The 230,686-nt window shown below is 63.2% G+C and carries 193 protein-coding genes and 4 tRNA genes (1 of these 197 running past the window's edge); 120 read left to right on the top strand and 77 right to left on the bottom strand.

What is annotated here, in order from left to right; all coding sequences use genetic code 11:
• Positions 1-117: 117 nt before the first annotated feature.
• Entirely contained in the window at positions 118-1,791 is a 1,674-nt protein-coding gene (locus tag D2V07_RS06060; RefSeq protein ID WP_119585727.1) for an amidohydrolase, read from the bottom strand.
• Positions 1,788-2,690 carry an NAD(P)-dependent oxidoreductase gene (locus D2V07_RS06055; protein WP_119585725.1) on the bottom strand — a complete coding sequence of 301 codons (903 nt, stop codon included), beginning with the start codon at positions 2,688-2,690 and terminating at the stop codon, positions 1,788-1,790. The genes D2V07_RS06060 and D2V07_RS06055 overlap by 4 nt, the downstream gene beginning before the upstream one ends.
• A 115-nt stretch (positions 2,691-2,805) precedes the next feature.
• Between D2V07_RS06055 and D2V07_RS06050 the strand changes: the two genes are divergently transcribed.
• The 4 genes from D2V07_RS06050 (at position 2,806) to D2V07_RS06035 (ending at position 11,477) form a co-directional block, all read left to right on the top strand.
• Positions 2,806-4,044: a threonine ammonia-lyase gene (locus D2V07_RS06050; RefSeq protein ID WP_119585723.1), complete on the top strand. Its 1,239-nt coding sequence runs from the start codon at positions 2,806-2,808 to the stop codon at positions 4,042-4,044.
• Between the two features lie 191 nt (positions 4,045-4,235).
• The gene (locus tag D2V07_RS06045) at positions 4,236-5,087 is read left to right on the top strand and encodes an arginyltransferase (RefSeq protein ID WP_119585721.1); all 852 of its coding nucleotides are present in this window, start codon (positions 4,236-4,238) and stop codon (positions 5,085-5,087) included.
• A gap of 10 nt (positions 5,088-5,097) precedes the next feature.
• Positions 5,098-7,254 (top strand): autotransporter assembly complex protein TamA, encoded by a 2,157-nt coding sequence (locus D2V07_RS06040; protein ID WP_233548265.1) that lies wholly within the window; start codon positions 5,098-5,100, stop codon positions 7,252-7,254.
• Positions 7,254-11,477, top strand: coding sequence for a translocation/assembly module TamB domain-containing protein (locus D2V07_RS06035; protein WP_119585719.1), 4,224 nt, complete (start codon positions 7,254-7,256; stop codon positions 11,475-11,477). Before D2V07_RS06040 ends, D2V07_RS06035 begins: the two co-directional genes overlap by 1 nt.
• Before the next feature lie 75 nt (positions 11,478-11,552).
• On the opposite strand, the gene D2V07_RS06030 is transcribed toward D2V07_RS06035, so the two are convergent.
• Genes D2V07_RS06030 through D2V07_RS06020 form a run of 3 tightly spaced genes read right to left on the bottom strand, consistent with a single transcriptional unit; the run spans position 11,553 to position 13,902 of the window.
• Positions 11,553-12,110 carry a fasciclin domain-containing protein gene (locus tag D2V07_RS06030; RefSeq protein ID WP_119585717.1) on the bottom strand — a complete coding sequence of 186 codons (558 nt, stop codon included), beginning with the start codon at positions 12,108-12,110 and terminating at the stop codon, positions 11,553-11,555.
• A gap of 14 nt (positions 12,111-12,124) precedes the next feature.
• The gene (locus tag D2V07_RS06025) at positions 12,125-13,237 is read right to left on the bottom strand and encodes a hypothetical protein (RefSeq protein ID WP_147366914.1); all 1,113 of its coding nucleotides are present in this window, start codon (positions 13,235-13,237) and stop codon (positions 12,125-12,127) included.
• A 59-nt stretch (positions 13,238-13,296) separates the two neighbouring features.
• Positions 13,297-13,902 carry a lysozyme gene (locus tag D2V07_RS06020; protein WP_119585713.1) on the bottom strand — a complete coding sequence of 202 codons (606 nt, stop codon included), beginning with the start codon at positions 13,900-13,902 and terminating at the stop codon, positions 13,297-13,299.
• Positions 13,903-14,044: 142 nt separating this feature from the next.
• Here D2V07_RS06020 and D2V07_RS06015 point away from each other — a divergent pair, with 142 nt between their 5' ends.
• Positions 14,045-14,254: a helix-turn-helix transcriptional regulator gene (locus tag D2V07_RS06015; RefSeq protein WP_119585712.1), complete on the top strand. Its 210-nt coding sequence runs from the start codon at positions 14,045-14,047 to the stop codon at positions 14,252-14,254.
• Positions 14,255-14,259: 5 nt separating this feature from the next.
• On the top strand, positions 14,260-14,907 hold the full coding sequence (locus D2V07_RS06010; protein WP_147366913.1) for a hypothetical protein: 648 nt from the start codon (positions 14,260-14,262) through the stop codon (positions 14,905-14,907).
• Between the two features lie 166 nt (positions 14,908-15,073).
• Here the strand turns inward: D2V07_RS06010 and glnA are convergent, their stop codons facing one another.
• From glnA to D2V07_RS05985, 5 genes are all read right to left on the bottom strand, one after another.
• A complete protein-coding gene (gene glnA / locus D2V07_RS06005) occupies positions 15,074-16,483 on the bottom strand; it encodes a type I glutamate--ammonia ligase (RefSeq protein ID WP_119585708.1) in 1,410 nt (469 codons plus the stop codon).
• 62 nt (positions 16,484-16,545) lie between these two features.
• Entirely contained in the window at positions 16,546-16,884 is a 339-nt protein-coding gene (locus D2V07_RS06000) for a P-II family nitrogen regulator (RefSeq protein WP_119585706.1), read from the bottom strand.
• 247 nt (positions 16,885-17,131) lie between these two features.
• The gene (gene argC / locus D2V07_RS05995; protein WP_119585704.1) at positions 17,132-18,067 is read right to left on the bottom strand and encodes an N-acetyl-gamma-glutamyl-phosphate reductase; all 936 of its coding nucleotides are present in this window, start codon (positions 18,065-18,067) and stop codon (positions 17,132-17,134) included.
• Between the two features lie 3 nt (positions 18,068-18,070).
• Positions 18,071-18,409 (bottom strand): SH3 domain-containing protein, encoded by a 339-nt coding sequence (locus tag D2V07_RS05990; RefSeq protein ID WP_119586117.1) that lies wholly within the window; start codon positions 18,407-18,409, stop codon positions 18,071-18,073.
• Between the two features lie 118 nt (positions 18,410-18,527).
• Positions 18,528-19,910, bottom strand: coding sequence for a leucyl aminopeptidase family protein (locus tag D2V07_RS05985; protein ID WP_119585702.1), 1,383 nt, complete (start codon positions 19,908-19,910; stop codon positions 18,528-18,530).
• Between the two features lie 57 nt (positions 19,911-19,967).
• On the opposite strand from D2V07_RS05985, the gene D2V07_RS05980 reads away from it, so the two are divergent.
• From D2V07_RS05980 to D2V07_RS05965, 4 genes are all read left to right on the top strand, one after another.
• Complete coding sequence (locus tag D2V07_RS05980; protein ID WP_158586776.1) at positions 19,968-20,786, top strand: DUF4163 domain-containing protein; 819 nt, start codon at positions 19,968-19,970, stop codon at positions 20,784-20,786.
• Between the two features lie 44 nt (positions 20,787-20,830).
• Positions 20,831-21,655, top strand: coding sequence for a type I methionyl aminopeptidase (gene map / locus D2V07_RS05975; protein WP_119586115.1), 825 nt, complete (start codon positions 20,831-20,833; stop codon positions 21,653-21,655).
• 65 nt (positions 21,656-21,720) lie between these two features.
• On the top strand, positions 21,721-22,071 hold the full coding sequence (locus D2V07_RS05970) for a c-type cytochrome (protein ID WP_119585699.1): 351 nt from the start codon (positions 21,721-21,723) through the stop codon (positions 22,069-22,071).
• A 63-nt stretch (positions 22,072-22,134) separates the two neighbouring features.
• On the top strand, positions 22,135-23,379 hold the full coding sequence (locus D2V07_RS05965; protein WP_119585697.1) for a cation:proton antiporter: 1,245 nt from the start codon (positions 22,135-22,137) through the stop codon (positions 23,377-23,379).
• On the opposite strand, the gene D2V07_RS05960 is transcribed toward D2V07_RS05965, so the two are convergent.
• Together D2V07_RS05960 and ccmA are read right to left on the bottom strand one after the other, a co-directional pair.
• Positions 23,376-24,038: a heme exporter protein CcmB gene (locus D2V07_RS05960; protein WP_119585695.1), complete on the bottom strand. Its 663-nt coding sequence runs from the start codon at positions 24,036-24,038 to the stop codon at positions 23,376-23,378. The two genes, D2V07_RS05965 and D2V07_RS05960, sit on opposite strands and share 4 nt — an antisense overlap.
• Positions 24,035-24,643 (bottom strand): heme ABC exporter ATP-binding protein CcmA, encoded by a 609-nt coding sequence (ccmA, locus tag D2V07_RS05955; RefSeq protein ID WP_119585693.1) that lies wholly within the window; start codon positions 24,641-24,643, stop codon positions 24,035-24,037. The genes D2V07_RS05960 and ccmA overlap by 4 nt, the downstream gene beginning before the upstream one ends.
• Positions 24,644-24,696: 53 nt before the next feature.
• Between ccmA and D2V07_RS05950 the strand changes: the two genes are divergently transcribed.
• Positions 24,697-24,984 (top strand): 4a-hydroxytetrahydrobiopterin dehydratase, encoded by a 288-nt coding sequence (locus D2V07_RS05950; protein WP_119585691.1) that lies wholly within the window; start codon positions 24,697-24,699, stop codon positions 24,982-24,984.
• Here D2V07_RS05950 and D2V07_RS05945 read toward each other — a convergent pair.
• From D2V07_RS05945 to D2V07_RS05930, 4 genes are all read right to left on the bottom strand, one after another.
• On the bottom strand, positions 24,981-25,811 hold the full coding sequence (locus tag D2V07_RS05945; RefSeq protein ID WP_119585689.1) for an SDR family oxidoreductase: 831 nt from the start codon (positions 25,809-25,811) through the stop codon (positions 24,981-24,983). The two genes, D2V07_RS05950 and D2V07_RS05945, sit on opposite strands and share 4 nt — an antisense overlap.
• 48 nt (positions 25,812-25,859) lie before the next feature.
• Positions 25,860-26,675, bottom strand: a complete 816-nt coding sequence (locus D2V07_RS05940; RefSeq protein WP_119585687.1) for an SDR family oxidoreductase — start codon at positions 26,673-26,675, stop codon at positions 25,860-25,862.
• Between the two features lie 69 nt (positions 26,676-26,744).
• A complete protein-coding gene (locus tag D2V07_RS05935) occupies positions 26,745-28,703 on the bottom strand; it encodes a S9 family peptidase (RefSeq protein ID WP_119585685.1) in 1,959 nt (652 codons plus the stop codon).
• 54 nt (positions 28,704-28,757) lie between these two features.
• Positions 28,758-29,375 (bottom strand): DNA-3-methyladenine glycosylase family protein, encoded by a 618-nt coding sequence (locus D2V07_RS05930; protein WP_119585683.1) that lies wholly within the window; start codon positions 29,373-29,375, stop codon positions 28,758-28,760.
• Positions 29,376-29,446: 71 nt separating this feature from the next.
• Between D2V07_RS05930 and D2V07_RS05925 the strand changes: the two genes are divergently transcribed.
• The 31 genes from D2V07_RS05925 (at position 29,447) to D2V07_RS05775 (ending at position 61,772) form a co-directional block, all read left to right on the top strand.
• Positions 29,447-29,764 carry a 2Fe-2S iron-sulfur cluster-binding protein gene (locus tag D2V07_RS05925; protein ID WP_119585681.1) on the top strand — a complete coding sequence of 106 codons (318 nt, stop codon included), beginning with the start codon at positions 29,447-29,449 and terminating at the stop codon, positions 29,762-29,764.
• A 63-nt stretch (positions 29,765-29,827) separates the two neighbouring features.
• Positions 29,828-30,850, top strand: coding sequence for a cysteine synthase A (locus D2V07_RS05920; protein ID WP_119585680.1), 1,023 nt, complete (start codon positions 29,828-29,830; stop codon positions 30,848-30,850).
• A gap of 11 nt (positions 30,851-30,861) precedes the next feature.
• A complete protein-coding gene (locus tag D2V07_RS05915) occupies positions 30,862-31,233 on the top strand; it encodes a hypothetical protein (RefSeq protein ID WP_119585678.1) in 372 nt (123 codons plus the stop codon).
• The gene (locus D2V07_RS05910; protein WP_119585676.1) at positions 31,217-32,062 is read left to right on the top strand and encodes a Gldg family protein; all 846 of its coding nucleotides are present in this window, start codon (positions 31,217-31,219) and stop codon (positions 32,060-32,062) included. The genes D2V07_RS05915 and D2V07_RS05910 overlap by 17 nt, the downstream gene beginning before the upstream one ends.
• Before the next feature lie 201 nt (positions 32,063-32,263).
• Positions 32,264-32,767, top strand: coding sequence for a division/cell wall cluster transcriptional repressor MraZ (locus tag D2V07_RS05905; RefSeq protein ID WP_119585674.1), 504 nt, complete (start codon positions 32,264-32,266; stop codon positions 32,765-32,767).
• Entirely contained in the window at positions 32,764-33,714 is a 951-nt protein-coding gene (gene rsmH, locus D2V07_RS05900; protein ID WP_119585672.1) for a 16S rRNA (cytosine(1402)-N(4))-methyltransferase RsmH, read from the top strand. Before D2V07_RS05905 ends, rsmH begins: the two co-directional genes overlap by 4 nt.
• Positions 33,711-34,256: a hypothetical protein gene (locus tag D2V07_RS05895; protein ID WP_119585670.1), complete on the top strand. Its 546-nt coding sequence runs from the start codon at positions 33,711-33,713 to the stop codon at positions 34,254-34,256. The genes rsmH and D2V07_RS05895 overlap by 4 nt, the downstream gene beginning before the upstream one ends.
• Positions 34,253-36,016, top strand: coding sequence for a peptidoglycan D,D-transpeptidase FtsI family protein (locus tag D2V07_RS05890; RefSeq protein ID WP_119585668.1), 1,764 nt, complete (start codon positions 34,253-34,255; stop codon positions 36,014-36,016). The genes D2V07_RS05895 and D2V07_RS05890 overlap by 4 nt, the downstream gene beginning before the upstream one ends.
• Complete coding sequence (locus D2V07_RS05885; protein WP_119585666.1) at positions 36,016-37,491, top strand: UDP-N-acetylmuramoyl-L-alanyl-D-glutamate--2,6-diaminopimelate ligase; 1,476 nt, start codon at positions 36,016-36,018, stop codon at positions 37,489-37,491. Before D2V07_RS05890 ends, D2V07_RS05885 begins: the two co-directional genes overlap by 1 nt.
• The gene (locus D2V07_RS05880) at positions 37,488-38,945 is read left to right on the top strand and encodes a UDP-N-acetylmuramoyl-tripeptide--D-alanyl-D-alanine ligase (protein WP_119586113.1); all 1,458 of its coding nucleotides are present in this window, start codon (positions 37,488-37,490) and stop codon (positions 38,943-38,945) included. Before D2V07_RS05885 ends, D2V07_RS05880 begins: the two co-directional genes overlap by 4 nt.
• 11 nt (positions 38,946-38,956) lie before the next feature.
• The gene (mraY, locus tag D2V07_RS05875; protein ID WP_119585664.1) at positions 38,957-40,030 is read left to right on the top strand and encodes a phospho-N-acetylmuramoyl-pentapeptide-transferase; all 1,074 of its coding nucleotides are present in this window, start codon (positions 38,957-38,959) and stop codon (positions 40,028-40,030) included.
• A complete protein-coding gene (murD, locus tag D2V07_RS05870) occupies positions 40,027-41,388 on the top strand; it encodes a UDP-N-acetylmuramoyl-L-alanine--D-glutamate ligase (protein ID WP_119585662.1) in 1,362 nt (453 codons plus the stop codon). The genes mraY and murD overlap by 4 nt, the downstream gene beginning before the upstream one ends.
• Complete coding sequence (locus D2V07_RS05865) at positions 41,385-42,611, top strand: FtsW/RodA/SpoVE family cell cycle protein (RefSeq protein ID WP_199698734.1); 1,227 nt, start codon at positions 41,385-41,387, stop codon at positions 42,609-42,611. The genes murD and D2V07_RS05865 overlap by 4 nt, the downstream gene beginning before the upstream one ends.
• Entirely contained in the window at positions 42,608-43,801 is a 1,194-nt protein-coding gene (gene murG / locus D2V07_RS05860) for an undecaprenyldiphospho-muramoylpentapeptide beta-N-acetylglucosaminyltransferase (RefSeq protein ID WP_119585660.1), read from the top strand. The genes D2V07_RS05865 and murG overlap by 4 nt, the downstream gene beginning before the upstream one ends.
• Complete coding sequence (gene murC, locus D2V07_RS05855; RefSeq protein ID WP_119585658.1) at positions 43,798-45,219, top strand: UDP-N-acetylmuramate--L-alanine ligase; 1,422 nt, start codon at positions 43,798-43,800, stop codon at positions 45,217-45,219. Before murG ends, murC begins: the two co-directional genes overlap by 4 nt.
• Positions 45,216-46,181 carry a UDP-N-acetylmuramate dehydrogenase gene (gene murB / locus D2V07_RS05850; protein WP_407641584.1) on the top strand — a complete coding sequence of 322 codons (966 nt, stop codon included), beginning with the start codon at positions 45,216-45,218 and terminating at the stop codon, positions 46,179-46,181. The genes murC and murB overlap by 4 nt, the downstream gene beginning before the upstream one ends.
• Positions 46,178-47,149 carry a D-alanine--D-alanine ligase gene (locus D2V07_RS05845; RefSeq protein WP_119585656.1) on the top strand — a complete coding sequence of 324 codons (972 nt, stop codon included), beginning with the start codon at positions 46,178-46,180 and terminating at the stop codon, positions 47,147-47,149. The genes murB and D2V07_RS05845 overlap by 4 nt, the downstream gene beginning before the upstream one ends.
• On the top strand, positions 47,136-48,062 hold the full coding sequence (locus tag D2V07_RS05840) for a cell division protein FtsQ/DivIB (RefSeq protein WP_119586109.1): 927 nt from the start codon (positions 47,136-47,138) through the stop codon (positions 48,060-48,062). Before D2V07_RS05845 ends, D2V07_RS05840 begins: the two co-directional genes overlap by 14 nt.
• Positions 48,062-49,357: a cell division protein FtsA gene (ftsA, locus tag D2V07_RS05835; RefSeq protein ID WP_119585654.1), complete on the top strand. Its 1,296-nt coding sequence runs from the start codon at positions 48,062-48,064 to the stop codon at positions 49,355-49,357. The genes D2V07_RS05840 and ftsA overlap by 1 nt, the downstream gene beginning before the upstream one ends.
• A gap of 107 nt (positions 49,358-49,464) precedes the next feature.
• Positions 49,465-51,111, top strand: a complete 1,647-nt coding sequence (gene ftsZ, locus D2V07_RS05830) for a cell division protein FtsZ (protein ID WP_119585652.1) — start codon at positions 49,465-49,467, stop codon at positions 51,109-51,111.
• A 79-nt stretch (positions 51,112-51,190) separates the two neighbouring features.
• Positions 51,191-52,846, top strand: coding sequence for a tetratricopeptide repeat protein (locus D2V07_RS05825; RefSeq protein WP_119585650.1), 1,656 nt, complete (start codon positions 51,191-51,193; stop codon positions 52,844-52,846).
• 158 nt (positions 52,847-53,004) lie between these two features.
• Positions 53,005-53,511 (top strand): type III secretion system chaperone family protein, encoded by a 507-nt coding sequence (locus D2V07_RS05820; protein WP_119585648.1) that lies wholly within the window; start codon positions 53,005-53,007, stop codon positions 53,509-53,511.
• 32 nt (positions 53,512-53,543) lie between these two features.
• On the top strand, positions 53,544-54,344 hold the full coding sequence (locus D2V07_RS05815) for a pyrroline-5-carboxylate reductase family protein (RefSeq protein ID WP_119585646.1): 801 nt from the start codon (positions 53,544-53,546) through the stop codon (positions 54,342-54,344).
• A gap of 130 nt (positions 54,345-54,474) precedes the next feature.
• The gene (locus tag D2V07_RS05810) at positions 54,475-55,254 is read left to right on the top strand and encodes a Bax inhibitor-1/YccA family protein (RefSeq protein ID WP_119585644.1); all 780 of its coding nucleotides are present in this window, start codon (positions 54,475-54,477) and stop codon (positions 55,252-55,254) included.
• 171 nt (positions 55,255-55,425) lie between these two features.
• Positions 55,426-56,349, top strand: a complete 924-nt coding sequence (locus tag D2V07_RS05805) for a hypothetical protein (RefSeq protein WP_147366912.1) — start codon at positions 55,426-55,428, stop codon at positions 56,347-56,349.
• A gap of 123 nt (positions 56,350-56,472) precedes the next feature.
• Positions 56,473-56,548, top strand: a tRNA-Ala gene (locus D2V07_RS05800).
• Positions 56,549-56,666: 118 nt separating this feature from the next.
• A complete protein-coding gene (obgE, locus tag D2V07_RS05795) occupies positions 56,667-57,731 on the top strand; it encodes a GTPase ObgE (RefSeq protein ID WP_119585640.1) in 1,065 nt (354 codons plus the stop codon).
• A 53-nt stretch (positions 57,732-57,784) separates the two neighbouring features.
• Complete coding sequence (proB, locus tag D2V07_RS05790; protein ID WP_119585638.1) at positions 57,785-58,918, top strand: glutamate 5-kinase; 1,134 nt, start codon at positions 57,785-57,787, stop codon at positions 58,916-58,918.
• Positions 58,915-59,823 (top strand): NAD-dependent epimerase/dehydratase family protein, encoded by a 909-nt coding sequence (locus D2V07_RS05785; RefSeq protein WP_119585636.1) that lies wholly within the window; start codon positions 58,915-58,917, stop codon positions 59,821-59,823. The genes proB and D2V07_RS05785 overlap by 4 nt, the downstream gene beginning before the upstream one ends.
• A 109-nt stretch (positions 59,824-59,932) precedes the next feature.
• Complete coding sequence (locus D2V07_RS05780) at positions 59,933-60,496, top strand: hypothetical protein (RefSeq protein ID WP_119586105.1); 564 nt, start codon at positions 59,933-59,935, stop codon at positions 60,494-60,496.
• 73 nt (positions 60,497-60,569) lie between these two features.
• The gene (locus D2V07_RS05775; RefSeq protein WP_119585634.1) at positions 60,570-61,772 is read left to right on the top strand and encodes a cupin domain-containing protein; all 1,203 of its coding nucleotides are present in this window, start codon (positions 60,570-60,572) and stop codon (positions 61,770-61,772) included.
• 7 nt (positions 61,773-61,779) lie between these two features.
• Here the strand turns inward: D2V07_RS05775 and D2V07_RS05770 are convergent, their stop codons facing one another.
• The 9 genes from D2V07_RS05770 to D2V07_RS05730 all read right to left on the bottom strand — a co-directional run bounded on the left by D2V07_RS05770 (position 61,780) and on the right by D2V07_RS05730 (position 69,899).
• Positions 61,780-62,577 (bottom strand): phosphoadenylyl-sulfate reductase, encoded by a 798-nt coding sequence (locus tag D2V07_RS05770; protein WP_119585632.1) that lies wholly within the window; start codon positions 62,575-62,577, stop codon positions 61,780-61,782.
• The gene (locus D2V07_RS05765; RefSeq protein ID WP_119585630.1) at positions 62,570-63,025 is read right to left on the bottom strand and encodes a DUF934 domain-containing protein; all 456 of its coding nucleotides are present in this window, start codon (positions 63,023-63,025) and stop codon (positions 62,570-62,572) included. Before D2V07_RS05765 ends, D2V07_RS05770 begins: the two co-directional genes overlap by 8 nt.
• The gene (locus D2V07_RS05760) at positions 63,018-64,652 is read right to left on the bottom strand and encodes a nitrite/sulfite reductase (RefSeq protein ID WP_119585628.1); all 1,635 of its coding nucleotides are present in this window, start codon (positions 64,650-64,652) and stop codon (positions 63,018-63,020) included. The genes D2V07_RS05765 and D2V07_RS05760 overlap by 8 nt, the downstream gene beginning before the upstream one ends.
• A 1-nt stretch (position 64,653) precedes the next feature.
• Entirely contained in the window at positions 64,654-64,950 is a 297-nt protein-coding gene (locus tag D2V07_RS05755) for a DUF2849 domain-containing protein (protein WP_119585626.1), read from the bottom strand.
• Entirely contained in the window at positions 64,947-65,702 is a 756-nt protein-coding gene (gene cobA, locus D2V07_RS05750) for a uroporphyrinogen-III C-methyltransferase (RefSeq protein ID WP_119585624.1), read from the bottom strand. The genes D2V07_RS05755 and cobA overlap by 4 nt, the downstream gene beginning before the upstream one ends.
• 69 nt (positions 65,703-65,771) lie before the next feature.
• Positions 65,772-66,524, bottom strand: coding sequence for a hypothetical protein (locus tag D2V07_RS05745; protein ID WP_119585622.1), 753 nt, complete (start codon positions 66,522-66,524; stop codon positions 65,772-65,774).
• 68 nt (positions 66,525-66,592) lie between these two features.
• On the bottom strand, positions 66,593-67,846 hold the full coding sequence (locus tag D2V07_RS05740; protein ID WP_233548264.1) for a mechanosensitive ion channel family protein: 1,254 nt from the start codon (positions 67,844-67,846) through the stop codon (positions 66,593-66,595).
• On the bottom strand, positions 67,843-69,060 hold the full coding sequence (gene metC, locus D2V07_RS05735; protein ID WP_119585620.1) for a cystathionine beta-lyase: 1,218 nt from the start codon (positions 69,058-69,060) through the stop codon (positions 67,843-67,845). The genes D2V07_RS05740 and metC overlap by 4 nt, the downstream gene beginning before the upstream one ends.
• A complete protein-coding gene (locus D2V07_RS05730; RefSeq protein WP_119585618.1) occupies positions 69,057-69,899 on the bottom strand; it encodes a sulfurtransferase in 843 nt (280 codons plus the stop codon). The genes metC and D2V07_RS05730 overlap by 4 nt, the downstream gene beginning before the upstream one ends.
• An 84-nt stretch (positions 69,900-69,983) precedes the next feature.
• Here D2V07_RS05730 and queF point away from each other — a divergent pair, with 84 nt between their 5' ends.
• Together queF and D2V07_RS05720 are read left to right on the top strand one after the other, a co-directional pair.
• Positions 69,984-70,451 (top strand): preQ(1) synthase, encoded by a 468-nt coding sequence (gene queF / locus D2V07_RS05725; RefSeq protein ID WP_119585616.1) that lies wholly within the window; start codon positions 69,984-69,986, stop codon positions 70,449-70,451.
• Between the two features lie 76 nt (positions 70,452-70,527).
• Positions 70,528-71,832, top strand: a complete 1,305-nt coding sequence (locus D2V07_RS05720) for a UDP-glucose dehydrogenase family protein (protein ID WP_119585614.1) — start codon at positions 70,528-70,530, stop codon at positions 71,830-71,832.
• Positions 71,833-71,898: 66 nt separating this feature from the next.
• Here the strand turns inward: D2V07_RS05720 and D2V07_RS05715 are convergent.
• A tRNA-Thr gene (locus tag D2V07_RS05715) sits at positions 71,899-71,974 on the bottom strand.
• 127 nt (positions 71,975-72,101) lie between these two features.
• On the opposite strand from D2V07_RS05715, the gene D2V07_RS05710 reads away from it, so the two are divergent.
• Positions 72,102-72,470 (top strand): TM2 domain-containing protein, encoded by a 369-nt coding sequence (locus D2V07_RS05710; RefSeq protein WP_119585612.1) that lies wholly within the window; start codon positions 72,102-72,104, stop codon positions 72,468-72,470.
• A 12-nt stretch (positions 72,471-72,482) separates the two neighbouring features.
• On the opposite strand, the gene D2V07_RS05705 is transcribed toward D2V07_RS05710, so the two are convergent.
• Both D2V07_RS05705 and D2V07_RS05700 read right to left on the bottom strand, forming a co-directional pair.
• A complete protein-coding gene (locus D2V07_RS05705) occupies positions 72,483-73,349 on the bottom strand; it encodes a DUF2267 domain-containing protein (protein WP_119585610.1) in 867 nt (288 codons plus the stop codon).
• Positions 73,346-74,659: a replication-associated recombination protein A gene (locus D2V07_RS05700; protein WP_119585608.1), complete on the bottom strand. Its 1,314-nt coding sequence runs from the start codon at positions 74,657-74,659 to the stop codon at positions 73,346-73,348. The genes D2V07_RS05705 and D2V07_RS05700 overlap by 4 nt, the downstream gene beginning before the upstream one ends.
• Before the next feature lie 122 nt (positions 74,660-74,781).
• Here D2V07_RS05700 and D2V07_RS05695 point away from each other — a divergent pair, with 122 nt between their 5' ends.
• Both D2V07_RS05695 and D2V07_RS05690 read left to right on the top strand, forming a co-directional pair.
• Positions 74,782-75,675, top strand: coding sequence for a PadR family transcriptional regulator (locus tag D2V07_RS05695; RefSeq protein ID WP_233548263.1), 894 nt, complete (start codon positions 74,782-74,784; stop codon positions 75,673-75,675).
• Between the two features lie 65 nt (positions 75,676-75,740).
• On the top strand, positions 75,741-76,178 hold the full coding sequence (locus tag D2V07_RS05690) for a hypothetical protein (RefSeq protein WP_119586100.1): 438 nt from the start codon (positions 75,741-75,743) through the stop codon (positions 76,176-76,178).
• Here D2V07_RS05690 and D2V07_RS05685 read toward each other — a convergent pair.
• On the bottom strand, positions 76,170-77,333 hold the full coding sequence (locus D2V07_RS05685; RefSeq protein WP_119585606.1) for a glycosyltransferase family 4 protein: 1,164 nt from the start codon (positions 77,331-77,333) through the stop codon (positions 76,170-76,172). The genes D2V07_RS05690 and D2V07_RS05685 overlap by 9 nt on opposite strands.
• A gap of 145 nt (positions 77,334-77,478) precedes the next feature.
• Here D2V07_RS05685 and D2V07_RS05680 point away from each other — a divergent pair, with 145 nt between their 5' ends.
• The 4 genes from D2V07_RS05680 (at position 77,479) to D2V07_RS05665 (ending at position 80,641) form a co-directional block, all read left to right on the top strand.
• Complete coding sequence (locus D2V07_RS05680) at positions 77,479-78,165, top strand: NUDIX hydrolase (protein ID WP_233548262.1); 687 nt, start codon at positions 77,479-77,481, stop codon at positions 78,163-78,165.
• Between the two features lie 12 nt (positions 78,166-78,177).
• Positions 78,178-79,170 carry an SPFH domain-containing protein gene (locus tag D2V07_RS05675; protein WP_119585602.1) on the top strand — a complete coding sequence of 331 codons (993 nt, stop codon included), beginning with the start codon at positions 78,178-78,180 and terminating at the stop codon, positions 79,168-79,170.
• Between the two features lie 4 nt (positions 79,171-79,174).
• A complete protein-coding gene (locus D2V07_RS05670; protein WP_119585600.1) occupies positions 79,175-80,068 on the top strand; it encodes a diacylglycerol kinase catalytic domain-containing protein in 894 nt (297 codons plus the stop codon).
• Positions 80,069-80,137: 69 nt separating this feature from the next.
• Entirely contained in the window at positions 80,138-80,641 is a 504-nt protein-coding gene (locus D2V07_RS05665; protein ID WP_147366911.1) for a hypothetical protein, read from the top strand.
• Positions 80,642-80,650: 9 nt separating this feature from the next.
• On the opposite strand, the gene typA is transcribed toward D2V07_RS05665, so the two are convergent.
• Complete coding sequence (gene typA, locus D2V07_RS05660; protein WP_119585596.1) at positions 80,651-82,492, bottom strand: translational GTPase TypA; 1,842 nt, start codon at positions 82,490-82,492, stop codon at positions 80,651-80,653.
• A 300-nt stretch (positions 82,493-82,792) separates the two neighbouring features.
• Between typA and D2V07_RS05655 the strand changes: the two genes are divergently transcribed.
• Both D2V07_RS05655 and D2V07_RS05650 read left to right on the top strand, forming a co-directional pair.
• Positions 82,793-85,546 carry a TonB-dependent receptor gene (locus tag D2V07_RS05655; RefSeq protein WP_119585595.1) on the top strand — a complete coding sequence of 918 codons (2,754 nt, stop codon included), beginning with the start codon at positions 82,793-82,795 and terminating at the stop codon, positions 85,544-85,546.
• A gap of 154 nt (positions 85,547-85,700) precedes the next feature.
• Positions 85,701-86,513: a glycerophosphoryl diester phosphodiesterase membrane domain-containing protein gene (locus tag D2V07_RS05650; RefSeq protein WP_158586775.1), complete on the top strand. Its 813-nt coding sequence runs from the start codon at positions 85,701-85,703 to the stop codon at positions 86,511-86,513.
• Between the two features lie 47 nt (positions 86,514-86,560).
• Here the strand turns inward: D2V07_RS05650 and D2V07_RS05645 are convergent, their stop codons facing one another.
• Together D2V07_RS05645 and D2V07_RS05640 are read right to left on the bottom strand one after the other, a co-directional pair.
• Complete coding sequence (locus tag D2V07_RS05645) at positions 86,561-89,068, bottom strand: ABC transporter permease (protein ID WP_119585591.1); 2,508 nt, start codon at positions 89,066-89,068, stop codon at positions 86,561-86,563.
• A gap of 5 nt (positions 89,069-89,073) precedes the next feature.
• Positions 89,074-89,787 carry an ABC transporter ATP-binding protein gene (locus tag D2V07_RS05640; RefSeq protein ID WP_119585589.1) on the bottom strand — a complete coding sequence of 238 codons (714 nt, stop codon included), beginning with the start codon at positions 89,785-89,787 and terminating at the stop codon, positions 89,074-89,076.
• A gap of 27 nt (positions 89,788-89,814) precedes the next feature.
• Between D2V07_RS05640 and D2V07_RS05635 the strand changes: the two genes are divergently transcribed.
• Positions 89,815-90,552 carry an arylesterase gene (locus D2V07_RS05635; RefSeq protein ID WP_119585587.1) on the top strand — a complete coding sequence of 246 codons (738 nt, stop codon included), beginning with the start codon at positions 89,815-89,817 and terminating at the stop codon, positions 90,550-90,552.
• On the opposite strand, the gene recF is transcribed toward D2V07_RS05635, so the two are convergent.
• Positions 90,549-91,634 (bottom strand): DNA replication/repair protein RecF, encoded by a 1,086-nt coding sequence (gene recF / locus D2V07_RS05630; RefSeq protein WP_119585585.1) that lies wholly within the window; start codon positions 91,632-91,634, stop codon positions 90,549-90,551. The two genes, D2V07_RS05635 and recF, sit on opposite strands and share 4 nt — an antisense overlap.
• A 224-nt stretch (positions 91,635-91,858) precedes the next feature.
• On the opposite strand from recF, the gene D2V07_RS18995 reads away from it, so the two are divergent.
• Genes D2V07_RS18995 through D2V07_RS05625 form a run of 3 tightly spaced genes read left to right on the top strand, consistent with a single transcriptional unit; the run spans position 91,859 to position 92,365 of the window.
• Positions 91,859-91,987: a hypothetical protein gene (locus D2V07_RS18995; protein ID WP_267899743.1), complete on the top strand. Its 129-nt coding sequence runs from the start codon at positions 91,859-91,861 to the stop codon at positions 91,985-91,987.
• A gap of 40 nt (positions 91,988-92,027) precedes the next feature.
• Positions 92,028-92,150 (top strand): hypothetical protein, encoded by a 123-nt coding sequence (locus tag D2V07_RS18990; RefSeq protein ID WP_267899742.1) that lies wholly within the window; start codon positions 92,028-92,030, stop codon positions 92,148-92,150.
• On the top strand, positions 92,147-92,365 hold the full coding sequence (locus D2V07_RS05625) for a PspC domain-containing protein (protein WP_119585583.1): 219 nt from the start codon (positions 92,147-92,149) through the stop codon (positions 92,363-92,365). The genes D2V07_RS18990 and D2V07_RS05625 overlap by 4 nt, the downstream gene beginning before the upstream one ends.
• A 22-nt stretch (positions 92,366-92,387) precedes the next feature.
• Here D2V07_RS05625 and D2V07_RS05620 read toward each other — a convergent pair whose 3' ends face one another.
• Positions 92,388-93,107 (bottom strand): queuosine precursor transporter, encoded by a 720-nt coding sequence (locus tag D2V07_RS05620; RefSeq protein WP_119585581.1) that lies wholly within the window; start codon positions 93,105-93,107, stop codon positions 92,388-92,390.
• Between the two features lie 58 nt (positions 93,108-93,165).
• Between D2V07_RS05620 and D2V07_RS05615 the strand changes: the two genes are divergently transcribed.
• Positions 93,166-93,242: transfer RNA gene (locus D2V07_RS05615), tRNA-Arg, on the top strand.
• 82 nt (positions 93,243-93,324) lie between these two features.
• Here D2V07_RS05615 and D2V07_RS05610 read toward each other — a convergent pair.
• The 12 genes from D2V07_RS05610 to leuC all read right to left on the bottom strand — a co-directional run bounded on the left by D2V07_RS05610 (position 93,325) and on the right by leuC (position 102,468).
• Positions 93,325-94,704: an NAD-dependent succinate-semialdehyde dehydrogenase gene (locus D2V07_RS05610; RefSeq protein ID WP_119585579.1), complete on the bottom strand. Its 1,380-nt coding sequence runs from the start codon at positions 94,702-94,704 to the stop codon at positions 93,325-93,327.
• Positions 94,705-94,830: 126 nt separating this feature from the next.
• Positions 94,831-95,910, bottom strand: coding sequence for a glycoside hydrolase family 43 protein (locus D2V07_RS05605; protein WP_407641583.1), 1,080 nt, complete (start codon positions 95,908-95,910; stop codon positions 94,831-94,833).
• 112 nt (positions 95,911-96,022) lie between these two features.
• Entirely contained in the window at positions 96,023-96,931 is a 909-nt protein-coding gene (locus D2V07_RS05600; RefSeq protein WP_119585575.1) for a phytanoyl-CoA dioxygenase family protein, read from the bottom strand.
• A 229-nt stretch (positions 96,932-97,160) separates the two neighbouring features.
• Positions 97,161-97,778 carry an SOS response-associated peptidase gene (locus tag D2V07_RS05595; RefSeq protein ID WP_119585573.1) on the bottom strand — a complete coding sequence of 206 codons (618 nt, stop codon included), beginning with the start codon at positions 97,776-97,778 and terminating at the stop codon, positions 97,161-97,163.
• Positions 97,779-97,785: 7 nt separating this feature from the next.
• Entirely contained in the window at positions 97,786-98,664 is an 879-nt protein-coding gene (locus D2V07_RS05590; RefSeq protein WP_119585571.1) for a hypothetical protein, read from the bottom strand.
• Positions 98,665-98,751: 87 nt separating this feature from the next.
• Entirely contained in the window at positions 98,752-99,084 is a 333-nt protein-coding gene (gene grxD / locus D2V07_RS05585; protein WP_407641587.1) for a Grx4 family monothiol glutaredoxin, read from the bottom strand.
• Between the two features lie 43 nt (positions 99,085-99,127).
• Entirely contained in the window at positions 99,128-99,361 is a 234-nt protein-coding gene (locus tag D2V07_RS05580; RefSeq protein WP_119585567.1) for a BolA/IbaG family iron-sulfur metabolism protein, read from the bottom strand.
• Positions 99,362-99,365: 4 nt separating this feature from the next.
• Positions 99,366-99,689, bottom strand: coding sequence for a DUF1476 domain-containing protein (locus D2V07_RS05575; RefSeq protein WP_119585565.1), 324 nt, complete (start codon positions 99,687-99,689; stop codon positions 99,366-99,368).
• Positions 99,690-99,741: 52 nt separating this feature from the next.
• Positions 99,742-100,347, bottom strand: coding sequence for a 3-isopropylmalate dehydratase small subunit (leuD, locus tag D2V07_RS05570; protein WP_119585563.1), 606 nt, complete (start codon positions 100,345-100,347; stop codon positions 99,742-99,744).
• A complete protein-coding gene (locus D2V07_RS05565) occupies positions 100,347-100,505 on the bottom strand; it encodes an isopropylmalate isomerase (protein ID WP_119585561.1) in 159 nt (52 codons plus the stop codon). The genes leuD and D2V07_RS05565 overlap by 1 nt, the downstream gene beginning before the upstream one ends.
• Positions 100,506-100,544: 39 nt before the next feature.
• A complete protein-coding gene (locus D2V07_RS05560; RefSeq protein WP_199698732.1) occupies positions 100,545-101,039 on the bottom strand; it encodes a DNA-deoxyinosine glycosylase in 495 nt (164 codons plus the stop codon).
• Positions 101,026-102,468 (bottom strand): 3-isopropylmalate dehydratase large subunit, encoded by a 1,443-nt coding sequence (leuC, locus tag D2V07_RS05555; RefSeq protein WP_119585559.1) that lies wholly within the window; start codon positions 102,466-102,468, stop codon positions 101,026-101,028. The genes D2V07_RS05560 and leuC overlap by 14 nt, the downstream gene beginning before the upstream one ends.
• Positions 102,469-102,567: 99 nt before the next feature.
• On the opposite strand from leuC, the gene D2V07_RS05550 reads away from it, so the two are divergent.
• From D2V07_RS05550 to D2V07_RS05540, 3 genes are all read left to right on the top strand, one after another.
• On the top strand, positions 102,568-102,972 hold the full coding sequence (locus D2V07_RS05550) for an acyl-CoA thioesterase (RefSeq protein WP_119585557.1): 405 nt from the start codon (positions 102,568-102,570) through the stop codon (positions 102,970-102,972).
• Between the two features lie 88 nt (positions 102,973-103,060).
• Positions 103,061-103,816 (top strand): fatty acid desaturase, encoded by a 756-nt coding sequence (locus D2V07_RS05545; protein WP_119585555.1) that lies wholly within the window; start codon positions 103,061-103,063, stop codon positions 103,814-103,816.
• Positions 103,817-103,820: 4 nt separating this feature from the next.
• Entirely contained in the window at positions 103,821-104,321 is a 501-nt protein-coding gene (locus D2V07_RS05540) for a sterol desaturase family protein (RefSeq protein WP_119585553.1), read from the top strand.
• A 6-nt stretch (positions 104,322-104,327) separates the two neighbouring features.
• On the opposite strand, the gene D2V07_RS05535 is transcribed toward D2V07_RS05540, so the two are convergent.
• The 13 genes from D2V07_RS05535 to D2V07_RS18535 all read right to left on the bottom strand — a co-directional run bounded on the left by D2V07_RS05535 (position 104,328) and on the right by D2V07_RS18535 (position 109,856).
• Positions 104,328-105,608 (bottom strand): DUF3422 family protein, encoded by a 1,281-nt coding sequence (locus D2V07_RS05535; RefSeq protein ID WP_119585551.1) that lies wholly within the window; start codon positions 105,606-105,608, stop codon positions 104,328-104,330.
• Positions 105,609-105,686: 78 nt separating this feature from the next.
• Positions 105,687-105,845: a YqaE/Pmp3 family membrane protein gene (locus D2V07_RS05530; RefSeq protein WP_119585549.1), complete on the bottom strand. Its 159-nt coding sequence runs from the start codon at positions 105,843-105,845 to the stop codon at positions 105,687-105,689.
• Positions 105,846-105,966: 121 nt separating this feature from the next.
• Complete coding sequence (locus D2V07_RS05525; protein WP_119586096.1) at positions 105,967-106,374, bottom strand: SufE family protein; 408 nt, start codon at positions 106,372-106,374, stop codon at positions 105,967-105,969.
• Between the two features lie 23 nt (positions 106,375-106,397).
• On the bottom strand, positions 106,398-106,637 hold the full coding sequence (locus D2V07_RS05520) for a hypothetical protein (protein WP_119585547.1): 240 nt from the start codon (positions 106,635-106,637) through the stop codon (positions 106,398-106,400).
• A 35-nt stretch (positions 106,638-106,672) separates the two neighbouring features.
• Positions 106,673-106,915 carry a hypothetical protein gene (locus D2V07_RS05515; RefSeq protein ID WP_119585545.1) on the bottom strand — a complete coding sequence of 81 codons (243 nt, stop codon included), beginning with the start codon at positions 106,913-106,915 and terminating at the stop codon, positions 106,673-106,675.
• Positions 106,912-107,211 carry a hypothetical protein gene (locus D2V07_RS05510; protein ID WP_119585543.1) on the bottom strand — a complete coding sequence of 100 codons (300 nt, stop codon included), beginning with the start codon at positions 107,209-107,211 and terminating at the stop codon, positions 106,912-106,914. Before D2V07_RS05510 ends, D2V07_RS05515 begins: the two co-directional genes overlap by 4 nt.
• Positions 107,211-107,522 (bottom strand): hypothetical protein, encoded by a 312-nt coding sequence (locus D2V07_RS05505; protein WP_119585541.1) that lies wholly within the window; start codon positions 107,520-107,522, stop codon positions 107,211-107,213. Before D2V07_RS05505 ends, D2V07_RS05510 begins: the two co-directional genes overlap by 1 nt.
• Positions 107,522-107,869 (bottom strand): hypothetical protein, encoded by a 348-nt coding sequence (locus D2V07_RS05500; protein ID WP_119585539.1) that lies wholly within the window; start codon positions 107,867-107,869, stop codon positions 107,522-107,524. The genes D2V07_RS05505 and D2V07_RS05500 overlap by 1 nt, the downstream gene beginning before the upstream one ends.
• Complete coding sequence (locus D2V07_RS05495; RefSeq protein WP_119585537.1) at positions 107,869-108,168, bottom strand: hypothetical protein; 300 nt, start codon at positions 108,166-108,168, stop codon at positions 107,869-107,871. The genes D2V07_RS05500 and D2V07_RS05495 overlap by 1 nt, the downstream gene beginning before the upstream one ends.
• A gap of 23 nt (positions 108,169-108,191) precedes the next feature.
• Positions 108,192-108,569: an envelope stress response membrane protein PspC gene (pspC, locus tag D2V07_RS05490; RefSeq protein WP_119585535.1), complete on the bottom strand. Its 378-nt coding sequence runs from the start codon at positions 108,567-108,569 to the stop codon at positions 108,192-108,194.
• The gene (gene pspB, locus D2V07_RS05485; protein ID WP_119586094.1) at positions 108,566-108,853 is read right to left on the bottom strand and encodes an envelope stress response membrane protein PspB; all 288 of its coding nucleotides are present in this window, start codon (positions 108,851-108,853) and stop codon (positions 108,566-108,568) included. The genes pspC and pspB overlap by 4 nt, the downstream gene beginning before the upstream one ends.
• Before the next feature lie 20 nt (positions 108,854-108,873).
• Complete coding sequence (pspA, locus tag D2V07_RS05480) at positions 108,874-109,707, bottom strand: phage shock protein PspA (RefSeq protein WP_407641582.1); 834 nt, start codon at positions 109,705-109,707, stop codon at positions 108,874-108,876.
• Positions 109,704-109,856: a hypothetical protein gene (locus D2V07_RS18535; RefSeq protein WP_158586774.1), complete on the bottom strand. Its 153-nt coding sequence runs from the start codon at positions 109,854-109,856 to the stop codon at positions 109,704-109,706. The genes pspA and D2V07_RS18535 overlap by 4 nt, the downstream gene beginning before the upstream one ends.
• A gap of 152 nt (positions 109,857-110,008) precedes the next feature.
• Here D2V07_RS18535 and pspF point away from each other — a divergent pair, with 152 nt between their 5' ends.
• From pspF to D2V07_RS05430, 10 genes are all read left to right on the top strand, one after another.
• Positions 110,009-111,040 carry a phage shock protein operon transcriptional activator gene (pspF, locus tag D2V07_RS05475; RefSeq protein ID WP_119585534.1) on the top strand — a complete coding sequence of 344 codons (1,032 nt, stop codon included), beginning with the start codon at positions 110,009-110,011 and terminating at the stop codon, positions 111,038-111,040.
• A gap of 157 nt (positions 111,041-111,197) precedes the next feature.
• Positions 111,198-111,611 (top strand): hypothetical protein, encoded by a 414-nt coding sequence (locus D2V07_RS05470; protein ID WP_147366910.1) that lies wholly within the window; start codon positions 111,198-111,200, stop codon positions 111,609-111,611.
• A gap of 172 nt (positions 111,612-111,783) precedes the next feature.
• Positions 111,784-112,344, top strand: a complete 561-nt coding sequence (rimP, locus tag D2V07_RS05465) for a ribosome maturation protein RimP (protein ID WP_119586090.1) — start codon at positions 111,784-111,786, stop codon at positions 112,342-112,344.
• A complete protein-coding gene (gene nusA / locus D2V07_RS05460; RefSeq protein ID WP_119585530.1) occupies positions 112,344-114,008 on the top strand; it encodes a transcription termination factor NusA in 1,665 nt (554 codons plus the stop codon). The genes rimP and nusA overlap by 1 nt, the downstream gene beginning before the upstream one ends.
• A 64-nt stretch (positions 114,009-114,072) precedes the next feature.
• Positions 114,073-114,678 (top strand): DUF448 domain-containing protein, encoded by a 606-nt coding sequence (locus tag D2V07_RS05455; RefSeq protein WP_407641581.1) that lies wholly within the window; start codon positions 114,073-114,075, stop codon positions 114,676-114,678.
• A gap of 75 nt (positions 114,679-114,753) precedes the next feature.
• Complete coding sequence (infB, locus tag D2V07_RS05450) at positions 114,754-117,321, top strand: translation initiation factor IF-2 (protein ID WP_119585526.1); 2,568 nt, start codon at positions 114,754-114,756, stop codon at positions 117,319-117,321.
• Between the two features lie 133 nt (positions 117,322-117,454).
• The gene (locus D2V07_RS05445; RefSeq protein ID WP_233548261.1) at positions 117,455-117,835 is read left to right on the top strand and encodes a PaaI family thioesterase; all 381 of its coding nucleotides are present in this window, start codon (positions 117,455-117,457) and stop codon (positions 117,833-117,835) included.
• Positions 117,835-118,368 (top strand): DUF1697 domain-containing protein, encoded by a 534-nt coding sequence (locus tag D2V07_RS05440; RefSeq protein ID WP_119585522.1) that lies wholly within the window; start codon positions 117,835-117,837, stop codon positions 118,366-118,368. Before D2V07_RS05445 ends, D2V07_RS05440 begins: the two co-directional genes overlap by 1 nt.
• Positions 118,368-118,763 (top strand): 30S ribosome-binding factor RbfA, encoded by a 396-nt coding sequence (gene rbfA / locus D2V07_RS05435; protein WP_119585520.1) that lies wholly within the window; start codon positions 118,368-118,370, stop codon positions 118,761-118,763. The genes D2V07_RS05440 and rbfA overlap by 1 nt, the downstream gene beginning before the upstream one ends.
• A 130-nt stretch (positions 118,764-118,893) precedes the next feature.
• Entirely contained in the window at positions 118,894-119,475 is a 582-nt protein-coding gene (locus D2V07_RS05430; protein WP_119586088.1) for a thymidine kinase, read from the top strand.
• A 4-nt stretch (positions 119,476-119,479) separates the two neighbouring features.
• On the opposite strand, the gene D2V07_RS05425 is transcribed toward D2V07_RS05430, so the two are convergent.
• Both D2V07_RS05425 and D2V07_RS05420 read right to left on the bottom strand, forming a co-directional pair.
• Complete coding sequence (locus tag D2V07_RS05425) at positions 119,480-119,971, bottom strand: flavodoxin family protein (protein ID WP_119585518.1); 492 nt, start codon at positions 119,969-119,971, stop codon at positions 119,480-119,482.
• Positions 119,968-121,653: an AbgT family transporter gene (locus D2V07_RS05420; RefSeq protein ID WP_233548260.1), complete on the bottom strand. Its 1,686-nt coding sequence runs from the start codon at positions 121,651-121,653 to the stop codon at positions 119,968-119,970. Before D2V07_RS05420 ends, D2V07_RS05425 begins: the two co-directional genes overlap by 4 nt.
• On the opposite strand from D2V07_RS05420, the gene D2V07_RS05415 reads away from it, so the two are divergent.
• The 6 genes from D2V07_RS05415 (at position 121,652) to D2V07_RS05390 (ending at position 127,470) form a co-directional block, all read left to right on the top strand.
• Entirely contained in the window at positions 121,652-122,338 is a 687-nt protein-coding gene (locus D2V07_RS05415) for a site-2 protease family protein (RefSeq protein ID WP_119585516.1), read from the top strand. The two genes, D2V07_RS05420 and D2V07_RS05415, sit on opposite strands and share 2 nt — an antisense overlap.
• Before the next feature lie 56 nt (positions 122,339-122,394).
• Positions 122,395-123,363 carry a tRNA pseudouridine(55) synthase TruB gene (truB, locus tag D2V07_RS05410; protein ID WP_119585514.1) on the top strand — a complete coding sequence of 323 codons (969 nt, stop codon included), beginning with the start codon at positions 122,395-122,397 and terminating at the stop codon, positions 123,361-123,363.
• 26 nt (positions 123,364-123,389) lie between these two features.
• On the top strand, positions 123,390-123,659 hold the full coding sequence (rpsO, locus tag D2V07_RS05405; RefSeq protein WP_119585512.1) for a 30S ribosomal protein S15: 270 nt from the start codon (positions 123,390-123,392) through the stop codon (positions 123,657-123,659).
• A 207-nt stretch (positions 123,660-123,866) separates the two neighbouring features.
• Positions 123,867-126,182 (top strand): polyribonucleotide nucleotidyltransferase, encoded by a 2,316-nt coding sequence (gene pnp, locus D2V07_RS05400; protein ID WP_119585510.1) that lies wholly within the window; start codon positions 123,867-123,869, stop codon positions 126,180-126,182.
• Between the two features lie 150 nt (positions 126,183-126,332).
• Positions 126,333-126,779 carry a GlcG/HbpS family heme-binding protein gene (locus tag D2V07_RS05395; RefSeq protein WP_158586773.1) on the top strand — a complete coding sequence of 149 codons (447 nt, stop codon included), beginning with the start codon at positions 126,333-126,335 and terminating at the stop codon, positions 126,777-126,779.
• 4 nt (positions 126,780-126,783) lie between these two features.
• On the top strand, positions 126,784-127,470 hold the full coding sequence (locus D2V07_RS05390) for a spermidine synthase (protein WP_119585506.1): 687 nt from the start codon (positions 126,784-126,786) through the stop codon (positions 127,468-127,470).
• A 19-nt stretch (positions 127,471-127,489) separates the two neighbouring features.
• Here D2V07_RS05390 and D2V07_RS05385 read toward each other — a convergent pair whose 3' ends face one another.
• Positions 127,490-128,008 (bottom strand): DUF1993 family protein, encoded by a 519-nt coding sequence (locus tag D2V07_RS05385; RefSeq protein ID WP_233548259.1) that lies wholly within the window; start codon positions 128,006-128,008, stop codon positions 127,490-127,492.
• 273 nt (positions 128,009-128,281) lie between these two features.
• Here D2V07_RS05385 and D2V07_RS05380 point away from each other — a divergent pair, with 273 nt between their 5' ends.
• A complete protein-coding gene (locus tag D2V07_RS05380) occupies positions 128,282-128,920 on the top strand; it encodes a class I SAM-dependent methyltransferase (RefSeq protein WP_407641580.1) in 639 nt (212 codons plus the stop codon).
• 91 nt (positions 128,921-129,011) lie between these two features.
• On the opposite strand, the gene D2V07_RS05375 is transcribed toward D2V07_RS05380, so the two are convergent.
• A complete protein-coding gene (locus D2V07_RS05375) occupies positions 129,012-129,698 on the bottom strand; it encodes a GcrA family cell cycle regulator (RefSeq protein WP_119585502.1) in 687 nt (228 codons plus the stop codon).
• An 87-nt stretch (positions 129,699-129,785) separates the two neighbouring features.
• Here D2V07_RS05375 and D2V07_RS05370 point away from each other — a divergent pair, with 87 nt between their 5' ends.
• The gene (locus D2V07_RS05370; protein WP_119585500.1) at positions 129,786-130,676 is read left to right on the top strand and encodes an ABC transporter permease; all 891 of its coding nucleotides are present in this window, start codon (positions 129,786-129,788) and stop codon (positions 130,674-130,676) included.
• Between the two features lie 4 nt (positions 130,677-130,680).
• Here the strand turns inward: D2V07_RS05370 and hspQ are convergent, their stop codons facing one another.
• Positions 130,681-131,061: a heat shock protein HspQ gene (gene hspQ / locus D2V07_RS05365; RefSeq protein ID WP_119585498.1), complete on the bottom strand. Its 381-nt coding sequence runs from the start codon at positions 131,059-131,061 to the stop codon at positions 130,681-130,683.
• A 162-nt stretch (positions 131,062-131,223) separates the two neighbouring features.
• Here hspQ and D2V07_RS05360 point away from each other — a divergent pair.
• A tRNA-Ser gene (locus D2V07_RS05360) sits at positions 131,224-131,313 on the top strand.
• 183 nt (positions 131,314-131,496) lie between these two features.
• Here D2V07_RS05360 and D2V07_RS05355 read toward each other — a convergent pair.
• Positions 131,497-132,432, bottom strand: a complete 936-nt coding sequence (locus D2V07_RS05355; RefSeq protein ID WP_325048999.1) for a helix-turn-helix domain-containing protein — start codon at positions 132,430-132,432, stop codon at positions 131,497-131,499.
• Between the two features lie 97 nt (positions 132,433-132,529).
• Here D2V07_RS05355 and pobA point away from each other — a divergent pair, with 97 nt between their 5' ends.
• From pobA to pcaDC, 7 genes are read left to right on the top strand one after another with little or no spacing between them, the layout of a single operon-like run.
• Positions 132,530-133,708 (top strand): 4-hydroxybenzoate 3-monooxygenase, encoded by a 1,179-nt coding sequence (pobA, locus tag D2V07_RS05350; RefSeq protein WP_119585496.1) that lies wholly within the window; start codon positions 132,530-132,532, stop codon positions 133,706-133,708.
• Positions 133,709-133,711: 3 nt separating this feature from the next.
• Positions 133,712-134,428: a CoA transferase subunit A gene (locus tag D2V07_RS05345; RefSeq protein WP_119585494.1), complete on the top strand. Its 717-nt coding sequence runs from the start codon at positions 133,712-133,714 to the stop codon at positions 134,426-134,428.
• The gene (locus tag D2V07_RS05340; protein ID WP_119585492.1) at positions 134,421-135,092 is read left to right on the top strand and encodes a 3-oxoacid CoA-transferase subunit B; all 672 of its coding nucleotides are present in this window, start codon (positions 134,421-134,423) and stop codon (positions 135,090-135,092) included. The genes D2V07_RS05345 and D2V07_RS05340 overlap by 8 nt, the downstream gene beginning before the upstream one ends.
• The gene (gene pcaH / locus D2V07_RS05335; RefSeq protein ID WP_119585490.1) at positions 135,089-135,802 is read left to right on the top strand and encodes a protocatechuate 3,4-dioxygenase subunit beta; all 714 of its coding nucleotides are present in this window, start codon (positions 135,089-135,091) and stop codon (positions 135,800-135,802) included. The genes D2V07_RS05340 and pcaH overlap by 4 nt, the downstream gene beginning before the upstream one ends.
• A complete protein-coding gene (pcaG, locus tag D2V07_RS05330) occupies positions 135,792-136,487 on the top strand; it encodes a protocatechuate 3,4-dioxygenase subunit alpha (RefSeq protein WP_233548258.1) in 696 nt (231 codons plus the stop codon). The genes pcaH and pcaG overlap by 11 nt, the downstream gene beginning before the upstream one ends.
• Positions 136,484-137,623 carry a lyase family protein gene (locus D2V07_RS05325; protein WP_119585488.1) on the top strand — a complete coding sequence of 380 codons (1,140 nt, stop codon included), beginning with the start codon at positions 136,484-136,486 and terminating at the stop codon, positions 137,621-137,623. Before pcaG ends, D2V07_RS05325 begins: the two co-directional genes overlap by 4 nt.
• A 3-nt stretch (positions 137,624-137,626) precedes the next feature.
• Positions 137,627-138,811, top strand: coding sequence for a bifunctional 3-oxoadipate enol-lactonase/4-carboxymuconolactone decarboxylase PcaDC (pcaDC, locus tag D2V07_RS05320; protein ID WP_119585486.1), 1,185 nt, complete (start codon positions 137,627-137,629; stop codon positions 138,809-138,811).
• A 34-nt stretch (positions 138,812-138,845) separates the two neighbouring features.
• On the opposite strand, the gene D2V07_RS05315 is transcribed toward pcaDC, so the two are convergent.
• On the bottom strand, positions 138,846-139,526 hold the full coding sequence (locus tag D2V07_RS05315) for a TetR/AcrR family transcriptional regulator (protein WP_119585484.1): 681 nt from the start codon (positions 139,524-139,526) through the stop codon (positions 138,846-138,848).
• 89 nt (positions 139,527-139,615) lie between these two features.
• Between D2V07_RS05315 and D2V07_RS05310 the strand changes: the two genes are divergently transcribed.
• From D2V07_RS05310 to D2V07_RS05280, 8 genes are all read left to right on the top strand, one after another.
• Entirely contained in the window at positions 139,616-140,716 is a 1,101-nt protein-coding gene (locus D2V07_RS05310; RefSeq protein ID WP_119585482.1) for an LLM class flavin-dependent oxidoreductase, read from the top strand.
• Positions 140,713-141,111 carry an NADPH-dependent FMN reductase gene (locus D2V07_RS05305; RefSeq protein ID WP_233548257.1) on the top strand — a complete coding sequence of 133 codons (399 nt, stop codon included), beginning with the start codon at positions 140,713-140,715 and terminating at the stop codon, positions 141,109-141,111. The genes D2V07_RS05310 and D2V07_RS05305 overlap by 4 nt, the downstream gene beginning before the upstream one ends.
• A gap of 14 nt (positions 141,112-141,125) precedes the next feature.
• On the top strand, positions 141,126-141,299 hold the full coding sequence (locus tag D2V07_RS18800; protein ID WP_233548256.1) for a hypothetical protein: 174 nt from the start codon (positions 141,126-141,128) through the stop codon (positions 141,297-141,299).
• Between the two features lie 79 nt (positions 141,300-141,378).
• Positions 141,379-143,700 carry a TonB-dependent receptor gene (locus D2V07_RS05300; protein ID WP_119585480.1) on the top strand — a complete coding sequence of 774 codons (2,322 nt, stop codon included), beginning with the start codon at positions 141,379-141,381 and terminating at the stop codon, positions 143,698-143,700.
• 104 nt (positions 143,701-143,804) lie between these two features.
• Positions 143,805-145,127: a sulfatase family protein gene (locus D2V07_RS05295; protein ID WP_119585478.1), complete on the top strand. Its 1,323-nt coding sequence runs from the start codon at positions 143,805-143,807 to the stop codon at positions 145,125-145,127.
• A gap of 2 nt (positions 145,128-145,129) precedes the next feature.
• Complete coding sequence (locus D2V07_RS05290) at positions 145,130-145,897, top strand: hydroxypyruvate isomerase family protein (protein WP_119585476.1); 768 nt, start codon at positions 145,130-145,132, stop codon at positions 145,895-145,897.
• Entirely contained in the window at positions 145,890-147,290 is a 1,401-nt protein-coding gene (locus D2V07_RS05285; protein ID WP_119585474.1) for an MFS transporter, read from the top strand. Before D2V07_RS05290 ends, D2V07_RS05285 begins: the two co-directional genes overlap by 8 nt.
• The gene (locus D2V07_RS05280; RefSeq protein WP_233548255.1) at positions 147,287-148,282 is read left to right on the top strand and encodes a ThuA domain-containing protein; all 996 of its coding nucleotides are present in this window, start codon (positions 147,287-147,289) and stop codon (positions 148,280-148,282) included. Before D2V07_RS05285 ends, D2V07_RS05280 begins: the two co-directional genes overlap by 4 nt.
• 61 nt (positions 148,283-148,343) lie before the next feature.
• On the opposite strand, the gene D2V07_RS05275 is transcribed toward D2V07_RS05280, so the two are convergent.
• Both D2V07_RS05275 and D2V07_RS05270 read right to left on the bottom strand, forming a co-directional pair.
• Positions 148,344-149,183, bottom strand: a complete 840-nt coding sequence (locus D2V07_RS05275) for a nuclear transport factor 2 family protein (protein ID WP_233548254.1) — start codon at positions 149,181-149,183, stop codon at positions 148,344-148,346.
• Between the two features lie 19 nt (positions 149,184-149,202).
• Positions 149,203-149,631, bottom strand: coding sequence for a DoxX family protein (locus D2V07_RS05270; protein ID WP_119585472.1), 429 nt, complete (start codon positions 149,629-149,631; stop codon positions 149,203-149,205).
• A 153-nt stretch (positions 149,632-149,784) separates the two neighbouring features.
• Between D2V07_RS05270 and D2V07_RS05265 the strand changes: the two genes are divergently transcribed.
• The 7 genes from D2V07_RS05265 to D2V07_RS05235 all read left to right on the top strand — a co-directional run bounded on the left by D2V07_RS05265 (position 149,785) and on the right by D2V07_RS05235 (position 158,186).
• Positions 149,785-150,801, top strand: coding sequence for a sugar phosphate isomerase/epimerase family protein (locus D2V07_RS05265; RefSeq protein WP_119585470.1), 1,017 nt, complete (start codon positions 149,785-149,787; stop codon positions 150,799-150,801).
• A gap of 14 nt (positions 150,802-150,815) precedes the next feature.
• Positions 150,816-151,208, top strand: a complete 393-nt coding sequence (locus D2V07_RS05260) for a C-glycoside deglycosidase beta subunit domain-containing protein (protein ID WP_119585468.1) — start codon at positions 150,816-150,818, stop codon at positions 151,206-151,208.
• A gap of 7 nt (positions 151,209-151,215) precedes the next feature.
• Positions 151,216-153,603, top strand: a complete 2,388-nt coding sequence (locus D2V07_RS05255) for a beta-glucosidase (protein ID WP_119585466.1) — start codon at positions 151,216-151,218, stop codon at positions 153,601-153,603.
• 85 nt (positions 153,604-153,688) lie between these two features.
• A complete protein-coding gene (locus D2V07_RS05250; RefSeq protein WP_119585464.1) occupies positions 153,689-154,807 on the top strand; it encodes a Gfo/Idh/MocA family protein in 1,119 nt (372 codons plus the stop codon).
• Positions 154,804-155,859, top strand: a complete 1,056-nt coding sequence (locus D2V07_RS05245) for a sugar phosphate isomerase/epimerase family protein (protein WP_119585462.1) — start codon at positions 154,804-154,806, stop codon at positions 155,857-155,859. The genes D2V07_RS05250 and D2V07_RS05245 overlap by 4 nt, the downstream gene beginning before the upstream one ends.
• Positions 155,852-156,493, top strand: a complete 642-nt coding sequence (locus D2V07_RS05240) for a gluconate 2-dehydrogenase subunit 3 family protein (protein ID WP_119585460.1) — start codon at positions 155,852-155,854, stop codon at positions 156,491-156,493. Before D2V07_RS05245 ends, D2V07_RS05240 begins: the two co-directional genes overlap by 8 nt.
• 1 nt (position 156,494) lies before the next feature.
• The gene (locus D2V07_RS05235; protein ID WP_407641579.1) at positions 156,495-158,186 is read left to right on the top strand and encodes a GMC oxidoreductase; all 1,692 of its coding nucleotides are present in this window, start codon (positions 156,495-156,497) and stop codon (positions 158,184-158,186) included.
• Between the two features lie 80 nt (positions 158,187-158,266).
• Here D2V07_RS05235 and D2V07_RS05230 read toward each other — a convergent pair whose 3' ends face one another.
• Entirely contained in the window at positions 158,267-159,523 is a 1,257-nt protein-coding gene (locus D2V07_RS05230; RefSeq protein WP_267899739.1) for an MFS transporter, read from the bottom strand.
• Positions 159,524-159,679: 156 nt separating this feature from the next.
• Here D2V07_RS05230 and D2V07_RS05225 point away from each other — a divergent pair, with 156 nt between their 5' ends.
• The 7 genes from D2V07_RS05225 to D2V07_RS05195 all read left to right on the top strand — a co-directional run bounded on the left by D2V07_RS05225 (position 159,680) and on the right by D2V07_RS05195 (position 166,363).
• Positions 159,680-161,140 carry an MFS transporter gene (locus D2V07_RS05225; protein ID WP_119585456.1) on the top strand — a complete coding sequence of 487 codons (1,461 nt, stop codon included), beginning with the start codon at positions 159,680-159,682 and terminating at the stop codon, positions 161,138-161,140.
• A 76-nt stretch (positions 161,141-161,216) separates the two neighbouring features.
• Positions 161,217-162,332, top strand: a complete 1,116-nt coding sequence (locus D2V07_RS05220; RefSeq protein ID WP_119586072.1) for an FAD-dependent oxidoreductase — start codon at positions 161,217-161,219, stop codon at positions 162,330-162,332.
• 10 nt (positions 162,333-162,342) lie between these two features.
• Positions 162,343-163,248, top strand: coding sequence for a VOC family protein (locus D2V07_RS05215; RefSeq protein ID WP_119585454.1), 906 nt, complete (start codon positions 162,343-162,345; stop codon positions 163,246-163,248).
• A gap of 3 nt (positions 163,249-163,251) precedes the next feature.
• On the top strand, positions 163,252-164,409 hold the full coding sequence (locus D2V07_RS05210; RefSeq protein WP_119585453.1) for an alpha/beta hydrolase family protein: 1,158 nt from the start codon (positions 163,252-163,254) through the stop codon (positions 164,407-164,409).
• Complete coding sequence (locus D2V07_RS05205; protein WP_119585451.1) at positions 164,406-164,729, top strand: DUF2218 domain-containing protein; 324 nt, start codon at positions 164,406-164,408, stop codon at positions 164,727-164,729. Before D2V07_RS05210 ends, D2V07_RS05205 begins: the two co-directional genes overlap by 4 nt.
• 108 nt (positions 164,730-164,837) lie before the next feature.
• Positions 164,838-165,407 carry a cupin domain-containing protein gene (locus D2V07_RS05200; protein WP_119585449.1) on the top strand — a complete coding sequence of 190 codons (570 nt, stop codon included), beginning with the start codon at positions 164,838-164,840 and terminating at the stop codon, positions 165,405-165,407.
• On the top strand, positions 165,404-166,363 hold the full coding sequence (locus D2V07_RS05195) for a fumarylacetoacetate hydrolase family protein (protein WP_119585447.1): 960 nt from the start codon (positions 165,404-165,406) through the stop codon (positions 166,361-166,363). The genes D2V07_RS05200 and D2V07_RS05195 overlap by 4 nt, the downstream gene beginning before the upstream one ends.
• 3 nt (positions 166,364-166,366) lie before the next feature.
• Here the strand turns inward: D2V07_RS05195 and D2V07_RS18370 are convergent, their stop codons facing one another.
• Both D2V07_RS18370 and D2V07_RS05190 read right to left on the bottom strand, forming a co-directional pair.
• On the bottom strand, positions 166,367-166,546 hold the full coding sequence (locus D2V07_RS18370; protein ID WP_147366909.1) for a hypothetical protein: 180 nt from the start codon (positions 166,544-166,546) through the stop codon (positions 166,367-166,369).
• A 19-nt stretch (positions 166,547-166,565) separates the two neighbouring features.
• Positions 166,566-167,747 carry an acetyl-CoA C-acyltransferase family protein gene (locus D2V07_RS05190; RefSeq protein WP_119585445.1) on the bottom strand — a complete coding sequence of 394 codons (1,182 nt, stop codon included), beginning with the start codon at positions 167,745-167,747 and terminating at the stop codon, positions 166,566-166,568.
• Between the two features lie 493 nt (positions 167,748-168,240).
• Between D2V07_RS05190 and D2V07_RS05180 the strand changes: the two genes are divergently transcribed.
• From D2V07_RS05180 to D2V07_RS05145, 8 genes are all read left to right on the top strand, one after another.
• Positions 168,241-169,188, top strand: a complete 948-nt coding sequence (locus D2V07_RS05180; RefSeq protein ID WP_119585441.1) for an efflux RND transporter periplasmic adaptor subunit — start codon at positions 168,241-168,243, stop codon at positions 169,186-169,188.
• Positions 169,189-169,205: 17 nt separating this feature from the next.
• The gene (locus tag D2V07_RS05175) at positions 169,206-170,690 is read left to right on the top strand and encodes a TolC family outer membrane protein (protein ID WP_119585439.1); all 1,485 of its coding nucleotides are present in this window, start codon (positions 169,206-169,208) and stop codon (positions 170,688-170,690) included.
• A 155-nt stretch (positions 170,691-170,845) separates the two neighbouring features.
• Entirely contained in the window at positions 170,846-171,388 is a 543-nt protein-coding gene (locus D2V07_RS05170; protein WP_158586771.1) for an ECF-type sigma factor, read from the top strand.
• Positions 171,385-173,784, top strand: coding sequence for a serine/threonine-protein kinase (locus D2V07_RS05165; protein ID WP_158586770.1), 2,400 nt, complete (start codon positions 171,385-171,387; stop codon positions 173,782-173,784). Before D2V07_RS05170 ends, D2V07_RS05165 begins: the two co-directional genes overlap by 4 nt.
• 189 nt (positions 173,785-173,973) lie before the next feature.
• On the top strand, positions 173,974-212,514 hold the full coding sequence (locus tag D2V07_RS05160; RefSeq protein WP_158586769.1) for an Ig-like domain-containing protein: 38,541 nt from the start codon (positions 173,974-173,976) through the stop codon (positions 212,512-212,514).
• A 72-nt stretch (positions 212,515-212,586) separates the two neighbouring features.
• Positions 212,587-214,461: an HlyD family efflux transporter periplasmic adaptor subunit gene (locus D2V07_RS05155; protein WP_119585431.1), complete on the top strand. Its 1,875-nt coding sequence runs from the start codon at positions 212,587-212,589 to the stop codon at positions 214,459-214,461.
• A gap of 7 nt (positions 214,462-214,468) precedes the next feature.
• Positions 214,469-216,622, top strand: coding sequence for a site-2 protease family protein (locus D2V07_RS05150; RefSeq protein ID WP_119585429.1), 2,154 nt, complete (start codon positions 214,469-214,471; stop codon positions 216,620-216,622).
• Positions 216,615-218,639: a preprotein translocase subunit SecA gene (locus D2V07_RS05145; protein ID WP_119585427.1), complete on the top strand. Its 2,025-nt coding sequence runs from the start codon at positions 216,615-216,617 to the stop codon at positions 218,637-218,639. The genes D2V07_RS05150 and D2V07_RS05145 overlap by 8 nt, the downstream gene beginning before the upstream one ends.
• Before the next feature lie 58 nt (positions 218,640-218,697).
• Here D2V07_RS05145 and D2V07_RS05140 read toward each other — a convergent pair whose 3' ends face one another.
• Positions 218,698-219,558, bottom strand: a complete 861-nt coding sequence (locus D2V07_RS05140) for a transglutaminase-like domain-containing protein (protein ID WP_119585425.1) — start codon at positions 219,556-219,558, stop codon at positions 218,698-218,700.
• A complete protein-coding gene (locus D2V07_RS05135; protein WP_119585424.1) occupies positions 219,552-220,469 on the bottom strand; it encodes a transglutaminase family protein in 918 nt (305 codons plus the stop codon). The genes D2V07_RS05140 and D2V07_RS05135 overlap by 7 nt, the downstream gene beginning before the upstream one ends.
• A 35-nt stretch (positions 220,470-220,504) precedes the next feature.
• Here D2V07_RS05135 and D2V07_RS05130 point away from each other — a divergent pair, with 35 nt between their 5' ends.
• Positions 220,505-221,269 (top strand): N-formylglutamate amidohydrolase, encoded by a 765-nt coding sequence (locus D2V07_RS05130; protein WP_119585422.1) that lies wholly within the window; start codon positions 220,505-220,507, stop codon positions 221,267-221,269.
• A gap of 32 nt (positions 221,270-221,301) precedes the next feature.
• On the opposite strand, the gene D2V07_RS05125 is transcribed toward D2V07_RS05130, so the two are convergent.
• Both D2V07_RS05125 and D2V07_RS05120 read right to left on the bottom strand, forming a co-directional pair.
• Positions 221,302-222,162 (bottom strand): alpha/beta fold hydrolase, encoded by an 861-nt coding sequence (locus tag D2V07_RS05125; protein WP_233548250.1) that lies wholly within the window; start codon positions 222,160-222,162, stop codon positions 221,302-221,304.
• Positions 222,163-222,185: 23 nt separating this feature from the next.
• Positions 222,186-223,427, bottom strand: a complete 1,242-nt coding sequence (locus D2V07_RS05120) for a serine hydrolase domain-containing protein (protein ID WP_119585420.1) — start codon at positions 223,425-223,427, stop codon at positions 222,186-222,188.
• A gap of 158 nt (positions 223,428-223,585) precedes the next feature.
• Between D2V07_RS05120 and D2V07_RS05115 the strand changes: the two genes are divergently transcribed.
• On the top strand, positions 223,586-225,169 hold the full coding sequence (locus tag D2V07_RS05115; protein WP_233548249.1) for a DUF5597 domain-containing protein: 1,584 nt from the start codon (positions 223,586-223,588) through the stop codon (positions 225,167-225,169).
• Entirely contained in the window at positions 225,166-228,042 is a 2,877-nt protein-coding gene (locus tag D2V07_RS05110) for a TIM-barrel domain-containing protein (protein ID WP_119585418.1), read from the top strand. The genes D2V07_RS05115 and D2V07_RS05110 overlap by 4 nt, the downstream gene beginning before the upstream one ends.
• A gap of 34 nt (positions 228,043-228,076) precedes the next feature.
• On the opposite strand, the gene D2V07_RS05105 is transcribed toward D2V07_RS05110, so the two are convergent.
• The gene (locus D2V07_RS05105; protein ID WP_119585417.1) at positions 228,077-230,275 is read right to left on the bottom strand and encodes a xanthine dehydrogenase family protein molybdopterin-binding subunit; all 2,199 of its coding nucleotides are present in this window, start codon (positions 230,273-230,275) and stop codon (positions 228,077-228,079) included.
• Positions 230,272-230,686, bottom strand: the 3' portion of a protein-coding gene (locus tag D2V07_RS05100; RefSeq protein ID WP_119585415.1) for an FAD binding domain-containing protein. The gene runs 566 nt beyond the window's last position; the window shows 415 of its 981 coding nt (coding positions 567-981); its start codon lies off the right edge, out of view; it ends in the stop codon at positions 230,272-230,274. Before D2V07_RS05100 ends, D2V07_RS05105 begins: the two co-directional genes overlap by 4 nt.

Here is a 230,686-nt window from a genome sequence, read left to right as displayed (position 1 = left end):
GTTCGGTACCTCAAAAATTCGAATCCGTGCGCCTTATTGCCCACATCGAACGTGAAATGCAAAGGCGATCAGCAAAAAATTGCCATTCTCCGCTGAAAGTGTTGCGCGTATATGACGCTAATCCAATGCGAAATCGTAAACGCGTTGGCCGGCAATCCACGTTTCCAGAACCCGGATATCGCGAATCTGCTGGGGGGAGGCCATCAGGGGATCCGCGCTCAGCATCACGAAATCGGCGCGCTCGCCTTCCGCTAGGCTGCCGAACCTTCCTTCAGCGAAGCCGGCATAGGCCGCGCCAGCCGTATAGGCCGCCAGCGCCTGTTCGCGGGTGATCGTCTCTTGCGGGCGCCATCCACCGGCGGGTTCGCCGTCCGCATTGGTGCGGCTGATGGCAACGGCAAGACCGGCCAGCGGGTCCACCGGTTCGACGGGCGCATCGGTGCCGAAGGCCAGCGTTCCTCCTGCCTCGAGGATGGATCGCCAGGCATAGGCGCCGCCCAGCCTGCCTGCGCCCAGCCGCGCTTCTGCCATGAACATGTCGCTGGTCTGGTGCACCGGCTGCATCGAGGCGATGATTCCGTGACGGCCAAAGCGCGGCAGGTCCGCCGGATCGACGATCTGCGCGTGTTCGATGCGCCAGCGGTGGTCGCCCGTGTAATCGCCTGACAGTTCCTCGATCGCCTGCAGCGCGTCGCGGTTGGCAGCATCGCCGATAGCGTGAACCGCGACCTGGAACCGGTCGAGCGCGGCACGGCTCATCAGGTTGCGCAGCTGCGTGCCCGAAAGCAGCGGCAGGCCGCGATTGCCGTGATCGTCTTCGTAGTCGGCGTTGAGCAGCGCGCCGCGCGAACCCAGCGCCCCGTCGAGATAGAGCTTCACGCCGTTGAGGCGCAGGCGATCCTCGTAGAGCCACTGCGTAGGGCCGGGTCCGCCGATCAGCAGCATGGAATCGACACTGTCGGCATAGGACATCACACGCACCTGCAACCGTCCGGCGTCACCGGCACGGCGGAAGGTCATCCAGTCCTCGACCGTGGTGCCCATGTCGGCCACGGCGGTGATCCCGTGGCGCAGCAGCAGCGACTGCGCATTGTGCAGCGCCAGGTCGCGATCTTCCGGCAGGGGCGGGGGGACGGCGTCGTTCACCAGCGGCATGGCCGCATCCACCAGCACGCCCGAAGGGGCGCGGCTTCCGGCGGCGCGTTCGATCCGGCCACCAGAGGGATCGGTTGTGGCGGCGGTCACGCCGCCCGCTTCGAGAGCCTTCGTATTCGCCCAGCCGGCGTGTCCGTCCACCCGTTCCAGCCACACGGGGCGGTCGGGCACGACCGCATCCAGCTCGGCGGCGGTGGGAAAGCGGCCAAGACCCCAGCGTTCCTGATTCCAGCCACGCCCGATGATCCATGGCCGGTCCGGGTAGGCGGCGGCATAGGCGGCAATGCGCGAGAGCGCCTCGTCCAGCGAGTTGGTCTGGGACAGGTCCAGCACCAGCGTGCCGAGCCCCAGGCCCATCAAGTGAAGATGCCCGTCCACGAAGCCGGGCACCACGACCCGTCCTTCGCCATCGACGCGGTATTCGATATCGCGCGTGGGGCGATCCCCGAAATCGAGCAGTTCGGAAATGCGGCCGTCCTCGTCCACGACCATGCCCGCGAAGCGATCTATCGAACCGTCGCGGTTGACCGAGATGCCTTCGATATTGTCGATGTGCGTATCGGCGAGGGCGGGGGTGGCCGCCAGCAGCGCGGCCACGATTGCGCTGCCGCGAAGAATTATCGGGCGAATGTTCATTCCGCCCCCTCCGGCAGGTGACGGATCAGGGCGCTGGTGTCCTGCCGCGCGCCGCCGTTCGCCTGCACCTGGGCATAGAACTGGTCGACCAGCGCGGTGACAGGCAGCGAGACGCCCACTTCCCTGCCCTGGGTCATGGCGATGGCCAGGTCCTTGCGCATCCAGTCGATTGCGAAACCGAAATCGAATTCGCCTTTGACCATGGTCGGCCAGCGGTTTTCCATCTGCCAGCTTTGCGCCGCGCCGCCGCTGATGGCTTCGAGGACCTTGTCGGTATCGACACCGCTCGCTTGGGCCAGCCGCACGCCTTCCGAAAGACCCGCCAGGACACCCGCGATGCAGACCTGGTTCACCGCCTTGCATGCCTGCCCCGCACCGGCATCGCCGACAAGGACGATGCGCGCTGAGTAGGCCTCCATTACCGGGGTCGCCGCCGCCATCGCCTCTTCGGATCCGCCGCACATGATCGCCAGCTTGCCGTTTTCCGCGCCCGCCTGTCCGCCCGATACCGGAGCATCCACACACAGGACGCCGTGGCTCGAAGCGGCTTCGGCTAGTTCGCGCGCCAGGGCGGGGGAAACGGTGGTGTGATCGACGAAGGTCGCGCCGCGTTTCATCGCCGCCAGAACGCCACCGTCCCCCAGCAACACCGCGCGCACGTCGTCATCGTTGCCGAGGCAGGCGAGAACCACGTCGCAGTCCGTCACGGCCTCCACCGGGGTTGCGGCGGTGGCGACATCCAGGTTTTCCTTGCGCATGCGTTCATGCCAGCGGGCGCTTTTCGCAGCGGTGCGGTTGTAAGCGATGACCTTGTGGCCGTCACGGGCGAGATGGCCTGCCATCGGCCCGCCCATTACGCCAAGGCCGAGGAAAGCGACTTTCAATTGGTTTGTGTTCATGGCGCGCAGCGATGCCCAATCTGGGCGCGGATAGCAATTGCCGGGGGCAATCTTTGTCAGCGAAAGGGCAACGCCCTATTTCCACGCGCGCGCCCTTGGGCTAGGCGCTCGTGCCATGACGGGAACAGACCAGAGCCTAGCCACCAGCCTGACGCTGGAAGATGTGCGTGCCGCTGCCGAGCGTATCAAGGGCGCCGTAGTGCGCACGCCGACCATGCATTCGCAGACCTTGTCGAAGATCATGGGCGCGGAAATCTGGCTGAAATTCGAGAACCACCAGTTCACCGCCGCCTACAAGGAACGCGGCGCGCTGAACGCGCTGCTGCTGCTGAGCGACGAACAGCGCCGCCGCGGTGTCATTGCCGCTTCGGCAGGCAACCATTCGCAGGGTCTTTCCTATCACGGTACGCGGCTGGACGTGCCCGTCACCATCGTGATGCCGCGCACCACGCCGACCGTGAAGATCATGCAGACCGAAAGCGTGGGCGGCAACGTGGTGCTGGAAGGCGAGACGTTCGACGATGCCTATGCTCATGCGCGCAAGCTGGAAAAGGAGATGGGCCTTACCTTCGTCCATCCGTTCGACGATCCGCACGTTGCCGCCGGGCAGGGCACCGTGGCGCTGGAAATGTTCGAGGATGCGCCGGACATCGAAACAATCGTCGTCCCCATCGGCGGCGGAGGCCTGATCAGCGGCATGGGCACCGTCGCCAAGGCGCAAGGCCGGCCGATCGAGGTGGTGGGTGCCGAAGCGCGGCTGTACCCCAGCAGCTATAACGCATGGGCTGGCACGGATCTTCCCTCGGGCGGGGATACGCTGGCAGAGGGCATCGCCGTGAAGGAGCCGGGCAAGTTCACCCAGAAGGTGATCCGCCAGGTGGTGGACGAAATCCTGCTGGTGGAGGAGCGCCACCTGGAAGAGGCGGTCTCGCTGCTGCTGCAGATCGAGAAAACCGTCGTGGAAGGTGCGGGATCTGCGGGTCTCGCCGCAGTGCTGGCCCACCGCGAACGGTTCGCGGACAAGAAGATCGGCCTGGTGCTGTGCGGGGGCAATATCGATACCCGCCTGCTGGCGAACGTGCTGCTGCGCGACCTCGCCCGCTCGGGCCGCCTGGCGCGCCTGCAGATCACCCTGCAGGATCGCCCCGGCGCCCTGTTCAGGGTGATGGGAGAATTCGAGCGTCACAACGTCAACATCCTGGAAATCTATCACCAGCGCATTTTCACCAATCTGCCCGCCAAGGGCCTGGTGACCGATATCGAGTGCGAGGCGCGCGACCGTGAGCAGCTGGACGCACTGGTCGCCGCGCTGACGGAAAAGGGTTATTCGGTCAGCCAGGTGGAACTGAACTAACGCGACAGGATGACCCGTTACGGGTCGTTAACCGCACGCACGACGCTATTTGTGGAAATTAATCCTACGAATGGCGATTTATATGGTTAACATGGTTCAATACGCGATTCCCGCCGGTCATAAGGTGGGGAAACCGCATGCGTCGAACCGCGTTCCATTCTGAACGCCAGCAAAGAGGATCGCCCAGCCAAGTGACGGCACCCGTACGCTTCCCCCGCTTTTTCGTGACCAGCCCTGCGCCGTGTCCGTACCTGCCGGGGCGGACGGAGCGTAAGGTCTTCACCGAGCTGAAAGGCCCGCATGCCGAGCAGCTCAACGATGCGCTGGGCCGCATCGGGTTCCGTCGCAGCCAGACCGTCGCCTATCGCCCGAGCTGCGAGGGCTGCAAGGCGTGTGTCTCGGTGCGCGTGGCGGCAACCGAGTTCAAGCCATCCAGCTCGCAGAAGCGGGCGATGAAGGCGAACGCCGATCTCGTCGTCACCGAATGCCGTCCCTGGGCGACCGAGGAGCAGTTCGCCCTGCTGCAACGCTATCTGGAACATCGTCATCCGGGCGGCGGAATGGCCGCCATGGACGAGGTGGACTATGCCGACATGGTCGAACACACCAGCGTGTCCAGCTTTGTCATTGAATACAGGGAACCTTCTGACGATGGCTCCGTTGGTCGGCTGGTCGCGGCTTGCCTGACAGACAGGCAGGCGGACGGGTTGTCGATGATCTACAGCTTCTACGACCCTGAACTGGAGCATCGTAGCGGGCTTGGGAACTACGTCATCCTCGAACACATCAAGCGGGCCTGTGAAACCGGCTTGCCCTTCGTCTACCTCGGCTACTGGGTCGAGGGGTCGGAGCGCATGCAGTACAAGGTCCGCTTCCGCCCGCTCGAGGCCCTTGGCCCCGACGGCTGGCGACGCATGTCCGAAAATGAACAGCGCCAGCTTATCGAAGGTGTTGCAAAGGGTTCTTGCGCGCGCGCTCCTGCGACCGATGGAGGGTCGAAGGACAACACGCCGGGCCTGCAGGAGGAATACAAGCTCACCTGAGCTTCTTGGCATGATTGCCCCCAATTCCAGAAAGACCGGCACCGCGATGGCTGCCGCACTGGCGCTGCTGGCCAGCCCGTTCGCGCAGCCCGCGGCTGCGCAGGAACGGCAGGACACGCCCAGCCTCGAGGACCTGATCCCCGATGCAGCGGTCGACAATCCCGAGGAATGGGCATCGCAAGGCGTCCCCGCTTCGGACGAGGCCGATGTCGATGCGCAGGTTCCGCTGGAAGCCGACGCGCCACTTGCCGAAATGCCGATGATCACGGTGCCCTGGCCCGAAGATATCGACCTTCCGCAGATCGCGCCGCTCGAACCGGCGGAGCAGGAGATCGAGTTCGTCCAGTTCGAGGATCAGATCCCGCGCACGGTTGCCGGCAGCGAGGAACGTCTGTCGGACGAGCTGGTGCTGGTCTTCCCCAACGATACCGCCCTGTTCCCGCAGCGCGACGAGTTCCTGGAGCGGTTCGAATCCCTTTCCACGGTCGAGGAATACGACGACGATGGCAATATCGCCCGCCTCGCCGTGCAGGCGCGCGAGGATGAGGCGCTGCTGGGCGAATTGCTGCGCGTCTACGGCTATTTTGATGCCCAGTTGCAGCGCTCGGTCGGCAATGTGCAGACAAGCGTCGAGGCGGACGTCGATCCGCCTGCCGTGCGCTTCGATATCATTCCCGGAAATCGCTATACAGTAGGGGCGATCGATCTCGGCAATCTGCGCGCGGCGGGCGACCAGTACGATGCCCTGCGCCGCGCATACGATATCCAGGTCGGCGATCCCATCTCGCTCGATACGATCGAGGCCGAGCAGTTCGACCTCGACCGGGCACTGGGCGAAAGCGGCTTCCCCTTCGCCACGATCGACGCGCCATCGTTGCTGGTGGACCATGACCGCGACGAGGGCGATATCAGCATGCCGGTGGAACCGGGCGGCCGCTATCGCCTTGGCGAAGTCATCAGTTCCGATCCCGATTTCCTTTCCAGCAGCCATCTCACCCAGATTGCCCGCTGGGACCAGGGCGACATCTATCGCCGAAGCGACGAGATGGATCTGCGCCGCGCCATGCTGGCGACCGGCCTTCTCGGCTCGGTCGAGCTGACGCCGGTCGTCGTGCAGGAACCGACCGCCACCGAACCGGGCGTGGTCGATATCCAGGCCGACATGACGCAGGCCCCGCTTCGCACGATTGCCGGCAGCATCGGCTTCGGTACGGAAGAAGGCATCCGGCTGGAAGGAAGCTGGGAACACCGCAACCTATTCCCGCCGGAAGGCATGCTGCGCGTGCGCGGCATCGCAGGTACGCAGGAACAGCTGGCGGGCGTCACTTTCCGCAAGAACAACTTCCGCGGGCGCGACCGCATCCTGACGGTGGACGCTTTCGCCTCCACCATCGACTACGACGCCTACGACGCACGCACCGCCTCGCTGATCGGCACTTACGAGCGTGTCAGCACCCTGCTGTTCCAGAAGGCTTTCAGCTGGTCCGTCGGTGTGGAACTGGTGGCTACGCAGGAAAGCGAGCGCGCTGCCGATGGCCGAGACCTGGCGCGAGAAACCTATTTCATCGCCGCGCTGCCGCTTTACGCCCAGCTCGACAATTCGGACGACCTGCTCGACCCGACCGAGGGCTGGCGCCTGTCGGGCCGCGTCTCGCCGGAAATTTCCGATAACGAAGGCGTGCAGAGCTTCTACGTCCGCAGCCAGGTCGATGCCTCCTACTACCAGAGCGTGGGAGAGAACACCGTGCTGGCGGGCCGCGTGCGGGTGGCCAGCATTCCCGGCGCGCCGCTGGCAGCCATCGCGCCATCGCGCAGGCTCTATGCCGGCGGCGGCGGATCGGTGCGCGGTTATGGCTATCGCCAGATCGGCCCGCTGAACAACACCGGCGATCCGCTGGGCGGTCGCAGCCTGGTGGAAGTCTCCGCCGAGGCGCGCATCGGCACCGGTTTCATGGATGGCGCGATCAGCGTCGTGCCGTTCATCGATGCCGGCTCGGTCGGGCTTGATCCGACGCCCGATTTCAACACCATCAAGTACGGCGCGGGCGTGGGTGTTCGCTACGATACCGGTTTCGGTCCGCTGCGCCTTGACGTGGCGTTCCCGCTCAACCCCGGTCCCAACGACAGCTGGATTGCCGTCTACGTCGCGCTGGGCCAGGCTTTCTGATGGCCGACGCGGATACCATGGACGACGCGCCGGAAGAGAACACCGAGGCGCACGCGAAAGGGCGCAAGCGCCGTATTCCGATCCGTATCCTGAAAGGGATCGGTTGGGTGCTTGCCGCGCTGCTGGGCCTTGTCCTGCTGGTCGTCGCATTCCTCCACACGCCGCCGGGCCGCCAGTTCATCGTCGACCAGATCAGCAAGGTGGCCCCTGCGTCGGGCCTTCGGGTCGAAGTGGGCGAGATCGACGGTTCGGTGCTGTGGAGCAGCACGTTCCACGATGTGAAGCTGTACGACGCGAACGACACGCTATTTTTGGAAGTGCCGACGATAGACCTCAACTGGCGCCCGCATCGCTGGTTCACCAGCGGGCTCGACGTGCGTCACCTGGTGCTGACCAACGGCACGCTCTATGCCGCGCCGGAACTCAATCCCGGCGATCCCGACGCGCCGATCCTTCCCGATTTCGATATCCGCGTTGATCGTTTCGTGATCGACAACTTGACCGTGGCCGAAGGGCTGCTGGGTGAGCAGCGCACCATCAACTTCGCCGCCGAGGCGGATATCCGCGATGGCCTGGTCTACCTCGATGCCGATGGCCATTTCGGCGGCGGGGACGAATTTGCCGCGCTGATCCACGCAGAACCCGATGGCGATCGCTTCGATCTTGCCCTCAACTGGCAGGCCCCCGAAGGCGGCTTCCTGGCGGCCATGGTGGGTGCGGAGGAAGACCTCGCCATCACGCTGGAAGGCGACGGTAGCTGGAACTCTTGGCAGGGCGACCTACTGGCGACCCAGGGTGGCCGCGAGCTGCTCGACTTCGACCTTTACAACGAAAGCGGCCAGTATCGCATCGTCGGCCAGGCGCAGCCAGGCGCCTACGTCGAAGGGTTGCCCGCACGCGCCCTGGGTGAAACGGTCTCGCTATCGGCAGCGGGAACGCTGGTGGATTCGGTCCTGGAAGGCAATTTCATGCTGCGCGCGCGCGGTGTGAATGCCGATGGCCAGGGCACGATCGACCTTGCCGATAACGCGTTTCGCGATTTCGACATCGCCGCGCAACTGCTCGACGCGACGCTGTTTTCTCCCGATGTCGCGCTGAACGGACTTGAACTGCAAGGCACGCTGAATGGCCCGTTCCGTGAACTGACCATGCCGCACACCCTGACGGTGGACGAGATCGATGCGAGCGGGATCGTCGTCTCCAACGTCGCCCAGCAGGGCACGCTCACCTTCGACGGTACACGGGTCACGGTGCCGGTGGATGCCGCCATCGGGCGTATCGTGAGCGGCAACGAACTGTTCGATCCGCGCCTCGTCAATGGCAGTCTCGATGGTACCATCGTCTATGCCGGGAACGAGATCCTGTCCGAAAACCTGGCGGTACAGTTCCGCGGCCTGCGCGCCCGGCTGGGCCTCAACAGCAATCTCGACACCGGGCTGACGCGGGTAAGCGGGCCGGTGAACATCGCCGACCTCGCTTTCGATGGCGTGGGCACGGTGGATGCCGCCGCGCAGATCCGCTTCCGTATCGGCGGAGACGCGCCGTGGATGCTGCGCGCGGAACTGCAGGGCCGCGTGGACCAGGTGACGAACGAGACGATCACCACGGTGGCCGGCGAGAACATCCGCTTCGACGGCGGCATCGCACTGGGCGGGGAAATGCCGCTGGCGTTCAATGCGCTCTCGATCAACGCGACCAAGCTGACGGCAACGCTCGACGGGCGCGTGGATGACGGCGGCACCAGTGTCGTGGGCAGCGGCAGGCATACCGAGTACGGTCCCTTTACTATCGAGGCGACGCTGGCCGATGACGGCCCCTACGTCGAACTGGTGCTGGCCGATCCTCTCCCCGCGGCGGGCCTTGCCGATGTGCGGGTGAGCATCTCGCCCTCCGGCGACGGATTTGCGATCGAGACGCAGGGCATGTCCACCCTGGGCGAATTCAGCGGCGAACTCGGTTTCATCACCCGCGAGGACGGCACTTCGGCGATCCGCATTGACCGGCTGGACGTGGCCGACACGCGCGTCAGCGGCACGCTTGACCTTGTCGATGGCGGCGTTGCGGGCACGCTCGACGTGGGTCGCGGCGGACTGGACGGGACGATCGACCTGGCCGTGCGCGACGGTGGGCAGGGCTTCGATATCGACCTGGTGGCAGACGGCGCGCGCTTTGGCGGGGCAACGCCGATCATGATCGCGAGCGGCACCGTGGATGCCAGCGGCTTGATCGCGGAAGGCAACACCACGATCACGGGCAATGCCAACCTTCAAGGCCTGTCTTACGGCAACCTGTTCATCGGCCGCCTTGCCGCCCAGGCAGAGATCGTGAATGGGAGCGGCACATTCGATGCAGCGCTCACGGGCTCTCGCGGCAGCCGCTTCGAATTGCTGGTGAACGGCCAGATCGCGCCGGAGCGGATCGCCGTGGCGGTGGATGGTTCATACGCCGGCCGCGACATTTCCATGCCGCGCCGTGCCGTGCTGCTGGCCCGCGACGATGGCGGCTGGGAACTCCAGCGCTCGCAACTGTCGTACGGCGATGGCTTCATCGTCGCGAGCGGCAGCTTCGGGGGCGAAGGCGCTCCAGAGGGCCGCATTGCGCTCAACGACATGCCGTTGAGCCTGGCTGGCGCACTCTCGGGCGATCTTGGTCTTGGCGGGGAAATCTCCGGCGTGATCGAAATGCGGGCGGGATCGAACGGCCTGCCGGTGGGCCAGGCGCGGCTGATGATCGACGATCTCACGCGGTCCAGCTCGCTGCTGACATCCGAACCGATGGACATCGCCCTGGTCGCCGAGCTTTCGGAAAACGACCTGGAAGCCCGCGCGGTGATGAACCACAACGGCTCCGCCGATGGCCGCCTGCAGGCGCGGATCGCCAACCTTTCGCAGAGCGGCGCCCTGATGGACCGGCTCTATAATGGCGACCTCAACGCCCAGTTCCGCTTCAACGGTTCGGCTGCCTCGCTCTGGCGTCTTGCTGCTATCGACCTGCTCGACGTGACGGGTGACATAGCGGTGGCCGCGAACGTGCGCGGCACGCTGGGCAATCCCCAGGTACGCGGATCGATGTCGGGCGATGCCCTGCGTATCCGCAGCGGCCTGACCGGCACCGATATCACCGGGGTTGAAGCACGCGGCACCTTCACCGGTTCGCGCCTCGCGATCACCCGTTTTGCGGGCACCGCGCCCAATGGCGGGCGTGTGTCGGGCAGCGGCTTTGTCGACCTGTCGGATATCTCCGCAGAGCGCGGTCCGCAGATCGATCTGCGCATCGCTGCGCGTAACGCCGAGATCCTCGACCTCGAGAACATGGGCGCGACCATCACCGGCCCGCTGCGGATTATCTCCAACGGGGTAGGCGGCACGATTGCCGGCCGCCTGGAAGCCACCAGCGCCCGCTGGTCGCTCGGCAGCTCGGAAGTGCTGGCGGAATTGCCGAATGTTCGCGTGACCGAGATAAATCGCCCCGCCGACCTCGCCCCTGCCGCCGCCGCGACGCAGCCGTGGCGCTTCCTGATCGACGTGCGCGCCCCCGGCGGAATCCGCGTCGACGGCATGGGTCTCGATAGCGAGTGGCGCACCGAGAACCTGCTGCTGCGCGGCACGACCGAAGATCCGCGTGTCGGTGGCTCTGTTTCCATCGTGCCGCGACAGGGTTTCTATTCCTTCGCCGGAACGCGCTTCGAAATCACCCGCGGCGAGATCGACTTCGATCAGGCCGTGCCGATCGATCCGCGCATCGACCTGACAGCTGCGACCGACGTCAACGGCATTTCCGTCGAAGTCGACGTGAGTGGCAATGCCAGCCAGCCGGAGATCACGTTCTCCTCCACCCCGGCACTGCCGGAAGAGGAGCTGCTGGCACGTCTGCTGTTTGGCGGGTCGATCACCGACCTTTCCGCCACCGATGCGCTGCAACTGGGCGCGGCTGTCGCCAGCCTGCGCGGCGGTGGAGGCACCGGCCCGATCAACCAGCTACGCGATGCCATCGGTCTAGATCGCCTGCGCATCATCGGCGCAGACCCCGCCCTGGATCGCGGCACGGCGGTGGCGCTGGGCAAGAACTTCGGTCGCCGCTTTTACGTGGAAATCATCACCGACGGGGCGGGCTACAACGCCACCGAACTGGAGTTCCGCGTTACCAGCTGGTTGAACCTGCTGGCCACCGTCAGCACCATCGGGCGGCATCAGGCGGCGGCGGAGTACCGGCGGGATTACTAGCAGGACCCGCGCATGACAAAAAGGGGCGGCCCATGCAGGCCGCCCCCTTTTACTTCTCGATGTTCCGGATCGGCGTCAGCCGGGCGCGTCGAGCGATTTCAGAACGCCATCGACCGGGAAGACAGAGCCATTTGCCCCGCTCATGCCGGCACCCGATACGCGTGCCCGGCTGCCATCGGAAGATGCGATGACGAGCGTATCGCCGTCCTCTGTAAAGGTCAGCGTGTTCGATCCCATGGTTTGCATTTCCACCGAACCGCCCGAGCTTTCCACCGCGCCGACTATGTCCGCGCGTGTCAGGAAACCCGGCACGATGTGCTCACGCAGGATTGCCACCCGGGCAGCCTGCGCCTCCTCGCCTTCCAGCGGGATGTCCTGCGCGGCGAAGGCTTCGTCAGTGGGGGCGAACACCGTGTAAGGGGCATTGCCGTCGAAAACGCTTTGCAAGCCCGTATCACCAAGGATTTCGGCTGTGGTCGAAAGGTCCGGGCTATCGTCGATCAGCGCGGCCAGCGTTTCACTTCCGATCTCGCCGCTCGCACTCGCATCATCGGCAGGTGCATCCCCGCCGCAGGCTGCCAGCGCCAAGAGGCTGCACGCCGCAAGGGCGGACAGGATGGTGTGTTTCTTCATGGTTCCCGTTCCTCTCAGATCAGCAGTTCGATGGCGGCCGCAACAAGTCGCGTTTCCGGATCGATCTCGTAAACGTAGCCATCGTTGTAACGGTACATGGCACCGGGCCGGTCGTAATACTGGTCACGGTAGCTGTAGGGCACGTTGTACACGTCATAACCGCGCGGCATCTGCTGGCCGACGGTGAAATCGCTGCCCGTGAGCAGCGCGGCAATGGATGTAATGGCGGAGGTTTGCGGATCCATCCGGTAGACCACATTATCGGCATAACGATAGCGATCCGGGCCGCTGAGACCGTAGTAGTCCTCGTAATAGCGGGGCACGCGGGAATAGCGGTAGTCGTCCGGCCAGATATTGCCGATGGACAAGGCTCCGCCCAGCAGCGGGATATATCCGGAGATACCACCCCCGCTGCCCAGCCTTAGCAGGTAGCCGTCGTCGTAGTAATAATCGCCGCGGCGGTCACCGAACAGTCCGCCAAGGCCCCACCAGTCGGGGGAATAGCGGCTGTAGCGATAGCGATCCTGTTGCCGCGCAAGGCCGGGCGGGCGGCAGCCGTTGTATTTCTTGGCAAGGCCAGGAGGGCAACCGTCGGCTACCTGCGTAGACACGCGGCGGAAGTCGCGGAAATCGCCGAAGTCGTAGTCCCGTCTGTCGTCGTAACGCACGCGTGTATCCACAGTGCCGCGATTGTTGCTGGCGTTGTTTGCGCGGTTGCCGTTGTTGCCATTGTTGCCGCGATTTCCGTTGCCATTGGCCACCGGCGGGCCACCCCGATTGTCGTTCCCGTTACCGCGAGCGACAGGAGGTCCGCCTCGATCGGCATTGCCGGCGTTACCGTTGCCGGCATTACCGTTGCCGTTGTTGCCGTTACCGCGCGCCTGGGGCTCAGAACCGCCACCGCGATTGCCGCGCGCTTCCATCTGCGCGTTGCCGCCGTTGCCACGATTGGCCCCGCGATTGCCGTTGCCGTTGCCATTTCCGGGGTTGGACGGGCCGGCCTGTTCGGGCGGTCCGCCCCGGTTTCCGTTTCCGTTTCCGTTACCATTCCCATTACCATTCCCCTGCGCCAGCGCGGGCGTGGCGGCAAGGGCTATGGCCGAGAGTGAAGCTATCCAAAGTTTCATCGCATATTCCTCTTCGACACGGGAAACGGCGAAGTTCGGCGGCTGGTTCCTCATTTTAGTTAACGCGTGCCGCGCCGGTACAACGCTTCTTCGGCGGCGCGGCGGCGGGCGAGGCCTTTCATCACGCGTCCCCCGGCGTAACGCCAGCGGGTAAATTCGCGCGCCGCGCCCTCGAAATCGCCTGCCTTGTGCTTGCGGGTGAGCGTGGCGGTGGCAATCGCACCGGTGTTGTAATGGAAGCTGACGAGGGCATCGAACTGCTGCCGGGTTACGGGCGCATCGCCCAGCGCGAGGGTGACTTCGCGGGCATAACAATCAAGATCCGCCTCCAGCCGCGCGTCGCAGGCGTCCTGCGTCCACACGGTGCCCGGGCCAATGCCGGGACCCGTCGCGCCCCAGCCGATGGTCCAGGGCGCACCACCGGTGCCGGGATCGGGATAGGCCTCCACCATTCCGTCGCGCCGCTTCCTGGCGCAGCCTTCAAAGCGCTTGATAAGGGCGATCCCGTCTGCGCCGATCGTCATGGGAGAGGGAGAACCTGGAACACCTGGAACACAGTCCTGGGGCAGGAAATCGGCGGCATCGTCGATGCGCGCTACCTCGCACTGGGTCAGCGGGCGATCAAGGATGCGGCGGATGGTGTCGAACAGCGGTTTGCGGGTCATGGTATTGATCTTTCCTGCAGTGAATCGGGCGGCGGCGCTAGGTCCGTTGCCGGACTGTAGGAAAGAGGGGGATGTAAAGAGCTCTTGACTGACAAGAGTTCTTTACAGTAAAGAGCTCTTTACAGGCAGTCAGGATGATTCGGTGAACAACCGCGTAAAGGAACACCGCGAAGGGCACGGCTGGAGCCAGGGCGAACTGGCCCGGCGGCTGGGCGTTTCGCGGCAGACCATCAACGCGGTCGAAACCGACAAGTACGATCCCAGCCTGCCGCTGGCATTGCGCATGGCGAAGCTTTTCGAAGTGGGCGTGCCTGATCTTTTTATCGACGACTGGACACCGGAGGCGGAGTAATGGACATGGCTATAAGCGACAAACCCAAGAGCAAGACCCGCAAGATGATCGTGTCGCTGTGCGTAGGCGGCGCGGCGGGCTTCCTTGCCGCGATGGGCTTCATGGAACTGGTGGAAAGCGGCACGCTGGGCGAGTTCACCGCCTCGCAGGAAATCGCCGGGCTGGTTGGCATAATCTACGTCCTCACCGCCTTTGCGGTGGGTGTGGGATTGGTAAACCCCTCGCTGGGCGCCCGTTTCCTGAACGTGGAGGATGCCGACGAACTGCGCGAGCAGCACCGTGCGCTGTCGTGGAGTGCGGGGGGTATGATTGCGCTGGGCCTTGCGCTGCTGCTGGCCGCAGTGGGTACTCCAGGTGGGCCGGTTTCCGCCGTGGTCGTACTGGTGGGCGTGATTGTCCTTGTGGGATTTGCCTGGTTCGCCGGATCGCGCCAGCGTCGCCATACGGACGAACTGATGAAAAGCGTTTCTGGCGAGGCCACGTCTGCGGCCTTTTACCTTGTCGTCCTGATCGGCGGCGGCTGGGCACTGCTGGCCCACGTCGACCGTGCGCCTGCGCCCGCTCCGCTGGACTGGCTGACGATGTTCGCCGGCTTCATGATGCTGTCGTGCTTCATCGTTGCGGGCAAGAGAGGGATGCTGAAGCAGCGGTAAGCCTTCTCTTACCCACACACAAAGAGGGCCGCCCGGTTTCCCGAGCGGCCCTTTTTTCGACAACTACTGATTCTCCGCTCCTTTTCGGTCGTTTGACGACCGCAAGCGCGAACGCGCGCCCGCAGCGAAGCGAGGAAGCGAGGGGCCGGACGGCCCCTCGCAATCATCAAGAAGAGTAATACATGTCGAATTCGACCGGGCTCGGCGTGGTTTCGAAGCGCAGCACGTCTTCCCACTTCAGATCCATATAGGCATCGATCTGGTCCTTGGTGAACACGTCGCCCTTCAGCAGGAACTCGTGATCGTCGCGGAGGGACAGCAGGGCTTCCCGCAAGCTGCCGCAGACGGTCGGCACGTCGGCGAGTTCGGCCGGCGGCAGATCGTAGAGGTTCTTGTCCATGGCTTCGCCCGGGTGGATCTTGTTCTCGATACCGTCGAGGCCAGCCATCATCAGCGCCGAGAAAGCGAGATAGGGGTTTGCCAGCGGATCGGGGAAGCGGAATTCCACACGCTTCGCCTTTTCGCCCGAGCCGTAAGGGATACGGCACGATGCGGAGCGGTTGCGTGCCGAGTAGGCCAGCAGCACGGGAGCCTCGAAGCCCGGAACCAGTCGCTTGTAGCTGTTGGTGGTCGGGTTGGTGAAGGCGTTCAGCGCCTTGGCGTGCTTGATGACACCGCCGATGTAGAACAGGCAGTTTTCCGAAAGACCGGCGTATTCGTTACCGGCGAAAGTCGGCTTGCCATCCTTCCAGATCGACATGTGGGTGTGCATGCCGCTACCGTTGTCATCCTTGATCGGCTTGGGCATGAAAGTTGCCGTCTTGCCGTAGGCGTGGGCCACCTGGTGCACCACGTACTTGTAGATCTGCACGCGGTCGGCGGTTTCCACCAGCGTGCCGAAGGTAATGCCAAGCTCGTGCTGGGCAGAAGCCACTTCGTGGTGATGCTTGTCCATAGGCAGGCCCATTTCCATCATCGTGGAAACCATTTCGGCACGGATATCCATGGCGGAATCGACCGGCGCGACGGGAAAGTAGCCACCCTTGGCGCGCGGGCGGTGGCCCATGTTGCCCATTTCCATTTCGACGCCCGAGTTGGTCGGCAGTTCGATATCGTCGATCTGGTAGCCGGAGCCGGCATAGCCGTCTTCGAAGCGCACATCGTCGAACATGAAGAACTCGGGTTCCGGACCGACGTAGATTGTGTCACCGATGCCGGTGCTCTTCAGGTAAGCTTCGGCGCGCTTGGCGGTGGAACGCGGGTCACGGCTGTAAAGCTCGCCGTTGCTCGGCTCCACGATGTCGCAGTTTATGACCATCATGGGCGTGGCGCTGAACGGATCGATATAGACCGAGTCCAGGTCCGGGCGCAGGATCATGTCGCTCTCGTTGATCGTCTTCCAGCCCTCGATAGAGGAGCCGTCGAACATCATGCCTTCTTCGAGCATGTCCTCATCAACGACGCTGGCGCACATCGAGAGGTGCTGCCACTTGCCCTTGGGATCGGTGAAACGGACATCGACCCACTCGATCTCCTCATCCTTGATCCGCTTGGTGATATCCTTAGCACTGGCCATGATAATCCTTCCTTGGAATTGAACGTAGTGTTGTTTGTTCTGACGGGGATCCGCCCGGCGCCTTACAGGGCGGCGTCGTCCTGTTCTCCGGTACGGATACGGATTGCCGTGCCGATATCGGAGACGAAAATCTTGCCGTCGCCGATGCGGCCGGTCTTGGCGGCGTTGGCGATGGCTTCGGTCACCTGCTCTGCCAGGGAATCCGGCACGATGATTTCAAGTTTCACCTTGGGCAGGAAATCGACCACGTATTCGGCACCGCGATAAAGCTCCGTATGGCCTTTCTGGCGACCGAAACCCTTGGCCTCGGTCACGGTGATACCCGACACACCCACTTCGTGCAGTGCGTCCTTCACCTCGTCCAGCTTGAAGGGTTTGATGATAGCTTCGATTTTCTTCACGTGGTTCCCTGTCTCTGCCCGGATCGATCCGGGGCTGTGTCACTTGAGCGAATCCCTTGCGAAACTGTTCAAGAATCATGCCAGACCCCGATGCCGAAGTGCTAGACAATCGCACGCCGGAGCGAAAGGGCGGATTCGCAACATTCAGGCGAAACGGACTGCAGGCGCGGTAATCAAATTGCGCAGATCCTGTGCGCGGAAATGACCTGTTTGCAGGCAGCGCTGCCTCAATTTTGGGCAGGCAGGTTCAAGCGTGAAGTCCGGCCAGCGGATCGCACCCCGCCATCAGGTTCAGCGATTGCACTGCAGCGCCGCTGGCACCCTTGCCAAGGTTATCGAGCACCGCGATCAGGCGGGCGGTGTGACCCTCCTTGTCGGAGAATACGTACAGGTCCAGCCTGTCGGAAGGTTCGGCGTTCTTGTAGAGCACCAATTCCGTCACCTCGCCATCGGGCTGGTGCACGCTGATGAGCGGGGCGTTCTCGTAATAGCGTGCCAGTTCCTCGCGCAGTTCCTTGGGCGGAGCGGCATTGCGCATCGCCTCGATCGCCAGGGGCACTTCCACCACCATGCCGCGAAAGCCGGGCACGACGGACGGGGCGAACACCGGCGCGTTCTTCAGACCCGCCTTGCTCTTCATTTCATCCAGATGCTTGTGATCCAGCGTCAGGCCGTAGGTGCGAAAGGCGATGTTGCTGCCTTCCCCCTCGAAATGCTGGATCAGGCCCTTGCCGCCGCCCGAATATCCGGACACGGCATTGACGCTGTAGGGCCAGTCGCGGGGCAGCAGCTTGGCGCGCACCAGGGGGGCGACCAGCGCCAGAAAGCCGGTGGGATAGCAGCCGGGATTGGCGACGCGGTCTGCCCCTGCCACGACATTGGCTCCCACCAGTTCGGGAAAGCCGTAGATCCAGCCCGGCGCCGTGCGGTGCGCGGTGGAGGCATCGATCACCCGCGTGCCGGAACCTTCCTCGATCATGGCCACCGCCGCCCGCGCGGCATCATCGGGCAGGCACAGGATAGCGAAATCCGCAAAGTTCAGCGCCGAGCGGCGACAGTCCTCGTCCTTCCGCTCCGCCTCGTTCAGGCGCACAATCTCGAATTCCTCACGGCCTTCCAGCCTGTCGGCGATCTCCAGGCCGGTCGTGCCCGCGGCGCCATCGATGAAAACGGTGTGTGCCATGCTTCAGCCTCCGGGAAACTCCAGCCGATCATGCCGGACAAAACCGACAGGTCCCTCCAGCGACAGGCAGCCCCAGGCCCACTCGCGCGACACGTCGAGCACTTCGAAGCTGTCGCCTTCGAGCAGCGTGCACAGTTCCTGCGACGTGTCGTCGGGATCGGCGTAGAGCGGAGCGCCACCGGGCAGCACGGCGCGCGGCTGCGGCACGGCATAATGGGGGACGAAGTGCTTGCCCGCCAGCCCGATGTGCGCCAGGTCGCCCCGCAGCGGAACCTGCCCCGGCTCGGGCCGCGCGATCGGTCCGGTCAGCGCAAACGGCCCCTGCGGCGCTGTTCCAGTCATGGTGTTGTCATCCTGGCTCAAGCGCCGCTCACCCACATTGTTATGACGGAAGGGAAAAACTGCCCCCGCTCAGACAGCCGCGCTTAGCCGCGCGGCACGCCTGCTGCAACCTTGTCGCCTAACCATATCGACCGCGCAGCGCATGGAAAGCGGCACGAAGGCCCAGCGCCGCGCCGCCTTTGGAACGACCCGGCTTGGCCGCGGGCCGCCAGGCGAAGGTATCGAAATGCGCCCAGTCGATGCCTTCTCCCACGAACTTGTCGAGGAACAGGCCTGCGACGCTGGCCCCGGCAAAGCCGTTGTTGTGGGTGTTGTTGGTATCGGCGATGTCGCTCTTCAGCCACTCGGCATAGGTTTCGGGCAGGGGCAGCCGCCACGGCTCGTCATCGTGGGCCGTGCCCGCGGCTATCAGCTGCTCCGCCGTCTGGTCGCGCCGGGCCATCAGCGCGGGCAGGTCCGGCCCCAGCGCCACGCGCGCAGCGCCCGTCAGCGTGGCGAAGTCGATGATGAGATCGGGCTCGCGCTCGCTGGCAAGGGTGAGGGCGTCGCCCAGGATAAGACGACCTTCTGCATCGGTATTGCCGATTTCCACCGTCAGCCCCTTACGGCTGGAAAGCACATCGCCGGGGCGGAAAGAATTGCCCGAGATGGCATTCTCTACTGCCGGCACGACGGTGTGCAGGCGCACTTTCAGCCCCATCTTCATGATGAGTTCGGACAGGGCAAGCGCATGGGCCGCGCCGCCCATGTCCTTCTTCATCAGCAGCATGCCGCTGGCACCCTTGATGTCGAGACCGCCCGAGTCGAAACACACGCCCTTGCCGACGATGGCGACCCTGGGGTGATCCTCGTTGCCCCATTCCAGCTCGATCAGGCGCGGGGCGTGCTTGCGCTCTGCCGCGCGGCCGACGGCGTGGACCATGGGGAAGCCGCTTTCCAGCGCATCCCCGCGCGTTACGGTGATCTTCGCGTCCTGATCCTTCGCGATCCGCTGCGCCTCCGCTTCCAGCGCGGCGGGGCCCATGTCCTCGGCAGGGGTGTTGACGAGATCGCGCACGAGGCTGGTCGCCTGCGCTTCTGCCGAGACCATGTCGATCTTCGCGACATCTTCTGTCAGCAGCACGCGCGGGCCCTCGGTATCCTTGTCGTCGAGGTAACGGGTAAAACGGTACTGCGCGGTCATCCAGCCGAACATGGCAGGGCCGGCCTTCACGTCGGCCAGGCGATAGGTGCCCTCGGGCAGTTTCTCAGCGAGTTTTGCCAGGCACCAGCTGGAAAGATCGTCGGGATCGGCCACCCCGCCGACGGCAAACCAGCCTTCGCCATCAGGCACGATTCCCACCTGGTAACCGCCGCCCGTGAACTTCTGCCCGGCCAGCGCAGCGCGCTGCGGGCCGCTCAAGTTCTTGGCAAAGCTTTCGAAGCTGTCCTTGTTGACAAGGTGGATCGCAATGGCGTCCTGCCCGCGATCCGGCTGGATCAGGTCTGTTGCAATAGTCATGGAATTCCGCTTGCCGTTTTCGTCGCCGTTTGGGAAGGCTTGGGATAAATGGTCTCTATGTTGATCCGACGATTCACCCTGCTTGCGGTTCCGGCCGCCCTTGTCGCGTGCACGCCCGCTGGCAAGGAAGCGGACCCGCAGCCCACCGCCACGCCGGAAACGCCGCAGCCCCCGGCAACGCCGGACAGCACGCCTGCCCCGCTGGGCGGCGCAAGGACGGTATCCGAGCGGACCGACACCTACCTGTTCGAATATTCCTATCCGCAGGCTGCCGGCGATACCGAAGGGCTGGCAGGCTGGCTCGATTCGCGGCTGGAGCAGGAGCGGCAGCGACTGGCCAGCCGCGCCGCGAGAGGGCGCGAGGAAGCGCGGGACAACGGTTTTCCGTTCAACACCTATTCCAGCGAAACCGCTTGGGAAGTGGTGGCCGACCTGCCCGGCTGGCTGAGCTTGTCTGCCGGCCAGTCCTTCTATTACGGCGGGGCGCATCCGAATTACGGTTTCGATACCATCGTATGGGACAAGGAGGCGGGCGAGACGATCGAGCCGATTGCCTTCTTCACCTCTCCCGCGGCGCTGGACGAGGTGCTCGGTCCCAGGCTGTGCGAGGCATTGAACGCCGAACGCGAAAAACGCCGCGGGCAGCCAGTGGAGGAAGGGTCCGACGACACCTTCGATGCTTGCGTCAAGCCCGACGAGGGCAATCTGCTGCTCGGTTCGTCGAACGGGCAAAGCTTCAACCGGATCGGTATCCAGATCGCGCCCTACCTTGCCGGGCCCTATGCCGAAGGAACCTACGAGTTCGATTTTCCCATGACGCCCGAACTCCTGGAAGTGGTGCGCGAGGAATATCGCGAGGCCTTCACCGCCCGTTGATTCGCGCCCTCGCATTTTGCGCCCGAAACGCCTAGATGGGGCGCATGACAGATTACCAGCACGTTTCAGGCGACACGACCATCTACCGCGACGGCACCATCAAGCTGCATGGGCCGGAAGGTTTCGAAGGAATGCGCAAGGCAGGCCGCCTTGCCGCCGAAATCCTCGACGAACTGACCACCCGCGTGGAGCCGGGGGTAACCACTGGCGAACTGGACAAGGTCGTTCGCGAAATGACGCTGGATGGCGGCGCGGTGCCTGCAACGCTGGGCTATCGCGGTTTCACCCATTCGTGCTGCACCTCCATCAACCACGTCGTGTGTCACGGCATTCCGGGCGACAAGCGCCTGAAAGACGGCGATATCGTCAATATCGATGTGACGCCGCTGCTGGATGGCTGGCACGGCGATACCAGCCGCATGTACTTCGTCGGTGAGCCTGCCATCAAGGCGAAGAAGCTGGTGGAAGTCACCTACGAATGCCTGATGATCGGCATTGCCGAGGTGCGCCCTGGTGCGCGACTGGGCGATATCGGCGCGGCGATCCAGGAACATGCCGAACGCCACCGCTACGGCGTGGTGCGCGAATTCTGCGGCCACGGGCTGGGCCGCCTGTTCCACGATGCGCCCGAAGTGGTGCACGCTGGCCGCCGGGGCACCGGGCCGGAACTGAAGGCCGGCATGTTCATGACCATCGAGCCGATGATCAACCTAGGCCGCGCGCACGTGAAGCTGCTCAATGACGGTTGGACGGCGGTGACCCGCGACAAGAGCCTGAGCGCGCAGTTCGAACATTCCATCGGCATTACCGAGGAAGGCTGCGAAATCTTCACCAAGTCGCCCAAGGGCCTGGACCAGCCTCCCTATTGATCCAGCGCAACGATCCGGTGGTCCTTTCTGCTACATTCGCTCGATAGTAGAGAGGACAAGGTCGTATGAATTCGTTGCTCGCACCAGCCGTTATGCTCACCGCACTGGCCGCGTGCCAGACCGTGGAGCCGCAGCCTGTCGCCATGGCAGACCCTGAAGACCACGCGCTGGCGCAGGCCGCGTGTGGCTCGTGCCATTCCGTTGAGCCATACGGCCTGTCACCCAATCCGCAGGCGCCCGAATGGCCAGCCATCGCCAATCGCCGAGGTGTGACGCGCGAAACGCTGACGATGTGGCTGGTCGATGCGCACAACTATCCCGGTGAGATGGATTTCTACCTCGAGGAGGATGAAGTGCAGCAGCTGGTGGACTACATGCTCACCCTGCGGCGTGAGGACTATCACCCACCTTACTAGGCCACATCGGCACAGGCCGCGGCGTCGAGCGTTCATGCCAGACGTAGCCGGAAACCTGCCCTGATGTTCGAATTCAATTCCTACCATATCCTCTTTGCAGCAGCGGGCGCGGCTATTATCGCCAGCTATTGGGTGCCGCGTTTCTTTTCCGGGCGGGAGCCCGCCGCCGCCCCCTTGCTGATCGCGCTGGGGCTGGTGGCCTTTTCGTGGGTGCCGGGAATGCCCGCAGCAGTCGATCCGCTGTCGAACCCGAAAATCTGGGAAGTCACCGCCGAACTCGCCGTGATCATTGGCCTGTTCGGTGTGGGATTGCGGATCGACACGCTGTTCGGTCATGGCCTGTGGAAGCCCACGCTGCGCTTGTTGCTGTTCGGTATGCCGGTAACGATCATTGCCCTGGCGCTGTTCGGCTGGCTGGCGGCGGGAATGACGCTGGCCGGCAGCCTGCTTCTGGGCGCGATCCTCTCTCCCACCGATCCGGTGCTGGCGGGTGACGTGCAGGTCGGGCCGCCGCTGGAGGGCGGCGAACATCCGGTGCGCTATGCGCTGACGACAGAGGCGGGCCTGAACGACGGACTTGCCTTTCCCTTCGTCCATCTCGGGATTGCCGTTGCCACGGCAGGCGCGGTCAGCGCGGGGCTGCTGGGCGAATGGCTGCTGCGCGATGTAGTCTGGCGTGTGGCCATGGGCGCTGCGGCAGGCGCTGCATCGGGCTGGCTGCTGGGCAAGATCATGTTCGACTGGCCGCGCTGCAATGCGCTTTCCAAGACGCAATCGGGCGTGATCGCCTTTGCCGGGGTCATCTTCGCCTACGGCATTACCGAACTGCTGGAAGGCTACGGCTTCATCGCCGCCTTCGTCGCCGGCCTGGCGCTGCGGCGCGAGGAATCGCAGGACCGGTTTCATGAGAAGCTGCACAGCTTCTCCGAAGCGCTGGAACATACGCTCACTGCCGTGCTGCTGGTGGCCCTGGGGGCGGCCATTCCCGGCCTGCTGCCCTATCTGGACTGGTCGCATGCCATAATCGGGCTGGCGCTGATCTTCCTTATCCGCCCGCTGGCGGGCTGGCTGTCGCTGGCCGGAGCAGGGCTGAACACGCGCGAGCGGGCGACCGTGTCGTTCTTTGGTATTCGCGGTATCGGCTCGATCTACTATCTCGCCTATGCCGGGGCTCATGTGGAACTGGTGGACGAGGGTGCGCTCTGGGCAACGGTGGCGTTCACTATCCTGGTATCAGCCACTGTTCACGGATTGAGCGCCGGGGTCGCGGTAAGCCGCGCCACCGGGGAAGAGGAAAAGCCTGCCTAGCCTTCGCGCGCGGCGCGGATTGCCGCTCCACCGGCAAACGGCGCCATGGCGACCAGCACCAGGCTGATCGCGGCAGTCAGCGCGATGCCGCCTTCACCCCCGTTCGATAGTGAACCTGCGCCGAAGATCAGCAGCGGCACCGCCAGCGGGATGACCAGCAAGCCGGAAAGCGCTGCCCCGCCGCTGCGCAGGCCCACCGTGACGGCGGCGATGATGATACCGATGGCAGCGAGGCCCGGCGTTCCGGCCAGCAGGCCAAGCTCCACCGTGCGCAGGGTCGCGCCGTCGATACCCAGCAGCGCGCTGGCGGGCAGGGCGGCCAGCATCAGGAACGGTCCGAAGCTGAGCCAGTGGGCGAGCAGACGCACGGCCACCACCACCTCTTCCGCAATGCCGCGCAGGGCCCACTGGTCGAAGAAGCCGTTTTCCAGGTCGGGGGCCAGCAGCCGGTCCAGCGGCAGAATCGCGGCGAGCAGCGCGGCCACCCAGATCACCCCGCCGCCGGTCGCGGCCAGCACGTTGGGGTTCGGCCCGACGGCGAACGGATAGAGCATGGCCACGGCCACGAAGAACAGCAGCGGCAGCAAGGTATTGCCCTTGCGCGCGCCGGGAAGGAATTGCGCCAGGTCGCGCAGCAGCAGGGTGCCGAACCCACTCATGCGTCGACACCCGGTGCATAATCCGGCAGGTGCAGGACAGCCATGCCCGCAACGGCAATCGGCTGGTGACTGGCGACCAGGGCAAGACCGCCGCTCGCGATGTGCTGCGCCACCAGCGCTTCCACCAATGCCACGGCGTCGCGGTCAAGACCGTTCAGAGGTTCGTCCAGCAGCCAGATGTCCGCGCCCTGGCCCAGCAGCCGGAACAGGGCGGCGCGCTTGCGCTGGCCGGTAGAAAGATAGCGAACCGGCACGTCCATCAGGTCGCGCAGGCCAAGCTGGCCCACGCGCTCTCCGGTCGCATCGTCGCGGTCCGGCCAGCGGTCTATGCGTCGCCAGAAGGCCAGCGCGCGGCCCAACGGCAGGTGTTCGTCCAGCGCCATGGTCTGATCCAGCAGGCCGATGGTGCCGCTACGCTCCACCTCGCCCGCATAGGGGCGCAGCAGGCGTGCCAGGATGCGGATCAGGCTGGACTTGCCTGTACCGTTCGATCCGGTCACATGCAGCGCCTGCCCGCCCGAAAGTTCCAGCGAAAGACCGCGAAAGAGCAGCCGTTCCCCCCGGCGGCAGGCAAGATCACGGGCAGCAAGGCGGGGCGCTTCCATTGTCTGGTGCGTTAGGGCAGGGACATATCAACACGCAAGCAAGGGAATGATCCATGGCTGTAGAGAAACTGGCGCGCAGCGACGCCGAAAGCGCCTTAAACGAGCTTGAGGGCTGGGAATTCGACCGCGATGGTGATGCCATGCGCAAGGTTTTCGAATTCTCCGATTTCAGCGAGGCATGGGGCTTCATGGCCCGCGTCGCCCTGATTGCGGAAAAGAGCGATCACCATCCCGAATGGTTCAACGTCTACAACAAGGTGGACATCACGCTGACCACGCACGACGCTGGCGGGCTTTCCAAGCGGGACGTGACAATGGCCAAGGCGATCGAGGCGCTCTAGTCCAGCGCCGCGCGCCCTTCGCTGCGTTCGTGCGCTTCGGCAAGGGTGCGTGCGCGGTCGCGCAGTTTGCCGGGGAACCACTTGGCCACCCGTGCCAGTTTGCGCGCGGTTTTGCCGACGAGGCGGTGGACCTTGTTGCCGTGCACGGCTTTCCAGGCTTCCTCGGCCACCACCTCGACTGGCGTGAATTCGAGCCCCGCCTTGACCACCGCATCGCGGATGGGCGTGTTGCGGCTGCGGTTCGGTGGTTGCTTCAGCAGGGGGGTGTCGATGAAGCTGGGCATCAGGGAGCGGACCTTGATCCCGGCAGGGGCCCATTCCGCATCCAGGCTCTCGGTCAAGCTCTTCACGCCCGCTTTCGTCGCGCCGTAGACGCTTTGGTTGGCCATGCCGTAGATTGCGGCAGCGCTGGCGGTGTTGAGCAGGCAGGCATCGGGCGCAGCGGCCTTGAGGTATTGGTACCCAGCCTTCGCGCCGTAGAAGACCGCCCGCAGGTTCACGTCCAGCAGCAGGTCCAGTTCCTCGTGCGAAACCTCACTCAGCGGACCGCCAGAAGGAAGCCCGGCGTTGTTGGCGATCACGTTGATGCCGCCGCCTGAATGCCTGGCGAAGTCCGACAGGGCCACGTCCCAACCAGCGCGATTGGTCACGTCGAAGGTGTAGGTGTAGCACTGCCCTTCGGGAAGGAGCGCCTTCGTTTCTTCAAGTCCCACCGTGTTGCGATCGGCAATGCCCACCAGCCAGCCCCTGGCCGCGAAATGCTGCGCGATGGCGCGGCCGATACCCGATCCGCCGCCGGTAATGAAAATGCTCTTCTGGCTGCTCATCCATCCTGTCCTTTTTTCGCGCCGCTTTTGGGCTGGGGGGCGTGCGCGTCAACCCATCGGCTTGAGGCCCCGCCGTGCCAGTTCATGCGAACGTGCGCGCACATAGCCCGGCATCCACCTGGCAGCGCGGGCGATGGTCCGTGCGGTCTTTCCGACCGGGTTGTGCAGTTTAGAACCTTTGACCGCGCGCCAGAAGGTCTCGGCGACGTCTTCCACCGGCGTGAACTCCAGCCCCGCATCGGCAACGCGGTCACGGATCGGGCGGTTGTCGCCTGCGTGGCTCGACTGGGCAAGCAAGGGCGTGTCGATGAAGCTGGGCATTACGTCGGTCACGCGGATGCCGTCTTTCGCCCACTCGATGTCCAGACTCTCGGTAATGCCCCGCACGCCGAACTTGCTGGCGCAATAGATCGTCATGCCCGCCTGTCCGTACAGCCCTGCCGCGCTGCAGGTGTTGACGAGGCACGACCCCGGACCTGCTTCCTTCAGGTAAGGATAGGCAGCACGGGCGCCGTAGATCACGCCGTTGAGATTGATCGCAAGGGTGCGATCGATTTCCTCGGTGGTAAGGTCGGCAAGATCTCCGCCCAGCGGCACGCCCGCGTTGTTGGCAAGCGCATCGATGCGGCCACCGCAGGCTGCGTGGAAGTCCTTCAGTGCGTTATCCCATTGCTCGGGCTCGCGCACGTCGAGCACATGTGCCGACCATGTCCCCTCGGGCAGCGATGCTCCCGTTTCGGCCATGCCTGTCTCGTTGATATCGCCAAGGCCGACGAACCATCCGCCGCGAGAGAAACGCTGCGCGATGGCGCGGCCGATGCCCGAACCACCGCCGGTGATGAAGATACTCCGGTAGTCTTCCATCTCGCGTCTCCGCCTTATCAAGGGCGAAGCGCTATCATTGCTGACAAGCGTGTCAACTACAGCCCGAACCTACAGGCCGACGTGCTCCCTGCCGTTGCGGATATCCGCGGTCGATGCGGCCAGCACCTCTCCCACGGGTTCGGCCCGGCCACCGATACACTCGGCCAGGAAGTTCTCCGCCACGGCGTTGAAGGCGATGTTGTTTTCCGGGCGGTGGAAGCCGTGGCCTTCGTCCGGGAACAGCACATAGGTGACGGGTACGCCGTCACGTTCCATGGCCTCGACGATCTGGTCGCTCTCGGCCTGTTTCACGCGCGGATCGTTCGCGCCCTGGCCGATCAGCAGCGGCTTGGTGATATCCTTCGCGCGGTACAGCGGGCTGATCGACCTGAGGAACTCCACCCCTTCCGGCGTGGTCGGATCGCCCATGCGCTCGTGGAACTGCTTCACCAGCGGCTCCCAGTAGGGCGGGATGGTTTCCAGCAGCGTTTCGAGGTTCGACGGACCGACGATATCGACACCGCAGGCAAACGTTTCCGGCGTAAAGGCGAGGCCGACCAGCGTGGCATATCCGCCGTAGGAGCCGCCCATGATGGCGACCTTGTCTTTCTCGGCAATGCCTTCCGACACGGCCCAGTCGACGGCATCGAGCAGGTCGTCGTGCATCTTGCCAGCCCACTGCTTGTCGCCGGCGCTGATGAAGCCCTTGCCGAACCCGGTGGAGCCTCGGAAGTTGACCGAAAGCACTGCGTAACCGCGATTGGCGAGCCACTGGTGCGTGCGGTTGTAGCCGAAGCCATCGCGCGCCCACGGGCCGCCATGCACCACCAGCACCATCGGCACGGGTGCATCGGGCACGCCGTCGCCATCCTCGTCACTTTGCGGGGGCAGGGTGAGATAGCTGGGCAGCACCAGTCCGTCGCGCGCCTTTATCTCGCGGGCATGCATCGGTTGGAGCGGAGCGCCCTCGAGCTCGGGATAGGTGGTGTAGAACTTCGTCAGCGTCATCGCGTCCCGGTCGAACAGGTAGCTGGCGATGGGGGCGGTGAGCGGGTCGTTCCACACCAGCCAGCGGCGGTCGTCGTCGGTGCGGGACTGGACGCCGAAATCGCCGCTCAGCTGCTCGCGCAGCCAGGCGAATGCCTTGCCGATATCGGGGTCGATCGCATGGTGTTCGGTGCGCAGGTACGTAGCGCTCCACGCCTGTACCACGCCGGTCTGCTTGTGCCGCATGGTGCTGCCGATGTCGGCCTTGTCATGCTCTGCAATCAGGGTGCGTTCGCCCGTATCGGTCTCCTCGGCATAAAGCGCGGCGGTGTCTCGTCCGCGGCTGTCGAGCCAGTAAAGCGTTTTGCCATCGGTGGTGTAGCCGGACATTCCGGTGGTGAGCGAGTCGTCAAGGCCGGTGGTTTCGCGCGGTTCGTCGGCCACCTTGCCAGCCACGATTTCGTGCATGTCGGTGCCGCCTGCCGCGTTCTGCCGTACGGCCCAACGCAGGGTCAGGCTGTCGTCCGCCTCGAACCCTGCCCATTCGTTGTTCTCGAACACCAGTTCAAGATCGCCGGTGTTGAGATCGAGCAGGTGGACATCGTGAAAGCGCGGGTCGCGATTGTTGAGGCCGACCAGGATCTTGTCCTTGATCGTGTCCGAACCGCCCAAGATCTGTATGCGGGTATCTTCGAACGGCGTCAGGCACTGCTCCTTCGCCTCGCCTTCCACCGGCACACTGTAGAGCAGGTAGTTCTCGTCACCTTCCTTGTCGCGCACGTAAAGCAGGCTGCCGCTGTCGGGCGCCCAGAAATACTGCGGGATCGGGCGGTCAGTCGCACTCGTCATGCGGCGGGGAGTATCGGGATCGTCGGCGGGAGCGAGAAAGACGTTCATCACGCCTTCCCATGGCGCCATCCAGCTGACCCACTTGCCATCCGGGCTGATTTTTCCCTGCGCACGGGTGGGATTGCCGAACAGGTGATCGCGCGGGATCAGCGGGGTGTCGGAAACGCGGGTGGCGGCGGTGCTGACGGTCATGGTGTCTCCCTTGGTGTGGCCTGGGAGGTAGGAACCGGCAGGCGTGTTGCCAAGCTAAAGCGCCGGATTGTCGTAACAGTGCCAGGTGAAGATCGCCGTCGCCCCGCGATGTGGCCGCCACGGTTCGGCCAGCGCGCGCGTGGCCTTTTCGTCGGGGCGTTCCTCCAGGCCCAGGATCTTGCCGATGCCCGCCATCACCGCGAGGTCCCCTGCCGGCCAGATGTCCTGGCGCCCCTCGGCAAACAGAAGGTAGATCTCGGCGGACCAGCGGCCGATGCCCTTGATCATGGTGAGTTCCGCAATCGCCTCTTCATCGTCGGCTGGCAGGTTTTCGAAATCGACCTCGCCCGCGCTAACAAGTTCGCAGAGGCTTCGGACATAGCCCTGCTTCTGCCGCGACAAGCCGCAGGCGCGCAGGGCGTCGAAATCGCGTTCGAGCAGGTCGGCGGGGGTGAAGTCCGCGCCCAGTTCGGCCTCCAGCTTGTTCCACATGCTCGATGCTGCGGCGACGGAGACCTGCTGGCCGACGATGGTGCGCAACATCGTCTTGTAACCGGTCCGGCGGATGCGCGGTTCGGGATAGCCTGCGATCTCCAGCGCGCGGGCGATCGCCGGTTCGCGGGCAGCAACGATATCGAGGCTGCGGTGTAATTGATCCGAGGTCAGGCCCATGTTCGTCCTTCTTGCCAAGTGCGGCCCGGTTGCCTAGCAGCCTGTCGCAAGGAAACACGAGGATTTTACGAATGCCCACGCTTATCGTCACCAACCGTTCCGGCGAAGAAACTGCTGTCGAAGTCGCATCCGGCCTGACCGTGATGGAAGCGATCCGCGACAACGGCTTCGACGAGTTGCTGGCGCTGTGTGGCGGCTGCTGTTCGTGCGCCACGTGCCATGTCCATGTCGATCCGGCCTTCAAGGACAAGCTGCCGGGCATGAGCGAGGACGAGGACGACCTGCTCGATTCCAGCGATCACCGCGACGACAACTCGCGCCTGTCGTGCCAGATTCCCTTCACCGACGCGCTGGACGGGCTGAAGGTTACCATCGCCGAAGAAGATTGAGTTGACGTCGGGCAAGGGCTTCTCGCGTTGCGCTAAGGGCAACTGCGTCCTAACTCCGTCGTCATGACGAACTTGCCTGTCCAAACGAAGACGCTCGACCTTATCGGCAACACGCCGCTTGTTCTGCTGGATGGCCCCAGCAAGGCAGCGGGTTGCGAAATCTGGGGCAAGTGCGAATTCGCCAATCCCGGCGCATCGGTGAAGGACCGCGCGGCGCTGTGGATCATCCGTGACGCGGAAAAGCGCGGCGAGCTGAAGCCCGGCGGCACCGTGGTGGAAGGTACCGCTGGCAACACCGGCATCGGTATCGCTCTGGTGGCCAATGCGCTTGGCTACAAGTCCGTGATCGTGATGCCGGACAACCAGTCCAAGGAAAAGATGGACACGTTGCGCGCGCTGGGGGCGCAGCTGGTCACCGTGCCACCCACCAAGTTCGCCGATCCCAACCACTTCGTCCACACCAGCCGCCGCATTGCCGAAGAGACCGAGAACGCGGTGTGGGCCAACCAGTTTGACAATGTCGCCAACCGCCGCGCCCATATCGAAGGGACCGCGCCCGAGATCTGGGAGCAACTGGAAGGCCGGGTGCACGGCTTTACCTGCGCCGTCGGTACCGGTGGCACGCTGGCGGGCGTGGGCTTGGGGCTGAAGGAGCGGGACGAAAACATCCGCATCGCCCTTACCGATCCGCACGGTGCAGCGCTGTACAACTATTATGAGAACGGCGAACTGCAGGCCGAGGGAAGCTCGGTGGCAGAGGGAATCGGGCAGGGCCGCATTACCGCCAATCTCGAAGGCGCGCCGGTGGATACGCAGTTCCGCATTTCCGACGCGGAAGGCCTCGAATGGGTCGCCCGCCTGCTGCGTGAGGAAGGTCTGTGCCTGGGTCTTTCCAGCGGCATCAACGTGGCCGGTGCGATCGCACTGGGCAGACAGTTGCTGGCAGATGGCGTGGAGAACCCGCGCGTGGCGACGATCCTGTGCGACACAGGCTTCCGCTACCTCTCCACTTTGTACAATGCCGAATGGCTGCGCGCCAAGGACCTGCCGGTTTTCGACTGGCTAGGTTCAGCTTCGGAGGGTTAGGGAAGGCTCGCATGGCAATCGATCCAAGAGAATTGCTGCGTCCGCGCAGCCCGGTCGATGAACCCGCGCCGCTGGCGGGCACGCGGGCCGAACGTGTCCAGCGCCTGCAGATCGGCCTGATCGGCATCGGCGCGATGGTGCTGCTGCTCGGCCTTGCCGACGTTGTCAGCGAGCGTGCTCAACAGACCCAGGCGGATGCCGTGCCCGAAGCTGCCCCTACCGTGGAGCCGAGCGAGACGACCGGACCGCGCGATCCGCTGGCAGATGCGGGCGTCGTGCCTGAACTTCCGGCCAGTCCCACGCCCACCGCTTCGTCCGGCGAAGCGCAACCGACCGGCGATGTGCCGCCACTGCCCGTCACCCAGAATGCTCCGCTGGAGTAGTCTCCTCACGGCCCTGGCGCTCGGTCTTGCTGCGGTGCCGTCGGTGCAGGCGCAGGAAGACGCGCCGCCACGGCTGGCGTTGATGGGCACCGTGCCGATCTATTGGGGCGAGGCCGCCGGCCTTGATGAAATGCTGGGCGGCGATGCCCCGTCGCACTGGGCGCGCGCTGTGCTGGAAGAACGCTTCGCCCTCGCGCCGCTCGATTACCTTTCGGACGATACGCTGGCACCATACCGGTACCTGCTGATGGCGCAGCCGCGCGGGCTTTCGGCAGAAGAGAACGTCGCGCTGGATCGCTGGGTGCAAGAAGGTGGCAGGCTGGTGCTGTTCGCAGACCCGATGATGACGGGCGAATCGCGTTTCCACCTGGGCGATCGGCGCCGACCGCAGGATGTGGCGCTGTTATCTCCCATCCTTGCCCACTGGGGCCTGGAAATGCATTTCGACACCGACCAGCCAGGCGGCCCGCAGGTGTCCGAACATCTTGGCGGCCCTATTCCCGTAAATCTGCGCGGCCATTTGAGCGAGGCGGGAGAGGCACGCTTTTGCACCATTCCCGGCGATGGCCTGCTCGCGGATTGCGCGATCGGACAGGGCCGGGCGCTGGTGATAGCCGATGCTGCCATTGTCGATATCGTCGGACCTCACGCGCATGCCGAAGATGCCCTGAGGCGGATTGCCGATCACGTTTTTGTGAAAATCGGGGATGACGCGGGAATTGACGCGCAGCAGGCCAGGGAGGTGCCCGAAAGTCCCGCAAATTGGCCAGAAATGGCGACTCCCGACAATCACGCTGACCATGCGAAGGGAGGGAATCCGGGGCAGTAGAAACAGGGAGTTAGAGCGTTCTCCCACAATTTCCCGCAATTTCCCCTTCCATCCCGCGCCCTAGCGCGTTATTCCCCGAATCCATCGGACACATAGCCCGTGCTGCATCCCCCTCGTGGGATGACCGGGTCGCGCTATCGCGCGGCCTGAGGCGGGGAAGAAGTGTCCGGTGCAGGGAATTCTTATTGAGGGACGGGCCAAGTGGCGCAGCGGCCGGCAGGATACAGGGGACAGGGCTTTTCGCTTCGCGGCGAAAAGGATCGTTTCGTGCTGCCTCCCTTGTTTCGCAAGGTTTTTGCCGAACTGGGCGATGAAGGCGTGCTGTGCGTCGCCAAGCATCACAAGTATCCCTGCCTGACCGCATTCGGCCCCAGCCGCACCGAGAATTTCGAGGATATCCTCGACAAGGAAGAGGAAAACGCGGTGCGCCGCGACCTCGATTTCGACCGCGACCTGCGCTCCACACAGATGTGGACCTTTACAGAGGTGCCTTTCGACAAGAGCGGCCGCTTCATCCTGCCGCCGCGCTTCTGCAAGGTCGGCGGGATCGGCGACAACATCTGTTTCCTGGGCGGTGGCCAGTTCCTGACGATGTGGGACCTCGACCGGCTGGGCGAGATGGGCGGCGGCTGGGAAGACCAGTACGAGCTGTGCCTTGCCGAGGCCGAGGATGCCCGCGCCAAGGCGGAGGGGCGCAGGAAATGACCGCGCCCGCTCCGCACGTCCCCGTCCTGCTGGACGAAGTGATCGAGGCTCTCGCCCCCAAGCCCGGCGATGTGATCATCGACGCGACATTCGGTGCCGGCGGCTATACCCGCGCGATCCTGCAGCGCGGGGCGACCGTGCACGCCTTCGACCGCGATCCCGACGCGATCGAGGCCGGCAGCAAGTGGGACGAAACCCGCGAGGATCCGCCCCGCCTGGTGCTGCACCAGCGCCGCTTTTCCGAGATGGTGGCAGCGATGGCCGAAGTCGGCATCGACCGTGTCGATGGCATCGCCATGGATATCGGCGTTTCCTCGATGCAGCTGGACCAGCCGGAGCGCGGTTTTGCCTTTTCCAGCAACGGCCCGCTGGACATGACCATGAGCCAGAGCCGCCCCAATGCCGCCGACTTTGTGAACGAGGCGGAGGAGGCGGACATTGCCGACGTGATCTACCGGTATGGCGAGGAGCGCCAGTCGCGTCGTGTTGCCCGTGCCATCGTCGCCGCGCGTCCGCTCGCCACTACCGGCGAACTCGCCGCTGTCGTGCGCAAGGCGCTGGGCCACCGTCCCGGCGACAAGAAGGATCCTGCCACCCGCACCTTCCAGGCCATCCGCATCCACGTGAACAGGGAACTGGACGAACTGGAACAGGGTCTTGCCGCAGCCGAACAACTGCTCGGCGAGGGCGGACGACTGGCCGTCGTCAGCTTCCATTCGCTGGAAGACCGGATGGTGAAGAAATTTCTGCGTGATGCCGCAAATGCGAACCCCCGCGGTTCACGCTACCTGCCCGAAGCGCAAGATCATACCCCCGCGCGCTTCGGGCATTTGTCCAAGGCGATCCGCCCTTCGCAGGCAGAGATCGACCGCAACCCCAGGGCGCGCTCGTCCACGCTGCGCGCCGCAATTCGTACCGAAGCACCTGCCCGAAAGGACGTCGCATGACTCCCCAACGCCGCATCCGCCGCATCGGCTGGCTCGCCGCGCTCGGCACCTGCATCGTGCTTTACGCGTTGCTGCACGTGAAGGTGAATGCCGTTCACGCCGAAGTGGTGCAGGCCGAACGCCAGATCGTTCGCCTTGAAAACCAGAACATGCTGCTGGAAACCGAATTCCTGACCCGGTCCAGCCAGGTCCAGCTGGCCGCCTGGAACCGGATCGATTTCGGTTTCGAGGCGCCGCGCGCGGAGCAGTTCATCGATGGCCCCATGCAGCTCGCCAGCTTCGGCAGCCCGCGCACCGCCGATGCCCCCGCACCGATCCGGCTTGCAGGCATGACCTCGGGCGAGGATATCGCGGAATTTCCCAAGCTGGTCTCGCCGCTGACCGGTAAGCCGGTGGACGAGCGCGTGCTGGCAGGCGACGAACCCTCCGGCGGACACCTGGCTGTGGCCATTGCCCCCGGCCCGCTGCGTGTGCCCATCGCCGGGGCGGCAGACGTCGCCCGGGGTGCCAGCTTCGCCATCGCGGGGAACGCCGCTCCGTGACCGCGTACGCAGCCCCGCACACGATCATTACTGGCCAGGCGGGGCGCGTCGATCATCGTCGCCGCGCCCTGCTGGTTGCGCGTTTGCGTCTGCTGCTGATCGCGCTGGCCTTCGTGCTCGTGGCGGCGGCTGCACTGGTGCGGATCACGTGGATCGGCACGGTAGAGCCTGGTCCCACGCAGCGTTCGATGGCCGATGCCCTGCTGCCCCCGCGTGGAGAGATCACGGACCGCAATGGCGTGCCGCTTGCCCGCGCATTTCCCGCCTATGCGCTGTGGTTCAACCCAGCCGCGATGAACGAAGGCGGCGATGGTGGTCCGCCGCTGGTGAAATCGCCCGAAGAAGTGGCCCGCGAACTCAAGGCCATCTTCCCGGATCTCGATCAGCACGAACTGACCCAGCAACTGCGTTCGGGCCGCGCCGGATACCTGCGCCGCCGCGTGCTGCCGGAAGATGCCAACCGCGTGATCGCCATTGGGGAGCTGGCGCTGGAATTGCCGCGAGAAACCGATCGCCACTATCCGCAAGGTTCGCTGGCCGCGCACGTGCTGGGCTATGTCGCGGCAGATGGTCATGGCCGCGTTGGCATGGAATCGGTGCTGGACGAGCAGCTGATGGACCCCGCACGCCGCGCGGAGCCGGTGGCTCTTTCCATCGATACCCGCGTGCAGGGCGCACTGGAAGACGAACTGCGCAGCGGCATGCTGGCGGTGGACGCCGTGGGCGCGGCAGGCATCGTGCTGGACGTTGACAGCGGCGAAGTGCTGGCGCTGGCCAGCCTGCCCGAATTCGATCCCAATGACGTTAAATCGTCAGATGTAAAGGTGACGCAGGAACAATACGACCGGGGCATAACTGCGCCCGCGTTCAACCGCGTGACCAACCAGGTCTACGAACTGGGCAGCACGTTCAAGCCGCTGACCGTGGCCGCCGCCATCGATAGTGGCTCCATCACCGATCTCTCGCGCCGTTACGGTGCGACCCCTTACCAGGTGCAGCGCCGGACCATCCGCGATTCGCACCCGCTCGGCGCGACGCTGAACACGCCCGAGATGCTGATCCACTCCTCCAACATCGTGACCGGCCATATCGTCGACGAGATGGGCGCGGCTACGCTGCGCAAGTACATGGTGGACCTCGGCATGAACGAGCGGCCCTATATCGAGCTGCCCGCCCGTGGTTTTCCGATCTGGCAATCGGGGGAGTGGGCGCCGATCCGCGGCATCACCGTGGGTTATGGCCACGGCATCGCGGTGACGCCGCTGCACCTCGCCTCTGCCTATGCAGCGATGGTGAACGGCGGCATCTGGCGCCCCGCCACGCTCCACCGCATTGCGCCAGGGCAGGCCCCGCGCGGGCGCCGCGTATTCAAGGCCAGCACCAGCGCGCGCATGAACCAGTTGCTGCGCATGATCGCAGTCTATGGCACGGGCCGGAACGCCAATGCGCCGGGTTTCCGCGTGGGCGGGAAGACCGGCAGCGCGGAAAAGCCGGGCGCGGGCGGCTATCGCACGACCTCGCTCGTTTCCACCTTTGCCGCAGCTTTCCCGATGGATAGCCCGCGTTATGTGGTCATCGTGATGCTGGACGAGCCGAAGGGCACTGTCGCCAGCTCCTACCAGCGCACGGCCGCCTGGAACGCTGCGCCCATCGTGGGCCGCCTCGTCCCGCGGATCGGCCCGCAACTGGGCGTACTGCCCGATGCCGACCGCGATATCGACCTGACCGACCTTCGCCCGCTTGTAGGGGACGTGGACTGATGCGCCTTTCCGAAATTGCCAGCCAGCTTGGCATCGATGCCGGAGGGGCAGGTGAAACCACTGTCACCGGCTTCGCCATAGACCATCGCAAGGTTGCGCCCGGCAATGTCTTCGGCGCGTTCCAGGGCTCTGCGGTGAACGGGGAGGATTACATTGTCGCCGCAATCGCCGGCGGTGCGGTCGCCGTGGTGGCCCGGCCCGAAGCGACAGTGGAGGGCGCGCTGCACCTGGCGGACGAAAATCCGCGCCGCGCCTTCGCCCGCGCCGCCGCGCTCTATTTCCGGCCAACGCCTTCCACCGTGGTCGCGGTAACCGGAACCAACGGCAAGACGTCCTGCGTGGAAATGACGCGCCAGATCTGGCGCATGTGCGGGGAGCGCGCCGCCAGTATCGGCACATTGGGCGTGACCACCCCAGACGAAAGCGTGTCGACAGGGCTGACCACACCCGACATCGTCACGTTTCTCTCCAACATGACCGGGCTTGCCCGCGAAGGCGTGACGCACGTGGCCTACGAGGCATCGAGCCACGGTCTTTCGCAATACCGCAACGAGGGGCTGCCGGTTCACGCCGGGGCGTTCACCAATCTCAGCCGCGATCACCTTGATTACCACAAGGACATGGAGGACTATTTCGCGGCCAAGATGCGCCTGTTTTCCGAAGTCGTCGATGACGGAGGTACGGCAGTCGTCTGGGCCGATGACGAATGGTCGCAGCGCGTTATCGACCTCGCGAAAGAGCGCGGCCTGCGTACCTTTACGGTTGGTGAAAAAGGTAAAGATATTAACCTAATCGCCCGCACGCCCAGCCCGCTGGGTCAGGAACTGAAATTCGTCCACGCCGGCCGTGCCCATGCCATCCGCCTGCCGCTGATCGGTGCCTACCAGGTCGCCAATGCGCTGGTTTCTGCCGGGCTGGTTCTCGCCACGGGAACCGCGCCGGCGCAGGTGTTCGACGCGGTCTCTCGCCTCCAGCCTGTTCGTGGCCGACTTGAGCGGGCAGTGATTTCTGCGCGCGGCGCGCCGGTTTATGTGGATTACGCCCACACGCCGGATGCCCTTGCCGCCGCGATTGCTGCATTGCGCCCACACGTGAACGGTCGCCTCATCACAGTGTTCGGCGCGGGCGGGGACCGCGACACCGGCAAGCGCGCGCCGATGGGTGAGGCCGCTGCGGCGGGCAGCGAGCTGGTGATCGTCACCGACGATAATCCGCGCGGCGAAGATGCCGCGAGCATCCGCGAACAGGTGATGCAGGGCGCAGGCAATGCAGCACGAAACATCGGCGGGCGGCGCGATGCCATCGCCGCTGCCATCGAAGAGGCCGGCAAGGACGATATCGTGCTGGTCGCGGGCAAGGGACACGAACAGGGACAGATCGTGGGATCGGGAGAAAACATGCGGGTATTGCCCTTCGACGACGTGACGGTCGCACGCGAGTGCGCGGCGCAGATGGCCAAGGGCAGCGCACGATGAGCGCCGCGCTCGCTCCGCTGCGATGGCCGCGTCCCCAGTCCGACACGGCGCGCCTTGCGCTGTGGACTTCTGCCGAGATCGCTGCCGCTACTGGCGGGACCGCTTATGGTGAATTTCAGGTTAGCGGCGTCGAGATGGACAGCCGCGACGTGCGCGGCGGAGACCTGTTCGTCGCGCTGAAGGGGGAGGCCATGGACGGCCATCGCTTCCTCGATGCAGCTTTCGCAAACGGCGCCGCAGCCGCGCTGGTCGACCGCGAAGTGGACTATCCGCACGTGCGCGTCGCAGACACGGGGAAGGCCCTGGAAGCCTTGGCCGGGGCTGCGCGTGACAGGGCCGCCGCAAAGATCGTCGGCGTTACCGGCTCTGTCGGCAAGACCGGCGTGAAGGAAGCGATCTTTACCGCGCTGGAACGCACCAGCCGCGGTGCTGCCCATCGCTCCGTGCGCAGCTACAACAACCACGTCGGCGTACCGCTCAGCCTGTCGCGCATGCCGCCGCGCACGCGTTATGGCGTGTTCGAGATGGGTATGAACCACGCAGGCGAGATTTCCGGACTGACCGCGCAGGTTCGCCCGCACGTGGCCGTCATCACCACGATCGCACCCGCACATATAGAGAACCTGGGTTCGATGGAGGGGATCGCCGCCGCCAAGTCGGAAATCTTCGAAGGGCTGCAAAAGGGCGGCACGGCGGTAATCCCCGCCGATGTCGAACAGTTCGAACAGCTTCGTGCCGCGGCAAAGGCCAAGGGCGTGAAGATCATCGCTTTCGGACGCAGCGCCCACGCCGACCTGCGCCTGCTCGATGCCGTTCCCGATGGTTCTGGCGGTTCGCTGGTCACGGCGGCGATGAACGACATGCGCCTGTGTTTCACCGTGGCGGAACCGGGCGAACACTGGATCGACAACGCGCTGTGCGTGATGGCAGCGGTGTACGCGGCAGGCGGAGACCTGGGCTCGGCTGGCCTTGCGCTGGCCGAGATGGGCGGCCTGAAAGGTCGCGGCGCAAGGGTGCGCGCAAAGGTTCCGGGCGGCCATGCCCTGCTGATCGACGAGAGCTACAACGCCAATCCCGCATCCATGCGCGCCACGCTGGCACAGCTTGGCCAGACACCCGCAACCCGCCGGGTGGTGGTGCTGGGGAGCATGAAAGAACTGGGTGATTTCGCACCTGCTTTCCACGCGCAACTGCTCGAACCTATCGTGGAAGCCGGTGTAGATCACGCGGTGCTGGTGGGGGACGAGATGCTGTCCCTCGCGCGGGAAATGGGGAAAGACGCTGCCAATACGCTTGGCAAGGGCGTAACCTTTGCCCATTGCGATAACGCGGGCGAGGCTATCGCTGCCTTGCAGGAATTCGGATTGGCTGGCGGGGACGCCGTGCTGGTGAAGGGCTCCAACTCGGTAGGGCTGGCCCGCGTCGTGGACCATTTCACAGCCAGGGAAGGCTGACGCGCGTACCCATGCTCTATTTTCTTGCAGAGATGCTGGACTTCGAGGGGATCTTCAACCTCGTCCGCTATCAGACCTTCCGGGCTGGCGCGGCCATGATGACGGCACTCTTTATCGGACTGCTTATCGGTCCGAAGTTCATCAACATGCTGCGCGTACGCCAGGGCAAGGGTCAGCCGATCCGCGCCGATGGGCCGGAATCGCACCAGAAGAAAGTCGGCACGCCCACAATGGGCGGGCTGATGATCCTTACTGCGCTGGCGATCTCGATGCTGCTGTGGATGGACCTTTCGAACCCGTTCCTGTGGGCCTGCCTGGCGGTAACGCTGGGTTTTGGTGCGATCGGCTTCCTCGATGATTACGACAAGGTGTCCAAGCGCAGTCACAAGGGCGTGCCCGGCAAGGTTCGCCTGCTGGCCGAATTCATCGTTGCAGGCATCGCCACTTGGATCATCGTGCAGGAAGTCGGTTCCACCGCGCTCTACCTGCCGTTCGTTTCCGATACCGGGCTCGAGCTTGGCTGGTTCTTCTACCCCTTCGCCGCCACGGTGATCGTGGGCGCGGGCAACGCGGTGAACCTGACGGACGGTCTGGATGGGCTTGCCACCATGCCGGTAGTGATCGCGGCAGGCGCTTTCGCGCTGATCTGTTATCTGGTGGGCCGCGCCGACTTCTCCGGCTATCTCGGCATCCCGCACGTGCTGTCCGCAGGCGAACTGGCGATCATGTGTACCGCCATCATGGGGGCGGGCCTGGCTTTCCTGTGGTACAATGCGCCGCCCGCCGCGGTGTTCATGGGCGATACCGGCTCGCTGGCCCTGGGCGGCGCGCTGGGCGCCATTGCCGTTGCCAGCCACCACGAGATCGTGCTCGCCATCATCGGCGGGCTGTTCGTGTTGGAAGCGGTGTCCGTGATCGTGCAGGTCTTCTGGTTCAAGCGCACCGGCCGGCGGGTATTCCGCATGGCTCCCATCCACCATCATTTCGAACAGCTCGGCTGGAGCGAGAGCAAGGTGGTGATCCGCTTCTGGATCATCGCTCTGGTGCTTGCCACCATCGGGCTCGCCACGTTGAAGCTCAGGTGATCACGGCCAAGGTCTTTTCCGGCAAGAGTTACTGCGTGCTCGGGCTCGCGAGGTCCGGGATGGCCACGGTCGAAACGCTGCTGGCCAGCGGAGCGCGCGTGACCGCCTGGGACCGGCGCGAGGAACCGCGCGAGGCGCTGGCCGGTCGCTGCGACATCGGCGATCCGCTCGAGATCGACCTCACGGGGTTCGACGGGATCGTGGTCTCGCCCGGTGTGCCGCTTAACACGCACCCGATTGCAGAGCGCGCACGCGCGGCGGGCGTGCCAATCATCGGCGACATCGAACTGTTCGCGCTCGCCCGGGCCGAACTTCCCGCCCACCGCGTGGTGGGAATAACCGGGACGAACGGCAAGTCGACCACCACCGCCCTTGTGCATCATCTGCTGCGAGAGGCTGACGTACCTGCCCTCCTGGGCGGCAATATCGGCCTGCCCGTGCTGGGTCGCGATCCTGTGGCAGAGGGCGGCGTCTACGTATTCGAGCTTTCGAGCTACCAGATCGACCTGACGCGCTCGCTGGCGTGCGAAGTGGCGGCGCTCATCAACATCACGCCCGATCATCTCGACCGGTATGATGACTTTGCCGCCTATGCCTTTGCCAAGGGGCGGCTGTTCACGATGCAGGGCGCGGGGCAATTCGCCGTGTTCGGATGCGCCGATGCGCCCACCAGCGCCATCCAGCAGGCCGAGGCTGCCCGCCGTCCCGATGGGCGTGCCATGTGCGTGGATGCCTGGGCGTGGGAGCCGTTTCAGAAAGACTGGCCCAGCCTGCAAGGTCCCCACAACCTCCAGAACGCCGCGATCGCCGCCGCCCTGACCCAGCAACTTGGTCTGTCGCGTGACCAGGTGCTGGCCGGCCTCGCCAGTTTTGCCGGATTGCCGCACCGGATGGAGCGCATGGGCAGTGCGGGCGGCGTGTTGTTCATCAACGATTCCAAGGCGACCAATCCCGCCTCCACCGCGCCAGCGCTGGCTGCCTATCCGCGCGAAGCCGGGCGGCCGCGCGTCCACTGGATCTGCGGCGGGCTGGCCAAGGAAGACAACCTCAACGACTGCGCACCGCATTTCGGCAATGTCGCCTGCGCCTATACGATCGGCGAGGCCGGCCCGATGTTTGCCGACCTGCTGGCGCCGCACATGCCGGTGGAGCGGTGCGAACTGCTGGCGGAGGCGGTGTCGCGCAGCATTGCCGCGGCGACGCAGGGCGACGTGATCCTGTTCAGCCCAGCCTGCGCCAGTTTCGACCAGTTCCGAGATTACGAAGCGCGCGGCGACAGTTTCCGCGAACTGGCTGCCAGTATCGGCTGCGATGCGACGCCCGTTGAATGCGGCTTCGATTCAAGGTCTGCGGCATGAGCGCGCAGCCCATCTATATTCCGCGCGGCGGCAACCGCAGCGAAAAGCTCAGCCCCCGCATGCCGAGGGACCGCAAGCGCGAATTGCGCATCTGGTGGCGCGAGATCGACCGCTGGCTGCTGGGCTTCGTGCTGCTGCTGATGGCCGTGGGCACGCTGGCCGTGGCGGCGGCATCGCCGGCCAGCGCGCATCGCCTGTCCACCGCCGAGGAAACCCTTCCCGATCTCTACTTCTTCTGGGCCCACGTGCGCTGGCAGATACTGGGGCTGATGGTGCTGGTAGGAACGTCGCTGGTGCCGCGCGAAATGCTGAGGCAGGGCACGATCCTGATGGCAGGGGCCATGCTGCTGCTGCTGTTCCTGGTGCCTTTCGTGGGGTACGAAGTGAACGGCGCAAAGCGCTGGATTCGCTTTGGTATCGGTGTGCAGCCCAGCGAGTTCCTGAAACCCGCCTTCGCCATCACCTTCGCCTGGATACTGTCTTGGCAGCTGCGCGATCCCAAGCTGCCCGTTATCGGCATATCGGGCGCGCTGGTCGGCCTGATAGTGGCGCTGCTGATGATGCAGCCGAACCTTGGCGCAGCCATCCTTTTTGCGGGCGCATGGCTGGTCATGGTCATGGTGGCGGGCCTGCCCCTGCAGCGTATCGGCATGCTGGCGGGCGGAGGCATTGCGTCCCTGCTGCTGGCCTATCTCACCTACGACAACGCCCGCAACCGCATCGATTCCTTCTTTGGCGGGCCCGCTGCCTACGACCACGTGGACCTTGCCAACCGCACGCTGACCGGTGGCGGATGGACCGGCAGCGGCTTCTGGCTGGGCGAGAACAAGATGCGCCTGCCCGAAGCGCACACCGACTATATCTTCTCCGTTATCGGAGAGGAGCTGGGCCTGATCGTGTGCGCCATCATCGTGGTCCTCTACCTCGCCATCATCCTGCGGGTGCTGATCCGGCTGGTGGACGAAGATCGGCTGTTCATCATCCTGGCTGCCAGCGGGCTGATCGCGCTCTTCGGCGGGCAGGCGTTCATCAATATTCTCGTCAACCTGCAGCTTTTCCCCAGCAAGGGCATGACCCTGCCCTTGGTGAGCTACGGCGGATCGTCGACAATAGCCCAGTGTTTCACGATTGGACTGCTGCTGGCGGTAACGCGGCGCAACCCGTTCCTGGTGCGGGAACCTTTCGACATGCGTGACGCATTGGAGAAGGAGGACGACAGATGACCAGCTCTTCGCGCCATTTCGTTCTGGCGGCAGGCGGCACCGGCGGCCACCTGACGCCTGCGTTCGCGCTTGCACATGAACTGGAGCGGCGCGGCCATCATGTTGCGCTGATCACGGACGAGCGCGGCAAGGCCATTCCCGGCAAGCCCGATTTCCTGACTGCGCACGTTCTGCCCGCTGGTCGTTTCGGCAAGAACCCGCTGCGCTGGCCCGCCGCGATCAAGGCGGTGATGGACGGCCGCGCCATGTCGCAGCGGCTATACGAAACGTTCCAGCCCACCGCGGTGGTGGGCTTTGGCGGTTACCCCGCGCTGCCGGCCTTGCTTGGCGCGCAGGGCGCCGACATTCCCACCGTGATCCACGAACAGAACGCCGTACTGGGCCGGGTCAACCGCCTGATGGCCGGGCGGGTGGATGCTATCGCGCTGGCCTATCCCGACGTGGATCGGCTGAAGCCGAAGTACGAGAAGAAGTCGCACCTCGTCGGCAATCCTGTGCGTCCCGCCGTGCTGGCCCTGCGTGACGAGGAGTTTCCCCCGTTCACCGAAGATGGCATTTTCCGCGTTCTGGTGACCGGCGGCAGTCAGGGCGCACGGGTGCTGTCCGAAGTGGTCCCCGATGGCCTGTCCATGCTGCCGCCTGCCCTGCGCAACCGCTTGCAGGTCACCCAGCAGTGCCGCCCCGAAGACCTCGACGCTGTCCGCGCGCGGTATGCGAAGCACGACATTCCGGCGGCCCTCGGCACCTATTTCGAGGACATGTCCGCGCGCCTTGCCGACGCGCATCTGTTCATCGGGCGCGCTGGTGCTTCCACGATTGCCGAGCTGACCGCGGTCGGTCGCCCGGCCATCCTGGTGCCGTTGCCTATCGCGACGGACGATCACCAGGCGGCAAACACCCGCGAGGTGGTGAAAGCGGGCGGCGCGCGGTCCATCCGCCAGGCGGGATTTACGGCCAAGGAACTGGCCAAGCAGATCAACGCCATGGCCCATCGTCCCGAAACGCTGGCGAACGCAGCGCACGCCGCGTGGAATTGCGGCAGGCCCGATGCCGCCAGCGATCTTGCCGACCTTGTAGAAAGCTTCGGCGGGGCAGACATGATGGACGTGATCCGCGTGGGCGAGAACAATGCGCGCGGCGCCTCGCAGGAAGCCGCCACCAACGGCGCCACGCGGGATAGCGCGCAATGAAAGGCGTCGGCACCGATATCGGCACGATCCACTTCGTCGGCATCGGCGGGATCGGCATGTCCGGCATCGCCGAGGTCATGGCGAACCTTGGCTACACCGTGCAGGGCTCCGACCTTGCCGAAAGCGCGCGGGTGAAGGCGCTGCGGGATGGCGGGATCGAGGTTTTTATCGGTCACGATGCGACCAACATCGGTGACGCTGCCGTGGTGGTTACGTCCACTGCGGTAAAGCGCACCAATCCCGAAGTCGCGGCCGCGCTGGAAAAACGCATTCCGGTGGTGCGCCGCGCCGAGATGCTGGCCGAACTGATGCGTCTGAAAAAGACCGTGGCGGTAGCGGGCACGCACGGCAAGACGACCACCACCAGCATGGTTGCAGCGCTGCTGGATGCAGGTGGTGTCGATCCCACCGTCATCAACGGCGGCATCATCGAAAGCTACGGTTCCAACGCGCGGCTGGGCGACAGCGAATGGATGGTGGTGGAGGCCGATGAGAGCGACGGCAGTTTTCTGCGCCTTGATGGCACCATCGCCGTAGTCACCAATATCGATCCTGAACACCTCGACCACTACGGCAGTTTCGATGCGGTGAAGGATGCCTTCGTCCAGTTCATCGAAAACGTGCCGTTCTACGGCGCGGCGGTGCTGTGCCTCGACCATGACGAGGTGCGCAACGTGATTGCCAAGGTGCGCGATCGGAGGGTTATAACCTACGGCTTTAGCCCGCACGCCGACGTGCGCGCAGAAAATGTCGAGCCGGTGGGCGGTTCCACGCGGTTCGATGCGGTGCAGACGGACCGCGATGGCAACGAAACGCGGATCGAGAGTATCGAACTGCCGATGCCGGGCCGTCACAACGTGCAGAACGCCTGCGCCGCGATTGCCGTGGCACTGGAAATGGGCTGCACGCCGGATGCCATCCGGGCAGGTTTCTCGCGCTTTGGCGGGGTTCGTCGGCGGTTCAGCCATGTCGGCACGATTAATCCCGATGTGCGGGTCATCGACGATTATGCCCACCATCCCGTTGAAATTCGCGCTGTCCTGTCCGCTGCGCGCGACGCGGCGAGTGGACGGGTGGTCGCCGTGGTGCAGCCGCACCGCTATACGCGCCTGCGTGACCTGCTGGAGGATTTCCAGGGCGCGTTCGGGGATGCAGACCTCGTCTACGCCGCCCCGGTCTATTCCGCCGGGGAAGATCCGATCGCCGGGGTGGACGAACACGCGCTGGTATCCGGGCTGAAGGCACGCGGCCATCGCCACGCGCAGGCCGTCGAAGGATACGACGAACTCGCGCGGCAGCTGGCGGGTGAGCTTCAGGCCGGCGACCTGCTGGTCTGCATGGGCGCGGGCGATATCACCAGGTGGGCGGCAGGGCTTGCCGACGATGTAAACCGAATTCGCGCCACGGAGGGCGCATGACGAACATGATGCAACCGGGCGAACAGATGCACAGCACGGAAGCGCCGGGTGCCGACGAGGCTCCCGGACCCGACGGCATCGTGCCCACCCGCGTGAAGGGCGACCTCAAACGCGACGCGCCGCTTGCCAAGCTGGTCTGGTTCAAGAGCGGCGGCACGGCGGACTGGCTGTTCGAGCCCGCCGACCTCGATGACCTCGTGAATTTCCTCGGCAAGCTGGAGCCACAGACGCCGGTGATGGCGCTGGGCCTGGGCTCCAACCTGATCATCCGCGATGGCGGGGTGCCGGGTGTGGTGGTGCGGCTGGGCAAGCCGTTTTCCAGCGTGGAGGTGAAGCGCGAGTGCGTGGTGGAATGTGGCGGCGGTGCGCCGGGCATCCTCGTCGCCTCCACCGCACGCGATGCTGGCATTGCGGGCCTTGAGTTCCTGCGCGGCATTCCCGGCACCGTGGGCGGCTTCGTGCGCATGAACGGCGGGGCCTACGGGCGCGAGGTGGCCGATATCCTGGTCGATTGCGACGTGGTGCTGCCGGGCGGCGATCTCGTCACCCTGCCGGTGCAGGATCTGGAATATTCCTACCGCCACTCGCGCCTGCCCGATGGCGCCATCGTGGTTGCCGCGCGGTTCAAGGGCGTACCGGGCGATCCGGAGGAAATCGGCGCGGAGATGGACCGCATCGCGGACGAGCGCGAGAACTCGCAGCCGCTGCGCACGAAGACCGGCGGCTCCACCTTCAAGAACCCCCAAGGTACCAGTGCCTGGAAACTGGTGGACGAGGCGGGCTGCCGAGGGCTGACCGTGGGCGGGGCTCAGGTCAGCGAGAAGCACACCAATTTCCTCATCAACACCGGTGAGGCCACCAGCGCCGATATCGAGGGGCTGGGCGAGGAGGTGCGCCGCCGCGTGGCCGAGAAGACCGGCGTGACGCTGGAATGGGAAATCAAGCGGGTGGGACGACCATGACCCTACCTGCCGATCTTCATGTGCTCGTCTTGATGGGCGGCTGGGCGAACGAGCGCGATGTGTCGCTGATGTCCGGCAAGGGCGTGGCCGATGCGCTGGAAGGCAGGGGTCACCGCGTCACCCGCCTCGACATGGGCCGCGATGTTGCCGTGAAAATTGCCGAAGCGACTCCGGACGTGGTTTTCAATGCGCTTCACGGTGCGCCCGGTGAAGACGGGACAGTACAGGGCATGCTCGACCTTATGGGCATTCCCTATACCCATGCAGGCCTCGCTACCTCCGTCATCGCAATCGACAAGGAACTGACCAAGCACGCGCTTGTGCCGCACGGCATTCCCATGCCCGGCGGGCGTGTTGTGCGTTCGGAGGAACTTTACGAGGGCGATCCCATCGCCCGGCCTTACGTGCTGAAGCCCGTCAACGAAGGCTCTTCCGTGGGCGTTGCCATCGTTACAGACGACAGCAACTGCGGCAATCCCATCAGCCGCGATGCGAAGGGGCCGTGGCAGGATTTCCGTTCTCTGCTGGCGGAACCGTTCATTCGTGGGCGCGAACTCACCACTGCCGTGATCGACACGCCCACCGGCACGCGGGCGCTCGGAGTGACCGAACTGATCGTCGCCAGCGGCTTCTACGATTACGAGAACAAGTACACCGAGGGCCGCACCGAACATATTTTTCCCGCGCAGTTGCCGCCGGAGATCGAGCGATTGTGCCTCGAATACGCCATGCAGGCCCATCGGCGTCTGGGATGCAGGGGTGTTTCCCGCTCGGATTTTCGCTGGGATGATGAACGCGGCGAGGACGGGCTCTTCCTGCTGGAGACCAACACCCAGCCGGGCATGACGCCGCTCAGCCTGGTGCCCGAGCAGGCGCGCTATTGCGGCATCGAATATCCCGAGCTGTGCGAGATGATCGTGGAGGATGCGCTGCGGCGCGCCGGAAGGCTGTCCGATGGCGCGGACTAATTCCCGCAACACCAGGGGCGTGCGCAGGCAGGCCCGCGCCCAGGGCACCAGCCGCAAGGTGAATTCCGCGCGGCGCAAGGGACAATCGATCCTCGGGCGCGTGCTGGGCATGCTGCCTTTCACCGAAGAACAGTTGCAAAAGGCCTTTACCGTTCTGATCCTGGGCGGTGCGCTGGTGGGCCTCGCATGGCTGGCGCAAATCTCCGGTGCGACGGCTCTGGCCTCCGACCGTTTCGCCCACGTCGCCAGCAATGCGGGTTACAAACTGCGCGCGGTTAACGTGCGCGGTACCGAGCGTATGAACGAGATGCTGGTGCACGAGCGTGCTTTCGGCCAGCGCGATCTCGCCATGACTCGTGTCGATACCGATGGCCTGCGCGCCGAACTGCTCGAACTGCCATGGGTTGAGGATGCCCGCGTCTCGCGCCAGTTGCCCGACATGCTTAAGGTCGACATCGTGGAGCGCCAGCCCCACGCAGTGCTGCGCCGCGCGGACCGGCTGATGCTGATCGACCCCACGGGCGTCGAACTGGAACCGATATCCCGCGCCGATGCGGCAGATTACATGCTGATCGAAGGTCCGGCCGCGCAGGGGCAGGTCGAAGCGCTGGAAGTGCTGCTGGATGCGGCCCCCGCGCTGAAGGAAAAGGTGAAGGGCGCCGAATGGGTCGGCAACCGGCGCTGGAACCTCACCTTCGAAACCGGCCAGCGCCTTGCCTTGCCGCAGGGGGAAGACCGCTCTGCGGCCGCGCTTATCAGCTTTGCCCAGGCCGACGGCGTCCATCGCCTGATCGGCGGGGAAGTTGCCAGTTTCGACATGCGCAACCCGCCGCGCATGTACATGCACGTGCCGGGTCGCTCGCAGCGTCAGGAATTGTCGATGCAGGCGAAGGCAGAAGAGGAAGAAACCTGATGTCGGCCAGTCAGAGAATTGCACGCGTTGTCGGCGCGGTAAATGTCGGCTCCTTCAGAATATCCGCGATGATCGCGGCGATCACCGAAGATGGCGACATGCAGGTGCTGGGCAGCGGCCACCGCGCCAGCCAGGGTATCAAGCGCGGTTATGTCGTGGACATGGCCGCCGCAACCTATGCCGTGCGTGACGCGCTGGAGCGGGCCGAGAAACTGGCCGGCACCAGCGTCGATTCCGTCTGGATCGGATGTTCGGGCGCGGGACTCGCCAGCGAAATTCGCCCGATCGAGATCGGCATCGGCGGCAGGCGCGTGGAGGAAGAGGATATCGAGGCGCTGCTGGTTTCCGCGCGAGAGGCGCTGGAACCCGATGGCCGCACGGTGCTTCACGCGCAGCCCGCGTGCTATTTCCTCGACGGAGCGCATGGTGTTTCAAATCCCAAAGGTCTCCATGCGGAGCGACTGGGCGTGGACGTTCACGTCATGCTGGCCGACGGCGCACCCGTGCGCAACGTGACCGAGGCGGTGCAGAATGCCCACCTCGACGTGGAGGGCGTGGTCGCATCGCCGCTGGCGACGGGCTATGCCTGCCTCACCGCGGAAGAGCGCGACCTTGGCGTGGCGATGGTGGAGCTCGGCGGCGAAGTCACCAATGTCTCTGTCTATGCGGGCGGCATGCTGGTGGGGCTGACCGCGATCCCGCGCGGCAGCGCCGACATCACCGATGCCATTGCCTCTGCCTTTTCCATCCGCCGCTTCCAGGCCGAACGCCTGAAATGTGTCAGTGGTTCGGCCATCGCCAGCCCGACCGACCACCGCGAGATGATTGCGGTCGCCACCCCTGCCGAAGACGGCGCACGGCCCGTGGCGCGCGGCGGTGACGCCAGCGGCCAAGTGTCGCGATCCGACCTGATCGGGGTCATCACCGGCGAACTCGACATGCTGATGAGCGATGTCGGGAAGGCGCTCGATTCGATGGGTTTCACCGGCAGTGCGCCCGGTTCCAGCGCACGCCAGGTCGTCATCACCGGGGGCGGCGCGGAGCTTTCGGGGTTGGCGGACTATGCCCAGGGCGTGCTGGGGGTGCCCGTCCGCATCGGCAAGCCGGTGGCGCTGAAGGGCCTTCCGGAGGCTCACAGCGCGCCCGGTTTCGCTACGCTGGCTGGGCTGGTACTCTATGCAGCCGAAGACCCCGTGGATATCCGCGCCATCGGTTCGCGGTTTACCACGAGCAGCAGCTACGGCCCGCTCAACACCCTGATGCGCGCCTGGAGCGCGATGCGGGAGTATTTCTGAACCGCTTGCAAACTGTGGATAGTGCTGGCGACAGCATCCTTTAGAATTAACCTTTATGGCAAGGATACGGATGGCAGAAATCCTAGGCCTGCCCAGGAGACGATAAGATGAGCATCAATATTGGCCCGCCTTCGGTTGACGAACTGCGTCCGCGGATCACGGTGATCGGCGTTGGCGGGGCAGGCGGCAACGCCATTGCCAACATGATCGACGCCGAGATCGAAGGCGTGGACTTCATTGTCTCGAACACCGATGCGCAGGCGCTTAACAGCTCCTCTGCCGAACACCGCATCCAGCTTGGCCCCGATATCACGCAGGGCCTCGGTGCCGGTTCGCGCCCCGAAGTGGGCCGCGCTGCGGCTGAGGAAACGGTGGAAGAGATCGAGCGCGCGTTGGAAGGCGTGAACATGGTCTTCATCGCGGCCGGTATGGGCGGCGGCACCGGAACGGGCGCTGCACCTGTCATCGCGCAGATCGCGCGCGACAAGGGCATCCTGACCGTGGGCGTGGTGACCAAGCCGTTCCTGTTCGAGGGCACGCGCCGCATGCGCGCTGCCGAAAGCGGGATCGAGGAACTGCAGAAGCACGTCGATACGCTGATCGTCATCCCGAACCAGAACCTGTTCCTGGTGGCCAAGGCGGAGACGACCTTCAAGGAAGCCTTCATGTTGGCGGACGAGGTCCTTCAGCAGGGCGTTCGCTCCATCACCGACCTGATGGTGATGCCGGGCCTCATCAACCTCGACTTCGCCGACGTTCGCTCCGTGATGGGCGAAATGGGCAAGGCCATGATGGGCACGGGTGAGGGTGAGGGCGAGAACCGCGCGCTGGAAGCCGCAGAGCACGCCATCGCCAACCCACTGCTCGACGGCGTGTCGATGCAGGGCGCCAAAGGCGTGATCATCTCGATCATCGGCGGCGAGGACATGAAGCTGCTGGAAGTGGACGAGGCCGCGAACCACATTCGCGAACTGGTCGATCCCGAAGCCAACATCATCTGGGGCTCGGCGTTCAATCCCGAACTCGATGGCAAGATCCGCGTCTCTGTCGTCGCCACGGGCATCGAACAGACCGGCGAAATGCCGCGCGACACGGGCCGTCCGCTGGACCTGTCCGCCGCACGCGGCCCCCGCAAGCCCGGTCTCGCTATCCCTGCCGAAAAGCCGGTCGAGGAAGCCCGCGACGACTTCTCCACCAGTGACGATGATGACGATACGCTCGACCTCGCCATGAGCGACGAGGCCGACGAAGATACCGGTGCTGGCGAAAGTTCCGTGAGTGCATCCTATGGTGAGCGTGACGACGGCGAAGACCGCCTGCCCACGCCTGCCGAGGACACCGGCTACGGTACCGCCGAGGAAGAAGGGTTCGGTGCCTCTGCCTCCGATGAAGGACAGGACGACGAGGACGATTACGCCTTCGACCTGACCGAAGAGGCTGACGAGGGTGACGATGCCGGGCAGGACGAATTGCTGCTCGACGCCAGCCGTCTGGCCGAGGCCGACGAACCCGTTGCTTCGCAGGGCGGAGGTCGTCGTGCGAGAATGCTGGGTGCCGCTGCGCAGTCCGATGGCGAGGAGGCCGACCGGGCGAAGCCGGCTCCCGCGCCGTCTGCGGGCGGCAGCACCTTGTTCGAACGCATGGCCAACCTTTCGCGCCAGGCACCCGAGTCCGACGAGGATGATGACGACGATGATAACGGTGGCGGCGCAATGCGCATTCCCCGCTTCCTCGGACGTCAGAACAACCAGTAAGCTTCGTCTCGCGAGGCGGGCACGAAATCGGTCGAACCGTTCTCGCACTGTTCAGCGAGGCCTGTATAATGGGCGGCCAATGATCCGCGTGACCTTACTATCGTCCGTCCTGCTGGCCGGCGGCGCCGTTGCCGCCGGCATCCTCGCGCCCGTAACCGGCGCGTCCGCTGATGCGCAGGAAGTGGTGCAAGCCCTTCCCGATCCCGCAGAGGAGGCGCTGAACGACGCTCTGCGCCGTCTTTCCCGCAATCCGGAGAGCGTGCCCGCGCTGGTGGCGGCAGGGCGTGCCTCGCTGGATCTCGACGATGTCAGCGCTGCTTTGGGTTTCTTCAATCGGGCCCAGGCCGTGGACCCGGAGGATGGCCGTGTTCTGGCAGGTCTGGGCATGGTGGCGGTGCGCCGCGGGGAAGCGGTGACCGCGCTGCAACTGTTCCGCAATGCAGAGGCAGCGGGAGAGCGCATGTCGCCCTACGCGGCGGAGCGCGGTCTGGCCTACGACCTGGTCGGTCGCAACGACAGGGCGCAGCGCGACTACCGGCTGGCTCTCTCGCAGGACGAAAGTCCCGAGGTTCTGCGCCGTCTGGCGCTTAGCTATGCCATCGCCGGGAATGCCGATGCGTCCGAGGCCACGCTGTTGCCGCTGCTGCAACGGCAGGACCGCGCAGCCTATCGCACGCGCGCGTTCGCGCTGGCGATCAGGGGGCGCGAGCAGGAAGCGATAGCGATTGCCGAAACGATGCTGCCGCCGCGCCTTTCGCAGCGGTTGGCGCCCTATTTCCGGTACATGCCGCAGCTCACCCGCGCCCAGCAGGCCGCAGCGGCCAACCTGGGCCGTTTTCCCGCCGCCAACGAGGTGGGGCAGGATCCGGTCGAGGTTGCTGCCTATGCGAGGTCGGGCGATGCGGCGGTCGCTCCGCAGCCCGCACGGCGCCGACGGTCCGGCGACCGGCTGGAGCCGCAGGGCGAGCCGCTCGGACCCGCACCGGCGCAGGACACTGCGACGACCGTCGGGCAGGCCGGGAGCGGGGCCGCGACCATGGCCGAAGCGCAGCCTGCTCCCGTCGCACAGCCAGCGCCGAGTCAGGATGTTGCCACGCCGACAGCCTCTGGCGAACTGCCCGCAATCGCGCCCGCCCGTGCTGAGCGCCAAGTCGCTGCTGCACCGCCGCAGGCCTCGCCCGAGGCGGCACCGGTGGTCGTTGCCTCCCTCGATACGCGGGCCCAGCCTGGCGAAGAGCCAGTGGCCCGGCCTTCGTTCTCGCTCGTGGGGAACCCTGCACCGGCGCAGCCGCAGGCAACGGCCCCCGCGACCGAACCCGCGCCTGCCGCACTTGACCTGGCGGAAGCCTTTGCCGATTTCACGCTGGAAGGGCGTCCGGTCCCCGCAATGGCGGGGGCGGTCGATATCACGACAATCGACCCGCCGCGTGAACGCCCGGCACCGGCAGAACCCGCACCTCCGGCGTATCCGGCGCGTCACTGGGTGCAGGTGGCCACCGGGCAGGATACCGCCGCCTTCCGTTTCGACTGGCGCCGGATCGTGCGCAATGCGGATGGACTGCTGGACGATGCCGACGCTTTCACCGCGCGCTGGGGGCAGACCAACCGCCTGCTGACGGGGCCGTTCGACAGCGCGCGCGCGGCGCAGGAATTTGTCAGCACACTGGCCGGTGCCGGTGTCGACAGCTTTCGTTTCAGCAGCGAGGAAGGCGAGCAAATCCAGTCACTTGAGTGATTTATCGCGGCAGTTTTGCCCAGGTTATCCCAAGCCTTGTTCACACCTTGCCAACAGGCGAAAAGGGTTTTGCCCGACGATTTGAAGCGCGATGATTGCACCGCCCATGGTTGCCGCTGCATTAAGTACCGCATGACGAACCGGCAGGCCCTATCGCAATGAGCACACCGCGCGAAATGATTGGCGAGAACGAAGATGCAGCACCCGTCGAAATGCTCGCCGCCCTGTTCGAAGCGCACGGCTGGACGACCGAACAGGTAAACGATGAGGAGGTTTCGGGCGAAGTGCCCGGCGCCTGGACGACTTACCAGGTCCGCGGAATCTGGCGGATCGAGGACAAGGTATTGCAGATTATCTGCCTGCCGGAGATCCGCGTATCGGAAGACAAGCGGGCCGCCGCTTACGAATTGCTGTCGCGCATCAACGAGCAGCTCTGGCTCGGCCATTTCGAGATGTGGTCGCAGGGCGGGGTGATCCTCTACCGCCACGGTTTGATGCTGGGCGACGATGGCATGTTGAGCCTGGACATGGCGCAGATGGCGGTGGAAACGGCGATTTCCGAATGCGACCGGTTCTATCCGGCATTCCAATTCGTGCTGTGGGGCGACAAGAGTCCGCGCGGCGCACTGGACGCTGCATTGGTAGATGCCGCCGGCGAAGCTTGATTTCGCGCCAGACCATGCCAAGTCATTGAGCCATGACATACGACTCGATACTGATGGTTGGCTGCGGCAACATGGCCGGGGCAATGCTCGAAGGATGGCTGAAGGGCGGAATTCCCGCAAAAACCTTCACCGTCATGGATCCCAAGCGCGAAAGCCTGCCGGGCGATATCCCGGTATTGCGCGAACTTCCGGAGGAGGGCAGCTTCGACGCTGTCCTGCTGGGTGTGAAGCCGCAAATGCTGGGCGATGTCGCGCCGCAACTGCAGAAGCTGACGGGATCGCACACGACGATCCTCTCGATCCTTGCAGGTGTGCAGCTCGATACCCTGGCGAAGAACTTTCCCGATGCAGGATCAGTGGTGCGGGTGATGCCCAACCTGGCGGTGTCGCTGGGCAAGGCTCCCGTCGCGCTTGCGGAAAAAGGACTGGATGAAAAGGGCCGCGATGGCCTGCACGCTTTCATGCAGCACCTGGGTACACCCAGCTGGGTGGGCGAGGACAAGTTCGATCTGGTCACCGCGCTGGCCGGCAGTGGTCCGGGTTTCGTCTATCGTTTCATCGATGCGCTGAAGGTTGCCGCCGTCCGGCTTGGTCTCGATGACAAGCAGGCGACCGAGCTGGCCATCGCCATGACCGAGGGTGCATCCGCTCTTGCGTCGCAATCGGAACACGATCCGGGCAAGCTGGCCGACATGGTGGCCAGCCCCGGGGGCGTGACGCGCAAGGGTCTGGACGTGCTGGACGAGGACCAGGCGATGATCCAGCTGATGACAAAATGCCTGCGCGCCGCGCGCGATCGCAGCGTGGAAATGTCTCGCGAAGCCAGGGATTGAGCCGATTGCATGGTTAATCGCCGGTAGGCGGATTGCCTTCCGGTTTTCCTTGAAAATCGCTCTCAATATGCCGATATTGCAGGTAATCCGGTCCGCCTTGTGAGACCGGGCCAAAGGAGTTTTGGAAGAAATGGCAAATTGGAACGACAACCGTACTAGCCGTCAGGGCTTCGGTGTGTCGCCGAGCCAGACGGGTGATGTCGCTGGCCGCACGACCTTCGACGCAGGCCTGCGCAAGCACATGCTCTCTATCTACAACTACATGGCGTCGGGCGTGCTGCTCACCGGCATCGTCGCGCTGCTTACCGCGCAGAGCGGCCTCGCCGTGCAATTCGCGCAGGGGCCGCTGATGTGGCTTGTCGCGCTTTCGCCGCTGGCGATCGTGTTCGCGATGAGCTTTGGCCGTGACAAGTTTTCCACCGGCACGCTGCAGGCCCTGTTCTGGGGCTTTGCCGTTCTGATGGGACTTTCGCTGTCCACGATCTTTTTGGTCTATACCGGCGCGTCGATCGCGATGACGTTCTTCGCCACCGCTGGCGCCTTCGCGGGCCTCAGCCTGTGGGGTTACACGACCGAGAAGGACATTTCCGGCTGGGGATCCTTCCTCATCATGGGTGTGATCGGCCTGATCGTCGCCTCGCTGCTGAACGCTTTCCTGATCGGTTCGCCCGGTCTGGAACTGGCAATCTCTGCCTTGGGCGTGCTGATCTTCGCTGGCCTCACCGCCTACGATACGCAGCGCCTGAAGCAGGAATATGTCGCGATCCAGCAGATCAAGATGACCAACCCCTCTGCCGCGGCGGCTTTTCCGCTGGGCAAGATGGTTATCATGGGTGCGCTGAGCCTCTATCTCGACTTCATCAACATGTTCCTCTTCCTGCTGCGCTTCATGGGCGCCGCGCGCGAATAGGACATCTGCGATACCGGCCTGTTTCGGCAGGCCGAATCCGAAATAAGGTGCCCGGAGTGCAATTGTGCACTCCGGGCATTTTCTTTATCCCCCGGCACCGCTAGACCATGGGCCAATCAAACATGCCGGCAGTGGAACAACTGTGGCACGAGAGGGATTTAGCCAACCGTAATGACAAAAACTCCCCTGACGATCCGCGCCATCGCGGCCGCTACCGGCGTCGCTCTTCTGGCCGCCTGTGCCACTCCCCCACCGCCTCCTCCGCCCCCGCCGCCACCGCCGCCCCCGGCACCTGTGGTAGAGGCGATACCCTATCGCCCGCTGCCGCCGCCGCAGGCATCGTACCAGATGGAACTTCCGCAAAAGGATGCGTTCGGCATTCGCCAGACGATCAACACCGCCCTGGAGCAGAACGAGGCAATCTGGCACTTCCGCTCCGGCTGGAACGTGGCAGCTCTCAACTGCATGCGTGACATTCACGCGCCGATCCTGGAAGCTTACGGCCAGATGCTGCAAGCAGAGGATTCCACGCTGGATACAGCCAATGCCGCGCTGGAAACCCGGTTCCAGCAGATGGCGCGAGACAACCTTTCGAACGAGGGTGAATCGACGGCGCGCAGCAATGTCCGCCGCGCCGCAATCAGGCTGCGGGAAACCCATTCCACCAGCATCTACAACTATTTCGCATCGCCCGCTGCGCGCTCGCAATTCTGCAGCGCTGCCCTGGCGGTTGCGAACGATTACCTTACCACCCCGCCGACCGATTTTGCTACCTTCGCAATCAGCGGGCTGCAGCGCTATGAAATGGCGTTCGAACGGTTCTACACGATCTACGAGGCATATCAGGCCGCGTCGACCGATTGGGACCAGCGTTACGGCGCGCGCTATGGTGCATCACAACCCGGCTGGGTCGCTCTGTACGGTACTCCCGCGCAGCAGCTGGCCGCCGGTGTGGCGGTGCAGGGCCAGTTGCCGGAAGACCCTGTGGCGGTTCCCGACAGCGAAACCGGGGCGCTGATCCCTGTCATCAATGTCGATGATACCTCGGCCAGCACGCCGGTCGTCCAGCCCATTCCGAACGACGCGGATCAATAGATGCAGATCAATAATCGAGGGGAGAGGGCGTAAATTCCCTCTTTCAAGGTGCGCCGCTAGTCGCTAGATGGCCATCCTTCCCGATCCGGGCCGCGCGCCCGGCCGGCGATGCGAAACTGGAACGGGGCCGTAGCTCAGTTGGGAGAGCGCGTCGTTCGCAATGACGAGGTCAGCGGTTCGATCCCGCTCGGCTCCACCAGTTCGCCCCTCCGGAACCGTCCGACAACCCGGCCCCTGCCATCAGCGAACAGCATGCGCGCGCATCGCGTGCCGTTAAGCGGGTGGTGAAAACCCGCAAAAGCGCATAAGGGCGCGCAATGCATTTTCTCGACCAGGCCAAGATCTATCTCAAATCCGGCGGGGGCGGCCCCGGCGCGGTCAGCTTCCGGCGCGAGAAATATATCGAGTACGGCGGGCCCGACGGCGGCAACGGCGGCAAGGGCGGCGACGTGGTGCTGGTGGCCGTGCCCGGTCTCAACACCCTTATCGACTTTCGCTACAACCAGCATTTCAAGGCCAAGCGCGGCGGGCACGGCATGGGCAAGGACCGCACCGGCGCGGGCGCTGACGACCTTATTATCGAAGTGCCCGTCGGCACACAGGTGCTGAGCGAGGACAAGGAAGAAGTGCTCGCCGACTTCACCGAGGAAGGCCAGCGTGTCATCCTGCTGGAAGGCGGCATGGGCGGACGCGGCAACGCCAGCTACAAGACCAGCACCAATCGCGCCCCGCGCCAGCACCAGCCCGGCATTGCAGGTCAGGAAATGTGGGTCTGGCTGCGGCTGAAACTGCTCGCCGATGTCGGCTTGGTCGGCCTGCCCAACGCCGGCAAGAGCACCTTCATCAACGCGGTTTCCAACGCCCGGGCCAAGGTGGGCGACTACGCCTTTACCACTCTGATTCCCAAGCTCGGCGTGGTGCGGCACAAGGGCCGCGAATTCGTGCTGGCGGATATTCCCGGCCTGATCGAGGGCGCGGCGGAAGGAGCCGGGATCGGAGACAGGTTCCTGGGCCATATCGAACGCTGCCGGGTGCTGATCCACCTGATCGACATCAGTCACGAGGATCCGGCAGAGGCCATGCAGATCGTGGAAAACGAACTGGAGGCCTATGGCGCGGGCCTAGAGGACAAGGCCCGGATCGTGGCGCTCAACAAGATCGACCTTGCCGACGCCGAACTGGCGAAGGGTTTTGCGGACGAACTGATCGCCGCCGGTGCGGACAAGGTTTTCCCCGTTTCGGGCGCGACGGGCGATGGCATCAACGAACTGCTGGATGCCGTTCTGGGCTATCTTCCGCAGCGCACCGCAACCGAGCAACCCGGTACCATGGCGTCCGAAGATGAGGACGAAGCGGGCGAGGAACCCTGGTCCCCGCTTTGACCAATCCCGATCCGGCCTAGAAAATCGGCGCGAAAGGCCCTATCTGGCCGCCCATGGCTATTGATATACTCGACGACTTTCGCAATCCCGAAAAATGCCGCCGGCTGGTCATCAAGATCGGCAGCGCCTTGCTGGTCGATGGTGCCGGGCAGGTGCGCGTCGAATGGCTGCGTACGGTCGTGAACGAAGTTTTCACCGCACTTGAACGCGGGCAGGAGGTCGTCGTGGTCAGTTCGGGCGCGATCGCCATCGGGGCCAAGCAGCTGGGTTTCACGCATGGCGGCAAGCGCACGCTGGCAGAGGCGCAGGCATCTGCATCGGTAGGCCAGATTTCACTCGCATCCACATGGTCCAGCCTGCTGACCGAACGCCGCCTGGTGGCCGCGCAGCTGCTGCTGACGCTGGACGATTTCGAACACCGTCGTCGCTATCTCAACATCTCCGCCACGCTGCGCCGGTTGCTTAAATCGGGCGTGGTTCCGGTGGTGAACGAGAACGACACGATCTCCACCGGCGAAATCCGTTTTGGCGATAACGATCGGCTGGCCGCACGCGTTGCGCAGGCATGCGATGCCGACGGGGTGATCCTGCTGACGGACGTGGACGGACTCTATGACCGCCATCCGGACGACCCGGAAGCGGAGCGGCTGGAAGAGGTTCGCGGTGTTACCGACGAAATTCACGCCATGGCCGACGGTGGTTCCGGCTCCGGCCTGGGTTCGGGCGGAATGACCGCAAAGCTGCTGGCCGCGGAAATCGCGGAACGCGCCGGGATTGCCCTTGCCATCATGAACGGACAGCACGAAATGCCTATTGGCCGCGCTCTGGCCGGGCAGGCAGGCACGCTGTTCCTTCCCAAGCGCGAGGATTCGGGTCGCAGGGCATGGATCGGCGGGCGGATGCGCTTTAACGGCGCCCTGACCGTGGACGATGGCTGCGTCGAGGCGCTGCAGAGCGGCAAGAGCGTTCTGGCCACCGGTATCCTGAAGGTGGAAGGCGAGTTCGAGCGCGGCGATATCCTGCCGGTTTACGACGAGAACCGCCGGATGATTGCCAAGGGTGTCGTGGAATACGACTGGTCCGACGTAGTGGCGATCAAGGGCCATTCCAGCGAGGAACACGAAGATATCCTTGGTCACACGCCGCGCTCGGCGGTGATCCACCGGGATCACCTCGTGCTGTTGTGACCATTGCCATCACCGGCGGCACCGGCTTTGTCGGTCGGGCCGTCCTTGACCAGGCAGCGACGCGGGGCCGCGCGGCCAGGGCGCTTGCCAGGCGGGAACAGGACGCGCGCGATGGTGTGTCCTGGATAAAGGGCGACCTTTCATCGCACGATGCGCTGGACCGGCTGATGCAAGGGGCCACGGCGGTTATCCATATCGCCGGCGTGGTGAATGCGCCGGATGCCGAGGGTTTCTTCGAAGGCAATGCGCAGGGTACCCGAAACGTCGTTGCCGCAGCGCAGCGGGGCGGTGTCAGGCGCTTCGTACACGTATCGTCGCTGGCGGCGCGCGAGCCCGATCTGTCGCTTTACGGCCAGTCGAAGAGGCAGGCCGAACATTTCTTGGAAGACAGCGATCTCGACTGGACCATCGTCCGACCCCCTGCTGTCTATGGCCCGCGCGACACCGAAATCTTCGAACTGTTCAAGGCTGCGCGGTGGGGTTTGCTCCCCATGCCGCCGGCTGGTCGCACGTCCATAATCCATGTGGACGACCTTGCACGCCTGCTGCTCGACCTGGTGGACAGCCCGGCGGACAGCCAGCCGCGCGTTCTGGAGCCGGATGACGGCAAGGACGGCGGCTGGAGCCACAAGCAGCTGGCGCACGCCATCGGGGCGGCCATGGGCAAGAGCGTATGGGCTCCGCATGTGCCGCGCGGCGTGCTGATGGGGGCTGCCAGGCTGGATCGCCTGCTTCGAGGCGACAGGGCCAAGCTGACGCTAGACCGTGCAAGCTACATGGCGCATCCCGACTGGACCAGCAGCCCGGACCGGGCCGTTCCCGCGCGGTTGTGGAGCCCGCAGATAGGTACGAAAGATGGGCTTGCCGAAACCGCCCGCTGGTATAAAGTCAACAACTGGTTGTGAATTAGTTCGTAAGCCTTCGTGAAGGGTTTGCGATTACTGCATCGTCTTGGGATTTGCAGGAACTATTGGTGGGATACTCCGCGAGAGCGCGAGTAAAGTGGGGGAAATCATGGCAAAAAGGGTCAAACCTGTATCGCGGCGTTCTTTTGTGGCGCTGGTGAGTGGCGGCGTTGCAGCCACGATGATCAGCTCGGCTGCCGCGGCGCAGCAGACGGGGCGGACGGATAGCGATCCCAGCGATGATGTGGGCTACGGCAGCACCGGTTATACCGACAGCGATCCCAACGACCGTGCCGGTCATGGTCGCACCGGCATGTCCGACAGCGATTCCGGCGCGAGTTCGGACCCGTCGGGGTACGGTCGCGGCGGTGGAAGCCGAAGCGGCGTGAGCGATTCCGATCCGAGCGATGCGATTGGCAACGGCCGTGGCAACGGCACCGGCATTACCGACAGTGACCCCAGCGATGGGGTGGGCAACGGGCGCGGTTCCAGCAATGGTATCTCCGATTCCGATAGTGGCTCCAATTCCGATGCAGCTGGGCGGGGACGCGGCAGCAGCACCGGTTACACCGACAGCGACCCCAGTGACGGGGTGGGCAATGGCCGTAGCGGCCTGACCGACGCCGATTCAGCCGACCGCGTCAACTACGGGCGCGGACGCGGTAGCGGCTAGTGCTGCGGCTCTTGCAGATTTCATGATTGCGCGGGGCCGGTAAGTCCGGCCCCTTTTGCTTTGGGCAGGACCTATGGAAAGCCGGAACAGCCAGACTTCATCGCACGGTGCGCTGGAGATGATGATCGCGCCGCTCACCCCGGAAGAGTTTTTTCGCGATCACTACGAGAAGGCCTATTTTCACAGCACCGCGATCAATCCAAACGTCGGCGACCTGCTCAGCATCGATCGCATCGACGAGATCATCGCCGACAGCGAATTGCCGGCCCGCTCCATCAGCATGGCCAAGTCCGGCAGGGGCATTCCGGCGGGCGAATACACCTTTGCCAACGGCGTAGTGGATCGCGGGGCGGTTCTCGACGGCTTTCGCGACGGTGCCACGATCATCCTGCCGCAGCTGCATTTCGCCGATGGCAAGCTGTACGAATTCTGCCTGTCGCTGCAACGCGCCTTCGGTGCCCGCACCCAGACCAACATCTACATGACGCCGCCGGGCGAGCATGGCTTTGGCGTCCACTACGACGATCACGATGTCTTCGTGTTGCAGGTGGCAGGCGCGAAGGACTGGGAAATCTACGGCGACCGCGAGACGCTGCCCTATCGCGGGGAAGGCTTTCGGAAGGATCGCGACGATCCGGGCGAACTGAAGGACAGCTTCGTGCTGGAAACCGGACAGTGCCTATATGTGCCACGCGGCACGGCACACCGCGCCCTGACCCACGGTGACGAACCGAGCCTGCACATCACGGTGGGGATCCTGGTGCAGACCTGGGCCGATTTCATGCTGGAAGCCGTTGCCGAGGCGAGCCTGCGCATTCCGGAAATGCGCCATTCGCTGCCACGCGATCTCTATTTCGAGGAAGGCGACCGGGCGGCGCACAAGGCTATGTTCGAACGCATGGCCCGCGCCATCGCCGACACGGCCAGCTTCGATGCGACACTTTCCGCGTTCTCCGGCAACTTCGTGCGTTCACAGGGCGGAAGGGTGCGCGGCGGCCTCAACGCGCTGTGCCGACCGATCGGCGATCACGACCGGTTCACTATTCGCCCGCATATCCTCTACTCGTTCGAGGATGCGGCGGACGATGGCGGGGAGGGCAGGCAGATCGTCCTGCCAGGTGCCAGCCTGCCTCTTTCGGAAGAACTCGCGCCTCAGTTGCAAGCCCATATCGAGGGCGGTTCGTTGAGCAAGGCGGATTTCACTGTGACGGATGCAGAGGAACTCGACGACGTGATCGGTTCGCTGATCGCCTACGGCCTGCTTGTGCGAGTGTGACAGCGGCTTACAGGAACGGCTCGTAACCGGGCGGAAGGTCGCCGCCTTCGCCCTTTGGCACCGTGGTGGAGTGAATGCCGCATTCGGTCTTGTCCCAGCCACGCCAGCGCCCGGCGCGAGAATCTTCTCCGGGGAGGACCGTGCTGGTGCAGGGGGAACAACCGACGGAGGGATAACCCATTGCCTCCATCGGGTGGCGCGGAAGATCGTGTTCCTCGAAATAGGCATCAAGATCTTCCTTCGTCCAGTCACCCAGCGGGTTCACCTTCATCCGGCCTTTCTCCACCTCGAAACGCGGCAGGTTCTGGCGGGTGTGGGACTGGAAGGCCTTGCGACCGGAAATCCAGCTGTCGAGACTGGCTTTTGCGCGGTTCATCGGCTCCACCTTGCGGATTTCGCAGCAGCCATCGGGATCGTACGACCAGCGCATTCCCGTTTCGTCTTTAGCCTTCAGAACATCGGGATCGGGCCGCACCACGCTTGTATTGGTGAAACCGAGCAGAGCGATCACCTGTTCGCGGTACTTCAGCGTCTCGTCGAACATCTTGAGTGTATCGACGAAGATGATCGGCACGTCCTTGTTGGCCCGCGCCACGAGATGCAGCAGCACCACAGCTTCGGTTCCGAAGCTGGAAACCACGCCCACGCGCCCAAGGCCGTCCTCGTGCAGCAGCGTGCGCAGCAGTTCGTCGGCCGCAACGCCTTCGAAGCGCGCGCTAAGGGCATCGGCGTCCGCCTGCGTGAAAGCAGGAGCGGTGTCGATCCGGTCAACATTCCTGTCTGTGCGGCGGGCAGCTTCAGCCATGGCGCAGGTTCCAGATCGGCACGGCATCGTCCGCAGCGGATTGATAAACATGGTCGAACCGCGTCAGCGCGGCTGCGGCATCGTCCGCGTCCAGCCACTGGTCCGGTGCGAAGGCATCGAAGCCGCAGCGACGCATGTAGCGCAGCTGGTCCACCAGCACGTCACCCACGGCGCGCAGTTCGCCGGTGTAGCCGTGCTCGCGCAGCAGGCGGGCGGCGGAATAGCCGCGACCGTCCGTGTGGCTGGGGAAGTTCACTTCCACCAGTCGCAGGCGGGACAGGTGCGGCAACAGGCCGCGCGCATCGTCACCCGGTTCTATGCGCACGGCTTCGGCGTCCGCCTGGTCGAGAAAGGAGTCGACGGTAACGGCGGCAAAGCCGGCCTGTTCGTCGTCACGGAAGCGCAGCTGCACGTCGTCGCGCCCGGTGCCCAGATCCACATCAGCCATAAAGCGCCTCCTTGAACGGTTCCATGCCGAGACGGCGATAGGTATCGAGGAAGCGTTCCCCGTCCTGCCGCTTCTCGAGGTAGAGATCGGCCACGGTTTCCACCGCGTCGACGATGCCGGCCTCGTTGAAGCCGGGGCCGGTGATCTTGGCGAGCGAAACGTCCTCCGCCTCGCTTCCGCCCAGCAGCAGCTGGTAGTTCTCGGTGCCCTTTTTATCAACGCCCAAGATGCCGATGTGGCCGGCGTGGTGGTGCCCGCAGGCGTTGATGCAGCCGGAAATCTTCAGCTTCAGTTCGCCCAGCAGTTCGCCCTTGCCGTTCTGCGCGAAGCGTTCGGAGATCTTCTGCGAGACGGGGATCGAGCGGGCATTGGCAAGGCTGCAATAGTCGAGGCCGGGGCAGGCGATGATGTCGCCCACCTGGTCCAGGTTTGCGGTGCCCAGGCCAGCTTCGTCCAGCTTCTGCCACAGCTCGTACAGACGGCCGATCTCGACATGCGGCAGAATGATGTTCTGTGCATGGGTGACGCGGCATTCGTCGAAGCTGTATTGTTTTGCCATTTCCGCCATCAGGTGCATCTGCTCTGCCGTGGCATCGCCGGGGATGCCACCGACAGGCTTCAGGCTGATTGCGGCGGAGACATAACCCGACGCCTTGTGCGGGGAGCAGTTGCGGTCGATCCACAGGGCGAAGTCAGGATCGGAACGGTCGGCCTTCTCGGCCAGGCCCTCGGCGAATTCGGGAGGCTGGAAGAAACCACAGATGCGCTCCAGTTCGGCGGCGGGCGGTTCCACGCCTTGTTCCAGCAGGTGCGCGAATTCTTCTTCGACCTGGCGCTTGTATTCCTCCGCACCCAGTTCGTGGACGAGGATCTTGATGCGCGCCTTGTACTTGTTGTCCCGCCTGCCATGGCGGTTGTAGACGCGCAGGCACGCCTCGGAATAGGTCACCATCTGGTCCAGCGGCACGAATTCGCGGATCAGCGGCGCGATCATCGGCGTACGGCCCATGCCCCCGCCCACGTAGAAGGCAGCGCCCAGCGCGCCTTCGTCGTTCTTCACGATGTTGATGCCGATATCGTGCAGGCGCATCGCCGCACGGTCCTTTTCCGACGCGATTACGCAGATCTTGAACTTGCGCGGCAGGGCGGCGAACTCGGGGTGGAAGCTGGACCACTGGCGAAGCAGCTCCGCATAAGGGCGCGGATCCACCACTTCGTCAGCCGCAGCGCCGGCGTACTGGTCCGACGAGATGTTGCGGATGCAGTTGCCGCTGGTCTGGATGGCATGCATTTCCACCTTGGCCAGATCGGCCAGGATATCTGCCGCATCTTCCAGCTTGATCCAGTTGTACTGGATGTTCTGGCGCGTGGTGAAGTGGCCGTAACCCCGATCGTACTTGTCCGCGATGTCGGCCAGCGCGTGCATCTGCATGGAATTGAGCGTGCCATAGGGCACGGCGACGCGCAGCATGTAGGCGTGCAATTGCAGGTAGAGGCCGTTCTGCAGGCGCAGCGGCTTGAACTGGTCCTCCGTCAGCTTGCCTTCGAGGCGACGCTTTGCCTGGTCGCGGAATTCCTCCACGCGGGCATCCACCATCGCCTGGTCGTATTTGTCGTACTGATACATTCTAGATCACCCAGTCCCAGCCCACGGTCTTGACTGCGGGAACAGCCAGATCGGGGCGAACGGTCGGGCCGAGTGCGCGCACACGGTCCTTGATATGCGCCGGGCGCGGACCGTCCTCGGTCTGCTCGGCGTCGATGGCGTAGGCGGCATTCACGCGGCGTGCGGCGCTTTCCACGGCGATGATGTTCTCGGCATCGTCGCCGGCATCTGCCGCGTCGGTGATGTGGATCGACCAGCCCTGGCCATCCCACCAGACGACAGCGCCGGTTTTCAGGTCATTTCCGGTAAGGATTTTCACAAGGCTGTTTCCTGCGCGAGTTGAACAAGCGCGCCATCCGCGCGCGCGGTTACGTGGCCGATCACGATCAGCGCCGGGCTCTGCACGTTCTCGCGTTCGACAAGATCGGGCAGGCCAGCCAGCGGGCCGCGCAGCACGCGCATGTCGTGCCGACAGGCCTTCTCGATCACGGCCAGCGGCATGTCCGGGGCGAGGCCGTCGGCCATCAGCTTTTCGGCAATCTGTGGGGCGGTTTTAACGCCCATGTAGATCACCAGCGTGCGTCCCTTGCCGGCAAGGCCGACCCAGTCCTGGTCCGAAAGGCCCTTGCACTGGCCAGCCACGAAGCTGACCACGCTGGCATCTTCGCGGTGGGTGAGGGCAATGCCGCTGGCCGCCGCCGCGCCGTTGGCGGCGCTTATTCCGGGCACGACTTCCACGCGCACGCCAGCCGCCTGTGCTGCTTCCATCTCCTCCCCGCCGCGGCCGAAGATGAACGGGTCGCCGCCCTTCAGCCGCACCACGTCGGCCCCGGCCAGCGCCTCGCGCACCAGTAGGGCGTTGATGTCCTCTTGCGGAAGCGTATGCCTGGATCGCTGCTTGGCGACGCAGACCAGCCGCGCATCGGGTCGCGCCATGGCAAGGATGGTGGGGTCAACCAGCCCATCGTGAACGATAAGCGATGCGGCCTCGATCAGCCGCGCCGCGCGCAGCGTGAGCAAGTCGGGATCGCCGGGGCCAGCGCCCACTAGGTAAATCGTGCCTGATTTCATGGGAGGCTAGATGCGCGCGAGACCACCGAACAGCCAGTGAGAAAGCTTTGGCCTGGCGTTAGGTCAGCTTTATCGCGGTCCTACCGTGTCCTGCATGACGGAGAACTGCATCATGTTCAGCACGGCGAGAACCGGCCAGAACCACACAATGTTGCGGGTGGCGAGGATGGCCGAAAGCAACCCCGCCACCAGCACCACGTGGGCTACCAGCAACCCGAGCCATCCCGCAGAGAAGCCGTCCTCGAACAGCGCGGGTAACTGCAGCAGCGCGATCGCCAGCCCTGGCAGCAGCAGCGCCGTGCGCTTCGACCAGCCTTCAGCCACCAGCGCCAGGAACGCGCCGACGAACAGGCATCTCAGCAGCGATCTTGCAGCGATGGAAATCGCCTCACCCGATAGCACCGTGCTGCCAAGCAGCGGCAGATCGTCCCACCTGCCGATGGAGGAATAGAAAGCGGTGAGGCCTAGAATAGCTATGCCGAGGCCTATCGCCAGCGAACGCGCGGTATTCTTCCGCGGAACCAGCACGAGGGCGGGTGTACGGCAATACAGCGCATAGGCGATCACCGGGGCGAAGATCACGATCTGGTTCAGCACGGCCACTGCCGCACTGTCTCCTGTCACCAGGAACCCGCGACCTGCCATGAACGAAAGCGTAGCCATGCCGGCCGTGGCGAGCGCGAACAGGCCCGCCGTTTTCCAGCGATGGTCGACGAAAGTGGGCGCGGTGGCCGGGATCAGCCGCGGGTACAGCAGTGCCGCCAGCCACGCCAGTACGGCGACTGCCCCGTAGGCAGTGATGATACCCAGATATAGCGTCATTACCCTTCGTTTCTGCGCGAGGGGTAACACGGTGTATTAGGGGATTGAAACAGCCTCGTCGGACTGAATCACTCTTTCGTGGAATTGTTTTCCAGCCGCTGGCCGATTGCTGCGACCAACTGGTTGAATTGCTCGTTTCCGCGCAAGTTAAGATCACGCTGGGGAAACGGGATCTCGACGTCGTTCTCACGGAACAGTTGCCAGACTCGCTGGTAAACGTCCGACCGGATGTTTGCGAGGCCGCCTTCGGGGTCGGTAATCCAGAAACGCACCTCGAAATCCACCGAGCTGTTGCCGAAGGCCATGATGTTCACTCGCGGCTTGGGCGTCTTGAGGATGCGGGGGGTCTCTTCCACCGCCTTGTACAAAAGCTCCGTCACCAGATCGAGATCGCTGTCGTAGGACACGCCGACTGCTGCCTTCACCCGCACCTCTCGCGAACTGTAGGACCAGTTCACCACCTGGTTGATCATCAGGTTCTCGTTCGGAATCAGGTATTCGGTCTGGTCCCGCGTAACCACGGAAATGGCGCGGATGCCGATCTTGCGGATCTGGCCGAAACCCTCGTTACCCGCAGCATCGGCCACGGAAATCACGTCGCCCGGCTTGATCGACTTGTCCATCAGCAGGATGATACCGGCAATCAGGTTACCGAAGGTCTTTTGCAGGCCGAAACCGATGGCAAGGCCGAATGCACCGGAAAATACCGCCAGTGCCGTAAGGTCGATGCCGAGCATGTCGATACCGATCAGGAAGGCCAGCGCCCACACGAGTATGGTCGAGATCTTCTCCGCCAGCAGGCGCTGGGAGCCATCGAGGCGGGTGATCCGGCGCAGGGAGAAGCGGATCAGCCGGGTCACCGCCCAGGCGAGAAGAATGACCAGCACGATCACCAGCATCGCCAGCAATGCATCGAGCATGGAGAAGCGGATCGAGCCGATCTGCACCGCCGCAGCATCCAGCCCGTCCAGAATGCCGCCGACCGTTTCGCTGCGCTCGCTCACCGCATCGCGTACCTCTTCGGTCGTGCGGATAGCGGTGGAAACATCCGGGGTGGCCTCCGGCGTGGGGACGACGTCGGGGATCGCCAGCAATGGCTCCGCGGTGTCCGGGTTGATCAGCGGCTCGCCCGTGGCAGGATCGAGGACCGGCACCGCCTCGCTGGGCGACGGTATCCCCATCAACGGTTCGCCGGTTTCGGGGTTGATCAGCGGTTCGCCGGTTTCCGCGTCGCGCAGTGGCACGGCCTGCGAGGTATCCGCCTGCTCGGAAGTATCCTGCGCTGCCGTGGCGGAATCCGGTAAAGTGGCTGTTCCGGTCATTTCGCTCCCATCGCGTCAAGCCCCTGGGCGAGATCGCCGATAAGGTCTTCTGCGTCTTCTAGACCGATGGACAGCCGCACGCCAAGCCCGCTGCCGGTATCAATTCCCGGCGGCCATGGGCGAAGGGTGTGAACGGGGGCGGGATCGAACGGGATGGCAAGACTTTCGAATCCGCCCCAGCTGAAGCCGATGCCGAACAGATCGAGCGCGTCGATCATGCGGGCGCGCGCGGCAGAGTCGAAGCCGTCGGCCAGCACGATGCTGAACAGACCGCACCCTCCCTTGAAATCCCGCCGCCACAGATCGTGACCGGGCGCGCCGGGCAGCATCGGGCACAGAACGGCGGATACTTCGGCACGCGTTTCGAGCCAGGTCGCCAGTTCCAGTGCGGTCTTCGTCGATCGTTCCAGCCGCACCTGCATTGAACGCAGGCCGCGCAGGGCAAGGGCAGCATCGTCGGGCGAAACGACCTGCCCCATGAATTGCGCCTGCCGCCTGATGCGATTGATAACGGGCTTTGCGGCACTGGCACTGCCCATCATCACGTCGGAATGGCCGCCCACGTGCTTGGTCAGGCTCATCACGGAAATGTCGCAGCCATGCTGCAGCGCCGCAAATCCCAACGCAGTTGCCCAGGTGTTGTCGATGATCGACAGGATACCGCGCTCTCTCGCAACGTCGCACAGCGCGGGAATATCGCACACTTCCATCGTCAGGCTGCCGGGGCTTTCCAGCATTACCGCCCTGGTTGTGTCGGTAATGGCGCTGGCAAGGCCGTCAGGTTCGAGCGGGTCGAACGGCTTTGCCGTAATCCCGAACTGCCGCAGCATGGACAGCGCGATGCTGCGCGTCGGTTCATAGGCGTTGTCGGTTACCAACAGTTCATCGCCGGGACGCAGCACCGCCATAAGGGTACACGCGATGGCCGCTACACCGCTGGGGAACAGTTCGGTGCCATCCGCGCCTGTTTCCAGCGCGGTCAGCGCATCGGCAAGTGCCCATTGCGTGGGGCCGCCGCGCCTGCCGTAGTAGAAATGCCCGTCCTCGTTGGGACGACCCGCGGCCAGATCCTCGCAATCCTCATAGAGATGGGTGCTCGCCCTCCATACCGGCGGGCTGACCACGCCGCCCTTGTTGCCGGGCACGCTCGTCCACGCCTTTTTCCGCCCTGCTTCCACCACCCGCGTGGCAGGTTTGTGCACCTTGTCGCTCATGCGGCTGGCCCCGTTTCCTTGGGTGTCGCGGGATCGGCGCCCCACTCGCTCCAGCTCCCGTCGTAAAGTGCGCCGTGATCATGGCCGATCAGATGGTGAGCGAACAGGACAACCGAGGCGGTGATCCCGCTGCCGCAGGACGCCGTTAGCGGCGCTGCCGGGTCGAGACCGGCATCGGTGAACGCCTTGGCCAGCCGGTCGGGTGGCAGGAATGTACCGTCCTGTGCCAGCAGGTCAGCGAAGAACAGATTACGCGCGCCGGGGATATGGCCGCCCGGCAGATCGTGGACGGTGTCGGCCGTCTCGCCCGTGAAGCGCCCGGCATCACGCGCGTCGACCACCTGTTCGGCGCGGGTCTGACAATTGGTGAGCATGTCTGCCTTCGTGCGAATGGAGCCCGCCGTGCCAGCGGACGAAAACTGGCTCCGCTCTACCGATGTGGGGCCGCTGTCGGTCGGCCTACCCTCCGCCAGCCATTTACCGAAACCGCCGTCGAGCACGGCTGCATCCACGCCATGAAGGCGCAGCACGAACCAGGCACGCGCGGCAGTGCGCATCGCGCTGTTGTCGTAGAGCACGATGCGGTCGGTTGGCCTTACGCCAAGCTCGCCCAGCCGGGCATCGAGCTGGAAGCGCGTAGGGCATGCGGAGGGTACTTCGCTATCGCTATCGATCAGCGTTTTCAGATCGAGGAAGCGCGCCCCGGGAATATGGGCCTCGGCAAATTCTGCCGCAGCATCGCGCCCCGCAGCAGGCAGGTGCAGCGACGCATCGAGCATCACCAGATCGCGGGCGCCCAGCCGATCTGCCAGCCAGTCTGTCGTCACAAGCGTATCCATGGGCAGGGGCGTAACCGCTGGCGGCAGCTTCGTAAATGCCGCAGGTGCTTGCACCGCGCGCAAAGCCGCGTAACAGGTGCGCGCATGAGTGATACAGACAAGCCAGTCTCTCCGCTGCACCTTGGCCAGACCAGTGCTCTCCCTGCCTCTCCGGAAGAGGCGGTCCTCGATTATGTCTCCAATCCGCGCGAGGGGGCGCTGTATCTGGTGCGTTTCGCCGCGCCGGAATTTACCAGCCTGTGCCCGGTGACGGGCCAGCCCGATTTTGCGCATCTCGTCATCGACTATGCGCCGGGCAAGACGATCGTCGAGAGCAAGAGCCTGAAGCTGTTCCTTGGCGCGTTCCGCAATCACGACGGCTTCCATGAGGATGTCACCGTCGGCATCGGCCAGCGCCTGTTTGCCGAGATGGAGCCGCAGTGGCTCCGTATCGGGGGGTACTGGTATCCGCGCGGCGGCATTCCCATCGACGTGTTCTGGCAAAGCGGCAAGCCGCCGGAGGGACTGTGGTTGCCAGAGCAGGGCGTCCCCTCCTATCGCGGTCGCGGTTGAGGACTATCGGCATTTTTTGCCGGGATGAAGGCATCCGGACCTGCAGGTCCGCCAAGAATTTGAAAGACGGTTTCCTATGCGTATCGTGATGATCGGCACTGGCTATGTTGGCCTGGTATCTGGCGCCTGTTTTGCAGACTTCGGTCACGAGGTCGTGTGCGTGGACAAGGACCAGTCGAAGATCGACGCGCTGCTGGCGGGCGAGATCCCCATTTTCGAGCCGGGTCTGGACGAGCTGGTGGCGCGCAACGTCGAGGCCGGGCGACTGGCCTTCACGCTGGACCTGGCCGAGGCGCTGCCGGGTACGGACGCGGTGTTCATCGCGGTGGGCACGCCCAGCCGCCGGGGCGATGGCCATGCGGACCTGTCGTACGTCTATGCCGCGGCAGAGGAGATGGCCCCGCTGCTGCCCAAAGGCGTGGTGGTGGTCGACAAGTCGACGGTGCCGGTGGGCACGGGCGACGAGGTGGAGCGGATCATCCGCGAGACCGCGCCTGACCTGCAGTTCTCGATTGCCAGCAATCCCGAGTTCCTGCGCGAGGGGGCGGCGATCGACGACTTCAAGCGGCCCGACCGGGTGGTGATCGGGGTGAACGACGAGCACGCGGAAAAGGTGCTGGCGGAGATCTACCGTCCGCTCACCCGCAACGAGAGCCCGCTGGTGGTGATGAGCAGGCGCGCTGCCGAACTCACCAAGTATGCCGGCAACGCCTTCCTTGCGACCAAGATCGGCTTCATCAACGAGATCGCCGACCTGTGCGAGAAGGTGGGCGCGGATGTCGCCGACGTGGCGAAGGGCATCGGTCTCGACAGCCGCATCGGCAACCGCTTCCTGATGCCGGGTCCGGGCTATGGCGGCAGCTGCTTTCCCAAGGATACGCTGGCACTGCTGAAGACCGGGCAGGACTACGAAAGCCCGCTGCGGATCGTGGAGAGCGTGGTGGCCAGCAACGACCAGCGCAAGCGCTCGATGGGGCGCAAGGTCATCCACGCGCTGGGCGGGGGCGACCAGCACGGCAAGACGGTGGCGGTGCTGGGCCTGACGTTCAAGGCCAACACCGACGACATGCGCGACAGCCCTGCGATCAGCGTCGTGCAGGCGCTGCAGGACGCAGGCATCAACGTGAAGGCCTACGATCCCGAGGGGATGGAGCAGGCGAGGAAGGTGATCGACAAGGTCACCTACTGCGATGGCCCCTACGAGGCCATGGACGGTGCCGATGCAGCGGTGATCGTGACCGAGTGGGACGCGTTCCGCGCGCTCGACCTCGAGCGGGTGAAAGGCCTCCTCAAGCAACCGGTGCTGGTGGACCTCAGGAACCTCTACACCCGCGAGGACGTCGAACGCCACGGGTTCGCATATACCGCCGTCGGGCGCTGAGGGCATGCAGCTTCGCCGTCCGTCGGGCGGGGATGAAGCGGCCAGCGTGCGATCGAGAGGGCCAGATGGTGCCGGTTAGAGGATTCGAACCCCTGGCCTGATGATTACAAATCAACTGCTCTACCAACTGAGCTAAACCGGCTCACCACGTGGGCGGTCGCCCCTTTGGTCCAAAGCGGTTCGGAAGGCAAGTGGGCGCGCGAAGGTGTCGTTTGAAACCGGAGAGCGATTGTGCTTCTATTGAGGCGGGACGCAAACTGGAGCAGCGAATGGATTCCCGTACGCAGCAGCAACTGATTTTCGAGGCGCATCGCAAGTCGACCGGCGCCAGCTACCTGCTGTGGTTCTGTCTCGGCTTTCTTGGCGCCCATCGTTTCTACCTGGGACGTACCGGCAGCGGCATCGCCCAATTGCTGATGTGCCTTTCGGTCGTGGGCATCATACCGCTGGCATTCTGGTGGCTGATCGATGCCTTCCAGATTCCGGGGATGGTGCGCGACGAGAACATGAAGACGATCCGCGAACTTGGCGGCTTTCGCGAACCGGAAAGCGAGGCGCGCCTTGCTGCACCAGCACCGCAGCCCTCCCGGTCGTTCGACCCCCGGGTCGAGGAAATTCGCGAGATGCGCCGCCGCTGATAGCGTTGCCTATCAGGGTACGCCGAAAGTCCAGCCCTCGGTTCTTGCGATCTCGCCCGTCATCGCTTCTGGCGACCACAGGGCCGGGTCATGCGCCACAGTGCGCAGCCACGCTGCAGTGACCAGCGCGTCGCTGCTATGATCATCGATCGGACCAGTGCCGCCGACAGGTTCGCTGCCGAGATTGCGCAGGGCCATGTTCAGTTCCTCGTAGCTGCGCATCTTGGCGCGCCCCGCGGTGCGACCGCCGGCAATGGCGGCCAGCGTCGTGTAGATTTCCACGATGACGGGGCCGGTGGCGGGAAGCGGGTCTATCGGCCAGACAGGTACCTCGCCCTGCAGGGCGTGAAGCATCCGCATTCCGGTAAGGCTCGACTTGCCGACCTGCGCCGCGCCCACGAGATTAAAGTTGGAATAGGGTTTGCAGCCCTGCTGCGCCTGCGCGATCTCAGTGACGCGAAAGCGCCCCCGGCCACCGCCGAAGAGGTCCCCCTCGCGCCCGCCGTGACGACGGAAGTGGCGGCTGATCCGGGGATGATCGACGAAGCTGGAGACGGAAAGGTGCTCGTCCTCGCCGCTTATCCGTTCGACCAGGTCCCAAAGCGAGCGGGCATCGGGCGGGCTCCCCTCCCAACCCGGAAAGAAGGCACCTTCGTCGACAAACGGCAGCGATATGCCCAGATCGAGGCCCACCAGCGTATCTTGCGGCAGGTCATCGCGCAGGACATGGAGAACCTCCTCGCGGCTCCAACCCTTCTCGCGCGTCACCAGCATCGGGGGACCGCCCGACGCATCCGCCACGGCCATGGCGATGGCCTTGTGCCGTGCGCCCACGGCCCCCGACCAATCGATAGCGACGAAATGCGTGAAGCGGCTCACCCCCGCTCGGTCCGCAGCTTGTTCCAGTAGTCGAGACGCTTGGCGATCTCGCGCTCGAAACCACGTTCGACCGGTTCGTAATAGGACTGCGGCTCCATTTCGGAGGGCCAGTAATTGTCGCCGGAGAAACCATCTTCGGCATTGTGATCGTAGGTGTAGCCCTTGCCGTAGCCGACATCCTTCATCAGCTTTGTCGGCGCGTTGACGATGTTCATGGGCGGCATCAGGCTGCCGGTTTCCTTCGCGCTTCTGAAGGCGGCTTTCTGGGCTTTGTAGACAGCGTTCGATTTGGGGGCGGCGGCGACGTACAGGCACGCCTGGACAAGGGCGAGCTCGCCTTCGGGGCTGCCCAGGAACTGGTAGGCGTCTTTCGCCGCCATGCACTGCGTCAAAGCCTGCGGATCGGCGAGGCCGATATCCTCCACCGCCATGCGGATCAGTCGCCGGGCCACGAACAGCGGTTCCTCGCCTGCCACCAGCATGCGCGCCATGTAATAGAGCGCGGCCTGCGGATCGGACCCGCGAACGGCCTTGTGAAGCGCGGAGATGAGGTTGTAGTGACCCTCACGGTCCTTGTCGTAAACGGCAACACGGCGTTGCAGGAACTGACCCAGCGCGGCGGGATCGAGCGGCGCGTCGATCTTCGCGGCGTAGAGCGTTTCGGCCTGGTTGAGCAGGAAGCGGCCATCGCCATCGGCTGATGCGACAAGCGCGTCCCTGGCCGCAGGCGTTACGGGCAGCGGACCTTCCAGCTCTTCGGCCCGGTCGAGCAGCTTGCCCAGAGCTTCGGCATCCAGCCGATGCAGGATCAGCACCTGTGCCCGGCTCAGCAGCGCGGCATTGAGTTCGAAGCTGGGGTTCTCCGTCGTCGCGCCTACCAGCGTCACCAGTCCGCGTTCCACGAATGGCAGGAAGCCATCCTGCTGCGCCCGGTTGAAGCGGTGGATCTCGTCCACGAACAGCAGCGTGCGCTGGCCGGCCTTCTGCGCCTGTTCGGCGGCGACAAAGGCCTTTTTAAGGTCCGCGACGCCGCTGAACACAGCGCTCACCGCCTCGTACCGCATCCCGACTTCCGCAGCGAGGAGGCGAGCAATGCTGGTCTTGCCCGTTCCGGGCGGACCCCACAGCACCATGCTGGAAAGGCGGCCCGCCGCCACCATGCGCCCGATCGCGCCATCGGCTCCGGTAAGGTGTTCCTGCCCAATGACCTCGGCAAGCGAGCGCGGTCGCAGGCGGTCTGCCAGCGGCGCGTCCTCTCGCACGGGTTCGGGCACGCTTTGCGGCGCTTCGTCGGCAAACAGGTCGGCCATCGGGCTTATGTAGCGGCTTGCCGCGCGGGATGTAGGGCGCGCGGAAGTTTTTTCTCAAGCCACCTTGTTACGATAGGTCTAAGATATATCTTAAAGACGTTGGGACTGACTGGAGATCGAACATGAGCAAGAGCAGCAGAAAACCGCCGCGTCCGCCGCGCCCGCCCCGCGCACCGAAGAAACCCGGCAAGCCGAGTTCGGCGCACCGCGACGAAGAAGTCGTGGAGCCCGAGGATATCGAGCCTGTCGATGACGAGGGCGAGGACTTTGATGTCGAAGTAGAGATCGAAATCGATAATGCTGACGATGAAGACTGGGAAGATGGCGGCCCGCGCCGCTACCGTCATCGTCATCGCCATCGTTACAACGCTGAAGACATGCTGGGGATGGCCGGAATTTTCGGCAAGGACGGGCCGTTTGGGCCCAGTGGTCCGTTCGGACCTGGCGGCATGTTCGGCAAGGATGGCATGTTCGGCCCTGGCGGTATGTTCGCGAAAAGTGGCAGGCCCGGGAAGCGATATGGCAACGGCGCTCGTAGCGACGAGGCCCCGCGCCGGCGTCGCCTGTTCGGGCCGGGCGAACTGCGCCTGGTACTGCTGGCCATGCTGGCAGAGGAGCCACGCCACGGCTACGAACTGATCAAGGCGCTGGAAGAAATGACCGCCGGTTCCTATTCGCCCAGTCCGGGTACGATCTATCCGACCCTGCAAATGCTGGCGGACGAGGGCGCGATTGCCGAGCAGGACAGCAAGGATGCCAAGAAACTGTTCCAGGCCACTGATTCCGGCCTTGCCGAACTGGAAGATCGCCGTGACGAGCTCGAGGAGCTTTGGAATCGCCTTGGTCGCAAGCGCGAAAAGGCACGGCCCAGCGGGTCGGCCGAACTGTTTCGCGCGATGGGCAATCTTGCCAACGTCATCAAGAACAAGGCTGCGGACGGCAAGCTGAAGGACCTCGACAAGCACCAGGTCGTCGATCTGATCGACGAACTGGCCCGCAAGATTGAACGGCTGTGATTGTTTAAGGTAATTCCCTGTTTCGGGTGGACATGCTAGCTTCGCCCGAAACAGGGGAGTTGACGATGGCAACCTTGAACCGCCCGGCGACGCCGTGGCACCTTTGGGTAATCGGTATCCTGGCGCTGCTGTGGAATGCCTTCGGCGCGTATGACTACCTCATGACGCAAACGCGGAACGAGGCCTACATGTCGGCCTTCACGCCGCAGCAACTAGAATACTTCTACAGCTTCCCCGTCTGGATGGAGGCGTTCTGGGCAATCGGTGTGTGGAGCGCGTTTCTTGGCGCGATACTGCTGGTCCTGCGCAGTCGCTTTGCAGGCTATGCCTTTGTCCTCGCTCTTGTCGGGTTGGCGGGTTCGTCCGCTTATCAGTTCACCAATCCCGCACCAGAAGGTGTGCTGGACGGCACTGGACTGATCCTGACCGTGGTAATCTGGGCAAGCCAGATCTTACTGGCCATCTACGCCTTCGCCATGGCGCGCCGCGGCGTACTACGCTGACTTGCCGCTTTTCTGCCGCGCCGCAATCAGGCGCAGGTAAGTGTCTGCCACCGCGCCGTTGATGGTGTCCCAGTCGTAGGCGTCGGCGCGCCTGGCGCCAGCCTCGCCATGGGCGCGGCGCAGGTCCGGGTTGGCCGCATAGGAAGCCAAGGCGTCGGCATAGGCATCAACATCACGCGGGGCGACGAGGTGGCCGGTCTCTCCCTCCACCACCAGGCTGGATGCGCCTGTTGCGTCGGCAGCCACCACCGGAACGCCGCAGGCCATGGCCTCCAGCGTTACGTTGCCAAACGTCTCTGTAACCGATGGGTTGAGCAGCACGTCCATGCTGGCGACCGCGCGGCCCAGGTTTTCGCCCTGCTGGAACCCGACGAACTTTGCTTCGGGCACCTTGCCTGCGAAGAATTCCTTCGCCGGGCCTTCGCCGATGACCAGAACCTGGTGCGGAACGCCGCGCTTCCGCAGTTCCACCATCGTCTCGGCGAAGATGTCGATACCCTTTTCCAGCACCAGCCGGCCGAGGAATCCGACGGTCATGTCATCGTCCGCAATGCCCTGCGCCCGGCGCCATTCTAGATCGCGGCGAGTAGGGGTGAAGATCGTGCGGTCGACCCCTCGCGACCACGTGCCGATGTCACGGTGCATGTTCTGTTCGCGCAGCTCCTCGATCATGCTGGCCGAGGGCGCCACGATCGCATCGCAGCGGTGGTAGAACCGCCGCAGAAGGGCGACAAATACGGGCTCGATGAAGCCGAAGCCGTAATAGCGCGGATAGGTCTCGAACCGGGTGTGCACGCTGGCAAGCACGGGAATGTCATGTGCCCGCGCCCATGTCAGCGCGCGGTGTCCGGCAACATCGGGGCTGGAAATGTGAACGATATGAGGGTCGAACTCCGCCAGGTTGGCCTTGATCTGGGCGTTCAGCCCGGTGGAGAACTGGTATTCTCCCCGTCCGGGAATCGGTACCGACGGCAGGCTTACCAGTTCGCCCGCGGGTTCGAAGGCGGGGGTATCGGTGGTCGGCGAATAGACGCGCACCTCGGCACCCTGCCGCAGCAGGTAATCGACGAGCCGGTTCAGAGCCTGGTTCGCGCCATCGCGGACGTAATTGTAGTTCCCGCTGAACAGCGCGACACGAAGATTACTCACATCCATCGGTCTCCCCCTAGGCGAGCCTTGCGCGCTTGGCGAGAGGGAAGGGACGGCTTCGCGTGTGCATTATGCAAGGAGCGGCGAGGGCGCTTCATATCGCAGTTGACTAATGATCAAAGCAGTAATAACTAGATTGAACATTAGTCAGATGAGTGATTCGATGACCGACGAACAATTCCTTTCCAGCTACGATCCCGCCGCCTTTCCGCGCGTCGCGATAACGGCGGATACAGTGCTTTTCAGCGTGGTCGACGGGAAGCTCGTCGCCGTGCTGCAACGCCGGGCGCAGGCACCCGCCAAAGGTAGCTGGGCACTGCCGGGCGGCTTCGTGCGTGAAGGGGAGGGGCTGGACGAGGCTGCCGCCCGCGTGCTGGCGACCAAGGCTCACATAGAACGGATCTGGCTGGAACAGCTCTACACCTTCGGCGCGCCCGACCGCGATCCGCGCATGCGCGTGGTGACCGTCGCCTATTTCGCGCTGCTGGCGGCAGAGGTGGTCCAGTCCGCAGTGGACGCGCACGACGATCTGATGCTGGTCGACGTGGCCCGGCTGCCCGATCTCGCCTTCGACCACGCCGAAATTCTTGCCGCCGCTGTCGAGCGGCTGCGCGGGAAGATCGACTATGTCCCGCTCGCCTTCGCGCTGCTGCCCGAAATGTTCACCTTGCGCGAATTGCAGCAGGTTCACGAGGCGATCCTCGACACGCAATTCGCCAAACCCGCCTTTCGCCGCCGGATGATCGACCAGGGTTGGATCGAACCGACAGGAGAATACGAGACCGCCACCCCCTATCGCCCGGCGGAACTGTACCGCCGCAGAACCGACAACGCCTGAAGGAGACCGATCATGGCAAATATCACTGTTTACGGCCCGCTCGCCATGCTGCGCGCAGACCCCAGCCAGCACGTGCTGCGCTATGCCAATGGCCGCCTGAAGGCGAGCGGGCGGGGCCTCGTGTTCTGGTTCGCCCCGGCCACGGCCAGCCTCGCAGAGGTGCCACTGGACGACCGCGAGATGACGTTCTTCGCCAAGGGGCGCAGCGCCGACTTTCAGGATGTCAGCGTGCAGGGCATGATCGGCTGGCACGTCGCCGCGCCGGAACTGGCGGCCGAGCGGATCGACTTCAGTATCGATCCGCGTAACGGACGGTGGAACGCGCGCCCTGTCGAAAGCATCGAGACGCGCATCAGCGGCATCGTTGCGCAGGCCGCACTGGAATATCTGGCGAAGGCGCCGGTTCAGGCCTTGCTGGATGCCGGGGTCGATCCCTTGCGCCATGCCATCGGTGTGGCGCTGGCCGATAATCCGGGCCTGTTGCAGATCGGGGTAGAGGTCGTCAGCGTACGTCTGGCGAACCTTGCGCCAACTAGCGAACTGGAACGGGCGCTGCAGACGCCCACGTTCGAAGCGTTGCAGCAGAAGGCGGACGAGGCGACCTTTGCCCGCCGCGCGCTGGCGGTCGAGAAGGAGCGCGCCATTGCCGAGAACGAGCTGGCCACCAAGGTCGAGCTTGCGCGGCGGCAGAAGCTGCTGACCGCGGAAGAAGCGGAGAACGCCCGCGACGAAGCGCGCGGTGCCGCCGAAGCCCTGTTGATCGAGGCCGAAGCCGACGCAGCGCGCATTCGCGCGGTGGAAGAGGCCAGGGCAGCGGCAGAGCAGGCACACATGGCCGTCTATCGCGACCTTCCCCCGCAGGTCCTGCTGGGCCTTGCCGCGCGGGAGTTTGCCGCCAAGGTGGATCGTATCGAACACCTGAACGTGACGCCGGACATGCTCGCCCAGCTGGTGCGCGAATTCGGCGCTGCCCGGGCGCCCGCTGCTCCGGCGATCGAGGGCTAGGGCGATGGCGACGCTGCCCCCGCGCGCGGTCTTCGTGACCAGGCAGTCCGAATACGACTGGCTGATTGCACGGCACGCCACGCGCGGGCAGGCGCGGTTCTTTCTGGAACAGCGCGGCCAGTCGCTGGCGGAGGTCGAAGCCCGGCACGCGGCGCAGGAACGCGCCGTACACGCCGCCCATGCTGCCTTGCCGGACGAATGGCGTCATGCAGACATCCGCCGCGAAGACCTCGACCGGTTCCTGTTCACCCCCGAAGACGTGGTGGTGGCCCTGGGGCAAGACGGCCTAGTGCCCAATGTCGCCAAGTACCTGTCCGGGCAGAAGGTGATCGGGATCAATCCGGATCCCGCCCGCTACGACGGCGTGCTGGCGCGCTTCGCGGTGGAGAACCTTGCAGACCTGCTGGTGCGGGCCTGGCACGACGATGCCGAGGTGGAAGCGCGGACGATGGCCGAAGGGCGGCTCGATTCAGGGGAGCGCTTGCTGGCCCTGAACGAACTGTTCGTCGGTCACCGCAGTCACCAGTCGGCCCGCTACCTTATCGAGGATGGGGGGAAGGGCGAGGAACAGAGCAGCAGCGGACTGATCGTTGCAACCGGGACCGGCGCAACCGGATGGGCGCGTTCCATCATGCTGGCGACGGGAGTGGACCTGCCGCTCGCTCCGACACGAACCGCCTTGGGATGGTTCGTGCGAGAACCCTTTCCCAGCGTCGCCACGGGCACGACCATGCGGGCCGGATTGCTGGAAAGCGGCAGGCTCGCGCTCACCAGTCGCATGAACGATGGTGGCGTGGTTTTCGCTGACGGCATGGAAGCGGATTTCCTCCACTTCGGCTGGGGCCGCAAGCTGGACATCGGCGTGGCGTCCGAAAGGCTGAACCTGGTGGTCGGGTGATCCGTAACACACGCCTTGTCCCCCGTGTCACTGAAGGAACCGGCGGCGGGGCTACCCATTATCGGTAGCATGATGAAGTGGCCCCCAAGTCTCACCGTGCTGACACTGTTACTGGGTGCCTGCTCGCAGTCGTCCGAACCATCTGAAGATGCCGCGCAGCCCGCGCCCGAGGCGACCCCGGTGGCTGAGGAGCCATCCCCGAAACCGGAACGCACCATTGATCCCGACGTAGAGGCCGCCGGATCGCAGGATGAAGCGCGCGCCGATGCGGGCGGTATGCAGGATACGATTCCCGAGCGGTTCCACGGCCTTTGGGCCGAAAGCGATGCCGACTGCGAAATCCGCGGCCACCAGCGATACGAGATTGGAGCACGCGAAGTGGGCTTTTTCGAAAGCACCGGCATCGTGCAGAACGTGCGGGCGGATGGCGACTACGCCGCTGCCACGCTGAGCGAGCAGTATGGCGACGCGCCGCCAGCCGAATATGTGTTCTACATGGCGCTGGAAAGCGCGGACGTCATGCGTATCCGGTACGATGACGATCCGCGCTTCCGTATCTACCGCTGCCCGTAGGCGCGCCGGTCAGGAATCCTGCGACGACCGCTTGGCGCGCTTACGCTCGTGCGGGTCCAGGTGGACCTTGCGCAGGCGAATGCTCTCAGGGGTAACTTCCACGATCTCGTCGTCGCCGATGTAGGCAATCGCCTGTTCCAGCGTCATCTTGCGCGGCGGGGTCAGGCGGATGCCTTCGTCCTTGCCGCTGGCGCGGAAGTTGGTGAGCTGCTTGCTCTTGAGCGGGTTCACCTCGAGATCTTCGGGCTTGGCATTCTCGCCGATGATCATGCCCTGGTACAGCTTCTCACCCGGGCCGACGAACAGTACGCCGCGTTCCTCGATGGTGTTGAGCGCGTAGGCCATGGCCTCGCCCTGTTCCATCGAAATCAGCACGCCGTTCTGGCGCCCGGAAATCTTGCCCTTGTGCGGGCCATAGCTGTCGAACAGGCGGTTCATGATCCCCGTGCCGCGCGTGTCGGACAGAAATTCGCCGTGATAGCCGATCAGGCCGCGCGACGGGGCGAGGAAGATCAGGCGGGTCTTGCCGACGCCGCTGGGGCGCATCTCGGTCATCTCGGCCTTGCGCTGCGCCATCTTCTCGACGACCGTGCCGGAGAATTCGTCATCCACGTCGACCACCACGGTTTCGTAAGGTTCCAGCTTCTGGCCGTTCTCCTCGCGGTACAGCACGCGCGGGCGGCTGATGGAAAGCTCGAAGCCCTCGCGGCGCATGGTTTCGATCAGCACGCCAAGCTGCAATTCGCCGCGACCGGCGACTTCGAAGGCGTCCTTGCCGCTGCTTTCGGTCACGCGGATGGCGACGTTGCCTTCGGCCTCGCGCTCCAGCCGCTCGCGGATCACGCGGCTCTGCACCTTGCTTCCCTCGCGGCCCGCATAGGGGCTGTCGTTGACGGCAAAGGTCATGGAGAGGGTGGGCGGATCGATCGGCGAGGCGTGGATCGGCGTGGTGACGTGCGGGGCGGCCAGCGTGTTGGACACGGTGGCATCGGTGAGGCCCGCGACGGCGACGATATCGCCAGCCTTGGCGTGGAGAACCGGCTCGCGATCCAGCCCGTTGTAGGCAAAGACCTTGGTGGCGCGGCCCACTTCCACGACCTTGCCGTTAACGTCCAGCGCGCGGATCGGCATGCCGGTTTCCAGACGACCGCTCTCGATACGGCCCGTCAGAATACGGCCGAGGAAGGCGTCGCGATCCAGCAGCGTTGCCAGCATGGCGAAATCGCCATCGGGATCGAGATCCGGGGCGGGCACGTGGCTGACGATCAGGTTGAACAGCGGCAGCAGGTCGCCCTCGCGCGCTTCGGGATCCTCGCTGGCGTAGCCGGAGCGGCCCGAGGCGTAGAGCACGGGGAAATCGAGCTGTTCGTCGTTCGCTTCCAGGTTCACGAACAGGTCGAAAACCTCGTCCAGCACTTCGCTGGCCCGGGCATCGCTGCGGTCGATCTTGTTGACGACCACGATGGGCTTCAGGCCCAAGCCCAGCGCCTTGCCGGTGACGAACTTGGTCTGCGGCATCGGCCCTTCGGCGGCGTCAACCAGCAGGATGACACCGTCGACCATGGACAGGATGCGTTCCACCTCGGCGCCGAAGTCGGCGTGACCTGGGGTGTCGACGATGTTGATGCGATAGGAATGCTGGCCGCCCTCGGGCTTCCATTCCACGCTGGTGGGCTTGGCGAGAATCGTGATCCCGCGCTCCTGCTCCAGTTCGTTGGAATCCATGGCGCGTTCCTCGACGCGCTGATTCTCGCGGAAGGTGCCGGATTGGCGGAAAAGCTGGTCGACAAGCGTGGTCTTGCCATGGTCGACGTGGGCGATGATCGCCACGTTGCGAAGGGGGGCGGACATGATCTGTGGTTTCCTGGGCTACGGCGGGCGCACAATGCTGCACCTGCGAATTGGCGCGCCGATAGCCTATGCAGCCTCTCGCCGCAAGCCGCTGTGGGGTGGATCGGTTAACGTATACGTCAGACCCCTCCATGTTGCGCGAATGTAACACAGGCCGTTTCTTCCGTAACCGCCCTGTTAACTGTCGATTGTGCGAACCTTTTCACGGCTCTATCCATGGGCAGACCAATAGAGGTCGCTTGAGGCGCGCTTATTGTCAGGAAGGCAGAGCGCGCTTTCGAGGGAGAGATGGAGAATTCAATGACCAGCAAGACCGCCGGCGTGGCCGGCTTTTCGCGCAAGTGCCTGTGTGGCGCTGCCGCCATCGCCCTGCTTTCGCCAGTCGCCGCCTTGGCGCAGGACGAAGCCGAAGCCGGGCAGGATATCTATCCCGAAGAAGGCGGCGAGGAGAGCAACCAGGGTAACAGCATCATCGTTACCGCATCCAAGCGCGAACAGACGCTGCAGGAAGTTCCGGTCGCTGTATCCGTGACCAGTGGCGAGACGCTTGAGCGCGACCAGATCCGTGACATCCGCGATCTTCAGACCGTTGTCCCCTCGCTGACCGTCGGCCAGCGCCAGTCTTCCGCCAACACCGGCTTCTTCATTCGCGGCTTCGGCAACGGGGCCAACAACGCCGGTATCGAGCCCTCGGTTGGCGTTTTCATCGATGGCGTCTATCGCAGCCGTACCGCCTCCTCCATTTCCGACCTTCCCAACGTGCAGCGCGTCGAAGTGCTGCGCGGTCCGCAGTCGACCCTGTTCGGCAAGAACGCGTCCGCCGGCGTGATCTCGGTATCCACCGAAGCGCCGCAGTTCGACCTCGGCGGCTCGGCAGAGCTGACCTACGGCAACTACGACGCGGTGGTTGCTCGCGGCTACGTGACCGGTCCGATCACCGATGTCGTCGCCGTCAGCGTGGGCGCGGGCCTGAACAAGCGCGACGGCTTCTTCGATGACCTGGGCACCGGCAACGATGCCAACAACCGCGACCGCTGGTATGGCCGGGCGCAGGTGCTGGTCGACAACGGCGTGGATTTCAGCATCCGCCTGATTGCCGACATCGACAAGATTGACGAAGTCTGCTGCGGCGTCGTGAACGTGCAGAACGGCCCGGCCACTGCCGCCGTGCTTGGCGTAGGCGGCATGGTAACGGATCCCAGCGATCCTTTCGCCGACGTGATCTACAGCAACTTCGATTCCACCAACGACATCGAGAACCGCGGCGTTTCCGCGCAGATCGATTACGAGTTCGGTGATTTCACCTTCACTTCGATCACCGCCAGCCGCACGACCGAGGCCGTGACTTTCCAGGATTCGGACTTCACCAGCGCCGACCTGATCTATCCCAACTCGCAGGATTTGGAGATCGACACCTTCACGCAGGAATTCCGCATCTCGGGCTCCATCGGTGACCGTGTCGACCTGCTGCTGGGCGTCTTCTACATCAACGAGGATGTCGAACAGGCGAACCAGCTGCTGTACGGTGCGGACTTCCGCAACTACGCCAACCTGCTGGTGACGAACCTTTCGGGCGGCGCCTTCGCGCTATTCCCGACCCCCATCGCACCCGGCGCCACCCCGCTGGAGCAGGTTTTCAGCCAGTCCTTCGGCACCAACTACGTAGGCACCTTCTTCAACGAAGGGCAGGGCTTCACCGAGGCTTACACGCTGGATTCTGAAGCCTATTCCTTCTTCGGCCAGGTCGATTTCGAACTGTTCGACGGCCTGGTGCTGACGCTGGGCGGCAACTACACCGACGACAGCAAGACCTTCACGCAGGACGCGGTTTCGACCGACGTGTTCTCGGCCATCAATTTCGATGCGCCGCAGCTCGCACCGTTCCGCGGACAGGTGCTGACCCAGGGTGCCGTGGCTGCAACCGTGGGTGCGCAGCTGGGCCTTGGCCGTTCCGCCACCGCAGCCGAGGTGCAGGCCTTCGCCACCGGCACCAGCCCGGCTGGCGCTGCCGGTGCTGCCGCATTCCCGACCATTCTGGCCGGTGCGCAGCAGTTTGCCGCAGCCAACGTCAACAACCCGCTGGCGAACCCGCTCAATCCGCTGCGCGCGCTGCAGTTCCTGCCGCCGTTCCTCGGCGTTCCCAACGCCGTGGAAGATGGCAGGATCAACGATGATAACTTCAGCTATTCGGCACGCCTCGCCTATGACGTGACGCCGGATGTGAACATCTACGCCAGCTATGCGACCGGCTTCAAGGCGAGCTCGGTGAACCTGTCGCGCGATGCCCGTCCCTCGATCGCGGATCGCCAGGCGATCCTCGCTGCCGGGCTGGGCCTGCCCAACCTGACATTCGGTTCGCGCTTTGCCGGTCCGGAAAAGTCGAAGGTGATGGAAGTCGGCGTGAAGGCCAACTTCGACAGCTTCTCGGCCAACCTGACCGTGTTTGACCAGGAGATCGAGGGTTTCCAGTCCAACATCTTCACAGGGTCGGGCTTCGTGCTGGCCAACGCAGGTAGCCAGTCGACCTGGGGCGTGGAGTTCGAAAGCACGTTCTTCCCCACGCCGGACCTGACGCTGAACGCCGCCGTCACCTACCTCGACCCGACGTTCGACAGCTTCCTGCAGTCGGCCCAGGGCGATATTTCGGGCACCCGTCCTTCGGGCATCCCGGAATGGACGGTGATCGTAGGCGCTCAGTACGAAGCCGATGTGGGCGGCGGCCTGCTGATCCCGCGCGTGAACTACTTCTGGTCCTCCGAAACGCAGCTGGTCGAAGGCCTGCCCGCGTTCGCAGTGCGCGGTCCGGATGGTACCATCACCGACGGCCAACCTGCTATCGACGCCGGCCTGCCGTTCACCTCGCAGGTAGACAACCTGACCGCGTCGCTCACCTACGAGTGCGACTGTGGCCTGTCGCTATCCGTCTGGGGTCGCAACCTCACCGACGACCGCAACCTGGGTACGGTGTTCGATACCCCGGCCCAGCCGCGCAGCGTATCGGGCTACCCGAACGATCCGCGCACCTACGGTGTTACCGGTCGTTTCCGCTTCTAAAACAGCGGCTTAAATGAAATGCGGAAAGGGGGCCCTGGTGGCCCCCTTTTTGTTGCGCGCATCCGGTTTTCGTGGTCGAACGGTTGCGCATGGCAACGACAGGGGAATCGCAGTGTCGCTCAGCATCAGTGGGATAATATCGCAGACTTTCAGCATGACCATGCAGCGGATCGGATCGCTGCTGGGGGTGTGGGCGGTCTATTTCGGACTACAGCTTCTTCTGGTGTTCCTGATGTTCGGCGTCATGGGCGGCACTTTCATGATGGCGGCCGGCATGGAAAGCCCGCTGGCTATGGGTGCCGGCGCCATCCTGACGATGATCCTGGTCTATGTCGCCTACCTGCTCCTCTACATGGCGCAGACGGCCTCGCTGGTTCACAACGCATCGCCCGTGCACGATCCATCACTGGGCGATTCGATCACGGCAGGTTTCCGGGCCATGCCGACCCTGCTCGGCCTCGCGCTGCTTCTGTTCGTCGCCTACATTGTCGCGCTTTTCGCCATCGGCATTGTCGGGGCAATCTTCTCGCTGGCAGGCGATGCCGGATCGGTCCTGTTCCTGATCGCCGTGTTCCTGGGGATGATATACATTTCCTGCCGTCTTGCGCTGATGTTGCCCGTCATCGCAGTTGACGGTGTCGGCAACCCAATTACCGCCATCAAGCGCAGCTGGAGCCTCACCAGTGGCCACGTGGGCAAGATATTTGTCGTTATCCTGCTGTTCGCTGTCATCGTGACGCTGGCTTTCCTCGCGCTGTTCGCCTTGATGGGGGGCAGCATGATGGGCCTGGCAGGCAGCGCAGCCGGTATGGATGCGGCAGGTGCCAGCATTGGCGCAGCAATGATCGTGTTCTTCATCGGCTTTTTGCTGCTGATGATCCTGATGGCGCTCGTGTCTGCAGCCTTCATGGCCGTGCTGCATTCATCCCTGGTTGGGCCGGAAGCGGTGGCGGAAACCTTCGCCTGAAGGCTCCGCCAGCGCGGGCGCGTTCCGGGCACAAAAGGCTCGCGCCCTTACAGAGAGCGTAGCGTCTGCGCCGGGCGGGCGCGCAGCAGCGGCAGCGATGCCCCCAGGGCGAATGCCAGCACCAGCACCAGTCCGCCGCCAAGCACGGTTAGGATTTCGGTCCAGTCGGGCAGCCAGTCGAATTCGAACATCTGCACGATAACCAGCCATGCAACGCCGGTGCCCAGGGCCAGCGCAACACCCGCCAGCACTGCGGCCAGCAGCCCGAACTCGGCAAATTGCAGGGCCAGCAGCTGGCCCCTGCTGGCACCCAGCACGCGCAGGATGACCGTGTCGTAGATGCGCGCTGCGCGGGCAGCCGCGATCGCACCCAGCAGTACGGCGATGCCCGCCAGCACCGCGACAGAGGCAGCAGCGAGGATTGCCAAACTCACCTGGTCGAGGATCGTGCGCGCTTCGGTCAGCAGCGGGCCGACTTCGATTACGCTGGACGATGGGAAGGCTCGCACCAGTTCGCGCAGCAGGCCGCTCGCCTCGGTCCCTTCGGGCAGTTCTATCGTGGCGGCGAGGTTATGCGGCGCTGCCTCGAAAGTGTTAGCGGAGAACACCCAGACATTGTTGAAGCCAAGGCTTTCCCAGTCGATCCGTCGGGTGTTGGCAATGCGGGCAGTGAATTGCACGCCCAGCACGTTGACCGTAATCAGATCGCCGATCGCGATACCGGCCGCCGTCGCCAGTTCCTCGTCCACCGAAACCAGCGGTTCGCCGGAATAACCCTCGTCCCACCACTCGCCAACGGTGAGTACGTTGCCCTCCGGAATCGTGTCGGAGTAGGTGAGGCCACGCTCTCCGCGCAGGCCCCAGGTTCCCTCGCGCTCCTCCATGTCGGCGACGCGGGTCATGTCCCCTTGCGGACCGAAGGCGATGATTGAACCGCGCAGCGTGGGTACGGTGTTCACGGTGGCTGCGGGCGCAATGTCTGTAACGATAGTGCGGAACTGCTCCACGCCGTCGCGTGGCACGTCGAGCACGAAATAGTCGGGCGCACGTTCGGGGACAGAGCGCTGGATGTTGCCGTCGAGGCTGCTTTGCACACCCGCCAGCAGCACGAAGGCGGAAAGTCCGAAGCCCAGCGCCGTGACCAGCGAACCCGTTGCCGCGCCGGGGCGGTAAAGATTGGCGATGGCAGCGCGAACGATCGGATTGGAAGGACGCGGCAGGCGAGCCGCCGCCTTGCGGATGGCGAAGCCAAGCAGCGCCAGGAAGCCCAGGATCGCGGCGGCCCCGGCCAGGAAGAGGGCGGAAAGCTCGGGATTGGTCGATCCGATCACCGCCAGCGCCACGATACCGGCAATGCCGATGGCAACGGGCACTGCGGCCGCGCGCCATTGCTGCGTCAGCGGCGATACGCGTGCGCGCATCAGCGCCATGGCGGGAAAATCGCGGGCGCGTATCAGCGGGGGCGCGGCGAAGACGAGAGCAACCAGCAGGCCGAAGGCGGCGGCGCGCAGCAGCGCCAGCGGGTCGAACACGAAAGCGGTGGTTACCGGCAGCAGCGAACCCAGTGCATTGGCCAACAGCGGTGTTACCAGCACGCCCGCCACCAACCCGGCTACAGCACCGACAAGTGCCGCGATGCCGATTTCCAACGCGTAGATGCGTGCGATGTCCCGCGATGTCGCGCCCAGGATCTTGAGAGTGGCAATCGAATTGCGCCGCGCCTCCAGATAGGAATTCACTCCGCCGCCAATGCCGATCCCGGCGATCACCAGCGCGGCAAGGCCGACCAGTGTCAGGAATTCGCCCATGCGGCTGACGAAGCGATCCGCACCGGGGGAAGCGCGGTTGCGGGTGCGAAAGTCAAACGGGCTGTCGGGAAAGGCCTCCTGCATCGCCTCCGTCACTTCGTCCGGATCGCGCTCTCCATCGAAAGCCACGCGGGTCTTGGTCTGGAACATCGAGCCCGGCGCGACGAGGCCGGCAGCTTCGGGGAGCGCCAGCGGTACGATGACGGTCTGGCCCAGCGCGAACCCTTCGGACAGGCGGTCGGGCTCTTCCGCGATGATCCCTGCAACAACCACCTGCTGCGTACCTAGAGTGATGGTGTCGCCCGCCGCTACGTTTAGCCGTTCCGCCGCTCCTGGGGCGAGGTAGGCTTGCCCGGCCACCGGCGCACTGGCGCTGGTGCCGTCTGTCAGCAACAGGTCGCCGTACATCGGATAGTTCGGCGCGACCGCCTTCAGTTCAACCGGCACGGCGGCATCGAGCGTGGTGGCCATGGCCTGCAGGCGGTATCCGGGGGAGACTTTGCCCAGTCCTTCGAGGTAGGCCAGTTCCTCCGCGCTGGGCATCCGCTGCCACAGTTCCACTTCCATGTCGCCGCCCAGGATCGCCTGCCCCTGGCTGTCGAGTTCGCCCTGTATAGCGGATGTGAGGCTGCCGATGGCCGCGAGCGCGCCAACGCCCAGGAACAGGCACACGAGCAGCAGCCGCAGGCCGCGAAAGCCGCTGGCGAGGTCGCGCCGGGCGATGGTCCAGGCGGTGCGCCAGCCCATGCCGGTCACGCCGCCCCGGAAACCTTGGCAGTGTCGGAAGCGATCTTGCCGTCGGCCAGCGTCACCACCCGGTCGCACATTTCGGCCAGGTGGCGGTCGTGCGTGATGATTACCAGCGTGGCACCGGTCTCCTCTCGCCGTTTGAACAGCACGTCTACCACGCTGTCCCCCGTGGTCGCATCGAGGTTACCGGTCGGTTCGTCGGCGAAGATCAGCGGCGGGCGCGGCGCGATGGCGCGGGCGATGGCGACGCGCTGCTGTTCGCCGCCGGAAAGCTGGGCCGGGTAATGGGTGAGGCGGTGGCCGAGGCCAACCGATTCCAGTTCCTGCGCTGCCCGGTCCCACGCGGTTTCGTCGCCGGCCAGTTCCATCGGCACGGCCACGTTCTCTATCGCCGTCATTGTAGGCAGCAGGTGGAAGGCCTGCAGCACGATGCCGATGCGGCCCCGGCGGGCGAGGGCGAGGGCGTCCTCGTCAAGCGCGGTGAAATCTTCGCCTGCTACCAGCAACGAACCGGAGGAGGCCTGCTCCAACCCGGAAAGCACCGCCATCAGCGAGCTTTTGCCACTGCCCGATGGGCCGAGCAGAGCGAGTGTTTCGCCTGCCGCGACCTGCAGGTCGATGCCGCGCAGGATCTCTACCGCCGCCTCGCCCTCACCAAGGGTGAGACGCAGGTCTGTGGCGGCGATGACGGGTTTCGCAGTGTCAGGACTTGTCACGGGGCGGCGATGGCATAGCTATGGGGCATGAGCAAGCGAGTCCTAAGTCGGTGGTATAGGCCCATCGGCGCTTCGTCGATCCTGGTCCCTCTCGCGCTGGCGCTGGCCGCCTGCGGCGCAGAAGCGCCGGTTGCAGAAACCGAGACTGCCGCTGCGACCGAGGCCGAACTGGAAGCGCCGCTGCCCGTGATGGGGCCGGAACGGGTGATTCTGGGTTTCGGGAACAGCCTGATGGCAGGCTACAACGTAGAGGAAGCGCAGGGCTATCCAGAGGTGCTGGAACGCGCGTTGCGAGGGCGCGGCATCAACGCCAGCGTGATCGACGCGGGCGTGTCGGGCGATACGACGGCCGCGGGTCGCCAGCGCATCGCCTTCGTGCTCGACAACGCGCAGGCCGATATCGATCTCGCTATCATCGAACTGGGCGGGAACGACCTGTTGCGCGGCATCTCTCCCGACCAGACCCGCCAGAACCTGGCCGCCATCATCGAGGAAGTGCAGTCGCGCGATATCCCCGTCCTGCTGATGGGCATGCGTGCGCCGCCAAACCTGGGCGCGGACTACGTCGGCCAGTTCGACAGCATGTATCCGGCCCTGGCGGAGCAATATGGCACCGCACTGGTGCCTTTCTTCATGGAGCCGGTGTTTGACGATCCCGACCTGATGCAGGCCGACCGCATCCATCCCACGGCCGAGGGTATCGAGGACATGGTTGCCGCCACGCTGGACACGGTGGCGGAAGCCCTGCCCGACGAAAAGAGCTAGACCCGTTCGGCCCTGCCAGAGGTCACTCTCCAGACGGCGGCTTCGTCCAGTATCCCTTCGAACGGCGCGCGCTCGGTGCCTGTAAGCCAAACCTGCGTGCCGCTGGCGCGCAGCCGGTCGAACAGGGCATCGCGGCGTACGGGATCGAGGTGGGCGGCCACTTCGTCCAGCAGCAGCACACCGGGGCGCCCGCGTGCGGCGAGTTCGGCGTGGGCAAGGGTGATCGCCACCAGCATCGCCTTCTGCTCCCCGGTCGAACATTCGGCGGCTGCCATCATCTTGCCTGCCATCGTGACGCCCAGCTCGTCGCGGTGAGGGCCAGAAAGCGTGCGCTGCGCCGCCCGATCGCGGGCGCGGGTATCGCCCCAGTGACCGGCCAGACCTTCACGGGTCAGTTCCCCGCCGGCTTCGTAAGTCAGCAGGGGTCGCGCGAAGGGTGCCTCGGGTAATTCGGCCAATCGGGCGGTAAGCGCGCCGACAAGGCGGGCACGGCCCTGTGCGAGACCCGCGCCGACTTCCGCCATCTGCGCTTCGATCGAATCCATCCACGCCGGATCCGGCTCACGTTCGTCCGACAGCAGCCGATTGCGTTCCCGCAGCGCAGCCTCATAGCGGCTGGCGTAGCGCGCATGCGCGGGCTCAAGAGCGACGGCCAGACGATCCATGTAGCGGCGACGCGCACCGGCACTTTCGGCGAAAAGGCGATCCATGGCCGGTGTCAGCCAGCCCATGGCCAGCCACTCGCCCAGGCTGATCGCGGTCGCCTCCGCTCCATTGACCTGCACGATGCGCCTGCCGGGCCGATCAGCGGCCATGCCCGTGCCAAGCTTCACCGGTTCCCCGCCGTCGCCCGTATTGAGCGAGACGCTAGCAGCAAAGCCGCCCGGGCCGTCCTGCGCGGCCATGTCCGCCAGGGATGCCCTGCGCATGCCGCGACCGGGTGCGAAAAGGGAGAGGGCTTCGAGAATGTTGGTCTTGCCCGCGCCGTTTTCACCCACGAGCAGGTTAAGCTGGCGGGCGTCATCCAACTGGGTTCCGGCGTGATTGCGGAAGGTGGAAAGGGTGATGCGATCAAGCGCCATGGTTGCGGCTGCACCAGTATTCCAGCGGGCCCGCTCACGCCACAGGAATTACGGGCGCTGAAAGTTGGTAAAAATTCCCAACATATAGGTTTGCGCGGTGCCGAACCTTTCTACAGGCTGAACAAAAATGGCAGAATTCTGCGGTTTTTCAAAACTGGCACGCCCTCTGCAATGTTAGGGACATGGGACGAAACAGTTCTGATCTAACACAAGAGGGAAACAAAATGACTTTCACGAATGACTTCACCGCCCGCATTTCCGCCGCTCTCGCTGCCGTTGTCGTGACCACGACGATCCTCGTCAGCAGCTTCTCGACCCAGCAGGCCAGCATCATCGGCAGCCTTCTCGCCTGAAGCATCGGCACCACAACCAACCCATCGAAAGGAGAATGACATGACCAACGAATTCCATACCAAGCTGATGGCCGGCCTTGCCGCCGTGGCCGTTACGTTCACCCTGCTGGTGAGCAGCTTTGCCAATCCGAATGCGACCAGCGTCGTGGGTCTGCTGGCATGAGCAAGTACGACCCCAACAACGCAGTACGCCCGACCTCCACGAAAAGCTTCCAGCTCGACCGTGCAGACGGCAAGATCGCCGGGGTTTGCGGGGGGATAGCAAAGTATTTCGGGATCAACCCGCTGATCGTTCGGCTGGTGTTCCTGGTGGGTGCCGTGGCCGGGTTCGGCAGCTTCATCCTAATCTATCTCGCGATCTGGCTGCTGGCGAACTGACGCCGGCGGCCATTTCGCCATGTTATCCTTCGCGCGTCTCGCGTGCGGCGAAGGGAGAGAAATCGGTGTCGGTATCGAAGATCTCGACGCCCTCGCGCTTCTTCAGGAAGGCGACCACGCGATAGGTGACCGGCGTCAGCACGGCTTCCCAGCCGACCTTGAGCGCCCAGTTCGTCACCATCACAAGTACCACGTCCGATGTTTCCCAAACGCCGAGAAAGGCGATGGGATAGAACAGCAGGCTATCGACGCCTTGGCCCACCACGGTGGAGCCGATGGTGCGGGTCCACAGCTTCTCGCCTTTCGTCCAGACCTTCATTTTGGCCATGACATAGGAATTGACGAACTCGCCTGCCCAGAAAGCGGTGATCGATGCGAGCACGATGCGCGGAACCTGGCCGAACACCTGCTCGTAGGCGGCCTGGCCGGTCCAGCTTGCGGATGGGGGCAGGGCGACCACCACAAAGCTCATCACCGCCATGAAGACGAGCGCGGCAAAGCCCGCCCAGATCACACGCCGTGCCCGGGCATAGCCATAGACTTCGGTCAGCACATCGCCGATCACGTAGGAGAGCGGGAAGAACAGGATCCCTGCGCCAAATGTAAAGCCCGCGACGGTGGAAAGCTTTGCTGCTCCGATAACGTTGGAAAGTACCAGCACCACCACGAAGGCGGCCATGACGAGATCGAAATAGCGAAAACGCGCATGTTCGGGCGGGGCTGCGGGGGCGGGTTTGGCCATGCCTGCGTTGCTAGCGCCCTTTGCGCCGTGCGCAAATATGGTTAGAGGGCCATGCGACGCGCCCATAGCTCAGCTGGATAGAGCACGGGACTTCTAATCCTGAGGCCGCAGGTTCGACTCCTGCTGGGCGCGCCAACGAAAAAGGGGAGCGACTCCGCAAGAGTCGCTCCCCTTTTCATTGGCTCGGTGAAGGTCGAGCGGTTCGTCCCGGCTTGGGTCAGGCGCTTCCGACGAAGATGCTCTTCGCGTTGGTGAACTCGCGCATGCCCAGTCCGCCGTGCTCGCGCCCGTAGCCGGAGTTCTTCACTCCGCCGAACGGCATCGAGGGATCGGCCACGCCGTAGACATTGATGAACACCATGCCGGTATCGAAATGCTTGGACGCGAGCTCGATGGCGCGGTCTTCGTCCTTCGACAGGATACCGCCGCCAAGACCATAGCGGCTGTCATTGGCCAGGCGCATCGCGTCATCGTCGTCCTTCGCCTTGATAACGGAGGCGACAGGGCCGAAAATCTCATCGTCGTAAGCGGGCTGCCCGGGCTTCACGTCGGTCAGCACGGTCGCGGGATAGAACGCGCCGGGACCGTCCGGGATCTTGCCGCCGCAGGCGATCTTGGCGCCATTGGCGACGCTCTTTTCCACTTGCTCATGCACGTCGTCTCGCAGGTCGGTACGCGACATGGGCCCCATATCGGTATCGGCGGCGGTTGGATCGCCGGTCTTCACCGCTTCGAAGCGAGCGACGAACTTCTCGAGGAATTCGTCGTAGACCTTCTCGGTCACGATGAAGCGCTTGCCGTTGATGCAGGTCTGGCCGTTATTGTACAGCCGCGCCTGGGCGCAAACCTTCGCGGCCAGGTCCAGGTCGGCGTCTTCCAGAACCATGTAAGCGTCGTTGGAGCCAAGCTCGAGCACGGTGGGCTTGAGTACCTTGCCTGCAGCTTCGGCGATGTGCCGGCCCGCATCGTCCGAGCCGGTCAACGTGACGCCGCGCACCTTGTCGTGCTTGATGATTTCATCCGAAGTGTCGTGGCCGATGACGAGCACGGTAAACAGGTTTTCGGGCAGGCCGCCTTGGCGGAAGATCTTCTCGATCATCAGGCCGCTGCCGGTGCAGTTGGACGCGTGCTTCAGCAGTACGCCGTTGCCCGCCATCAGGTTGGCGATGGCATAGCGGATCACCTGGTAGGCGGGGAAGTTCCACGGCTGGATACCGTAGATGACGCCGATAGGCTCATAGGTCACGATACCGCGGCCGGCATTGGAAGGATCGCGCGGTTCGGGCGCAAGTTCGGCGGGACCGCAGCCTGCGGTGTAATCGCAGATGGCAGCGCACAGCTCCACTTCATCACGGCTGTCCTTGATCAGCTTGCCGACCTCCTCGGTCATCAGCTGGGCAAGCTCTTCCTTGTTGTCGCGCAGGGCATTGCCAAGACCCTTGATGGTCTCGGCGCGGTCTTCACGCGACACAAGCTTCCACTTGGAGAAGGCTTCGTGGCAGGCATCCACCTTCTTTTTCGCATCCTCCTGCGAAAGCTCTTCGTATGTTTCGATATCGGCGCCAGTGGCGGGATTGACAGTCGTGATCGTGCCCATGAATGCGGTTTCCTTGAAAGTGTGCTTTGCAAGAAAGACGCATGAGCATGCGCAAGGGTCCGACCGGCGCGACGGGAGAGGCCGCGTCTGCGGTGAGCGGACCTTTGCGGCCTGTTTGCGGTGCGATCAATCTCCGGGTGTCGGATCGATCGGCACGATGGTGCCATCGTCGCGGAACGTCAGCGGCGTCATTTTCACATTGCGGAGATGGGTCAGGCCCGAGCGTTGGGTGTCGTGGTAGAACAGCCACCAGTTGCCATCGATTTCGGTAATCGAGTGGTGTGTCGTCCACCCTTCCACCGGCTCGAGGATGCGACCGCGATAGGTGAACGGACCGTAGGGTGAACTTCCCGTGGCGTAGACCAGATAGTGCGTGTCCCCGGTGGAATAGGTGAAGTAGTAGGTGTCGCCGCGCCGGAATACCCACGCGCCTTCGAAGAAGCGGCGATCCAGATCGTCGGCGGTGATGGGTTCGCCGCTTTCATCAAGGATTTCGATGGGACGCGGGGTCTCCGCGAATTGCAGCATTGTGTCGTCCATTCGGGCGACGACCGGCGCAATGGCGGGCTGCCCCGCCGGGGTGGGATCGGTGTCGGAGCCAGCAGGGTCGTATCTGCCGTCCTGCCAGCGCTGCAATTGCCCGCCCCAGATGCCGCCGATGTACATGTAATGCTCGCCATCTTTATCGGCGAGGATGCCCGGATCAATGGAATAGCTGCCCGCGATCGGCGCGGCCTGCGGTGTGAACGGACCGGTAGGGGACGGAGATGTTGCCGCGCCAATGCGAAACACGCCGTCAGCATCCTTGGCGGGGAAATAGAGGTAGTAGGTGCCGTTCTTGTAGGCGGCATCGGGTGCCCACATCTGCTGCGTGGCCCAAGGCACGTCAGCCACATCCAGCGCGACCGGATGCACCGTCACCGCACCGCCTGGCCGATCCATCGACAGAACGCGATAGTCGCGCATGTCGAATGCCTCTGCCGTGCCTATCAGTTCTTCTGCGACGGGGACATCGTGGCTGGCGTAGATGTAGATCCGCCCATCGTCCCAGACGCGCGCGGAGGGATCGGCGGTATAGATTTCGTCCGTCAATGGCTGCGCGATGTAGCGTGGATCGCCCATCGGGGCGGTCATTTCGGTCTGGGCGACACAGGCGGCCAGTAATGGTGCAGAGGCGATCAGGGGCACTGCGAGGGCAAGCTTCACGGCATTTCTCTCCCGGTAAATTGGTAGCGCTACCATGACACATATTCGCGCCAGTTCAAGGCCGGGTTGGACAGAAGAGGCGCCGTGGCAGGGAAGCCGGCACGCCGCAGGATCAACTCCGCCCGAAGCGCCCCAGGAAGCGCGAAGCCGTCCGCCGGGCGCGGTGCCAGGCGAGATGGCGCAGGCCGATGCGTTCCTGTCCGTAGGTGCCGACGCGCCGCTTGCCCGTGCGAATGTCGATTGGCTGGCGAAACATCGAATAGCCGGACAGGGCATCGCCGCCCATCGGCGTAAGCCAAGCGCAGCCGTCGAAATAGTAATGCGTAACTTGTGAGTGGCGGGTACGGGCGGCATCGTTCACCGGCGCGCCGCCATGGAGGAGATTGGCGGCCCAGATCAGCGCCTGGCCCTTTTTCAGATGTCCGAATTGCGGCTGGAAGCGCTGCTGCTCAACCAGCGCCTCGATCGCCGGTTCGTAAACCTCGTGGTAGAAACCATAGGTTCCACGTCCGCCCTTGCGCGCATCACGTGAACCCAGCTCGCCCAGTTCCAGATGGGGCAGGCGATGCGAGCCGGGATAATATTGCAGCGGACCGTTGTCGGCATCCACATCTTCCAGCGCCACCCACACCCCGGCCATGAACCCGCGCGGCAGGGAATCGAAATGCAGTGTGTCACTGTGTGTGCGCTGGCGGGAGCCTTCGTTGAAATTCAGCGTCTGGAATGGGAAAGCGGGCCGTCCGTAAAGCATCTCCAGCAAGCGCAGGAATTTGCCATGCGTGGCAATGGTGCGCACGGCAGCGCACTCTTGCCAGGCGTCCTGCACGCGGTGCCGCCCGTCGTGGAGGCCATCCAGTTCTTCGATCACCTGCGCTGCCAGTCCGTCCATATCGGGCAGGTCGCTGTCGATCACCACGTAGCCGTCACGGGCGAACAGCCTCAACAGTTCGAGATCGTCTTCATCGAGGTCTGCCGCAATCCGCTCGAAATTCGGGCTGAGATAAAGTGGAACTGGCTGCATCGTGCTTCCCGCTGAATGTCGGAGAATTTTACATGCAGGGCAGGCGTAAAGATTTTGTGAACCATCGACTCCCGCAGGAAACCTCGCAACGCGAAAACTGGCACGCGGTGTGCAATGTTATAGGCGTAACCAATGGTTCTTCGAACGAGGCGGGGCCGATCAAATGGTCCCCAACCAAGTCTCCCGGCTCCGCCTCCCCGAAGACCTCCTCCAAAAAAATCGTCGAGGTCTAGCGCCGTCCCGCCCAAGGCTCCTGGGTACGCGTTACCAGCATGTGCGCGTCGTAAGGGCGGCAAAGCTGGAAGGCGTCCTGTGGCGTTCCGTCCAGCCAGGTGGACCAGGCTTCGCTTGGCAGGATAACCGGCATCCGGTCATGCACGCCGCGCACGTGTTCGTTCGTCTCGGTCATCACCATCGTATAGGCCCGGCCAAATTCCGCGCTGTCGCGCCAGAACCCGGCTAGCGCCATCAATGGTGCGTCGGGGAGGGAGAACCACGTACGGGTCTTGCCGCCCGGCAAACCTTCGGCCTCGGCAAAGTCGGAGACGGGGATGAGACAGCGGCGATTTTCGAAGCTCGCTCGCCAGAACGGGCTTTTCAGCTTGTCCCTACGCGCGTTGTTCACCGGTTTGGGTTTTAGCGGCTGACCCTTCACGCCCTTCCGAGCGAGCGGGAAGCCCCAGGTCATCTGCGCCAGTCGCCCCTCGGCGAGGACCATCGAGGGATAGCCGGGGTACACCAATTCCGGTGCATTGCCGCCCGGTGATACCGCCATGTCCTGCGCTATCGCATCGAAAAAGTGCGCGACCTCGTCCTGGGATCTGGACATGCGATAGAGGTTGCACATCCGCGGTTTAGTACCCTGCCTCGGCAGCGGGGACGGGCGCGGCGATCGCGCCGCCTGCCATCGGCCAGATGATGTCGCCAGTCACCACACCCATGCTCATGGGTAGGTTTGCGGAGATGAAGGCATGGATCACGCTTGGCGCGATATGGTCTTCGTACTGCGTGACATAGACGCTCATCGCCAGTTCGGGATTGTCCTCCTGCCACTCGATAACCTCGCAGGTGTCGGTCACAACTTCGGGATCGCCGACCTGCCCGAACTCATCGAAATTGACGCGGTAGTGCTTGCCCAAGGGTATCGAACCTTCGGCCAGCGGTCCGTTCAGCACATAGGTTTCGATTTCGCCCCTCTCGTTGGGCGGCAGGACTAGCGGGATATAGCTCACCGAATGGGTGGAGCCTTCGGCAGCGGGCTCACCGTCGAGGCAATAGCCGACGCCCGGTGCGGCAATCACGGCGCGCGGAGCGACATACTTTGCGCGCGCCATCTGCAACGCCGTGCCGGTAAGTGCCGGTTCGGATCCGGCCTCGTGCAGAGTTTCGCTCCGAATGTTCCCCTGCGCGATCTCATACTCCGCCAGGGCGACCAGCGGGGCCTGCGTGCCTTCACCACGAGCGGCAACGAGCACGACATTCCACACATCAGACGCTTCCCCGGGGAACGCAACAGCGCCGCGATAGCCATCGCCGAACGCCGCACCGGTCATGCCGAGATACTGCTGCTGCGCGACTGCACTGGCTTGCTGGATGGCGACCATCTGCCGGGCGGTTGCCTCGGCAGCGCGGGCTTCAGCCGAACGTTCGGCCATGTCATCCGGCACGCCGTCTTGCGCCATCGCCGGAACAGCAAGGGTAAGGGCGGCGGAAAGGAACAGGGTACGGATCATGAAGCCTCCAGGCGAATCGAATTGCCGGAGCCTAAACGTTCGCACCTGAATGGAATTGAAGCCCGCCCAAAAGGGCTTCCGTTGATTTCAGGAAGCCTTCGCAACCTTCTTTTCGTCCAGCAACTGCTGCAGCTCGCCAGCCTCGAACATTTCCATCATGATGTCGCTGCCGCCCACGAATTCGCCCTTCACGTAAAGTTGCGGGATCGTGGGCCACTCGGAATAAGCCTTGATGCCCTGGCGGATTTCCATGTCCTGCAGCACGTCGACGCTGTCGAAGGCGACACCGCAATGATCGAGAATCGAAACCGCGCGGTTGGAAAAGCCGCACTGCGGAAACAGCGGCGTGCCCTTCATGAAGAGCACGACGTCGGCATCACCGACAATCTTGGAAATGCGTTCGTTGGTATTGGCGTTCATATCGCTCATCTGACCCACCGGATAATTTGGAAACTGATAGCAGTCAGTTGGGAACGCTGGTGTGCAGTTGCAAGGCGTGAAGCTCTCCGCCCATGCGGCCGCCCAGCGCGGCAAACACCATCTTGTGCTGCTGCACGCGGTTCTTGCCTGCAAATTCGGCAGAAGATACGCGCGCCAGCCAATGGTCGTGATCGTCCGCCAGCGCCTCTATTTCCACCGTGGCATCGGGAATGGCGGCTTTGATAAGCGCTTCGATCTGGGCTGCGGGCATGGGCATCAGATCAGGACTCGCTCATGAACTGGCGGCGGGCCTCGATAGCCATTTCCGCCAGCTTGGCACGCACCTGCGCCTCGTCGACGTCGCACCCTGCCTGGGTAAGGTCGCCCAGTACCTTGCGGATCACGTCCTCGTCGCCAGCTTCCTCGAAATCGGCCTGCACGACAGCCTTCTTGTAGGCATCGGTTTCCTCAGGCGTCAGTTCCATGAGGCCAGCGGCCCATTCGCCTACCAGCCGGTTACGGCGCGCAGCGACCTTGAAAGCGGTCTCTTCATCCATCGCGTACTTGGCTTCTTCAGCGCGCTCGCGGTCATTGAAATTGGTCATGGGGAATCGGTCCTTGTGAAGAATTCGTGTGACGAGATAGCCCGCCGGACGATCAGGCCGCAACTCCCGTTCCGCGAGCCAGCCAGGGCCTGCCTGCAGCAAGTCGTTCTTCGTAACGGGAAATAGCCTCGTCGCGCTCCAGCGTCAGGCCCACTTCGTCGAGACCTTCGAGCAGATAGTGCTTGCGGAACGGATCGATCTCGAAGGTAAAGCGATCCTGGAACGGCGTGGTCACGCTCTGGCTTTCAAGGTCGATGAAGATCGGATCGGTTTTTGCGACCTCCAGCAGGCGTTGCACCTGTTCCGGTGGCAGGACGACGGTGAGGATGCCGTTCTTGAAGGCGTTGCCCGCGAAGATGTCCGAAAAGCTGGGCGCGATCACGGCGCGGATGCCCAGGTCGAGCATGGCCCACGCGGCATGTTCGCGGCTGGACCCGCAGCCGAAATTGTCACCCGCCACAAGGATCGGAGCCCCGGCGAATTCCTCGCTATCGAAAACGTTGTCGGGATCTTTCGCCCGCACGGTTTCGAAAGCGCCCTGGCCCAGTCCCTCGCGGCTCACCGTTTTCAGCCAGCGCGCAGGGATGATTACGTCGGTATCCACGTTCTTGCGCCCGAACGGAATGGCGCGGCCTTCGATATGCGAGACCTTTTCCATCAGTCGGTTTCCGGCTTCTCGCCACTCGGGATGGGGCCGGGCTGCGTCGGCTCGTTCTGTTTCTTGCGGCGGTTCACGTAGAGCAATGCGGCGGCTACGGCGGCAGAGCCGATGGCACCGGCGGCGATTGCGGCTGTCTTTGGAATTTTATCAGTCATGGTATTTCCAATGCTCCCGGGGCGTGAGGGTTGCAATATTCAGCGCAAGAATTCGCGCAATTTGGTCCAGTGTCGGGTTTTCTCCTCGAAAGTCATCGCCGCGTGCGCGGGGCTGGAGGAGGGCAGAGATACAAGTCTTAAAGCGCTCTGCGCCAGTTGCGGGCGAGCAGCTTTTTCCGAGGTCTTGCCGTTGAAAGCCACGGCCCTGAGTTCAGGGAGCGTGGCGACGAGCGATGTAAGGTCAGCGGTTTCTATCTCGCGCATGTCGGCATCGAGGCTGCCTCTGCGTTCGGCGGATTGCACCGAGTCCCACAGGCCGACCTTGTGTCGCGACAGCGCCTCCAGCCGCGCAGGATAGTCCAGCGCCACCAGATCACTTCCAATCACCTGTTCCATCAGCTTCCAGAATGCGTTTCGCGGGTGGGCATAGTATTGCGCTGCGGCCAATGATTTCTCGCCCGGCAGGCTGCCCAGGATGAGCAGACGCGTATCGGGGCGGACCACCGGAGCGAAGGATTGTTTACGCAGGCTCACGCATCAGTTCGCGCACATCGGTAAGGTGGCCTGTCACGGCAGCAGCGGCGGCCATGGCGGGCGAGACGAGGTGCGTGCGCGCGCCCGGCCCCTGCCGACCCACGAAGTTGCGGTTGCTGGTAGAGGCGCTGCGTTCCCCGGCAGGCACCTTGTCCGGATTCATCCCGAGGCAGGCCGAGCAGCCCGGCTCCCGCCATTCGAGGCCCGCGTCGGTGAAGACCTTGTCCAGCCCCTCTGCCTCTGCCTGCAACTTCACCAGGCCCGAGCCTGGCACGACAATGCCCCACTTGATGTTCGCGTGCTTGCGACGACCGCGCAAAACCTCGGCGGCGGCGCGCAGGTCTTCGATGCGGCTGTTGGTGCAACTGCCTATGAAGATGTTCTGCACGGCGATATCCTGCATCCGGGTGCCGGGCGTGAGGCCCATGTAATCGAGGCTGGCGCGGGCAGCTTCCTGCTTGGAAGGGTCGGTGAAACCGGCGGGATCGGGAACGGTGCCGCCGATGGCGACCACATCCTCTGGGCTCGTACCCCACGTCACCGAGGGTTCCACTTCGCGCGCATCGATCGTCACGGATTTGTCGAACACGGCATCGGGGTCGGAATACAGCGTTTTCCAGTAGGCGACAGCATCGTCCCACTCGTCCGCCGTGGGCGCGAAGGTGCGGCCCTTAATGTAGGCGAAAGTGGTTTCGTCGGGCGCGATCAGGCCGCCGCGTGCACCGCCCTCTATGCTCATGTTGCACACAGTCAGTCGGCTTTCGATGCTCATCTGTTCGAACACCTTGCCGCGGTATTCGATCACGTGGCCGGTGCCGCCAGCGGTGCCGATCACGCCGATGATGTGCATAATCAGATCCTTCGCCGTGACGCCGGGCGCCAGATCGCCCTCCACGCGCACTTCCATCGTTTTCGATGGGCGCAGCAGTAGTGTCTGCGTGGCGAGCACATGCTCCACCTCGCTGGTACCGATGCCGAAGGCCCATGCACCAAGACCACCGTGGCAAGCGGTGTGGCTGTCGCCGCAGACGATGGTGGTGCCCGGTAGGGAGAAGCCCTGTTCCGGTCCGACAACGTGAACGATGCCCTGCTGCCTGGCCGTGGCATCGAAATAGCGAATGCCGAAATCGTGAGTGTTGCGCTCAAGTGCGGCAAGCTGCGCGCGGCTTTCCTCGTCGGCAATCGGCATGCGGTTGCCCTGCGCATCGGTTCGCGCCGTGGTGGGCAGGTTATGGTCGGGAACGGCCAGGGTTAGTTCCGGGTGGCGCACCTTACGGGCATTGATCCGCAGCGCTTCGAACGCCTGGGGGCTGGTGACTTCGTGGACGAGGTGACGGTCGATGAAGATCAGGCAGGTGCCATCATCGCGCCGCTCCACCACATGGGCATCGAAAATCTTTTCGTACAGGGTGCGTGGCTTGCTGGACATGGGTCGCCAGATAGCGCGGGGAAGACTTTCCGCCAAGAATAACGAGAAAAGGCTTTTTCGTGTCTTGGAAAGTTAACGTTGCAGGCCTAACTTACATTCATGTCAATCAAGCCCTTCGCGATTCCGATCAAGATTCTGCCCGATGATATTGATTTCATGGGGCACGTGAACAATTCGCGTTATCTGAACTGGGTGCAGGACGTGGTCCTGCAGCATTGGCAGAAGCTTGCCCCGGCAGAAGAAGTGGCGAGCAAGGCCTGGGTCGCCCTGAAGCACGAGATCACCTATCGTCGGCCCGCCTTCCTGCATGATGACGTGATCGCCGAAACGGTGCTGGAAAAGATCAAGGGCGCACGCAGCTTCTACAACACGGTGATTCGCCGCGGCGAGGATGTGCTGGCAGAGGTGCAGTCCATGTGGTGCTGCATCGACAGCGAAACCCATCGGCCCGCGCGCATCAATCAGGACGTGGCGGAACGCTATTTCGGCCTGCCGCGAGAGTAACTGTCGCGAGCAATTCGTTGCGGCCCCTGAGACAGGGACCATTTGCCGCGTTTGCCTGCAAGGCATACTGCTCTAAGGCCTTGGTGTAATGGTTCAATCCGCCCACGCCATTCCCCGCAGCGCGCAATCCCTCGTCGGCCTCGGCCTGGCGATCGCGATAGTGGGCGGCTGGCTGGGATTGCACTTTTACGCGATCTTCGTTTTCGAACTCAGCTGGAGCACTCTGCCGGCAGCGCTTGCCATTGCGGTGGTTCAGTGCTGGCTCTCGGTGGGTGTCTTCATCATCAGCCACGATGCCATGCATGGGTCGCTGGCTCCCGGTTTCCCGCGCCTGAATTCCGCAATTGGGGGCGGACTGCTGTTTCTTTATGCAGGGTTTGGCTGGCGCAAGATGCGCGACGCGCATTTCGATCATCATCGCCATGCCGGGGGGGAGGGCGATCCCGACTTCGACACCGTCAATCCCAGCAACTTCTGGCGCTGGTACGGCACATTCCTGCGCCGCTATTTCGGCTGGCAGTCAGTGCTTTACGTCAGCACCATCGTGACGACCTATTGGCTGTTTGTGGGCGTGCCCATGACCCAGATCGTGCTGGTGTTCGGCCTGCCTGCCATCGCATCGAGCATGCAGCTGTTCTATTTCGGCACCTATCGGCCGCATCGCCACGCGCACGACACCTTCAATGACAGGCACAATGCCCGCTCGGACGATTTCTCACCCCTTGTCAGCCTCGCAACGTGTTTCCATTTCGGCTATCATCACGAACACCACAGGTTTCCGCAGACCCCGTGGTGGGCACTCCCGCGCTGCCGGCGCGGCCTTGCTGAGTCGATACGGAGCTGAAGAGATGAGCGTAGCCGAAATAGTCCTCACCGTTGTCGGTGCGGTCGCCTTCATGGAAGGGTTCGCCTGGTGGGCGCACCGGTACGTGATGCACGGCTGGGGCTGGGGCTGGCACCGCGATCATCACGAACCGCACGACAACATGCTGGAGAAAAACGATCTGTTCGCAGTGGTTTTCGGCAGCATCGTAATCGTGATGTTCATCGTCGGCTATTTCGTGTCCGATTTCCTCTGGTGGTTCGCCCTCGGGATTACCGTGTACGGCCTAATCTACACGCTGATTCACGATGGCCTTGTTCACCAGCGCTATTTCAAATGGGTACCCAAGCGCGGCTATGCCAAGCGGCTGGTGCAGGCCCACAAGTTGCACCATGCCACCATCGGCAAGGAGGGCGGGGTAAGCTTCGGCTTTCTCTTCGCGCGCGATCCCGCCGCGCTGAAGGCCGACCTGAGGCGTCAGCGCGAAGCGGGTATCGCCGTGGTGCGCGACAGCGCCAAAGCCTGAAATCGACTAGGGCAGCCGCCGGTCGGGGCCCTGCAACAGGCGCTTTTTCAAGAGACGTGTCGCCAGCCACACCACTAACACTACGGGCAGGGTGATGACGGCCAGTGCGACCTCGGCATCGAGGCCGGGCCATCTGTGGCCCGCCCCTTTCAGGACATAACCGACCAGCCCGATCAGGTAATAGCTGAGCGCGACGACCGACAGGCCTTCCACCAGTTGTTGCAGTCGCAGTTGCATGCGGGTGCTGCGATCCATCGATCGCAGCAGTTCCGCATTCTGGTTCTCGATCCGCGTGCTGATGCGCGCGCGCAGGAGGCTGGCGGCTCGCTCTGCCCGTGCAGACAGCCCGAGCTGCCGGTCCTTCACCGCGGCGCATGTGCGGATCGCGGGCAGGAACCGGCGCTGGGTGAAATCCACCAGTGAGGCATAACCGTCTATCGGTGTCACGCGCAGTTGCTCCAGCCGCTCGTTCACCAGCTGGGCATAGGCCGCGGTAGCGCTGAGGCGGTAGTCGATTGCATTGGCGATGGCATTGAGTTCAGCGCTGTAAGTGGAAAGCTGTTCCAGCAGGATATCGTCCTTTGCCTCGTCACCCGCAATGCGCGCTGCCACTTCGGCAAGCCTTACTCCCACGGCATCGAGTTTAGGCCAGGCCTTTTGCGCGGTCGGCAGGCCTAGCAATGCACGGTTGCGATAATTGTCCAGGTCCTGAAGCCGCTGGACCAGCCTGCTGAAGTCGCGCAGGTCCGTGCCGTTGGCAGCCACCACCAGCTTGCCAAACCCGTCGTCCTTCAAGCGGAAATCGCCCCACATGCGCGGTGCGCCGCCAAAATTGCAGGAGATCAGTTCGGAGCGAAGGAAGTCCATGTGCGGCAGCAATCGCTCGGCCGCAGCATCATCGGCAACAACGCGAATCTGGATTGCGCGCATTATCTTGCCGGGAAGCCCCCGAGCCCATTCGATGGCCTCGTGCACCCGGTCGGGGAGGGTGGCCGACGCCAGCTCTTCCTCGGAAACATCGTCGATGAAAAGTGAAAGACTGGTGCCTTCGCTATGGCGCTCCCACGAGAACTCTACGCCATCGGCCAGGAAACCCGACAGATGCGGCGCATTTGTATGTCTCGCCTCAGGATCGCGAAATCCATCGAGATAGGCAGCTTCGTCTTCGCGTTCTTCCGGCGCGACGATGAGCACCCACTGGACGATGAAACAGGGCACCGACAGCACCGGCCAGCGGCGCAGGTGCATTTCGGACACCACCTGTTTTCGCAATTCGTGATCGCGCATGCCGGCCCCCCGGGTTCACCAAGGAGGAGCATGGCCTACACCTTGGTAGAGCGCAATCGCTTTGCGCGAGACGAACCCTTAGCGAGCGTAGTTCACGTACAGACCGTGAATCAGGCCGGGGATGAAGCCAAGCAGGGTCAGCACGAGATTAAGCAGGGCGGTTCCGCCCAGTCCGTGCTTTGCCGCCACACCTACCGGCGGCAGAACAATGGTAGCGATAAGAATAAGAATAGCCATTTGGGGTCTCCTGAAAGTTACCCCCTCCGTTTGCCTTTTCAACGGGTCGAATGCAGGCGCGTTCCAAGAAACCGGAGCTGTCCGGCTGTTGCGCGCGTCAACTTCCGATGAAGCGCGCGCGTTACCCTTCCGAGATGCGCGCCGCGTGTTCCTGTACCAGCGCGATCATGTTGGGCACGCCCTGGGTGCGATTGGATGAAAGCTGGTTTTTCAGATCGAAGGGGGCGAGCGCCTCTGCGACATCCATGCCGGCCACCTCGGTCGCAGGCTTGTCCTGCACAGCGGCGATCACCAGCGCGACGATGCCCTTGGTAATGGCGGCGTTGCTGTCGGCGACGAAATGCAGTTTGTCGGAATTTCCGGTTGGATAGACCCAGACCTGCGCCGAACATCCGCGAACAAGCGTGGCGTCTGTCTTCAGGGCAGCGGGCATCTCGTCCAGTTCGCGGCCCAGCTCGATCAGCAGGCGATAACGTTCGTCGCCTTCGAGAAATTCGTATTCTTCCTGGATGTCTTCAAGTGTGCGCATGTCTGCCATCTAGTGGCTGCGCGTCACAGGTCCACCCCGTTCGCGATGGCTTCAAGCTTGCGGATGCGTTCCTTGAGGTCAGCAATCTCGATCCGTGCCATGCCTTCACGCGATCCACCTTCCATTTCCGCTGGCATGCGGTTCATTTCCAGCTCGCGGTTCTTGAGGGCGAGCCAGCCCTGCCAACCCAGCAGGGCGGAAGCGGTCAGCATGGCCAGCGCAAGCAGGCTGCTGGCGGCGATCAACAGGTCGATTTGCGTCATTTGGTCCTCCCTGCGGGCGTTTTGAGCGGCGACGATCACTCGTCGCGCAGTTTCTCTATTTCTTCGGCGGTGCGGCGGGCCGGATCGGTGGCGATGCGTTCAAGCACCTTCACGCGCTCGCGCAGTGCCTCCACCTCGTATTCCAGTTCCCGTTCGCGGGCGCTGGTATCCTGCGCTTCCGGAAGGGTGCCGCGTCCCTCGATACTGCTGCGATTGCGGAAGATCCCGGCAACCGCGGTAATCAGGACGATAAGGACAATGGCACTCCAGAAGCTCACGATATTCTCTCCTCCCGCGCCGAGCGGTCGGCGCGCAATTCTTCGATCTGGCGCGACAGGTCTGCGCCGGGGTCGGTAACGATGCGTTCCAGGACCCGCATCCGGTCTTCCATGTCGTCGGACAATTGGCGGCCGTTCATGGCCTGCTGGGCCTTCGCCTCCTCGATCCGGGCCTTGATCTCCAGCTTGCGTTCCTCGTGCTCGTTCACCCGCTTGTTGACGATGTAGGCAAACGGCAGGATCACCAGCAGCAGGCTGAGGATGAAGCCGAAGATAAGAATAAGGTCACCGTCCATCAGTTCGCATCCTTCCTGGTGCTGCGCAGGCTCTCGATCTCGTGCGTCAACTGGTAGCCGCTATCGGTCACGATGCGCTCCACATTGGCGAGGCGATCCTTGAGCGAACCGAGTTCCGCCTGCAGCGCGGCATTTTCCTGGCTCAGAAGCTTGACGCGTTCCACCGCCTGGTCATTCTTGGGATAGACGGCCTTGCCCCAGCTGTTTTCCAGCGGATAGCCATGCTTCATGCGCATCCAGGTGTTTACGATCCAGCCTGCTGTCATAATGGCGACACCGGCGATCACGGTGGTTTCGGTGATCAGTTCCATCAGGCCTTTTCCTTCTGCTCGAAATTGAGGGGCATGCCGTTGTCACGGGTGGAGCGGGCGGGCTTGTCGCGCAGCGCCTCGATCTCCTCGGCCACGGTGTAGCCCTTGTCGGTGACGATGCGTTCGAGCACGATCATGCGGTCTTCCATGCGCTCCATCACGTCACGCAGCTGCTGGTTCTGCTCGCGCAGTTGCTTCGCTTCGCTGGTATCGGATCGCTCGACCGTGCCGCCGTACTCGTCCTCCAGCGGATAGCCGTGCTTGGCGCGGATCCAGTTATTAATGACCCAGCCAAAATTACACGCAATGACGATGCCTACGATGAAAAAGGCGGTCTCCATGTTCATCAGGCCTTCTCCCTTTTCGAGATTTCAAGCGGGATACCATTGCCTTCATCGACCGAGCGCTGGTCGCGCAAAGCCTCTATTTGAGTGGCAATGTCGTAGCCCCTGTCAGTGACGATGCGTTCCAGCACTTTCACCCGATCTTCCAACTGCTGCACCTTGCTGGCGTATTGCGCGGCTTTTTCGCTCGTTTGTTCAGCCGTCGCCGCCAGTCGCTTTTCCTCAAGCTTGCTTCGCGACTGTATCCATACGATCCCGAGGACCATGAGGAACGGTGCGAGGGGCACGAGAATCCATTCCATTTTCAGTTCCTTTTGCGAATATCTCAGCGCAGTCGTTCGATTTCCTGTGACAGGCGCGGGTTGGCGGAGACGTAGTAGGTCTCAACGTCGGCCAGGCGGCGGTCGATGTCCTTCATGCGGGCGCGGATTTCGCGTGCCGTGCGTTTCGGGCTCTGCCGTACGCGCTGCCAGTACTGCGTCTCATCGGGCGCGGTGTAGAGGTGCGCGGGCTTCTTGCTCAGCAGCAGGCCGGCGATGAAGTACATCGGGATGGTCAGGCCGCTGACAGCGAAGGTCAGGAAGACGGCGGCTAGTCGGACCCAGATGGCCTGGATGCCGGTGTAGTCGGCAATCCCTGCGCAGACACCCATGACCTTGCCATTCACCTTGTCGCGATAGAGCGTTGTGCGGGGGCTGTTCATGCGTGGTCTCCCTTCTTCTCTGCGAGCAGTTCCTCCAGCTCGCGCAGCGGTACGTTGTCGATAGCCTTATCATGGCGGATGCGCGCCGGTTCGAAGTCCGGGTTGTCGGACGCGACAAGGCGTTCGACCGTGTCCATCCGTTCATCCAGGCGCTTTGCCAGCTGGTAGAGTTCCTCCAGCAGCGATTCGTCGTCGGTGGTGATGGTGGCTGCGGTCTTCCACTTGGTCACGTAGTGCAAGATCACCCACGGCAACCCGATGAAGATCATTGCCACCACGATCATTGCGAAAAAATCATCCACGGTTATTCCCCTTCATCTTTCTGAGCGCTGCTGCCTTTCCCAAGCGCGCGCTTCATTTCCTCCAGTTCGTCGTCGACCTTGTCACCGCCTTCCAGGGCAGCGAATTCGTCGGCGAGCGACATCTTGTCCTGCGCAATGTTCAGCGCATCGGCGCGGCCCTCTGCGTAGTCGACGCGGCGTTCCAGCTGGTCGAAACGGGCATGCGCCTCGTCCACCCGGTCGCTGGTCATCAGACTGCGCAGCTTCACGCGGTTCTCCGCGCTTTCCAGGCGGGCCGAAATCTGGCTCTGGCGGCTGCGGGCTTCGCGCAGGCGGTTCTGCAGCTTGGCAATGTCCTGCTCGTAGGCGCGCAGCGCGTCGTCCAGCACGGCAATTTCCTGCTTCAGCTGGTCGCAGGTGTCGCCGGCCTTGCGCTTTTCCACCAGGGCAGCCCGGGCCAGGTCCTCGCGATCCTTGGAAAGCGCCAGCTGTGCCTTGTCGGCCCAGTCGGCCTGCAACCGCTCCAGCTTCACGGTGTGGCGGTGCATTTCCTTCTGGTCGGCAATCGTGCGCGCCGCACTGGCGCGGACTTCCACCAGCGTTTCCTCCATTTCGAGGATGATCATGCGGATCATCTTCGCCGGATCGTCGGCCTGGTCGAGAAGCTCGTTGAAATTGGCGGCGATGATGTCACGAGTGCGCGAGAAAATACCCATCAAGGGTCCTCCGATGTTAAGCGAGTTGGCGGTTGGCGTGGGGCTTGTGCGAATCCGCTCTATCTCCTGATCGAGACGAGAGCCAATCCGCGCGGTCCCGCGTACCAGCGGCGCCAGGGGGTTGCGATTGTTGTCGGTCACGCCAGCTCTACCGTCGGCAGACCGACGATCATGGCCTGGCTTTCAGCCATTGGCTGGATTCCGGCAAAGACCGTGAAGGCGATCATCGCAGCAACACTCACGAGGGCCGCCTGGCCCAGTTGGCTGCTGAAAAAGCGGCGATCGAACATTGGTATTTCCTCCTAAACCCTTTCTACCCGATGAATTGCAACGGGCGTGCCAAATTGTGGGAATGGCGGAAATCTGCGCTTTTGCACAAGGTCGAGGACTTGCGCGTTGGTTTATGTTGCCAAGTGTTGGGAATTTGCACTATGTCTTGGCAATGGAGCGCGATAACCAATTCATTGGCCAGTCCGGCGCCTTTCTCGACGCGGTGGAGCGAGCAAGCCGCGCGGCGCCGATGGCGCGTCCCGTACTGGTAATCGGCGAACGCGGCACCGGCAAGGAACTGATTGCCGAACGCCTCCACCGCCTGTCGGACCGGTGGGAAGAGCCGCTGGTCACGATGAACTGCGCGGCGCTTCCTGAGACCCTTATCGAAGCCGAACTCTTCGGCCACGAGCAGGGTGCCTTCACCGGCGCTACCAGAGCGCGCGAGGGGAGGTTCGAGGAAGCCGACGGAGGCACGTTGTTTCTCGACGAACTGGGCACATTGTCGATGGGCGCGCAGGAACGGCTGCTGCGCGCTGTCGAATACGGCGAGGTGACCCGCATCGGTGCCAGCCGCCCCACGCGGGTGGACGTGCGTATCGTGGCGGCTACCAACGATGACTTGCCCCGCCGGGCGGACGAGGGCTCTTTCCGCGCCGATCTGCTCGACCGCCTGAGTTTCGAAGTCATCACGCTGCCGCCGCTGCGCGTGCGTGAGGGGGACATTCCGGTGCTGGCCGACTATTTCGGCAGGCGCATGGCCGCCGAACTGGGGTGGGAGGAATGGCCAGGCTTCGCCGATCACATTGCCGCGGCAATGGAAGAGCATCCCTGGCCAGGCAACGTGCGCGAACTGCGCAACGTGGTGGAACGCGCCATTTACCGCTGGGACAACTGGGACCATCCTATTGGCGAAGTCGTATTCGATCCGTTCGACTCTCCGTGGAAGCCGCTGCCGGTGTCGGGCTCTCATTCGGCCAAGAGTAATAGCGAGGCCTCCGACCGCGCGCCGCAGCAATCCGCCCCGCGATACGACAAGATCGATGACCTGCGCGCTGCAGTGGATGCGCACGAGCGAGCTATTGTGGAGCACGCCCTGGGTGCAAACCGCTGGAACCAGCGCCAGACTGCGAAGGCGCTGGGACTGACATACGACCAGCTTCGCCACTGCACCAAGAAGCACGACCTGATCCAGTCCTCCTGAACCGAAGATCACCTCCGCGCGGCGCTTGCTGACATGATGTTAAGCAGGACTTAGGAACTGTAGCCTAAGGAAAACCACGGAAAGGCGCGATCCTGGCTTTTGCTGCGAGTGCCGAATGCCGGGTCATGCCGACGAACACCGAGCCGAAACGGATCAGATGCCCAAGACTGCCATTTCCATGCCCGATACTCCCGCAAGATCCAGCGTCCGGCGGCCCTTCGCGCGCCAGAGCCGGCGAGCAATCGGCTTCAGCGCGGCGGCGTTCTTCGCATCTGTCGCGGTGGTGGGTGGCTGGGGGATTTCCGGCCTCGAAACCGTGGAAGACGAGTCGGCTCCCACGGCGCAGGTCATTTTCGCAGGCGGCGCTCCGCAGCGGCAGGCAACCGATGATGCAACCGCAAACCAGGAACTGCTCGCCGAAGACGATTACGTGATCGGCGAATATGGCGATCCTGCGAGCGAGCTTTACGCCGACGATGACGACGGCGGCTGGGGAGACAACGCGCTGGAAAAGGCGAAGGGAATCTTCGCATCGTCAGACAGTGGTGGCCGGGGGCGGCGCCGCGACTGATCCACATTGCGGCATTTCTTTTGCCGCAGATTGCTTTGATGTTGCCTTCTGGCGCTGGTGCGCCTACATAGCCGCAATCCCGACATGGTCGTGACTTTGTAGGGCTGGCGCCGAAAGGGGCCGGCGAGAAACTGCTTTGTCCGCGATGTCTGGCTGACTGATGGAGAACCGCTTGGCCGATATTGCGCGCCTTACCGAAGTGATCGAACCCGAAGCCAAGGCGCTTGGTTTCGAACTCGTGCGCGTGAAAATGACGGGCTCCGGCGAGGAACGCGCCTTGCAGATCATGGCCGAAGACCCCGCCACCGGCCAGTTGCTGGTGGAACAGTGCATGCAGCTTTCGCGCCGCGTCTCCGACCGGATTGACGCGATCGAGGAAGCTGGCGAGGAACTGGTGCGCGGCGCCTACAACCTGGAAGTCAGCAGTCCCGGCATCGACCGCCCACTTACCCGCCCCAAGGATTATGCGGAATGGGCAGGGCACGAAGCGAAGATCGCCCTGTCGGAAAAGGTCGACGGGCATCGCAATCTTACCGGCGAACTTGTCGGCATCGAGGGCGATCTCGTGACGATTGCGGATAAGAAGGCCGGGCGCATTGCCGTGCCGATGGATAAAATACATGCAGCCCAGCTGGTCTTCACCGACAAGCTGATGGCAGCAACCCAGCCGCTCGACATGAGCGGTGTCGAAGATATCGAAGAACTCGAACAGGAAGAAGAGGCTCAAGACTGATGGCTAGCCCAATGTCTGCCAACAAGGCTGAACTGCTTGCGATCGCCAACGCCGTCGCGTCGGAAAAGATGATCGACAAGAGCATCGTTATCGAAGCTCTCGAAGAAGCGATTCAGAAAGCCGCGCGTGCGCGTTTCGGCCAGGAAAACGACATCCGCGCCCGGCTCGACCCGCAGACCGGCGACCTGCGCCTGTGGCGCGTGGTCGAGGTGGTCGAGGAAGTCGAAGACTACTTCAAGCAGGTAGATGTCGAGCAGGCCCAGAAGCTGGAGCCGGGTTCCGCCGTGGGCGATTTCATCGTCGATCCGCTGCCTGCCATGGACGACCTGGGTCGCATCGACGCGCAGAGTGCCAAGCAGGTGATCTTCCAGAAGGTCCGCGATGCCGAGCGTGAGCGTCAGTACGAGGAATTCAAGGACCGCGCCGGCGAAGTCATCACTGGCGTCATCAAGTCGGTCGAGTTCGGCCACGTGATCGTCAACCTCGGCCGTGCCGAAGGCGTGATCCGCCGCGACCAGCAGATCCCCCGCGAAGCCGCCCGTGTGGGCGAGCGCGTGCGCGCGCTGATCAGCAAGGTGGAGCGCAATAATCGCGGCCCGCAGATTTTCCTCAGCCGCGCCAACCCCGATTTCATGCGCAAGCTGTTCGCGCAGGAAGTGCCGGAAATCTATGACGGCATCATCGAGATCAAGGCCGCTGCCCGCGATCCGGGCAGCCGCGCGAAGATCGGCGTGATCAGCCACGATTCCAGCATCGATCCTGTCGGCGCCTGCGTCGGCATGAAGGGTAGCCGCGTGCAGGCCGTGGTGCAGGAACTGCAGGGCGAGAAGATCGACATCATTCCCTGGAGCGAGGACACCGCAACGTTCGTGGTGAACGCCCTTCAGCCCGCCACCGTTTCGCGCGTGGTGCTGGACGAAGACGAGAGCCGCATCGAGGTTGTCGTGCCTGACGACCAGCTTTCGCTCGCCATCGGTCGCCGCGGCCAGAACGTGCGTCTTGCCAGCCAGCTGACCGACAGCCAGATCGACATCATGACAGAGGAAGAAGCCTCGGAAAAGCGCAGCAAGGAATTTTCCGCGCGCTCCAAGATGTTCGAGGAAGAACTGGACGTCGACGAAACCCTTTCGCAGCTCCTCGTGGCCGAAGGCTTCGCGGAGCTGGAAGAAGTTGCCTACGTGCAGCTTGAAGAGCTCGCCACCATCGAAGGTTTCGACGAGGAACTAGCCGAGGAACTCCAGAGCCGAGCCCAGGAAGCGCTCGAGCGCCAGGAAGCCGCGCATCGCGAGACGCGCCGCGAACTCGGCGTGGAAGACGACCTTGCCGAACTGCCGCACCTCACCGAAGAAATGCTGGTGGTGCTGGGCAAGGCCGGGATCAAGGATCTCGACGATCTTGCCGATCTCGCCACCGACGAGCTGATTGCCAAGAAGCGCGAAGCCCCGCGTCGCCGCAACAACGATGCCGGCCCGCCGGTGCGTCGTCCGCAGCGTGAGCAGGACAAGGGCGGTGTGCTGGGTGCTTTCGGGCTGAGCGAAGAGCAGGGCAATGAGATCATCATGGCCGCCCGCGCCCACTGGTTCGAGGACGAGGAAGAGGCCGCTCCGGCAGCCGAAACCGCGCCCCAAGCAGAGGAGGCCGCCGATGCGGAATCCTCGCAATGACCCATTAGGTTCGCCTAAAACCGAAGCCCACGCCTCGCCTGAGAAGGGGAGCGAGCGTCGCTGCGTGCTGACGGGACAGACCTCGCCGCGCGACGTTCTCGTGCGCCTGGCTGTGTCTCCTGACGGTGACGTGCTGCCCGATGCCTTGGCAAAGGCGCCAGGGCGCGGGGCGTGGATCGGCGTATCGAAGGCCGAACTTGCCGATGCGATGGCAAGCGGCAGACTGAAGGGCGCCTTGTCGCGGGCCTTCAAGACCGGCGACCTGAACGTGCCCGACGATCTGCCTGCGCGCGTGGAAATCGCACTGAAGAAGGCCGCGCTGGAAAGACTGGGTCTCGAAATGCGCAGCGGACGCCTTATCTTGGGGTCCGACCGCATCGCGAACGAGGCGCGGATGGGGGCGGTGGCCGCCCTTTATCATGCGGCGGACGCGAAAGAGGACGGGTGCCGCAAGCTGGATCAGGCGTGGCGCGTCGGCCTCGATGAGGAAGGGTCCGGGAAGACAGGCGAGCGCCTGCCACTGGACCGCGAGGCCCTGTCTGTGGCATTGGGCCGCGACAATGTCGTCCACCTGGCGCTTGCCGATACCAGATCGGCGCAGCGGTTCGCCATTCCGCTGGGGCGCCTGCAGACCTTTCTGGGGGCCGCCGGGGCGGTGGCCGAAACGTAACCTCGCCGGGTGGCGGACCAAGCTTCCCGGATCGGGAAGCGTGACTGTTTGATTTTGAAGGACTGATACGAGCACATGAGCGAAGAGAACGAAACCCCGAAACGCACCCGCAAGCCGCTTGGACTGAAGCGGGCGGTGGATGCCGGGGAAGTCAAGCAGACCTTCAGCCACGGCCGCACCAACAAGGTGGCGGTCGAGGTGAAGCGTCGCCGCAAGCTCGTGAAGCCGGGTGAGGAACCCGCGCCGATGCCTGCCCCCGCGCCCGAACCGGCCCCCGCTCCTGCCCCCGAGGCAAAGCAGCCCGAGCCGAAGAAGCCTGCGCCCAAGAAGCCGGCCGCCAGCGACGAGACGCCGCAGGAACGCGTCGCTCGCATGCAGCGCGAGGCCGAGGAAGAGCGGCTGAAGATGGCCGAGGAAGCGCGCAAGCGCGAGCAGGAAGAAGCAAAGCAGGCCGCCGAGGAAGAGAAGAAGCGCGCCGAGGAAAAGAAGAAGGCCGAAGCAGAAGCCGCCAAGCAGAGCGAGGCTGACGAAGAAGCTGCCGCCAAGGCAGAGGCCGAGGCACCCGAGGCCGAGGCTCCCGCAGCGACGCCGGAAGCTGATACCCAGGACGAAGCTGTCAAGCAGCCTGCCGCGCGCAAGTTCACGCCTGTGGCACGTCCCGAGCCCAAGCGGCCGGAAAAGAAGAAGGAAGACAAGAAGGCCGCGCGTCCGGAACGTGGCGGAGGCAGCGGTGGCGGTGCCAGCGGTGCGGACAAGCGCCGTTCCGGCAAGCTGACCGTTAACAAGGCGCTGAACGAGGACGAGGGCCGCCGCGCCCGCAGCCTCGCCGCGCTGAAGCGTGCGCGAGAGAAGGAACGCCGCGCCCAGGGCGGTGGCTCCAGCCAGCCGCGTGAAAAGCAGGTGCGCGATGTGATCGTGCCGGAAGCCATCACGGTTGGCGAACTGGCCAAGCGCATGGGCGAGAAGGGTGCCGACCTCGTGAAGGAACTCTTCAACCTCGACATGATGGTGACGGTCAATCAGACCATTGACCAGGATACGGCAGAGTTGCTGGTCGAGCAGTTCGGCCACAACATCCAGAAGGTTTCCGAAAGTGACGTCGACATTTCCGCAGAGGAAGATGTCGATCCCGAAGAAACCCTGCAGCCGCGTCCGCCTGTTGTGGCCGTCATGGGTCACGTTGATCACGGCAAGACCAGCCTGCTGGACGCGCTGCGCAAGACGAATGTCACCCGCGGCGAAGCTGGCGGCATCACGCAGCACATCGGTGCGTATCAGGTCACCACGAAGGACAAGTCGAAGATCACCTTCCTCGACACGCCGGGCCACGCCGCTTTCAGCGAAATGCGCGCGCGCGGTGCGAATGTCACGGATATCGTGGTGCTGGTGGTGGCTGCCGACGACGGCATCATGCCGCAGACGATCGAGGCCATCAATCACGCCAAGGCGGCAGATGTGCCGATTATCGTGGCAATCAACAAGATCGACAAGCCTGAGGCCAATCCGCAGAACATCCGCAACCGTCTGCTCGAGCACGAGGTTATCGTGGAAGAGATGAGCGGCGACGTGCAGGACGTGGAAGTGTCGGCCAAGGAAGGCACGGGCCTCGAGGACCTGATCGAGAAGATCAACCTTCAGGCTGAACTGATGGAACTGAAGGCCCGTCCGGACCGCGATGCCGAGGCTACCGTAGTGGAAGCACAACTCGACAAGGGCCGCGGCCCTGTCGCCACAGTGCTGATCAACCGCGGCACGCTGAAGCGCGGCGATACCTTCGTGGTCGGCACACAGAGCGGCAAGGTCCGTGCACTGATCAACGACCAGGGTAAGCAGGTGAAGGAAGCAGGGCCATCGGTTCCGGTCGAAGTGCTGGGCCTGTCGGGCGTTCCCTCTGCTGGTGACATGCTGACCGTTGTCGAAAACGAACAGCGCGCCCGCGAAGTCGCCCAGTACCGCCAGGAAAAGGCAACCGAGAAGCGCACGGCTCTCGCGCCCACCAGCTTCGATACCATGTTCAACAAGTCGAACGTGACCGAATGGCCGGTGGTGGTGAAGGCCGACGTACAGGGTTCGGTCGAGGCGATCACCTCGGCGCTGCACAACCTCTCGAACGACGACATCAAGGTGCGCGTTCTGCATGCAGGTGTGGGTGCCATCACCGAAACCGACGTGCAGCTTGCTGCCGGTTCGAAGGCACCGATCATCGGTTTCAACGTGCGTCCCAATGCCAAGGCGCGCGAACTGGTGAAGCGCGACGGGGTGCGCATGATGTATCACGACGTGATCTATCACCTGACCGACGAGATCACCGGCGAACTGCTGGGTGTACTCGGCCCGCTCAAGGTGGAAAACGTGGTTGGCCGTGCCGAAGTCAAGCAGGTGTTCCCTGCCGGCAAGCGCGACAAGGCCGCCGGTCTGCTGGTGGAAGAGGGTGTCATCCGCAAGGGTCTGCACGCTCGCCTCACCCGCGAAGACGTCATTGTCTCGGCAACGGTCATTCAGTCGCTGCGGCGCTTCAAGGACGACGTGGACGAAGTCCGCGCTGGCCTCGAATGCGGTGTCGTTCTGGAAGACACCAACGACATCAAGCCGGGAGACCAGCTGGAAGTCTACGAAGTCACCGAGCAAGAGCGCACGCTCTGACAGCTGTCGGTCCCCGGCGAATGCCGGGGGCCGCGCTGTTGCCTGAACGGGATTTCGGACTTTGCTGGAAACACGGGAAGTGACCGCGATGAATAATTTGCCAACCGAACCGCACTGGCCATCCGCGCGCACAATGGGCGCCCGGTTCGTGGGTTACGACGCCGAAACGCACACCGCCGAAATGGCGTTCGACCTGCCGGAAAGCTTCGCCAACATGCGCGGCACGGTGCAGGGCGGGTTGCTGGCAGGGCCATTGGACGAGGCGATGGGAGCAGCCGTGTTCCTGTCGAGCGGCGGTAAATTGCAGCTCTCGCTCGACATCAACCTTTCGCTGCTGCGCCCTGTTCCGCTGGGACGGGTGACGGTAAACGCACGGGCCGTGAAGCCCGGTCGCCGTGTAACCTTCGTGGAAGGTGAATTGTACGATGCCGCCGGCAAACTTTGTGCTCGCGCCACGGCAACGACCATGACTACCGAATGGCCCGAAACCGCGAAGGGCGAGGGCGACGGCTGATGCCACGGCGCGTGGCGCTTCTCGGCTCGATCAATGTCGGCGGCAACCGGGTGAAAATGGCAGACCTGCGCAGCGCATTTGAGAGGGCTGGCTTTACCGATGTCCGCACTATCACAGCCAGCGGGAATGTTCTTTTCGATCACGATGGCTCCTCCGACGCCGGGGCGCGGATCGAAACATTGCTGACTAACGATTTCGGGATCGAAAGCTTCGCTGTTGTCCGCACCTACGAGGAGCTGGCGAGGGCGCTCGATGAAAATCCCTTTGCCGGTAGCGGAGAGGACAAGCTGGTCCACACGATATTCCTGGAAAGCCAGCCCACCACCGATGCATTTGCGCAGTTGGAGGTCGATCACGCGGGCCGTGGCATGGAGAGGCTTGCGCCGGGCACCAAGGCGCTCCACATCGATTACGTCGATGGCGCGGGCAATTCGAAGCTGACCAAGCCTTTTATCGAGCGCCGCCTCGGCTGCCGGGGCACCGCGCGCAATGTAACTTCGATCCGCCGGATCATGGAGACGATGGAACAGTAATGGCTCGCCATTCCAAACCCGAAGACCAATCCGTTCGCCTGCTCAAAGTGGGCGAGCGCGTGCGGCATATCCTTTCCGAATTGCTGGCCCGCGGCGAAGCGCACGACGACGTACTGCGTGCCCATCACATCTCGGTGACGGAAGTGCGCATGTCGCCCGACCTGCGCAACGCCAAGGTCTACGTGAAGCCGTTGTTGGGAGAAGATGAGGACGTGGTGGTGAAGGCCTTGCGTACGAACACGGCCTTTTTCCAGCGCGAAGTGGCCCAGCGCCTTGGCCTGAAATTCGCCCCCAAGCTGCAATTCCGCGCCGACGAAAGCTTCGACGAAGCGAGCCGGATCGAAGCCCTGCTGGACGATCCGAAGGTGCGCCGCGACCTGGGCGACGAGGACTAGGTTCCCCCAGTTTCCGTCTGCCCTGAGCTTGTCGAAGGGCTGTCTTTTCTTTCATATCCGGCGCCCAGGGTGAAAAGCAGTGCTCCGGCTGGCTCAGGACGAGCGGGTCGTGGGACAGGCGCGAGGAACCATGGCCAAGCTCTATTTCTACTACGCCAGCATGAATGCGGGCAAATCGACCACGCTGCTGCAGGCGGATTTCAACTATCGTGAGCGCGGCATGGCAACGATGCTGTGGACCGCCGCGATCGACAATCGGGCCGACAGCGCGATTGCCAGTCGCATTGGTCTTGCCGCCGATGCGCGCCGCTTCACGCCGGGCACGGACCTGTGGCGCGAAGTGACCGCACAGCACCGCGAAAGTCCGGTCGCCTGCGTGCTGGTGGACGAGGCCCAGTTCCTGACTGCCGTGCAGGTGTGGCAGTGCGCGCGGCTGGCTGACGAGGCGAACATCCCGGTCCTTTGCTACGGCCTGCGCACCGACTTTCGCGGCGACCTGTTCCCCGGTTCGGCCGTGCTTCTGGGTATCGCGGATTCGCTGGAGGAGCTGAAAGCGGTCTGCCATTGCGGCCGCAAGGCCACGATGAACGTGCGCGTGTCGGATACCGGAGAGGCGGTGGGCGAGGGCGCGCAGACCGAGATCGGCGGTAACGAGCGCTACACCGCGCTGTGCCGGCGGCATTTTGCCGAAGCGCTGGAGATGTATCGCTAGCGGGTCAAAACACGCCCATTTCGAGACCCGCAGCCAGCGTCGCGCCCAGTTCCCGGGCCTGTCCAAGATATTCCTCGCCGATTTCCTTGTCAGCGAGGATCTCCTCTTTCGTTTGCGCGCCGACGTTGACGATGGGCGTGTCCGCGATCCTCTTTAGCCGCCAGCCCTGGCAGATGCGCTCCAGTTGCTTCTTGGCGTTCTCCCCATCGGAGCCTGCGCAGATAATCGCGGCGTAGGGGCGGCCTTCGACCTTGCCGAGCACTTCGTAATAGGTGCGATCGAAAAAGGCTTTCATCACGCCTGCAATCGCAGCCAGGTTCTCCGGGCAGGCGAACAGGTATCCGTCCGCGCTCAGCAGATCGTCAGCATCCGCATCGTCCGCCGCAAGGAAGCGCACGTCCACATCGCCCGCGTCCTGCGCAGCATCGCGCGCGGCCTCCGCCAGCTGGCGGCTGCCGCCCGTACGCGAGTACCAGATGATCGCCAGCGTCGTCATTCGCCTGCTGTAGCAGCGGCAGGCACGTCGATGAACACCTGTGCGCCCGGTCCCAGCGGCAGGTCGAAAATGACCCAACCTGCCGTCAGCAGCATTCCGGTTGCGAGGATTCCGGCGGCGTAGGGCACCATGGCTGCGGTCAGGCTGCCGAGGCCAAAGGTCTTGCTCCAGCGCTGGCAGAACACCAGCACCAGCGGGAAATAGGGCATCAGCGGGGTAATGATGTTGGTGGCGCTGTCACCCACGCGGTAGGCCGCCGTGGTCATTTCCGGCGAAAGGCCAAGCAGCATCAGCATCGGCACCATCACCGGCCCAAGCACGGCCCACTTGGCACTGGCAGAGCCGATCAGCAGGTTCAGCGCCGCGCCGAAGGTCAGTACGCCCAGCAGCATGGCCCAGCTTGGCAGACCGCTGGCGCGCAGGGCATCGGCGCCGTCGACGGCCAGCACCAGGCCCATGTTGCTCCACGCGAACATCGCCACGAAGTGCGCGGCGGCAAAGGCGAGGACCATGTAATAGCCCATGTCCTTCATCGCGCCCGCCATCATTTCGACAAGGTCGGACTGGCTCGTGATGGTGCCTGCCGTGCGGCCATAGGCCCAGCCAGGCAGCAGGAAGACTAGCAGGAAGAACGGCAACAGGCTGCGGTAGAACGGCGTCAGGCGACCTTCGGGCGGAGCATCGGGGTCGATCAGCGGAGCATTCGGCATGAGGACGAGCACGGCCCACAGCGCCACCAGTGCCAGTACGACCAGTCCGGCATTTCGCAGGCCCTTGCGCTGTTCCGGCGTGGTCTGGGTGGTTTCTCCGTCGCCAGCAGCCGCTGTCCCGTCGATGGCATAACCCGACAGGCGCGGTTCGATCATTCGGTCGGTCACGTACCAGATGACCGGCAAGTAGAGGACTGTCATGGCAGCGATGAAGTACCAGTTGCCCGCGATGTTCGCGGTCCAGCCGGTGAAGACGGTGTTCACGCTGGCCTCCGTAATGCCCAGCAGCAGCGCATCGAGCTGGCCCGGCAGCAGGTTGGCCGAGAAACCGCCGGATACGGCAGCGAAGCTGGCAGCAATGCCCACCAGAGGGTGACGCCCGGCGGCGTGGTATATGATCCCTGCCAGCGGGATCATCACGACGAAGGCGGCGTCGGCGGCATGGTTGCCCATCATGGAAACCAGCGCCACGGCGGGAGTAAGCCAGAAGGTGGAGACTTTCGCCATGCTGGCGCGCATGGCGGTGGCGAACAGGCCGGACCGTTCGGCCACGCCCGCGCCCAGCATTACGGTGAGGACGTAGCCCAACGGCGGGAAGTGGGTGAACGTCTCCGGCATCTGGGTGAGCAGGCGACGCAGGTTCTGCGCCGACAGCAGGCTTTCCACCGCGATGATGCGGTAGGTTCCGGTTTCCGGGTCGATCTCGACCGGGTGCGGAGCGGACCATCCCGCCCATGCGGCCACGACGGAGATCGCCACCAGCGCAAGGATGAACCAGGCGAACAGGAACACCGGGTCGGGAAGGCGATTGCCCGTTCTCTCGACCCAGCCGAGAAAACCTGTCTGTGCCGGTGGTACCGCTGTTTCCGCCATCGAAGTCCCCCAGGTGAGCGCGGCCAGACTGTCATGCAGCGAATACGCGGTCCAGTCCTCTTTAACGGCCTTGAGCCTCTCCCCATCTATGGCGAGCATGACCGAAACCCTGATCCTTGCCGCAATCCTGATCCCGTGCCTGGTGATCGCCATCGTGTTTCACGAGGTGGCGCACGGATGGACTGCGCTGATGCTGGGCGATCCAACGGCAAAGGAGCAGCGGCGCCTTTCGCTGAACCCGATCCGCCATGTCGATCCGGTCGGCACCCTGCTGGTGCCGGGCGGCCTCGCGCTGGCGGGCCTGCCGGTGTTCGGCTGGGCCAAGCCCGTACCTGTCATCAAGCAGCGGCTCAACAATCCGCGGTTCGGCATGATGGCCGTGGCCGCAGCCGGTCCGGGTACCAATTTCGTGCTGGCACTGGTGGGCGCGGTCCTGCTGGGCCTTGCCGTCAGCGCTGACGCGGCGCCTGCCAATGGCGACTATGGCCTGTGGGCCACCGCGCTTGTCTATTTCATATCCATCAACTTGTTCCTGGCGCTGTTCAACCTGCTGCCGATCCCGCCGTTCGACGGTTCGCACATCGTCGAGGGCTTGCTGCCGCCATCCGCCGCGCGCATCTATGACAAGCTGCGGCCATTCGGCATGATCCTGCTGTTCGCGCTGTTGCTGGTGGTGCCTTACGTGTTTCCGCAGGCGAATATCATCGAGAGGTTCGTGGTGCCGCCGGTGCAATGGGCGATGGGCTATTATTTCGCCGTCGCAGACTGGATCGCGGCGCTGTAGCCACCGCTGGCCGTGCCGCGCTGGACGGGGGCAGGGCGCAGGGCTAGGGCCGCTTCATGACGAATGGCTGGATCATCCTCGATAAGCCGCGCGGGCTCGGCTCCACACAGGCCGTAGGCGCGGTTAAGCGCAACCTGCGCGAGGCGGGCTTCGGCAAGGTGAAGGTCGGCCACGGCGGGACTCTCGATCCGGAGGCGGAGGGAGTGCTTCCCATCGCGCTGGGCGAAGCGACCAAGCTTTCGGGCCGGATGCTGGATAGCGACAAGACCTACGAATTCACCATCCAGTTCGGCGAGGAGACCGACACTCTGGATGCGGAGGGTGAGGTGATCGACCGCACCGACCGGCGCCCACCGCGCGCGGCCATCGCCGCCATCTGCGAGCATTTCACCGGCGAGATCGATCAGGTGCCGCCCAAGTATTCCGCACTCAAGGTGGACGGCAAGCGCGCCTATGACCTTGCTCGCAAGGGCGAGGATGTGGAACTGGAGACGCGGCGGGTAACGATCCATTCGCTGGAAGTGCTGGGCGGCGGCACGCCAGACGACCGTGTGGGGTCTGCTTTTGCAACGACACTTGGCCGCCCCGATCCCTACGATCCGCAAGCGCCCCTGGAACTGGCAGAGACTGCCACTTTGGCTGCTACTGTCAGCAAGGGCACGTATATCCGCAGTCTTGCACGGGATATCGCCCACGCCCTTGGCACGCTGGGCCACGTTACCTATCTACGTCGTACCAAGGCCGGCCCTTTCAGCGAGGATCAGGCGATTTCGCTGGACAAGCTGAACGAAATCGGTAAGGGCGCGCCACTTCAAGACCACCTCCTGCCACTGGAGGCGGGGCTGGACGGTATCCCGGCCCTCGCTCTCGATCCGGATAGTGCGCAGGCGGCCCGACAAGGCCGGGTCGTATCCGGATTGCCCCAACCCGATGGGCTCTACTTTGCCAAGCTGGAGGATACTCCGGTGGCTCTGGTGGAACTCGAAGGGGGCGCGATGAAGGTCGTGCGGGGTTTCAACGTTTAAGGATACTGCGAAAGGTTACAAAACGCATGACGATTACCGCAGAACGCAAACAGGAAGTTATCGAAGAGAACGCCCAGAACAAGGGCGACACCGGCTCTCCGGAAGTACAGGTAGCCATCCTGACCGAGCGTATCCGCAACCTGACCGAGCACTTCAAGGATCACCACAAGGACAACCATTCCCGTCGTGGCCTGCTGAAGATGGTCAACAAGCGTCGCAGCCTCCTGGCCTATCTCAAGAAGATCGACCTCGATCGCTACAACGCGCTGATCCAGAAGCTGGGTCTCCGCAAGTAAGAGTTTCCCGGAGGGGCGGCCTGCAAAAGCCGCCCCTTCGTCTATCTGCCAACCGTCACATTCGGCTGGCATGTTGAAAGGGCATCCTTCGCAATTCGGTGAAGGGGCCATGAGGCCAAGAGAGGCCTCGCACCGGACCGGGCCGGATCACCCGGAACAAGTAGGCCCCGCGATGCAATGTGGCACGCGGGTTCAGAAGGAAAATCAATGTTCGACACGAAAACTGTATCGCTGGAGTGGGGCGGAAAGACCCTCACTCTGGAAACCGGTCGTATTGCCCGTCAGGCCGACGGCGCCGTGCTGGCCACCTATGGCGAAACCGTGGTGCTTTGCGCCGTGACCGCCGCCAAGAGCGTGAAGGAAGGGCAGGACTTCTTCCCCCTTACCGTTCACTATCAGGAAAAATTCTCCGCCGCGGGCCGTATCCCCGGTGGCTTCTTCAAGCGCGAAGGCCGCGCCACGGAGAAGGAAACGCTGACCTCCCGTCTGATCGACCGGCCCTGCCGCCCGCTCTTCCCGGAAGGTTTCTACAACGAGATCAACGTGATCTGCCAGGTCCTGTCGTATGATGGCGAGACCGAACCCGATATCGTCGCGATGATCGCCGCCTCTGCCGCGCTGACCATTTCCGGCGTGCCCTTCATGGGCCCGATCGGTGCCGCGCGTGTCGGCTTCCGCAATGGCGAATACGAACTGAACCCCTCGCTGCAGACTGCGCTCGATGACGAAGGTCGCCTCGACCTGGTCGTCGCCGCCACGCAGGACGCGGTGATGATGGTGGAATCCGAAGCCAAGGAACTGACCGAGGAAGAAATGCTCGGCGCCGTCATGTTCGCGCACGAGGAAAGCCGCAAGGTCATCGGCGCGATCATCGACCTGGCTGAGAAGGCCGCCAAGGATCCGTGGGAACTGCAGCCGGTGGAAGACAAGTCCGCCACGCTGGAAGAGCTGCGCGGCATCATCGGTGCCGACCTCGAAGCTGCCTACAAGATCACCGACAAGTCCGCCCGTCAGGACGCCGTGAATGCCGCCCGTGCGAAGGCGCGCGAGCATTACGAAGGCCTGGATCACGACGATCCGTCCGAATACCTGGGCAAGCTGAAGCTAGTGAAGAAGCTGGAAAGCGATATCGTGCGCGGCTCCATCCTGAAGGATGGCACTCGCATCGATGGCCGCAAGGTGGACGAAGTTCGCCCGATCGAAGCCATCGTGGGCCTGCTGCCCCGTACGCACGGCTCCGCGCTGTTCACCCGCGGTGAAACGCAGGCGATCTGCACCACCACGCTGGGCACCAAGGATGCAGAGCAGATGATCGACGGGCTCGAAGGTCTGTCGTACAATCACTTCATGCTGCACTACAACTTCCCGCCCTACTCGGTCGGCGAAGTGGGTCGCTTCGGCTTCACCAGCCGCCGCGAGACGGGCCACGGCAAGCTGGCCTGGCGTGCGCTGCACCCGGTTCTGCCGAAGCATGAGGATTTCCCCTACACAATCCGCATCCTGTCCGACATTACCGAGTCCAACGGCTCGTCCTCGATGGCGACCGTCTGCGGTGGCTGCCTGTCGATGATGGACGCCGGTGTTCCGATCGAACGCCCGGTTTCCGGCATCGCCATGGGCCTGATCCTGGAAGGCGACAACTTCGCCGTCCTGTCCGACATTCTGGGTGACGAAGATCACCTTGGTGACATGGACTTCAAGGTTGCCGGTTCGGAGAAGGGCATCACTTCGCTCCAGATGGATATCAAGGTTGCCGGCATCACGCAGGAAATCATGACCAAGGCGCTCGAGCAGGCCAAGGCCGGCCGTGCGCACATTCTGGGCAAGATGACCGAAGCGCTTTCGGGCGCCCGTGGTGAGGTTTCCAAGCACGCACCGCGTATCGAGACCATGCAGATCGACAAGTCGAAGATCCGTGACGTTATCGGCACGGGCGGCAAGGTTATCCGCGAGATCGTGGCCGAAACCGGTGCCAAGGTCGATATCGACGACGAAGGCGTGATCAAGATCTCGTCCTCCAATGCTGACGAGATCGCCGCTGCACGCAAGTGGATCGAAGGCATCACCGAGGAAGCCGAAGTGGGCAAGATCTACGAAGGCAAGGTGGTCAACATCGTGGACTTCGGTGCTTTCGTGAACTTCATGGGCGGCAAGGACGGTCTCGTCCACGTGTCCGAAATGAAGAACGAGCGTGTCGAGAAGCCGACGGACGTCGTGTCCGAAGGGCAGGAAGTGAAGGTCAAGGTTCTCGAAATCGACAACCGCGGCAAGGTTCGCCTGTCGATGCGCGTCGTCGACCAGGAAACCGGTGAAGAGCTGGAAGACACCCGCCCGCCGCGCGAACCGCGCGGTGACAAGCCCCGTGGCGATCGTGGCGGCGACCGTCGCGGCCCGCGCGGTGGTGGTCGTGACGGCGGTGGCCGTGGCGGTCGCGGCGGTGACCGTGGTGGCCGCGGCAAGGGCAGCGACAATGATGGCGGGGGCGATCCCGACCACATGCCTGCTTTTCTGAAGGACGACTAAGTCCTGCCAGGCTTCTGAAAAACGAGAAGGGCCGCGATGTTCGCGGCCCTTTTCTTTTGCTTGCCACCAGTTTTGTGCGGCAACATGGTAAAGCCATGTGGGATGGCCGCAGGGGAAGAAAAGACAATGCACTTGAAATCAGCATCAGCGATGAGCCTTTTGATGGCGGCCCTTGCCATGTCGCCTGCCTCGGCGCAGTCGCAACGCGCGGTGCTCGATTACGAGACGGCAGCAATCATTCGCGACACCTGCCTGAACTGGGCGAACGAGCGCGATCTGGACGTCTCCATCGCTGTGTTCAACGATGCAGGCGTATTGGTTACTTCCGCGCACATGGACGGGACGGCCACGGCCATTGCCGAGGTTGCACAGTGGAAAGGGCGTTCCGCTGCGACCTATCGCGTTCCGAGCGCGGTAACGGCGAACTGGGGCGGTCCCGGGCCGGGCATGGCGAACTGGGGCGGCGGGGTACCTTTCACGACCGCCGATGGTATGCCGCTAGGAGCGATCGGTGTTTCCGGGGCCGAAACGGAAGATGATATCGCCTGCGGACTGGCGGGTATCGCCGCCGCCGGCCTGGTCTCGAGGGAGAACTAGGCCCGTGCTACCCCGTAATGAACTGGCCACCGCGCAAATTCCCGGCGGAGACATGCTGACCCTGATCAGCCATGGCCGTGATTTCATCATCATGCTGGGCCGCGACGAGCTGATGGGCACGCGCATGCAGTTCAGCGAGGAACAGCTTGCCCGCCTTACGCTGGAGCGGCTCGACAAACCCGCGCCGCGCGTACTGATCGGCGGCTACGGCATGGGCTTCACTTATCGCGCCGCGCTGACAGCCCTGCCGGACGGCGGCGGCGAGGTCGTGGTGGCCGAAGTGGTCGAGGATATCCTGGACTGGGCAAAAGGGCCGCTGGCCGAACTGACCGGCGACAGCCTGGATGATCCGCGAGGGGAAGTCGTGATCGCCGATGTGGCGGCCCTGGTGGACGATGCCGTTGATGGCACCACGGCCCCCTACGATGCGATCCTGTTGGACGTGGACAACGGCCCCGACGGCATCGTGCGTGAGGGCAACGAACGGCTCTACACCCGCACCGGCATCGCCCGGTTGCGCGACGCGCTGACCGTGGGCGGGCTTCTGGCGGTATGGTCCGCCGCGCCCGATCACAAGTTCACCCGTCGCCTGATGGATTCGGGAATGGATGTGGATGTGCAGACCGTCCGCGCGCGTCCCAACAACAAGGGCCCGCACCACACCATCTGGTTCGCACGCCGGGTGCGCTAATGCTATTGGCGATGCGGCGCTATTCGACCGCCGCGCGAACCTGGCCGAGGTAGTCCACCTTGCCGATGTCCAGGCCCAGTTGCCGCAGGATGGCGTAGGCCGTGGTGGCGTGGAAGAAGAAGTTCGGCTGTGAAAAGCTGAGCAGGAACTGCTCTGCGGTGAAGGGGATGTCGACGCCGCGCGCCTTCATCACGAAACGCACGGGCTGGCCGACGAAGCTTTCGAGTTCTCCGATGGAAAGCGCCCGCAACTTGTTTTCCGCCGCGCCCAGGTTCAGCCGCATCTGCTCCAGCTCGGTGGTGGGTTCGCTCGTGTCGGGGGTCATTTCGCCCTTGCGCACCGCCTCTATCGCGCCGAGCGAGTGACCGATCATCCAGTTCACCTGGCGCGGGAACGGCGCCATGCCTTCGCGCAGGCACGCGCTGGCGATGGTTTCTTCGGAAATGTCGCTGTCCTTCGCCTTCACGATCAACCCCTGTACGGCGCCAAGCATCTGGATCATGGTCGGTACGGTGGCATCGTAAAGCGATATCGGCATGTCATTCCCCTGCGACAGCGCCTGGATGGCGTGTCGTCCACCGTCCTTGCTGCCATCACGGCGCGGACTGCGCAAGCGCCCCACCGTAAGCCCTGGCCGCATTGACCAGAAGCTGTGCCCCATTCCGGAACCGCGACAGCTCCTCAAGTGTAGGAAAAACTGTGCCAGTTTTCGCGCGGGCTGGTCGTTTCACTTGGTTTTATCGCCCATGCTTGGCATGGGGATGCGCGCAAGCATCTAACCATGGGCTGAAAACGAAAGGGCGCGAGCCACGTGAATGGAAATGAGCAGGCAATATCGACCGGCAGCGCAAGGCGAGGGCCGATCAGCCGCTTCCTGAGCCCCTTCGCGGTTTTCTTTCGCGGTTTCCTGGAGCATCCGGGCATGGTCGGTTCGATCATCCCGTCATCGCGCGTCACGATAGACGCCATGCTTGACCGGGTGGACTGGAAGAACTGCAAGCTGTTCGTGGAGTACGGCCCGGGCGTGGGTACGTTCTGTCCCCACATCCTCGACCGACTGCCGCCAGGCGGACAGCTGCTGGTGATCGACACCAACCCGCGCTTCATCGAATACCTGCGTGAGACGATAGACGACAACCGCTTCCACGCGGTGCTCGGTTCGGCGTCGGACGTGGAGAAATACGTTTCGCAGCTGGGCCATGACAATGCCGACTACGTGCTGTCCGGCCTGCCGTTCTCGTCCCTGCCGGAAGATGTCGCGACGTCTATCGTGGAAGCCACCCAGCGCGTGATCCGACCCGGCGGCGCATTCCTCACTTACCAGTTCCGCCCTACGGCGAAGGAGCTGACCGAGGAACACTTCGACCGCGTGGATACAGGCTACGTCTGGCGCAACGTGCCCCCATGCCTGCTGGTATGGGGCTGGAAGACTGGCGAGGCAGCGGAGTAGGTCTGCCGAATACGCCGCGCCGAGGCATCAAAAGAAAGACCCGCCATCCGGTCTGGACAGCGGGCCTTCCCTAAAAACCGGGTAAGTACCTTTAGCGAACGCGAGGTCCGCCGAATGGCAGCGGGGGCGGGGGACGGCGCGCGCCCCGGGGCAGCTGTGCTTGGTAGGCCCGGCCGCAGTGTTCCACACAATAGGGGAACCCCGGGTTCACCTTTACGCCGCAGAAGTGGAAGTCCGGCTCGCCCGGATGGCCCATCGGCCAGCGGCAAACCCGGTCGTTCAGATCGAGCAGGCTGGTCTTGTCGGAGATGGAGGGATCGGGCTTTGCCGGCACCAGTCGGCGCGGCGGAGCGGGGGGAATGGGGGGCTGCTGGTCACCCGGACCCTGCCGCAGGAAGCCGCCAGGACCGTAGGAAACGATCTTGGGCAGATTCTCGCGCTTGTCCGGCATGGGCTGGCTGGCATTGGCGGCGGATGCCGATGCCTCAGGCTGCGGCTCTTCTGCCTTCGGTGCTTCAGGCTCTTTCATCTTCTTGGGGGCCGGAGCCTTGGGCTTTGGTTTTGGCACGGCGGGCTTCGCCGCGGCCTCCTTTTTGGCGGCGGCCTTCTTGTCGTTCGCCTTCACCGGGCTGGGACGCGCCTTCAGACCGAGGCGGTGCGCCTTGCCGATCACCGCGTTACGGGACACGCCGCCCAGTTCGGTGGCGATCTCGCTTGCGGTAGCGCCGCCCTCCCACATCTTGGTGAGGGTGGCGATGCGTTCTTCGGTCCAACTCATGAGTAAATCGTATTCCGTTCGTCATGGCCCCGGTTGGGGCGACTTGTTTTCTTGCCAGCCCGGCCCTCGGGAGATAGTCGCGCTCCCATGGCCGATCAAGCACCCGCTACAGACTCCGCAGAGGGCGAATTCATAGCCACCGGCAGCAATGCCGGTCGCAAGTTCCCGCCAAAGGGAGAGCCGCAGATCACCGGGATCAACCGGATCGGGCTGTGGAGCCTCTATATTAAGGAATGTCGCAGGTTTCTCAAGGTGCAGACGCAGACTGTGTGGGCACCGGCTGTCACCACGCTGCTGTTCCTGGTGATCTTTACCGTCGCGCTGGGGCGGGGCGGGCGCGAGATCATGGGCGTGAACTTCGGCACCTTCGTGGCGCCGGGCCTGATCATGATGGGCATGATGCAGAACGCCTTTGCCAATTCCAGCTTCAGCCTGCTGTCGGGCAAGTTGCAGGGGACCATCATCGACCTGCTGATGCCCCCGCTGTCGGAGGCCGAACTGATGATCGGCATCGTGATGGCAGCAATTACGCGCGCGGTGCTGGTGGGCGGCGCGGTGGGGCTGGCCATGGTGCTGTATCCCGATGTGAACATGCACGTGGCGCATTCCTGGGCGGTTGTATGGTTCGGCCTGATGGGCGCTACGATGCTCTCGATCTTCGGCCTGCTGGCCAGCATCTGGGCGGAAAAGTTCGATCACAACGCTGCGATCACCAACTTCATCGTCGCGCCGCTCAGCCTGCTGTCGGGCACGTTCTACGTGATCTCCAACCTTTCGCCGTTCTTCCAGGCCGTCAGCAAGGCAAACCCATTCTTCTACATGATTTCGGGCTTCCGCTACGGCTTCCTGGGTCAGAGCGACATCGGCAACGACAATGCGCACGTGGTGGGCGCCGCGATCGGCGTCGGGGTGCTCAACCTGGTGCTGGGCTTCATCACCTACCGCGTGTTGAAAAGCGGCTGGAAGATAAAATCCTGACTGCCTAGTGCGTCAGGCTGCGGCGCAGGCGATAGCGCCCGGCGCTGAACTGTTCGAACAGCTGGTCCACCTGCGGGTGGTCGATCGGTTCGCCGTCGGTATCGGCCAGCAGGTTCTGCTGGCTGACGTAGGCGACGTAGGAGCTCTCTTCGTTCTCCGCCAGAAGGTGATAGAACGGCTGGTCCCGATCGGGCCGCTGCCCCTCGGGAATCTGCTCGTACCACTCTTCGGAGTTGGCATAGACCGGATCGATATCGAATATGACACCGCGAAAATCGAAATTGCGGTGTTTCACGATGTCGCCGATGGCAAAGCGCGCGCGCGAGCGGCGCGGCGCGTCGATGCGACGACCCGCCTGTGAAGAATAGAATACCGAGCGTTCCATGCGGCGAATATATGCCTGAACTACCGGCGAACAAGCATGCGGAGCACCTCGTCCCCCGTTTTTGCGAGAATTCGCGCGGAAGGGACTTGGCAAGACACCGTCTCTCCGCTAACCGGCGCCCTTCCCAATCGACTGCGGGTTTATCATAGACACCTGTCTAGCGGAGAGGTGCCGGAGTGGTCGAACGGGGCAGTCTCGAAAACTGTTGAGCCCTTACGGGTTCCGAGGGTTCGAATCCCTCCCTCTCCGCCACTCACATCCGAAAATCGCAGCTTTTCAGATGTCTCCACATTTTAGGGGTTTCATCGGCTTCGCTAACGCCAGAGACAAAATGCCATAGAATAACAGTGCCGTCACCCTATCCTGGTTCCAGAAAGGCCATGTATTCCGATCATGGGATAGTGCCGTCGGGAGTCCGGGAGCACACTGAGGACATCATGCATGACGCCTACTTTGGCGGAACCCGGACGGCGCGCACCCCTCCTGACGTGAAAAGAAACGCGAGAAATACGCCGGATCGGTGAAGCCGAGAGAATAGGCGATCTCTGCAATGGACATGTGAGAGTAGAGAAGCAGACGCTTGGCTTCCAGAAGGGCTCGATCATCGAGAATCTGGCTCGGTGACCGACCGGCGATCTTCTGACACGCGCTCCGCAGCACGCTCTGGCTGGTGGCGAGCGCGGTGGCATGAACGGTAATCGGTTCCCGCTTCCGAAAGCGGTCTTCAACCCGCCCCCGGTAACGCGCAACGAGGGCAGCTGAAGGGGATGCGGCGATACCGACGTGCTTGCCGCGGTCGGCTTCCGCCAATCTCGCGCAGAGAATGGCAAATCGCAGGACACTCGCCTCGACCGCGGCGCGATGTCCCGTCGCGGACCAACCCAGTTCCTTAATTAGATCAGTCGCCCAGCTTGCCGCTTCGCGATGCGCCGGGGCATCGAGCGCAAGAAGGTGACTCTGGCCAAAAAGCAGTGCCAGGTCCGCATGGTCCCGGACGAGATGTTCGTAGAAGGCGACCGAAACTGTCAGCACCCAACCGGCGGAATCCTCGCTCCAGTCGAACCCGTGCACCGCTGTCGCCGGTATCGTAATGAGGGCAGGTGCGGGAACGTGGTTATGAACGCCTTCGATTACGACATCACCCCCTCCGCTCTGCAGCAGGAAGATCTGGTGCAGATCGGTATGTGAATGCGGGCGAATTGTCCATTCGCTAGGCCGCGACCTATCATCCAGTCGTTCGAGGTGGACGAAGGTTTGGTCCACCGCGCGCGGCGGCTCTCCGTACAGATAGAAGTAGGGTACTGCGGAACCAGGCATGAACTTGCGATAGGCGATTGCGACGAATTGTCCAAGAATTGTCGCGAAGTGCACATGGCACTCATGCATTCTACGAGGCATTTGCAGGAAAGCTTGTCACGAGCGGCCTGTGTCCAAAGAGGCATGGTCAGGAAGAGGTTTAATGTCTGCAATGCGCACTCAGGTTGCGATCATCGGCGCTGGCCCGGCAGGGATGTTCCTGGCCCATCTGCTGGCACGCGATGGTATCGACGCCATAGTTCTGGAACGCCACGACCGGGAGTATGTCGAGGGCAGGGTGAGGGCCGGCGTGCTTGAACAGGTCACGGTGGACTTGCTGCATGGGCTAGGCCTCGCGGACCGGCTCGATGAACAAGGGCTTGTCCATGGCGGCACCAACTTGAGCCTGGATGGCGAATTGTTCCATATCGACATGGAAGGGCTTACGGACGGCAGGACTGTGACGGTGTATGGCCAGCAGGAGGTCATGCACGATCTGTTCGAGGCGGCGGACGAGCGCGGTGTGCGGATCGTCTGGAACGCCCGGGAAGTGACTATCGAGGGGGCGGACGGGACGGCCCCGACGGTGAGATGGCGGGAGCAGACAGGCGACCAGTACGAGGTGCGGTGCGATTTCGTCGTCGGTTGTGACGGTCAGCACGGCGTCAGCCGCAAATCCATTCCTGCTTCTGTGCAGCGCGAATTCGAACGAATTTATCCGTTCGGCTGGCTCGGAATCCTTGCCGAGGTACCGCCGGTGGAAGACGAACTGATCTATGCCAATCACGAACGCGGCTTCGCTCTCGCTTCCATGCGCTCGCCGACGCGCAGCAGGTATTACATTCAGTGCGATATCGATGAGAAGCTGGAGGACTGGAGCGACGAGCGTTTCTGGGACGAACTTTGCCTTCGGCTCGGTCCCGAAGTCGGCGCGCGAGTGGTACGCGGTCCGAGCTTCGAAAAATCCATTGCACCCTTGCGGTCCTTCGTCGCCGAGCCGATGCGGTGGAACCGGCTATTCCTCGCCGGTGATGCTGCACACATCGTGCCGCCGACAGGCGCGAAGGGGATGAACCTGGCGGTAAGTGACGTGGCGATCCTCGCCGAAGCATTCGTTGAACATTACACCGAGAATTCTGATGCCGGGATCGACAACTACTCGTCACGCGCGCTCGCCCGTGTCTGGAAGGCTGTGCGCTTTTCCTGGTGGTTCACTTCGATCACGCACAGGTACCCGGATATGGACGGGTTCGACAGGCGCATGCAGATGGCGGAACTGGAATACATTCGCGGGTCCTTGCCAGCGCAGAGAACGCTGGCTGAAAACTATGTCGGCCTGCCGCTGGAGTAGGATATGGCGAACAAGATTTACCAAAACCCGCAAGGCGCGCTCGAAGGCCTGCTACGTGATGGCATGACGATCATGTCCGGCGGGTTCGGCCTCTCCGGCAACCCTGAAAGCCTGATCCCCGTTATCCGGCAATCGGGGGTGAAAAACCTGACCGTGATTTCAAACAATGCGGGTGCCGACGGCTTCGGTCTGTGGATGCTGCTGGAAACACGGCAGGTGGCCAGGATGATTTCCAGCTACGTGGGCGAAAACAAGCTGTTCGAGCAGCAATACCTGTCGGGCCAACTGGAACTCGAACTCAATCCGCAAGGAACGCTGGCGGAGCGCATCCGTGCTGGCGGAGCGGGCATTCCTGCCTTCTACACCAAGACAGGTTACGGCACCGTCGTCGCTGAAGGAAAACCCGTCGAGGAATTCGACGGGGAGATGTATATTCGCGAGACCTGGCTGCGATCGGACCTGTCGATCGTCAAGGCATGGCGCGCCGATCCTTCAGGCAATCTGATGTTCCGCCGTACCGCGCGCAATTTCAATCCTGAGATGGCGATGGCAGGCCGTGTCACGGTGGCCGAGGTCGAGGAGATCGTGCCAGCGGGCACGTTCGACCCGGATTGCGTCCACCTTCCTGGCATCTATGTCGATCGCCTGGTGCAGTCGACGATCAATGAAAAGCGGATCGAAAAGCTGACGACCCGTCCGCGGGAGGACAATAATGGTTGATGTTGGGAAGGGGTGGACCCGCGACCAGATGGCGGCCCGCGCTGCGCAGGAACTGGGCGACGGTTTCTATGTCAATCTCGGGATCGGTATTCCGACGCTGGTAGCGAATCATATTCCGCGCGGCGTCGACGTTACCCTGCAATCCGAAAACGGAATGCTTGGCATGGGGCCGTTCCCCTTCGAAGGCGAAGCAGATCCCGATCTTATCAACGCGGGGAAACAGACCATCACCGCGCTCCCGACGTCCAGTTTCTTCTCCTCTGCGGAAAGTTTCGCGATGATCCGCGGCGGGCATATCGACTTGACCGTCCTCGGCGCGATGGAGGTCTCGGTTGCGGGCGATATCGCCAACTGGACCATTCCCGGCAAGATGGTGAAAGGGATGGGCGGTGCCATGGACCTTGTCGCGGGCGTCAAGCGTGTCGTCGTCGTGATGGACCATCTCAGCAAGCTAGGAGCGCCCAAGCTGCTGGAGGAATGCAGCCTACCGTTGACAGGGAAGGGGTGCGTGGACCTGATAGTGACCGACATGGCGGTTATTGCATGCGACAAGCCGGGGTTCCGGCTGGTCGAACTTGCGCCTGGCGTTTCCGTCGAGGAAGTTCTTGCGAACACTGCGGCTCCGCTGACTGTGCCGCCAGGCAATGGGAGTACGGCCCCATGACCGGCACCCTCCGATACCGCCGCCCGGACGTATCCTCACCACCAGACCGGTTCCCCGATTACCGGTCGACCGAATTGCGCGCACCGCAACAGCCGCGCATTGTAATTCCGCAAACGCCGACCGAGACGACCGGCCCGGTGGACTGCTGGGATCGGTTGATGGGGCATGCCTTTCACGACATGACCGCGCAGCATGCGGGTGAGCCTATAGGCCAGCGTATCCATGTGTCGGGCCGCGTGCTGGATGAGGACCGGCGTCCGGTCGCGAACACGGTGATGGAAATTTGGCAGGCCAATTCGGCAGGTCGGTACATCCATTCCAAGGATGGCTGGAACGCCCCGCTCGATCCTAATTTCGCTGGTGCTGGCCGCGTAGTCACAGATGCCGAGGGACGGTATCGGTTCACCACGATCAAGCCGGGCGCCTATCCGTGGGGCAACCACAAGAACGCTTGGCGGCCCGCCCACATCCACCTCTCCCTGCTCGGGCCGGCATTTGCAACGCGTCTGGTCACGCAGATGTATTTCCCTGACGACCCGCTGATTGAGATCGACCCGATCGCGAATGCCGTCCCGATGCCATACCGGCAGCGCATGGTCAGTCGTTTCGATCTGGACACGACCGAAGCGGGTTTTGCGCTGGGCTACCTGTTCGATGTGGTATTGAAAGGGCGCGATCAGACACCGTTCGAGGACGATCATGATGAATGAAAGTATTGTTCCGCTCGAAAAGAGGGTGCCCGCGCCGCGTCAGGACAATCAGGACCAAACCCTTTTCGGCCAGACTCCTTCTCAAACGGTCGGCCCGTTTTTTCATTACGGCCTGCCTTGGAAAGGCGGCGCTGACCTCGTCGGTAATTCCGACTTAGGCGCGCGGCCCGAACTTTTTCCTGCCGAGCACTATGTTCTGGGCCGAGGCGCCGTCCGGACCAATCCCGAAGGCGAAAGGATAGAAATCATCGGCATCGTGCGGGATGCTGCGGGCGAGCCCGTGCCCGATGCCATGGTGGAAATCTGGCAAGCCGATGCGCGAGGTCGCTATCCGGACAAGGACGACCGTCTGGCAGGAAATGAGTTCTGCGGATTTGGCAGATCAGCAACGTCGGATGAAGGCGAGTTCCGTTTTTTGACTATCAAGCCCGGGCGGGTCCCAGGACCCCGAGGGACATTCCAGGCGCCGCATATAGCGATGTCCGTCTTTGCCAGAGGCGTGCTCGCCAGGTTGGCAACGCGGTTATATTTCGAAGGCAGCGACGGCCTTGCCGACGATCCTGTTCTTGCTTGCGTACCTGCCGAGCGCAGGGAAACGCTTGTCGCGACGCCGGTCGATACTGGCAAATGGCGCTTCGATATCAATCTGGGCGGTTCCGGCGAGACCGCGTTTTTTGCCCTGTGACGGACCTGCTACGCCAACGCCCGCAAGCCACACAGGCCATGCTGGACAACTGGTCCGATCATAGCCTCATCAGCCATGCCCTGCGTTTCGAAAGCGCCTTGGCGCAGGCGCAGGCGGCCGAAAGCATTATCGACCAATCCGCTGCGAACGCAATTGCAGCGGCGTGCGACACCTTGCAACCCGATCCTGCCGGGCTGGCTGAACAGGCGGCACTTGCCGGAACGCTCGCCATCCCCCTTGTAGAAATGCTGCGCGACAAGGTTCCGACCGCACATCGGCCGCTGGTTCATCGAGGGGCGACAAGCCAGGATGTAGTCGACACGGCGACGATGATACAAGTGCATCGCGGAACCGCCTTGCTGAATACCGATGCGGACCGAGTGCTTCGGGCGTTAGCTGTTCTTGCGCGTCAGTACGCGGCGACACCTGCGATGGGGCGGACACTCCTGCAGGATGCTATCCCCATCTCGCTTGGTTTGCGGATCGCACAATGGCACGCGGGAATAGCAGGGGCTTGGGCCGATTTCGCGCGGTATTCTGAAAAGTACGCCGTGCTTCAGTTCGGCGGTGCGGCGGGAACGCGTGTCGGACAAGAAGGGAAAGGCTCGGCCGTCGCTGCGCGCATAGCCGAAATGCTGGGGCTTCCGGATTCCGCGCCATGGCACGCCCGGCGCTGCGGACCAGCTGCGATTGGCTCCTCTCTTGCCATCCTGGTGGGGACGGTGGGCAAGATGGCACGCGACATTTCCCTGCTTTCCCAAAATGGGATCGGCGAGATGTGCGAGCCGGCAATCGAGGGGCGTGGCGGCTCATCTGCCATGCCGCACAAGCGCAATCCAACCGGCAGCCAAGTCGCGCTTTCGGCGGCCCTGCGCGTTCCGGGATTGGCGGCAACACTGATATCCGGCCAGCCTGCCGAACAGGAACGGAGCATCGGCGGATGGCAGGCCGACGGTCCCGTTCTTGCCGAGCTGTTCTTGCTTGCGAGCGGAGCGCTGTCAGCCATCGCCGACGTCGCGGAAGGCCTTCAGGTTGACCTCGATTCAGTCTCGAATGCCCTGCCGGATGGTGACGCCGACTTGGGAGAAAGCGCCGATCTCATCGAAACCCTGCTCGGCACGATAGAGGATCGCTGACCCATGCCTTTCGCATCGAATGACGGTGTGCGCATCTACTGGAAGCTGCTCGGTACCGATGACAAGCCACCACTCGTCCTGCTCAATTCGATCGGCACGGACATGTCCGTCTGGGATGACTGCATAGACTATCTCCTGCCGACATTCCGGATCTTGCGGCTGGACATGCGCGGTCACGGGGCATCAGATGTTCCGTCAGGCGATTACAGCTTGCAGGACATGGCGCTCGACGTGCTTGCCGCAATGGACGGCGCGGGCATCGCCTCGGCTTCCATTGCAGGACTTTCCCTGGGCGGCATGGTGGCAATGCAGATCGCGCTCGACGCACCGGGCCGTGTCGAAGCGCTGTCGCTTGTCTGTACCTCTGCGACGATGGATCCTGCTAACTGGCAAGCACGGATCGATGCGGTGCGGAGGGGCGGGATGACAAGCATCGCCGATATGGCGATGGAGCGCTTCCTTTCTTCTCGGTTTGCGGCGCGTAGCGAAGAGGCAGTAGCGAGCCTTCGCCGTGGCCTGTTGTCGACAAGGGCTGAGGGTTACGCAGGCGCTGCGGCGGCAATTCGTGATATGGAGCTGGAACACAGGCTCGGCAAGATTTCCTGCCGGACGCTGGTCGTGACCGGCGCGGACGACATCTCGACGCCCCGAATGCAGCATGGGCAGGTTCTGGCGAAAGGGATCCCAGAGGCTGAAGAGGCGGTTCTTGGCTGCGGTCATCTCGCCCCGGTGGAAGCTCCTGCGGCGCTGGGAGCGGCGCTTGTCCACTTCTTCGTGTCGGATGGCGCCCTACAAGAGGCTACCGATAGCATCTATCACGCGGGTCTAATCAATCGCCGCCGCGTGCTGGGTGACGAATGGGTCGACGCAAGCTTAACAAGGGCGACGCCTTTCAACGCCGAATTCCAGGCGATGATCACCCGTATCGCCTGGCACGAAATCTGGGGGCGTCCGGGTCTGGATGATCGGACCAGGCGGCTGCTGGTGATCGCGATCACCGCCAGTCTGTCACGCTGGGAGGAATTCGCTCTCCATGTCCGCGCTGGATTGGAAAGGGACGGGTTCACCCGCGATGAGTTGAAGGAAGTGCTGATGCAGACCGCCATCTACGCCGGCGTCCCCGCAGCCAATACCGGATTTGCCGAAGCGATGAAGATCATGAACGAGATCGACGAGATATCGCGCTAGGCGATGTTCCTACCTACCATCTGCGGCGCGCGTATCAATCGCTGTACGTGAGGTAGGCATAGGCCATTTCGGCCAACTGCGGCCGGAGCCTTTTCCACATCTGCGGGTCTTCTGCTTCCGGTGAGGCACCGAGGCCTAGCTGGCGTGCGACCGAGGCGAAGATCATGTGAAGCGTGGCCTCCACCTTTTCTCGCGGGTTATCGGCACGAATTTCTTTTTCGTATGACATGATGACGTTTGCCGTCTCGGAGAACGCCTTGTGCGCTGCCTCCTTTCCACAGGGGGAGACCAGCGGATCGATTGCGGCGCGCTGCATGATCGCCCGCAGCATCAGGGCGTGCTCGCTCATGAAGGTGGTGTAGCCCTCGATATAATTCGTCAGGAATTCCTTCAGGCTTCCGCTTTTCTCAGCGACCGAGACAACCATTGCAGCCTCTTTCTCCACGACGGACATGAGCTCCTGCCCGATGACCGCGTAGAGCAGCCGGTCCTTGCTTTCGAACCTAAGATATATCGACCCGATCGACACGTTTCCGCGCGTGCTCACGTCCTGCAGAGTGAAGTCCTCGCTCCCGCGCTCCAGCATCAGTTCGCGCGTCGCCTCCAGCATTCGTTCGAAAGAGGCGAGGGAGCGCCCCTGCCGCGGCTTTCGACTGACCGCCTCATCCGAGAGCTTTTCAATTGTTGAGAGCGGAGCGCTTGTCTGGGTTGACATGGAGCCGGTAAGGATGAAAAGAATAAGAACGTCAATTCTAATTTAAAAGAGGCCGGACATTCTGATTCGGCGAAGGGAAGGGGTTACGGATGCGGTTTTCTGTGTTTTTGAACGCGCGGGCGATGCGGCCGGAGGACGATCGCAAGCTGATCAAGGATCTTGAAAAGCACGCAAAGAAAGCGCGCGATTGCGGCTTCGAAGCAATTTTCATGCCCGACCATCACTTCAACGGCTATATGCCGATCGCTAGCGACAGTTTTATCTTTGCGGCCTACCTCGCGGCGCAGATGCCCGAAATGCACTTCGGGTTCTCGGTCGTTTCCGTGCCGCTCCACCACCCGGTTCGCTTTGTCGAGCGCATCAACATCCTCGATCAGCTGACGGACGGCAAAGTACTGGTTGGAGTGGGAAGCGGCACCACGCCGGAAGAGATGATCGGCTTCGGCGTCAATTACGACGAGGCAAAAAGCGTTTCCAACGAAAACCTCGATCTTGCCGAGAAACTCTGGGCCAAGACGATGGACGATCCCGCGATCGAGATCGACAACGGGCCGCACAAGGGTCGTGTGCTGCAGCGCATCGCGCCGGTAGCCTACTCCAAGGGTCATGCGCCCTTGATGCCGGTCGCCATGAAGGAAAGCAGCACCCGCCGCGCGGGCGAGAATGGTTGGCCAGCCTTTATCCCGGCATTCACTCCTCCCAAGATCGGTGGGACCGAACCATTCAAGCATGTCGAGAAATATTTCACCGCATATCACGACGTGCTGACATCGTCGGGCCACGATCAGGCAACCATTGATCGCGCGCTATCCTGGACGACCCACACCTACCAGTGCGTCCACGTTGCCGAGACGGACGACCAGGCGCGTGAAGAACTCGAGGTAATCCTGCGTGCGTACCAGGACGCGATCGAACGCGAGGCGGAATTTAATGCGCGTGCCGAAAGCGATGACGCCAACAAGAAGACGGACCGCACGCCGAATGCGCTGTCCGAAGACTGGATCGGCACTTGGTGTCTTTACGGTTCGCCGGAAACCGTGGTCGAACATCTGAAGCCCTACAAGGAGCTTGGCATCGGCAATATCCTGTGCGGCACGCTCACGGGTCCGTTGACGGAAGAGAAACTGCGCCTGGGCAACCAGACGCTGGATCTCATTGCAAGGCGTGTCATGCCGGAACTCGAGTCGTGAGCCGGCAGCCGCGTATCGTGGGCATCGGGGGAACGCAAAGACCTGGTTCCTCTACCGAACTGCTGGTCAAGTCTGTCCTCGATATTTGCGCATCACACGGTGCCCATGTCGAGCTGTTTGGGGGCGAGCAGTTGTGCGCTCTGCCGCATTACGACCCATACTCGCGCAATCGGACGGAAGAGGAATCTGCTTTCATCGAAGCGGTTCGCCAGGCCGACGGGATCGTGATTGCTTCGCCCAGTTATCACGGGGGCATCTCGGGTCTGATCAAGAACGCCATCGATCTGCTGGAAGAACTTCGTGAAGACGAACGGCCCTATTTCGATGGGCGTCCGGTCGGTCTTCTGGTTTCGGCGGCAGGCTGGCAGGCTGGCAGGCTGGCGGTGTCACGCTAGCGGCGCTGCGCGGTGTGATCCATGCCATGCGGGGGTGGCCCACGCCGATGGGGATCGCGATCAACTCCGTCGAGCAGAAGCCCTTTGCCGCCAATGGCTCGCTTCAGGACGACCACATCGCCGGACAGCTGGATGCCATGGCGCGTCAGCTCGCAATTGGTTGTGTCGGCCTGAGCAGCAGGCATTGACAAACGAACTAGATTATAACTAGAACACCAATTCTATTTAGCTCACCGGTTACAGCCGGGGGTTTCAGGGAGAGCAAAGATGAAAACACATATCCGCAAGTCTGTCCTTCTCGTCGGTTGCGCCGGCGTGGCGATTTCCTTCCCCGTGCATGCGCAGACCGCCGGCCCTCAGACGGAAGCCGATGTCGGCCCTTCGAATGTGATCATCGTGACGGCACAGAACCGTTCCGAAGACGTGCAGGACGTTCCGATCGCAATGGATGTGGTCGGTAATGAAGCCATCGAGGATGCCGGCATCACCGACTTCCAGGATCTGACGCGCGTTGCGCCGGTGCTGAACATCACGCAGGATTCCAACTATACCCGCGTCGCTGTTCGCGGTGTCGGTACGAATTCCAACGATGAAGGGCAGGACCAGTCCATCGCCGTCAACATCGATGGCGAATACATCAACCGACCCAATGTCTTGAACCTGGCCCTGTTCGACATCGACCGGATCGAAGTGCTGCGCGGTCCGCAGGGAACTCTGTACGGTCGCAACGCAACCGGCGGTGCGATCAACTTCATCACGCGCAAGGCCGGTACGGAGTTCGGCGCGGACATCAACGCGACTTACGGCAATTTCGACCATCGCAAACTTGAAGCGGGCGTCGACATTCCTTTCGGTGAAGTCGGCGGGTTGCGACTGGCGGGCCTTTACAACAAACGCGACGGCTATTTCTATCACCCCAATCGTGTCGCCGCCAATAGCGACGTCGTGCGCAGCGGTACCGCCGACAACCTTGGTGTGCGGGCGACGCTCTCCCTTTTGCCAACCGACCGACTGTCCGTGGATCTTTCGGGTGAATACGTTCGCAACGAGAACATCGTCAGCGCATTTGCTGCTTACAGCTTTAATGCCGCGGGCCGGGGCCCAGGGCCCGACTGTACCGAGAACGGGTTTGTCGATGCGGCCCCGCTCATTCCTGGCGGGCAATGCATCCCGGTCAACAGCAACGCGCTGGATCAGATTGAGGACCGCTCTTCTTATGACGGGCCCGTGCCGCAGATATCGCTCAACCCGAACAAGCAGGACAGTTATGCGGTTCGCGGGAAGATCGAATACGATCTTGGCGGTGCCACGCTGACGTATCTTGGCGGCTATCGTCATACGGATCAGGACACCGATCTGGCCCTGCCGAACTACACCTTCTACGAATTCGGCAATACCGTCGATACCCAGAGCCACGAGCTGCGCATCGGTGGCGAAGCCGGGGCCATCACCTACCAGGGCGGCGTGTTCTTCTACGAAGAAAAGCTGGATAACCTGCGTGGCCTTTACAGCCCGTTCATTGGTCCCAATGGTAGCTTCATCAACACCTTCTCCCGCGATACGGAATCGCGCAGCTACGCGGGGTTCGGCCAGGTCGAGTTCGCGCTGAACGAGCAGCTGACTCTTGTCGGCGGCTTGCGCTACACTATCGACCGGCGCGAGGGCGTATTCGGAAACTACGGCTTCCGCTTCAACGCGGGGCCCGTCGCGCCCACGGCGCCCCCTGCTTCGGTACTTAATCTCGAGCAGGACAACGAACAGCTGACCTGGCTCGCCGGTATCAACTACTCGCCGAACGTCGATACACTGATTTATGGCAAGGTCTCGACCGGCTACAAGTCCGGCGGCTTCGACAGCGTCGGACCGTACGATCCGGAAACCAACACGGCTTTCGAGGCTGGAGCGAAACTGAGCTTCGGATCGAGCGGCCAGCACATTTTCAACGTTGCCGGGTTCTATTACGACTACAAGGACCTGCAGACGGCCGTTCTTCTCAATCCTGCAATCGGGCAGCAGATCTTCAACGCCGGTGCGGCCACGATCTGGGGCATCGAAGCCGAAACTGCGCTCGAGGTTGGCGCGAACGGCAGGTTCACCGCTTCGATCAACTATCTCGATGCCGAATACGACGAGTTGCTGGCGTCCTATGCGATCTTCGACACCGTAAATACGGACAACAACGGCCTTGCCGATCTCGATCCGGGCCCGGGAATCGTTCAACCCGATCTGAGCGGGAACACGCTGCCGCAGTCGCCGAAGTGGACTATCACTGCAGGTTACGATCACGTCTTCGAAATCGGCAGTACGGGTATGATCACTGCCAGCGTGTACACCAAGTTCAAGAGTTCGTACTTCCTCGACATCTTCAATTATGCGTCGAGCGAGCAGGAGTCCTTCACCCAAACGGACCTCAGCCTGAAGTACGAGCCGATGGGTGGCAACTGGAGCATTCAGGCCTTCGTCCGAAACCTGGAGGACGAGCAACCGCTCGCTTACGCCGGGTTCGTTTCCGCCGGTCCGGACGACACCTACAACTTCACGTTCGCGCCTCCACGCACCTATGGTGTTCGCGTCGGTTTTGAATTCTAACGGTTAGGGCTGCCCGCTCCTCCCGGCGGGCGGCCCCTTTACTTGTGAAGATCAACAGGCGAAATGTTCTGGCGGGTGGCACCGCTTCCCTTTTACCGTTCCCCGTGGCTGCAACAGAGGGCGCGCTCTCGGCTTCAAGGCCGAATATCGTCTTCATCCTGGCCGACGACCTTGGCTATGCCGATCTCTCGTGCTTTGGTCGCCGTGACTACGTGACCCCGCATTGCGATGCCTTGGCAGCATCGGGCGCGCGGTTCACTCATTCCTACTCGAACTCGCCGGTGTGTTCGGCAACGCGGCTTGCTCTTATGACAGCGCGCTACCAGTACCGGCTCGATGCCGGTCTGGAAGAGCCTATTGGACCGCGTCATACTGGCTTGGACCCCGCCGAGCCGACTTTTCCGCGGGTTCTGCGAGAGGTTGGCTATCGCACCGCGCTGATCGGAAAGTGGCATCTGGGCAATCTGCCCGATTTCGGCCCGCTCAAGAGCGGATACGATTACTTCTGGGGCTATCGTGGCGGTGGTATCGACTATCTCGTGCACGAGGATGCGCGCGGCGACGGTCTGTGGGAGAACGGGCACGAGATCGAGCGGGACGGTTATCTCACCGGCCTGCTGGGCCAGCGCGCCGTCGAATTCGTGGAAACGCAGGACGGCATCGACAGGCCCTTCTTCCTGAGCCTGCATTTCTCCGCGCCGCACTGGCCATGGGAAACTCCGCGCGACGGAGCGGAGGCGCGGCGTTTGACCACGGATCCGACTTACCGGAAGCTCGCGCATTTCGACGGTGGAAGCATGGCGACCTATACCGAGATGGTCTGCCGGATGGACGAACAGGTGGGAGCGGTGGTCGCCGCCGTGGAGGCGCTGCCAAGGCACCGGGATACCATCATCGTCTTTTCGAGCGACAATGGTGGTGAGCGGTTCTCCGACGTGTGGCCATTCACGGGGCGCAAGACCGAACTGCTGGAAGGCGGCATCCGCGTGCCGACGGTTATCCGCTGGCCGGAAGTCTTCGATGATGGAAGGGTGGTCGAAACACCCCACATGACGATGGATCTCGCTACGACGCTGATGAACGCGGGAGGGGCGCAGTTACCGTTTAGCCGCCCGCCCGACGGTCGCGATATTCGCAGCGGCGATCTGGACGAACGGCCGATGTTCTGGCGGTACAACCACCTCGACCAGAAGGCTGTGCGAATGGGGCGTCACAAATATCTCTCCATCGCTGGAAACGAGTTCCTTTTCGACGTCGTGGCCGACCCGATGGAGCGCGCGAACCTGAAGCAGCGCGAGCCTGCGCGCTTTGCCGATCTGCGTGACCGCTGGCAGCGGTGGAACGCAGGTATGCTTCCCTATCGCGACGACACCTTCACACACGGATTTCGCGGCGACGAGCTTGCCGACCACTTTGGAGTAGATTGATAATGTCCAACCTGTCCGCCTGCATCGAATGGCAATTCACGGAAGCCGGACAAGGTCTGCCCGAACGCATCCGAGCGGCCAGGGATGCAGGGTTCGAACACGTCGAGTTCCACCTCTGGCGCGACAAGGACATGGCTGGCGTCGCGCGCGCGCTGGACGAAACCGGCATTTCCCTGACCGGCTTCTGCGTCGATCCCCGCAGGTCGATAGTCGATCCTGCCGAGCATGAAGAGATGCTGCAAGCCGTGAGTGATACGCTGGCCGAGGCGAGCAAGGTTGGCTCCCCGCCGCTTATCGTCGCATCGGGTTTCCGCGTCGATGGAATGTCGGAGGAGGAGCATTTCGCCAATGCCGTCTCCGTACTCAAACGTGCTGCCAAGCTGGCAGAGGGAGCGGGTGTCACTCTCGTGCTCGAGCCGCTGAACACCGAATTGTTCTCGACCATGTACCTCGTCAATACTCCGCTGGCGCTGGACATTATCGAGGCGGTGGGCAGCCCGAACCTCAGGCTCCTCTACGATGTTCATCACAGTGCCGTGATGAAGGAAAATCTGAAGGAAGTGCTGGCCGGACGGACACATCTCGTGGCCCACGTCCAGGTTGCGGGCACGCCGGGCAGGAACGAGCCGGGTACCGGAGAACTCGACTGGAAGCAGATCATGGCCGACCTTGATGAGCTGGGCTATCGCGGTCCGATCGGGCTCGAATACATGCCGACCATGCCGATGGAACAGTCGCTCGCCGCCACGCGGGAGGCCATGTATGGCTGAGGCGGCGAGCCAGGGGCGCAAGCTGACCTTCCTCGAACGCTTCAGCTACGGCGGGGGCGATCTTGGCTACAGCCTGGCATACAACATGGCAGGCGCTTTCCTGCTCTTCTACTACACCGATGTCGTGCGCCTTCCTGCAGAGGCCGTGGGTACGATTTTTCTCGTTGCCCGCCTGCTGGATGCGGTAATTGATCCGCTGTTCGGGATTGCGGTCGACAAGACACGTACGAGGTGGGGGCGCACGCGTCCGTATTTCCTGTTCACCGCAGTTCCCTACGCGCTGGTTTTTATTGCGGTCTTTCACGTGCCGGACATGGCGCAGGGGTGGCAGCTGGCCTACGCTTTCGTCACCTTCAAGCTGCTCGGCATTCTCTTGAGCGCAGGGTCGATCCCATACACCGCCCTGATGCCAATGATGACACTCGACACCCAAGAGCGACTGAAACTGGGGGGTGCACGATCCGTCGGCACATCGATATCAGTGATCCTGGGCACGGCTGCGACCATGCCGCTCGTCGCTGTCTTCGGTGGCGATGACCTGCAGGCCGGCTTCACATGGACGACGCTGGTTTTTGCGGCGATTTCACTTGTCGCCCTGATCCTGCTTTTCCGCAATTGTCGCGAGAGGTTTGAAGACAAGGCAGTCGCTTCCGATTTCAAGGCGTTCCCGGCGATCATGCAAATGGTGCGCAACCGGGCCTGGCTGGTCTGCTTTTCATTCTGCCTGCTCTACTTCATTCGCTTCGGGGTAATGCTGGGCCTGACGATCTTCTTCGCCAAGGATGTCATCGGCAAGCCCTGGCTGATCCCTGTCATGCTTCCCATGGTATCGGGAGGACTGCTTATCGCCGCTTTCATCGCACCGCCGATCCTTGCGCGGACGGGGATCAGGGCTGGGTGCGTTGCTGCCATCGCAGTCTCGCTCGTCCTGTTCGCCTTCATGGCGCTAATCGATAGCGCTGCGGACTGGCAGTTGGCTGGAATAGGCGTTCCCCCGCTGCTGTTTCCATACTTCCTGTTCTCGATCACTACGTCGATCACGATCACCGCAATCTTCACGATGGCTGCGGAATCGGTCGATTACCACCAGTCCAAGCACGGCGTTCGGTACGAGGGGTTGCTGTCGTCCGGCATCAGCGTTTCGACCAAGGTGGGCATGGCCGTGGGCAGCGCCCTTGCTGCATATGTTCTCGCATTCGCGGCATACGATCCTGCGAGCGTAACCGATGCGGCCCGCGGCGATATTCGGCTTGCTTACTACGCCGTCCCCAGTGTCATGCTGATCCTGCAGGCCGTGGCAGTCCTTTTCTGGCCGATGGGTGGCAGCAAAGACATCACTACAGGAGAGGGCAGAACGGACTGGTCCGATCCAGCTGAGGGAGAAACCGCATGAGATTTATGGCCTCGACGATCCTTGCATCCATGACGCTGTCCTTGACCGTCGCCGCGCAGGAAGTTCCGGTGGCTGACATACCGACCACGGTGGACTCCCAGCCCTATGCGCCGCCCGAAACGGTGCAGCGGGTGGTCACGCCGGTCGTGCCGCAGGAAGACTTGATCGACGTATTGATCATATCCGGCGAGAACACTTACGAGCATGACTGGACCGGCGTGAACAATCGCCTGCGCACGCACCTGAAGGACACGGGCCGGTTCGATGTGCGGGTCGTGGAAGATTTCGAGTTCGGCACGCTGGAGATGCTTCGGAAGTACGACGTCGTATTCCTGAACTACGCCAGTAGGTGGAACTACGGTGATGAGGAGCAGACGCTCTGGTCGCCCGAAACCTTTCAGGCACTTTACGACTACGTCGACCAGGGCGGTGGCCTGGTAGCCTTTCACTCCAGCTTCACCTGGGGGTTCGACATTCCGGAGTATCAGCGACTGCTGGGCGCTACCATGGTGCCGGGCGAAAGCCGCCGTTCTCCGCCCGACGGGTTCCGGGTGCGCATGACCGATGCCGATCATCCGATCACGCGCGGCCTGCGGCGCTACGTCTGGTCTTTCATGGAGGATATGTACACCAACATGGAGTTCGCGCCGGATGCGGATGTCACCGTACTGGCGACGGGTTTTGACGATTCCGCCAATTACACGCCTGAAATGGCTGGGCCGAAATACGACTTCGAAGCCTATTCCGCAGACAACGTGGCGCGGATGGAAGGCATGGATGCCGCGAACCCTCTGGTGTGGGTGCAGGATTATGGTGAAGGCCGCGTGTTCTCGATCACGCTTGGCCACGGACCGGACACTCTGATGTTCGACGGCGTCAGGACCCTGATTGTTCGCGGAACCGAATGGGCTGCCACCGGCGAGGTCACCATCCCGCCTTACGACAAGGCTGCGGCCTACGATATTCCGGAGGAGTACCGGACCGAAGACTGACAGTCCCTCCCTTGGAAGGGGGCGTCTCGCGACGCCCCCTTCTTTTTTGGGCGGGTTTCGTTCAGTAAGAGAACGTCTCCGAAAACGTGTAGTAGGGCTCGGGTATCCGGGCCTCGAGATGCTGTGCCGTGTCAGTGCGGTAGGAGTTGTTAAGCACGGTGGCCGGTTCATCGGTTTCCGGCATGAAAACCGGCGCGCCATCGTCACCGACATACATCAAGTCGAAATTGAAACTATCGTCCTGCGCAGCCGCAGCAAACGGTATCCAGCCCATCGAATAGGGCGCGCGTGCCGTTTCAAAGCAGTGAAAGTGCCAGATCTTCCACTCGCCGTCCTGCTTGATGAAATCGATGCCGTACTTGAGGTAGACGTTGTGCATCCACACCTTCTTGCCGTCCACCTCGACATTGGGTTCGAACATCCAGTCGGGCATGTTGGCGGCGTGTTCCGGCGCGGTCAGACCGCTTTCCAGGCCGTTCACAATCCACAGGCCCTTCGCGGTCTGCCCGTCCCCGGCAACCTCGATGACGGGCGTAGTGACATAGTGGAACAGCAGTTTGCCAATGGGTGACGGCCGACCGCGATGGTACTCCATGATCTTGTCGTATTGAGTGTATTTGCCGAGGTTGGAATACTGGGCGCTCATACCCGGCGTGCCCTCGGCGGCCCACAGGGGGATGATCTGTTCGTCCTCGAACGCGTTGTGCAGGTACATGTAGCGCGAGAAGAGGTTCTCGACCGCCTGCCGGTCTCGCGCGGCCTGGGACTGGGCCTGAAGCTGCGCGACTTGCTGCGCCAGTTGCGATACGCGGTCCTCTTCCTGTGCATTCGCCGGCACGGCCATAGCCAAGGCAGCCATCAGGCCAACTGCAGGACCGATACCGAATTTCCAATTCCTCATAACAAAACCTCCTCATTCTTCAGGCGTATTGTTCGACGCTGCGCGCCAGGCGGGCGAACAGCAGGACCATGACCACGCAGAGTGTGATCACGACGGCGCTTTGCGGAAGCGTGTGCCACTCCGCGAAAATGATGTGGACGATGGCGGCTGCGACGTGGTTCAGTGTGATCCAGATTGCGGCGAACATTCCGAACCGCGCCAGCTTGGGAATGATGAGGCCGGCGAACAGCACTGCGGCCGCGAATAGTTCCAGCCATCCGATCGTGCGACCCAGCCAGACGGGCAGATGGATTGTCCATGCCGAATGCCGGGCCAGTATATCCAATGGCGCGAACGCCTTGTTCCACCCTACGAAAAGCGAGAACCCGCCGATACAAACCACGAGCAGGGCAAGTGCTACGAAGGACGCAATTGGCTTCAAGTTCAGTCCGGTCTGTCGCTGTCGCATGTCGTGTCTCTCCCCGGCTGCCGGGCACAAGCAGGCTTGACCCACAGCGTTTTATATATAGAATTATGGTTCTAATTAGATCGAAGAGCGATGCAAGCCGCGTTGTCTCTTTTTGCAATAATGAGCCGGCGAATTGGCAGCCGAGCCCGGAGGATGACCATGGCGATCAAGCGGGGCGTGAGCCTCTATTCCTATCAGAACGAAACTTTTCAGGGCAAAATGGACCTAGAGGATTGCATTCGGACTTCAGCCGAACTCGGCGCGAACGGCATCGAGATCATCGGCGAGCAGACCTTCTGGGGCTGGCCCGAAGTGGGTGTCGAGGACGAGGCGATCGAGAACTGGCACTCGCTGATCCAGAAGTATGATTGCACACCGGTCAGCCACGACTTCATGCTCGATTACAAGCGGTACAAGGGCCGCATGATGCCGCATGACGAGCAGGTCGCCAGCGTGAAGCGCGATATCGATTTCGGCGCCCGCCTGGGAATGAAATTCATCCGCGCGCTCGTTTCGATCGACCCGCAGGTGCTGGTCGATGCGGCGCCTTACGCAGAGGAAAAGGACATCAAGATCCTTGTGGAGGTGCACGCCCCGCTGCATTTCGACCACCCATGGATCGTCCGCCATGCGGAAGCTTACGAGAAGTCCGGCTCCGATGCGCTCGGCTTCCTTCCCGACATGGGGATGTTCCTCCACGCCTTCCCGCCCGTGTGGAAGGAGAAGTTCCTCCGCATGGGCGTGCGTCAGGACATCGCTGATTACATCGAGAAAGCGTACGAAGACCGGGTTCTTTCGGAGTACGTCATCCTCAATGTGCGCGAGATGGGGGGGGAAGGTCCGGCCATCGGCATGGCCGAAACCATGCGCCACAACGCCGCTTTCGAGCCGAAGCGCATGCTCGACTACATGCCGCGCATCCACAACATTCATGGCAAGTTCTACCAGATGAACGAAGATTATGTGGAGCCATCCATCCCCTACGATGAGATCGTGAGTGTTCTGAAACAGGGCGGCTATGACGGCTACATCTGCTCCGAATACGAAGGCAACCGCTGGGTCGAGGATGCGATGGAGCCCGACAGTGTCGAGCAGGTTCGCCGCCAGCAGGTAATGCTCGCCCGTCTTCTGGGCGAAACCGAAACCCCTGCTCTCAAGACCGCAGCCTGAAAGGATACTCGACCATGATGGACAACAAGATGATCGTCGAGGGAAGCCTCGAGAATTACGAAGACGGCTGTGCGGTGAAGGGCGTGAAGTTCCTTGGCAGACTGCCTTATTATCGCGGCCTCGGCCTCTCGATGGTTGAGGATATCCAGGTCGCCATCGACGGGCAGCAGGTCCCTCGCGAGGATGTGCGTTTCCAGGTGCGCGGTAAAACCTATACTCTCGACGAGATGGAAACCGTGTACGACGACCGGTGGAATTTCGGAGAGAAGGCAACAATCATCGCGCTGAAAGACGGCGGTTTCGGCGAAGGCACGCACACGGTGGAATTCGGCGTGCGCATGCGCGTATCGTATCTGCCGTTCGTGCCGACTACGAAGGACACCAAAGAGCTGGCGCTGGCAGCCTGATATTTCGATGGACAAATTGAAGAACGAAGACGCCGCCGCGCTCACCGCGGGCGCGGCGATGTGGTCGAGCGTTGCCGTACCTTACGCTGGAATCCCGTCGTTCACCATGAGCGACGGGCCGATGGGTATCGCCAGCGGCAAGGTCGACGAACGCGACATCGCCCGGCTCAGCCCCTGCGCAACCGCGCTGGGGGCGAGCTGGGATTGCGACCTCGTTCGGCGCATCGGTGCACTGGTCGGCCAGGAAGCCGTCGAGCGTAATGTGGATGCCGTGCTCGCGCCCAACATCAATCTCGCGCGCAGTCCGCTGGCAGGGCGGGCGTTCGAATATTTCTCCGAAGACCCGGTCCTGGTGGGCGTTCTTGGCGCGTGCTGGATCAAGGGCCTGCAATCGACCGGTACGGCTTCCGTCGCCAAGCATCTGGTCTGCAACGACAGTGAGACCGATCGCGACAGCGTGGACGTGCAGGTCGACGAGCGGACCTTGCGCGAAATCTATCTTCTGCCTTTCGAATTCGCCGCCGATGCCGGCTGCGCGGGTATGCTGGCGGCCTACAACCGGGTAAACGGCGATTACTGCGCAGAGCAGCATCACGTGCTGACAGAGGTGGTGAAGGGCGATTGGGACTATCGCGGCGCTATCATGTCGGACTGGTTCGGCACCCATTCCACCGCGCCGACCCTGAACGCCGGGCTCGATCTGGAAATGCCTGGCCCATTCAGGTTCCTTGGCCCCAAGGCAGCCGAAGCCGTTGCGGCAGGCGAGGTTCTGCAGGCGCGCGTCGACGATGCCGCAAGGCGGGTGGCGGGGCTGGCCAAGCGCGCAACCGGCGCAAAAACTTCTTTCTATGACGATGCAGCAGCTCGTGAACTGCTCGTCGAGGCAGCAGCTGCGGGCTTCGTCCTTCTGAAAAATGACGGCGGGATCCTCCCTCTCGATCCGTCCACGGTCCAATCGGTCGCAATCATCGGTCCAAACGCTGCGGCGCCGTGTTTTCAGGGTGGCACCTTCGCCAAGATTTCCGTTCGCCCGGATTTGCCAACACCCGAAGAAACAGTCCGCGCGCGTTACGGTGAGCACTGCGAAGTCCTTTTCGCACCCGGCGTGGACCCAGCGCCGCGTCTCCCGTTCATGACGGTTGAGCCCGCGCGCGACATAGGCGATGGCGCAAGTGCCGGGATGACGCTCGAATATTTCGCCTCGGACGACTTTTCGGGCGAGCCCATGACGCGCGAGACGCGCGATACCAATTCGCTCGTCTGGTTTACCGGGATGCACGACCAGGCGGACTTCGCTACCGGCGGCTCGATCCGTGCAACCGGCATCTATCGCGCGCAGAAGGATGGCGAGCACAGTTTCCATCTGGGCGCGACAGGCAAGGCGCGGATGCTGGTCGATGGCAAGGAGGTTGTCGCTACGACAGCGATACCGGCCGGCGATACGATGGGCGTGCTGAAATCCGGCGACAGCGAGTTTGCCCCGCTGGTCCTGTCACACGGCCAGCAGGTCGAAGTGGTTGTCGAATTTCCCTTCGAGGCTGCGCGCGTGCACGGGCTATGGTACGGCATCCGCGAGCCGGGCAGCGCAAGCGAATTGCTGCGCGCCGCCGAAGACGTCGCCGCAAAAGCCGATGCCGTGTTCCTCTTCGTCGGCGAAACCTCGGACAGTTCCGTGGAAAGCAAGGACCGGCCCGATACGCAGATCGCCGCAGAGCAGGCGACTCTGATCGACCGGGTGTGCGCCGCCAATGCCCGAACGGTGGTGATTGCCAATATCGGTCACGCCTACGATGCATCCTGGGAAGACCGGGCCGCGGCGCACATCGCCGCATGGTATCCCGGCGAAGGGTTCGCCAATGCGATTGCCGCGGTGCTTGCTGGAGACAGGGAGCCCGGCGGACGAATGCCGGTTTCCATCGCGCAAAGCGAGGCGGACTATCCGGCTTTTGCCTTGAAACCGGGGGCTGAAGGAAAGCTCGCTTACTCCGAAGGTATACAGGTTGGTTACCGCGGAATCCTGGCAGCGGGCAAATCGGCGCGACATACGCTCGGCGCAGGAGCGGGTTACACCAGCTTTTCCTGGGACGATGCTCGGGCCGAGAACGATGGCGTATCGGTTCGCATCGAGAACACAGGGACGCGGACAGGCAGTGAGATCGTACAGGTCTACCGCGACGGTCAGGAAACCGCGCTGCTGGGCTTTGCGAAGGTCACGCTGGCGACTGGCGCAGCGGAACGCGTAACCGTTCGATTGCCTGCGCGCCGCTTCGCCTGCTGGAGCAAGGCTGGATGGCAGCTTCCAACGGGCCACTGCAAGGTGCGAGTTGCCCGAACTGCCGAAGACGCCGGGCTGGCAGTACAGGTCGATCCGCAAGCATTACCCGATGGTCTCTAGGCCTGGGGTGTCTTGCCAAGTCCCTGAGCGCGTATTAGAACGATAATTATAAAATAAGTGGAGAGAAATTTTGGTACGCCTTCGCATGGGCATGATTGGCGGTGGCCCCGGCGCATTCATAGGCCCGATCCATCGCATCGCAGCAGAACTCGATCGCGAGATTGAGCTGGTAGCCGGTGTATTCTCTTCCGATTCCGGGCGTAGCCGACAGGCCGCAGTGGATTACGCGATCGATCCGGAACGCGGTTATCCCGATTTGGCGACCATGTTTTCAGCCGAGCGTCAGCGCGACGACGGTATGGATTTCGTCTGCGTTGTAACTCCCAACCACAATCACCTGCCGTCGGTTCGCGCAGCTCTCGAAGCGGGGTATCCGGTAATCAGCGACAAGCCGATGACGGCTACGCTGGCAGAGGCCAAGGAGCTTGCCGCGACAGTGGGACAAGCTGGCCGGCCCTATGCCCTCACATTCACCTACACCGGCTATCCCCTCGTGCGCGAAATGCGGGAGCGGATTGCGGCGGGCGCGTTGGGCGGTCTTCGCAAGGTCGTGGTGGAATACCCGCAAGGTTGGCTGGCGGGAGAGGCCGAGGGCAAGCAGGCGGAATGGCGCGTCGATCCCGCTCGGGCGGGAGCCGGGGGCTGCATTGGCGATATCGGCGTCCATGCATTCAATCTGGCCGAATTCGTTACCGGGCAGCGTGTTTCGCAGGTTTTTCCGGATCTTGCCGCGGTCGTTCCGGGCCGAAAGCTGGACGACGATTGCACGGTGCTTTTGCGGTTCGAGAACGGGATGCGCGGTGTTCTGCTGGCAAGCCAGATCGAAGTTGGCGAACTCAACGGTTTGCGGATCCGCGTCTATGGCGAGAGCGGCGGGATGGTCTGGCACCAGGAAACGCCGAACACGGTAACCTGGCACAAGATCGACGGGAAGACCGAGCTTCTGCGCGCAGGCGATTCATCGCTGGGGCCGGCAGCAACATCCGTCACCCGGACACCGGGCGGACATCCGGAAGGCTATCTCGAAGCGTTCGCCAACCTCTATCGCGACTTTGCCGCCCTTTTGCGCGGGCAGGATGCGCCGATGCTTCCGGGACTGGATGAGGGTATGCGCTCCATGCTTTTCATCGACACCAGCGTCAGCGCGAATGCAGAACAGGCCGGATGGACGCAGTTGCCCCGCCAAGAAAGGATTTCCGCATGAGAACCCTAAAGGGACCGGCTATTTTTCTCGCCCAGTTTGCCGGGGACAAGGCACCGTTCAATTCGCTGGATGCGATTTGCGAATGGGTGTCCGGCCTTGGTTACAAGGGCATCCAGATACCCAGCTGGGACGCGCGTCTCTTCGACTTGGAAAAGGCCGCGGAAAGCCAGGATTACTGCGACGAGGTGAAGGGCGTCGTCGAAAGCCATGGCTTGTCGATTACCGAACTGTCGACCCATTTGCAGGGGCAGCTGGTGGCCGTCCATCCCGCGTACGATGCCGCCTTCGACGGCTTCGCGGCGCAGCACGTCCGCGGTAATCCGCAGGCGCGGCAGGAGTGGGCCGTGGCGCAGGTGAGACACGCCGCCACCGCTAGCCGCAGGCTTGGTCTTGATCGGCACGCAACTTTCTCAGGGGCACTGGCATGGCCGTACGTCTATCCGTGGCCGCAGCGACCCGCCGGATTGATCGAGGACGCTTTCGAGGAACTGGCGGGGCGATGGAAGCCGATCCTCGATCACTTCGACGAATGCGGCGTCGATGCGGCGTACGAAATTCATCCGGGCGAGGACCTTCACGACGGGGTGACATTCGAGATGTTCCTCGAACGGGTCGGAAACCACCCCCGCGCGAACATACTCTACGATCCTAGCCATTTCGTGTTGCAGCAGCTCGACTACCTCGACTTTATCGACATCTACCACGAGCGAATTCGCTGCTTCCACGTAAAGGATGCGGAGTTCAATCCCACGGGCCGACAGGGCGTTTACGGTGGATATCAGAGTTGGGTGGACCGTGCCGGACGTTTCCGTTCACTCGGCGACGGGCAGGTCGATTTCGGAGGCATCTTTTCCAAGATGGCCGCCAATGAATTCGACGGCTGGGCCGTGCTGGAATGGGAATGCGCGCTTAAGCACCCCGAGCAGGGCGCCGCGGAAGGCGCGCCTTTCATCCGAGACCATATCATTCGTGTGACCGAGCACGCGTTCGACGATTTCGCCGCGGGCGGTGCGGACCGCGAACTTAACAAGCGGATCATGGGAATTGCCTGAAACCCCTGAACAGTCCACCGGCTGGCAACGCCGCGATTTCCTGGCGGGGGCAGCCCTGTTCGCGCTGGCTGTGGGAATCCCTGTGGCAGGTGTCACACTGTCCGACCTGGACGAGCGCGATGCGCCCACGGAACGCCAGCGCCTGATGATGAGACTGGTCAGTCAGGCCGTTCTGCCTGCTACCGACACGCCGGGTGCCGGCGACGTGGGCGTGGGGGATTTCGTTATCGTGGCACTCGCTCACGGTCTCGAGGGCACGCGGGAGCCGGTTGGCTCTGCCGAGATGCCTTGGACCTTTCCGGAATATCAACGACCCGACGGCAGCCTGCGCTACGTCAACTGGCTCGAAGCGACACTCGATCGTAGTGCTAACGGCGATTTTATCCGGCAGGATACTGACGCACGCACGAGAACCCTCGCCAAGCTCGATAGCGAGGCTTTCGCCGAGGGCGGCGACGCCCACCCGTGGCGCAAGCTGAAGGCATTGATCCTCACCGGTTATTACACCTCGCGCGTAGGCGGTTCGGAAGAACTGAGGTTCGAACTTGTCCCCGGCCGCTACGATCCGGTCGTCCCGCTGGAGCCCGGCAGCCGGGCATGGTCCAGTGACTGGACCGGGGTGGAGTTTGGCTGACATGGCAGCAGATATGCAATTCGACGCCATCGTCGTGGGCTCCGGCATTTCCGGCGGCTGGGCCGCAAAGGAACTGACCGAGGCAGGGCTGAAGGTTCTCATGCTGGAAAGGGGCCGCGATATCCCGCACCAGACGGGATACGAGACCGAAATGAAAAAGCCGTGGGACATGCCCTTCCGCGGGGTGGGCAATGCGGAGCTGTATGAGCGCGAGTATCCGGTCCAGATGCTCAACCGGCATTTCACGGAATATACCCAGGGCCATTTCGTCAACGATGCCGAAAACCCCTACGCCACAAAGGCGGGCACGGATTTCAACTGGTTCCGCAGTTACAACCTGGGCGGGCGTTCGCTGACCTGGGGCCGGCAGAGCTATCGCTGGTCGGATTACGATTTCGAAGCGAACAAGCGCGACGGGCATGGCACGGACTGGCCGATCCGCTACGAGGACATCGCCCCTTGGTATGACAAGGTGGAGGATTTCATCGGTGTTGCCGGGGCGGCGGAAGGGCTGGACCAGTTGCCGGACGGCCAGTTCCTGCCCGCATGGCCGTTGAACGCGGTCGAGCAGGCGACGCGCGAGCGCATTCTTGGCAACTGGCCCGAGCGGGTTCTTACCGTTGGCCGGACCGCGAACTTGACGCAGCCGCACAGAGGGCGGGGCCAGTGCCAGGCGCGTTCGATCTGCGCGAGGGGCTGCTCCTACGGTGCCTATTTCTCAACGCAATCGAGCACGCTTCCCGCAGCCGAAGCGACCGGCAATCTCACCCTGATTACCGATGCAGTGGTCGAAAAGGTCGATTACGACGCGGCTACGGGCCGCGTGACAGGTGTCCGCTGGATCGACCGTAAGAACGGAACACGCGCACAGGCGACCGCCCGGCTGATTTTCCTGAACGCCGGCAGCTTCAATTCCGTACACCTGATGCTCAACTCCGCCACCGAAGCCATGCCTAACGGCCTGGCGAATACCAGCGGGGTGCTGGGCACACACATCATGGACCATCCATCCACCCTCTCGGCTATCGCGCTGATGCCCGGCTTCGAGGACGTGACGTCCTACGGCAACCGACCGACCGGTGTGGTAATTGCACGCTATCGCAACATGGACGAGATGGACGGGGTAGGCCACACGCGCGGATACTCCTATCAGGGCGGCGCACTGCAATCGGGCTGGACGCGCGGCAAGCGAGAAGCTGGCGTTGGCACAGATTACAAGGCGTCGCTACAGCCGCCGGGTCCGTGGCGGGTCGTGCTGGTTGCCTTTGCCGACTGCGTGCCTCGTGCGCGCAACCGCTTGACGCTGGACCGGGCGCAATCCGATCCGCTGGGCATCCCGCAATTGAACATCGACTTCGCTTTCGGCAAGGAGGAGCACGCGGCGCTGGCGCAGGCCAAGGCCGATGCCGCCGAAATGCTCACCCATGCAGGGGGCAGGGTCATCATGGGCTTCGACAGGCCCGGACCGGGTGGCAGCGCCATTCACGAAATGGGCGGCGCGCGCATGGGCTGGGATCCGGCGACCAGTGTGCTCAACCGCTGGAGCCAGGCGCACGACATCCCCAACCTGTTCGTCACCGATGGCGCGCAGATGAGCTCTTCTGCCTGCCAGAACCCCTCGCTTACTTACATGGCGCTGACCGCACGTGCGGCGGACCGGGCGGTAGACTTGCTTCGTTCGGGCGCAATCTGACATCTGCCGCCAATGAAAAAATAAGGGCGCCGGGTTCTACCCAGGCGCCCTTCTTTATGCGTTTTCCATGGGGGCGAAGCCTAGGGCACCTGGCCTTTTTCCGCCACGGCTTCCACTAGATGCTCCTCCGAAGTCTCGCGCTTCCGGCCGAGCGCCAGGAAGAACACCACTGCACCGGCCAGCCCGATCAGGCCCATCGCCAGGAAAGCGGCCTGCATCGAGCCGAGCTGCCCTCGCAGCGCACTGACGACAAGCGGTGAAGAGAACTGACCGAAGAAGAAGGTAGCTGTCCACACGCCCATACCGCGACCGCGATGGGCGAAGGGCAGGCGGCTCTGAGCCCAGGCAATCAGCGTCGGAATTGCCATGCCAGCCCCAGTTTGCTGCAGCGCCATCCCGGCGATCATGCCCTGCCAGTTCGTGGTGAGACCCATCACCGCCAGTCCAGCGCCCAGCAGAGAAAGGAAGGTGGCGACCTGAACGCGGAAGCTGCATCCTTTCCGCCCCAGCAGCCAGAACAGGCCTGCGCCCGCCAGAATGAAGAGGCTGGGGAGGGCGGTGATCTGACCGATGCTTTCCGGATCGTCGATGCCAAGTTCCTCCCACACGACGGAGCCGTTGACGATGAAGACATAGTAGATCGCGGAACTGAAAAGGGTTAGCACCGCGATACTGATGACGGTTTGCCACGGGAAGGCCGAAGCATCGGCGTCTTCGTCCATACCCAGATTGCGCCGCACGGTTGCATCGCTCTCGGGCTCGTACATGTAGCGCCACATCGCGATCGCGATAGGGATGGCCAGCAGGTAGAGGAGAAAGATGCCGTTCCAGCGCCAGGCAGTCAGCGTGCCTGCGAAGAATATCATGATGGATGATAGGGCCGGACCGACCATTCCCTGCAGGGTCAGCCAGCGGCGCCGGCCTTCCTCTGCCCAGTAGTCGGCAATCAGGGTGTTTACCGTCGTCAGGATTGCTGCCTCACTGAAGCCGAGCATCAGGCGAGAGGCATAGATCCAGTCCAGGTCTTCCAAGAAAAACGGAATGACCCCGATGATGCCATAGGAGAAAGTCGATATCAGCAGCAGCTTGCGACGTCCGAACTTGTCGACCAGCAAGCCCATGAACAGAGCAGTCACCGCGATAGCCAGCCCCGGGGCCGTTACCATCGACGGAACTTTCGTCGCGGCGGAAGGATCGGTCGGCGCGAAGTGACCGATCATTGCACCCACCGCCGGGAACATCGAGACGATAGCCAGGATCGGGAGGAAGCCTGCCAGAATGACTGTTATTCCCTGGGGGATCCCGGGTTGGCGGCCTTGTGCATTGCTCGAAACCAAATGTTCTCTCCCTAAACCTGTCGGCTCATCGAACGGCCCTGACTTTCGCGGGTCCGCGATGATGGAGATTGACGCTTAGCACTTTCGGCTCATAATAGAAGCATCATTTTAATTTTTGCTGGTAAGGTCGTTAAAGGTCCTCCGGCGGAGGGGCATATGTCGAAAATCGAGGTTGGCAGTGCGCGCCGCGCAGTCGCGGACGATATGTCCGAACGCCGCAAGACGACGGCATTCCTGACTGTGCTGACCGCCTTGGTTCTGGAGGTCGCCGATTCGACAATCGTCAATACCGCGCTTCCCGCTATCAGGGACGGGCTGCTTGCGTCTCCTGCGGCCATGCAATGGATCGTCGCGGGTTATCTGCTGTCGCTTGGATCGCTTCTCCTGCTGGGAGGAAGGCTAGGCGATGCGTTCGGTCATTCGCGGGTATTCCTCGTCGGCACCGCGGGATTTGTGGCTGCTTCGGTGTTCTGCGGTCTGGCACAATCCCCCGGTCAGCTTGTCGCCGCGCGTATGGTGCAGGGCGCCGCCGGCGCGGTGATGGCGCCGCAGACCATGGCCATCGTCCAGATCCTCTACACCCCGCTGGAGCGGGTCACGAAGCTCGCCTATTTCGGCGTGATCGTGGGCCTTGCCGCGATCATGGGACCGATCATCGGCGGTATCCTGATTGAGTGGGACCTTTTCGGCCTTGGTTGGCGGCTTGTCTTCTTGGTCAACCTTCCGATCGGCCTATGCGCTATCCTTGTTGGTTGGTTCGTTCTTCCACAGCGGGAGCCCGGTGCCGATTTGCGCATCGATCCGGCAGGCGCGCTGATTTTCGCAGCCGGTTTCGGAGGGCTGCTTTTTGCGCTGATTACCGGCGCTGAAACTTCGTGGTCCGCCGGGTTGATCCTCCTGCTGGCCCTTTCGATCACTGTCGTCGTTTTCGGCTGGTTTCGGGCAGGTGCTCGTCGGTCCGAGGGAAGGCCAGCTATTATCGAACCTGCGTTGTTCGGCATCGGCACCTTTCGCTGGGGCGTGCTGTCGGCCTTCTGTTTTTCCAGCGCGTCCATAGGCTTCCTGCTGATACTTTCGGTATCCTTGCAGCAGGGTCTTGGCCTGTCTCCATTGGAAACTGCGCTGGTGCACATACCGTTCAGCGGGGGGGTGATGCTGGGTATCGGGCTGCTGGTGCCCAAATTGCTCCCCCGCATCGGGAAGGCGCTGCCGCTTGCTGGCGGAGCAGCGATGATTGCCGGAACCTTCCTGGCGACAAGAGCGATCATGGATGGCAATGGCGGCGGCTTGATACTGCTCTCCTGCCTTGCCCTGGCAGGGGTTGGCATGGGCGCAATGTCCGGACCGTTGGGGCCTATCGTGGTGGCGGAGGTCGACCGCGTAAACGCCGGCACGGCAAGCGCCACCTTGCGCACGGCGCAGCAAATCGGCGGAGCCCTCGGCATTGCCATTATCGGAGCGGTCTATTTTTCGGCCCCAGGCGAGGAAGCAGTGGCCAGGCTTGCGGGACTCGGACCGGCGGGTTTCGCGATCGCTGCCGCGCTGGCCCTGGCCTTGCTGAGCGTTACGCGCCTGCCCTCGGATCTCTTTGGCCAGAATCGCAATTCCGGGCGTTGACCGGGCGGGCAGGATAAATTAGAAGATAAATTCTAATAATAGCATGGGGCACATGGATGCTTCATCCGAGAGGTCATTGGAACAACTTGAAACCCTTGTAATCGGCGGCGGCATCGGCGGACTTTCCGCTGCCATAGCGCTATGCCGCGCTGGTCACCGGGTCACGATCGTGGAACGCGATCCTGACTGGTCGGTCTACGGTGTCGGCATCATACAGCAAGCCAATGTCATCCGCGCGATGGACCAGTTGGGCGTCCTCGATTCCTTCCTCGATGCGGCCAGTGGCTTTGATGCGGTGGAGATTTTCCTGCCAGACGGAACGAAGGCCGCACGGGTTCCAACGCCTCGGCTGGTCGAAGGAAAGCCGGCCAATGTGGGCATCGGGCGACCGCAGTTGCAGAAGGTTCTTGCGGATCATGCAATCGGGCGCGGCGCGCAGGTCCGTCTGGGCCTGACGGTCCAGAAACTGGTCGACGACGGTGCGGGCGTGGATGCTGTTTTGTCCGATGGCGATACGGGGCGCTTCGATCTCGTCATCGGCGCCGATGGCATCTATTCGCAAACGCGCACGATGCTGTTTCCCGAGGTCGCCAGTCCGCAGCCGACTGGCCAGGCGGTATGGCGCTACAACCTGCCGCGCCCTTCCGGTCTCGACGCGCTGCAGGTGTACAACGGGCCCGTCGGGGTCGGCTTGGTGCCGATGAGTGCTGAGCAAATGTATATCTTCGTAACCACGCCTGCAGCGCCCGATGCACACGAGGCGCGAGCGGGGATTGCAGGCCGGATGCGCGGCAGGCTGAACAATGCCGCCCCCCAGCTTCGCGAACTTGCGAATGGAATTATCGATGATGACGCGGTGGTCTATCGACCGCTGGAGGTCATGCTGGTCGACGGCGACTGGCACAAGGGCCGGGTGGTTCTGTTGGGCGACGCCGTACACGCAACAACGCCGCACTTGGGCCAGGGGGCCGGCATGGCGATTGAGGACAGTTTGGTGCTGGCAGAGGAACTGAGCCGGCATGGTGACATCGAGAGCGCCCTGCGCGCGTGGCATGCCCGCCGTTTTGCGCGCTGCAAGTACATCGTCGAGAGCAGTCTTGCCATCTGTCGCGGGCAGATTGGCGAAGGGCCTGCGATCGACAATCAACAAGCGACGGCAGAGATGTTCGCCGTTGTTTCACAGCCAATTTGAAGGAGTTGAGATGGAACCGAGAGTCACGGAAATCCGCTTTGTCGGTTACGGTACGAGCGACTTCGAAGCGGAGCGCACTTTCTACGCCGACGATTGGGGCCTGGTGGAGGTCGGGGCGACTGACGATACCGTCTGGTTCAAGACGCACGGCCATGACGAGCATCACGTGGTGCGCCTGCACAAGCGCGACAGCAATTGCGTGGAAGTGATCGCCCTCGCCGCCGATAGCCGCGAGGACGTGGATGCATTACAGAAAAAGGTCGCCGAGGCGGGATGCAAGATTATCCATGAGGCACGTGACCTCGATGCGCCGGGCGGTGGTTACGGCTTCCGCTTCTTTTCTCCCGATGGGTTGCCGTTCGAAATTAGCGCCAACGTCGAAAGGCTCGACAAGCGGGCGATGGAACGCTGGGAGGGTATGCCCGTGAAGATCAGCCACATCGTTCTGCATTCGCCCGATCACCACGCGATGGTGAAATTCTTCACGGACGTGCTGGGCTTCCGCGTCAGCGACTGGCTGGGCGATTTCATGTGCTTCCTGCGCTGCAACAGCGCGCATCACCGCCTGGCGCTGCTGCCGGGCCCGCCGTGCCTGAACCACGTCGCCTACGACATGTTGAGTGTGGATGACATGATGCGCGGGGCCAGCCGCCTAAAGAAGCGCGGCACCGACATCCGCTGGGGGCCCGGGCGCCACACGGCGGGCAACAACACCTTCAGCTATTTCACCACGCCCGGTGGTTTCGCGGTCGAATACACCTCCGAACTTGAAGAGGTGGATTTCGACAGCCACGAGGACAAGGTTCACGAACCGGGTCCGCAGACCATGGATCAGTGGGGCACTGGCGTAGGCGGGCCGAACACGATGCCCAAGCCCGAGCCCGACCCCTGCCTGTTCACACCGGCGGAGGTTTGATCCTTGGCGCTGTATTCCCCTTTTCCGAATTACATCTGGAACCTGTCGGTAGCGATCGCGATGGAAAGCGGCGGGCAGATCGGCGAGATTGTCGATATGTGCCAGCCGATACTGAAGGCGGCAGACGAGGGTGCCGATGCCGGCACGCCCGCGTTCATGCGCGAATGGGCGAAAATGGGCGAAAAGCTCCTCGATTTGGCAGCTGAGGACGAGAGAAAAGGCCGGACCTTCTCAGCCTCCAACAAGCTGGAACGCGCATCGCTGTACCTGTTCACTGCCGAGCGTATGCAGGGGCACGGACACCCGGGCAGGCAAGAGACCTATGCCAAGGCGCGCGAAGCCTTCGACCGTTCGACGAAGCTTGGCCACATCAACCGCGAGCGTGTGGAGATCCCGCTCGCCAGCGGTACCATGCCCGCGCTGTGGACGAGGGCACCGGGCGATGGCCCCAGGCCCGCGGTGGTGTTCTGCAACGGACTCGATAGCTGCAAGGAACTGCTCTACTGGACGCGGCTTCCGGAGGAACTGGCCCGTCGCGGCATATCCACCCTGTGCGTCGACCAGCCGGGGTCGGGAGAGGCGCTGCGTTTGCAAGCCCTTCCCGTGGATCCGCATAGCGAAAGCTGGGCATCGAAAGGCGTCGACTGGCTGGAAGAACGGACAGATGTCGATCCCGAACGCATCGGCATGACCGGTATTTCACTGGGCGGGCACTTCGCCCCGCGCGCCGTCGCCTATGAACCCCGCTTCGCCAGCGGCGCAGTGTGGGGGGCGAACCACAACTGGCGCGAAGTGCAGGACAAGCGCATGCAGCGCGAGGGCGAGAATCCCGTGCCGCATTATTGGGCGCACGTACACTGGGCCTTTGGCGCGGACGGGCAGGACGATTTCCTGGAAAAGTCGTCCGGCATGAATCTCAACGGTCACATGGACCGGATCAAGGTCCCGTTTCTCGTCACCCATGGCGCGAACGACCGTCAGATCAGCCCGTCCTATGCAGACGATCTTTACGAGCAGCTCGTCAATTCTCCACGCCGGGAAAAAGTCATCTTCACTTCCCGCGAGGGCGGGGTGGAGCACGTGGGGGCCGACAATATGGCATACGGACGAGACCTACTTTCCGACTGGTTCGCGGAAACACTGGGTGGGAGCACGGCATGAGTTCTGTTGCCGAAGCAAGGGTGGCGACGACCAAGGCTGCCAAGTATGCCGCCCAACTGGGCAAACACTGGACGCATAACCTCGATGTGCAAGAGGATGGCGAGGCGCGCCTTGTTACGTTCCCCCATGATGCGCGCGGTGCGAACTGGAAAGGCGATGCTCTCGTTACGCTGGACCCACAGGGCGAAGAACTGCTGATCCGCATAGAAGCCAGCGAAGATGGCCAGCGAGATGGCCTGAAGGATGCCCTTGAGCGCCATATCGACCGCTTTGCCTTCCGCGAGGTGCCGTTATCTTACAACTGGCGGGATGTCGCATGAGAGCGATTCATAGGAAGCCGGGTGCGGCCAATGTCGTCGATTTCAACTATCAGTAAAAGGGGGACCAGGCGCAAACGCGACTGATCGACCGGGATATGGATAAAACAAATGGCAAATAAACCAGTAAGGCGGGTGGTGACGGGCCACGACGCTAGCGGTCAGGCGATTATCCAGGAGGATGGTGCTGTTCCGCGTGTTCAACAAGTTGGCGGCGCCATCGGGCCGATGTTCCACGAGGTCTGGAACACGCGCGCCACGCCCGCTCCCATCGACGCTGCCAGCGGCGAACCAGAGGAAGAGGGCATCGTCCTCGCCCCGCCAGAGAATGGAACGCGCATCCGTGTCCTCGACATCCCGCCCGAAGGCGAAGGCATTCGCAACATGACGCCGGACGAAGCTGCGGCGCATTTCGCGGAGATCGGTGCCGGTCACGCGTCGAACGCGGCAAAGACCGGGGCCAGGCACGCATTGATGCACCGGACCGAAACCATCGATTACGGCATCGTGCTCGAAGGCGAACTGGTCTTGATCATGGACGAAGGGGAGACGACCGTGCGTGCCGGTGACATCATCGTCCAGCGCGGCACCAACCACGGCTGGGCCAATCGCAGCGACAAGAACTGCCGCATCTGCTTCGTCCTTATCGACGGTGAATTTGCGGAAGGCCTGGGCACTTGAGGCTGGCGACACTGGACAACGGCACGCCCGACGGGGCCCTGGCGGTGGTTTCAGGTGATGGAGAGCGCGTGCTGGAAATCGGCGCGCCCGCTCCCACCCTGATCGCTCTGATGGAGGACTGGGACGGGGGGCTGGCTGCGGTTCAATCAGCCCTTGTGCGGCTGGAAGCGGGGGAGGGCGCGGCACCAGACAAGTTCTGCGCGCCCATGCCGCGCAGCTGGCAATGGCTTGATGGATCAGCTTTCGATACGCACGGAAAGCTCATGCAGATCGCTTTCGGCCTCGATCCAATCGAGACCGATCGGCCCCTGATGTACCAGGGAATGTCAGACAGGTTTTACGGCCCTACCGACGACATTTCGTTCATCTCGGAAGAAGATGGTATCGACTTCGAAGGTGAGTTCGGCGTTATCGTGGATGCCGTGCCGATGGGGACTAGCGCCACGGACGCGCTCAGGCACATTCGTCTGATCGTGCAAATCAACGATTGGTCTTTGCGCGCAATCGCGCCCATCGAAATGAAAACAGGCTTCGGGTGGGTTCAGGCCAAACCTGCGTGCTCAGCAGCGCCGTTCGCCGTGACGCCTGACGAACTTGGAGAGGATTGGCGCGACGGACGTGTCTGTCTCGACTTGAATATCAGATGGAATGGAGAGCAATTCGGCAAGGCAAACGGGCGCGAAATGGCTTTCGGTTTCCACGAACTTGTCGCGCACGCGGCTCGAACCAGAGATCTTGTAGCGGGCACCATAATCGGGTCGGGAACGGTGTCCAATGCGGCCTACGCAGAGGTAGGTTCGAGCTGTATCTCGGAACGTCGGGCAATCGAGATGATCGAGCGTGAAAACGCGAGCACCATGTTTATGAGTTTTGGCGATGAAATCGAGATGCGAGCGCTTAGTGCAACTCGAGACGAGCCGTTCGGAAGGATCAGACAAAGGGTCGTGGCGCGGTAGGTTTTAGCCGGTAAGTGCATGTATTATTTGCCTAAGTGTTTTTCCGTCCGCGAGACTCGCGCAGTTCAGATAAAGAGGCCGACCAAGACCGAGAATACTTCCTTGGACATCGCGCAGACGTCCGTTTTGATTGCTCCACGCCGGCCCGCGCTTCTGCGGCAGTGGATCGAAGATGGCGGTCATGCCCGAAGCTGCCGTCGCCCTAAGCGCAGTTCTCGATCACCATGGCAATGCCTTGTCCGCCGCCGATACACATGGTGATCAGGGCGAAGCGGCCGTCAATTCGATCGAGTTCGTACATGGCCTTGATTGTCAGGATCGCACCCGTTGCACCGATGGGGTGCCCCAGCGATATGCCCGATCCGTTGGGATTGGTTTTCGCTGGATCGAAGCCAAGCTGGCTGGCCACACCGCAGGCCTGCGCGGCGAAGGCTTCGTTGCTTTCTATCACATCGATCTGATCCAGCGTCAGGCCGGCCCTTTGCAGCGCGACAGGGACGGCCTTCACCGGTCCCAGGCCCATCATGCCCGGTTCAACACCCGCATGGCCCCAGCCCAGTATCTTGGCCATCGGTTGCAGGCCGGCGGCTTGCACGACATCGCCGCTTGCCAATACGACCGCCCCGGCACCATCGTTGATGCCGCTGGCGTTGCCCGCGGTGACGGTTCCATCTTTCTTGAACACGGGCCGCAGGCTGGCCATCCCCTCTATCGAAGCATCGGCGCGAACATGCTCGTCGGTATCGAACACGCTCGTGCCCTTGCGGGACTTGATCTCGACCCCGACGATCTGATCCTTGAAATAGCCCTTGGCGATAGCGTTGGCGGCACGTTTGTGGCTCTCCACCGCCAGGTCATCCTGCTGCTCGCGCGTGATCGAGAGTTGCTGGGCAACATTCTCTGCGGTCACGCCCATGTGAATGTTCTCGAACGGATCGTGCAAAGCGCCCAGCATGGCGTCGGCCAGTTCGATACTTCCCATCTTGGTGCCGAAGCGCGCGGCGCCGGTCATGTGCGGGGCGTTCGACATGCTTTCCGCACCCGCGCCGATAGCATAGTCGCACTCGCCCAGTCGCATCGCCTGCGCAACCGAGACGATGGCCTGCAAGCCGGAGCCGCAAAGGCGGTTTACATTCATCGCGGCGGATTCGATCGGGATCCCGGCGTTCACCGAGGCAACCCGGCTGACATAGGCGTCGGAGGGCTGGGTGGGGATTACCGTGCCGACCGCCACTTGCTGGACCTGTGCGGCGTCGATACCGGCCCGGGCAATCGCTTCGCGCATGACCATTGCAGCAGTCTCTGCCGGACGAAACTTCGCAAGTGCACCGCCAAACGAACCAATCGCCGTCCGGGCACCGGAAAGAATATAGACATCCTGCATTTCACATGTCCTTTTCGCAAATTGTCGCGGTTATTTGGCGTTTGGCCTATACCGTTTGATCGTGGACATCCAGTGGCGCGGCGACTGATCGCATGGCCGCTTTCAGACCTTCGGCTTCGGGGGTGATCTGACCCGCGAAGCAGGCGATTGTTGCCAGCCTGTTTGCGCTGCCCGGTTTCGCCTGAAGTACGTTCCATCCGTTCGAAGCCCACGAGGCGGCGCGGCGGTTCATCATTGCGGCCGGCGGGATAGATCTGTGCGACCGCCACGCCATCCCGCTCTCCCGTGTTCAAGACGAAGAACTCTCGTCGTGTCTGTCGTACAAATCGGCAGTGCCGCCTCGTCCGGGCATGGGCCTGCGATAAAGTTGATCCGCTTTCCCCTCACGTCTCGCCAAAGTTCATGATCGCCCTTCGATGTGCCCGGACTGTTCCGGCCATAACCAGCGGGGCTTGGATCCGGGGGATTGGCGGTGGAGAAACGGACGAGGAATTTGGCACTCGGTGGCGGGGCGCTGGCACTGGTTGCAATTGTCGGCGTGTCGATTGGTGGAAACGGGTCCCCCGATGACGCAAGAGCCAGCGAGACGGGCGACAGCATCCTCGCCGATGCGACGACGATCGATGCTTCCCTGGCCAACAGCGGTCCGTCCGATATCGCACCGCCCGGTCTCGACGCCGCTCGGCCCACCGACTGTCTGATCGAGCCAAGTCAGGTCGTGCGTGTAAACAGCGGCGTGGAGGGCGTAATTCAGTCGATCTTCGTCGAGCGCGGCGATGTCGTGGGGCGGGGGCAGGTGATCGCGCAACTGCGGGCCGATGTGGACCGTGCAGGCTCGGCCGCTGCACAGGCGCGGGCGAGCAATGTTCACGGCGTTCGCGCCGCCGCAAGCCGGGCTGCCTACCTCGATTCAGTGCGGCGCCGGAGTGAGGAAATCAGCGAATATCTTGCTGCCGATGCCGTCGAAGAGGCGCGCGCCAATGCGCAGGCAGCCGCCGAGGAACGGCAAGCCGCTGCCGAAGACCAGCGTGTGGCCCGGCTGGAATATGTGCAGACACAGCGCATCCTGGCGGAGAAAACGGTGCGCAGCCCGATAGCGGGGATAGTGACCGAGAGGGCGATGTCCCCCGGCGAATATCGCGGACCGGATGCCTCGCACATCGTCACGGTCGCCCAGGTCGATCCGCTGAATGTGGAGGTGTTCGCGCCGATTGCTCAACTAGGCGGTTTCGCCGTGGGCGACGAGGTGACGGTCTATCCTGAAGACCCTGTGGGCGGCGAATACATTGCCCGCGTATCGGTCATCGACAGGGTCTACGACGCTGCCAGCGGCACCTTCGGCATGCGGCTGGAACTGGCCAATCCCGGTTACGCGCTACCTGCAGGTTTGCGCTGCACGATCAACTTCGATGAACCCGCCACAAAGCGCCCGCGCCAATAACGTCAGGAAGGCTTGCCATGAACCGCTCGATTGCTCTTCTTTCATGCTGCGCAGGGGCGCTCGCCCTGCCATCGCCAGCCTGGGCACAGTCATTGCAGGACGCCCTGGCCTCTGCCTACGAAAACAACCCGACATTGACAGCCCAGCGTGCAAACGTGCGCGTTGCCGACGAGGGAGTGCCGATCGCCCGTTCCGCAGGTCTGCCGCAGATCGAAGGAAGTGTGACTTACCGCGAGAACGTGTTGCAGGGCGAACCTTCGCCCAGTGGCTTTTTCTCGGACCCCGACCGCCAGTTGACCGCGCAGCTTTCGGCCGAAGTGCCCATCATCACCTTTGGCGCTGTCCGGAACAGCGTGCGGGCGGCGGAATCGCGGGTTGTCTCCAGCCGCTATGGTCTGCGCAGCACGGAGAGCGAGCTGTTCACCGCAGTGGTAGGCGCGTACATGGATGTGCTGCGTGACGAGGCCGTGGTGCAGCTGAACGAGCGCAATCTCTCGGTCATGGAATTCACCCTGTCTGAAACGCAGCAGCGCCGCAGCGCCGGTAACAGGGGCCCGACCGATGTCGCCCAGGCAGAAGCCCGTGTGGCTCTGGCAGAGGCGCAGGTGGCGAACGCGCGCTCCCAGCTGATCGCTTCGCGTGAAGCATTCACCCGCCTTGTGGGCATGCCGCCCGGCGATCTGATGGCGCCTCCGCCGCTGCCGTCGCTGCCGCAAGGCCCCGAGGCGGCGGTGGCCATGGCGTTCGAGAACAATCCGGAATTGCTGGCAGCGAAAACCGAACTGGAGGCCGCGCGCTTCGACGTGGATGCCGCCATCGGGCAGGGGCGACCCAGCTTCAGCGGCATCGGCGGGATAAACCAGTACGACTACCTCGGCTCGCTTCGGACCAACACCGGTCCGCGCAATGGCGATCAGGGAACCACCGCTTTCGTAGGCGTGCGTCTTGACGTTCCGATTTTCCAGGGTGGTCGTATCTCGGCCTCGATCCGGCAGGCGCAGGCGCGCCAGGCGGTCGCGGCAGAGCAGGTCGTGGAAGCAGAGCGCATGCTGGTTGCCGATGCGCGTTCGGCCTATGCCATTTGGCGCTTTGCCAATGTCGTCACGGCAGCGGCCGAGCGCGGGGTGGAGGCAAACGGACGCGTTCTGGAAGGCTTGCGGGCAGAGACACGCGCAGGCTTCAGGCCGCTGCTCGACCGGCTCAATGCCGAGCAGGAACTGCTGAACGCCGAAGTCACGCTGGTCACGGCGCGGCGAGATGCCTACGTCGCCGGCTTCGCCCTGCTTGCCGCAATGGGACATGCCGAAGCGCGCGACCTCGATTTCGATGCCGGTGTCCTTTACGATCCGGCCATCAGTTACGAGCAGAGCCGGGACCGGGTGTTCCAGTTCAGCTATGATTTCGAGGCGGAGCCGCTGGGCACCAGCACTTTTGACACCCCACCGCAGGATGCGAGCGTGGAGCCGCTGGAAGAGTTGCCCGTTCCTGCCGCTTCGAATTGAACGACGCGGTTCAACTCAAATTGTGTGCGAACAGGCGCGAAACCATGACCGCTATGTTTCAAAACGGGAATCCCGAATACTTCTCCTTCACCAAACAAGCATTTACAACTCCCCCGCTGTTCGGGCACATTGTCTTCGCAACACGGGGGCAATTCGTGGATTACGCAAAGATCGCGTCAGCCTGGCAGGATGGCGACCGGGAAGCTGGCGATGCACTTTTCAACGCCATAGGTGGTGAGCTGCGGGCCATTGCTGCCAGCCGCTTGCGGCAGGAGCGGCACTGTTCGCTCTCGACGGGTGACCTGGTGAACGAGGCGATCATCAAGTTGTTTCGCCTGAACATCATGGAATTTCAGGGGCGTGCCCACATCCTCGCCCTGGCTTCGCGTCTGATGCGGCAAATCCTCATCGACGAGGCACGCAAGCGTGGCCGTGACAAGCACCACCACACCTCCATTACGCTCACCACCAATGTCGCCAACTGGGAAATGCCGATCGACCTGTTGTCGATGGAACTGGTGCTTGAGGAGCTGGCAGAGATCGACGAACAGCGCGCCAAGCTGGTGGAGATGCGGTTTTTCGGCGGAATGACCAATGCGGATATCGCCGTAGTGCTGGGCGTGTCGGAACCGACGGTGAAGCGCCGCTGGGCTGCCACCCGGGCATGGCTGCGGCATCGCCTGGACAGGCCGGCATGACACGGCCCAGCCAGACTTCGGTTGAAAAGGCCGCGATGGAGGCGCTGGAAGACGCGCTCGATCAGCCATCCGAGGAACGGTACGACTATCTTGCAAAGCGCAGCGATCTTTCTGCCGAGGTGCGCGAACTGGCGCTCGACCTGCTGTCGGCGGATGTCCAGGCCATTCGCACTGGCGGCGCGGGAGAGATCCTGAACAGCGAGGAAGGGCCGCCGCCCGAACTTCCCGGCTACGACATCATCCGGTTGCTGGGCCGTGGCGGCATGGGGGCTGTCTGGCTGGCGCAGCGCAACAGCCGCGATTTCCAGCACAGGGTGGCGATCAAGGTCATCAAGCCTGGCGTGTTTCTCGACACCATGGTGGAGCGGTTCCGCCGCGAGCGCCAGATACTGGCCCGGCTGAACCATCCCAATATCGCGCACCTTCACGACGGCGGGGAGACCGACGCCGGGCAACCTTACATCGTCATGGAATATGTCGACGGCAGCACCCTGCGCGACTGGCTGGCCGAGCAATCCCCCGACGCCGATCAGCGCCTGGATCTGTTCGTGCAGATCGCCGAAGCGGTGGAATTCGCGCATCAGAACCTGGTCATCCACCGGGATCTGACACCGGGGAACGTGCTCGTCACCCACGAAGGGCAGGCCAAGCTGATCGATTTCGGCATCGCCCGCCCACAGGTGGAAGAAGGCGAGATATCGCCGCCATCGCGGCTGTCCGGGCTCAGCCTTACTCCGGGCTTTGCTGCGCCGGAACGTTCGCAAGGCATAGTCTCCAACACCCTGACAGACATCTATTCGCTTGGTCGCATCCTCAAGGTGATGATGGGCACCGCCAGGGATCCCGAATTGCGCGCTATCGCAGACAAGGCGGCAGCCAACGATCCTGCGCACCGGTATCAAAGCGTGGGCGAGATGGTGGAGGAGATCGCCAATTTCCGCGCCGGCCTGCCGGTCACGACATTCGCGGAAGGCAGCGGCTATCGCCTGCGCAAGTTCGTGCAGCGCGAAAAGACCCTGGTTGGCGTTGCAGCGGCTGCGCTTATCGGACTGCTGATTGCGCTGGGCGTGACGACGTGGGCCTACAGCCGGGCCGAGGATTCGCGCATCATGGCAGAACGTCGCTTCGACGAGCTGCGCGCGCTCGCCCATTTCCAGCTGTTCGACCTGTACGACCAACTCGATAGCGTCGTCGGCAACACCGCCGCACGCGTCGAACTTGCAGGACAGTCGCAGGGCTACCTGCTGGAACTTGCAGGTAGCCGCTCCGACGATCCCGATCTGCAGATGGAAACCGCGGAGGGGTTCCTGCGGCTTGCGCGGATCCAGGGACTGCCTGCCTTTCCCAATATCGGAGAGCCCGAGATGGCGAGCGAAAACCTGGGCAGGGCGGAGGAAATCCTGCGCCCGCTAGGGGGCCGGGGGCTGAACCGGGCACACACGGCCATAGCCTTGCTGGAAGCCTATCGGGCGCTGGTCTACGCCCACGCCGAGAGCAAGCCGCCGGAAAGCCTGGAGGCGATCGCGCGGTCCTATGCCGCGTTGGAGAAGGTGCCGCCTTCGCAGCGCGACTGGAACTGGCGCGAAGCGCGGCGGATGGCGCGCATGGCTTCGCTGGAGTGGGCCGATCTCGAACTCGCGACGCCGATGATCGTGCGCTATGCAAACCTGATGGAACGCGACCTGGGCGACTGGCCGCAGGAACGCATAGGCGGTTACGAATACCGCACCGACCAGGCGCGGATCAGTTACTACCGCGCCATTGCGGTTCACAACCGCGGCACCGAAGAGGCTTACGCCGAAGCCGTACAGCAATACCTGGCGGCCGATGCCCTGTTTGCGGCCTTGCAGAAAGATTATCCCAACGATCCGCAAACGCTCTACTGGCGGGCGTGGAACTCGTACTACGGCTATGCCGCAGCGGCCACGCTGGAAGACGATGTCACGGCTACCCGTCTGCTGGAGCAGGCGCGGGCTTCGGTCGAGCGGCTGCTGTTGATCGAGGAGAACGACAACACTCTGGCAACTTTCGACGAACGGCTGCGGGAAGCGCAGGCAGAGTATTACTCCAACCTGGGAAGGTTCGCAGAATCAATCGACCTGATGCAGGGCATCATCGATGGCCGGGCCCGAAAGGCAGAGGCGAGGCGCAACGCCCGGTCCTACAGTGATCTGGCCTATGGCCGGGCAATCTTCGGCTCCATCCATCGCAAGGCGGGCAATCGCGAGGAAGCGTGCGACAATTTCCGCCAGGCGGAGACACTGATGGCGCGGCTCGTGCAAAGGGACGAGCTTGCCGGGTATGTTGAATACCTGCGCCCGGGCGTCAACGCCAACATCGCGCTATGCGACAGCGGCGCAGCGGTCGAACAGCTGCAACCGCTCAGCGATCAGTAAAAAAGCGATCAGCAAAGCAGGAAAGCTGATCCTGCTCACCCACGGATAACGCCTTCTTAAAGGAGAACCATGTCGCTGGGGGGTGACGGTCCCGCAAGGGGCAGGAACAGGCCTTCGGGGAATGCCCGAAGACACCGGCCCTCTCTCGCTTCGTTCTCGGTGGCGAAATTTCCGATCGGGTGCCGGTGTATGAACGACATCAGTTTCAAGGATCTGCGAGCGGCTCTCGCCCGCGGAATTGCAGGGCTCACCGACAAGCGACCGGACTCGCGAGAGCGACGCAGGATCGCGCTGCAAACCAGTTCGATGCTTTCCAACCGGATGACCATCGAGGCGCTGGAGCCGCGCCTGCTCCTGAACGCCGAAGCCGCGACGATTTCCGGCGAGATCGACAGTGCCGGTGAAACCGACAGCTTCGTCTTCCGCAACGAGAAGCCGAAAAAGGTCTATTTCGACAGCCTCACCGATAGCGACAGGATCCAGTGGCAGATCGAAGGGCCGGACGGGATCATCGTGCCGTGGCGCCTTTTCGGCAGCTCCGACGGCGACGACTTTCTGGGCAACAATATCCTCGATCTGGGTGTGGGCGAATACCGGATCAGCATCGACGGGCTGGCTGATGCCACGGGCACTTATGGCTTCCGGCTCCTGGACCTTGAAGATGCGGATCCCATCAACCCCGGCGAACAGGTAACCGGCAGCAATCCCGGCAAGGAGACGCATCTCTACGCCTTCGACGTTACTGCCGGGCAAAGCTTCTTCCTCGACCGGGAGTTCCTGACCTCGGGCACGACCACATGGCGCCTCATCGGGCCGGATGGAGAGCTGGTTTCGGGGCCGCAGGCATTTGCAGATTCGGGCGAATTCACGCTCGGCCGTACCGGAACCTACGTGCTCGCCATCGAAGGGGCGGACGACAACGCCGCCGCTTTCCAGTACGGCTTCACGCTCGCGCCGGTCACCAATCGGGAAGAGACCCTAGGGTTCAACGCGCTGGTGGCCGACCGGATCGAAACGCCGGGGAGCACGATTGCCTATACTTTCAGCCTTGCTGAACGCACGCGCCTGTTGTTCGATTCACTGGTGGCCCCGGAAGGCTTTTCGTGGAGCTTGCAGGGACCTCGCGGGACCGTGGTCGACGCGCGCAGCTTGCAGAATTCGGATGGCTCTTCAGGCAATCCGCTGCTCGATCTGGTTGCCGGCGACTATGTGCTCACGATCGACACATCGGGTGACGCGACAGGCAATTTTGCCTTCCGCCTGCTCGACGGGTCTGATGCACAGGTAATCCTGCCAGGCGCCGGTTTCGAGGCAGCTCTTGGAGATGGTGGCGCCATCGACGTGCTGGAGCGCCCTGCGGGTGCGCCGCTGGATTACAGCGGGGTAACAGACACCAACCACGCATGGGACGTTGATGGACGTTTCGACTTTACCGTGCCCAACCGTCCGGAACTGCAACCTGACGAACTGACGGTCGAAGCCTGGGTGCAGGGCGATGACCGCTATTTCTACCAGGGTCTGGTGACCAAGACGACGTCCACCTACTGGGCTGACGGCTTCGGCCTGTTGCGCGTGGGCCAGTCAGTCCGCTTCTTCGTCAACAACTGGTCCACCAACTTCATCGAAGCCCCATTGACCGACGATGTCTGGTCGCATGTCGCAGCCACGTTCGACGGCGCGATGATGAAGCTTTTCATCGATGGCGAACTGGTGGCCGAGAAGGATTACACCGGGGCGATTGTCCATTCCGATGGCGACCTTGTCCTGGGCGCAGCTCCTGCCTCGTCCTACATCTGGGGCGGCTTGATCGACGATGTGCGCCTGTGGGGGCGCGCGCTGGACGCTGCCGAGATCGCAGGCGCGAAAGACGCGCCGCTCAGCGGCAGTGAAGCGGGACTGCTTGGGTACTGGACCTTTGACGAACCCACCGGCACCGTGGCGGCTGACCTGTCACCGGCGGCTGCTGCTGCCGTGCTGCGCTCCACCCGGTCGAGCGAGACACGGTTGTTCGCGTTCGATGCCGAGGCAGGTTCAGGCTACTTCCTCGATTTCACACAGATTACCGGAACCGACCTGGTCGCCCGGATATACACGCCCGACGGTTCACTTCTAAACGGGCCGACGAGCCTGAGTGATCGCGAACTGCGGGATCTGCCCAGCACGGGGCGCTATCTGATTGCGGTGGAGGGGTATCAAGATTCCTACTTCCCAGCCGGGTTCTCCGCCCGCCTGCTGGCCATTGCCGATCCCGAGGTGAGCCTTACGCTGGGTGCGCAGCAGAGCGGCACGATCGAGCCGGGATCGACCGTTCGCCACACCTTCACGCTGACGCAGGCGACCAGCCTGGTGTTCGATTCCCAGACCGACAATTCCTCCCTGACCTGGACCCTCTCCGGTCCGCGCGGTGTGGAGGTGAACGGGCGTAGCTTCTCCTTCTCGGATTCATTCCGGTACACCGCTGATGGCTCGCTTGACCTGCCGGCCGGGGATTATGTCCTCACCGTCGACGGCGCGGGCGATACGTCTGCCGACTTTGCCTTTGCGCTCATCGATCTTGCCGATGCCCCGACAATCGCTCTTGGCAGCGAGATTGTCGGCGCGCTCGATCCCGCCAATTCAAGCAATGTCTTCACGGTCAGCGGTCTTGCGGGTGACGAGATCACGTTCGACAGGCGAGTGGGCGCGGGCGGAGGGAGCGCGTACCTGCGCCTCTATGATTTCACCGGCAGGCAAGTGCGCTCGCCGATCTATTTCTCCGATTCCGTTACGGTGACGTTGCCGGCTGATGGCGAATACACCGTGGTGATAGAGGGGGCGGTCAATGCGACCGGCGTCGAGGCCTACAGTCTTGAAGCCATCAGGACAGGCTATGTTCTTCAGGACGACCGTTCCACCGGCACCCCGCTGGCGCTGGGTTCGCAGGTGGACGCAACGCTATCAACCGGCAGCGAACGCGACAGCTACACCTTCACCACCACTGGTCCTGCCATCGTCTATTTCGATTCCCTGGTTTACGATTCGAACAAGTACTGGCGGCTGATCGGCCCACGCGGGGTGGAAACCGGCTGGAACCAGTTCGCCGCTTCCGACAGCTACGAGAATTACGGCGATCTCGGGATCGACCTGCCGCTTGCAGGGACCTACCAGTTGCAGGTGGAGGGGCTCTCCGGCGCCTATGCTTTCCGCCTGCTAGATTTCTCCGCCGCCATACCTGTCCCCGTCGACAACACGCGGGTGGACGGCGAGCTCAATCCTTCACGAGAAACCGATCTTTACAGCTTCACCGCCAGCGCTGGCGATCGGGTGATCCTGGATGCGCTGGTGGGCATTAGCGGCTCGATCCGGCTGTTCGATCCGTTTGGTCGACCGATGCTCGGCCCGGTCGGCCTGACGGACCAGGCCATCGATCTGCCATACGATGGAACCTATACCCTGCTGATCGAAGGCCGCGCTTTCAGTACGGCGGCGAGCGACGACTATGCCTTCGCGCTCAGCCTCGTACAGGCCGTGGCACCTGTGTCACTGGCATTGGGCGAGCGGATGGAAGGCGCGGTGGCAGCGCCCGGCGAGACGAGGTCGTACAGCTTCACCCTTGCCGAAGACAGGCTGGTGGTGTTCGACAGCTTCACCAACAACAGCGCGATCACCTGGCGGCTTGTCGGACCTCAGGGCGAAATTGGCGGTTCGATGCGCACTGCCGACAGCTATGAACGCGCGACCTTGCCCGGCGCGTTGCTGGCTGCCGGTGACTATACGCTGGAGATTGCAGGCACTCTGGCGACGACGGGCGATTTCGCGTTTCGCCTGCTCGACATGGAAGCCGCCGCCGTTACCCTGGCAGGCGATGGCAGCGTGACCAGTGGCGATCTCACGCCTTCCAACGAAACGGACGTTTATGCTTTTGCCGCCACGGCAGGAGAGGTGTTGGCCCTGGATGCCATCCAGGCCGCCAGCGGCGGTTCGTTTCGCATAGTCGACCGCTTCGGGCGCGACCTTACCAATGCCGTAAGCTTTTCGGACCGTACGTTCACGGCCGAATTCACAGGCACGTACTACCTGCTCGTAGAGGGGCGCGTCTACGATACGGCCGCCAGCCGCAGCTATGCCTTTGCCTTGCACCGGGTGCTCGATCCACAGCCACAGGTACTGGAATTGGGCGAACTGGTTAGCGCCACCGTCGCCTCTCCAACGCAGGTGTTGCGGTACGAGATCACAGTCGACGAGCCGACCTATATTCTGCTGGATTCGCGGACGCCCGACACGAACCTGCTGTGGAGCATCGAGGGGCCGGAAGGGGAAATCGCCGCCAGTTCGTTCTATTACGCCGATGCGCAGGAAGCCACTTACCAGCGCCTGGCGCTGCTTGCTCCTGGAACATCCACCTTCGTTGTTCGCGGCAATGGCTTTGCTACCGGCACGGCGCAGTTCCGCCTGCTCGATCCCTATGCCGCTGCGTCGCTGCAGCTGGGCCAGCGGGTCGAAGGCGACCTTACCAGTGCCAGTGAGACCGATGTCTTCACCTTCCCTGCCGAATCCGGGAAGCGCTACTACTTCGACAGCATCATCGATCCGGCCAGCGTTACGCTTCGCATCCTTGGACCCGATGGCGATGTGGTGGTGGACAAGCTGGATTACCGGGACGCCAGCTTCACCGCTGTTCGCGATGGCACCTATGCGGTGCTGGTGGAAGGGCGCGTGTGGGACACTGCAGCCACCAAGTCCTACGCCTTTACCCTGCACGAGAACCGCGACACCGTAAGCCCGATCAATATCGAAACTGCCGTCACCGCGCCGTTCCTGCGCCCCGGCAAGGTCGGCAATGCCGTCGCCTTGACCTCGCATGAGGAAGTGCAAATCGACAACCCGGCGCTCGATCTGCGCGAGAACGTGACGGTGGAATTCTGGATCAATCCGGAGCGGCAGCCCGACAACTGGGCGCCCATCGTCTACAAGGCCAACGACGCCAACCAGCGCACATATTCGGTGTGGTTCGAGAACAACGGCTACATCCACATGTCGAGCCAGCGTGGTGGCGCTAATGATTCTATCAGCACGGCCAGCGGCTCGGTCCCCTTTGGCGAGTGGACTCACGTCGCGGCGGTGATGAACCGCACCGCGGGCACGATGGAAATTTACCTGAACGGCGAACTCGCCGCCTCGGCCAACATTTCCACCAACCCCGCTTCGGGATCGCCCGATACGCCGCTGTTCATCGGCGGGACGAGCGAATACAATTCCGATTATCGCCACTTCGAAGGCGGCCTTGACGAGGTGCGCGTATGGAGCGGCGCCCGCAGCCAGGTACAGATTCAGGGTGACATGCTGAGTGGCGCGCCTGCCGACGACACCGGGCTGGTGGCGCGGCTGGGCTTCGACAATTTCGCCGGTGGTTCCACCATCGAAGGCGTCTCGGGGGAGCCCGTTGCCATTCGTTCTGACCTCGCGGGCGTGCCCGGCGCGGTCCTTGGCCGCCTGACCGCGCCCGGCGATACTGCGCAGTACACATTCACCGTTACCGAACGCACGCGGCTGATGCTCGATTCGGTTCACGACAACGACGACTTCACGATCCGCCTGGAGGGATCGGACGGCAGCGTCATCACGCGCAACATGCGCAACGGCGACAGTTACGAATTCGGCAGCGGAGACCCTACCGTAGAGGTCTACCCTGGAACCTATCGCCTGACCGTCAGCAGCAATTCGGGCACGACAGGCGCGTTTGCTTTCCGCGTGCTCGACCTGGGATCAGCAGAGACCATTGCCAGCGGCGAAGTTGTTTCCGGCCAGACGAAGGGTGCGGGCGAGAACTACGCCTGGAAAATCGATCTCACCGCCGGTCAGCGTATTTTCATCGATGCGCTCGCCTATGGCACCAGCGCCGACAGAGCCACCTTCCGCATCATCGATCCGCTTGGCCGCCAGATCCTGGAACGCGCCAGCTTTCTCGATCGCGATGTCGGCGAGGCGCCGCTTACCGGCACCTATACCATCATCCTGGAGAACCGCGTCTGGCACGGATGGCCGGTGGATTTCCGGTTCGCCGTCCACGGCATTTCAGAACCTGTGCCTATCGCCATCGTGCCGGACGGGGCGAACCCCGACGCGCCGCAACTGGTGCCCGGCCAGTCTGGCAACGCACTTGCGCTGCGCGGGGTGGACTATGTCGCCGTGCCCGACGGGCCGGAAATCTCGCCAGCCAAGAACATGACGCTGGAGGGCTGGTTCAAGCTCGATCGCTTCACCGATTCATGGATGATCCTGGCCTCCAAGGGTAACGAACTGGCCGCGTCCCGCCTTTCCTACCACCTGTCGGTCAGTTCCGCCGGACAGCTCAACCTGGATGTGGGCGACAACGCGGGCAACCAGCAGGTGCGCACCGGTACGAACGTCATCCCTACCGGAGAATGGTTCCACGTGGCCGCAGTCGTGGACCGCGACAATGGCGTGATGACGCTTTACGTCAACGGCGTTGCGCAGGCGACTTCAGGCGTGCGCAACTCCCAGATGTTCAACAACGCCGAGCCTCTCTGGATCGGCCGTTACGCGTCCGCACGCACCGATTTCGGCATGGTCGAAGGGGCAGTGGATTCCTTCCGCCTGTGGGACGTGGCCCGTAGCGAACAGCAGCTGCGCGACGGCATGACGTCGCCACCGGCGGAAGGCGCGCCCGGCCTGATCTACGCGCTCGACTTCGAGGATACATCCTTGCCGGGCAATGCCAGCCTGGTGGACATGAACACGCAAGGCGTGTCGGGCCGGATCGACATTCCGGGCGAGACGAAAGTCTACAGCTTCACGCTCGATGAAGAGACGCTGATCTCTTTCGACAGCCTGACGAACTCCTCTGCCCTGTCGTGGTCCCTCGACGGACCATCGGGCTCGGTTGTCGCCGACCGGCGGTTCCACCAGTCCGACTCGGTGGATTTGCGAACGAATTCGACCATGCGCCTTGCGCCGGGGGAATATTTTCTCACTGTCGACGCGCTGGACGGGACGACCGCCTACTTCAACTTCCGCCTGCTGGACCTTGGCAATGCAACGCCGCTGGCGCTGGGTGATCTCGTCGAAGGAACGCTGGACCCGTCGAATTCAACTACGGCATACAAGTTTGCCGGAGCCGAGGGCGAGAAGTTCATCCTCGATGCTATCGCCGTGGCCAACGATATCTACTGGCGGCTGGTCGATCCTTACGGCAAGGATGTGTTCGATTCACGCGGCCTCAACGATATCGACGGGCTGGAACTCCCGCATGACGGCATCTATACGCTGCTGCTGGAAGGCAGGATCAACCACGGCTCGCTCGCCAATTTCGCGTTTCGGCTGACACCCTACAGCCAGACCACCACCGCCTATACGCTGGGTGATCGTGTCGATGGCTCGATCTTGGCCTCGGGAGAGAGCGACAGCTATACATTCACGATCGACGCAACCACGCAGGTCATCTTCGATAATTTCACCGACCGGACGGACATAAACTGGACGCTGACCGGTCCGCGCGGCGCTGTGGTTACGGCGCGTACCCTGCGCGACAGTGACGGTATCAACCAGACCGCCAGCAATCCGCTCCTGATGCTGGAGCCGGGAGACTGGACGCTAACGTTCGACGGGTCAGGCGCAGCGACGGGCGACTACGGCTTTCGCCTGCTGGACCTCTCTACCGCGCAGGAGCTGGCCGCTGGCGGCACCTACAACGGCGTGCTTTCGCAGCAGGGCAGGGAGACCGATCTCTACCGCTTCGAAGCGACGCAGGGCATGGTCTTTGCCTTCGATTCGCTGCAGAACCTGTCCACCAATAACCGCTGGCGGCTGTTCGACCCGCTGGGCCGGCAGGTGTTCGGCCCGAATACCATCTCCGATACCGGGTATCTCGCCGCCAAGCTGGCGGGCACCTACACGCTGGCGGTGGAGGGGCGTGCCTCCAACACTGCCGACGTACCCTACTCCTTCACCTTCGAAGTACCGATCCAGAACCCCGCCAATGGCGAAACCGAGCAGGACTTCCTGCCTGGCGGGCTGCCCTATGTGCTGGTGAACAATCGCGGCGCTGCTGCCCAGGTTGTGGAGCAGGACGGAAACCGCTTCCTGCGCCTGACCGACACACTGGGCACCAACGTGCGGAACAGCGCCTATTTCTCGGCCACCGGGACCGGGCGGCAGGATTCCATCGAACTGGAATTCGATTTTCGCATTACCCCGCGACCGGGACAGGTCGGGCGACCCGATGGCATTTCATTCGGCCTTTATTCGGTGGAGGAGCACGGCTCTGCCGGTCCGGCAAGTGGGGATGCAAGCCCGCTGGAAGTGCCCGGCTCGCTGATGCTGTTCCTCGATACCGACAACGGCGGCACCGGCGATCCCAACGACAACCACGTACAAATCCATTTCAATGGTCCGCGCATTGTCAATTTCGACGATCCGGGTTTCGACCTTGCTTCGGGCGACTGGGCCCATGCCCGCCTGCTGGTGGAGCGCGTTGATGGCGGTGCCACCGTAACGCTGGTGCTGACGCCGGAAGGCGGCAGCGCGATAACGGTGATCGACGGCTATTTCATCGGTGGCTTCGATCTGGACGCCCACCGCGCGGTGTTCGGCGCTTCGCAGGGCAGCGACATCGGCAACCAGGACGTCGACAACGTCAGCGTGGTGATGACTCCGGCTGCCGACCCCATCGTGCCGCTGGTGCTGGGAGATGTCATCACCGGCAATATTGCCGCCCAAGGCGCGGTGCAGCGCTATGGCTTCACGCTGACCGAAGAAACCCGCATCGCGGTGGATACGCTGACGAACAACAGCAATTTCTACTGGCAGATTACCGGACCTTACGAAGGCGAAGGGCCGCGCCGTTTCACCGCAACGGATTCGTGGGAACGCCGAACCGAGAACCCGGTGCTGGTGTTGCAGCCGGGCGATTACGAACTGGCAGTGTCGCCTGGCGGCACCACCACCGGCAGTTTTTCGTTGCGCGTGTTCGATATCGACGCGGGTACAGCCCTGACGCTGGGCGAGGCGCAGGATCTTACACTCAACCCCGGCAACCGGACACAGGCCTACAGCTTCACAGGCGCCGCGGGACAGAAACTGTTTCTCGATTTCGTCTCGGGCTCGAACCTCGCCTACTGGCGCATCATCGATCCCGATGGGGGCATGCTATTCGATGCCGTGCGGCTGGGCGATCTTTCACCGGTGGAACTGCCCCTGGATGGCACCTACACGCTGCTGGTAGAGGGTCGCATCGGCGATGTCTCACCGCAGACGCTGCAATTCGCCGTGCACGATATCACGCAGGCAACCCAGACCCTTGCGCTGGGTGAAGTGGCAACGGGAAGCATCCCCACGCCGGGTGCGCTGCGCAGTTACACCTTCACATTGGCCGAGGCGGCCCTGTTGCATTTCGACAGCATGGCCAACAGCGGCAGCCTGCGCTGGACGCTGGCCGATGCCGGCGGCGCAATCACCGGGCGCGCGTTCGATGCCAGCGATGCCCACGCGCGCAACGATTCCACCGCCATTTACGCGCAGCCGGGTGACTACACGGTGCTGGTTTCCGGCGACGGGGACATGACCGGCGATTTCGCTTTCCGCATTCTCGACCTTGCCGCCGTTGCCACCGAACTGCCTATCGACGCGCCGACCGCGGGGGAACTCGATCCGGCAAACACCACCGATGTCTATTACCTGGACGGGCTGGAAGGACAGCGGTTCTACTTCCAGTCGCTGGGCAACGACCTGAATGGCGAATGGCGTCTGGTCGACAGCCTTGGCAGGCAGGTGTGGCACAATCCCATCGATAACGATTCAGGCGCAATCACGCTGCCTGGTGATGGAAGGTATTACCTGCTGTTCGAAGGGCTGGTTTCCGATGAAGGGACCAATGCCTACCAGTTCCAGGCGACGCGGCTGGACGATCTCGTGGATACCCTTGATCTGGGCGAGACCTACCAGGGCACGCTTGCCAAGCCGTTCCAGTTTGCCTTCCTCGATTTCACGCTGGACGAAGAAGCGCGCATCGTCGTCGATCCCTTCAGCAATGACGGCAATCTCGCATGGACGCTGCTGCGCGACGGGGCGGTCATTGCGGAGCGCGAATTCCTTGCCAGTGACAGTCTGGATTTCACCGCCAATCCCGTCATTACCTTGCCCGCCGGTGACTACCGCCTGCGCGTGCACAACCAGGTGTTCGCTGGCCGCGACTTCGCGATACGCGTGCTCGATCTGGCCGATGCAACAGCGGTAACGCCGGGCTTGCCGGTGTCCGGTACGCTCAGCCCCGGCTCGGAGACTGAAGTCTACCAGTTCGAAGCCGAGGCAGGAGAACAGTTCTATTTCGATCGCGTTACGGCAAGTGGTGCGTCAATTCGCTGGCGCCTGATCGGGCCGACCGGAGTCCAGCTGTTTGCCAACAATTTCGACGATGTCGAAGGTTTCGAAATCCCGCAAACGGGCACCTATACGCTGCTGCTGGAAGGGCGCATCTATGATGCCGCCAATATCGGCAACTACAACTTCAACGTCGTGGAAAGCACGCCCAGCGATCCGATCGTGATCGATCCCCTGGCGGGGGATGCGCCGGACCTGGTACCGGCGCAGTTGGCGGTAACGTCGGTCGACGGGATCTATTCCGGTGGCACTGTAACGGTTTCCTGGAAAACGCAGAACACCGGCGCGGCGGCGGCCGAGGGCAACTGGGCCGACCGGATCATCGTGCGCAACCTTGATACCGGCGAGACGATCGGCAACTACCTTGTTGACGACGGCACCGGCGATCTCGCGGCGGGGGCAGAACGGCAGCGGCAATTCACGCTGACCCTGCCGACCGGCAACAGCGGCGTGGGACGGCTGGAGTTTTCACTGGCCCTCGACGTCGGGAATGCCATTCCCGAAATCGACGCCACCGGCGCGGCAGAGGCCAACAACAGCGCCATCCTCGAGGTGGAATCGACGCTGGCACCGTTCGTCGATCTCGTGGTGAGCGACATCACCGTGACCCCCGAGCAGGGGTGGGCACCGGGCGACCCGGTAACGCTGAGCTGGACAACTACCAATCAGGGCAACAGTGATGCCGTAGCCGGATTCAGCGACCGGATCGAAGTCCGCAACCTCTCGGCCAACAGTACTTTCGTACTGCAAACCGTCGAGAACACGCAAACCCTGGCGGCGGGCGAAAGCCTGACCCAATCGATCCAGATCGCCTGGCCCCAGGGTATCGGCAGCCATGGTAATTTCCGTTTCACCGTCACCACAGATATCCTCGACGATATCGACGAGGCCAATCAGGACGCGACGGCGGAAACCAACAACGCGCTTGTCGAAACGATCGTATCGGCTCCCGACATTACCATTTCCGATCTCGCCATCGCGGAAGGGAACCTGGCTGCGGGCGACACCGTCACGCTCACCTGGACAGAGGCGAATGTCGGGAACGCCGATACGCTGGGCGGCTTTGCCAACCGCATTTTCGTGCGCAACCTCAACACCGGGCAAGTGCTGCTGGATACCGCGGTCGCCACGGACACCGCGCTGGCCGCGGGAGAAAGCCGTTCCAAATCGATCACCTTCACCTTGCCCGACGGGGTGCAGTCGGTCGGCAACATCCGGGTCCTGGTGCAAACCGACCGGGGCCAGGGCGGGGTGGCAGGTACCGTGCGCGAAGTCGCAGCCGGTTTTAACGCAGAGGCCAACAACGACCTGTCGGTGGATACTCCGGTTGTCGCCAGCCCGTACGCCGACCTTCGCGTCGACAATGTCTCCATACCTGCCAACGTACGGGGCGGTGAAACGGCCACGGTCAGCTGGCGGGTCACCAACGCGGGCGATGCCGTGGCCGATGGGGGCTGGGTAGACCGCCTGATCCTGAGCGCGGACGATACCGTGGGCAACGACGACGATATCTTGCTTGGCGAATTGCCCCGCAGCGCGGCGCTGGGAATCCTCGCCAGCTACAACGCCAGCGCGGATTTCACGATCCCTGCCAACATCGGCGGAACATACAGGCTGTTCGTGGTAACCGATGCCGACGGGACGGTTGTCGAGCCGGACAGCCGCGCGGACAACACCAGCGATCCGGTTTCAACCTTCATCATCACCCAGGCGCCGAACCTTGTGGCAGAGGCGGTTTTCGGCCCTGCCGGCACGGTGGCGGGGGGAGAGACCTTCAACGTCTCCTGGCGCGTGCGCAACACCGGGGATGCGGCTGCGCCTGGCGGCCATGTCGACCGGATCGTGCTGTCTGCCGACGATACGGTGGATGACGGCGACCTGGTGCTGGCAGAGATCGCCCGCAACGCTTCGCTGGGTGTCGGCGCCAGCTATTCGGTGTCAGTGCCCGTCAGCGTGCAGGATGGGCGCGTGGGACCGTACAAGCTGATCCTCGTCACCGACGCTGGCCAGACCGTGTTCGAGAACGCGCAGGAGGGTGACAACAATGCCGTTTCGGCACCCATCACCTTCACCAGCGCGCCCGCAGGCAACCTTGTCGTCGAAAGCGTAACCGTGCCTGAAGGGGCGGTGCCGGGCCAGACGGTGGAGGTCACCTACGTAGTGCGCAACACCGGCACCGTGGCATCGACTGCCCCATGGCGTGACCGGATCTACGTCGATAACGACACCACCGTGGCAGGCGCCGCTCTGCTGGCGACGGTCGACCGCGCCTTCGATCTGGCCCCCGGCGAAGCGTACGAGGTGACGCAGCTGGTCACGCTGCCCAAGTCGCTGGGCGATGATGGCTATCATATCATCGTTCGCGCCGATGCGTTCGGGCAGGTGTTCGAAGGCGGGCTAGAGAATGACAACGACGGCGCCAGCCTGGAACTGGTGCTGGCCCACCCGGATCTGGTGCCCGGCGATCTTTCCCATAGTGGGGATGCCGATCTGGAATCGAACACTGTCATCGAAGTGCGCTGGACGATCACGAACACCGGCAGCGGCACCACGCTGGAAGGCTGGAAGGACGAGATCTGGCTGTCGCGTGACGATGCCATCGGTTCCGGCGATATCAAGCTGGGCGAGCTGGTTGCCAATGCGCCGTTGGCGGCGGGCGAGAGCTACGACGGCGTACTGGACGTGCTTCTGCCTATTGATGCCAGCGGCGAATATCGCTTGCTGCTACGCACCGATAGCGGCGGCCAGATTGCCGAACTGAGTGCGGGCGAGGCAAACAATATTGCCGCCACCGATCTGACCGTGGGCCTTGCCCCCTATGCCGATCTGCAGGTCAGCAATGTCAGCGCGCCCACCCTGACCGTGCAGGACCCCGCACGCGTTACCGTTGACTGGACTGTAACCAACACCGGCACCGGTCGCGGCGCGACGGATAGCTGGGTGGACCGTATCTACGTCAGCCGTGATGCAACGCTTGGCAACAACGACGACATCCTGCTGGGCGAGCTGCTGCACGAGGGCGGTCTGGACGTGGGCACCAGCTATGATGCCAGCCTCGACCTGATCCTGCCGCCCGGCTTTTTCGGGCGCTATACGTTGTATGTACGCTCCGATGCTGTCGACGCGGTGTTCGAAAACGGCGCCGACGGGAACCGCGCGGCCATGGCCGAGCCTTTCGATGTCTCGCCTTTCCTATGGGCAGATCTGTTCGTGGAGCGGGTGGATGCACCCGCCACGGCGCAGTCGGGTGACGAGATCACCATCACCTGGGAAATCGGGAACCAGGGGCCGGGCCTCACCAACACCTCCAGCTGGTACGACCGCATCTATCTAGAACGGCTGGACGGATCGGGGCGCGTACAGCTGGGCAACAACAATCACCTGGGTTTCCTCGCGCCCGGCGCCAGCTACGAACGCACCGCCACTTTCACGCTGCCCGAAGGCATTTCGGGCGACTATCGTATCGTGGTGGAGGCGCCCGGCAGCACCAGTCCGAACAGCGCGCCTTACGAGTTCATCTATACCGGCAACAACGCTGGCAACTCGAACGCCATCTCGGTCTCTCTCGCTCCTTCGCCCGACCTCAAGGTAACCGACATTTCTGCCCCGCAAACGGGTGTGGAGGGCACGGTCATCGACGTCGAATGGACGGTGCGCAACGACGGGCAGGCCGCCGCGCAAGGCACCTGGGTGGACCGTGTCTATCTGCGCAAGGCAGGCGAGGCGGGGCCGGGCACGCTGATCGGCACCTATTCCTACACCGGGCCGCTGGAAGCTGGCACCAGCTATTCCCGGCGCGAGGAAATGCGCCTGCCCGATCGCAGCAGCGACCAGTTCGAAGTCATCGTTATCACCGATGCCACCAACACGGTGTACGAACATGGCGCTGCCGGCAGCAACAACACTCTGGTGGACGACGAGACGATCCTGGTTTCGCTGTTGCCGCGCGCGGACCTGCGCATCGGCGAGATCATCGCGCCGGACATGGTCACGGCGGGGGCGACGGCATCCATAGAGTTCACGGTGTTCAACCAGGGCCTGATCGAGGCGAGCGGCAACTGGACCGATCAGGTCTGGCTGTCGCTGGACGACAAGTTGACCAGCGACGATATCCTGGTGTCCACCCACCAGAACCAGTCGGCCTTGGATTCGCTGGAGGAATACCGCACTCAATCCAATGTCTTCACCGTGCCCAAGCGGTTTCGTGGCACGGTGTACGTGCTGGTAAAGACCGACACCGGCAACGCGGTGGACGAATGGCCGAACGACGGCAATTCCAGTAATGTCGCGGTGCACGAGCTTTACGTCGATCCGATCCCGTTCGCCGATCTTGTGCTCGACAATGTGACCGCGCCGCAGCAGGCCTTCGAAGGCAATACCCTGACGGTGAACTACACCGTCACCAACCGCGGACAGGGCACATCGGACCTTGGCAGCTGGACCGAGCAGGTGTGGCTGACGCGCGACAAGAACCGGCCGCATCCGGGGCAGGGTGACATCCTGCTCAAGACGCTGCGCTATTCCGATGGGGAGCTGGTCGAAGGGCAGGGGTACGACCGAACGGTGGAAGTCACGCTGCCCACCGGCCTGACATCGGGCACCTATTACATAACCCCATGGGTGGACCCTTACGGCTCGCTGCTGGAGGATTCGCTGGCGGTGAACGTCAACCCCGACGATCCCAACGAAATCAATTCCAGCAATTACCGTGCGCGTCCCATCGATATCGTTGGCATCCCGCCGCAATCGACGGTGCGCGACGTCGCCGTGACCCAGGTGACCGCCGACGCGGTTGGCAAGGGCGGAGAGCCGTTCACGGTTTCGTGGACGGTCGAAGCTGGCGGCGATGTAACGGCCAATGGCTGGATCGATCGCATCTACCTGTCCGATACGCCCCTGCTGGAAGACTCGACGCGCCGTTTCGATCTGGGCACCGTGGCCAATCTCACCCCCCTCGATCCGGGCGAGAGTTACACCAATTCCATCACCGTCGATCTCAATCCTGCAGCGGCGGGCATGTACGTAATCGTCGAATCCCAGTTTGCGGCAGACCAGAACAGGCTCGACAACCAGTTCTTCGTTGCCACCGACGTGACAAACGAACCGGCAGACCTGCGCGTTACATCCATCGTCCCCGCTGCGCCCGGCATGCCGGCCTATTCGGGCGAGCTGACCAGCGTCACCTACACGGTGCGCAACGACGGGGCCGATGTCTGGGCAGGTACAGAGTACTGGCAGGACAAGATCTACATCTCCAAAGACCCGGTCTTCAGGCAGGACCGTGCCGAACTGGTGGCGACCATCGTCCAGCCGAACACCGGCATGGCCTCTGGCGAAAGCTATACCAACACGGCCGAATTCGCCCTGCCGCCAGGCGTCGAGGGAGAGTTCTACGTCTACGTCTTCACCAACGCCATCGGCCGGGATCCTACGAGCTACACGCTGGTGGATCGAGGCAGCAACGCGGCCCTGCGCGATTCCGTTTTCGCCAAGGCGGCGTTCGAATTGCCCGAGGGCAACATGGGACAGGCGCAGTTCCCGGTCGAATACCGCGAACCTGATCTGCAGGTTCTGGAATTGATCCTGCCCGACAACATGCAGGCTGGCGGGACCTACGAAATCTCCTTCAAGGTCCAGAATGTCGGCAATCGCGAAACGCGCGAGAGCAGCTGGACCGACCGGCTCTACCTGTCGCTGGACGGTTCGCTCGACAACACCGACTGGCTGATGACGCGCGAAACCTCCCCCGGCGTAGAGGTAAAGGCCGAGGTGGAGCATACCGGCGCGCTGAAGCCGGGTGAATTCTACATCGCCACGGCTACCGTCACGATGCCGTTCGAACTGGAAGGCGAATTCAACGTAATCGCGATGGCCGATTCCGGGCCGCGCCAGTCCGGCTATGGGCAAAGCAGCCTGTCGCCGCGGCTGCGCGGCGTGACCGGCGCATCCGATGGCGAGGTGCGCGAATTCCAGGGCGAGGGCAACAACACCACGGCAGGACAGATAACCCTGTCGCCCTATACGCCGCCCGACCTGCAAGTGACCGAACTGGTCGTACCCGAGCGTGCCTTGCGGGGGCAGAAGTTCACGCTGGAATACACCGTCACAAACAGCGGCGGCGAAGTGCCTGCCCAGCAGAACCGCTGGGACGACCTGATCTACCTGTCGCGCGATCCCTTCCTCGACCTGACGTCGGACAGGTTCCTTGGCAGCGTGCGGCACAATGGCGGCCTCGGCGCGGGCGAAAGCTATGATGTCTCGCTCGACCTGACGATGCCGACCAACCTCGGCACCGATGCCTACTATGTTTTTGTCGTCACCGATCCGGCGCGGTACAATTCCACCGGCACCGTGTTCGAAAGCGACGAACGCAATAACACAGCAGGCACCGTGGACCCGGTCATCATCGACCGCCCGCCGCCGAGCGACATCGAAGTCAGCGACATCGTGGTGCCAGCGGGCGCGCAGCCGGGCGAAGACCTGTCGATCACCTGGCAGGTCACCAACCGATCCACCCAAAGCGCTAGCGGCACCTGGACCGACGCGGTTTATCTATCCACCGACGCGACCTGGGATATCGGCGACAAGCTACTTGGCCGCGCCGACTATGCAGGAACGCTGGCCGAGGGCGAAAGCTATTCGCTCACCCTGAACACCACGCTGCCGGGAACAGCGGCAGGCGACTATCGCATCATCGTGCGCACCGATGTGCGCAACCAGCTGTTCGAGGATGAGGGCGAGGGCAACAACACCACCGCGTCGGCCTCTGCCCTGAACGTATCGGTGGACGAACTGCTGCTGGGCGTGCCGCTGACGGTCGGGCTGGAGCCGGGGCAGGAGCGGTTTTACCGTATCGAGGTGCCCCCCGAGCAGACCCTGCGCCTGCGCGTGGGTTCCGATGACGAGCGCAGCATCAACGAAGTCTACGTGCGTCACGATGTGCCGCCGACCTCGTCCCAGTACGATGCCACTTACACCGGACCGCTGGCACAGGAACTGACCGCCATCGTGCCCGACACCGAACCGGGCGTGTATTACGTGCTCGTGCGCGGGTTCGCCGCTCCGGCGGAGGGCAGTCAGGTGACCTTGAGCGCCGATATCCTGCCGCTGGTCATTACCGATATCGACACCGATACCGGCGGAGACGGCAAGTACGTTACCGCCACGATCAAGGGCGCGCAGTTCCACGAGGACGCGATCCTGAAACTCTCACGTCCGGGCATTGCCGAGTATGAGCCGGTGGCGTGGGAAGTGGTGGACGCCTCCACCATCGTCGCCACGTTCGATTTCACCGATGCTCCGCACGGGCTCTACGATCTCAAGGTCATCAATCCCAATGGTGACGAGACGGTCGAGCCCTATCGCTTCCTGATCGAGCGCGGGATCGAGCCGGAGGTCACCATCGGCGTGGGTGGGCCGCGTGTTATCCTGGCAGGTGACCAGGCGACCTATTCCGTTGCCCTGCAGAACCTGTCGAACCTCGATGCGCCCTATACCTATTTCCAGGTCGGCGTGCCGGAACTGAACAACAACCCGTGGGTCTATGGCCTGCCGTTCCTCGACTTCTTCACCAACGTGCGCGGCACGCCTGACGGGGCGGAGGGCGGCCCCAATGCGAACGTGCCGTTCTTCAGCCTGGACTCGATCACCAATACCGACGGCCAATTGCTGACCAGCGGCTTCCTTTACGATCATCCGGCAGACGGGTTCTCCGGCTTTACTTTTAACCTTGAGACATATCCGGGCCTGAAAGGCTTGGCCGATCGCGCGTTCGATCAGTTCCGCGACAAGATGGCGATCCATTTCGCCGATCTCGATCCGATCCTGGAAGAAGGTGGCGAGGCAGCCATCGGCGAGTGGTGGGAAGCGGTGAAAGAAAGCCTGGACGAGCAGCAGCCGGGCGTGGGCCAGGCGCTGGACGCGCTGGATTTCGAAAGCTTCTACAACGCCAACACCGCGGTGCCGGGCAAGGACGAGATCGTCTATATTCCCTACCGTTTCCACATCACCGCCGCCGCCACGACGATGACGCGCGAGGAATTCGTCGCCTTCCAGACCGCGCAAGCGCAGGCGCTGCGGGAATCGATCCTGGCCGATGGCGATGCCGCCCCCGCCTTGCTGGCGCTGGCTGCGGACGAGGGTGAATGGACCGATCTCTTCCTGGCCGCGCTGGAAGAAGCTGGTCTTCTGCGTCCCGATGGCGAAATTCCCCCGATCCGCACGCAGGCGCATGTAATCTCCATGATGGCCGTGCTTGCGTCGGGCATCCTGTTCGGTCCGGCGGGCAGCGATGTGCGCTCCGACGGGGATCTGCCCGGCTTCTTTACCCAGCTGCGCCAGTGGTATGGCCATGAGGAAGGCAAGCTGGCTGCCATCGAGTTCATGGATGCTCGCCAGTCCGATAAGTATGGCGTGCAGGACGTACCCATTCCGCTCATCACCGACTTTGCCGACTATGACCTGGGCTTGAGCAGTCCCACGCATTTCGAATCCTTCCGCATTTTCGTGCCGTGGATCCCGTTTGGCCAGCGCGGTGCCGGGCTGCCTGCCGATTTCCAGATCAATGGACCGGAGCCGGTCGATGGCGATCCCTTCGCGGCGCTCGATTTCAGCAACGTGTTCCAAGAAGAGGGCCAGGTCGGCCGCCTGGCCTCGATCACCGGCCCGCAGACGCTGGAAACCCAGGGCTGGCTGCCGGGCAATGTCGATCTTCCCTATTCCGTCGGCTTCGAAAATGCCGAGGGTTCGGGCGCATTCGTCAACGAGATCCGCATCGTCACCGAGCTGGATCCCGACCTGGACCCGCGTTCCTTCAATTTCGGCGACATCAAGATCGGCGATATCACGATCGACGTTCCCGATGGCCGCAGCAATTTCCAAGCGGAAATCGACTTTACCGCGACGCGCGGTTTCGTGCTGCGCGTCAGCGCGGTGATCGACCTGTTCCAGGAACCGGCAAGTGCAAGCTGGCTGATCCAGGCAATCGACCCGTTGACGGGCGAAGTGTTGCAGGACGAGACACGCGGCTTGCTGGCGCCAAACACCGCGCAGGGCAACGGCGCAGGCTTCGTGAACTATTCCGTGCAGCCGCGCGACGACCTGCTGACAGGTGAGCGGATCACCGCGCAGGCACGCGTGGTGATGACCGGCTTTGCGCCGGAAGACACCACGGTGCTGAGCCAGGTGATCGACAATGCCGCGCCCGAAAGCACGATCACGGCAACGCGGATCGGCACTACCAGCGATTTCAATATCACCTGGGACGTGGAGGACGACGCGGCCGGTTCCGGCGTGAAGCACGTTACGCTTTACGTTGCCGAGAACGGCGGCGATTTCCGTATATGGCAGCGGCAGGTTCCGCAGGCCAGCGGCGAGGAAATCTTTGCCGGTGAGGCAGGCAAGACCTACGAATTCCTGGCACTTGCGACCGATATCGCGGGCAACCGCGAGGTGCCGCGACCCGGCGTGAACGCGGTTGACGATGGCTCTTCCGTCAATCTGGGCGGTATTCCCAGCGTACCGGGCACAACTGCGCCCAATTTCGGCCAGCCTCTGCCGGTCTCCCCGGAACCGTCCAGCAACGCGCTGTTCCTGGCCGCGCAGGCCAATGTGCCTTCTGCCGATCCGCTCACGCGGCCGAGCGAATTCGACTCCGTCCTCAGCCCGTTTATTGGCAACGCCTTTGCAACGGGCATCGGCCAGTCCGACGCGGGCATCGGCCCGATGGCCATCGTCGAAGCGCCGAACGGCGACATCCTGATTTCGGGCGGTGCCAATCGCGGCACGATCTGGCGCTTCGATGCCAATGGCGGTGTGGCTGGTGAACCCCTGGCGCAGCTTGATGTGCCGGTGTTCAACATGGCTTTCGATCAGCAGGGCAGGCTGTGGGCAACGACCGGCGGCGGCGCGCTGGTGCTGCTCGATCCCGATAGCGGCGAGGTGCTGGATAGCTTCGGCGACGGCATCACCATCGCCATCGCAGTCGATCCCGATGACGGGACGATCTACGTCTCCACCAACAACGGCATCTCGACGTTCGACCCCGATACAGGCACCTTCACCCAGTGGAGCCGCGACGAAGACCTGCGCGTGGGCAGCCTTGCCTTCGACGAAGCGGGCGACCTGTGGGCCGTCACCTGGCCGGACCGGCGACAGGTGGTGAAATTTACCGACCGCGCCCGCGCAGAAACCGTGCTGACATTTGACGCGCCTGCGGATTCCCTCACCTTCGGCAAGGCCGGAACGCAGCTGGAAGGCCTGCTGTTCGTCTCCCACACTTCGGGCGATGTGGGCAGCGACGGGATCGCCGTCGAGGGCAGCGAGCTGACCATGGTGGATCTCGCCACGCTGCAACGCGTTGCCGTTGCCGACAGCGGCACCCGTGGGGATGTGGTGCTGGCCACGAGTGCGGGCGAACTGCTTATCAGCCAGTCCAATCAGGTCGATCGCATTGCCACCGCCACCGCGCCCGAAGTCATCGCCACGAATCCGCCTGCCGGATCGCAGGTGGCGCTGCCGTTGCCGTTCCTGTCGGTCACTTTCGACCAGGACATGTTCGTCGGTTCGGCAAGCGATGCAGGCTCTGTTCTCAATCCCGGCTATTACACGTTACAAGGTGCGGCGACCGGTTCACAAGGTGTGCAGAGCGTCACCTACGATGCGGAGACCCGCACCGCCTTCATCAATTTCGGTCCGCTGCTGAGCGACGACTTCACCCTTGTCGTGGATGGGGCGATTTCCAGCCAGAACGGCCAGCGGCTTGGCGCGGACTATGCCAGCACCTTCGCCGCCTTCGACGATATCACCGCGCTGGTGGATCTGACGTTCACCAACACCCGCCTCGACCGTGCGACGGGGCTGATCTCCTACGAAGTCGTCGTCACCAACAAGACCGACGGCCCCATTTCATTGCCCGCGCTGCTCACCATCGATCCCACCGCCGGGTTCGAAAACGTGCCTGTCGATGCAGCGGGCCAGACCGACGATGGCCGCTGGCTTATCGACCTTGGCGCATCCTTGCCCGCAGGCGGCGTACTGGAAAGCGGCGAAAGCACGGTTGGCCGCACCGTTTCCATCGCCACTTCCGGCAACCAGCGCCTATCCTTCGTGCCCGGCATCGTTGCTGGCACGCTGCCGAATACGGCCCCTGTCTTTACCAGCGCTGCGCCGACGGCTTCGCTGGAGCTGGGTCAGCCTTTCTCCTACCAGGCGAGCGCGGTGGATGGGGAGGGGCAGGCGATCCACTTCGGCCTGCTCAGCGGGCCTGCGGGAATGTCCATCGACGCCGATACCGGTTTGTTGACCTGGAACGTACCGCTGACCGCCGCCGACGAGGTCCCTGTGGTTATCGAGGCTTTCGACACCCGCGGCGCGATCAGCCTCCAGCGCTTCGTCCTCAAGGTCGCCAATGGCAATCGCGCGCCCGAGTTCGTTGCTCCGCCGATTGAACTGAGCGGACGCGAAGGCCAGCTTTTCGAATTCGTGCTCGCTGCGATCGACGCCGACCTCGATCCGCTTACATTCATTGCGGACGGCCTGCCCGGCGGCGCGGTGTTCGATCCTGCCGCCAGGTCCTTCTCCTGGCTGGCCGGGTACGAGGCCGCCGGCACCTACGACGTTCGCTTCCTGGTGACCGACGGCACCGGGCGCGATGAAATCGTTGTCCGACTGGCAGTTGCGGAGGCCAACGAGCCGCCGCAGGTGATAGTACCTGCCGACAGGACGGCGCGCGAGGGCGATCTCGTCCGCTTCGAGATCGAGGCCAGCGCTTCGGGCGACCGTGAATTGACCTATACCGCCGACAACCTGCCGTTCGGTGCCACCCTGAATCCCATCAGTGGCGAGTTCGAATGGACGCCCGCCTATGTGCAGGAGGGGGTCTACGATATTCATTTCGTGGTCAGCGACGGCGAAACCGATGTCGGCTTCACCACCCAGATCGTGGTGGACAATGCCAATGGCGCGCCCGTGTTTACCCAGCAGGACGGGTGGCAGGTGCTGGAAGGCCAGCAACTTGCCTTCACCGCCTATGCCTTCGATCCGGACAATCCATTCTACACCCCGGCGCTGCGCAATGGTGCGGACGAGCTGTTCGACACCACCAACCTGCCGCAAACCGTAACGGTAGAGGTGATCGGCGATCTGCCCGAGGGGGCAACCTTCGATGCGGAAACCCTGCAGTTCAGCTGGACGCCAACCGATGCGCAGGCAGGAGAGCACATCGTTCGCTTCCGCGCCACGGACAATGGCGATGGCGAAGAACCGCTATCGACCGAGATCGAGGTGCCGATCACCGTCTTCAACCAGAACCGCCGCCCGCAGGTGGCGCCGGTCGACAATGTCACCATCGCGCGTGGCAGCACAGTGGACATCCCCGTCAGCGCGACCGATGCAGACGGCAACCCGCTGGTGCTGCAGGCGATCAACGAAAGCCCCTATCGCCCGCTTCCCGGTTTCATCGAGTTCACCGACAACGGTGATGGCACCGGCCTGCTGCACCTTTCCCCCGGCGCGAACACGCGCGGCGATTACACCATCGTTCTGCTGGCCACGGACGATGGCGATGGCACGGGTGAGCCGCTGACGGGTGGCTATGTCTTCAACATCTCCGTCACCAGCGACAACGAGGCACCCGAAATCGCCTACCTGGGCGATGTCGTGGCGCTGATAGGCCAGACGACGGAAATTCTCGTCGATGTTTCCGACATGGATGAGGATGCGCTGGCCTATGCGGTATCCGGCCTGCCTGGGGCCACCATCGCGCCCACTGCGGTCTATGGCCGGGCGCTGCTCAGTTTCACCCCCGGCACTGGCGATGCAGGGACCTATACCGTCGGCGTAACCGTTACCGACAGTGGCAACGGCCTGACCGACCCTGCCAGCGACAACGCCGTATTCAACGTGGTCGTGCGTGCCGCCAATGCGGGGCCGCAGATTGCACCGGTTGGTAACAGGAGCGTGCTCGAGGGAGAGCAACTGGCCTTCACCCTGCGCGGCAGCGATCCCGATGGCGATGTGTTGACCTTCAGCATGGCAGGTGCGCCGGCGGGCGCGGTTCTGGATCCCGCCACCGGCGAATTCTCGTGGACGCCTGCTGGCAACGCCTCCGGCGTGTACCAAGTGACCTTCACGGCAAGCGACGGCAACATGTCGAGCAGCGAAACCGTCGAACTGACGGTGGAGGACGTCAACCAGGCGCCGATTTTCGTTCCCATGGGCCTGCAACTGGTGCGCGAGGGATCCGACCTGGTGTTCCGTGCGATTGCCAGCGATCCTGATGGCGATCCGGTCCAGCTCTCGGTGGTCAGCGGCCTTCCCGAAGGTGCACTGTTCGTCGCCAGTCGCGGCGAAGTGCAATGGACACCGGGGTATGACCAGCAGGGCGACCATGTGCTGAAATTGCGCGCCGTCGATCCGTCGGGCGCGACCGACGAGATCGAGATCCTCATCCGGGTGGCGGACATCAACCGCGCGCCTGTAGTCAGTGAAGGTTTCCATGCCTTCGTGATCGGTGAGGAAAAGCGCTTCTTCATCGATGCCGCTGATGCCGACGTAAACGACGTGCTGACTTTCACCGCCGACGACCTGCCCGAAGGTGCCACGATAGACCCGGAAACCGGCGAGTTTGCCTGGACACCGGGGCCCGGCCAGATTGGCGACTATGTCGTCCGCCTGAAGGTGGACGACGGCAAGACTACGACACCGAAGGTGATCCTGCTGCGCGCGCTGCTGGAACCGGTAGACCCGGTGGTACGGATCGAGCTGACACCCAGCTTCGCACCGGTGCCCAGCCAGGATGTTCTGGTTACGGTACAGGCCGACAGCCTGTCCGAGATCGTGGAAACCACCCTGCAACTTGACGGGCAGCCGGTCACCATCGGTGAGAATGGCCGCGCCACGATCACGCCGGATGCGCCGGGCAAATACGTGCTGGTGGCCACCGTGCGGGATGCCGATGGCGGCGAACGCACCGTGACGCGCGAACTCAAGGTCCGCGATCCGGAGGATACGAGTGCGCCTGTCGTCTCGCTTGCCACGACGCTGTCTGACGCACTGGTGCGCGAGCCGCTGGCGATTTCCGGCTCGATTGCGGATACCAACCTCGATTTCTGGACGCTCGAACTGCTGGGCGACGATGGCAGCGTGGTCGAACTGGCGCGCGGCGATAGTCCCCAGGCCGATGTGCTGGGCAATCTCGATCCGCGTCGCTTGTCCGATGGTTTCTACGCCCTGCGGCTTACCGCGCAGGACATTTCCGGGCGCACCAGCGTGGCCAGCGCCGATATCGAACTGCTGACCGGAGAGGACAAGATCGGCCGTCTCGTGACGCAGGGCACGGATTTCAGCGGCACCGTTGGCGGCATCCCGTTCGACCTCGTGCGCCGTTACGACTCGATTTCGGGCGAATGGTCCTACCTGGGCATCGACATGGATGTGCAGAGCGCAGCGGGTGACCGCCTGGCGGCCGATGGCAGCGCGCCCGCATTCGAGCTGGGCACCCGCGTCTACCTAACCCTGCCCACGGGCGAACGTGCCGGATTCACTTTTGCACCAGTTGCAGAAGTGATCGGCGGGCAGACCTTCTATCGCCCGGCTTTCGTCGCTGATGGCGATCACGGTTACGTGCTACAAAGCGCAAATGTGCAGCTTCGCCAGGTGGGGGCGAAGTTCTTCTCCGTCGAAAGCGGCATCGCCTACAACCCGGCTGCCGCGATCTTCGGTGAGAGCGACTATCGCCTGGTATCGCCCGACGGCACGGCCTTTATCATCGATTCCCGCCGCGGCACCGTGGCCATAGAAACCACCTCGGGCACATTGCTTGTCGGTGACAGCGGCATCACCGCGCTAGGCGGGGAGACCCTTTCCTTCGTACGCGACCAGGCAGGGAACATCACCCGGTTGACGTCGCCCGACGGGGTCAGCGTGGTGTTCGAGTACGACACTGCCGGGAAGCTGGCGGGCACGCGCAACCTCTCCACCGGAGAGGGCACGCGCTATGCCTATGGCGAGAGTGGACTGGAGCTCGAATTGCCGGGTGCGGGCAGCGGGCGTAGTATCTCCTACGGCACCGATGGCGAGGTAAGCACCGCGCCCATCATCGGCAATCTCGGGACGGCGGCAGCGTTCACCGGTAATCCGCTGACAGGCGACTTACCGACGGAAGGCGAGGCAACTTTTGCCTTCACGATCCGCAGTAGCGAGATTTCCAAGACCCAGAGTGGCATCGTCGTGCTGAGGGTGGTGACCACCGGCGATACCGATGCGGCCATCGCCGGGGCACGGCTGCTCTCGCGCGAGAAAGGCAGCGGCGAAACCGTATCGCTCTTCGCTATCGAGGCGGCAGGCCTGAACCTGCTGACACTGACTGGCAGCGGGGGCTATTCGCTCGACCTGCGCATTGCAGGCGACATCACCGCCGATGGGCGGGTGGACGGCGCCGACAGCACTGCCCTTGCGGCAGCTGCCCAGGGCAGTGATATTGACGGTGACGGCGAGATCGGGGCATCCGACCGGCAGTTGCTGGCGGCCAACTACGGCTTCCTTGCCAACCTGCCGCCGCAACTGGCGGAAGAGCTGGCCGACGTCCTGACCCATATCGACCTGCCTGCCTGGATAGACCTTTCCGAGGTAGCCACCGATCCCGATGGCGACCGGCTCTACTATCGCATCGTCGATGTGACCGGCGGCACGGCCCGGCTTACCACCGATGGTCGAGGCCTGATTTTTACGCCCGATGCGGGCTACGATGGGGCGGCCAGCGTCCGGGTTTCGGCGGACGACGGTTACGGCACATCTGCTGCCGGCGTCATCGATATCAATGTTTCCGATGCGCCGCTGACAGCTATCGATTTCGAGGTGCGCGACCTGGAATTCAATTCCATCGGCGAGCAGTTCCGCATCGGCCTCGTCGGCACATTCGCGGATCAGGCGGAAGTCTTCCTGCCCTACTCCTATGTCGAGGCAAAGGTTGGCGACACCGCCGTGGCAACGCTGGATGAAGGCGGCTTGCTTCGCCCGGTGGGGCCGGGCTCCACCTATCTCCAGGTCAGCCGGGGGAATATCTCTGCCGCCACCGTGGTCAGCGCGGGCCTGCCCGAGACATTGAGTGAAATCCTCACCTCGGTTTACGGTCTCGATGCCTATCCCGACACCGTCACGCTGTTGCCTGCGGGCGGCACGCGCCAGATCATCGCCTCGCTCGATCCGGCCCGGTCCATGTATGTCGATGACTATCCGGAAGAAGGCACTCTGTATCTCTCCGGCGACAGCTCGATCGTAGCCGTCGACGAGAACGGCATGATGACCGGCCTTCGCGAAGGGCGCACGACGGTAACGGTGATCCACGCTCGCGGGGAGGACGTGATCCAGGTGTCGGTGAAGCCTGCGGCAGTTGGCGACACGGTGGCCATCAATGCCGCCGAGGGTGGCATTATCGAAAATACTGGTGGCATCCAGCTGGCATTCGGTCCCGGTGCCCTTTCCGGCGATGCCACGGTGACCGTGGAGACCGTGGCCGAAGCGGATCTCGACATTCCGATGCCCGCGCCAGACCTGTTCGATTTCGTCGGCGCCTTCGACCTTTCCGTGGAGGGTGCGGAGATAACCGATGCCCTGCAACTCGCCGTTCCCGTGCCCTCGGGCGCTGGCGAAGTGGGCGACCAGGTGTGGATTTTCGTCGAGCAGGAACTGCCGGTTGGCGAAAACGGCGAACTTGTGAAAGTCTGGAATGTGCTGGATTCCGGCACGATCGATGCCGACGGCATGGCGCGTGTGAAATCGCCGCCGTTCCCGGGTCTGTCCCAGAACGGTCGCATCCTGGTGGGCCGCATCGGCGAACCGGTGCCCACACTGTCGGTGAATGCCGGGTTCAAGCTGGCGACTTTCTTCTGCTTCTTCCCCGCACTGGGCATAGCGGCGACTGGGGGCCTTGCCGGAACGGCGGTGGGGCTTGGACTTGCCGGGCTGGGACTTGCCATCGCGCAGTTGCCGGACCTGGCCACGAAGGCAGCCATCCAGATCTTCCGCAAGGCGGGAGACGGCACATACGAGCGCGTCCAGCTCGAGCCGACCGCGAATACCCTGCGCAAGGACCGGACGATCTTTGCCGAGTTCCCCTCCAGCCAGTCCAGCAGCGACCTTGCCCCGGTCATCATCAGCGCCGACCCGGTCCTGCAGGATGGCGGCGGCTCCAAGGTGGTGATGGTTGTCGACAACGGGACTGCACCGATCGACGACCTGAAAGTCGTCATACGCCAAGGGACCTTCGAACTCGAACTGACCGATGAGCAGGTCACGATCCAACCGGGCCTCGGCGTCGCCGTCGTCACGATCAATGTCAGTCCCAACATCCTGCTGGGGTCTAGCGAGATCTTCATCGAGAGGCCGCGCACCGATGCGCCTGCGGGATCGGGTGAGACGATCCGCAGCGTGCCGATCAAGGTCGACAACAAGGCGTCCTTCGGCTTCGCCGGGACGACCAGCGGCGTCGAAGTGATCGACTTGAAGCGCAATTTCGAGAACGAGCAGGAACGGGATTATCTGTTCCACTACATCGACCTTGGTGCCTCGGTGAACGAGATCGTCACCACGACCGATCTTGGCGCTGCTTTCGCTGCGACGAACAAGGGCATCGCGGTTATCGATACGCTGGCGCTGCAGCAGCACGATGCCGATGCCACCAAACCCGGCATACAGATGATCGAGATCCCCGGCGGCAATGTCACCGCGCTGGCGGTCGATCCGAACAACAAGTTCCTTTACGCTGGCGGGTACGGCAAGGTTCACGTGATCGACATCGATCCCGGTTCGCCGAACTACCTCAAGGTCCTGAGCGATTCCGCCCATGCCATAGATGTGGGCATCACCAGTCAGGGCGATGAATTCGGCCACATCACGAGCATGTCTCTGAATGCCGATGGCACCCGCCTGTATGTTGCGGTGCCGGTGTCCGAACTGTTCGGCAAACGGCCGTGGGCTTACGGCAGCAATCAGGACAAGGGCCTGATTATCGTCATCAACACCGACGAAGGGGACCGCCCGGCCTCCCAGGACGCCAATTCGCGCAAATGGCGAAAGGTTATTGCCAAGATCGATGGCGGCGTGGACCCTTATGACATCCAGGCCACTACCGATCCCGACAAGATGGTGTTCGTTTCGCGCGGGGACATGGATGCCGGCCTCAAGATCATTGAAGTGCTGAGCGACAACCCGCTCAATTTTCTGATCGAGGGGAACAAGCCGCGTGCGGTTTCCACTCGTGTCACGGATCAGCCTACCGGCGTTGTGGAACGCCCGTTCACCGTGGCCGGCTACACCTTGGCAGTAGACCTCAAGCGGACCACCGATTCGGGAAGTTTCTCGATCGGACGGGTCAACGACCTAAACCTCCACCATGCCTCCGGCGTGGCTGTTACGCCGGACCGTGAATACGCCTTCGTCGCCGACTGGGGCCTGCCCCCGCAGTACTGGCAGAGCGATCTGGCCAAGGGTCAGGCGATCGATAGCCTCTATTCCTGGGGTTCGAAAATCCTCGTTATTCGCGATCCGTTTGGTGCGGCAGAGCTTGTGGGCGTCACCACCCCGATCCCGCTCGCCTTCCTCGAAGAACTGCGCATCGATAGTTCGGGTGACAAGCTCTACGCCAATTACCGCGGGGTCGGGAACATCGTCATCCTCGACATCGAGAAGGTGCGCGCGATCGATCCCGCTCCCACGCTCCAGCGCGACAAGTGGAAGACGGTGGTGCTCGATCATCCGTCATTCGGGGTCGATTTCTATGAGCCGGCGGTGGACGTGCCCCGCCACGGTCGAGGCCTCGCCTTGCAGGATATCAATGCCCTGCGACTGATCACGCCCACCGCGCAGGCAGACGTGTTCAACCAGAATTCGGAATTGCTGACGTTCCACTGGGACATCGATACCAACCTGATAGAACTGCCGACTGACGGCACCCCGCTCAAGACGCGCTTCTTTGTAAGCGCGCTGCCGCCGGGTCGTGGCATGTGGCCGGACGATGACCCGTCGCCGCGATATTTCTTCGACGACGATCCCAGCGCGGCGCTGCTGGCAGCGGGCGACAATAACCCCAACCGGATCATCACATCACAGGATCTGGAACCGGGCGCCTACCTGGTGCAGCCAAGCGGCAATATCATCCGCACCGGCGATACCGACAACAAGACCTGGAAGGTTTTCGTTTCGGCCGAATATGCGCGGGCGATGACAGGCGGGCAGGACTATTTCTGGGGCGTCGAGATGGTCGGCAAGGACGTGCGCGAAGCCGCCGCGTTCCAGTTGCAGCCCAAGGCCATCGATGCGCCGTACAACGGCGTCACCATCCTCAGCCACGATATGCAGCTGGGCTTTGGCCTCGACAACGTGGCATTCGAGGAAGAGGGCGGGGCCTATACCGAGGTCGCCCAGATGATAGCGCGTGCCAGTGGCGGCGGCGTGGTACTGCGATACGAGAAGGAAACCGGCGACTGGGTGGACATTTCCGACAGCAGCCGCCGGAACGCCGGTGCGCTGGTGCCGGGACAGGCGGTGGTCCTCCTCACCGACTGGAACAAGGAATCGGACATCACCGATACCGGCTTCGCGGAAGCAGCAGGGGATGCGTTCTTCGCCTCGCTGGTCGCCCTTAACCAGGAAAGCGGGGGCAACATCTTCAAGTCGCCGCTGCACTTCATCGGGCACGGACGCGGCGCTGTCGTGAATTCCGAGATCATCCAGCGGCTGGGAACGTACTTCCCGAATGCCGGTGGCGAATACGGCATTCACATGACCACGCTTGATCCGCATGACTTCCTGCAGGAAACGCTCGCCGTGCCGCTGGATACTCTAGCTCAGCTGGCGGTGCAGGGAGCAGGCGTGATCGTCAGCTTGCTGGCGCCCAGCGTGGGCAAGAAACTGATCGAATTCGGCAACAAGGTGCCCGAACTGTTCGACCTGGCGGCGTTCCTTGGCCTGAAATTGAATCCGATCCAGTTCCAGAATTTCAGCGATCCCTCGGTCCAGGTCTGGAACAACGTCACCTTTGCCGACAACTATTACCAGACGCTGGCGCGTGCAGAGACGACCGACCTGCCGGTTGGGGATACCCTGCGACGCCTAAGCTTCACGCTGACGGCCAACGGGCGTTCACTGACGGCAAATCCATTCTCCAGCTTTGCCAGCAACGAGGACCTGCTGAAGTTCAGGCAGGAAAACCCGGCCGCTGCCGCCACCAGTGCCGACCTGGAAATCCACCTCAACGGGCGTTCCGGTTTCACCCAGGACGATGTCGGCTTCGGCCCGTTCTCGATCGGTGTAGGCGGACCGCACTCGCGCGTCTTCGAATGGTATGCCGGCACGATCGACACCAGCATCGACAACCTGAATGGCTATCCCATCTATCGCCGCGTCACCGACGACGGGAAGGGCACGCTCTCGCTTATCATCCCGACCGAGAATTTCGGCCAGGTGCCATGGTACCAGGTGGTGCCTTCGAAGGTGACCGCCGGAAGGCCCGCGACCACTTACGAGTCCACGCCGAACAAGAATGTGTGGGAAGGGATCGGAACCGGCTGGTATTACAGTGCGGCCGGGGGCGGCGCGCCCTATCGCACCAGCACGGGCGAACGTGTGAACGTGGCTTACGACAACTCGCAGGCCCCGCGCGGCGATGCCGCGGTTCCAACGGTGTTCAACGGCGATTTCGAGCTCGGAATCCGCAATTCCTTCTACAACTTTCTCGTCCAGGGCGGCAACGCCAACAACTCGGTGTTCGAGGAAGCGACCTTTGGCCGCTATCCATTGGCCTATGAACTGCCGGGCTGGTCGTTCCATGGCGGCGGCGGGTTCAAGATCGATTTCGGCGACTGGATCGGCGAGGTCGACGTGACCGGCATGTTCGCCGTCCAAACCAACCCCGGCCAGCTGGGTGCGGATGTTTTCGCCCGCCTGATGGATACGGCGGGCAAGAAATTCCTCGACGATTACCTACGCGGCAAGATGCTGCAGAAAACCGGCTTCAAGCCACCTCCGTCCGAGCCGGGCACCGATGCCTACAATCGGTGGGAGCTGGAAATGCTGGTTACCAACCCCGACGCCATCGCCAAGCGTTCGGCCTACGAGCACCTGCTCAAGGTCGTGAACGTGGTGGATGATCTCATCAAGGCGGCCATCGATGCAGGCGCGGTGTTTGGCGATTTCGATGTCGCCGGGTTCATCGGCAAATCCTCCAACCCATCGTCGGATGAATTCGACGGCTTCCGAGAGGTCATCAAGAAGGCGTTCGAGGCCCTGATCGGCGAGCAGACGAGCAACTATGCCCTGATGTTCGGCGGCACGGCGGCGGTGAAGGCAATCCTGAACGGCATTGTCGAAATTATCGGCTTCCAGATCGGCAGCGAGACATCCGGCCTGGCGGCGAAGGTTACCCAGGCGCTCAACAAGTTCATCGACGAGACGAGCGATTTCTCCACCCTGACGCACAACCGCATGGTGGTGCCGCCGACTGCCAACAAGCTGCAGCTCGAGATCAAGACGCCCTGGCTGCTGACCCCGAATGCCCGCGTGCTGGTGCGCATGACCAATGCCACCACCGACCAGGTAGTGGTGGAACAGCCGATCGAACTCGACCTTGGCTTCTGGAAGACCAACAACATCGTCGTCGATGTCCCCGCGGCGCTGCGGGGACAGGTCGTGAAGCTGGAAATCATCTCGGTCGCGGCCGAGGAAATCCTCGAGGAATTCAATCCCTGGTCCTACCCCGCCGGTGTCGACAACAAGGTGTTCTTCGAGAACGACGAGCGGACCCTGGCGCAGCTGGCCGACAAGCCCGGTGAGCTTGCTGCACTGGAACAACAGGCGAAATGGGTGTTCGAACACCCCGATGCGCAGGTGCAGATATTCGGCTATGCCGACCCGAACGGCACTTACGAATACAACAAGCAGCTTGCTGCGGACCGCGCGCAGGCCGTGACCCACTACATCCGCCAGTACCTGATTGACCGCGGTGACGATCCGTCCCGCGTGCTCGACCCGGTTTCCTTTGGCGAAACGAACGCGGTGGAAATCCCCGGCGGCACGGTGGAGGACTACGCGGTCGAGAGACGCACCGAGATGCTGGTACGCGAACGCCAGGTAATTATCAGCGCCGACCCCGATCCCAGTTTCGCAATTGGCGATGCGATCAGCCAGGTCTTCCTGCTCGACAAGGTGCGCTTCACACTGGTCACCAGCGGCAGCCCGCTGGAGCTTGATCCGGCTGGTGAAGTGCCTGTCGATGTCACATCCAGCACGCTGGCCCAGATGGAGGCGGTGATCGAGGCTGCGAAGCAGGAATGGCTCGACGATGGTGTCTACGCCAACCTCGAAAACATCTTCGACAACATCACTTTCGAGGTGCGCGATCTTGGCGACAACGCACTCGCCACGTTCGAAGACGGCTTGCTGGTGATCGATGACGATGCCGGTGGCTACGGCTGGTTCATCGATGCCACTCCGGCCGAGAGCAGCGAGTTCACACAAGGCGCCGCAGGCCACCTCTTCGATGCGCTGGAAAGCAGCGAGGCGGCAGGCCGGGTGGACCTGTTCACCGTGGTGCTGCACGAACTGGGTCACGCCGTGGGTATCGAGGATATTCCCGCCACGCTGGATGCGCGCCTGATGAGCGCAACCATCGGCCTGGGTGAACGACGCTTCTATTCCGAACTGGATGAAGTCGGTGTCGTCGGGGAAACCATGACATTCGATCCGGGCGACAATCCACTGGTGCAGTTGCAGGGCGGGCAGGGCGGTTTTCTTGCGGGCGCGCCGCGCGCTCCTCAGATCGCGCCGCTCTATACCCTGGGGGCACCCGCCGTTACACCATTGCAAAACGGCGATTTCTCCGCCGCGCAGGGCTGGCAAGCTGTTGGCGGTGGCTCGGTATCCGGCGGGGCAGGGGTGCTGGCGGAAGATAGCCGCTTCTTCTCCTCGCTGCGGCAGGGATTCGCTATCCCGGCCGATGCGCAGACGCTTAGCTTCACGCTCGATGTCGCCGGTCTCGGCAGCGAAGAGGGGCTGCCCCCCGATGCCTTCGAAGTCGCGCTGATCGATCCCGTGACGGGCGAGTCGCTGCTTGGCGCGATGGGCGGGCTGGACCTGTCCGATGCCTTCCTCAATCTCCAGGCCGATGGCTCGCTCTACGTGGCGCCGGGCGTGGCGGTGTCGGGCGATCCGCTTGCTGGCCCGGTCGTGGTAACCATTTCGCTAGGTGCCATAGATGCGGTCAATGGCGCACTGCTGTCGTTCGACCTGATCGCACAGGGTGCGCTCGACAGCCTTGTCACCGTCGACAATATCGCCTTCGGAACGACCGAAGTGAACTTCCCGCCCATCGCGCTGGACGATTCCGCCAGCCTGGACGAGGACGGTACGGTCCTGCTCGACCTGCTGGCCAACGATACCGACCCCGAAGGGGATCCGCTGGCGCTGACGGTCGATACGCAGCCGGCCAACGGCACCCTGGTGCTGGAAGGCGGGCTTTATCGTTATACGCCGGACGAGAACTTCTTCGGCACCGATAGCTTCAGTTACTCCGTGACCGACAACATTGGCGGCCGCGCGAGCGCGGATGTGACCATCACGGTCAACCCGGTGAACGATGATCCCGTGATCGGCGCCGTGGCGGACCTGAATGTTTTGCGCGACAATGACGTCAATCTGACGCTCACCGCAACAGATATAGACGATGCGCCAGCCGCGCTGGTGTACACGCTGATCGATGGCCCTGCGGGGGCTTCGGTATCGCCCGAAGGGCAATTCGCCTGGACTGCCACGGGTACCGGCCCGCAGACCGTAACAGTCCAGGTTGCGGACGCGGCGGGTGCGGTGTCGCAGACGAGCTTTGTCATTGCCGTCACCCCGCCCGACAACCAGCCGCCCGCCATCGATCCGGTGGCGCAGCAGGCTGTGACCGAGGGTGATGAACTGGTTGTTGTCCTGACCGGCAGCGACCCGGACGACGCGCAAGGCGATCTCGTCTTCTCGCTGGTTTCCGGTCCCGCCGGGGCGACCGTGTCGCCCTCAGGCACGTTCCGCTGGACTGCCACCGGCACCGCCGAGGCGCAGCAGGTGACGGTTCGTGTCACCGACCCTGATGGTGCTTTCGCCCAGACCACGTTCGATATCGCCGTTACGTTGCTTGCCACGAACACGCCGCCCACCCTGGCGCCGGTGAATGACGCAGCCGTGGTGCAGGGCGATACTGTGATCCTGGTGCTGACCGGCAGCGATGCCGAAGACGACGATACGACGCTGACCTATTCGCTCGTCACCGGTCCAGCGGGTGCGGCGGTCTCTGCCGACGGAACCTTCAGCTGGGTGGCGAGCGGGACGGGCGACAACGCCGTGACCGTGCGTGTGACTGACAGCGAGGGACTCTTCGCCGAGCGTACCTTCGTCATCGCCGTGGCCGCACCTGCCAACCAGCCCCCGGTGATCGACGCGGTGTCCAACCGCGCTGTGACCGAAGGCGACGCAATCGCGTTCTCGCTTTCCGCCAGCGACCCCGACGACGATGCGGGTGACCTTACTTTCGCTCTCGTTTCCGGTCCCGGTGGTGCCACGGTTACGCCTATTGGCGAGTTCGCCTGGACTGCGGATGCCGTAGGCGATCAGTCGTTCACGGTCAGCGTCACCGATCCCGACGGCGCAAGCGATACGGTGACCTTCACCATAAGTGTCGCTGAACTGGTGAATGCTTCACCCGTGCTTTCAGTTGTGGGCAACCTGGCCGTGACGCAGGGAGATGAAATTGCCTTCGACCTGGAGGCGAGCGACCCCGACGATCCGCTGGACACGCTGGTATTCAGCCTCGTTTCCGGCCCTGCTGGCATAGCTGTATCGAACGATGGCCGCTTCACATGGACGGCGGACATATTGGGCGATCAGCCGGTGACGGTCCGCGTGAGCGATCAGGCGGGCAACACGGCAGAGCGCAGCTTCGTCATATCGGTGGCACCGGTACCGAACGAAGCGCCGGTGCTCGCGCCAATTGGCAATGTGAACGCCACACAGGGCGACGTGCTGGAATTCCAGCTTGCCGCTTCGGATGCAGACGATGCGATCGGTGATCTCACGTTCGCACTCGTATCGGGTCCGGCAGGTGCAGCAGTCTCTCCGACAGGTCGCCTTACCTGGACCGCCGCCGGCCTGGGCGATGCCGCCTTTACGGTCCGCGTGACCGATCCCGACGGCGCGCTGGATGAGGGTAGCTTTATCGTCACCGTCGCCGCCGTTCCGAACGAAGGACCGGTGCTTGATCCGGTTGCCGATCTTGCCGTCACACAGGGCGATGCGGTCAGCTTCGCTCTCGGGGCGAGCGATCCGGACAATGCGCTTGGCGAGCTCACCTTCACTCTGGTGAGCGGCCCTGTAGGTGCGGAGGTATCGGCTGACGGCACCTTCAGCTGGACCGCCGACACGCTGGGCGAGCAACCCGTCACCGTTCGCGTTACCGATCCCGATGGTGCTTTTGCCGAACGCAGCTTTGTCGTCGCGGTTGCGCCCGTTCCGAACGAAGCGCCGGTACTCGATCCGGTTGCCGATCTTGCCGTGACACGGGGCGATGCGGTCAGCTTCGCTCTCGGGGCGAGCGATCCGGACAATGCGCTTGGCGAGCTCACCTTCACTCTGGTGAGCGGCCCTGTAGGTGCGGAGGTATCGGCTGACGGCACCTTCAGCTGGACCGCCGACACGCTTGGCGAGCAGCCCGTGACCGTGCGCGTGACCGATCCCGACGGGGCGTTCTCGCAGCGCAGCTTCACGGTATCGGTAGCCGCCATCCCGAACGAGGCGCCGTCGCTTGCTCCGGTTGCCGATATTGCCGTGACACAGGGCGATGCGGTAAGCTTCTCCTTGGTGGCGAGCGATCCGGACGACGCGCTTGGCGATCTCACCTTCACTCTGGTGAGCGGCCCTGTAGGTGCGGAGGTATCGGCTGACGGCTCCTTCATCTGGGCCGCCGACACGCTTGGCGAGCAGCCCGTCACCGTGCGCGTGACCGATCCCGATGGTGCCTTCGCCGAACGCAGCTTTATCATTGCGGTCGCGCCCGTTCCCAATGTCGCTCCGATCCTCGCACCGGTCGCCGATATTCAAGTCTTCGAAGACGCTGCAATTGATCTGCAGCTTGTTGCTTCGGATGTGGACGATGCGCTGGACGACCTCACTTTTACGCTGGTGAGCGGACCGGAAGGTGCCGCAGTATCGCCACAGGGTCGCGTAACCTGGACGGCCAACGCCCTTGGCGATGCAAGCTTTACGGTTCGCGTCACCGATCCTGACGGAGCGTTCTCGCAGCGCAATTTCACGGTATCGGTCGCCGCCATCCCGAACGAGGCGCCGGTACTGGACAGTCAACCGGACGTTACCGTGGCCGAGGGGCAGACGGTAAACCTTTCACTGCTGGCCAGCGATCCGGACGACGCGCTGGACGAGCTAAAGTGGACACTGGTGGAGGCACCGCAAGGTGCCACGCTTTCCCAGACCGGCGCATTCAGCTGGTTCGCCCCCGATGGCGATGCCGAGAACCTCGTTCGCATACGGGTGACCGATCCCGATGGCGATAGCGACGAGGTATCGTTTGCCATTGCCGTAACCGATGTCGCGCCCAGCCTGTCACTGGTGGGAGCTGCCGAGGCCGATGCCGGACTTGCATATTCGATCACGCTGGGCGCGAGCGATCCCGGTGCCGATGTGACGCAGGCGTGGGTCATCGACTGGGGCGATGGCAGTGCGGTGCAGACAGTCAGCGGCGATGCAACCGTGCTGTCCCATGTCTTTGCCAGTGCAGGCGATGTTACCATCACCGCCTCGCTGCGTAACGAGGATGGCACATTCACAGCCGATCCGCTGGGTGTCACAGTATTGCCCGCCCCGCTGTTGCAGGTAGAGGACGCCCGCTTTGTCGAAGGCGCGCTGGTTGTGGAATTCAGCCAGGCGCTTGGTCCGCCGCTTGCCGATGCGACCGAGATCACGCTTGTCGGCGATCTGACGGGCGAGATCGACGTGCTGGTGGCCATGGACATGGCGCAGGGCAAGCTGGTGATCACCCGCGCGGATGGCGTGGCGCTGCAATACGATACGTATTCGCTCGTGCTGGCCGACAACGCCTTCACTTCCAATCGCGGAAGCCTGCTGGATGGCGATGGCGATGGAGTGCAGGGCGGCGCCTACATGGCCACGCTGCGCTACATCGCGCAGGCACCGGGCACCGCACGCTTGCCAGACTTCATGCGCGGTCCGGGTGAACATATCGACGTGCCGCTGGAGGACCAGAACGGCTTGCAGGTCCGTTTCCAGAGCGATGGCGGCGTTAAGACGATGCGCTTCACCGTTACGTTCGATCCGGCGCTGCTCGATCTGGATGGCGTGCTACGCGGGGCCGACCTGCCCGAGGGCGCGACGCTGGACTGGAGCGTATCGCCGGCTGCTGGCGGCAAATCGCTGCTGACAGTCACGCTTGTCAGCGACGACCCGATAGCTGCGGGTACGGTGCACCTGGTAAGCCTGGATGCCAGCGTTCCAGACGATGCGCCCTATGGTGCCAGCGAGACGCTGGTGGTCGATGTCACCATGATCAATGCCGCCCAGCCGACGCAGAGCGAGCAAGACGAGGCGCTGCAACTGGTTGGCTATTACGGCGATGCCGATGGCGACGCTGTACTTACGACGACCGACCTGTGGTGGATCACCCGCGTGGCCGTGGGCATGGACGGCGATTTTGCTGCATGGTCTGGCTTGCCGCCCGAATTCATTGCCAACATCGTCGATCATCGCCAGTTCGCCAATCCCTTGCTGCCCGATATCGAGCCGCTGGGGCTGGACGATCGCCCGATGGTGATCACCCGTTCTGCACCGATGGCGGACATGCCAGAGATCACTTACGGCACGGCGGATGCGGTGGCGGCCTGGGGCGGATCCATCTACGCGACCGAATCCACCATGCCGGAACAGCCGGATGCAGAAGACGCCGGGGAAGACGAGGTGCAGGAAGCGGCAGGTTCGTCCGCCGATGCGCCAGATAGCGACGCAATGCCCGATCAGGGCGAGACGCCGCCCGATGGCGCGCCTGCGGCCAGTACGCCGACAGCCGACATATCGGTGGTCGACATGGATGCAGCGCCTCTCGGTTTCCTGGCACAGGCCAGTTTGCCGGGTAGCGCGGACAAGGAAAGCGCCCTCGCGCGGTTGCTGGCAGGGGACGAGGATACGCTAACGGCGATCGGTGCCGCTGGCCTGTTTGCAGTCGCCATGCCGATACTGGGGCGCGAAGCCTTGTCGCAGCGCAAGCGGACGAAGGAGCAAAAGCCCGCCAAAAGCTGATCCCCTGCGCGCGCCGGCGTCGCCTACTTCCCTGACGGGTTAGTACAAGCGAAGGGGGCAACCAGCGCAGCCATGACGGAAGTGAAGGCCCAGACTGTCGGCGGCAACCGGGCGGAGGGCACGGCTTCTTCATCCGGGAACGACGCTGCGCTTTGGGCAGCACTCGCGTCCGCCACCGGGCCTGCCGAGTTCTGCCGCGCCTGGCTGGCGCTGCAATGTGCGCGCACGCCGGGGGTCAGGGGTGGTTTGATCCTTCTCGAAAGCTCGGCCGGTGCCTACGCCCCGGCAGCGGCTTGGCCTGCCAAGCCAACCGACATCGAGCCCCTGCGGCTGGCGGGCGAGGCCGTTCTCAACAACCGCGAGCCTATGATCGGCCCGGTTGCCGATGCGCCCGGTTTGACGGTGATCGCCTATCCGGTTGTTTCAGGGGAGGGCACGCATGGCGCCATCGTGATGACCCTGCAGGAAGCCCACGCCGCCGTGTTGCAAACCGCCCTGCGCGAATTGCACTGGGGCGTCGGCTGGATCCTTTCGCTGGTGTGGCAATACCGCGCGGCAGAGCGTGAACACGGCGGTGAACGCGCGGCTCTGGCGATGGAGCTTCTTGCCGCCGTGCAGGAAGAGGAAAGCCTCGACGAGGCGGTGCTCGCCCTGTGCAACGAGACATGCCGCATCCTGAAGGCCGATCGCGCTGCCGTTGGCCTGGTGGCGGGCGACAAGGTGAAGCTTGCCGCGATGTCGCACGGTGCGTGGTTTCGGAAGAAGTCGGACTTTGCCGAAACGCTGGAAGCGGCAATGGAGGAAGCCTTCGACCAAGGTGCCACCATCGCCTGCCCAGCAGCGGAAGAAGATGCTGCCGACATCACCATCCAGCACGCACGGCTCGCCACTGCGCTGGGCAGCCGGGCGCTTGCCTCGGTAATGCTGGAAGATCGCGGCATGCCCACAGGAGTGCTCTTGTTGGAGCGGGACAAGGAAGGCGAAGCGTTCTCGCAGGAAGAACTGCTACTGTGCGAAACCGCCGCGGCACTGGTGGCGCCCACCATCGCGCTAAAGCGCCGCGAGGAGCGGCTGCTGAGCGGTCGCATCCGCAAGAAAGGCATGGATGGTGCCAAGGCCATGTTCGGCCCGCGCCGCCCGCTGGCAAAGGCGCTGGGCGGGCTTGCTATCATCCTGCTCCTGTTCCTGCTGCTGCCATTTGCGCAGTTCCGCGTCAGCGCCGATTCCGCGCTGGAAGGTCGTGTGCAGCGCACCGCTGCCGTGCCATTCTCCGGCTTCATCGCCAGTTCCGATGCGCGGGCGGGGGACGAGGTGGTGGCAGGCCAGGTTCTTGCGAGGCTGGACGACCGCGACCTGCGGCTGGACCATGCCCGCGCGCAGAGCGAAGTGCAGCAGTTCGACCGCCGCTATCGCCAGGCGCTGGCCAGCCATGAGCGCTCGGAGATGAACCTTTTCGGGGCGCAGCTGCGGCAGGCGCAGGCAGAGCTTCGGCTGATCGAATACAAGCTGGAACGCGTCAACATCGTCGCGCCCATTGACGGGGTGCTGGTGTCTGGCGACGTCAGCCAGCTCATCGGCTCTCCGGTTGAAGAGGGCGAGACACTGTTCGAGGTCGCACCGATGGATGATTTCCGCGTGGTGCTGCAGGTGGCGGAAAGCGATATCTCCTACCTCCAGCCCGGGCAGGAAGGACGTTTTGCCCCCACCGGGCTAGCCGGTCGCACGGTGCCCTTCACGGTTACCAAGCTGACATCCGTCACCTCGCAGGAGGATGGCAGCAACACTTTTCGGGTGGAAGGCGAACTGGCCGATGGCGCGAAGGAAATCCTGCGCCCCGGCCTGGAAGGGGTGGCCAAGGTGGACGTAGATCGCCGCAGCCGCCTGTGGATCTGGACGCGCGGACTGCGCGACTGGCTGCGGCTGTTTTTCTGGAAATGGCTGCCCTGAGGCGAACATGGCGAATCCTTTCCAGAGCGCGAGCTGGTTCAACGTTGCCCACCTGAAGCCGCGGCTGCGCAGTCACGTGCGCGTGCGCCGCCACGTCTATCGCAAGGAGGTGTGGTACGTGCTGGACGACGGCGCGGCAGGCCGGGGTCACCGTTTCCCGCGTGGCGCGTACCTGCTTATCGGCAAGCTCGACGGTACCAGTACCGTCAACGCGCTGTGGGAGGGGCTGGTCGACCGGCTGGGCGAGGACGCGCCCACGCAGGACGAGATCATCACCGCGCTGGGCCAGCTGCACGCTGCCGACCTGCTCTCCACCGATGTCACCCCCGAAACCGCCGAACTGTTCAAGCGGCGCAAGAAGCAGCGGCGGCAGGTGTGGATGCAGAACCTGAAAAGCCCAATGAGCTTTCGCATACCGCTGATCGACCCCGACGCGTTTCTCAACCGCACGATAAACTGGATCAGGCCCGTCTTCGGTTGGCCGGGGCTGGTCCTGTGGCTCGCCGTGGTGCTGCCCGCAATCCTCCTTGCCGGGCAGCACTACGACGAGTTGACCGGCAACCTGTGGGACCGCGTGCTGGCGACCGACAACCTGCTGATCATGCTACTTGTCTACCCGGTGGTGAAAGCCGCGCACGAGCTGGGGCACGGTTATGTCGCCAAGGCCAACGGGCGCGAAATCCGCGAGATGGGCATCATGCTACTGGTGATGTTCCCGGTTCCCTATGTAGAGGCGTCGTCGGCTGCCGCGCTGAAGGACAAGTGGCAGCGCGCGCTGATCGGTGCGGCAGGCATGATCGTAGAGGTGTTCATCGCCGCACTGGCGATGTTTGCCTGGGTGTTGCTGGAACCCGGCTTTGCCCGTGCGGTGGCGTTCAATACCATGGTGGTGGCAGGCATTTCGACGCTGCTGGTGAACGGCAATCCCTTGCTTCGCTTCGACGGCTATTACATCCTGGCCGACCTTATCGAGATCCCCAATCTCGCCTCGCGTTCGAACAAGTACTGGTCGCACCTGATCGACAAGTACGTTTTTCGCACCCATTCCAACAAACCCTATGCCGCCACCCGCGGCGAGAAATGGTGGTTCGTCTTCTACGCTCCTGCCGCTTTCGTGGCGCGGATGGTGATGATGATCGGCATCGCGCTGATGGTGGCGGAAAAGTTCTTCATCGTCGGTGTGCTGATCGCCTTGTGGACGATCTGGTCGGGGCTCGGCCTGCCGATCTGGAAGATGTTCGCCCACGTCTTCACCAGCCCGCAACTGCACCGCAACCGCCGCCGGGCCGTGCAGTGGTCGATGGGCGCGGTGGCGGCGGGCGTAATGATGTTGTTCGTGGTGCCCGCGCCGCACCATGCCAACACGCAGGGTGTGGTCTGGCTGCCGGAGGACGCGCAGGTCCGCGCGCGGGGCGATGGCACCATCGTCGCCATCCCGGCGCGAGAAGGGCAGCAGGTCGAACCCGGAGAGCTGCTGGTCGAGACCGCGCATCCCATCCTGGAGGCCGAGGTGGAGCGCCTTGGTTGGCGAATGGCCGAACTGCGCCATGAGGCCGATGCCCAGCTTCGCCGCGACCGGGTGGAGCGCGAGGTGAGCACGCTGCAATTACAGGAAGTGGGAGAGCGGCTGGCGGTTGGTCGGCAGCGGCTGGGCGAGCTTGACCTGCACGCGGGCGTGTCTGGCCAGTTCGTCCTTGCGGCAGGACCGGCGGCCGACATGCCGGGGCGTTTCGTGAAGAACGGCGACCTGATCGGCTATGTCACGCCCGGTCATGCGGACATGGCGCGCATCGCCGTTTCGCAGGACGATTTCGAGCTGATCCGTGGCCACCTGAACGGGGTGAAATTCCGCCTTGCGAACCGTCCGGGCGAAACATTCGAAAGCGCGATCATCCGGGCCGTTCCCGGTGCCACGCACGAATTGCCGAGCCCGGCGCTGGCATCCAGCAATGGCGGACCGTTCCCGCTCGATCCGCGTGACCAGCAGGGGCGCACGGCGCTGCAACGGGTGTTCCTGTACGATATCGCCCTGCCGCCAGAACTGGCCGATGTGCCCTTCGGCACGCGCGTTCACGTGCGCTTCCAGCTCGATTGGGAACCGCTGGGCTGGCAGATCACCCGTCGCCTGCGCCAAGTGTTGCTGTCACGGTTCGATGCCTGAGCCTACCCCCTTCACGGAACGCGCAGCCCACATCTGGCGCGAGATTCGCAGTGACGAGCGACCACGTATCGCACCCTATGCCGAGGCCGCGCCGCTGAAACCATGGAAGTGGGATCGCCCGCTGGACAAGCTGCTGGGCCGCCTGATGGTCGATCCGCCACTGGGAAGGGGGCGCCTGCTGGAACGCGCAACTGCGATTGCGGAAGGCTTTACCGACCTTGCCGAGATGGGTGACGAGGCGTTCCGTATCCGCTGTCGCGACATGCGCCGCAAGCTGGGCCGGGAAGGGCTTGCAGAACCTCTGGTGGATGAATGCCTTGCGCTGATCCGCGAGGCGACCCGGCGCGAACTGGGCCTGTCACATTACCCGGTGCAACTGATGGGCGGGCTGGTGATGCTGTCCGGCGGTATCGCAGAAATGGCGACCGGAGAGGGCAAGACGATCACCGCGCTGCTGCCCGCGATCACCGCTTCGCTGGCAGGCAGCCCGGTGCATGTGTTCACCGTGAACGACTATCTGGCGACACGAGACCTTGCCAAGCTGGAGCCTGTCTATCACCTTTTCGGCCTCACCACCGGCCTGATCGTGGAGGGGATGGAGCCACCGCAGCGCCAGGCCGCCTACCGGGCCGATGTGGTTTATGGCACCAACAAGGAGATCGCTTTCGATTACCTGCGCGACCAGGCGCAACTGGGCAAGGCGCGCGGAGCAGCGCGGCGCAGGGTCGCGCGGCTGGCCGGACGGGCGCAATCTCCGCTCACCATGCGCGGCCTGCATTTCGCAATCGTGGATGAAGCCGACTCGATCTTCATCGACGAGGCGCGCACGCCGCTGATCCTCTCGCAGGAAATCCCGGCAGACGACGACGGCCTCTATCTGTCTGCACTGGAACTGGTCACCCATCTGGAGGAAGGACGCGATTACGCGGTCAAGATGGCGGATCGCGCCATCGAACTTTCCGAGCGGGGCAAGCGTGCCGTGCAGCAGCTTGCCGCCGGCCTGCCGCAGCGTATGTGGCGCATCCGCCAGGCGCGCGAACAACTGGCCAGCCAGGCACTGTCGGCGCTCCTGCTTTTTCAGCGCGACCGCGACTACGTGGTGGTGGACGGGAAGGTCAGCATCGTCGACGAAAGCACAGGGCGCACCATGGCCGACCGATCATGGGAAGGCGGCCTGCACCAGCTCGTGGAAGTGAAAGAGCAGGTGGAACTCACCGGTATGCGCAACACCATTGCCCGCATCACCTACCAGCGATTTTTCCGCCGCTATCGCCGCCTTTCAGGCATGAGCGGGACGGTGCGCGAAGTGGCTGGCGAATTGTGGGCCGACTTCGGTCTGAAAGTGAAACCCGTGCCCACCAATCGTCCACGCATCCGCGAGCATCGCGGCCACGCCATGCACCGCGACCAGGAAGCGAAATGGCATGCCGTGGCAGACAGCGTTGCCGTGATCCGGCAGGGGGAAGGCATGCGTCCGATCCTTGTCGGGACGCGCTCCGTCGCCGATTCAGAAAGCGTCGCCGCAGTGCTGGATGCGCGCGGCATTCCCTACCGGCTGCTGAATGCGCGGCAGGACGGGGAGGAAGCCGGAGTGGTTGCGCAGGCCGGGCAGCTTGGGGCGGTTACCGTCGCCACCAACATGGCGGGTCGGGGCACCGATATCGAATTGTCGGAGGAAGCGCGCAAGGCTGGCGGATTGCACGTCATCCTCACGGCTTTCCACGAGACTGCCCGCATCGACCGCCAGCTTTACGGGCGCGCGGGCAGGCAAGGCGACCCTGGCAGTGCGGAGGCGATCACGGCTCTCGATGATGAGCTCTATCGCCATTACGGTGGGACCGTTGCGAAGATAGTCGGGCGATCTGCCAAGGTCTGGCCGATCGAAAATGGCCCGGCGGAATGGTTGCGCCAATGGGCGCAGGGCGCTGCCGAACGCAAGCATGCATCGGTCCGAAGGCAGGTGGAGGTGTCGGAAGACAAGCTGCGCGAGCAGCTGGCCTTCAGCGGATCAGCCTAAGCCACAGGACTGTCGTATTCGACCGCAGTCCAAGGTGCCTAGGCCCGAAATGGCAGAATTAGCCGCGTGGCTGTGGCAGGGCAGTCTGCTCCGGCGGTTTCGACAGGTCCGTGTCGGCCACTTCATCGGTATGGACATGGAAGTGGGCCAGCCGTGCCCGGCCGAACTGGGTCGTAAGAGCGGTGTCTGTAGCATCGCGCCCTCTAGCCATGACGATCCGGGCGATGCGAGGCGTGTTATGCCGTGCGTCGAACGTGTACCAGCGGCCACCCAGGTAGACTTCGAACCAGGCGCTGAAATCCATCGGGTAGTCCACCGGTTCGATGCCGATATCGCCGAGGTAACCGGTGCAATAGCGGGCCGGGATATTGGCGGCGCGGCACAGGGTAATACCGAGGTGGGCGAAGTCGCGGCAGACGCCGAACCCCTCGTCATATGCCGAGCGTGCGGTATGCTCGGTACTGGCCTTCATGTAATCGAATTCGATCCGTTCGTGGGCTGCCGTCACCAGTGCCTGCGCGCGCTGCCAGCCGGGCTCGGTATGCCGGGCGATGTCCCACGCTTCTTCCGCCAGCTTTCCAACCTCGCAGTACCGCGAACTCAGAAGGAACTGGATCACGTCGTCGGGCAGCTCGTCGACCGGTACCTGCGGCGCGTCGGGTGCGACCTCGTCGGGTTCGCCGCTATCCTCGATCACGAAATCGGCGGTGAGCGTTGTCGAGCCGGGCGGCAAGGTAAAACGGCTGCAGACATTACCGAAATGGTCGATATGCGTCCGGATGGGCAGGTGGGGCTGCGCGTTCAGCACTTCCGGTGTTCGCAAATCGCGCTGCCTTTCTGGGCGAACATGCAAGAGCGCGAGCATCGGAACTTCGACCTCGGTCTCGAAGCGAATATCGTATCCCGCGCGTATCAGCATGACTGGTTGTCCTTTCGTGGGGCGGCGGGATGACTGGTCTCCAGGTCGACCCGCGTAATTCGTACGTCGACGTCCATGTCGATATGGCTTCCTCGCTGGCCCACCCATGTTCCCGATAGCGGGAGCGCCTGCGAGGGTTCCCGCGCGACGGCGACGCGGATCAATCCGCGATTGCCCACGATGCCATTCGTCGGGTCAAATTCGATCCATCCCGATCCCGGAATGAAAACGCGCAACCATGCATGGGTGGAATGTCCTCCGACAGGCGCGTGATCGTCGCCAGCGGAATAGAGATAGCCGGATACGAAGCGTGCAGCGAAGCCCAGCGCCCTTACGGCTTCCATCATCAGGACGGCGTAATCACGGCAGGTGCCCTTGCGAAGGTTCAGTGTTGCAAGCGGTGATTGGACACCCTTCTCGAACCGTGGTTCGTATTCGAAATCGGTATAGATAGCATCGGTCATGCGGCGCAGCAGACCAAGCGTGTCGGTCGCCTTGTCCGAAAGAAAGGAGCGCGCCCAGCGGTCTATCTCGCGGTCGGTATCCGGATAACGACGTTCTATCGACCGGAGGAGGTCGGGCATGTCTTCTGCCGAATAGGTGAAGGGATACTGCCGTGCGTATTCCTCGATGGCGATATCGTCTGGCCTGATCGGCAGGTGTTCGACCTCTGCCGTCGCGTGAATTTCAAGCTCGTCGGCGCGCGTGTCGAACCGGGCTATGGCCACCGCATTCCCGAATACGTCCTGCAGCCACCGAAGTTCGCGGGGTTCGGGATCGATTGTCAGCTCTGCGCTCAGGACCCGCTGATCGTAACTCTCGCGCGGGCGCACGAGAATGCGGTGTTCGCCGAAAGCCACTTCGCGCTGGTAGCGATAGCGGGTCACATGGTTGATCGATACGGTGGGCATGGAACGGTGCTAGCTAACCAGACGTTTGGCGATGGATGGATGACGATTCTCTTCTCAACGCCTCGGATGGAAATCCGGTCCGATTCAATCGCCTGCCTGTCACCGAAAGTCCGTTTCTGCTGATCGGGGATCATGCCGGCTCGGCAATTCCCGCGTCACTCGGCGACCTCGGCCTTGCGGCCGAGGACCGGCGCCGGCACATTGCTCTCGACCTGGGCGTGAGGGAATTGGGGGAGGCGCTGGGAGAGCGCCTGCAGGCACCGTTTGTCCGGCAGCATTTCTCGCGTCTCGTATGCGACTGCAATCGCCACCCTGGGGATCCCGAATGGGCGCCTGCGATCAGTGACGGGACGCCGATTCCGGGAAACAGGCACCTTACCGAAAAGGATACGCAGGCCCGCCGTGCCGCGATTTTCGAGCCCTATCATGCAGCGATCGCGGCAGCGCTGGAAGCGAGGGCGGCGAAAGGCGCGCCGACGATCCTCGTCTCGTTGCACAGCTTTACACCGAACATGTCGGGAGAGCAGCGCCCGTGGGACATCGGCATCCTGCACGACGGACGCGAGGACGCCTATGCGCTTGATGTGCTGAAGTACCTGCGCGGGGTGGAGGGGCTGTGCATCGGTGACAACCAGCCCTACGAAATGGACGACACCGATTACACCGTGCCCCGCCATGCCTATCCTCTGGGCCTCCCCTATATCGAGGTAGAGGTGCGTCAGGACCACTTGGCCGACGAAGCGGGAATAGAGCGCATGGCGCAAGTGCTGGGCGAGAGCCTAACCGCCGTTCTCCCTTAGCCCGATAATCCGCAAGCGCTTGGCCAGTGGACTTAGTCGGACCCTGTGCCTTCCAATATGATATCCGCGACTTCTTCCGGCCTGTCCCACAGCGAGTAGTGTCCGCTGTCCTCGATCCAGTGAAACGCTGCCAGCGGAAATGCGGTGCGGGCACGCGGCGCCTGGCGCGGAGGGCACAAGCGGTCCTTTTCACCCCAGGCGATAGAAACCCGGCCAGCATGCGGTGATGAGGGGCCTTTCTGTGCCGGACCTTTCGCCAGGTCCTTGATCAGCGGTACGACCGTCGATGTTTCAGCAAAGGTCACCAGTTCCTTTTCCACCATCGGCCCGTCGAGCGCCCAGGGTCTTGCCGAAAGCTGGGCAAGCAGCGCGGTGCGGGAAACCGCCGAACCGCTCAGCGTTCCCAATTGGTCCTTCAGTGCACTCAACAATTTGTGCGAAGCTGTCAGGGTCCATTTGAAATACGTCCGTTCCCACCCACGCCAGAAGCCGCCCGGATTAAGAGCGACGACATTCCCGGCGCAGCCACGGCGCGCCATCTCCAGCACCAGCCTTCCGCCCAGCGAGAAGCCGGCGATATCGTTCGATCCAAGATCGTTTTGCTGGATATATTCCTGCAGGTCGTCGGCGAGGCCGGCGAATGTTCCGCTGTCGGCGCGCGCGGGGGTATTGCCGTGTCCGGGCAGGTCGACGGTGATTACCTCTCTCTGCTCGGTCAGAAGCGGGATGATCGGCGCCCAAGAACGGCCGCTACCCCCCAGTCCATGAACCAGCAGGAGCTTCGATCCGCTTCCTTGGGTGCTCGTTTCGATTGCGCTTTTCCTGGTATAGCCAATGGAACACCAACCCGTCGTGAGACAGACAGTTCCGGTTTCGCGTGGCCGGGGTCGCAAACGAGCGGCGTGACCCGGTATCGCTATTCTGGCGGAAGCCCCACATAGTCCGCGCCATAAACGGCGTCGCGAAAATCGTGGTGCAGCGCGTTGTCGAACGGCACCTTCTGGGTCGCGAAGACGACTGCCATGTCCTGTGCCGGGTCCACCCAGAAGAGCATAGAGGGATAGCCGTCCCAGAAAAATTCGCCGACCGTTCCCCTGTTCTCTTCCGGCGACATTGGCGGCGAAGTGCGAACGAAGAAATTCAGACCGAAACCGCCCGATCCCTTGCTTGGCAGCCACAGGCGGTTTTCCGGGGTTATGCGGGCATCGAGCATGTTCGTTGCCATGATCCGGATTGTCGCCGGCTGCAGGATGCGCTGGCCGTCAAGCTCGCCTTCGTTCAGCAGCATGCGGGCAAAGCGCATGTAATCGTCCACCGTGGTCACGATGCCGGAACCGCCCATGGTCATCGGCTTTCCCGCAAAATTCGGCTCCAGCCATTCTTCGCGGGGCATCGGTACGAGGGCACCGTTCTCGTCGGCGACATATATGCGGGCCAGCCGGTCCAGATCCTCGCTGTCGCGCTTCCATGCGCTGTCGGTCATGCCCAGCGGCGTGAAGATATTGGCGGCAACGTAATCGTCGTAAGCCATGCCGGACAGAACCTCTACCAGCCGCGCCTGCACATCGACACCGGCGGAATAGAACCAGCGGGTGCCCGGATCGGCGATCAGGGGTACCTGGGCCATCTCCTCGGAAAACTGGGCGAGAGTGTTGTCGGGCGAAAGCGGTTGCAGCCGCTCCCACACGATGTCCGCCGGTTCGTCCGATCCGCCGTAGGTAAAGCCCGCGGTATGGCGCATCACGTCGCGCATGGTTGGCGGGCGGGACGGGTCGCGCAGCACGAGGTCGCCGTCGCTGCCCATTTCGGTGGCGACCTGCAGGTCCCGGTATTCCGGCAGATGCCAGTACAGCGGATCGTCGAGCCCGAACTCGCCCTGTTCCCACAATTGCATCAGCGCTACGCCGGTTACCGGCTTGGTCATCGAGAATATCTGGACGAGCGTGTCGCGCGCGAACGGTCTGTTTTCCTCGCGCGATGCCAAGCCAGCGCGTTCAAAGCAGGCTTCGGTGCCATCCTTCCAGACCAGCGCCGATGCACCGACCGTGCGACCTTGCGATACCGCTGTGTCGAGAAAGCTGCCAATCGCCGGGCAGTCCGGGGTGAAAGTGGAGACATCGGCCGGTTGTGTTACCGGTACCGTGGCACATGCCGCCATTCCAAAGACGCTCGCCAATACAAGACCGTGTCTAACCAATTCCTCACCCCTTTCCCATCGTAACCGAAACGCTTGCAATGCGTCGCATTTTTGCGATGGTAGCGCAAACATGGGAGGGAGTCCTGCGACTATTTTCAGCATTGGCTGGCGTGGCCCTGATGTGCTTGCCAGCGATTCCGGCTTGGTCGCAAGCCCCGCATTTCGACCGGAGCGGCACCCAAACCGCGCTCGTGGTCGATGGCGAGCCCTACCTTGCCCTCGCGGTGCAGGCGAACAATTCTTCCAATTATCCCGCCATGCTGGAAACCGTGTGGCCCATGGTGGAACGTTTGCACGCGAATACGCTACTGATGCCGGTCGCATGGGAGCAGGTTGAGCCGGAGGAGGGACTGTTCGACCTGACTTTTTTGGATACGCTACTGGAACAGGCGCGGGCGCACGACAAGCGGTTGGTGCTGCTGTGGTATGGCGCGTTCAAGAATACCGCACCAGGCTACGCGCCCGCCTGGGTAAAGCGCGACGGGGAGCGGTTTCCGCGCATGCGCACGCCCGAGGGCAGTGCGCACTACGCGCTCTCTCCCCACGCCGCAGCGACCCGTGAGGCCGACGCGCGCGCCTTTGCGCAAGTGATGCGACACCTGGCGCGGATCGACCGCCAGCACACGGTCATCATGGTGCAAGTGGAGAACGAAACCGGCAGCTACCGGCTGGCGCGGGATCACGCCGATGGCCCCGCGCGCCTGTTTGCGCAGCCGATCCCGCAGGAACTGGCCGACGGGCTGGGCATAGCGCGTGGCACGTGGTCCGATGCCTTCGGCCCTCGTGCCGAGCAATATTTCATGAGCTGGCACATGGCCAGTTATGTCGAAGCCGTGGCGCGCACCGGGCTGGCGGAGTGGGAACTGCCGGTGCTGGTCAATGCCGCCCTGGGCGATGCCTTTACCGACGGGAGCGGCGATGTCGGCCCTTCTGGCGGTCCCAACTGGAATGCGCTGCCAATCTGGCGGATCGCGGCGCCCAGCGTGGATGCCTACGGACCCGACATCTACAACCGCAATGCAGATGCGGTGGTCCGCTACCTCGATCGCTATGGGGAGGGTGGATGGCCCCTGCTGGTCCCCGAAATCGGCAACGCGCGGGACTACGCCCGCTTTATCTGGCCCGCGCTGGGGCGCGGCGGCGTGATGTTCAGCCCATTCGGCATGGACAGGTCCGGCTATATCAATCATCCGCTCGGCGCGGCGGTGCTGGACGAAGAGACGTTAGAGGCCTTCGCAGCCCCTTACCGTTTCCTTGCGCCCGCTGCGCGCGACTGGGCGCGTATTGCGATGGACCGTCCGACCTGGGGCACCGCACGCGGGCAGGATGGAAGCGACCAGTCTCACGAGATGGGCCGCTGGCAGATCGACGTCCAGTACGGGCGCTGGATGTTCGGCGAGGACGACTGGTCGTTCGATGGCCAGCAGGAGCATCCGCTGAAGGACGTGCCTACCGGCGGCATGATGGTTGCGCAGCTCGATACACACACCTTCCTCCTTGCCGGGCAGCACGTACGAGTGCGCTTCGCACTCGCCGATGGTTCTCCTGGCGAACAGGCGCAGATCATCGAGGCGCAGGAGGGCACCTTCGTCGACGGCGAATGGGTTATGCGGCGGCGGTGGAACGGCGACCAGGTGGATTACGGATTCAACTTTGGAGAGCAGCCCGTTTGGCTGCGCGTGGAAATGGGGACCTACCGATGAGACTTGCACTAGCCGCAACAGCCAGCCTGCTGGCGCTGACGAGTTCGGCCCTGGCGGGAGAGGCCCGGCAAGTCGATCACGGGATGATCGTGAGCACCGATAACGGCGAAGAGGTGCGCGTGCTTGCCTTTGCGGACGGCAGCTTCCGGGTGACCGTTGCCGATGACGTAACCGATGCGGCAGAAAGCCTGATGGTGATCGCCCAGCCCGATGGCTTGCCACGGTTTTCGACCGACGATGGGTGGGCCAGCCTCGTTTCATCCGGCGGGACGGCGATGGTGCAGCTGACCGACGGCCGGCTGGTCGTCTACGGGCGCGAGGGGGAGCTGCTGCTCGACGAGAATGCTTCGGCGCGCTCGATTACGCCGGTCGAGCTGGAAGGGCAGGGGTGGTTCGCCACCCGCGTGCAGTTCAACCGCGGCACCGACGAGGGTCTTTACGGCTTGGGCCAACACCAGAACCGGCAGATGAACTACAACGGCGAAGACGTGGAACTCGCTCAGCACAACATGGCGATTGCCGTGCCCTACCTTGTCTCCACGCGCGGGTACGGCCTCTTGTGGGACAACAATTCCATTACCCGCGTCGGCGATCCGGAGCCCTACGAGAAGCTCGTGGCCGATAGGGGTTACGGGATGATGCGGGTAAACAGTCCGGATCACCAGATGGGGGATGTGATCCCGGGGTGGCGAGCAGAGTATTTCCTCGGCGATGAGCTTGTCCTGAGCCGCTACGAAGATACCATCGATTACCAGTATCTGCGCAATCAGGCCGACTGGCCGGAGGAAGCAACTGCTGCGGTGGAGGCTGCGACAACGGGGCAGAATACGCAGGGCAATGCGGTGGAAACGCAGCGTGTCCTGTGGACCGGCAGCTTCACGCCCGAAGTCAGCGGCACCCACAAATTCCGGCTCTATTCCTCCAGCTATGTCACCGTCACCGCCGATGGGGAGGAGGTTCTCAACCGGTGGCGGCAGAACTGGAACCCGTGGTATCACAATTTTGAACTCGAACTGACGGCTGGCGAGTCAGTCGAACTGAAAATCGACTGGGAGCCGAACCAGGGCTACATCGCGCTCGAACATGCAGACCCGCTGCCCGATGCCGATCGCCATTCGGTCAGCTTCGCAAGCGAGGCGGGCAAGGCCATCGACTATTACGTCGTCCCCGCGCCTAACATGGACGACGCGATTGCCGGATACCGCCGCCTGACGGGCAAGGCGCCGATGATGCCCGAATGGGCCTTTGGCTTCTGGCAATCGCGCCAGCGCTACAACACGCAAGCCGAATTGCTAGACGTGGTCAGTGCCTATCGCGCGGCGCAAATCCCCATCGACAATATCGTGCAGGACTGGTTTTACTGGCCCGAGGACAGCTGGGGCTGTCACTGCTTCGATCCTGCCCGCTTCCCCGATCCCACCGCCATGGTGCGCGAGGTGCACGATCAGGACGCGCGGATCATGATCAGCGTCTGGCCGAAATTCTATCCGACCACTGCCCACGCGCAGGAACTGGCGGCTGGCGGCTACCTCTACGAGCGCCCGTTGGAAGCAGGCCAGCTGGATTGGGTGGGGCCGGGCTATGCCAACACCTTCTACGATCCCTACACCGCCGAGGCGCGCGACATCTACTGGCGGCAGGTGCGCGATACCTTGCTGCCGATGGGCTTTGATGCATGGTGGATGGATGCGACAGAGCCGGACTGGCATTCCAACCTCTCCGTCGAGGAGCGCAAGTACCAGATGACCAGCCCCGCCACCGGCGTTCCGGGCGCGGCGATCTTCAATTCCTACCCGCTCCCCCATGCAGAGGGCGTGGCGGAGGGCCTGCGGGAAGCGCAGCCGGACACCCGGCCGTTCATCCTCACCCGCAGCGGCTTCGGCGGCGTACAGCGCGCGTCGGCAGCGCTCTGGTCCGGCGACGTGGCTGCGCGGTGGGACGACCTGCGCGACCAAATCAGCGCGGGCCTCAACCTATCGCTGGCGGGCGTGCCACACTGGACGCACGATATCGGCGGCTTCTCGCTGGAGAACCGTTACAGCCAGGAAGACCCCGAGCATCTGCCCGAATGGCGCGAGCTTTATACCCGCTGGTTCCAGTTCGGCGCATTCAGCCCGCTGTTTCGCAGTCATGGCGAATTCCCGCACCGCGAGACGCCGGTAATAGCAGCCGACGATCCGGCGATGATGGAAAGTCTCACCTACTATCACCGCCTGCGTTACGCGCTGATGCCCTACATCTACACCGTCGCAGCGGGCACGCATTTCGACGACGGCACGATCATGCGCCCGCTGGTGATGGATTTCGAGGACGACCGCGAAACATGGGAGATCGATGACGAATACCTGTTCGGTCCATCATTCCTGGTGGCTCCCGTCACGCAGTTCGAGGCGCGTGAGCGCGAGGTCTATCTGCCCGCAGATGCCAATTGGTTCGATGCAAACAACGGCCAGCGACTGGCGGGCGGCCAATCGGTAACGGCAGCCGCACCGCGCGAAAGGATGCCGCTGTTCGTACGCGCAGGAGCGATCGTTCCGACCGGTCCCGTAATTCAGTCGACTGCGCAGGATACCGGAGGGGTGCTGACCGTCCATGTGTTCGCGGGAGCCAATGGCAGCTTCACGCTATACGAAGACGAAGGCACCGACATGGGTTACCGCGACGGCGAGTTCACGCGCATACCAGTGTCGTGGGACGAAGGCGCGCGCAAACTGGTAATCGGCGAGCGCAGCGGGAGCTATCCCGGCATGCACGCCACACGCCAGATCGGGATTGTGGTCCACGATGGCGACGGCGGCATGGAGGTTTTCTCCGCACAGCCGACGACGACAATCGCCTACGATGGCAGTGCGGTGGAACTGTCGTTCCGCTGATCGCTAATGCCTTGCTGGCGAGGGACTTGCCGGATTACTTATCGGGCATTGCCGCCAGCACGCGGTCGGGGGTCATCGGATAGGCGAATACCCTCGCTCCGCAGGCATCGTAGATGGCATTGGCGATGGCACCGGCGCCGCCGCACAAGCCGAGTTCGCCCACGCCCTTCGCCTGGATGGGGCTGGCCGCCGCGTCGCGTTCTTCCAGCAGCACGACCTCAAGATCGGGTACGTCGCGGTGCACCGGGACATGGTATTCTGCCAGGTCGCAGTTCGCCAGGTGGCCGTCGGTAGGATCGAACAACAGGCTTTCGGTCAGCGCATTGCCGATGCACCAGGTCATGCCGCCAAGGCATTGCGAACGGGCCGTGCGCGCGTTGAGGACGCGCCCGAACCCAAATGCCCCTGTCATACGGCGCACGCGGGTTTCGCCAGTCCAGTGATTGACGGCGACTTCGGCAAAGAAAGCGCCGAAGCTGGCCACGGCATAGTCCTCGGTCGATTTACCCGGCTCGAAATGGCCGATCTCCTCAATCGCCTTTCCGTCCAGCACCTCGGCGATCGACTTTTTCTCGTTTTCCCACAGGGCGAAGCCATCTTTCAACGAAAGATCGCTCGCCTCGATGCCCAGTTTTTCGGCGAGCGTATCACGCAGCCCTTCGCAGGCCAGGAACACGGCCGAACCGCACGACGATGCGCCAAAGCTGCCGCCCGAGCCGGAGCCGGGGGGCATGTCGGTATCGCCAAGGCGCACCTCGACATCGTCCAGCGACAAGCCCAGCATCTCGCCCGCGACCTGACCCAGGATGGCGTAAGTGCCTGTGCCGATGTCGGTCATATCGGTTTCGACCAGCGCGGTGCCGTCGGGCCGAAGCGTAACGCGCGCCTTGGCTTCCACGACCGCGTGAATGCGCGCGGCGCTGGCAACACCGCTGCCGATCCACCATTCGCCTTCGCGGGTGTGGCGCGGCTTGCGCGGGCCATCTTTCCAACCGAAGGCGCTTGCCCCTTCGCGCAGGCACTCGGCAAGCTTGCGCGAACTGTAGGGCTTGTCCTTCGCGGGGTGTCTTTCAGGAATATTGCGCAGGCGCAGCTCTACTGGGTCGATACCAGCCTTTTCGGCCAGCATGTCCATCGCCTGTTCGACGGTCTGGACGCCCACGGCCTCGCCCGGCGCGCGAACGGATCCGGCTGTCATCCGGTGGATACGCGCGACTTCCAGTTGCAACAGCCGGTTGTCGCCGCCGTAGAGGAACTGGCTCGACTGCAGCACCGGCTCGGCAAATTCCTCTCCGGGCAGGTTCGATACCCGCGCCTCGTGTCCAAAGCCTGTCAGGCGGCCTTCGCTATCGGCAGCCAGGCGAACGCGCTGAGTCGTTTCCGAGCGGCGCATAATCGTCTGGAACACTTGCTGGCGGCTCATGACGACACGCACCGGCTTGCCAAGCTTCATGGCGGCGAGAGACGCACCCACGGTCTCCTGGCTGATACCCAGCTTGGAACCGAAACCACCGCCGACATAGGGCGCGATCAGACGGACCTGTTTTTCCTTCAGGTTCAGCGAATCCGCCAGTTCCGCCCGGTTGAACTTCAGCATCTGCAATGATGCGTGGACGGTCAGTGACTGGCCATCCCACTGTGCCATTGCGGCATGCGGTTCCATGGCGGCGCTGGCGTGGCCATCGGTGGTGAAGGTCGCATCGACGCTGTGGGCCGCCTGCGTCATCGCATGGGCCAGATCGCCATTCTTCGTGGGCTTGCGCTGCTCCGCCTCCACCGTATCGGGATCGAGGGGGGCATCCCCTTCGTCCGCGTTGCATTCGACCGACAGGTGCTTTGCCGCATCGCGCGCTTCCTCGAAGCTTTCGGCCACCACAAGGGCAACGGGCTGGCCCCAGTAGCAGACCTGCTGCGCAGGCTGGAACGGGGCTTCGCCTGCCATGCCTTGCGCGGCGCGCCCGGTCAGGCGTTCGTCGGTTATCACCGCCACCACGCCCGGCATCTGCAACACGCTTTCGCGGTCGATGGACGTTATTGTGCCGCGCACAACAGGAAGGGTGACGAGCACGCCTTCCAGGCAGCTTTCCGCGTCGAACTCGGCGGCGTAGGTGGCCGTTCCGGTGACTTTGAGAAGCCCCTCGGGCCGTTCCAGCGGTTCGCCCAGTACGCCCTGCTTCGTTGAATCGAGCACGTTGCGCTCGTCCGGAGCATCCTGCTTGCAATGCACGCTCATGCTTCAACTCCTGTCGCTTCGCACAGCACCGCGGTCAGCGTTCGGCGCGCGAGCGGTATCTTGAAATCGTTCTCGCCATACCCTCGTGCATCTTCCAGCAGCAGGTCGGCAGCCTTGTCGAACAAGGCGGGAGAGGGTTCGCTGCCAACCAGAAGGTCGGCAATGCGCGGATCGTGCCAGGGCTTGTGCGCCAGCCCGCCGAAGGCAAGGTCCGCGCGGGTGAAGCGGTTGTCTGCCATGTCGATCACCGCGGCCACCGAGCACAGGGCAAAGGCATAGGACGATCGCTCGCGCACCTTTCGGTAAATCTGCGTGCCACCCACGGGTGCGGGAAGCGTGACCGAGGTGATGATCTCGCCGGCTTCCAGCACGTTGTCACGTTCCGGCGTGTCACCGGGCAGCCTGTGGAAC

The sequence above is a fragment of the Aurantiacibacter zhengii genome (assembly GCF_003584125.1).
Classification (GTDB): Bacteria; Pseudomonadota; Alphaproteobacteria; order Sphingomonadales; family Sphingomonadaceae; genus Alteraurantiacibacter; species Alteraurantiacibacter zhengii.
This window is presented reverse-complemented; position numbering and strand designations above follow the sequence as displayed.

Bases quoted from the DNA above. Each gene is read 5' to 3' on its own strand.
- D2V07_RS06060 (WP_119585727.1), bottom strand. From the start codon at position 1,791: ATGAACATTCGCCCGATAATTCTTCGCGGCAGCGCAATCGTGGCCGCG.
- D2V07_RS06055 (WP_119585725.1), bottom strand. From the start codon at position 2,690: ATGAACACAAACCAATTGAAAGTCGCTTTCCTCGGCCTTGGCGTAATG.
- D2V07_RS06050 (WP_119585723.1), top strand. From the start codon at position 2,806: ATGACGGGAACAGACCAGAGCCTAGCCACCAGCCTGACGCTGGAAGAT.
- D2V07_RS06040 (WP_233548265.1), top strand. From the start codon at position 5,098: ATGATTGCCCCCAATTCCAGAAAGACCGGCACCGCGATGGCTGCCGCA.
- D2V07_RS06035 (WP_119585719.1), top strand. From the start codon at position 7,254: ATGGCCGACGCGGATACCATGGACGACGCGCCGGAAGAGAACACCGAG.
- D2V07_RS06030 (WP_119585717.1), bottom strand. From the start codon at position 12,110: ATGAAGAAACACACCATCCTGTCCGCCCTTGCGGCGTGCAGCCTCTTG.
- D2V07_RS06025 (WP_147366914.1), bottom strand. From the start codon at position 13,237: ATGAAACTTTGGATAGCTTCACTCTCGGCCATAGCCCTTGCCGCCACG.
- D2V07_RS06020 (WP_119585713.1), bottom strand. From the start codon at position 13,902: ATGACCCGCAAACCGCTGTTCGACACCATCCGCCGCATCCTTGATCGC.
- D2V07_RS06010 (WP_147366913.1), top strand. From the start codon at position 14,260: ATGGCTATAAGCGACAAACCCAAGAGCAAGACCCGCAAGATGATCGTG.
- glnA (WP_119585708.1), bottom strand. From the start codon at position 16,483: ATGGCCAGTGCTAAGGATATCACCAAGCGGATCAAGGATGAGGAGATC.
- argC (WP_119585704.1), bottom strand. From the start codon at position 18,067: ATGGCACACACCGTTTTCATCGATGGCGCCGCGGGCACGACCGGCCTG.
- D2V07_RS05990 (WP_119586117.1), bottom strand. From the start codon at position 18,409: ATGACTGGAACAGCGCCGCAGGGGCCGTTTGCGCTGACCGGACCGATC.
- D2V07_RS05985 (WP_119585702.1), bottom strand. From the start codon at position 19,910: ATGACTATTGCAACAGACCTGATCCAGCCGGATCGCGGGCAGGACGCC.
- D2V07_RS05980 (WP_158586776.1), top strand. From the start codon at position 19,968: ATGTTGATCCGACGATTCACCCTGCTTGCGGTTCCGGCCGCCCTTGTC.
- map (WP_119586115.1), top strand. From the start codon at position 20,831: ATGACAGATTACCAGCACGTTTCAGGCGACACGACCATCTACCGCGAC.
- D2V07_RS05970 (WP_119585699.1), top strand. From the start codon at position 21,721: ATGAATTCGTTGCTCGCACCAGCCGTTATGCTCACCGCACTGGCCGCG.
- D2V07_RS05965 (WP_119585697.1), top strand. From the start codon at position 22,135: ATGTTCGAATTCAATTCCTACCATATCCTCTTTGCAGCAGCGGGCGCG.
- D2V07_RS05960 (WP_119585695.1), bottom strand. From the start codon at position 24,038: ATGAGTGGGTTCGGCACCCTGCTGCTGCGCGACCTGGCGCAATTCCTT.
- ccmA (WP_119585693.1), bottom strand. From the start codon at position 24,643: ATGGAAGCGCCCCGCCTTGCTGCCCGTGATCTTGCCTGCCGCCGGGGG.
- D2V07_RS05950 (WP_119585691.1), top strand. From the start codon at position 24,697: ATGGCTGTAGAGAAACTGGCGCGCAGCGACGCCGAAAGCGCCTTAAAC.
- D2V07_RS05945 (WP_119585689.1), bottom strand. From the start codon at position 25,811: ATGAGCAGCCAGAAGAGCATTTTCATTACCGGCGGCGGATCGGGTATC.
- D2V07_RS05940 (WP_119585687.1), bottom strand. From the start codon at position 26,675: ATGGAAGACTACCGGAGTATCTTCATCACCGGCGGTGGTTCGGGCATC.
- D2V07_RS05935 (WP_119585685.1), bottom strand. From the start codon at position 28,703: ATGACCGTCAGCACCGCCGCCACCCGCGTTTCCGACACCCCGCTGATC.
- D2V07_RS05930 (WP_119585683.1), bottom strand. From the start codon at position 29,375: ATGGGCCTGACCTCGGATCAATTACACCGCAGCCTCGATATCGTTGCT.
- D2V07_RS05925 (WP_119585681.1), top strand. From the start codon at position 29,447: ATGCCCACGCTTATCGTCACCAACCGTTCCGGCGAAGAAACTGCTGTC.
- D2V07_RS05920 (WP_119585680.1), top strand. From the start codon at position 29,828: ATGACGAACTTGCCTGTCCAAACGAAGACGCTCGACCTTATCGGCAAC.
- D2V07_RS05915 (WP_119585678.1), top strand. From the start codon at position 30,862: ATGGCAATCGATCCAAGAGAATTGCTGCGTCCGCGCAGCCCGGTCGAT.
- D2V07_RS05910 (WP_119585676.1), top strand. From the start codon at position 31,217: ATGCTCCGCTGGAGTAGTCTCCTCACGGCCCTGGCGCTCGGTCTTGCT.
- rsmH (WP_119585672.1), top strand. From the start codon at position 32,764: ATGACCGCGCCCGCTCCGCACGTCCCCGTCCTGCTGGACGAAGTGATC.
- D2V07_RS05895 (WP_119585670.1), top strand. From the start codon at position 33,711: ATGACTCCCCAACGCCGCATCCGCCGCATCGGCTGGCTCGCCGCGCTC.
- D2V07_RS05885 (WP_119585666.1), top strand. From the start codon at position 36,016: ATGCGCCTTTCCGAAATTGCCAGCCAGCTTGGCATCGATGCCGGAGGG.
- D2V07_RS05880 (WP_119586113.1), top strand. From the start codon at position 37,488: ATGAGCGCCGCGCTCGCTCCGCTGCGATGGCCGCGTCCCCAGTCCGAC.
- mraY (WP_119585664.1), top strand. From the start codon at position 38,957: ATGCTCTATTTTCTTGCAGAGATGCTGGACTTCGAGGGGATCTTCAAC.
- D2V07_RS05865 (WP_199698734.1), top strand. From the start codon at position 41,385: ATGAGCGCGCAGCCCATCTATATTCCGCGCGGCGGCAACCGCAGCGAA.
- murG (WP_119585660.1), top strand. From the start codon at position 42,608: ATGACCAGCTCTTCGCGCCATTTCGTTCTGGCGGCAGGCGGCACCGGC.
- murC (WP_119585658.1), top strand. From the start codon at position 43,798: ATGAAAGGCGTCGGCACCGATATCGGCACGATCCACTTCGTCGGCATC.
- murB (WP_407641584.1), top strand. From the start codon at position 45,216: ATGACGAACATGATGCAACCGGGCGAACAGATGCACAGCACGGAAGCG.
- D2V07_RS05845 (WP_119585656.1), top strand. From the start codon at position 46,178: ATGACCCTACCTGCCGATCTTCATGTGCTCGTCTTGATGGGCGGCTGG.
- D2V07_RS05840 (WP_119586109.1), top strand. From the start codon at position 47,136: ATGGCGCGGACTAATTCCCGCAACACCAGGGGCGTGCGCAGGCAGGCC.
- ftsA (WP_119585654.1), top strand. From the start codon at position 48,062: ATGTCGGCCAGTCAGAGAATTGCACGCGTTGTCGGCGCGGTAAATGTC.
- ftsZ (WP_119585652.1), top strand. From the start codon at position 49,465: ATGAGCATCAATATTGGCCCGCCTTCGGTTGACGAACTGCGTCCGCGG.
- D2V07_RS05825 (WP_119585650.1), top strand. From the start codon at position 51,191: ATGATCCGCGTGACCTTACTATCGTCCGTCCTGCTGGCCGGCGGCGCC.
- D2V07_RS05820 (WP_119585648.1), top strand. From the start codon at position 53,005: ATGAGCACACCGCGCGAAATGATTGGCGAGAACGAAGATGCAGCACCC.
- D2V07_RS05815 (WP_119585646.1), top strand. From the start codon at position 53,544: ATGACATACGACTCGATACTGATGGTTGGCTGCGGCAACATGGCCGGG.
- D2V07_RS05810 (WP_119585644.1), top strand. From the start codon at position 54,475: ATGGCAAATTGGAACGACAACCGTACTAGCCGTCAGGGCTTCGGTGTG.
- D2V07_RS05805 (WP_147366912.1), top strand. From the start codon at position 55,426: ATGACAAAAACTCCCCTGACGATCCGCGCCATCGCGGCCGCTACCGGC.
- obgE (WP_119585640.1), top strand. From the start codon at position 56,667: ATGCATTTTCTCGACCAGGCCAAGATCTATCTCAAATCCGGCGGGGGC.
- proB (WP_119585638.1), top strand. From the start codon at position 57,785: ATGGCTATTGATATACTCGACGACTTTCGCAATCCCGAAAAATGCCGC.
- D2V07_RS05780 (WP_119586105.1), top strand. From the start codon at position 59,933: ATGGCAAAAAGGGTCAAACCTGTATCGCGGCGTTCTTTTGTGGCGCTG.
- D2V07_RS05775 (WP_119585634.1), top strand. From the start codon at position 60,570: ATGGAAAGCCGGAACAGCCAGACTTCATCGCACGGTGCGCTGGAGATG.
- D2V07_RS05770 (WP_119585632.1), bottom strand. From the start codon at position 62,577: ATGGCTGAAGCTGCCCGCCGCACAGACAGGAATGTTGACCGGATCGAC.
- D2V07_RS05765 (WP_119585630.1), bottom strand. From the start codon at position 63,025: ATGGCTGATGTGGATCTGGGCACCGGGCGCGACGACGTGCAGCTGCGC.
- D2V07_RS05760 (WP_119585628.1), bottom strand. From the start codon at position 64,652: ATGTATCAGTACGACAAATACGACCAGGCGATGGTGGATGCCCGCGTG.
- cobA (WP_119585624.1), bottom strand. From the start codon at position 65,702: ATGAAATCAGGCACGATTTACCTAGTGGGCGCTGGCCCCGGCGATCCC.
- D2V07_RS05745 (WP_119585622.1), bottom strand. From the start codon at position 66,524: ATGACGCTATATCTGGGTATCATCACTGCCTACGGGGCAGTCGCCGTA.
- D2V07_RS05740 (WP_233548264.1), bottom strand. From the start codon at position 67,846: ATGACCGGAACAGCCACTTTACCGGATTCCGCCACGGCAGCGCAGGAT.
- metC (WP_119585620.1), bottom strand. From the start codon at position 69,060: ATGAGCGACAAGGTGCACAAACCTGCCACGCGGGTGGTGGAAGCAGGG.
- D2V07_RS05730 (WP_119585618.1), bottom strand. From the start codon at position 69,899: ATGGATACGCTTGTGACGACAGACTGGCTGGCAGATCGGCTGGGCGCC.
- queF (WP_119585616.1), top strand. From the start codon at position 69,984: ATGAGTGATACAGACAAGCCAGTCTCTCCGCTGCACCTTGGCCAGACC.
- D2V07_RS05720 (WP_119585614.1), top strand. From the start codon at position 70,528: ATGCGTATCGTGATGATCGGCACTGGCTATGTTGGCCTGGTATCTGGC.
- D2V07_RS05710 (WP_119585612.1), top strand. From the start codon at position 72,102: ATGGATTCCCGTACGCAGCAGCAACTGATTTTCGAGGCGCATCGCAAG.
- D2V07_RS05700 (WP_119585608.1), bottom strand. From the start codon at position 74,659: ATGGCCGACCTGTTTGCCGACGAAGCGCCGCAAAGCGTGCCCGAACCC.
- D2V07_RS05695 (WP_233548263.1), top strand. From the start codon at position 74,782: ATGAGCAAGAGCAGCAGAAAACCGCCGCGTCCGCCGCGCCCGCCCCGC.
- D2V07_RS05690 (WP_119586100.1), top strand. From the start codon at position 75,741: ATGGCAACCTTGAACCGCCCGGCGACGCCGTGGCACCTTTGGGTAATC.
- D2V07_RS05685 (WP_119585606.1), bottom strand. From the start codon at position 77,333: ATGGATGTGAGTAATCTTCGTGTCGCGCTGTTCAGCGGGAACTACAAT.
- D2V07_RS05680 (WP_233548262.1), top strand. From the start codon at position 77,479: ATGAGTGATTCGATGACCGACGAACAATTCCTTTCCAGCTACGATCCC.
- D2V07_RS05675 (WP_119585602.1), top strand. From the start codon at position 78,178: ATGGCAAATATCACTGTTTACGGCCCGCTCGCCATGCTGCGCGCAGAC.
- D2V07_RS05670 (WP_119585600.1), top strand. From the start codon at position 79,175: ATGGCGACGCTGCCCCCGCGCGCGGTCTTCGTGACCAGGCAGTCCGAA.
- D2V07_RS05665 (WP_147366911.1), top strand. From the start codon at position 80,138: ATGATGAAGTGGCCCCCAAGTCTCACCGTGCTGACACTGTTACTGGGT.
- typA (WP_119585596.1), bottom strand. From the start codon at position 82,492: ATGTCCGCCCCCCTTCGCAACGTGGCGATCATCGCCCACGTCGACCAT.
- D2V07_RS05655 (WP_119585595.1), top strand. From the start codon at position 82,793: ATGACCAGCAAGACCGCCGGCGTGGCCGGCTTTTCGCGCAAGTGCCTG.
- D2V07_RS05650 (WP_158586775.1), top strand. From the start codon at position 85,701: ATGACCATGCAGCGGATCGGATCGCTGCTGGGGGTGTGGGCGGTCTAT.
- D2V07_RS05645 (WP_119585591.1), bottom strand. From the start codon at position 89,068: ATGGGCTGGCGCACCGCCTGGACCATCGCCCGGCGCGACCTCGCCAGC.
- D2V07_RS05635 (WP_119585587.1), top strand. From the start codon at position 89,815: ATGAGCAAGCGAGTCCTAAGTCGGTGGTATAGGCCCATCGGCGCTTCG.
- recF (WP_119585585.1), bottom strand. From the start codon at position 91,634: ATGGCGCTTGATCGCATCACCCTTTCCACCTTCCGCAATCACGCCGGA.
- D2V07_RS18995 (WP_267899743.1), top strand. From the start codon at position 91,859: ATGACTTTCACGAATGACTTCACCGCCCGCATTTCCGCCGCTCTCGCT.
- D2V07_RS18990 (WP_267899742.1), top strand. From the start codon at position 92,028: ATGACCAACGAATTCCATACCAAGCTGATGGCCGGCCTTGCCGCCGTG.
- D2V07_RS05625 (WP_119585583.1), top strand. From the start codon at position 92,147: ATGAGCAAGTACGACCCCAACAACGCAGTACGCCCGACCTCCACGAAA.
- D2V07_RS05620 (WP_119585581.1), bottom strand. From the start codon at position 93,107: ATGGCCAAACCCGCCCCCGCAGCCCCGCCCGAACATGCGCGTTTTCGC.
- D2V07_RS05610 (WP_119585579.1), bottom strand. From the start codon at position 94,704: ATGGGCACGATCACGACTGTCAATCCCGCCACTGGCGCCGATATCGAA.
- D2V07_RS05600 (WP_119585575.1), bottom strand. From the start codon at position 96,931: ATGCAGCCAGTTCCACTTTATCTCAGCCCGAATTTCGAGCGGATTGCG.
- D2V07_RS05595 (WP_119585573.1), bottom strand. From the start codon at position 97,778: ATGTGCAACCTCTATCGCATGTCCAGATCCCAGGACGAGGTCGCGCAC.
- D2V07_RS05590 (WP_119585571.1), bottom strand. From the start codon at position 98,664: ATGATCCGTACCCTGTTCCTTTCCGCCGCCCTTACCCTTGCTGTTCCG.
- grxD (WP_407641587.1), bottom strand. From the start codon at position 99,084: ATGAACGCCAATACCAACGAACGCATTTCCAAGATTGTCGGTGATGCC.
- D2V07_RS05580 (WP_119585567.1), bottom strand. From the start codon at position 99,361: ATGCCCATGCCCGCAGCCCAGATCGAAGCGCTTATCAAAGCCGCCATT.
- D2V07_RS05575 (WP_119585565.1), bottom strand. From the start codon at position 99,689: ATGACCAATTTCAATGACCGCGAGCGCGCTGAAGAAGCCAAGTACGCG.
- leuD (WP_119585563.1), bottom strand. From the start codon at position 100,347: ATGGAAAAGGTCTCGCATATCGAAGGCCGCGCCATTCCGTTCGGGCGC.
- D2V07_RS05565 (WP_119585561.1), bottom strand. From the start codon at position 100,505: ATGACTGATAAAATTCCAAAGACAGCCGCAATCGCCGCCGGTGCCATC.
- leuC (WP_119585559.1), bottom strand. From the start codon at position 102,468: ATGTCCAGCAAGCCACGCACCCTGTACGAAAAGATTTTCGATGCCCAT.
- D2V07_RS05550 (WP_119585557.1), top strand. From the start codon at position 102,568: ATGTCAATCAAGCCCTTCGCGATTCCGATCAAGATTCTGCCCGATGAT.
- D2V07_RS05545 (WP_119585555.1), top strand. From the start codon at position 103,061: ATGGTTCAATCCGCCCACGCCATTCCCCGCAGCGCGCAATCCCTCGTC.
- D2V07_RS05540 (WP_119585553.1), top strand. From the start codon at position 103,821: ATGAGCGTAGCCGAAATAGTCCTCACCGTTGTCGGTGCGGTCGCCTTC.
- D2V07_RS05535 (WP_119585551.1), bottom strand. From the start codon at position 105,608: ATGCGCGATCACGAATTGCGAAAACAGGTGGTGTCCGAAATGCACCTG.
- D2V07_RS05530 (WP_119585549.1), bottom strand. From the start codon at position 105,845: ATGGCTATTCTTATTCTTATCGCTACCATTGTTCTGCCGCCGGTAGGT.
- D2V07_RS05525 (WP_119586096.1), bottom strand. From the start codon at position 106,374: ATGCGCACACTTGAAGACATCCAGGAAGAATACGAATTTCTCGAAGGC.
- D2V07_RS05520 (WP_119585547.1), bottom strand. From the start codon at position 106,637: ATGACGCAAATCGACCTGTTGATCGCCGCCAGCAGCCTGCTTGCGCTG.
- D2V07_RS05510 (WP_119585543.1), bottom strand. From the start codon at position 107,211: ATGGACGGTGACCTTATTCTTATCTTCGGCTTCATCCTCAGCCTGCTG.
- D2V07_RS05505 (WP_119585541.1), bottom strand. From the start codon at position 107,522: ATGGAACTGATCACCGAAACCACCGTGATCGCCGGTGTCGCCATTATG.
- D2V07_RS05500 (WP_119585539.1), bottom strand. From the start codon at position 107,869: ATGAACATGGAGACCGCCTTTTTCATCGTAGGCATCGTCATTGCGTGT.
- D2V07_RS05495 (WP_119585537.1), bottom strand. From the start codon at position 108,168: ATGGAATGGATTCTCGTGCCCCTCGCACCGTTCCTCATGGTCCTCGGG.
- pspC (WP_119585535.1), bottom strand. From the start codon at position 108,569: ATGAACAGCCCCCGCACAACGCTCTATCGCGACAAGGTGAATGGCAAG.
- pspB (WP_119586094.1), bottom strand. From the start codon at position 108,853: ATGATCGTGGTGGCAATGATCTTCATCGGGTTGCCGTGGGTGATCTTG.
- D2V07_RS18535 (WP_158586774.1), bottom strand. From the start codon at position 109,856: ATGTTCGATCGCCGCTTTTTCAGCAGCCAACTGGGCCAGGCGGCCCTC.
- pspF (WP_119585534.1), top strand. From the start codon at position 110,009: ATGGAGCGCGATAACCAATTCATTGGCCAGTCCGGCGCCTTTCTCGAC.
- D2V07_RS05470 (WP_147366910.1), top strand. From the start codon at position 111,198: ATGCCCAAGACTGCCATTTCCATGCCCGATACTCCCGCAAGATCCAGC.
- nusA (WP_119585530.1), top strand. From the start codon at position 112,344: ATGGCTAGCCCAATGTCTGCCAACAAGGCTGAACTGCTTGCGATCGCC.
- infB (WP_119585526.1), top strand. From the start codon at position 114,754: ATGAGCGAAGAGAACGAAACCCCGAAACGCACCCGCAAGCCGCTTGGA.
- D2V07_RS05445 (WP_233548261.1), top strand. From the start codon at position 117,455: ATGGGCGCCCGGTTCGTGGGTTACGACGCCGAAACGCACACCGCCGAA.
- D2V07_RS05440 (WP_119585522.1), top strand. From the start codon at position 117,835: ATGCCACGGCGCGTGGCGCTTCTCGGCTCGATCAATGTCGGCGGCAAC.
- rbfA (WP_119585520.1), top strand. From the start codon at position 118,368: ATGGCTCGCCATTCCAAACCCGAAGACCAATCCGTTCGCCTGCTCAAA.
- D2V07_RS05430 (WP_119586088.1), top strand. From the start codon at position 118,894: ATGGCCAAGCTCTATTTCTACTACGCCAGCATGAATGCGGGCAAATCG.
- D2V07_RS05425 (WP_119585518.1), bottom strand. From the start codon at position 119,971: ATGACGACGCTGGCGATCATCTGGTACTCGCGTACGGGCGGCAGCCGC.
- D2V07_RS05415 (WP_119585516.1), top strand. From the start codon at position 121,652: ATGACCGAAACCCTGATCCTTGCCGCAATCCTGATCCCGTGCCTGGTG.
- D2V07_RS05420 (WP_233548260.1), bottom strand. From the start codon at position 121,653: ATGCTCGCCATAGATGGGGAGAGGCTCAAGGCCGTTAAAGAGGACTGG.
- truB (WP_119585514.1), top strand. From the start codon at position 122,395: ATGACGAATGGCTGGATCATCCTCGATAAGCCGCGCGGGCTCGGCTCC.
- rpsO (WP_119585512.1), top strand. From the start codon at position 123,390: ATGACGATTACCGCAGAACGCAAACAGGAAGTTATCGAAGAGAACGCC.
- pnp (WP_119585510.1), top strand. From the start codon at position 123,867: ATGTTCGACACGAAAACTGTATCGCTGGAGTGGGGCGGAAAGACCCTC.
- D2V07_RS05395 (WP_158586773.1), top strand. From the start codon at position 126,333: ATGAGCCTTTTGATGGCGGCCCTTGCCATGTCGCCTGCCTCGGCGCAG.
- D2V07_RS05385 (WP_233548259.1), bottom strand. From the start codon at position 128,008: ATGCCGATATCGCTTTACGATGCCACCGTACCGACCATGATCCAGATG.
- D2V07_RS05375 (WP_119585502.1), bottom strand. From the start codon at position 129,698: ATGAGTTGGACCGAAGAACGCATCGCCACCCTCACCAAGATGTGGGAG.
- D2V07_RS05370 (WP_119585500.1), top strand. From the start codon at position 129,786: ATGGCCGATCAAGCACCCGCTACAGACTCCGCAGAGGGCGAATTCATA.
- hspQ (WP_119585498.1), bottom strand. From the start codon at position 131,061: ATGGAACGCTCGGTATTCTATTCTTCACAGGCGGGTCGTCGCATCGAC.
- pobA (WP_119585496.1), top strand. From the start codon at position 132,530: ATGCGCACTCAGGTTGCGATCATCGGCGCTGGCCCGGCAGGGATGTTC.
- D2V07_RS05345 (WP_119585494.1), top strand. From the start codon at position 133,712: ATGGCGAACAAGATTTACCAAAACCCGCAAGGCGCGCTCGAAGGCCTG.
- D2V07_RS05340 (WP_119585492.1), top strand. From the start codon at position 134,421: ATGGTTGATGTTGGGAAGGGGTGGACCCGCGACCAGATGGCGGCCCGC.
- pcaH (WP_119585490.1), top strand. From the start codon at position 135,089: ATGACCGGCACCCTCCGATACCGCCGCCCGGACGTATCCTCACCACCA.
- pcaG (WP_233548258.1), top strand. From the start codon at position 135,792: ATGATGAATGAAAGTATTGTTCCGCTCGAAAAGAGGGTGCCCGCGCCG.
- pcaDC (WP_119585486.1), top strand. From the start codon at position 137,627: ATGCCTTTCGCATCGAATGACGGTGTGCGCATCTACTGGAAGCTGCTC.
- D2V07_RS05315 (WP_119585484.1), bottom strand. From the start codon at position 139,526: ATGTCAACCCAGACAAGCGCTCCGCTCTCAACAATTGAAAAGCTCTCG.
- D2V07_RS05310 (WP_119585482.1), top strand. From the start codon at position 139,616: ATGCGGTTTTCTGTGTTTTTGAACGCGCGGGCGATGCGGCCGGAGGAC.
- D2V07_RS05300 (WP_119585480.1), top strand. From the start codon at position 141,379: ATGAAAACACATATCCGCAAGTCTGTCCTTCTCGTCGGTTGCGCCGGC.
- D2V07_RS05290 (WP_119585476.1), top strand. From the start codon at position 145,130: ATGTCCAACCTGTCCGCCTGCATCGAATGGCAATTCACGGAAGCCGGA.
- D2V07_RS05285 (WP_119585474.1), top strand. From the start codon at position 145,890: ATGGCTGAGGCGGCGAGCCAGGGGCGCAAGCTGACCTTCCTCGAACGC.
- D2V07_RS05280 (WP_233548255.1), top strand. From the start codon at position 147,287: ATGAGATTTATGGCCTCGACGATCCTTGCATCCATGACGCTGTCCTTG.
- D2V07_RS05275 (WP_233548254.1), bottom strand. From the start codon at position 149,183: ATGAGGAATTGGAAATTCGGTATCGGTCCTGCAGTTGGCCTGATGGCT.
- D2V07_RS05270 (WP_119585472.1), bottom strand. From the start codon at position 149,631: ATGCGACAGCGACAGACCGGACTGAACTTGAAGCCAATTGCGTCCTTC.
- D2V07_RS05265 (WP_119585470.1), top strand. From the start codon at position 149,785: ATGACCATGGCGATCAAGCGGGGCGTGAGCCTCTATTCCTATCAGAAC.
- D2V07_RS05260 (WP_119585468.1), top strand. From the start codon at position 150,816: ATGATGGACAACAAGATGATCGTCGAGGGAAGCCTCGAGAATTACGAA.
- D2V07_RS05255 (WP_119585466.1), top strand. From the start codon at position 151,216: ATGGACAAATTGAAGAACGAAGACGCCGCCGCGCTCACCGCGGGCGCG.
- D2V07_RS05250 (WP_119585464.1), top strand. From the start codon at position 153,689: ATGGGCATGATTGGCGGTGGCCCCGGCGCATTCATAGGCCCGATCCAT.
- D2V07_RS05245 (WP_119585462.1), top strand. From the start codon at position 154,804: ATGAGAACCCTAAAGGGACCGGCTATTTTTCTCGCCCAGTTTGCCGGG.
- D2V07_RS05235 (WP_407641579.1), top strand. From the start codon at position 156,495: ATGGCAGCAGATATGCAATTCGACGCCATCGTCGTGGGCTCCGGCATT.
- D2V07_RS05225 (WP_119585456.1), top strand. From the start codon at position 159,680: ATGTCGAAAATCGAGGTTGGCAGTGCGCGCCGCGCAGTCGCGGACGAT.
- D2V07_RS05215 (WP_119585454.1), top strand. From the start codon at position 162,343: ATGGAACCGAGAGTCACGGAAATCCGCTTTGTCGGTTACGGTACGAGC.
- D2V07_RS05205 (WP_119585451.1), top strand. From the start codon at position 164,406: ATGAGTTCTGTTGCCGAAGCAAGGGTGGCGACGACCAAGGCTGCCAAG.
- D2V07_RS05200 (WP_119585449.1), top strand. From the start codon at position 164,838: ATGGCAAATAAACCAGTAAGGCGGGTGGTGACGGGCCACGACGCTAGC.
- D2V07_RS18370 (WP_147366909.1), bottom strand. From the start codon at position 166,546: ATGACCGCCATCTTCGATCCACTGCCGCAGAAGCGCGGGCCGGCGTGG.
- D2V07_RS05190 (WP_119585445.1), bottom strand. From the start codon at position 167,747: ATGCAGGATGTCTATATTCTTTCCGGTGCCCGGACGGCGATTGGTTCG.
- D2V07_RS05175 (WP_119585439.1), top strand. From the start codon at position 169,206: ATGAACCGCTCGATTGCTCTTCTTTCATGCTGCGCAGGGGCGCTCGCC.
- D2V07_RS05165 (WP_158586770.1), top strand. From the start codon at position 171,385: ATGACACGGCCCAGCCAGACTTCGGTTGAAAAGGCCGCGATGGAGGCG.
- D2V07_RS05160 (WP_158586769.1), top strand. From the start codon at position 173,974: ATGAACGACATCAGTTTCAAGGATCTGCGAGCGGCTCTCGCCCGCGGA.
- D2V07_RS05155 (WP_119585431.1), top strand. From the start codon at position 212,587: ATGACGGAAGTGAAGGCCCAGACTGTCGGCGGCAACCGGGCGGAGGGC.
- D2V07_RS05150 (WP_119585429.1), top strand. From the start codon at position 214,469: ATGGCGAATCCTTTCCAGAGCGCGAGCTGGTTCAACGTTGCCCACCTG.
- D2V07_RS05145 (WP_119585427.1), top strand. From the start codon at position 216,615: ATGCCTGAGCCTACCCCCTTCACGGAACGCGCAGCCCACATCTGGCGC.
- D2V07_RS05140 (WP_119585425.1), bottom strand. From the start codon at position 219,558: ATGCTGATACGCGCGGGATACGATATTCGCTTCGAGACCGAGGTCGAA.
- D2V07_RS05135 (WP_119585424.1), bottom strand. From the start codon at position 220,469: ATGCCCACCGTATCGATCAACCATGTGACCCGCTATCGCTACCAGCGC.
- D2V07_RS05130 (WP_119585422.1), top strand. From the start codon at position 220,505: ATGGATGACGATTCTCTTCTCAACGCCTCGGATGGAAATCCGGTCCGA.
- D2V07_RS05120 (WP_119585420.1), bottom strand. From the start codon at position 223,427: ATGGCGGCATGTGCCACGGTACCGGTAACACAACCGGCCGATGTCTCC.
- D2V07_RS05115 (WP_233548249.1), top strand. From the start codon at position 223,586: ATGTGCTTGCCAGCGATTCCGGCTTGGTCGCAAGCCCCGCATTTCGAC.
- D2V07_RS05110 (WP_119585418.1), top strand. From the start codon at position 225,166: ATGAGACTTGCACTAGCCGCAACAGCCAGCCTGCTGGCGCTGACGAGT.
- D2V07_RS05105 (WP_119585417.1), bottom strand. From the start codon at position 230,275: ATGAGCGTGCATTGCAAGCAGGATGCTCCGGACGAGCGCAACGTGCTC.